Source organism: Streptococcus sanguinis (genome assembly GCF_050222175.1).
GTDB lineage: Bacteria > Bacillota > Bacilli > Lactobacillales > Streptococcaceae > Streptococcus > Streptococcus sanguinis_M.
In genome coordinates this window covers 172891-403576 of record NZ_CP071420.1, presented here as the reverse complement: position 1 = coordinate 403576, position 230686 = coordinate 172891, and the positions used below count along the sequence as shown (strand labels likewise).

The 230686-nt window shown below is 42.0% G+C and carries 217 protein-coding genes, 3 tRNA genes, 1 other RNA gene and 9 pseudogenes (2 of these 230 running past the window's edge); 25 read left to right on the top strand and 205 right to left on the bottom strand.

Going from position 1 to position 230686, the window contains the following annotated elements; genetic code table 11:
* The 14 genes from ilvA to J1C91_RS02010 all read right to left on the bottom strand — a co-directional run.
* Positions 1-283 carry the 5' portion of a threonine ammonia-lyase IlvA gene (gene ilvA, locus J1C91_RS02075; RefSeq protein WP_002925915.1) on the bottom strand. The gene continues 968 nt to the left of window position 1, outside the view, so 283 of the gene's 1251 nt are visible here — the first part of the coding sequence; it begins with the start codon at positions 281-283; the stop codon falls past the left edge of the window.
* A gap of 99 nt (positions 284-382) precedes the next feature.
* Entirely contained in the window at positions 383-1405 is a 1023-nt protein-coding gene (gene ilvC, locus J1C91_RS02070; protein ID WP_125439254.1) for a ketol-acid reductoisomerase, read from the bottom strand.
* A gap of 64 nt (positions 1406-1469) precedes the next feature.
* Positions 1470-1946, bottom strand: coding sequence for an acetolactate synthase small subunit (gene ilvN, locus J1C91_RS02065; protein WP_002898887.1), 477 nt, complete (start codon positions 1944-1946; stop codon positions 1470-1472).
* Positions 1939-3639 carry an acetolactate synthase large subunit gene (locus tag J1C91_RS02060; protein WP_002908845.1) on the bottom strand — a complete coding sequence of 567 codons (1701 nt, stop codon included), beginning with the start codon at positions 3637-3639 and terminating at the stop codon, positions 1939-1941. Before J1C91_RS02060 ends, ilvN begins: the two co-directional genes overlap by 8 nt.
* Positions 3640-3899: 260 nt before the next feature.
* Positions 3900-4499: a response regulator transcription factor gene (locus tag J1C91_RS02055; RefSeq protein WP_002908843.1), complete on the bottom strand. Its 600-nt coding sequence runs from the start codon at positions 4497-4499 to the stop codon at positions 3900-3902.
* Positions 4496-5596: a sensor histidine kinase gene (locus tag J1C91_RS02050; protein WP_002908840.1), complete on the bottom strand. Its 1101-nt coding sequence runs from the start codon at positions 5594-5596 to the stop codon at positions 4496-4498. Before J1C91_RS02050 ends, J1C91_RS02055 begins: the two co-directional genes overlap by 4 nt.
* A 4-nt stretch (positions 5597-5600) precedes the next feature.
* The gene (locus J1C91_RS02045) at positions 5601-6335 is read right to left on the bottom strand and encodes an ABC transporter permease (protein WP_002908839.1); all 735 of its coding nucleotides are present in this window, start codon (positions 6333-6335) and stop codon (positions 5601-5603) included.
* Positions 6336-6345: 10 nt separating this feature from the next.
* Complete coding sequence (locus J1C91_RS02040) at positions 6346-7221, bottom strand: ABC transporter ATP-binding protein (RefSeq protein ID WP_002908835.1); 876 nt, start codon at positions 7219-7221, stop codon at positions 6346-6348.
* 416 nt (positions 7222-7637) lie between these two features.
* Positions 7638-8252 (bottom strand): SP0191 family lipoprotein, encoded by a 615-nt coding sequence (locus J1C91_RS02035; protein ID WP_002908833.1) that lies wholly within the window; start codon positions 8250-8252, stop codon positions 7638-7640.
* 110 nt (positions 8253-8362) lie between these two features.
* Positions 8363-10027 (bottom strand): DAK2 domain-containing protein, encoded by a 1665-nt coding sequence (locus tag J1C91_RS02030; protein ID WP_002908832.1) that lies wholly within the window; start codon positions 10025-10027, stop codon positions 8363-8365.
* Positions 10028-10029: 2 nt separating this feature from the next.
* Positions 10030-10395 carry an Asp23/Gls24 family envelope stress response protein gene (locus J1C91_RS02025; RefSeq protein WP_002893676.1) on the bottom strand — a complete coding sequence of 122 codons (366 nt, stop codon included), beginning with the start codon at positions 10393-10395 and terminating at the stop codon, positions 10030-10032.
* A 142-nt stretch (positions 10396-10537) separates the two neighbouring features.
* On the bottom strand, positions 10538-10726 hold the full coding sequence (gene rpmB / locus J1C91_RS02020; protein ID WP_001140948.1) for a 50S ribosomal protein L28: 189 nt from the start codon (positions 10724-10726) through the stop codon (positions 10538-10540).
* A gap of 126 nt (positions 10727-10852) precedes the next feature.
* Positions 10853-11515, bottom strand: a complete 663-nt coding sequence (locus J1C91_RS02015; RefSeq protein WP_002905297.1) for a LiaF transmembrane domain-containing protein — start codon at positions 11513-11515, stop codon at positions 10853-10855.
* A 5-nt stretch (positions 11516-11520) separates the two neighbouring features.
* Positions 11521-11967: a LytTR family DNA-binding domain-containing protein gene (locus J1C91_RS02010; protein ID WP_023917202.1), complete on the bottom strand. Its 447-nt coding sequence runs from the start codon at positions 11965-11967 to the stop codon at positions 11521-11523.
* 272 nt (positions 11968-12239) lie between these two features.
* Here J1C91_RS02010 and J1C91_RS02005 point away from each other — a divergent pair, with 272 nt between their 5' ends.
* Positions 12240-12503 (top strand): SemiSWEET family transporter, encoded by a 264-nt coding sequence (locus tag J1C91_RS02005; RefSeq protein ID WP_002902394.1) that lies wholly within the window; start codon positions 12240-12242, stop codon positions 12501-12503.
* Between the two features lie 52 nt (positions 12504-12555).
* On the opposite strand, the gene J1C91_RS02000 is transcribed toward J1C91_RS02005, so the two are convergent.
* From J1C91_RS02000 to J1C91_RS01820, 37 genes and pseudogenes are all read right to left on the bottom strand, one after another.
* A tRNA-Thr gene (locus J1C91_RS02000) sits at positions 12556-12628 on the bottom strand.
* 51 nt (positions 12629-12679) lie between these two features.
* Positions 12680-13138, bottom strand: a complete 459-nt coding sequence (locus J1C91_RS01995) for a GNAT family N-acetyltransferase (protein ID WP_002902392.1) — start codon at positions 13136-13138, stop codon at positions 12680-12682.
* Positions 13139-13188: 50 nt separating this feature from the next.
* Positions 13189-13974, bottom strand: coding sequence for an ABC transporter permease (locus J1C91_RS01990; RefSeq protein WP_002905302.1), 786 nt, complete (start codon positions 13972-13974; stop codon positions 13189-13191).
* 1 nt (position 13975) lies between these two features.
* A complete protein-coding gene (locus tag J1C91_RS01985; RefSeq protein WP_125439252.1) occupies positions 13976-14794 on the bottom strand; it encodes an ABC transporter permease in 819 nt (272 codons plus the stop codon).
* Position 14795: 1 nt separating this feature from the next.
* The gene (locus tag J1C91_RS01980; protein WP_125439250.1) at positions 14796-15788 is read right to left on the bottom strand and encodes an ABC transporter ATP-binding protein; all 993 of its coding nucleotides are present in this window, start codon (positions 15786-15788) and stop codon (positions 14796-14798) included.
* A gap of 302 nt (positions 15789-16090) precedes the next feature.
* Complete coding sequence (locus J1C91_RS01975) at positions 16091-17008, bottom strand: metal ABC transporter solute-binding protein, Zn/Mn family (RefSeq protein WP_125439248.1); 918 nt, start codon at positions 17006-17008, stop codon at positions 16091-16093.
* Positions 17009-17028: 20 nt separating this feature from the next.
* A complete protein-coding gene (locus J1C91_RS01970) occupies positions 17029-19461 on the bottom strand; it encodes a pneumococcal-type histidine triad protein (RefSeq protein WP_125337935.1) in 2433 nt (810 codons plus the stop codon).
* Positions 19462-19780: 319 nt separating this feature from the next.
* On the bottom strand, positions 19781-20662 hold the full coding sequence (locus J1C91_RS01965) for a class II fructose-bisphosphate aldolase (RefSeq protein WP_125439246.1): 882 nt from the start codon (positions 20660-20662) through the stop codon (positions 19781-19783).
* A gap of 177 nt (positions 20663-20839) precedes the next feature.
* A tRNA-Leu gene (locus tag J1C91_RS01960) sits at positions 20840-20925 on the bottom strand.
* 144 nt (positions 20926-21069) lie between these two features.
* Positions 21070-21480 carry a GyrI-like domain-containing protein gene (locus J1C91_RS01955; RefSeq protein WP_125330349.1) on the bottom strand — a complete coding sequence of 137 codons (411 nt, stop codon included), beginning with the start codon at positions 21478-21480 and terminating at the stop codon, positions 21070-21072.
* A gap of 70 nt (positions 21481-21550) precedes the next feature.
* Positions 21551-23164 carry a CTP synthase gene (locus tag J1C91_RS01950; protein ID WP_125439244.1) on the bottom strand — a complete coding sequence of 538 codons (1614 nt, stop codon included), beginning with the start codon at positions 23162-23164 and terminating at the stop codon, positions 21551-21553.
* Positions 23165-23362: 198 nt separating this feature from the next.
* Positions 23363-23449, bottom strand: a pseudogene (locus J1C91_RS01945) (B3/B4 domain-containing protein); the annotation flags it as partial.
* Between the two features lie 40 nt (positions 23450-23489).
* On the bottom strand, positions 23490-25196 hold the full coding sequence (locus tag J1C91_RS01940; RefSeq protein ID WP_125439242.1) for an FtsX-like permease family protein: 1707 nt from the start codon (positions 25194-25196) through the stop codon (positions 23490-23492).
* Position 25197: 1 nt separating this feature from the next.
* Positions 25198-25899 carry an ABC transporter ATP-binding protein gene (locus J1C91_RS01935; protein WP_124765442.1) on the bottom strand — a complete coding sequence of 234 codons (702 nt, stop codon included), beginning with the start codon at positions 25897-25899 and terminating at the stop codon, positions 25198-25200.
* Positions 25900-26105: 206 nt separating this feature from the next.
* Complete coding sequence (locus J1C91_RS01930; protein WP_125439240.1) at positions 26106-26789, bottom strand: B3/B4 domain-containing protein; 684 nt, start codon at positions 26787-26789, stop codon at positions 26106-26108.
* A 120-nt stretch (positions 26790-26909) separates the two neighbouring features.
* Positions 26910-27500 carry a DNA-directed RNA polymerase subunit delta gene (rpoE, locus tag J1C91_RS01925; RefSeq protein ID WP_002898937.1) on the bottom strand — a complete coding sequence of 197 codons (591 nt, stop codon included), beginning with the start codon at positions 27498-27500 and terminating at the stop codon, positions 26910-26912.
* Between the two features lie 185 nt (positions 27501-27685).
* Positions 27686-28969: a trigger factor gene (gene tig / locus J1C91_RS01920; protein WP_125439238.1), complete on the bottom strand. Its 1284-nt coding sequence runs from the start codon at positions 28967-28969 to the stop codon at positions 27686-27688.
* A 79-nt stretch (positions 28970-29048) separates the two neighbouring features.
* Positions 29049-29612: a TIGR01440 family protein gene (locus tag J1C91_RS01915; RefSeq protein ID WP_125401850.1), complete on the bottom strand. Its 564-nt coding sequence runs from the start codon at positions 29610-29612 to the stop codon at positions 29049-29051.
* 12 nt (positions 29613-29624) lie between these two features.
* Positions 29625-30107 (bottom strand): ECF transporter S component, encoded by a 483-nt coding sequence (locus J1C91_RS01910; protein ID WP_125439236.1) that lies wholly within the window; start codon positions 30105-30107, stop codon positions 29625-29627.
* Positions 30088-30858 (bottom strand): bifunctional hydroxymethylpyrimidine kinase/phosphomethylpyrimidine kinase, encoded by a 771-nt coding sequence (locus J1C91_RS01905; RefSeq protein WP_125439234.1) that lies wholly within the window; start codon positions 30856-30858, stop codon positions 30088-30090. Before J1C91_RS01905 ends, J1C91_RS01910 begins: the two co-directional genes overlap by 20 nt.
* Positions 30848-31597 (bottom strand): tRNA pseudouridine(38-40) synthase TruA, encoded by a 750-nt coding sequence (gene truA / locus J1C91_RS01900; protein ID WP_125439232.1) that lies wholly within the window; start codon positions 31595-31597, stop codon positions 30848-30850. The genes J1C91_RS01905 and truA overlap by 11 nt, the downstream gene beginning before the upstream one ends.
* 256 nt (positions 31598-31853) lie before the next feature.
* Complete coding sequence (locus J1C91_RS01895; RefSeq protein ID WP_125439230.1) at positions 31854-37574, bottom strand: ZmpA/ZmpB/ZmpC family metallo-endopeptidase; 5721 nt, start codon at positions 37572-37574, stop codon at positions 31854-31856.
* Positions 37575-37894: 320 nt separating this feature from the next.
* Positions 37895-39028: a molecular chaperone DnaJ gene (gene dnaJ, locus J1C91_RS01890; RefSeq protein WP_125439228.1), complete on the bottom strand. Its 1134-nt coding sequence runs from the start codon at positions 39026-39028 to the stop codon at positions 37895-37897.
* 18 nt (positions 39029-39046) lie between these two features.
* Positions 39047-39958 carry a hypothetical protein gene (locus J1C91_RS01885; protein ID WP_125439226.1) on the bottom strand — a complete coding sequence of 304 codons (912 nt, stop codon included), beginning with the start codon at positions 39956-39958 and terminating at the stop codon, positions 39047-39049.
* A gap of 266 nt (positions 39959-40224) precedes the next feature.
* Positions 40225-42054, bottom strand: a complete 1830-nt coding sequence (dnaK, locus tag J1C91_RS01880) for a molecular chaperone DnaK (RefSeq protein WP_125439224.1) — start codon at positions 42052-42054, stop codon at positions 40225-40227.
* A gap of 206 nt (positions 42055-42260) precedes the next feature.
* On the bottom strand, positions 42261-42797 hold the full coding sequence (gene grpE / locus J1C91_RS01875; protein WP_125439222.1) for a nucleotide exchange factor GrpE: 537 nt from the start codon (positions 42795-42797) through the stop codon (positions 42261-42263).
* 35 nt (positions 42798-42832) lie between these two features.
* A complete protein-coding gene (gene hrcA / locus J1C91_RS01870) occupies positions 42833-43867 on the bottom strand; it encodes a heat-inducible transcriptional repressor HrcA (RefSeq protein ID WP_032912382.1) in 1035 nt (344 codons plus the stop codon).
* Between the two features lie 163 nt (positions 43868-44030).
* A complete protein-coding gene (locus tag J1C91_RS01865) occupies positions 44031-44759 on the bottom strand; it encodes an ABC transporter permease (RefSeq protein ID WP_048774034.1) in 729 nt (242 codons plus the stop codon).
* Positions 44752-45609, bottom strand: coding sequence for an ABC transporter ATP-binding protein (locus tag J1C91_RS01860; protein ID WP_185761346.1), 858 nt, complete (start codon positions 45607-45609; stop codon positions 44752-44754). Before J1C91_RS01860 ends, J1C91_RS01865 begins: the two co-directional genes overlap by 8 nt.
* A gap of 23 nt (positions 45610-45632) precedes the next feature.
* Positions 45633-46205, bottom strand: a complete 573-nt coding sequence (locus J1C91_RS01855) for a DUF2812 domain-containing protein (protein WP_125439220.1) — start codon at positions 46203-46205, stop codon at positions 45633-45635.
* Positions 46205-46528 (bottom strand): PadR family transcriptional regulator, encoded by a 324-nt coding sequence (locus J1C91_RS01850; RefSeq protein WP_111675323.1) that lies wholly within the window; start codon positions 46526-46528, stop codon positions 46205-46207. The genes J1C91_RS01855 and J1C91_RS01850 overlap by 1 nt, the downstream gene beginning before the upstream one ends.
* A gap of 220 nt (positions 46529-46748) precedes the next feature.
* Complete coding sequence (locus J1C91_RS01845; protein ID WP_125439218.1) at positions 46749-47537, bottom strand: M15 family metallopeptidase; 789 nt, start codon at positions 47535-47537, stop codon at positions 46749-46751.
* On the bottom strand, positions 47524-48222 hold the full coding sequence (locus J1C91_RS01840; protein ID WP_125439216.1) for a histidine phosphatase family protein: 699 nt from the start codon (positions 48220-48222) through the stop codon (positions 47524-47526). Before J1C91_RS01840 ends, J1C91_RS01845 begins: the two co-directional genes overlap by 14 nt.
* Positions 48223-48321: 99 nt before the next feature.
* The gene (locus J1C91_RS01835; protein ID WP_002908733.1) at positions 48322-49023 is read right to left on the bottom strand and encodes a histidine phosphatase family protein; all 702 of its coding nucleotides are present in this window, start codon (positions 49021-49023) and stop codon (positions 48322-48324) included.
* Between the two features lie 136 nt (positions 49024-49159).
* Complete coding sequence (locus J1C91_RS01830; protein WP_002908732.1) at positions 49160-50056, bottom strand: hypothetical protein; 897 nt, start codon at positions 50054-50056, stop codon at positions 49160-49162.
* Positions 50057-50188: 132 nt separating this feature from the next.
* On the bottom strand, positions 50189-51526 hold the full coding sequence (locus tag J1C91_RS01825; RefSeq protein ID WP_125439214.1) for a PFL family protein: 1338 nt from the start codon (positions 51524-51526) through the stop codon (positions 50189-50191).
* Positions 51527-51536: 10 nt separating this feature from the next.
* Positions 51537-51803 carry an ACT domain-containing protein gene (locus tag J1C91_RS01820; protein ID WP_002905356.1) on the bottom strand — a complete coding sequence of 89 codons (267 nt, stop codon included), beginning with the start codon at positions 51801-51803 and terminating at the stop codon, positions 51537-51539.
* Between the two features lie 255 nt (positions 51804-52058).
* Here J1C91_RS01820 and J1C91_RS01815 point away from each other — a divergent pair, with 255 nt between their 5' ends.
* Positions 52059-55166, top strand: coding sequence for an LPXTG-anchored zinc carboxypeptidase (locus J1C91_RS01815; protein WP_002908729.1), 3108 nt, complete (start codon positions 52059-52061; stop codon positions 55164-55166).
* A gap of 58 nt (positions 55167-55224) precedes the next feature.
* Here J1C91_RS01815 and J1C91_RS01810 read toward each other — a convergent pair whose 3' ends face one another.
* Positions 55225-56259 (bottom strand): NAD(P)H-dependent amine dehydrogenase family protein, encoded by a 1035-nt coding sequence (locus J1C91_RS01810; RefSeq protein ID WP_032912381.1) that lies wholly within the window; start codon positions 56257-56259, stop codon positions 55225-55227.
* 86 nt (positions 56260-56345) lie between these two features.
* Between J1C91_RS01810 and J1C91_RS01805 the strand changes: the two genes are divergently transcribed.
* A complete protein-coding gene (locus tag J1C91_RS01805; protein WP_002908727.1) occupies positions 56346-57182 on the top strand; it encodes a MerR family transcriptional regulator in 837 nt (278 codons plus the stop codon).
* Between the two features lie 150 nt (positions 57183-57332).
* On the opposite strand, the gene J1C91_RS01800 is transcribed toward J1C91_RS01805, so the two are convergent.
* The 9 genes from J1C91_RS01800 to J1C91_RS01760 form a co-directional block, all read right to left on the bottom strand.
* A complete protein-coding gene (locus J1C91_RS01800) occupies positions 57333-61559 on the bottom strand; it encodes a GH32 C-terminal domain-containing protein (protein WP_002908726.1) in 4227 nt (1408 codons plus the stop codon).
* 281 nt (positions 61560-61840) lie between these two features.
* Entirely contained in the window at positions 61841-62779 is a 939-nt protein-coding gene (locus tag J1C91_RS01795) for an ATP-grasp domain-containing protein (protein ID WP_032912379.1), read from the bottom strand.
* Positions 62780-62793: 14 nt separating this feature from the next.
* Positions 62794-64044, bottom strand: a complete 1251-nt coding sequence (locus J1C91_RS01790; RefSeq protein WP_002908724.1) for a dicarboxylate/amino acid:cation symporter — start codon at positions 64042-64044, stop codon at positions 62794-62796.
* 184 nt (positions 64045-64228) lie between these two features.
* The gene (locus tag J1C91_RS01785) at positions 64229-64558 is read right to left on the bottom strand and encodes a hypothetical protein (RefSeq protein WP_002908723.1); all 330 of its coding nucleotides are present in this window, start codon (positions 64556-64558) and stop codon (positions 64229-64231) included.
* A gap of 15 nt (positions 64559-64573) precedes the next feature.
* Positions 64574-64855, bottom strand: a complete 282-nt coding sequence (locus J1C91_RS01780; protein ID WP_002908722.1) for a hypothetical protein — start codon at positions 64853-64855, stop codon at positions 64574-64576.
* 38 nt (positions 64856-64893) lie between these two features.
* Positions 64894-66627 carry a hypothetical protein gene (locus J1C91_RS01775; RefSeq protein ID WP_260468996.1) on the bottom strand — a complete coding sequence of 578 codons (1734 nt, stop codon included), beginning with the start codon at positions 66625-66627 and terminating at the stop codon, positions 64894-64896.
* On the bottom strand, positions 66611-67063 hold the full coding sequence (locus J1C91_RS01770) for a hypothetical protein (protein WP_002908720.1): 453 nt from the start codon (positions 67061-67063) through the stop codon (positions 66611-66613). The genes J1C91_RS01775 and J1C91_RS01770 overlap by 17 nt, the downstream gene beginning before the upstream one ends.
* A 267-nt stretch (positions 67064-67330) precedes the next feature.
* Positions 67331-67774, bottom strand: a complete 444-nt coding sequence (locus J1C91_RS01765; protein WP_002908719.1) for a hypothetical protein — start codon at positions 67772-67774, stop codon at positions 67331-67333.
* Positions 67775-67859: 85 nt separating this feature from the next.
* Entirely contained in the window at positions 67860-68267 is a 408-nt protein-coding gene (locus tag J1C91_RS01760) for a hypothetical protein (RefSeq protein WP_427151639.1), read from the bottom strand.
* A 462-nt stretch (positions 68268-68729) separates the two neighbouring features.
* Between J1C91_RS01760 and J1C91_RS01755 the strand changes: the two genes are divergently transcribed.
* Both J1C91_RS01755 and J1C91_RS01750 read left to right on the top strand, forming a co-directional pair.
* Positions 68730-68975, top strand: coding sequence for a hypothetical protein (locus tag J1C91_RS01755; protein ID WP_125439208.1), 246 nt, complete (start codon positions 68730-68732; stop codon positions 68973-68975).
* Positions 68956-70092 carry a YcjF family protein gene (locus J1C91_RS01750; RefSeq protein ID WP_125439206.1) on the top strand — a complete coding sequence of 379 codons (1137 nt, stop codon included), beginning with the start codon at positions 68956-68958 and terminating at the stop codon, positions 70090-70092. The genes J1C91_RS01755 and J1C91_RS01750 overlap by 20 nt, the downstream gene beginning before the upstream one ends.
* 479 nt (positions 70093-70571) lie before the next feature.
* On the opposite strand, the gene J1C91_RS01745 is transcribed toward J1C91_RS01750, so the two are convergent.
* The 11 genes and pseudogenes from J1C91_RS01745 to J1C91_RS01695 form a co-directional block, all read right to left on the bottom strand.
* Complete coding sequence (locus J1C91_RS01745; RefSeq protein WP_125439204.1) at positions 70572-71621, bottom strand: DUF389 domain-containing protein; 1050 nt, start codon at positions 71619-71621, stop codon at positions 70572-70574.
* A complete protein-coding gene (locus tag J1C91_RS01740; RefSeq protein WP_000825751.1) occupies positions 71618-71941 on the bottom strand; it encodes a potassium channel family protein in 324 nt (107 codons plus the stop codon). The genes J1C91_RS01745 and J1C91_RS01740 overlap by 4 nt, the downstream gene beginning before the upstream one ends.
* Positions 71938-72297, bottom strand: coding sequence for a hypothetical protein (locus J1C91_RS01735; protein ID WP_000397555.1), 360 nt, complete (start codon positions 72295-72297; stop codon positions 71938-71940). Before J1C91_RS01735 ends, J1C91_RS01740 begins: the two co-directional genes overlap by 4 nt.
* Positions 72222-72524, bottom strand: a complete 303-nt coding sequence (locus J1C91_RS01730) for a TMEM175 family protein (protein WP_006151097.1) — start codon at positions 72522-72524, stop codon at positions 72222-72224. The genes J1C91_RS01735 and J1C91_RS01730 overlap by 76 nt, the downstream gene beginning before the upstream one ends.
* A gap of 864 nt (positions 72525-73388) precedes the next feature.
* On the bottom strand, positions 73389-73727 hold the full coding sequence (gene cadX / locus J1C91_RS01725; protein ID WP_000711078.1) for a Cd(II)/Zn(II)-sensing metalloregulatory transcriptional regulator CadX: 339 nt from the start codon (positions 73725-73727) through the stop codon (positions 73389-73391).
* An 11-nt stretch (positions 73728-73738) separates the two neighbouring features.
* Entirely contained in the window at positions 73739-74353 is a 615-nt protein-coding gene (locus J1C91_RS01720; RefSeq protein ID WP_070587531.1) for a CadD family cadmium resistance transporter, read from the bottom strand.
* Positions 74354-74652: 299 nt separating this feature from the next.
* Positions 74653-76716, bottom strand: coding sequence for a heavy metal translocating P-type ATPase (locus tag J1C91_RS01715; RefSeq protein ID WP_002893754.1), 2064 nt, complete (start codon positions 76714-76716; stop codon positions 74653-74655).
* A 1-nt stretch (position 76717) separates the two neighbouring features.
* The gene (locus J1C91_RS01710; protein WP_002893755.1) at positions 76718-76996 is read right to left on the bottom strand and encodes a DUF6110 family protein; all 279 of its coding nucleotides are present in this window, start codon (positions 76994-76996) and stop codon (positions 76718-76720) included.
* Between the two features lie 180 nt (positions 76997-77176).
* Positions 77177-77767 (bottom strand): annotated as a pseudogene (locus J1C91_RS01705) (IS256 family transposase); the annotation flags it as partial.
* A 148-nt stretch (positions 77768-77915) separates the two neighbouring features.
* Positions 77916-78249, bottom strand: a pseudogene (locus J1C91_RS01700) (diacylglycerol/lipid kinase family protein); the annotation flags it as partial.
* Positions 78250-78252: 3 nt separating this feature from the next.
* Positions 78253-78396 (bottom strand): annotated as a pseudogene (locus J1C91_RS01695) (IS982 family transposase); the annotation flags it as partial.
* On the opposite strand from J1C91_RS01695, the gene J1C91_RS01690 reads away from it, so the two are divergent.
* From J1C91_RS01690 to J1C91_RS01680, 3 genes are all read left to right on the top strand, one after another.
* The gene (locus J1C91_RS01690) at positions 78390-78680 is read left to right on the top strand and encodes a hypothetical protein (protein ID WP_037614148.1); all 291 of its coding nucleotides are present in this window, start codon (positions 78390-78392) and stop codon (positions 78678-78680) included. The pseudogene J1C91_RS01695 and the gene J1C91_RS01690 sit on opposite strands and share 7 nt — an antisense overlap.
* Positions 78681-78746: 66 nt before the next feature.
* A complete protein-coding gene (locus tag J1C91_RS01685) occupies positions 78747-79355 on the top strand; it encodes a DUF1269 domain-containing protein (RefSeq protein ID WP_125439202.1) in 609 nt (202 codons plus the stop codon).
* Between the two features lie 244 nt (positions 79356-79599).
* On the top strand, positions 79600-79821 hold the full coding sequence (locus J1C91_RS01680) for a tyrosine-type recombinase/integrase (protein ID WP_002893762.1): 222 nt from the start codon (positions 79600-79602) through the stop codon (positions 79819-79821).
* Between the two features lie 109 nt (positions 79822-79930).
* Here the strand turns inward: J1C91_RS01680 and rpsI are convergent, their stop codons facing one another.
* From rpsI to rlmB, 5 genes are all read right to left on the bottom strand, one after another.
* Positions 79931-80323: a 30S ribosomal protein S9 gene (gene rpsI, locus J1C91_RS01675; protein WP_002911681.1), complete on the bottom strand. Its 393-nt coding sequence runs from the start codon at positions 80321-80323 to the stop codon at positions 79931-79933.
* Between the two features lie 19 nt (positions 80324-80342).
* A complete protein-coding gene (gene rplM / locus J1C91_RS01670) occupies positions 80343-80789 on the bottom strand; it encodes a 50S ribosomal protein L13 (RefSeq protein WP_002893769.1) in 447 nt (148 codons plus the stop codon).
* 180 nt (positions 80790-80969) lie between these two features.
* Entirely contained in the window at positions 80970-81833 is an 864-nt protein-coding gene (locus J1C91_RS01665; protein WP_002911680.1) for a DegV family protein, read from the bottom strand.
* Positions 81823-82344 carry an NYN domain-containing protein gene (locus J1C91_RS01660; protein ID WP_002902298.1) on the bottom strand — a complete coding sequence of 174 codons (522 nt, stop codon included), beginning with the start codon at positions 82342-82344 and terminating at the stop codon, positions 81823-81825. Before J1C91_RS01660 ends, J1C91_RS01665 begins: the two co-directional genes overlap by 11 nt.
* On the bottom strand, positions 82341-83069 hold the full coding sequence (rlmB, locus tag J1C91_RS01655; protein ID WP_002911678.1) for a 23S rRNA (guanosine(2251)-2'-O)-methyltransferase RlmB: 729 nt from the start codon (positions 83067-83069) through the stop codon (positions 82341-82343). The genes J1C91_RS01660 and rlmB overlap by 4 nt, the downstream gene beginning before the upstream one ends.
* Positions 83070-83221: 152 nt before the next feature.
* Between rlmB and J1C91_RS01650 the strand changes: the two genes are divergently transcribed.
* Entirely contained in the window at positions 83222-84178 is a 957-nt protein-coding gene (locus tag J1C91_RS01650) for an aromatic acid exporter family protein (RefSeq protein WP_002911677.1), read from the top strand.
* Between the two features lie 157 nt (positions 84179-84335).
* On the opposite strand, the gene J1C91_RS01645 is transcribed toward J1C91_RS01650, so the two are convergent.
* The 8 genes from J1C91_RS01645 to pnp form a co-directional block, all read right to left on the bottom strand.
* Positions 84336-84806: a DUF6287 domain-containing protein gene (locus tag J1C91_RS01645; protein ID WP_002911675.1), complete on the bottom strand. Its 471-nt coding sequence runs from the start codon at positions 84804-84806 to the stop codon at positions 84336-84338.
* A 128-nt stretch (positions 84807-84934) separates the two neighbouring features.
* Complete coding sequence (locus J1C91_RS01640; protein WP_002911674.1) at positions 84935-85327, bottom strand: Mini-ribonuclease 3; 393 nt, start codon at positions 85325-85327, stop codon at positions 84935-84937.
* On the bottom strand, positions 85320-86663 hold the full coding sequence (gene cysS, locus J1C91_RS01635; protein WP_125439200.1) for a cysteine--tRNA ligase: 1344 nt from the start codon (positions 86661-86663) through the stop codon (positions 85320-85322). The genes J1C91_RS01640 and cysS overlap by 8 nt, the downstream gene beginning before the upstream one ends.
* A 17-nt stretch (positions 86664-86680) precedes the next feature.
* A complete protein-coding gene (locus J1C91_RS01630) occupies positions 86681-87202 on the bottom strand; it encodes a dihydrofolate reductase family protein (RefSeq protein WP_000301974.1) in 522 nt (173 codons plus the stop codon).
* An 8-nt stretch (positions 87203-87210) separates the two neighbouring features.
* On the bottom strand, positions 87211-87975 hold the full coding sequence (locus J1C91_RS01625) for a nucleoside phosphorylase (protein ID WP_002911672.1): 765 nt from the start codon (positions 87973-87975) through the stop codon (positions 87211-87213).
* Positions 87976-87988: 13 nt separating this feature from the next.
* Complete coding sequence (locus tag J1C91_RS01620) at positions 87989-88207, bottom strand: YdeI/OmpD-associated family protein (RefSeq protein ID WP_002911671.1); 219 nt, start codon at positions 88205-88207, stop codon at positions 87989-87991.
* Between the two features lie 30 nt (positions 88208-88237).
* The gene (gene cysE, locus J1C91_RS01615; protein WP_002905377.1) at positions 88238-88855 is read right to left on the bottom strand and encodes a serine O-acetyltransferase; all 618 of its coding nucleotides are present in this window, start codon (positions 88853-88855) and stop codon (positions 88238-88240) included.
* A 91-nt stretch (positions 88856-88946) separates the two neighbouring features.
* Complete coding sequence (gene pnp, locus J1C91_RS01610) at positions 88947-91148, bottom strand: polyribonucleotide nucleotidyltransferase (RefSeq protein ID WP_125439198.1); 2202 nt, start codon at positions 91146-91148, stop codon at positions 88947-88949.
* A gap of 873 nt (positions 91149-92021) precedes the next feature.
* Here pnp and J1C91_RS01605 point away from each other — a divergent pair.
* Positions 92022-93488, top strand: coding sequence for a hypothetical protein (locus tag J1C91_RS01605; protein ID WP_002902275.1), 1467 nt, complete (start codon positions 92022-92024; stop codon positions 93486-93488).
* A gap of 168 nt (positions 93489-93656) precedes the next feature.
* Complete coding sequence (pepF, locus tag J1C91_RS01600; protein ID WP_002908699.1) at positions 93657-95453, top strand: oligoendopeptidase F; 1797 nt, start codon at positions 93657-93659, stop codon at positions 95451-95453.
* Positions 95454-95505: 52 nt separating this feature from the next.
* Here pepF and J1C91_RS01595 read toward each other — a convergent pair whose 3' ends face one another.
* The 4 genes from J1C91_RS01595 to J1C91_RS01580 all read right to left on the bottom strand — a co-directional run bounded on the left by J1C91_RS01595 (position 95506) and on the right by J1C91_RS01580 (position 97229).
* A complete protein-coding gene (locus J1C91_RS01595; RefSeq protein ID WP_125438810.1) occupies positions 95506-95916 on the bottom strand; it encodes a hypothetical protein in 411 nt (136 codons plus the stop codon).
* A gap of 157 nt (positions 95917-96073) precedes the next feature.
* Complete coding sequence (gene trxA / locus J1C91_RS01590; RefSeq protein WP_125337654.1) at positions 96074-96388, bottom strand: thioredoxin; 315 nt, start codon at positions 96386-96388, stop codon at positions 96074-96076.
* 18 nt (positions 96389-96406) lie between these two features.
* Positions 96407-96628, bottom strand: coding sequence for a DUF4649 family protein (locus J1C91_RS01585; protein ID WP_002899027.1), 222 nt, complete (start codon positions 96626-96628; stop codon positions 96407-96409).
* Positions 96629-96815: 187 nt separating this feature from the next.
* Complete coding sequence (locus J1C91_RS01580) at positions 96816-97229, bottom strand: YjdF family protein (RefSeq protein WP_125438812.1); 414 nt, start codon at positions 97227-97229, stop codon at positions 96816-96818.
* A gap of 289 nt (positions 97230-97518) precedes the next feature.
* Here J1C91_RS01580 and J1C91_RS01575 point away from each other — a divergent pair, with 289 nt between their 5' ends.
* Positions 97519-98445: an alpha/beta hydrolase family protein gene (locus tag J1C91_RS01575; protein ID WP_125438814.1), complete on the top strand. Its 927-nt coding sequence runs from the start codon at positions 97519-97521 to the stop codon at positions 98443-98445.
* A 550-nt stretch (positions 98446-98995) separates the two neighbouring features.
* On the opposite strand, the gene rpsO is transcribed toward J1C91_RS01575, so the two are convergent.
* The 8 genes from rpsO to J1C91_RS01535 form a co-directional block, all read right to left on the bottom strand.
* Entirely contained in the window at positions 98996-99265 is a 270-nt protein-coding gene (gene rpsO / locus J1C91_RS01570) for a 30S ribosomal protein S15 (RefSeq protein WP_004193424.1), read from the bottom strand.
* Between the two features lie 247 nt (positions 99266-99512).
* Positions 99513-100538: a hypothetical protein gene (locus tag J1C91_RS01565; RefSeq protein ID WP_125438816.1), complete on the bottom strand. Its 1026-nt coding sequence runs from the start codon at positions 100536-100538 to the stop codon at positions 99513-99515.
* A 319-nt stretch (positions 100539-100857) separates the two neighbouring features.
* The gene (locus J1C91_RS01560) at positions 100858-101580 is read right to left on the bottom strand and encodes a transaldolase (RefSeq protein WP_002899036.1); all 723 of its coding nucleotides are present in this window, start codon (positions 101578-101580) and stop codon (positions 100858-100860) included.
* An 8-nt stretch (positions 101581-101588) separates the two neighbouring features.
* Positions 101589-102971 (bottom strand): PTS ascorbate transporter subunit IIC, encoded by a 1383-nt coding sequence (locus J1C91_RS01555; protein ID WP_125438818.1) that lies wholly within the window; start codon positions 102969-102971, stop codon positions 101589-101591.
* Positions 102972-102994: 23 nt separating this feature from the next.
* Positions 102995-103276: a PTS sugar transporter subunit IIB gene (locus J1C91_RS01550; protein WP_032908242.1), complete on the bottom strand. Its 282-nt coding sequence runs from the start codon at positions 103274-103276 to the stop codon at positions 102995-102997.
* Positions 103269-105320 (bottom strand): BglG family transcription antiterminator, encoded by a 2052-nt coding sequence (locus J1C91_RS01545; RefSeq protein WP_260468957.1) that lies wholly within the window; start codon positions 105318-105320, stop codon positions 103269-103271. The genes J1C91_RS01550 and J1C91_RS01545 overlap by 8 nt, the downstream gene beginning before the upstream one ends.
* 179 nt (positions 105321-105499) lie before the next feature.
* Positions 105500-106228 (bottom strand): pseudouridine synthase, encoded by a 729-nt coding sequence (locus J1C91_RS01540; protein ID WP_111675279.1) that lies wholly within the window; start codon positions 106226-106228, stop codon positions 105500-105502.
* An 11-nt stretch (positions 106229-106239) separates the two neighbouring features.
* Complete coding sequence (locus J1C91_RS01535; RefSeq protein WP_125438825.1) at positions 106240-107409, bottom strand: MFS transporter; 1170 nt, start codon at positions 107407-107409, stop codon at positions 106240-106242.
* A gap of 211 nt (positions 107410-107620) precedes the next feature.
* Here J1C91_RS01535 and def point away from each other — a divergent pair, with 211 nt between their 5' ends.
* Positions 107621-108235, top strand: a complete 615-nt coding sequence (gene def / locus J1C91_RS01530) for a peptide deformylase (protein WP_032905622.1) — start codon at positions 107621-107623, stop codon at positions 108233-108235.
* Positions 108236-108296: 61 nt separating this feature from the next.
* On the opposite strand, the gene J1C91_RS01525 is transcribed toward def, so the two are convergent.
* The 11 genes from J1C91_RS01525 to J1C91_RS01475 form a co-directional block, all read right to left on the bottom strand.
* Entirely contained in the window at positions 108297-108527 is a 231-nt protein-coding gene (locus tag J1C91_RS01525; protein WP_002893807.1) for a GlsB/YeaQ/YmgE family stress response membrane protein, read from the bottom strand.
* A gap of 94 nt (positions 108528-108621) precedes the next feature.
* Positions 108622-109863: an aminopeptidase gene (locus J1C91_RS01520; RefSeq protein ID WP_125438828.1), complete on the bottom strand. Its 1242-nt coding sequence runs from the start codon at positions 109861-109863 to the stop codon at positions 108622-108624.
* A gap of 21 nt (positions 109864-109884) precedes the next feature.
* Positions 109885-110037 (bottom strand): hypothetical protein, encoded by a 153-nt coding sequence (locus J1C91_RS01515; RefSeq protein WP_002911653.1) that lies wholly within the window; start codon positions 110035-110037, stop codon positions 109885-109887.
* A gap of 87 nt (positions 110038-110124) precedes the next feature.
* Positions 110125-110403 (bottom strand): type II toxin-antitoxin system YafQ family toxin, encoded by a 279-nt coding sequence (locus J1C91_RS01510; protein ID WP_125438831.1) that lies wholly within the window; start codon positions 110401-110403, stop codon positions 110125-110127.
* Entirely contained in the window at positions 110396-110659 is a 264-nt protein-coding gene (locus J1C91_RS01505) for a type II toxin-antitoxin system RelB/DinJ family antitoxin (protein WP_002911650.1), read from the bottom strand. Before J1C91_RS01505 ends, J1C91_RS01510 begins: the two co-directional genes overlap by 8 nt.
* A 99-nt stretch (positions 110660-110758) precedes the next feature.
* A complete protein-coding gene (locus tag J1C91_RS01500) occupies positions 110759-112642 on the bottom strand; it encodes a DUF262 domain-containing protein (protein WP_125438833.1) in 1884 nt (627 codons plus the stop codon).
* Entirely contained in the window at positions 112636-114000 is a 1365-nt protein-coding gene (locus tag J1C91_RS01495) for a DUF262 domain-containing protein (RefSeq protein ID WP_125438835.1), read from the bottom strand. The genes J1C91_RS01500 and J1C91_RS01495 overlap by 7 nt, the downstream gene beginning before the upstream one ends.
* A 40-nt stretch (positions 114001-114040) precedes the next feature.
* Positions 114041-114163 (bottom strand): hypothetical protein, encoded by a 123-nt coding sequence (locus tag J1C91_RS01490; RefSeq protein WP_023916982.1) that lies wholly within the window; start codon positions 114161-114163, stop codon positions 114041-114043.
* An 86-nt stretch (positions 114164-114249) separates the two neighbouring features.
* Positions 114250-115197, bottom strand: a complete 948-nt coding sequence (locus J1C91_RS01485; protein ID WP_125438837.1) for a helix-turn-helix transcriptional regulator — start codon at positions 115195-115197, stop codon at positions 114250-114252.
* 37 nt (positions 115198-115234) lie between these two features.
* Positions 115235-117133 carry an AAA family ATPase gene (locus tag J1C91_RS01480; RefSeq protein ID WP_260468958.1) on the bottom strand — a complete coding sequence of 633 codons (1899 nt, stop codon included), beginning with the start codon at positions 117131-117133 and terminating at the stop codon, positions 115235-115237.
* Between the two features lie 87 nt (positions 117134-117220).
* Entirely contained in the window at positions 117221-121609 is a 4389-nt protein-coding gene (locus J1C91_RS01475; protein ID WP_125438841.1) for a PolC-type DNA polymerase III, read from the bottom strand.
* Positions 121610-121775: 166 nt separating this feature from the next.
* Between J1C91_RS01475 and J1C91_RS01470 the strand changes: the two genes are divergently transcribed.
* Positions 121776-122318, top strand: coding sequence for a hypothetical protein (locus J1C91_RS01470; RefSeq protein WP_002908671.1), 543 nt, complete (start codon positions 121776-121778; stop codon positions 122316-122318).
* Positions 122319-122401: 83 nt separating this feature from the next.
* Here the strand turns inward: J1C91_RS01470 and J1C91_RS01465 are convergent, their stop codons facing one another.
* From J1C91_RS01465 to J1C91_RS01320, 30 genes are all read right to left on the bottom strand, one after another.
* Positions 122402-122782 carry a PH domain-containing protein gene (locus J1C91_RS01465; protein WP_023916976.1) on the bottom strand — a complete coding sequence of 127 codons (381 nt, stop codon included), beginning with the start codon at positions 122780-122782 and terminating at the stop codon, positions 122402-122404.
* A 90-nt stretch (positions 122783-122872) separates the two neighbouring features.
* Positions 122873-124723 (bottom strand): proline--tRNA ligase, encoded by a 1851-nt coding sequence (locus J1C91_RS01460; RefSeq protein ID WP_125438843.1) that lies wholly within the window; start codon positions 124721-124723, stop codon positions 122873-122875.
* Positions 124724-124788: 65 nt separating this feature from the next.
* Positions 124789-126045: an RIP metalloprotease RseP gene (gene rseP / locus J1C91_RS01455; RefSeq protein WP_125438845.1), complete on the bottom strand. Its 1257-nt coding sequence runs from the start codon at positions 126043-126045 to the stop codon at positions 124789-124791.
* A 226-nt stretch (positions 126046-126271) separates the two neighbouring features.
* Complete coding sequence (locus J1C91_RS01450; RefSeq protein WP_002905403.1) at positions 126272-127075, bottom strand: phosphatidate cytidylyltransferase; 804 nt, start codon at positions 127073-127075, stop codon at positions 126272-126274.
* Between the two features lie 18 nt (positions 127076-127093).
* On the bottom strand, positions 127094-127843 hold the full coding sequence (locus tag J1C91_RS01445; RefSeq protein WP_002902229.1) for an isoprenyl transferase: 750 nt from the start codon (positions 127841-127843) through the stop codon (positions 127094-127096).
* A gap of 229 nt (positions 127844-128072) precedes the next feature.
* On the bottom strand, positions 128073-128408 hold the full coding sequence (yajC, locus tag J1C91_RS01440; RefSeq protein ID WP_125438847.1) for a preprotein translocase subunit YajC: 336 nt from the start codon (positions 128406-128408) through the stop codon (positions 128073-128075).
* 177 nt (positions 128409-128585) lie between these two features.
* Positions 128586-130562: a transketolase gene (gene tkt, locus J1C91_RS01435; protein WP_125438849.1), complete on the bottom strand. Its 1977-nt coding sequence runs from the start codon at positions 130560-130562 to the stop codon at positions 128586-128588.
* 551 nt (positions 130563-131113) lie between these two features.
* Positions 131114-131371, bottom strand: a complete 258-nt coding sequence (locus J1C91_RS01430; RefSeq protein WP_002893837.1) for a hypothetical protein — start codon at positions 131369-131371, stop codon at positions 131114-131116.
* A 208-nt stretch (positions 131372-131579) separates the two neighbouring features.
* Positions 131580-132104 (bottom strand): CPBP family glutamic-type intramembrane protease, encoded by a 525-nt coding sequence (locus tag J1C91_RS01425; RefSeq protein WP_260468962.1) that lies wholly within the window; start codon positions 132102-132104, stop codon positions 131580-131582.
* Between the two features lie 614 nt (positions 132105-132718).
* Entirely contained in the window at positions 132719-134857 is a 2139-nt protein-coding gene (locus J1C91_RS01420) for an ATP-dependent Clp protease ATP-binding subunit (RefSeq protein WP_125438855.1), read from the bottom strand.
* A gap of 457 nt (positions 134858-135314) precedes the next feature.
* Entirely contained in the window at positions 135315-136079 is a 765-nt protein-coding gene (locus J1C91_RS01415) for an amino acid ABC transporter ATP-binding protein (protein ID WP_002908664.1), read from the bottom strand.
* A gap of 12 nt (positions 136080-136091) precedes the next feature.
* The gene (locus J1C91_RS01410; RefSeq protein ID WP_002908663.1) at positions 136092-136778 is read right to left on the bottom strand and encodes an amino acid ABC transporter permease; all 687 of its coding nucleotides are present in this window, start codon (positions 136776-136778) and stop codon (positions 136092-136094) included.
* A gap of 3 nt (positions 136779-136781) precedes the next feature.
* Complete coding sequence (locus J1C91_RS01405) at positions 136782-137474, bottom strand: amino acid ABC transporter permease (protein WP_002908662.1); 693 nt, start codon at positions 137472-137474, stop codon at positions 136782-136784.
* A gap of 207 nt (positions 137475-137681) precedes the next feature.
* Positions 137682-138566, bottom strand: coding sequence for a transporter substrate-binding domain-containing protein (locus J1C91_RS01400; RefSeq protein ID WP_002908661.1), 885 nt, complete (start codon positions 138564-138566; stop codon positions 137682-137684).
* 15 nt (positions 138567-138581) lie between these two features.
* Positions 138582-139583 carry a uroporphyrinogen decarboxylase family protein gene (locus J1C91_RS01395; RefSeq protein ID WP_002908660.1) on the bottom strand — a complete coding sequence of 334 codons (1002 nt, stop codon included), beginning with the start codon at positions 139581-139583 and terminating at the stop codon, positions 138582-138584.
* An 87-nt stretch (positions 139584-139670) separates the two neighbouring features.
* Positions 139671-139871, bottom strand: coding sequence for a hypothetical protein (locus J1C91_RS01390; protein WP_002908659.1), 201 nt, complete (start codon positions 139869-139871; stop codon positions 139671-139673).
* Positions 139872-139926: 55 nt separating this feature from the next.
* A complete protein-coding gene (locus tag J1C91_RS01385; RefSeq protein WP_002908658.1) occupies positions 139927-140973 on the bottom strand; it encodes a uroporphyrinogen decarboxylase family protein in 1047 nt (348 codons plus the stop codon).
* A 210-nt stretch (positions 140974-141183) separates the two neighbouring features.
* Positions 141184-142995, bottom strand: a complete 1812-nt coding sequence (glmS, locus tag J1C91_RS01380; protein ID WP_032912372.1) for a glutamine--fructose-6-phosphate transaminase (isomerizing) — start codon at positions 142993-142995, stop codon at positions 141184-141186.
* 351 nt (positions 142996-143346) lie between these two features.
* Positions 143347-144354, bottom strand: coding sequence for a type I glyceraldehyde-3-phosphate dehydrogenase (gap, locus tag J1C91_RS01375; protein WP_002908655.1), 1008 nt, complete (start codon positions 144352-144354; stop codon positions 143347-143349).
* A 322-nt stretch (positions 144355-144676) separates the two neighbouring features.
* Positions 144677-146758, bottom strand: a complete 2082-nt coding sequence (gene fusA, locus J1C91_RS01370) for an elongation factor G (RefSeq protein ID WP_002908654.1) — start codon at positions 146756-146758, stop codon at positions 144677-144679.
* 241 nt (positions 146759-146999) lie between these two features.
* On the bottom strand, positions 147000-147470 hold the full coding sequence (rpsG, locus tag J1C91_RS01365) for a 30S ribosomal protein S7 (RefSeq protein ID WP_002893865.1): 471 nt from the start codon (positions 147468-147470) through the stop codon (positions 147000-147002).
* A gap of 19 nt (positions 147471-147489) precedes the next feature.
* The gene (gene rpsL / locus J1C91_RS01360) at positions 147490-147903 is read right to left on the bottom strand and encodes a 30S ribosomal protein S12 (RefSeq protein WP_002893867.1); all 414 of its coding nucleotides are present in this window, start codon (positions 147901-147903) and stop codon (positions 147490-147492) included.
* A 215-nt stretch (positions 147904-148118) separates the two neighbouring features.
* The gene (locus J1C91_RS01355; RefSeq protein ID WP_002908653.1) at positions 148119-148583 is read right to left on the bottom strand and encodes a hypothetical protein; all 465 of its coding nucleotides are present in this window, start codon (positions 148581-148583) and stop codon (positions 148119-148121) included.
* A gap of 21 nt (positions 148584-148604) precedes the next feature.
* Positions 148605-149420 carry a pur operon repressor gene (gene purR / locus J1C91_RS01350; RefSeq protein ID WP_032905583.1) on the bottom strand — a complete coding sequence of 272 codons (816 nt, stop codon included), beginning with the start codon at positions 149418-149420 and terminating at the stop codon, positions 148605-148607.
* A gap of 92 nt (positions 149421-149512) precedes the next feature.
* The gene (locus J1C91_RS01345; protein ID WP_002908651.1) at positions 149513-150457 is read right to left on the bottom strand and encodes a 3'-5' exoribonuclease YhaM family protein; all 945 of its coding nucleotides are present in this window, start codon (positions 150455-150457) and stop codon (positions 149513-149515) included.
* On the bottom strand, positions 150447-151703 hold the full coding sequence (gene rmuC, locus J1C91_RS01340) for a DNA recombination protein RmuC (protein ID WP_002908650.1): 1257 nt from the start codon (positions 151701-151703) through the stop codon (positions 150447-150449). The genes J1C91_RS01345 and rmuC overlap by 11 nt, the downstream gene beginning before the upstream one ends.
* A 1-nt stretch (position 151704) precedes the next feature.
* On the bottom strand, positions 151705-152337 hold the full coding sequence (locus tag J1C91_RS01335) for a thiamine diphosphokinase (protein WP_002908649.1): 633 nt from the start codon (positions 152335-152337) through the stop codon (positions 151705-151707).
* A complete protein-coding gene (rpe, locus tag J1C91_RS01330) occupies positions 152330-152989 on the bottom strand; it encodes a ribulose-phosphate 3-epimerase (protein WP_002908648.1) in 660 nt (219 codons plus the stop codon). Before rpe ends, J1C91_RS01335 begins: the two co-directional genes overlap by 8 nt.
* Positions 152990-153000: 11 nt before the next feature.
* The gene (gene rsgA, locus J1C91_RS01325; protein ID WP_002908647.1) at positions 153001-153879 is read right to left on the bottom strand and encodes a ribosome small subunit-dependent GTPase A; all 879 of its coding nucleotides are present in this window, start codon (positions 153877-153879) and stop codon (positions 153001-153003) included.
* A gap of 234 nt (positions 153880-154113) precedes the next feature.
* Positions 154114-158796, bottom strand: a complete 4683-nt coding sequence (locus tag J1C91_RS01320; RefSeq protein ID WP_002908646.1) for a Cna B-type domain-containing protein — start codon at positions 158794-158796, stop codon at positions 154114-154116.
* A 194-nt stretch (positions 158797-158990) separates the two neighbouring features.
* Between J1C91_RS01320 and J1C91_RS01315 the strand changes: the two genes are divergently transcribed.
* Positions 158991-159073 (top strand) — tRNA-Leu (locus tag J1C91_RS01315).
* A 146-nt stretch (positions 159074-159219) separates the two neighbouring features.
* Here J1C91_RS01315 and rsmA read toward each other — a convergent pair.
* From rsmA to J1C91_RS01285, 6 genes are all read right to left on the bottom strand, one after another.
* Positions 159220-160092: a 16S rRNA (adenine(1518)-N(6)/adenine(1519)-N(6))-dimethyltransferase RsmA gene (gene rsmA, locus J1C91_RS01310; protein ID WP_125438857.1), complete on the bottom strand. Its 873-nt coding sequence runs from the start codon at positions 160090-160092 to the stop codon at positions 159220-159222.
* Between the two features lie 123 nt (positions 160093-160215).
* Positions 160216-162681 carry a tetratricopeptide repeat protein gene (locus J1C91_RS01305; RefSeq protein ID WP_185761322.1) on the bottom strand — a complete coding sequence of 822 codons (2466 nt, stop codon included), beginning with the start codon at positions 162679-162681 and terminating at the stop codon, positions 160216-160218.
* Positions 162678-163247: a ribonuclease M5 gene (gene rnmV, locus J1C91_RS01300; protein ID WP_312023177.1), complete on the bottom strand. Its 570-nt coding sequence runs from the start codon at positions 163245-163247 to the stop codon at positions 162678-162680. Before rnmV ends, J1C91_RS01305 begins: the two co-directional genes overlap by 4 nt.
* Positions 163240-164010: a TatD family hydrolase gene (locus tag J1C91_RS01295; RefSeq protein WP_125438862.1), complete on the bottom strand. Its 771-nt coding sequence runs from the start codon at positions 164008-164010 to the stop codon at positions 163240-163242. Before J1C91_RS01295 ends, rnmV begins: the two co-directional genes overlap by 8 nt.
* A 108-nt stretch (positions 164011-164118) precedes the next feature.
* Positions 164119-165348 carry a hypothetical protein gene (locus J1C91_RS01290; RefSeq protein ID WP_125438864.1) on the bottom strand — a complete coding sequence of 410 codons (1230 nt, stop codon included), beginning with the start codon at positions 165346-165348 and terminating at the stop codon, positions 164119-164121.
* Between the two features lie 130 nt (positions 165349-165478).
* Entirely contained in the window at positions 165479-166561 is a 1083-nt protein-coding gene (locus J1C91_RS01285; protein ID WP_125438866.1) for an ArsR/SmtB family transcription factor, read from the bottom strand.
* A gap of 205 nt (positions 166562-166766) precedes the next feature.
* Between J1C91_RS01285 and J1C91_RS01280 the strand changes: the two genes are divergently transcribed.
* From J1C91_RS01280 to J1C91_RS01270, 3 genes are read left to right on the top strand one after another with little or no spacing between them, the layout of a single operon-like run.
* A complete protein-coding gene (locus J1C91_RS01280; protein WP_125438868.1) occupies positions 166767-167243 on the top strand; it encodes a DUF2975 domain-containing protein in 477 nt (158 codons plus the stop codon).
* An 8-nt stretch (positions 167244-167251) separates the two neighbouring features.
* Positions 167252-167467, top strand: a complete 216-nt coding sequence (locus J1C91_RS01275) for a helix-turn-helix domain-containing protein (RefSeq protein ID WP_002893895.1) — start codon at positions 167252-167254, stop codon at positions 167465-167467.
* 2 nt (positions 167468-167469) lie between these two features.
* Positions 167470-168885, top strand: a complete 1416-nt coding sequence (locus tag J1C91_RS01270; RefSeq protein ID WP_125340301.1) for a DUF4153 domain-containing protein — start codon at positions 167470-167472, stop codon at positions 168883-168885.
* Positions 168886-169153: 268 nt separating this feature from the next.
* On the opposite strand, the gene rpmH is transcribed toward J1C91_RS01270, so the two are convergent.
* Together rpmH and J1C91_RS01260 are read right to left on the bottom strand one after the other, a co-directional pair.
* Positions 169154-169288, bottom strand: a complete 135-nt coding sequence (gene rpmH, locus J1C91_RS01265) for a 50S ribosomal protein L34 (protein WP_002893904.1) — start codon at positions 169286-169288, stop codon at positions 169154-169156.
* Between the two features lie 138 nt (positions 169289-169426).
* Entirely contained in the window at positions 169427-170059 is a 633-nt protein-coding gene (locus J1C91_RS01260; protein WP_002926193.1) for a hypothetical protein, read from the bottom strand.
* Between the two features lie 152 nt (positions 170060-170211).
* Between J1C91_RS01260 and J1C91_RS01255 the strand changes: the two genes are divergently transcribed.
* Positions 170212-170349, top strand: a complete 138-nt coding sequence (locus J1C91_RS01255) for a class III lanthipeptide (protein WP_197709054.1) — start codon at positions 170212-170214, stop codon at positions 170347-170349.
* 271 nt (positions 170350-170620) lie between these two features.
* Here J1C91_RS01255 and J1C91_RS01250 read toward each other — a convergent pair whose 3' ends face one another.
* From J1C91_RS01250 to J1C91_RS01180, 15 genes and pseudogenes are all read right to left on the bottom strand, one after another.
* Positions 170621-171073: a hypothetical protein gene (locus J1C91_RS01250; protein ID WP_125445696.1), complete on the bottom strand. Its 453-nt coding sequence runs from the start codon at positions 171071-171073 to the stop codon at positions 170621-170623.
* A gap of 4 nt (positions 171074-171077) precedes the next feature.
* Positions 171078-171287: a helix-turn-helix domain-containing protein gene (locus J1C91_RS01245; protein ID WP_032908247.1), complete on the bottom strand. Its 210-nt coding sequence runs from the start codon at positions 171285-171287 to the stop codon at positions 171078-171080.
* 4 nt (positions 171288-171291) lie between these two features.
* The gene (locus J1C91_RS01240) at positions 171292-171813 is read right to left on the bottom strand and encodes a DUF2975 domain-containing protein (RefSeq protein WP_002906198.1); all 522 of its coding nucleotides are present in this window, start codon (positions 171811-171813) and stop codon (positions 171292-171294) included.
* 165 nt (positions 171814-171978) lie between these two features.
* A pseudogene (locus tag J1C91_RS01235) lies at positions 171979-172353 on the bottom strand (transposase); the annotation flags it as partial.
* Between the two features lie 128 nt (positions 172354-172481).
* Complete coding sequence (jag, locus tag J1C91_RS01230) at positions 172482-173507, bottom strand: RNA-binding cell elongation regulator Jag/EloR (protein ID WP_002908633.1); 1026 nt, start codon at positions 173505-173507, stop codon at positions 172482-172484.
* 21 nt (positions 173508-173528) lie between these two features.
* Positions 173529-174344: a membrane protein insertase YidC gene (locus tag J1C91_RS01225; RefSeq protein ID WP_002926201.1), complete on the bottom strand. Its 816-nt coding sequence runs from the start codon at positions 174342-174344 to the stop codon at positions 173529-173531.
* Positions 174328-174687 (bottom strand): ribonuclease P protein component, encoded by a 360-nt coding sequence (gene rnpA, locus J1C91_RS01220; protein WP_002907899.1) that lies wholly within the window; start codon positions 174685-174687, stop codon positions 174328-174330. Before rnpA ends, J1C91_RS01225 begins: the two co-directional genes overlap by 17 nt.
* 147 nt (positions 174688-174834) lie before the next feature.
* The gene (gene argH, locus J1C91_RS01215; RefSeq protein ID WP_002908629.1) at positions 174835-176220 is read right to left on the bottom strand and encodes an argininosuccinate lyase; all 1386 of its coding nucleotides are present in this window, start codon (positions 176218-176220) and stop codon (positions 174835-174837) included.
* 14 nt (positions 176221-176234) lie between these two features.
* Positions 176235-177434, bottom strand: coding sequence for an argininosuccinate synthase (locus J1C91_RS01210; RefSeq protein ID WP_002908627.1), 1200 nt, complete (start codon positions 177432-177434; stop codon positions 176235-176237).
* A 176-nt stretch (positions 177435-177610) separates the two neighbouring features.
* A pseudogene (locus J1C91_RS01205) lies at positions 177611-178246 on the bottom strand (DUF6287 domain-containing protein).
* Positions 178247-178334: 88 nt separating this feature from the next.
* Positions 178335-179792, bottom strand: a complete 1458-nt coding sequence (gene gltX, locus J1C91_RS01200; RefSeq protein ID WP_002908621.1) for a glutamate--tRNA ligase — start codon at positions 179790-179792, stop codon at positions 178335-178337.
* 106 nt (positions 179793-179898) lie between these two features.
* Positions 179899-180678 (bottom strand): alpha/beta hydrolase, encoded by a 780-nt coding sequence (locus J1C91_RS01195; RefSeq protein WP_002908619.1) that lies wholly within the window; start codon positions 180676-180678, stop codon positions 179899-179901.
* Between the two features lie 73 nt (positions 180679-180751).
* Entirely contained in the window at positions 180752-182419 is a 1668-nt protein-coding gene (locus tag J1C91_RS01190; protein ID WP_002908617.1) for a ribonuclease J, read from the bottom strand.
* Between the two features lie 648 nt (positions 182420-183067).
* Positions 183068-183208: a hypothetical protein gene (locus J1C91_RS01185; protein WP_172633372.1), complete on the bottom strand. Its 141-nt coding sequence runs from the start codon at positions 183206-183208 to the stop codon at positions 183068-183070.
* A gap of 21 nt (positions 183209-183229) precedes the next feature.
* A complete protein-coding gene (locus J1C91_RS01180; RefSeq protein WP_002908613.1) occupies positions 183230-183931 on the bottom strand; it encodes a hypothetical protein in 702 nt (233 codons plus the stop codon).
* A 1213-nt stretch (positions 183932-185144) separates the two neighbouring features.
* Here J1C91_RS01180 and J1C91_RS01175 point away from each other — a divergent pair.
* A complete protein-coding gene (locus tag J1C91_RS01175) occupies positions 185145-186203 on the top strand; it encodes a TIGR00341 family protein (RefSeq protein ID WP_002908611.1) in 1059 nt (352 codons plus the stop codon).
* A 112-nt stretch (positions 186204-186315) separates the two neighbouring features.
* On the opposite strand, the gene J1C91_RS01170 is transcribed toward J1C91_RS01175, so the two are convergent.
* From J1C91_RS01170 to J1C91_RS01150, 5 genes are all read right to left on the bottom strand, one after another.
* Positions 186316-186519, bottom strand: coding sequence for a CsbD family protein (locus J1C91_RS01170; RefSeq protein WP_002908609.1), 204 nt, complete (start codon positions 186517-186519; stop codon positions 186316-186318).
* A gap of 76 nt (positions 186520-186595) precedes the next feature.
* Complete coding sequence (locus J1C91_RS01165) at positions 186596-187186, bottom strand: Asp23/Gls24 family envelope stress response protein (protein WP_002908608.1); 591 nt, start codon at positions 187184-187186, stop codon at positions 186596-186598.
* A gap of 17 nt (positions 187187-187203) precedes the next feature.
* Positions 187204-187374, bottom strand: a complete 171-nt coding sequence (locus tag J1C91_RS01160) for a DUF2273 domain-containing protein (protein WP_002899156.1) — start codon at positions 187372-187374, stop codon at positions 187204-187206.
* Between the two features lie 11 nt (positions 187375-187385).
* Positions 187386-187967, bottom strand: a complete 582-nt coding sequence (gene amaP, locus J1C91_RS01155) for an alkaline shock response membrane anchor protein AmaP (RefSeq protein ID WP_002893930.1) — start codon at positions 187965-187967, stop codon at positions 187386-187388.
* Positions 187968-188022: 55 nt separating this feature from the next.
* On the bottom strand, positions 188023-188262 hold the full coding sequence (locus tag J1C91_RS01150; RefSeq protein WP_002893931.1) for a GlsB/YeaQ/YmgE family stress response membrane protein: 240 nt from the start codon (positions 188260-188262) through the stop codon (positions 188023-188025).
* 293 nt (positions 188263-188555) lie between these two features.
* On the opposite strand from J1C91_RS01150, the gene J1C91_RS01145 reads away from it, so the two are divergent.
* On the top strand, positions 188556-190037 hold the full coding sequence (locus J1C91_RS01145; protein WP_125438874.1) for a M protein trans-acting positive regulator PRD domain-containing protein: 1482 nt from the start codon (positions 188556-188558) through the stop codon (positions 190035-190037).
* A 196-nt stretch (positions 190038-190233) separates the two neighbouring features.
* On the opposite strand, the gene J1C91_RS01140 is transcribed toward J1C91_RS01145, so the two are convergent.
* From J1C91_RS01140 to J1C91_RS01075, 14 genes are all read right to left on the bottom strand, one after another.
* On the bottom strand, positions 190234-190992 hold the full coding sequence (locus J1C91_RS01140) for an ABC transporter ATP-binding protein (RefSeq protein ID WP_002893934.1): 759 nt from the start codon (positions 190990-190992) through the stop codon (positions 190234-190236).
* Positions 190989-191855, bottom strand: coding sequence for an ABC transporter permease (locus J1C91_RS01135; protein WP_002908605.1), 867 nt, complete (start codon positions 191853-191855; stop codon positions 190989-190991). Before J1C91_RS01135 ends, J1C91_RS01140 begins: the two co-directional genes overlap by 4 nt.
* Positions 191856-191951: 96 nt before the next feature.
* A complete protein-coding gene (locus J1C91_RS01130; protein ID WP_002911558.1) occupies positions 191952-192326 on the bottom strand; it encodes a hypothetical protein in 375 nt (124 codons plus the stop codon).
* Entirely contained in the window at positions 192319-192822 is a 504-nt protein-coding gene (locus tag J1C91_RS01125; protein ID WP_002908603.1) for a beta-class carbonic anhydrase, read from the bottom strand. The genes J1C91_RS01130 and J1C91_RS01125 overlap by 8 nt, the downstream gene beginning before the upstream one ends.
* A 163-nt stretch (positions 192823-192985) precedes the next feature.
* Positions 192986-193471 carry a GNAT family N-acetyltransferase gene (locus J1C91_RS01120; protein WP_002908601.1) on the bottom strand — a complete coding sequence of 162 codons (486 nt, stop codon included), beginning with the start codon at positions 193469-193471 and terminating at the stop codon, positions 192986-192988.
* A 290-nt stretch (positions 193472-193761) separates the two neighbouring features.
* On the bottom strand, positions 193762-194457 hold the full coding sequence (locus tag J1C91_RS01115) for a TIGR00266 family protein (protein WP_002908599.1): 696 nt from the start codon (positions 194455-194457) through the stop codon (positions 193762-193764).
* A 113-nt stretch (positions 194458-194570) separates the two neighbouring features.
* Complete coding sequence (locus J1C91_RS01110; protein ID WP_002908595.1) at positions 194571-195287, bottom strand: TIGR00266 family protein; 717 nt, start codon at positions 195285-195287, stop codon at positions 194571-194573.
* 115 nt (positions 195288-195402) lie between these two features.
* The gene (radA, locus tag J1C91_RS01105) at positions 195403-196770 is read right to left on the bottom strand and encodes a DNA repair protein RadA (protein ID WP_125438876.1); all 1368 of its coding nucleotides are present in this window, start codon (positions 196768-196770) and stop codon (positions 195403-195405) included.
* 5 nt (positions 196771-196775) lie between these two features.
* Positions 196776-197408, bottom strand: coding sequence for a methyltransferase domain-containing protein (locus J1C91_RS01100; RefSeq protein ID WP_002908594.1), 633 nt, complete (start codon positions 197406-197408; stop codon positions 196776-196778).
* A gap of 53 nt (positions 197409-197461) precedes the next feature.
* Complete coding sequence (locus J1C91_RS01095; protein WP_002908593.1) at positions 197462-197977, bottom strand: histidine phosphatase family protein; 516 nt, start codon at positions 197975-197977, stop codon at positions 197462-197464.
* An 18-nt stretch (positions 197978-197995) separates the two neighbouring features.
* Entirely contained in the window at positions 197996-198454 is a 459-nt protein-coding gene (locus J1C91_RS01090; RefSeq protein ID WP_002908592.1) for a cysteine hydrolase family protein, read from the bottom strand.
* 9 nt (positions 198455-198463) lie between these two features.
* Positions 198464-198907: a dUTP diphosphatase gene (locus J1C91_RS01085; protein ID WP_002908591.1), complete on the bottom strand. Its 444-nt coding sequence runs from the start codon at positions 198905-198907 to the stop codon at positions 198464-198466.
* A gap of 84 nt (positions 198908-198991) precedes the next feature.
* A complete protein-coding gene (locus tag J1C91_RS01080) occupies positions 198992-199441 on the bottom strand; it encodes an 8-oxo-dGTP diphosphatase (protein ID WP_048777328.1) in 450 nt (149 codons plus the stop codon).
* Between the two features lie 265 nt (positions 199442-199706).
* Positions 199707-200396 carry a gamma-glutamyl-gamma-aminobutyrate hydrolase family protein gene (locus J1C91_RS01075; RefSeq protein WP_002893948.1) on the bottom strand — a complete coding sequence of 230 codons (690 nt, stop codon included), beginning with the start codon at positions 200394-200396 and terminating at the stop codon, positions 199707-199709.
* Positions 200397-200624: 228 nt separating this feature from the next.
* Here J1C91_RS01075 and J1C91_RS01070 point away from each other — a divergent pair, with 228 nt between their 5' ends.
* On the top strand, positions 200625-202598 hold the full coding sequence (locus J1C91_RS01070) for a peptide ABC transporter substrate-binding protein (RefSeq protein ID WP_002908589.1): 1974 nt from the start codon (positions 200625-200627) through the stop codon (positions 202596-202598).
* 116 nt (positions 202599-202714) lie between these two features.
* Here J1C91_RS01070 and J1C91_RS01065 read toward each other — a convergent pair whose 3' ends face one another.
* From J1C91_RS01065 to J1C91_RS01050, 4 genes and pseudogenes are all read right to left on the bottom strand, one after another.
* On the bottom strand, positions 202715-203503 hold the full coding sequence (locus tag J1C91_RS01065) for an ABC transporter ATP-binding protein (protein ID WP_376739339.1): 789 nt from the start codon (positions 203501-203503) through the stop codon (positions 202715-202717).
* Positions 203504-203638: 135 nt separating this feature from the next.
* Positions 203639-204370, bottom strand: a pseudogene (locus J1C91_RS01060) (ABC transporter ATP-binding protein); the annotation flags it as partial.
* Positions 204346-204484: pseudogene (locus J1C91_RS01055) on the bottom strand (ABC transporter ATP-binding protein); the annotation flags it as partial. The pseudogenes J1C91_RS01055 and J1C91_RS01060, both read right to left, overlap by 25 nt.
* Position 204485: 1 nt before the next feature.
* Positions 204486-206192 (bottom strand): ABC transporter ATP-binding protein, encoded by a 1707-nt coding sequence (locus tag J1C91_RS01050; RefSeq protein WP_125438878.1) that lies wholly within the window; start codon positions 206190-206192, stop codon positions 204486-204488.
* Between the two features lie 159 nt (positions 206193-206351).
* Between J1C91_RS01050 and J1C91_RS01045 the strand changes: the two genes are divergently transcribed.
* Both J1C91_RS01045 and galU read left to right on the top strand, forming a co-directional pair.
* The gene (locus J1C91_RS01045) at positions 206352-207374 is read left to right on the top strand and encodes an NAD(P)H-dependent glycerol-3-phosphate dehydrogenase (protein ID WP_002908586.1); all 1023 of its coding nucleotides are present in this window, start codon (positions 206352-206354) and stop codon (positions 207372-207374) included.
* A gap of 16 nt (positions 207375-207390) precedes the next feature.
* The gene (galU, locus tag J1C91_RS01040) at positions 207391-208296 is read left to right on the top strand and encodes a UTP--glucose-1-phosphate uridylyltransferase GalU (protein ID WP_002893959.1); all 906 of its coding nucleotides are present in this window, start codon (positions 207391-207393) and stop codon (positions 208294-208296) included.
* 98 nt (positions 208297-208394) lie between these two features.
* Here galU and J1C91_RS01035 read toward each other — a convergent pair whose 3' ends face one another.
* The 21 genes and pseudogenes from J1C91_RS01035 to J1C91_RS00935 form a co-directional block, all read right to left on the bottom strand.
* The gene (locus tag J1C91_RS01035) at positions 208395-209078 is read right to left on the bottom strand and encodes a rhomboid family protein (protein ID WP_002908584.1); all 684 of its coding nucleotides are present in this window, start codon (positions 209076-209078) and stop codon (positions 208395-208397) included.
* Entirely contained in the window at positions 209062-209598 is a 537-nt protein-coding gene (locus J1C91_RS01030) for a 5-formyltetrahydrofolate cyclo-ligase (protein WP_002905476.1), read from the bottom strand. The genes J1C91_RS01035 and J1C91_RS01030 overlap by 17 nt, the downstream gene beginning before the upstream one ends.
* Before the next feature lie 20 nt (positions 209599-209618).
* Complete coding sequence (locus tag J1C91_RS01025; protein ID WP_002905477.1) at positions 209619-210752, bottom strand: N-acetyldiaminopimelate deacetylase; 1134 nt, start codon at positions 210750-210752, stop codon at positions 209619-209621.
* 75 nt (positions 210753-210827) lie between these two features.
* Entirely contained in the window at positions 210828-211526 is a 699-nt protein-coding gene (gene dapD, locus J1C91_RS01020; RefSeq protein ID WP_002905478.1) for a 2,3,4,5-tetrahydropyridine-2,6-dicarboxylate N-acetyltransferase, read from the bottom strand.
* 453 nt (positions 211527-211979) lie between these two features.
* On the bottom strand, positions 211980-212876 hold the full coding sequence (locus tag J1C91_RS01015; RefSeq protein WP_002908581.1) for a hypothetical protein: 897 nt from the start codon (positions 212874-212876) through the stop codon (positions 211980-211982).
* A 226-nt stretch (positions 212877-213102) separates the two neighbouring features.
* Positions 213103-213992: pseudogene (locus J1C91_RS01010) on the bottom strand (hypothetical protein).
* Between the two features lie 72 nt (positions 213993-214064).
* A complete protein-coding gene (locus tag J1C91_RS01005; protein WP_002908579.1) occupies positions 214065-215048 on the bottom strand; it encodes a hypothetical protein in 984 nt (327 codons plus the stop codon).
* A 72-nt stretch (positions 215049-215120) separates the two neighbouring features.
* On the bottom strand, positions 215121-216419 hold the full coding sequence (locus J1C91_RS01000) for a hypothetical protein (protein ID WP_002908578.1): 1299 nt from the start codon (positions 216417-216419) through the stop codon (positions 215121-215123).
* A gap of 509 nt (positions 216420-216928) precedes the next feature.
* Positions 216929-217942 (bottom strand): hypothetical protein, encoded by a 1014-nt coding sequence (locus tag J1C91_RS00995; RefSeq protein ID WP_002902111.1) that lies wholly within the window; start codon positions 217940-217942, stop codon positions 216929-216931.
* A 30-nt stretch (positions 217943-217972) separates the two neighbouring features.
* The gene (locus tag J1C91_RS00990; protein ID WP_125438881.1) at positions 217973-218908 is read right to left on the bottom strand and encodes a hypothetical protein; all 936 of its coding nucleotides are present in this window, start codon (positions 218906-218908) and stop codon (positions 217973-217975) included.
* A 79-nt stretch (positions 218909-218987) separates the two neighbouring features.
* Positions 218988-219845, bottom strand: a complete 858-nt coding sequence (locus tag J1C91_RS00985) for a hypothetical protein (protein ID WP_004185204.1) — start codon at positions 219843-219845, stop codon at positions 218988-218990.
* A 322-nt stretch (positions 219846-220167) separates the two neighbouring features.
* The gene (locus J1C91_RS00980; protein WP_002902105.1) at positions 220168-220548 is read right to left on the bottom strand and encodes a PTS glucitol/sorbitol transporter subunit IIA; all 381 of its coding nucleotides are present in this window, start codon (positions 220546-220548) and stop codon (positions 220168-220170) included.
* 99 nt (positions 220549-220647) lie between these two features.
* A complete protein-coding gene (gene srlE / locus J1C91_RS00975; protein WP_002899204.1) occupies positions 220648-221628 on the bottom strand; it encodes a PTS glucitol/sorbitol transporter subunit IIB in 981 nt (326 codons plus the stop codon).
* Between the two features lie 21 nt (positions 221629-221649).
* Positions 221650-222192 (bottom strand): PTS glucitol/sorbitol transporter subunit IIC, encoded by a 543-nt coding sequence (gene srlA / locus J1C91_RS00970; RefSeq protein ID WP_002899205.1) that lies wholly within the window; start codon positions 222190-222192, stop codon positions 221650-221652.
* Entirely contained in the window at positions 222189-222686 is a 498-nt protein-coding gene (locus J1C91_RS00965) for a transcriptional regulator GutM (protein WP_125438883.1), read from the bottom strand. Before J1C91_RS00965 ends, srlA begins: the two co-directional genes overlap by 4 nt.
* The gene (locus tag J1C91_RS00960) at positions 222686-224512 is read right to left on the bottom strand and encodes a BglG family transcription antiterminator (protein ID WP_002902101.1); all 1827 of its coding nucleotides are present in this window, start codon (positions 224510-224512) and stop codon (positions 222686-222688) included. Before J1C91_RS00960 ends, J1C91_RS00965 begins: the two co-directional genes overlap by 1 nt.
* Positions 224513-224574: 62 nt before the next feature.
* Complete coding sequence (locus J1C91_RS00955) at positions 224575-225375, bottom strand: SDR family oxidoreductase (protein WP_002902100.1); 801 nt, start codon at positions 225373-225375, stop codon at positions 224575-224577.
* A 184-nt stretch (positions 225376-225559) separates the two neighbouring features.
* The gene (locus J1C91_RS00950) at positions 225560-226909 is read right to left on the bottom strand and encodes a glucose-6-phosphate isomerase (RefSeq protein WP_002902099.1); all 1350 of its coding nucleotides are present in this window, start codon (positions 226907-226909) and stop codon (positions 225560-225562) included.
* 298 nt (positions 226910-227207) lie between these two features.
* Positions 227208-227306: signal recognition particle sRNA small type (gene ffs, locus J1C91_RS00945), an RNA gene on the bottom strand.
* Between the two features lie 28 nt (positions 227307-227334).
* A complete protein-coding gene (gene tadA / locus J1C91_RS00940) occupies positions 227335-227805 on the bottom strand; it encodes a tRNA adenosine(34) deaminase TadA (RefSeq protein WP_002902098.1) in 471 nt (156 codons plus the stop codon).
* A 244-nt stretch (positions 227806-228049) separates the two neighbouring features.
* On the bottom strand, positions 228050-229342 hold the full coding sequence (locus J1C91_RS00935) for an adenylosuccinate synthase (protein WP_002899212.1): 1293 nt from the start codon (positions 229340-229342) through the stop codon (positions 228050-228052).
* Between the two features lie 297 nt (positions 229343-229639).
* Here J1C91_RS00935 and gshAB point away from each other — a divergent pair, with 297 nt between their 5' ends.
* Positions 229640-230686 carry the start of a bifunctional glutamate--cysteine ligase GshA/glutathione synthetase GshB gene (gene gshAB / locus J1C91_RS00930; protein ID WP_125438885.1) on the top strand. It continues 1206 nt past the right edge of the window, so 1047 of the gene's 2253 nt are visible here — the first part of the coding sequence; the start codon lies at positions 229640-229642; its stop codon lies beyond the right edge, outside the window.

Sequence of the window (230686 nt, the reverse complement as noted above, 5' to 3'; positions counted from 1 at the left end):
TTGCTGGAATTTTCATTTCCTTACAAGTATAGGCCACTCCTTGGGCGTGATTTCCCGCAGAAGCACAGACAACCCCACGCTGGCGCTCCTCTTCATTAAGTTGAGAAATGGCATAATAAGCCCCGCGAAGTTTAAAAGAGCGCACCCGCTGCATATTTTCCTTCTTCAGGTAAATCTTGGCCTGGTACTTCTCCGACAAATAGTGGTCGTAGTCAAGCGGAGTATTGACAACCACATCTTTTAACACTTTATGAGCATGCGTGATATCTTTTGCTCTGAGCATATTTTTTCCTTCCCTGTCTCTCCAGTTTATTCTCTATCAAGCAAAACAAGGGGCTGGGAATTCGCATTCCAACCCCTAATGTCTTATCTGCTCTTTACCTTAATTGTAAATCTTGAAAGCATCGTCGTCGTTTTTACCAACGAATGGCATTGCTTTACGCAATTCTGCACCGACCTTTTCAATCTCCAGATTAGCAGCTTGCTCACGGTAAGCAGTGAGTTTTGGACGACCAGCCTTGTAGTCATTTACAAAGTCATTTGCAAATTTACCATTTTGGATATCTGCCAAGACCGCCTTCATGTTTTCTTTGACTTGCTCAGTAATCACGCGCGGACCAGATACATAGTCACCATATTCAGCTGTGTTTGAGATAGATTGGCGCATCTTCTTGAAACCACCTTCGTAGATCAAGTCCACAATCAGTTTCATCTCGTGCAGCACTTCAAAGTAAGCCAATTCTGGCGCATAGCCTGCTTCAGTCAGAACTTCAAATCCTGCTTCAATCAGGGCAGTCAGACCACCACAAAGCACAGCTTGTTCACCAAAGAGATCTTCTTCTGTTTCTTCTTTATAAGTTGTTTCAAGTAAACCAACACGAGCCGCACCAACACCTTTACACCAGTCCATGGCGATGTTTTTGGCATTACCAGTTGCATCTTGGTATACTGCGTAAAGTGCTGGAACACCAAATCCTTCTTCGAAAGTACGACGAACCAAGTGACCAGGACCTTTCGGTGCACACATGAAGACATCTACATCGGCAGGAACTTTGATAAATTCAAAATGGATGTTAAAACCATGAGCAAATCCAACTGCGTTTCCAGCTTCCAAGTTTGGAGCGATTTCTGCTTCATAGAGATCTTGTTGGATTTCATCTGGAGCCAAAATCATGATGACATCAGCTAATTTAGCTGCTTCTGCTACTGTATAAGTATCAAAGCCATCTTCTTTAGCCTTGTCAAATGACTTACCAGGACGAACACCGATAATCACATCGTGGCCTGTATCACGCAAGTTTTGCGCATGGGCATGACCTTGTGAACCATAGCCGATTACGGCAATTTTCTTACCGTCAAGTGCTGCTACTTTTACATCTTTTTCGTATTCCATTGTTACTGCCATAAGTTTTACTCTCTTTTCTATTTTTATTGCCTGTTAGGCGGTTTTAACAAATTAAAGGTTTGGTTTAATCTCGGGTAAAGCCTGTCGCTCCAGTCCGAGCAATATTTTTGATACCATATGGGCGAATAACTCGAAGCAGAGCCTCGCTCTTCTCCGCATCACCAGTCATCTGAACGGTAATGGAGCTAGGTGCTACATCCACAACTGTCGCCCGGAATGGCTGGATAATAGATAGAATCTCTGCCCGCTTGTCAGCTGGAGCCGAGACCTTAACCAGAATCACTTCACGCTCTAAATGAGGGCGGTCCGTGATATCTCGAACCCGAATCACATCAATCTGACGATTGAGCTGCTTGATAATCTGCTCAACTTCTGCCAATGAAGCCACATCAATGATGATGGTGATACGGGATACTTCCGGATTTTCCGTCGTTCCGACTGAGATACTCTCAATATTAACCTGACGTCTGGAAAGGACACCCGTGAAGCGGTTTAGAACACCCGAACGGTTTTGGAGTTTAGCTGTCAACATTCTACGCATGGAACTTCACCCCCAACATCTCATGATTGCTCTTGCCAGCCGGCACCATTGGAAGAACGTGTTCCTTGCGAGAGATATCCACCTCGATAAACATTGGTATATCTTCCTTCAGCACTTCCAAATCCTGGACAATGGTCTCCGGATCGTCAAATTTATAGGATTTAACACCATAAGCCTGAGCCATGAGCTGGAAATCTGGCAACGTTTCAAAGACAGACTCAGAGGTACGACCGTCATAGAAAGCTTCCTGCCACTGGCGCACCATGCCTAGCGAATGATTGTTAAGCATGATGACCTTAATCGGAATCTTATAGATATTGAGAATAGCCATCTCTTGGTTTGTCATCTGATAGCCACCATCTCCGACAAAGAGCACCACTTCCTTATCTGGATTGGCAATCTTAGCTCCAATCGCTGCAGGTACACCGAAGCCCATGGTTCCTAGACCACCAGACGTTACCAGTTGACGCTCGTTTTTATACGGATAATATTGGGCGGCCCACATCTGGTGCTGACCGACGTCTGTTACGACGATGGCATCACCCTTGGTCAGCTCACCTACGCGCTCAATGACAGCCTGAGGCTGTACGACACGTTCTTTCTTATCATATGAGCGAACCCGTTCCTTATCGCGGGTTACTTTTTCAATCCACTTGCTGGTATTATTATGCACCTGCTCTTCATTCAGCAGCATCTGTAGGGCTTTTTTAGCATCCCCTACGATAGGGATGTCCACACTGATAATCTTTCCAATTTCCGCTGGATCGATATCAATATGTGCTACTTTAGCGTTCTTGGCAAAGGTTTTCGGATTACCGGTCAGACGGTCATCAAAACGGCAACCGATACTAATCATAAAGTCGGCCTCAGTCATGGCAATATTGGCCGCAAAAGAACCGTGCATTCCACCCATACCTAAGAACAAAGGATGGTCTGTCGCAATGGTCCCTTGCCCCAACAATGTAGTGACTACTGGAATCTGATACCGCTCTGCCAAAGCAACCAGCTCTGCTGCTGCCTCGGCATAACTGATACCGCCTCCCGAAAGAAGGACCGGCTTTTTAGCCTTAGAAATCTGCTTGATAATCTTCTTAATCTGCAATTCATTAGGCTCAATAGTCGGCTGATAGCTCGGCAGATGCAACTTACTGTCATAGATAAAGTCCGTTTCCAGAGCGGAGACATCCTTAGGCAAATCAATAACGACTGGCCCAGGACGACCTGTCGTCGCAATGTGAATAGCTTCTGTAATGATACGCGGAATTTCTGCCGTCTCCCGAACCTGATAATTGTACTTGGTAATAGGAGTCGTAATCCCAACAATATCCGCTTCCTGAAAAGCATCTTTACCGATCCCAGCCTTGGCCACCTGACCAGTAAAGACTAAAAGGGGGACGCTATCACTCATGGCATCGGCAATACCGGTAATGGCATTAGTCGCTCCCGGACCGCTAGTCACAACTGCAACTCCGATTTTCCCGGTAGACTTAGCATAGCCTTCTGCCTCGTGAACACAGCCTTGCTCATGGCGACCTAGAATATGACGGATGCCTTCAAAACTATAAATAGCATCATAAAGCGGCAGTACAGCGCCACCGGGATAGCCAAAAATTGTATCAACACCAAGATTTTTCAAGGTTTCCAAAACAAGCTCTGAACCAGTCTTAGAAGTTTCTAATTTGATTTTCTCCATTCTTCCCCTTTCATTTATTTACAATTTTCTAAAAATTCAAAAAGCTTTCTACTATGATAACATTTTTGAAAAAAATTGCAAGCCGCTAGTTTATTTTTTTCTTGATTTTTTATCTAAATCCGAATGTTTTTCAAACAAAAGATAAAAAGTCAGAACTATATTTATAGTTCCGACACTTCATTAGAATATTCCTCACACAAATGTTCACTTTAGCTAAAAACTAACTTATCTCACCTTTTCTCCAAAGCTGAATCTTCCAGCTATAACCAGCCTTTCTCTTGCCCGATTCGGACTGCCTCTGTTCGATTTTCAGCATCTAGCTTGGTCAAAATAGCAGACATATAGTTACGAACTGTTCCATTTGACAGGAAGAGTTTTTCAGCAATTTCTTTATTGGACAGGCCAGTCGCCGCAGCTTGTAGGACTAGTCTCTCCTGCTGAGAGAGAGGGTTCCTGCTGGTCATCAGTACCTCCATCAATTCCGGCGAATATTCCTTTTGCCCATCTAGAACGGTGTGGATGGTCTTCATCAAATCTGCAATGCTACGCTCTTTGAGCACATAAGCATCTACATCCGCCTTAACAGCTCGCTCAAAATAGCCCGGTCTCTTAAAGGTTGTAACGATGATGACCTTGATGTTTGGTCGATTGGCCCTGACCCATTCGAGAACATCTAGGCCGGTCTGGTGGGGCATTTCCACGTCCAAAATAGCTACATCAAGAGTTTCTGACTTGAGACAGTCAATGGCCTTCTGCCCATCCGCGGCCTGATAGACTTCTTTGACATCTGGCTGCAGCTGCAAGAGCTGAGCTAGAGCATCTCTCAGCATACTTTGATCTTCTGCTAACAAAAGTTTCATGCTTCCTTCCCTCCGTATGGCAATTCAATTCGAATCCACGTCGGATCTTGGCTGCTAAGAATCTCAATACTCCCTGATAAGGCGGACAGTCGCTCTCGAATACTATGCAACTCCCGACCGGTCAGCTTTTGAAAACCACAACCATCATCCTGAATATCTAAAACAAGTTTTTCATCTTTCTTCACCAAAGAGAAATTACTCTTTTTAGCCTTGGCATGCTTGATAATATTGGTAGCAGCCTCCAGCAAAATCATACTGATTGTTGACTGCTGACTCGGTGGGACACTGGCAACATTGAGCTGGTTATCCATTTCTACCTGAACACCGCTCATCTCCAGCATGGCACGAATTGTCACTAGTTCCTCGTCCAGCGTCCGATTCTTTAGATCATTAATAATCCGCCGAACATCAGCCATGGACTTCTTGCTGATCTCTTGCACTTCCTGCAGTTCTTTTGCTGCCTTGTCATAGGCTTCCATCTGCAAAAACTGCTGAGCCAGCTCCGCCTTAACACTGAGCATAGCAAAGGTATGCCCTAGACTATCGTGTAAGTCACGGCCAATCCGATTCCGCTCATCTTCTGCCAGGAAAAGATTCAGCTGGGCATTTTGCTTGACCTTTTCTTCCTTGATCTGCTCTGCCGTCTGAATCCGATGGAGACCAAAGGTCACACCATCCGAAAAGAGAAAAGTGACAATAAAGAAGAGTAGTTCTGCTGGACCAACATTACCCATCAAATAATTAGTCAGCACAATAGCAGGCTGCAAATCAATAAAGGTCCAAAAACGCCAGGATTTAAACGAGACATCATCCAGCTCATAAATCAGCAGATTAGATAGATAAAAAATATACCAGGTAAATCCTGTATTTAACCAGACCGAACCATAGTATATGTAAGCAACCAAAAAACACCAAGAAAAAAATTGAATAAGGCGATGGTTACTTAGCAAAACCGCATAGTAAGCCACAACAAAAATAGCTGTCCAGAGCAAGAGGAAAAGCGGGTATTCCCCGCTGATTACTCCCGCCACTGGAAAGATGATAAAGACCAGCGCAATATGAAACATATAGTGGACTTGTTTAAGTTTTTCCCACATGAATTTATTTTACCTCAATTCGCTTTTTGAGCTGCAGCACAAGAATGCTGACCAAAACCGTATAAATCAGAACAATCAAAGCGGCCTTGCCATTAAACTGATGGTGTTCTAGATAAGAAGACACGACCTGCATTAGTTGATAACTTGGCGTCAGCTTACCGATTGGCTGGAGCCATTTTGGAAACATAGTCAGAGGAAACCATAGACCGCCCAGAACAGCCAGTGCCATATAGACGATATTTCCCACAACAGACATGAGCTGAGCACTTGGTAAGAGACTGACCAATACCCCCATGGCAATAAAGACCACACTTCCTACTAGAAGTATCAAGGCAATAAGAAGCCAGTCTACCATTGGCAGATTAACCCCGCGAACAAAATGCCCAATCGAGAAGACTACGATAATAGAAAGCATAAAAGTCAACAGCGTACTGCAAAGTTTTGATATATAATATTTTACCATAGAAATCGGCGAGTGCTGGATCATTTTTTGCCAGTTATTATTTTTATCAGACTGTAAAGTACTAGGAATGCTAAAGAAAGCACTAGACATGATACTAAAAAGAGTCATAGAGAAGAGGTAGCCTCGAAGCACATGTTCAGGCGTATCACTTCCAGACATCATTCCTGAGAAAATCAGGTAAAAGACGCTGGGCAGACCAATAGACAAGAGATAATAAGCAGCCTGCCGTTTCATTAAAATCAACTCAATCTTCATGAGACTTGCCATATTTTTCATGATTACTCTCCTATTCTTGTGTCGTTTCAAAAATACTATCCAAGAGGGTACGGTTACGTACTTCAATCTCTTCGATTGTACAGCCGTGTTCCTGAAGGACCTGCCAGACCTGTCCAGCATCTCTAGTAGCAAAAGATAAAGCCTTTTGCTTGATTTCTAAATCAGTCACATTATCCAGCTTTTCCAGCACAGACTGATAAGTCAGCGGCAAGGTAAAGTGTTTTTCCTGCTCCTCACTGCGCATGGCATAAGGCGTCGTATCCCGAATCAGCTCACCCTTGTGCAGCACCAAAATCCGGTCTGCCGTATGCTCAACTTCTTCGATATAGTGAGAGGAGTAAACGATGGTCACTCCCTGCTGCTTGAGCTGATTAACAATTTCCCAGAAATGCTGACGAGTAGAGGTGTCCATAGCAGAAGTCGGTTCGTCCAAGAACAGAATCTTAGGACGTCCAATCAGACTCAGAACAAAAGAGAAGAGACGTTTTTGTCCACCAGACAGCTTGCTGGCCAACTGGTTCTTTTGCTTATCTGTAAATTGCAACAAATCATCAATTTCTTGATCAGACAGACTATTTGGATAAATAGCTTGGAAGAAAGTCAAGAGTTCCTTGACCTTCAAATCCTCCACCACTGTATTTTCTTGTGGTAAAATCGCTACCGACTGCTTGAGATGATTATCTGTCGGCTTGAGTCCCTGAATCGTAGCCTGACCCGCTGTCAGAAACTTATCACCCAGCAAACAGTCCATGAGAGTCGTTTTCCCTGCTCCGTTGGGACCAATCAAGGCTACACAATCACCTTGGGAGATTTCAAAGGAAATATCCTTTAAAATCTCCTTACCGCGAATGCTTTTAGAAAGCTTCTTTACTTCAATCAGTTCCATTTTGCTCCTCCTTTGATTTGATAAACCGTATGTGCATCTTTCCTTTATTTTTCCAATGGCGAAAGAAGAACAAAGGCCAGATGCTGTTTGAATTCTTACAGCAACCTTTTATCATGTTGTTAACTATATTATAAGGCAAAGAAATTTTTCCTACTAGTTGATTTTGTCACCGACTGACATGACAAATGTCACTATTCCACTTTTTGAACCCAAAGCTAGCAAATATTGGAATAATCTATTTATATCCCTTCTGCATGAAGACACAAAAAAAGCCGGCCCCCTCATTGAGAGGAACCGACTAGTTGTAGGTCTGTTGCAATTTAGATAGAAACTGGAATCAAAGCAGCCTAATCTAAAAATTTTTCAATAAAGAGGCTACTCAATTTATAAGATGAGAGACCAACGCTTTTTAAACTTTAGCTCTGCACCTCTTCTTTGAGACCATTGAGCTTTAGACTCAGAATGAACATCTCAGGTGTAATATCCTTAATATCCTTCAGTCCAAAACCTTGGAAGAAACTGTTCTTTTCCACCTCTTCGACATTGACCTTTTGCAAATCAATTTCAATCAAGGTCTGCAATTTCTTCTCTGCTGTAACTGAATAATCAATATTAACACCTTCCAAACTCTTAGCTGCTACATAGTTTGAATCAGACTGCATTCCTTCACGAATGATAGTCGTCATTTCCTCTGGAGTCAAAGTAGCTGATGCCGCACTAGCTTCTTCTGGCAAGGAAGTGAGCAATTCCATCCGAAGATTCAAGATTTTCTTGCCCTGATAGGTAATTGTATCACGATGATGGATTTCTTCAATGTCTCCAACCAAGGTTTTAGAGACAATCTCTGTACTTTCAGAAGAAGAACTGGATGACTTACTAGAGCTGGAGCTATAGTTAGAGCTAGATTTAGTCCGCCTAGAAGAAGAAGCCGATTCAGAAGAGTGTCTAGGACGATGCTTGCTGAAGCTAGGAAGCACGCAGCCCGTCAAGAGTACCGAAGCAGAAATAACAAGAATGAAAAATTTTTTCATAGTTCACCTTTTTTTACTTTTTATTTGTTACAGTATAACATAATACCAGTTTCTTGTCTAAGTATTTTCTACAAAATGACAAAAGGCAACCTTTCGATTGCCTTTTTATGCTATTCAACACTAAAAATATATGGATAAACCGGCTGACTGCCCTGATGAATTTCTACTTCTACATCCTCGAATTGTTCCATCAAATCTTGAGCAAGACTGCTAGCCAACTCTTCGCTACCGTCTTCACCGATATAGATAGAGACAATCTCACTATCTTCATTGAGCATCTTGCTGAATGTTTCTTTCAAAGCTGTCAGCATATCTGGATTAGAAACAACAATCTTACCATCCACCATACCGAGGTTGTCATTCTCATGAATTTCCAAGCCATCAATCGTCGTATCGCGAACCGCAGTCGTCACGCTGCCGCTGACTACTTCTGACAAGGCTGCAGTCATACGCTCTTGGTTTTCCTCGATAGTCTTGCCGCCATCAAAAGCTAGGAGACTGGTCAAGCCTTGAGGGATTGTGCGAGTCTCAATAACAGCTGCAGGCTGTTCAATCACTTCTGCTGCTGATTGGGCTGCCATGAAGATGTTTTTATTGTTTGGCAAGATAATAATATTGCGAGCATTGACTTGCTCCACAGCTTTGATGAAGTCTTCCGTTGATGGGTTCATAGTTTGCCCGCCAGAGATGATGTAGTCAACTCCCTGAGCCTTAAAGATTTCAGCCAGACCTTCACCAGCCACTACAGCGATAATCGCAAACTCTTTTTCTTGAGCCGGTTTAGCTGAGCGCTCTTCCTTTTCAACCTGTGCTTCGTGCTGGTTGCGCATATTGTCAACCTTGACCTTGACCAAACTACCGTACTTGAGACCTTCCTGCATAACCAGTCCTGGATCTTCGGTATGGACATGGACTTTGACGATTTCATCATCGTTGACTACCAACAGGGAATCTCCCAAATCATTGAGGTAGTTGCGAAATTCATCATAATCAAAGTCTTTTACATAGGTTGGACCTGTCTTGAGAGCCACCATGATTTCTGTACAGTAGCCGTAAGTGATATCCTCTGTTGCCACATGGCCAGCTACAGACTTATGATGCTCAGCATTGATCATCTCAGACATGGTCGCAGGTGTCGCCACAAAGTCCTCAGAAGCGATATATTCGCCTGTAAGAGCAGACAAGAAACCTTCGTAGATAAAGACCAACCCTTGACCGCCAGAGTCCACAACGCCGACTTCTTTCAGAACCGGCAGCATATCCGGTGTCTTAGCCAAAGCAGCCTTTGCTCCTTCAAGAGCTGCTTTCATAACTTCTACAGCATCATTAGTGACTTCAGCTTTCTTCTTGGCACCAATCGCTGCACCGCGGGAAACAGTCAAAATTGTTCCCTCAACCGGCTTCATAACTGCCTTGTAAGCCACTTCTACACCAGACTGAAAGGCCAGTGCTAAATCTTCACCAGTCAGCTCTTCATGCTCCTTCACGCTTTGAGAAAAACCGCGGAAAAGCTGGGAAGTGATAACTCCTGAGTTACCACGCGCGCCCATCAAAAGACCTTTCGCAAAGATGCCTGCCGCTTCGCCAACTGTTGAAGCAGACTTATCTGACACTTCCTTAGCACCATTTTCAATAGTCATACCCATGTTGGTACCTGTATCACCATCTGGAACCGGGAAGACATTCAAAGAGTTTACATATTCAGCCTGTTTATTTAAGCGAGTAGATGCTGCTTGCACCATTTCTTGGAATAAACTAGTAGTAATATTTGCCACGATTATTCTCCTACGACTTTAATATTTTGGATATAAACATTCACTGCATGGGCAGTAATTCCGAGCTTGTTTTCCAAACTGAATTTAACACGCTCTTGGATGTTTTTGGAAACTTCGCTGATTTTGACTCCATAACTTAACACAGTGTAGACATCAACTGCGATATCACCTTCATCAGTCGCTTTCACAACCACGCCCTTAGCATAGTTTTCTTTTCCTAAAAGGGCTTGAAAATTATCCTTGATTGCATTTTTGCTGGCCATGCCAACTACACCAAAAATTTCAGTCGCTGCACCTCCGACGATTGTCGCAATAACGTCATCAGTCAGCTCAATTTGACCATCTTTTGTATTAATTTTCACAGTCATAATTTGTACCTCAAAAGTATTTTATAGTTTATTCTACCATATTTTATACAGGGTGTAAAAGAGGAAGGGTCTAAATCAACTGTCTAGGCGGAAATTTCAAAGCAAAAAAAGGACGGAAAATTCCATCCTTTTTAAATAAAGATTAAACGCGTTCAACTTTACCTGATTTAAGGGCACGAGCTGAAGCCCAAACTTTTTTAGGTTTACCGTCAATCAAAACAGTAACTTTTTGAAGATTTGGTTTAACAGCGCGTTTTGTTTGGTTCATCGCGTGAGAGCGGTTGTTTCCTGATACAGTCTTACGACCAGTAAAGTAACATACTTTAGCCATTATCGTGTTTCCTCCTATTAGATCTAATATTACGGATGTGCTAGCACCACATACCTTCCTATATTACCAAAAAACTTGACGTTTGACAAGTACATTTGTCCAAAGTTTCGAAATTAATCCGTTTTCCTAAACATAGCTAATCTTCAAAGAGCCGAAAGCCACGTTGCCTTTGACATAGAGAGTTTTTCTCTTTTCATTGACATTGCGGGGATTGTAGACAGAGCCAAAGGCATTATCTACATCCAGCTCTACACGCCAGTCGCTGGGCACATAAAGCATCACACTGCCAAAAGACAGATCCACTTCAAAAGTTGCTGAGTCCCCTTCGATAGTCGCATTATCAAAATAAACCGATGCACTGCCAAAAGCACAGTCTAACTTTTCATAGGTGAAGTTATCTGAGTTGATATAGCGCGTGCCGCTGCCAAAAGCAATATCATCTTTTGAGGAAGAAGAGGCAGTTGAGAAGATACGCCCCTTAAAAATGCGCCGGGGCTTGAAAATCATATTGAGACCGATGCAAGCCAGAATACCACCCAAAACCAAGGTTCCTGTTGAAATAGCTAAAAAGTGGTAAACGGCATTGGCAATAATCAGCGCAATAACTGCCATGATCAGCCCAGTGCCAAAGTCTCTTTCTAAGAAATTTTCCAAGGCGAAATAGGCAAACATTGCAACTACTAGCATGGGCCAAATATTAAAATTGAAGGCAGGAATCCCAAAATTCCCCTGCAGCAGAACCCAAGCTGCCAAGACTAAAAAGCCGATTCCAAAAATTGTTTTTTTCATGAAAATTACCTCGTTTCGTTTAACTTTTCTTTTAAAATTTGATAGTAGTGTCGGGAAACGTGCACTTGTTTATGTGTGTCATAAAATTGGATAGTACTGGTTCCCGAAAATGATTTATCCAAAGCGTAAATAGCCTTGGCATTGGCAATAGTAGACTTTGAAATGCGACAGAAATATGCCGGAAGTCTCTCTTCTAATTCGTATAGCTTCAATTTGACTTCATAAGCATCATCCCTGCTATGAGCATAAATTTTGGTAGCATCCGTTTCAAAAAATAAAATATTCTTCAAATCGACAAAATATTCACTTGTATCCTTATAGAAAGCTATCGGTTGACGGTTGGCTTGTTCAAGAGCTGCTTGAATCCGAGCCACCTCTTCACCATATTGAGCCGTTCGGATAACGACTTCAGTTTCTGCCATATCTGTATCAAGCTCAATCCTAATCTTCATAGCCACTCCTTTCCTTGCTTCTGACTTCATTATAACAATTTTCAAAAAAGAAACAAGGCATTTTCAGTAAGTGGTTATTTTTGATAACTAAGTGGTAGCTTACCCTTCTCAAAAAATGTTAAGCAAATTTGATTTCTCATCCTAGACTCTCCAATAGATTCGTTTAGTATAAAAGCACGACTTACACATATTGAATATCTGTCTTATTTTATGATCAAACAAATTTGAAAACTTTTTTCCTTCTGATATAATAGTACCTCAGGAGGTACTATATGTCTAAACAAAAAATTAATCGCTTTGTCGGATCTATTGGAGCTTTTATTGGGATTCTTGTCTTTATTGCATATATTCCACAAATTATCGCTAACTTGCAAGGAGAAAAAGCTCAACCATTCCAACCACTATTCGCAGCAGTTTCTTGTTTAATTTGGGTAATCTATGGTTGGACCAAAGAACCTAAAAAAGACTGGATCCTTATCATTCCCAATGCGGCAGGAGTGATATTAGGCGGTCTAACTTTTCTTACTTCTTTATAAGAATTAGATAAACAAAACCAGCAACCCATGAAAAAGTTGCTGGTTTTCTTTCTGCCGATTGCAGGGATCGAACCTGTGACCTACGCGTTACGAGTGCGTTGCTCTACCAACTGAGCTAAATCGGCGTCTTTTCCCCTTTATTTTAGCATCTTGAGTTTTTTTGTCAAGTTAGAATTTCACAATTTCTTAACCCAAATCAAACAAGGGTTGCTTTTATCCCAAAGTTCAGGAAAAATTTCTAACTTTTTAAAGCCCTGAGCCTGATAAAAAGCGTTAGTTCTGTCATAGGTAGGATAATAACCTGGTGCTACCGTTTTTACTTGCAGATAGGATGCTTTTTGACGAGCAGATTTTTCTAAAACTTCTAGAAGTTGACTACCAATTCCCGCTCTATGATAGAATTTCTTAACAGCTAAGCAGTCAATCTCTGCACAATCTTCACTAGAATAAGATAAGCTTACAAAGCCAGCCAATTTACTCTCCTGATAAGCAACCCAAACTTGTAAATCCCTAGCTCCTTCAATGTAAGCTTGTGTACTTTCAGGTATTCCAAACCATTCTGGTAGATCCTTTAAAACTTCACTGACTGCTATCATCTTTTGTTTTTCTTCCTTCACTTCTTCAATCGCTACCATCTTTAAATCCTTTCATGTTTTAAGCTTTAGGACTAAACATATTTTCCATCTTACGAACCCGCACTTTCGTAGGCATCCAATCCCCTATCCCAGAGTTTGAGCGAAATGAAAAAGAAAACAAGGGAAATCAGAATCAAACCACCAATGTTAAAGAGCCCATTTTTGTCCTGCAAGAAATAGCTAGCAGGATAGTAGGCTGTAAAAGCAAAAGGAACGATAAAACTAATCAACCAACGAAGGAGCGAATTGTAAATGGAAATCGGGTACTTGGCAAAATCATTAAACATATAGAAAATGTAAATCATAGCACCTGACTGCTTGGTCCAAAAAGCGATACTGGCTGTCGCGATTTTCAAAGAAGTATAAATCAGGGTCGCAAAAGGAATGCAGACTAGGAAAAGCAAGAACTTGGGAATAGTCCAAGTAATGCTAGAGAACGTTGTCGCTAGTAAAATTCCACCGACCAAGAGCTCACCCAAGGCATCAATCTGAAAAGTCTCGACTAGGATGTGAAAGAGAGGATTGATAGGACGAGTCAGATACTTGTCAAACTCTCCCTTTCTCACCAATCGTTGCCCCAGTGCCCAGAGATTGTCAAAAAAGAGATGGTCCAGTCCCTTGGGAATCAAGGAAAAACCATAGATAAAGGCAATCTCTTGAAAGGTCCAGCCTTCTAGCGAGGGGATGTGTTGAAAGATGACATTGAGAAACAAGAGGTTCAAGCCTTGGGTCAGGAAGACACCTAAAACACCAACCACAAAATCAACCTTGTATTCCATGATTTGCTTGATGTACTGTCTGATAAAAATCAGATGCATGCGCTGATATTTTTTCATACTAACCTCCTTGAATGGTGATAAATGACTGGACTCTTTTCCAAATCAACTGAGACAAGCCAACCATCACTAAAAGCCAAAACAACTGCAGGAAAAGAGCCTGAAGAATCTGACTGGTATCGTATTTCCCAACAAGGATCATGACTGGAGTGTAAATCAAGGATGAAAAAGGCAAGAAGGACAGGATATCTGAAACTACCTTAGGAAAGAAAGCCAAAGGAATCAAGCTCCCCGACATAAAGGCAATCAGAGAATTCTTGAGCAGATTAGAGCCCCATAGATTTTTAAAAACAAAAGCTGAAAATCCAAAGCAGATATTAAAGAAAAAGTTAATCAGATAGGCTAGGGTTAAGCTAAAAAGATATAGTGCAGTTAAACCCAACACTTCTACAATGCCTTGCCCAGATAAGATTTTCATCAGAAAAATAACACTTAAAAATGGAAGTCCAACGCTGACAAAAATTAACCACTTGGAACCAAGCTCGGTGAAGAGATAAGAGGCCGCAAAGTGCACCGGTCTCAGCAAGCGCATGATAATGGAGCCATCCTTGACCTCCTCTCCAATCATAAAAGAAGAATCCGACTTGGTCAAAAGATTAGTCACAAAACTCATGATGATATAGAGGGTGATATCCGCCATGCTGAAGCCCTGAATCAAAGACTCTTGCGACGAATCAAAGACTGCCTTCCAAAGATAAAAAGCAACAAAGGCCCCCATGACATCGCCAATCCGATAGAGAATAAAGTTGACTCGATAGGTAATCAACTCCTGAATCCCTGCATTGATAAAGGGTTTATAACGTCTCCACAATTTGACCATCTTAGAGCTCCTTTCGGTAGAAGCGACGGATAATATCCTCAATATCCGTATCCACCATCTTCAAATCACGGATTTCAAAATCAGACAAGGTTTGCTTGATAATATCTGCCGTCTGGTAGCGGGAACTATCGAATTCAATATTGAGACTGTTTCCTTGTCTATCAATGGTCATGTCAGGCAGTCCTTCATAGTGAGAAACTAGGTGACTTTGACCTGGTAGTAGTTCAAAGGAAAGAGTCTTCATCTTGCCAAAGGTTTCTTTAAGCTGGCTCACCGTTCCATCAAAAATCTCCTGCCCCTTGTCAATCATAAAAATTCGATCACAGAGTTGCTCAATATCACTCAAATCGTGAGTAGTCAATAGAATGGTTGTTTCTCCTTCCTGATTGATCTGGGTGATGGCCCGGCGAATGTTGTCCTTAACCGAAACATCCAAACCAATGGTCGGCTCATCTAAAAAGAGAACCTTGGGATTGTGGAGCAAGGAAGCCGCAATGTCCGCCCGCATCCGTTGACCAAGTGAAAGAGTCCGCACGGGATCCTTGATAAATTCCTTCAAATCCAAAACTTCATTCAAAAAGTCCATGCGCTTATGGAAAAGCGAGTCAGGCACATCATAAATCTCTTTCAAGACAGTATAGGTCTCTTGCAGTGCCAAATCCCACCATAGCTGGGTTCGTTGCCCGAAGACCACTCCAATATCCTTGACATAGTCTTGACGATTATCCTGCGGAATTTTACCGTTGATTCGACACAAACCAGATGTCGGTTTCAAAATCCCTGTCAGCATTTTAATGGTTGTTGACTTCCCAGCACCATTGGCCCCGATAAAGCCTAAAATCTGCCCTTTTGGAACCTCAAAGGTCAAATCCTTGACCGCTTCAAAAGTCTGCTTTTCAGGATGGATAAAGGAGCGCAAAGCTCCTTTCAAACCTGGTTCCTTAACTGTCTTCACAAAATTTTTCTGAAGATGTTCTACTTCTATCATTGCCATATCTATCTCCGCTATCGTAAGGAATAGAAAATCGTATTTTCAAACACAAGTATTCTAAATCCTTACTTTCTACACCTTCTAACTTTTATTATTACAGAAGGCTTTATACCAACCTATTATAGTCCAACAAAAAATAGAATGCAAGCGTTTGCCTATAGATCATGAAATTGAAAATTTCTCTCTTAAAATAATACTTTTAATACAAACTTCTGGTTTAATAGTTTCCTTAAAACACCAAAAAAACCTACCCTTATGGGCAGGTTTCCGTTTTGTAGTCTTCAGCTAGATTAAGCATTAACTTCTCATTTCAATTCTTTAGCCAAGATACTCATGTTTTCTTCTAGATTCTCTAGGTAGTTTTTATCATTTTGGGGATCGGCTTCTAAAGGATTGAGAGTTTTCAGTCTGACTCCCGTTGACTTGACGAGCGTTTCTGCCACTTTCGACGATGCATTGCTTTCGGTAAAAATCGTTTTAACTTTATATGTTTTCACAAATTCTTGAATTTCAGTAAGCTGCCTTGCATTTGGCTCTTGTTCAGGAGAAATCCCTGCAATACCTAGCTGCTGCAAACCAAACCGCTTTGCTAAATACGAGAACGCAGTATGTTGAGTGACGAAAGTCTTTTGCTTAGCCTTTTCAAAGATTGGTTGGTATTTTTTGGTCAATTCTTGAGCTTTAGAAATGAATTTCTTAGCATTTTTTTGATATATTTCCTTGTGTTCTTTATCAAGTTCAGATAGCTTATCCGCAATAATCTGCGCTTCTTCACCAGCTTTTTCAGGATCTAGCCAGGTATGAGGATCGTAAAGAGTTTTTTCATCGATTCCTTCGCCAGCTTCCACGTCTTCCAAACCTGGTACACGTTCCAAGGGCATTCCTTCGGAAGCTTCAAGTACTTTCACCTTAGATTTTTGCAAATTTGGATCCAAGCTCCCCGCCCACGACTCTAAGGTATGTGAATGATAGACAAAAACATCCGCATCATAGATAGCAGCTACATCATTAGCCGATGGTTCAAATGAATGGATCCCTGTACTAGATTGAATCATGCGAACATCATTCAAATCACCAGATACTTCTTTAACCATGGCATAAACCGGATAAAAACTGGTCACAATCTTCAAACCTTTAGCTTGTTGTTCTTCTTTCTGAGTACACGCTCCCAGCATCAAAGCTAGTATACTCAGCATTAGTAATACTGCAGTTCTTTTTTTCATACAATACTCCTTCACCTCAGCTAATCAGTTACTGCTGTACTTGACACAGAAGCTGAAGAAGCAGATTGCAGCAAGGCTAGCAATTTTTCTACTTCTGCCATGATGTTATTATTATCCATAGTCCCTAAATTAAGATTATTTCGCAATCCTGTTAAGGTCTCAGTTGCATTGGATTTCAAACTTGGATCCGTCGTCTTTTCAAGTAAGTCTTCCGCCTCTTGCAACTTAGCTTCTACTTTAGCAGTTTCAACTTGAGGTACTTCTGGCTCAGTTGGTGTTTCCTCTTCAACTTCTTCCTGAGGTTTCTCTGGGCTAACAGCATCCTCCTTGTCATCTTTTTTACCTAAAACATGATCACTTGCATTCCCCCATCCATCGCTAGACTGTGGTCGCTCATCTGGATGTTCAACATAATACTTGATAGTTGCAAATAAATCCTCTAATGTATAGCCATTAGGAGCTCGGTAAGTCTTATCATCGAACCAAGCAAATTTGATGTTGTGGTAGTGATCCTTATGAGGGATAATCAGATTACCATTTTTTACTGCTACAGTATGCTCAACATTGTAAGGCAGACGAACGAGTGGTATCCGTTTCTCTCCTTGAACACGTTCGTAGATAGCAGCCGCACTTTCTCCACTTGGATTGGCTTTGGAATCATCTGTTGGTGCAGGTGGAAGCAGACCTTTTTCTTTAGTATACGCCTGAGCAGCTGCTTTTTCTTTAGCTGAAAGACTATCTTTTCCTATCCAGTGACTGTGTCCCATATGAGGGGTTACATAAGCATCTCCTTCGTCACTGATAATATCCCGGGCATCAAAGATATATCCATCAGATGTCGTATATTTGTCAGCCAGCTGGGCTACTCGAACTTCGGTTTCAGTATACTCAATCTGTGAATTTGCTTTGCCTAGACGTTCTGGATGATTGATAGGCGCAAGAAATGCTAATAAGTCATCAATTAATTGCACCTTATCACTTGTTTCATCATTTAAACGCTTCACTAAATCATCCAAGGCTTGAAAATCTGACAAACGTCCCTTATTATCTAGTAATTGCTGATGGGTCTGACCCAGAAGACCATATACCTTATCATAAAACTCTTGATCTTTCGGTTCAACTGATTCTTTCTTAGCTTGTAGGACATGAGGTATGCTTTTCTGCTTCGCCAATTTATTTTCAATCGCTGTAATAATCTCTTTAGGCAAATCTTTAGCTAAAAGATAGCGGGACACTCCTTTATCCTCTAGCACATAACCGTCAGCTATTTTCCTAACGACCTGCTGGATTAAATCCTTATCCAATGAAGCCGCATGTTCCAAATTTAACTTTGGAGGAAGAATCGGTTTTAAAGCTGGTTGAGATGGAGTTAGTATCGGAGTTGGTATAGGTCTATAAGGTGTCAATCCTAACATAGGTTTATTAGGCTGACTTATAAGAGGAATTGTCCGAGCAAGCTTTTCTTCCAATGCCGACATTTGTGTATAAGGAATAAAGTGATAATGATTACCATGCGGCACTGCTACTCCATTTTGTGTTCGACTAGTAATTTGTGCTGGATCAAAGATCAAGCCATCTGATTCAACATGACGCTGACTAAGTGGAAGATTATAAAGTTGCTGAAGGAGACCCTTAACATCTTCTCCTTGACTCGGTTGATAGTTGTTTGAAATTTGAGTAACAGTAGGTTGTGTCTGTATCCAGCCACCGTTTCCATTATTATACGAACGGCTGACTACAGTACTAGCTACTTTTCCTCTACCTGATAGATAAGCTTGAGCTGCAGCTAGCTCACTAGGCGACAAATCACTCTTTGGGATATAGTGAAAATGATCACCATGAGGTACGATATAGGCATCTCCCGTATCCTCAATAATGTCTGAAGCATTAAAAACATAGCCATCATCTGTTGTATAACGGCCTTGAGCTCTAGCTGCTGCTACTTCATTGCTTATTTTCGTAACATTATGACCATGTTCCTGCTTTTGACGATTAATCTCTTCCTTACTGCGAATATTATCCGCGCGAGCTATATCTTTCAGATAAACATAATATTGGCCATTAACCTTGATAACATATCCACCCTTGACTTCATTGACAATATCCTCAGCCCTAAGTTGATAGTTGGGATCTTTCATCAAAAGATCTTCGCTGAAAATAGCATCATATGGAACTTTCCCATTATAATAATGATAGTGATCACCATGAGAAGTGACATAACCCTGATCAGTAATCTTGATAACAATCTGCTCCGCGTTAATCCCTTCTTTTTTGCTTACTTCGTCAGGCGTTAACTCCTCAGACTTTTGAACAGCTTGCTTACCATCAATATAGCTAACACGATTGGATTTTTTAATCGAACTGTTTGCCTGATAATAACCTAGCTGATGAGCAAAAAGACCCACAGTAGCAATGACAACAATTCCTGTTAAGTATTTCTTATTTTTTTCCATTGGATATCACTTTCTTTTTTGATTACATAGAATTCGCTAAAACCTATCACAATTTATAATTAACTCATAATATACCCCCAAAGAAATCATCTAAATATTTTTTCTATAAAATATAGAAGAAACTCAATTTTTAACAACTTACTAAACTAATTAACCAGTTAATTAACTGGTTAATATTTTACTCCTCATCATCTAATCTGTCAAGATTTTTTTATTAGATTGTAAGAAAAATATTATTTATTCTTTACTTGTCCAATTGTCATAATACAAAAAAAGCTTATCCTTTCGGATAAACTTTTTTAAAAATATATCAAGCTTCTTATGCTTTACCTTCTGAACCGAATACATCGATACGTTCTTCAACTGATGCTTGGATGGCTTTTACACCGTCAGCCAAGAATTTACGTGGGTCGAAGAGTTTCTTCTTATCGTATTCTGCTTCGTTTGCTTCATAGTCACGAGCGAATGCACGAGTTGCGTTAGCGAATGCGATTTGGCATTCAGTGTTAACGTTAACTTTCGCAACACCAAGTTTGATAGCTGCTTGGATTTGGTCATCAGGAATACCTGAACCACCGTGCAATACGATTGGGAAGCCTGGAAGAGCTTCTGTCAATTTCTTCAAGTGGTCAAGGTCAAGACCTTCCCAGTTTGCTGGGTATGGGCCGTGGATGTTACCGATACCTGCTGCCAAGAAGTCGATTCCAGTTTCAACCATTGCTTTAGCGTCTTCGATTGGAGCCAATTCACCTTTACCAATGATACCGTCTTCTTCACCACCGATAGTACCAACTTCAGCTTCTACTGAGATACCTTTAGCGTGTGCATTTTCAACGACTTCCTTAGCCAATTTAAGGTTTTCTTCTACTGGAAGGTGTGAACCATCAAACATGATAGAAGTGTAACCAACTTCGATACACTCAAGTGCATCTTCGTAGTGACCATGGTCCAAGTGAATCGCAACTGGTACAGTGATGCCCATTGATTCTACAAGGTTAGCGATCAAGTTACGAGCAACTTTGTAGCCACCCATGTATTTAGCAGCACCCATTGAAGTTTGGATAAGCACTGGTGCTTTCTTTGCTTCTGCCGCACGCAGGATAGCTTGAGTCCACTCAAGGTTGTTTGTGTTGAATCCACCAACTGCGTAACCATTGTCACGAGCTGCTTGGACAAATTTTTCTGCTGAAACGATTGCCATTCTTATCAGGCCTCCTCTTATTTTTTGTGGTTAAACCACTTACATTGTTTATTTTATCACTTTTTCACTAAAATTGCTAGTTTTTCCTGAAATTTTAAAGAATTACAGGGAGACACTCAGCCTTTTTAAGCGTCTCTAGTGGAAAAAGAAAAAGCTGACCAAAGTCAGCTTACTTGATGCGGAGAGAGGGACTTGAACCCTCACGACCTAAAGCGGTCACAGGATCCTTAGTCCTGCGCGTCTGCCAATTCCGCCATCCCCGCGATTGAGTACCTTACTAGTATAACAGGACAGCTAAGGCTTGTCAAGAAAATTTTTGACTTTATTTCAAAAAATCAACTTTCTACTCAATCAGCAAAATTGGAAAATTTAAGCGAAAATGAAGCTAAGGAAGGAACACAGAAAACTCAAGGTTGCTGAGTCGCAATAAAGACAGCCACCGTTTGGTCGGGATCGTATTTTTCAAAGTCAATAGTATAATCTCGATGAAGCTCACCTGTTTCTTCTGCCTGCCAAATCCTCTGCCAAGCATGAAGAATCGCTTGAGGATCCTCCTTATCAGCCTCAAATACTTGATAGGTCTGCTCGGATGTGTCAAAATCATAGACTTCCCCATCTGTCAAACGGCAGATAGAGAGACTATAGTCTCCTTTGTAATCACTAGCATAGTCATGATAGACAGCATAAACCGGTTCCCCTTGGGCAAAAGCTTCTTTCACAGCCCCCTCTTGTTCCTGCCAGAGAGCTTGGATTTTTTCTATACAATGCTCATCTTGGAAATTATTAGTACGAATACTAGCTAAAATGTTTAGAAACATCTTCTTCCCTCCTTTTGTTTTTCATTATAACATTTCTCTAAAAAAGTCGCTTAGGTCAGACAAAGCAAGTCTATCTATCCGAGCTCTTTTCTACCGCTGCTGTGACAAAGGCTGTATAAAGACCTTCAGGTCGGTTCGGTCGGCTAGAAAGCTCTGGGTGATACTGACAGGCCACGAAGAATTTATTTTCTGGGATTTCCACTATTTCGACCAAGCGATTGTCTGGTGAAACTCCTGAAAATACAAATCCGGCCGCCTCAAACTGCTCGCGAAAATCATTGTTAAACTCATAGCGATGACGATGACGGCGCTGCACGACTTCTTGATAGTCGTAAGCCGCTGCCGCCTTAGAGCCAGGCTTAAGCTTAGAAGGATAGAGCCCCAGCCTCAGCGTTCCACCCAAGTCTTCGACATCAATCTGATCACGCATGAGATCAATAATCGGAAATGCTGTGTCTGGATTGAGCTCTGCTGAGTTGGCATCTGCCAGCCCTAGGACGTGACGGGCGAATTCGACACAGGTTAACTGCATACCCAAGCAAATGCCCAACATAGGCACATCCTGCTCACGCGCATAGCGGATTGCCTGAATCTTACCCTCGGTTCCCCTCTGACCAAAGCCGCCCGGAACGATAATCCCATCCGCAATTCCAAGAAGCTCTGCGGCGTTTTCGGCAGTTACCTGATTCGCATCAATCCAGTCAATCTTAACCTCCGCATCATTGGCATAGCCGGCATGCTTGAGCGCTTCGACAACTGAAATATAGGCATCTGGCAACTCGACATACTTGCCGACTAGAGCAATTCGGACCTGCTTTTTCAAACTCATTACTTTCTCAACCATGGCTGACCACTCTGTCATATCTGCCGCCGGCACATCCAGCTTCAGATGGTCACAGACGATTTGGTCCATCTTTTGCGCCTGCAAATTGAGAGGAATTTGGTAGAGATGCTCTACGTCCAGTGACTCAATGACCGCCTCCGGCGCCACATCACAGAATTGAGCCAGCTTATTTTTGATATTTTGCCCAGCTGGCTTCTCTGTGCGGATGACCAGCATATTAGGCTGAATCCCCAGACCTCGCAACTCTTTGACAGAATGTTGAGTCGGTTTGGTCTTCATTTCACCGGCTGCCTTGAGATAGGGCAGGAGAGTCGTATGGATATACATGACATTGTCTGCTCCGACATCCGCCTTCATCTGGCGCAAAGCTTCTAAAAAAGGAAGAGACTCGATGTCGCCCACTGTGCCACCGACCTCTGTGATAATCACATCCGAGTCCGTCGTCCGTGCTGCCCGCTTGATCTTGTCCTTGAGAGCATCTGTAATATGTGGAATGACTTGGACCGTCGCTCCCAGATACTCGCCTTTACGCTCCTTGCGCAGGACTTCGCTATAGATTTTACCAGTGGTGACATTGGAGTATTTATTGAGATTGATGTCAATAAAACGCTCATAATGCCCTAGATCCAGATCTGTCTCAGCTCCATCATCTGTCACAAACACTTCCCCATGCTGGTAAGGGCTCATGGTTCCGGGATCAATATTGATATATGGGTCAAATTTCTGAATCGTAACCTTGAGACCGCGATTCTTCAAAAGTCGGCCCAAGCTAGCTGCCACAATCCCTTTCCCGATAGAAGAAACTACACCGCCGGTGACAAAAATATATTTAGTTGACATACGTGCTCCTTTTCGTAAAACAATTCGTTCCAGCAAGCATCACAGTTGCTGGAAACTTAGCCATAGGAGGATTTTCCATAATCTGTCCGAAAAAGAAAAATAGCTCCCTGGAAACAGGAAGCTCTGACCTCTAAAAGAGGTGCCCGAACAGTATAATATCGCAAACCTAAAAAATTGTCAAATGATTTCATTCGGTTTTCATCCATTTTCACCAATACTGATGACATGTGTTTCGAATTCTACATCAGGCATGCACTCTGCTAAATCGTGTCGGATTCCTTTTAAGCTTTCCGACTTCTTATCTTAAAAATCTTCATGCTGTTTCTCACCATTCTGATAAGAATTCTGCCTGCCGATTATCATCCCTGATTTTTTTAACCTTTTGAATAAATAAAAATCTAATAATAAAGCACAGGGCATTCAAGATAACAAACATATAAGCAAAGGTAATCCAGTTGAGCTGGAATGGCATATAGTCCCCTGTCTGAAGAGAAGTCATAATCTGGATATTCCTTGCAGCATAGATGGCTACAGGCAGAGTGAGCAAGAAAAGTAGATTGCTGATCACAATGTAGGGGTTAAGCAGGATACGATAAACCTCTTTCTCCTCATATCCTAGTAAATCAAACATCAATAGAGTCTTCATATTACCATTCAAGCCAATAAACACTGCTAGGTAAATCAATAAACATCCCGTTATGACACCGATACTTTGGTTGATAATAGCACTTGCTTTGTTGGAAGTCTGACTTCTTTGAACAGCTGATAATTTTTCCTCTAGGGAGCGAGTTTTTCCCTGACCCTTATCTTGAGCGTTATTGGTTAATCTGCCATTAAAACTATCATTCGTTTCAGCCACCATAGCAGATGCTTGGTCTTTGGGAATATATATCGTCTTTAAATCAGCATTCTCCGCAAATCCAGCTATCTTTATCTGATGTTGCTTTCCCTTTACTCTTAGCTCTAGAGTATCCCCAACTTTAAGACCATAATTCTCTCGCAATTCAGGATTTACAAAGACACCTTGTGTGGGATCTAGAATTTCTCCCTTACTGTCAATCAGCTGAAACAAGTCATTTTGGCTTGTAAGCGAAAGCGCCTGATAGGCTATAGTTTCGCCTTTTATCATTAGATCAACATCGTATCTCAGATAGGTTACAGAATCTGAAGCTGACTCAGCCTCCTCCTTTCGGTAGTTATCATAGCTGATATCATAAGAATAGTGCCGGCCGGCCTTCTGAGATTCAAGGATTTTAGAGGAGCTAAAAGTAAGAGACAAGCTTAAGACAAACATGATGCTAAATGTAACGATAGCAATCAACAAGAGCCCTAAGGTGCTAAAATGATTTAAAGTCAGCTTAAATTTAAACTTATGCTTCATCGGCAGCTTTTGAATCATCTTCTCTATCAAACCGGGACGGATGCTTTTTCCGTCTGTCTGTTTCATCATTAGAGCCAGATCCGTCTTTCTCACCGTCAGTCCTGCCAGATAAGTAAGAGCTCCTAGGAAAAGACTTAGGAAGAGGGTTCCTGTCATAACCGACTGTAGAGAAACTCCTTTACTCAATCCTTGAACGAGATAGGTCTGGCTATTAGCAGAAAGGAGGATATCGGATCCCCAGAAGCCCAAGACTAAGCCAATCAAGGAACTGATTAAGGATAACCCGCAGATTAATAGGGCATAGCTTGCCAGCATACTGGAGAAGGAAAAGCCAAGGGACATCAGCTGGGCTAGCTGTACTCGATTTCTTTGGAGCGTTCCTCTGATGAATAAGGATAAAATGAGGGCGAAAATGGCTACCATGGCGACAGTAATGTTTCTGATTAAGAGTTGATTACTTTTCAAAGCTGTGAAATAATTAGCCTCATTGCCTGATAATTGCTCTCCACCTAAACGAAGTAAATTGGCATCAATGGCAAAATGAACGAAGAAGAACATAAAGGAAATGAAGATTAAAATCAGAGATAGAATGGCCACCATCGTCTTCTTAGCAAAAAAGTCTCTGGATAGATATTTAAATAGCAAATCCATATTAAATCTCCCAACTCATTTGATTCGGCGACAGCTTCTCCATATTCATGTCGTCCCTAACAATACGGCCATCTTCTAAGAGCAGTATTCGGTCAGCTGTTCTGGCAATTTCTCGATTATGTGTCGTAAAAAGGATACTGGTTCCGTAGGTTTGCTTGATAGCATGCAATAAAACAATAATGTTCTTACTATTTTCGCTGTCCAGAGCGCCTGTCGCCTCGTCACAGAATAAAACAGCCGGTTTCTTAATCACAGCTCTGGCAATGCAGACCCTCTGCTGCTCACCGCCTGACAGCTGATGAGGATATTTGTTCAAAAGTTTCTCAATTCCCAGTAGCGAAGCCAATTCTTCTAGGTCCGCTGTCTCTGCGGCATACTTGCTGCCCAACTGAATATTCTCCTCAACTGTCAGATTAGGAATTAGCATGTAGTGCTGAAAGACCAAACCAATGTCTTCTCTCCTAAACTTGGCCACTGCCGATTTACTCAGCTGACCTATCTCCTTTCCTTTATATAAGACCTGTCCAGAACTTGGTTTCAGTAGAGAAGATAGGATATTCAGCATCGTTGACTTTCCTGAGCCGCTGTGACCCAAGATTGCTACAAACTGCCCCTGATCAATTTTTAGATCCGTATTCTGCAGGACATACTCATCCTCATATTTTTTGCTGATTGATTTAGCTTCTAATAGTGTTTCTGTCATCGCACGCTCCTTTTTCTTTGTTTATTATACCATTTTTTATTGAGTAATGTCTCCTATTTTCAGAAAAGCAAACTATAATCAATTCCCACCTTTCTCATTTTTTCAACCACGACTCTGACAAAAGAAATCGAAAAGCACTCAAAAAAGCTCCCTGAAAACAGGAAGCTGATAGTCAGTGAGAATCAAAATTGGAAAGCCTATTCCAGTTAATTTTCCTCAATACTGATGACATGTGTTTCAAATTCTAAATCAGGCATGCACTCTGCTAAATCGTGACAGATTCGTTCCAAGGCTGCCAGACGCATTTCGACAGAGGTATTGGCATTCCCCTGAATGATGAAAATGGCATCCTTGGTCTCCTCATCAAACTTATAATACTCGCTGTCACGTACATCCAACCAAGCCAAAATGCCTTTGGCATCCCGATAGACATAGTCCGTCTTGGCAACATGCTTCTCCTTGGACAAAATAGGCAGAAAAACATCTTCCTTTTGGCTTACGGTGAATTCTATCTGACTTTCAATCTTATCAAAATCATGCCCTCCAATAGCCAGTAGAGAATGCAGGGCTTCGACGTTATAAATATCAATAATGCTATTAATATGAGGGAGCGAGCCTCGGTGCTGGATATTGCGAATCAGAGCAGGAACCGTCGGAGGATTTTTCTTGACACTGCGACCTACGCGCTGCAGTATTTCTATATAACCTTGAACCACTGGCGACTCAAGCACCTCATCCAAGTCGCAAGCCAGAGCCCAGTCTTCCATTTCCTTTTTCTTTTTTAGAAATGAGGGTGACAGTTCTGCATGAGGATTAACATTCTTGGCAATCCCGATAACGACACTTTTTATGCCTAGTTCACCCAGACTCTTATCAATGACAAATTTCATAGCAGCATACCTCCATCTTTTCTTTATTAAATTTTATTAGTATTCTACACCTTCCAAACTCATATTTCAAGGAATATTAAAAGAAACAAGGGTTTTCATCCCTTGCTTCTTTTGGTTGATTTATTCTTCCTCTTCGGTCTCCGTGTCTTCGTCAGAGTAGTCGTCATCTTCTTCGTTGAGTTCGACTTCTTCACCTAGATCATCTGGAGCGATTTCGTTGATTTCAGCATCATAAGCTTCCACTTCATTCTTCTCATCGTCTGGATTTTCCTCGTCGTACGAGAGAGCCGGATCTGCTTCGTAGCCGTCCTCATCTTCTGGATCGTCATCGCTGTAGTCAATGGCATCCTCATCGCCATCCATAAAGGCATTGACGCGTTTCTTCTTGCGTTTCTTAGGTGCGTCGTCCTCATCAGTCTCTTCCAAGGCGATGATTTCTTCATCCACTTCGTCGATAGCATACCATGAACGCAGGCCCCATTTATTATCTCCCAGCGGAATAAAGCTGCCGTCTACATTGAGTTCTGTGTAGAATAAAGGCAGAGCATCACGAATCTCACTGTTTGATTTTTCCAGATAGTTTTGAATTTCATTGACCAGATCATTAAAATACATCTCATGGTCGCGGCCGCGGGCTTCCAAAATGGCACGCGCCACTTCAATCATAGAAAGCTCACTTTTTTCCTGTCCAGCAAATACTTCTAATTCCAAAGTTGATCTCCTTTAAGATTAAGTAAAGGCTTGTCGCCCTCTTGCAATTTTTCGCTACTTTCTATTGTACGATAAATTTCTATTTTCGTCAAAAGAAAATCCAGGAAAAATCACGGAACAAGTACAAAAAGAAACTAGTGCATCTATACACTAGTTTCAAATGATATCGTTTTGAATGATGAAGCTTATTTCACTTTCGCAGTGCTTGTAATCACTTCAACAGCTTTCTTGATAGCGATGTCGTGTTTCAGCATATCTTCTGACAGCAATTGACGAACACGTTCCACTTCCATGTTGTAGTCTGTAGCCAATGAAGTTACTTCTGCTTCGATTTCTTCTGCGCTAGCTTCAAAACCTTCTGCCTTAGCAACTGCTTCTACGACAAGGTTTGTCTTAGTCCGTGACTCAGCATCTGCTTCGTATTGCTTGTGCAGGTCTTCCTGAGTAGTGCCAGTGATTTGGAAGTACATGTCAGGTGAGATTCCTTGGCGTTGCATGTTGCCCAAGAATTCATTAACAGCGCGGTGCACTTCTTCGTGGACCATTTCTGCTGGCAAGTCAACGATTTCCGCGTTTGCTACTGCTTGATCAATAGCTGCTGCTTCTACCGCATCCTTATAAGCTGTTTCCTTAGCTTCTGACAATTCTTTGCGGTACTTTTCTTTCAGCTCGTCAAGAGTTTCCACTTCTTCGTCGATATCTTTTGCAAGTTCGTCGTCCAATGCTGGAACTTCTTTTTCTTTAACTTCGTGAATAGTTGTCACAAACTTAGCTTCCTTGCCTGCCAAGTCTTCTGCTTGGTAGTCTTCTGGGAAGGTTACGACAACATCCACTGTTTCACCTGCACTGTGGCCAACCAACTGCTCTTCAAATCCTGGGATGAATTGACCGCTACCCAGTCCAAGTGAGAAGTTATCGCCCTTGCCGCCGTCAAATTCAACGCCGTCAACAGATCCAACAAAGTCAATCACAACTGTATCACCGTCAGCTGCTGGACCTTCTTTGAGAACCAACTCAGCCAAGTTGTTACGCTCACGCTCAATGCGCTCATCTACTTCAGCGTCAGTCACTTCTTTAGTAGCTTCAACAGTTACTTCCAAGTCTTTGTAAGCACCCAGCTTAACTTCTGGCTTAGTGACTACTTCAGCTTTGATGACCCAGTCTTGGCCTTTTTCCATAGACTCGACATCAAACTGAGGCTGAGCAACTACTTCGATACCTGCTTCTTTAACAGCAGCTTCGTATGCTTCTGGAAGAAGAGAGTTCAAAGCATCTTGGTAGAGGGCTTCTTCACCAAAACGTTGGTTGAAGATAGCACGTGGAAGGCGACCTTTACGGAAACCTGGTACAGCAATATCTTTTTTTACTGAGTTAAATACACGGTCCAAGGCAGGCTTGATTTTCTCTTGACTGATGCTAAAAGTCAAAAGACCGCGATTTGTTTCTTTGTTTTCAAATGATACAGACATTCTGTCATTTCTCCTTAAAATTTATTGAATACAACCCATTATAGCATAATTAGAGTTTTTTTCAAAATTATTTTTCCTTTTATCCCTTCCTGATCTTATCCTCAGTATAGGCCGCTCTGGCGCCGCCAATTAGCTTGGGACGGCTGGCTAAAGCCGTGACATGGGCAGCTCCCAATTCCTTGAGAATCGGTCGGATAGGAATCTGCACATGCTTGACATGCATGCCGATAGCAGTATCGCCAATATCCAGCCCCGCCTGAGCGACAATAAACTCTACCTCGACAGGATCTTTCATGTATTGGAAAGCCGATAGCTGACCACTGCCTCCAGCATGAAGAGTAGGCAGAACATTGACTATCTCCAAATCCTTCTTGTCAGCCAAGGCTCTTTCGACTACGAGGGCGCGATTGAGATGCTCACATCCCTGAACTGCTAGAAAGATACCCTTCTCTTCTAAGATATCCAGTATGGTTTTGACAATAACCTGTCCGACTTCCAGACTGGAATTCTGACCGATATGACCTCCGACAACCTCACTGGAGGATAGACCCAGAACAAAAATATCTCCTTCAACCAAGGCAGCCTTATCCAAAACATCTAGAACAATCTGACGAGTTTCTGCTCCAATCTTAGCTAAGTCCATGTCTCACCTCGTTTATTTCACTGCGACTGTCTTTTTCAAACTCTCCGGGAAGGCTTTGTAAAGAGCAAATCCAACTGCTAAACCAAATGCATTCTGCATAAAATTACTTGAGATTTCGGCTAGGGCAGCCCCAACACCATTCATGATACTACCAAAGATGGCATAGCCACCGACCATAGCCACTGCGGCCAAGACCAGCCCAAGATAGCGACTCTTGCCCTCAAAGCCAGCAAAGAACCCCTGAAGTCCGTGGCAAATCAGACTGAAAATCATCCACTGAGGATAGCCAGCAATCATATCAATCAAAAAGCCTGAAAGACTTCCAACAATAGCCGCTTCCTTGCGGCCAAAGTAGAAAGCTGTAAAATAAATCCCTGCATCCAGCAGTGTCAAAAATCCTGTCGGAGTTGGGATTTTTAAAAAATTCCCCAAAACCACAGATAGAGCTGTGATGAAAGCTAAGATAACTAATTTTTTAACTTGATGATTTCTCATACTGAACTACCCCATATTGATCTGAGCGCTGAATCGCTCGGTAAACAAAATCTTTAGAAATTTGAACTGCTGCAAGCGGAAACTTGCCTAGAAGCAGCTGACTGGCAATGCTGGAAGCAAATGTGCAGCCTGCTCCGGTATTGTTGCTAGCCAGCACTGGCGATTCCATGATTTCAAAATTTTGACCGTCATAGTAAACATCCACCGCCCGCTCCTTGCTCAAGCGATTACCGCCCTTAATCACCACATGCTTGGCCCCCAAAACATAGAGCTCCTTGGCTGCAGCCTGCATATCCTCCAGACTTTTGATTTCTTTTTGGGTCAATAGCTGAGCTTCTGCTAGATTTGGTGTGATGATACTGACATAAGGAAAGAACTTGATGATTTCTTCTCTCAGCGCACTGACTTCCAAATCATGATTTTCCTTGCAGACCAGAACAGGATCCAGCACAACTGGTATATCCGCATGCTGCTTGACAAAAGCCAAAGCCTGCTCTGCTATTTGCAGATTGGGTAAAAGCCCTATCTTAATAGCAGAAAAAGGAACATCCTTGAGACTGGCCAACTGCTGGGCAAAAACCTCTTCCTCAACTGGAATGACCTCAAATCCCTTATCAGTCATAGCCGTCAGGCAAGTCACAGCTACGAATCCATGCAGACCATTGACTGTATAGGTAGCCAAATCAGCGTGCAGTCCGCCACCGCTGAAAATATCATTGCCCGAAAGGGCTAAAATCAACTTATTCTTCATAACGAATCTCCTTTAGATAGAGGCCGTTTGGACCAGCTGTTGGCCCTGCCAGATGACGGTCTTTCTCCGCTAAAATCCTCTGAATCTGCTCCACCGGCATGCGCTTGTTGCCAATCTTGAGTAAGGTACCGACCATATTGCGGATCTGCTTGTAGAGAAAGCCATTGCCTGAAAAAGTAAAGACTAGAAAATTACGCTCTGCATCATAGCGGACCTTGGCCTCGGTAATGGTCCGAACCTTGTCTTCCACACTGGTCCCCGAAGCCGTAAATCCAGTAAAATCATGCGTCCCCTCTAACTGAGCAATCGCTTCTTCTATCAGACCCAGCTCCAAAGGATATGGATAATGCGTGGCATAATGGCGCATCATAGGATTTTTAGGCCGGCCGATGTCCACCAAAAATTCATAGGTCTTGCTGTGCTTATTGTAGCGAGAGTGAAAATCGTCCGACACCTGCTCCACACTAATAAAATCAATATCTTCTGACGTCTGGGTATCCAAGGCAAAACGCAATTTCTCTTCATCCCGTTCTTCCGGTAAATCAAAATGCAGCACCTGGCCCAGAGCATGGACACCGCTGTCGGTCCGACCCGCTCCATGAATCACCACAGGCTGGCCTTTATTGATACGGGTCAGGGTCTTTTCAATCTCTTCCTGAACGCTTCTGGCATGGGGCTGTCGCTGAAAGCCAGCAAAGCCATAACCATCATAGGAAATAATCGCTTTATAACGTGTCATGTGTTTATTTTAGCAGGAAAAAAAGCCCCCAGCAAGCCCTAAAAGCAGGAACTGTCCGGGGACAGATTTTTTGAAAAATATCGTTTAAGAATTTGGGATAATTTACACTTTGACTTGCCTTCATACACCAAAACAACCCATCTGAATCAGACTGTCAGTGACGACACATACAGAACAAATTCAAATGGGTTATTGATTACATATTGCTAAAGGTCATTATTTGCAGTTACACATGCAGCAAATCTGACACTATTTCTTAGGAGCCCCAAATGGAGTTTTCATCCATAAAGCTATTGGTGTTCTTGAGTAACTGCGTAAAGACAGCGTACTTGAAGTCCTTGGTTGCGCGTTCATCGATACGAGCCTTCTTCAGATCCTTGTCAACAGCTTCTGCAAAGCCAGCTTTCAACTCTTCATAAGTGCTATAGACTTTTCCGTTGACAGTCACTGGCTTAATACCTGAAGTTTGTGCCTTATCCACAACTTTTCTGAAGTAAGCTTTCTTGAAGGCTTCCATGGTTTCAAATTCGCCTTCAGAAATTTGCTTGATGATAAAGTTATCGCTCAAACCAGTCACCCCTTGCTCATTGGCTGTCTTACGGTGTTTATTGGAAGCATAGCTTACAAAACCTTTCTCATAGCCATAGTAACCCCAGATTCTGAAAGTATTATGCTTGAACATCAAGGCACCTGGCGCTCCAGTATTGTTTTGACCACCACCATAGATACCCGTCATAAAGTCGATCGCAATGTAACTAGAGTCGTAGTCAGCAGGGTTATAAGTTCGATTGTCAACCGCACGGTTAGACAGCAAACCTTGGTCAACCAAGTCCTCTACAGAAGAGACTGACATGGCCGCTTTCTCCTCTGCTGTCAACTCTCTCACGACATCGTATTGAGTCCGAGCATCTACAACCTTCGGTTCAACTTTCTTGAACCATTTAGCCGCGGCTTCATTTCCTTTAGCCACTACCGCTTGACCTTCAAGGTAATCCAGCAGCATGAGGGTATCATTATATCCCTTCATGTAATGGTCGATGTCTGCTCGGTTCTTGAAGAGACTTGGCGAGCTATTGAAAATGAGACTGCCATCATTTGGACGATCAAAGGCCATATTGAGACCCAGAGCACCCCAGCCCGGCTGACCAGGAACAGGCGATTGGAGCAACCCTTGGGCATAACCTTCTGGTCCGATACCTTGTCGTCTGCCATGTCCGCCCAGATAAATATCTCTGTCATTGACGTGGGTGAGCTCATGGGTAAAGACGGACACACCGTATTCTGTCAAGAGATCAAAGGCCTCGAAGTTCACACGGATTGAACCAGCAGCATGGGCACCGTAGCCATTTGACTTGTACCAGCCACCAGCTCTGCCACCAACTAGGTTAAAGAACTCGCGGGATGGTGCATAAGGATTGCCCTTATTATCATTTCCGTTGACATCAATCCAGCCACGTCCTTCTACATCAAAACCATCCCATACAGCCGTTACATTTTGCTTGACCATTCTGGACTTGATATCATCTGAGAGCAGTTTGTACCAAGTGTCTACGTGATTTCGATGCTGGGTCGCTACTTCCTTGATGCCCGCATTAAATCGTTCATCAGACCATGACCGGCGCTTGTCTCTGTTGACAAAGGCCATCGTGCTATAGTTTGACAGAATGGCTAAGCGCGTATTCTTCAAGGTTAGAAGCGGAAGAATATAATTGCTGAAATATTCAGAGTTGAGGTTATCAAAGACGCGATACTTAGCAGACTTAATCTCCTCGACTTCTGACTGGCGTTCTTCAAACTGAATAAAGCCTCGGGTAGCATCCTTGAACCATGAATCCATGTCCGCAAAGTCAGTCAGCAGGCGACGGTTGTAATCCAAGTAAGCCACCAAATCATTAGACTTGGACTCAGCTTTCAACTGACGTGCAAACATATTGACATTGTCTGCCCCTTTCAGTTGATTTTCTGTCGAACGACCAATCTTAATCAAGCGATCCAGCAATGACACTTTTTCACCATAGAAGTCTGGTTTGAAGAGCACCAGCTCCTTGAGGTTATAGTCGCCAAACTTGAGATCGTAATAACGGTTGAGGTAGGTCAGTCCGAGCATGATGGCGGTCTTGTTCTCTTCGATTTTAGCTTTCAGAGCTTCGTTGGCTGCTGGATTGTCAGCATGGAATCGTGTCCATTCATTGGCCAGGAGCTTACCAAGCATATCCTGCAAGTTGGCTTTCACTTCAGCCAGAGATTCATCAAGGAAGAGGCGCTTCACTTTGTTGACCTTGTCATTATCATTAGGCAGACCAACAGAACGATAAACTTCATCACTGTACAGGTCAAAGCTCTTCAAGCTCTCAGTCAGCTGAGTCAGCAAGTCTTCTTTGACTGCCGTTGAGTGGTTTGGAGTATAGACTGTACCAAGCTCTGCAATCTGGTATTCCGGCAGAGCCGTCTCTTCAAATCGTGCTTGATTTTGAAGATTGTAGATAGTCTTGCTTCCGTCTGCAAAGTGGACTAAGATTTTATCTGCATCCGTTCCACCAGTAACAAATTGGTTGCCTTTCAGGGCTTGAACTGATAGAACTTTCTTAGTCAACAGGTCGCCCGCCTTACCAGCATCCACCAGCTTATTGGCCTCATGAATCAAGAACTCTTGGTTGTAGAAAGGCATAAAGCGCTCGAGGTTCTGATAAAGCTGTTCATTTTCTGCCTTGTAACCTGGCTTATCTTGATAAGTACTTGTTCTCAGGATAGCAGCATTTAGCTTCTCAGTTGTTACTTCATTTGCGCTGGTTTGCTCAAGAGCCGTAATCTGATAGCTCTTGACTTTTTGCTCAGCTTCTGCTTCTGTCAAGCGACGGAACTTAGCATCTTTACCTGTCTTGGTTCCAGAGCTTTGTCCCTGAACACCAAAGAGGTTTTGGAGTTTTTGTCCCATCCAAGCATCGGTAATCTCATTATCTGAGCTAAAGAGCTCTTTACCGTTCACTACCGTTGCATAGCTGACAGTGTCATTGATGGTTCCATACGGCCAAATGGAAGCAGCGATACCAGCTGAATTTCTTGAGCCTGCATCCTCTAACTTACCTTTGGCAACTGATTGCATCAATCTGCCCCAGTTACCCCAGCCTGAACCTGAATAGTCAGTGAAGTTTTGAGCGACCAGCATACCTGCATTTTGGCCACTCTTAACCCAAATATCCGCTTCAACGTAGGCACGTTTCACCAAGGACATGGCGTTGGTTCCAGCGATACCAGCTGTTACAGAATTTCCGCCTTTAGACTTAATCTGACCCTTAAAGGAGACATTTTCAACTCGAGATTGGCCTTCTATATTGTTAACCAGACCGGCTATATGGTCTCTTCCTTCCAAGTATCCTTGTACATTGACGTTTTCGATTACTCCTTTATTCTTCAAGCGGGCAGCAATTGTCGCAATTGTATCGCCCGCTTGCGAATCTGGATAAACCATATTGACCCGCTTAAAGTCAATATCCTTGACCGTTCCGCCAGTAATCGTATCAAATAAAGGATGCGCCAAGTCTAAAATCGCATGGCGCTCGCCATTTTGACCGCCAATCAGCTGACCTTTGAACTCACCTGGCAAGTAAGATTTGCTGTTGGCAGGTTTGTCAATCAGCTTGGCACTGATACTGCGGCCCAAAATAAAGGTTCCAGAAGGATCTTCCTTGATACCGTCCAAAAGATCTTGGAAGTCATAGTAGACATTTCCTTCACGCTTCTTAGCCTTTTCCAGATAGAAATCAAAGCTGTTTTGAAGACCAGTTGCGCTTCTTTGCAGCAAGTCTGGCAGCTGAGCCTGAATCTTGAAGACAGGCTGGTTATCAACGACCACTTCCTCAATAGAGGTAACTGGTAGGACAGTGTCCTTGAACTGGTCGGATGTAAAGTGCAGATAATATTGGTCCAGATTTGCTGGCTTTTCAGCCAGAGTAGGCATCAATTTTGTCTGGCCATTTTCAACCTTCATCAAAGCGACATTAGTGATGGACTTGAGTTCTACCTTCTTCAGGTCAAGCTGGACTGTCTCTTGAGCTAATTCCTGACTTTCAGAGCCATTTCCTAAGTCATAAGACAGGGTCGTCTCGATATCATAAGATGTATAGTAGTCCAAACCACTGAAGCTAGCAGTTAGCTGGCCTGCCGCCAAATTCTGCTCTGCTATCAGCTGGCCATCTTTCTTCAGACGAACATGAGCACTAGTAAAGGCTTGGTCCCTATCCGTCAGCTGGTATTGGATCTGAACTGACTTCTGCAATTCATCCTTCTTAACAGCTGAAACAGTCAGAGTCGGCGCTGCTTTAAGGGCCAATAAGTCGGCTAAAGCCTGCTTGAGTTGGTTGACACCCGCATCTACTTCATCTTGACTTGACGAAGTTTGATACACCGTCGCTGCCATATTCTTAATTGCCTGCAGCTGCTGATAGGATTGGTTGGTATAAACTGCAGGATCCACAGCTGCTGCTAAAGCCAGCTGCTTGCTCAATTCTTCTTTATTGATACGAGCCTTGCTACCTCGAGTGACCACTGTATCAACTGCTTCATGCAAGATTCTTTCAGTAGCTTGTGGCTCCGAGATCCGATTACCGTCCAAGAATTCATAGCTGGTTACAATTTCTTTTTGTCCTGGAGTTCCATCGATAGTGGTCTCTTCATCAAGATACTTGCTATCATCTGTCTTGTTGACAACTTGAGGTTCAATCGTTTCTAGCTTGATGTCTGTATGTAGACTAGGCTGTTCTGGCTGAACTGTCGACTCACCATTAACGCCACCTGTGTATTCTGGCAAAGCTGGCTCAACTGGAGCCACGTCACTAACTGTAGCTACTGGAGCATCATAGACTGGATTGTCTGCTTGAACTGCCGATTCGCCGTTAACGCCGCCTGTATATTCTGGGAGGGCTGGCTCAACCGGAGCCACGTCACTAACTGTAGCTACTGGAGCATCATAGACCGGATTGTCTGCTTGAACTAGCGATTCGCCATTAACTCCGCCTGTGTATTCTGGGAGGGCTGGCTCGACCGGGGCTGTGTCTCCAACTGTACCAACTGGAGCAGTATAGACTGGAGTTTCCGCTTGAACTAGCGACTCACCGTTCACAGCACCGCTGTACTCTGGCAAGGCGGGCTCTTGTAAACTTTCCCCTTTTGCCGTTTCTATAGGTGGATTTGACGGCTGAGGAGCTGGACTAGGATTTGGAGTTGGAGCTGGAAGATTCCCTATCTGGCCAGAATCACTTTCATCAGGATTCAGCTGATACAGCAACCCTGCTTGAGCAGCTCGATCAATAGAATCCTCTTTTGCAGCTTCTGACACTTCTGCTTGCGCTTGAGCCGCTTGACCAGCCGGCAGAGAGGTTGTCTTAGTCTCTGTTAAAGTACGCAAATCAGAAGCGGTAAAGTAACCGATATAGTTATAGCCTGCAATAGTCACATCCGCTTCAGAAACTGCTGACGAAACCGCAACTTGACGGTTATAGGAAAGCAATTCTCGATTTTCTAGCGCAAACGCTTGAGGAGACTGTAACACAGTTTGTCCCAAGCTACCTAGCAAAAGCACTCCTAGTAACTTACCAGATTTCTTTCGTGAGAAAACCAGGACAGCCAAAATAGCCGTTCCCGCAAATAAGCCGAGAAGCGGCTGACCGTTATTTCCTGTACTCGGCAAGACAGTTTGCCCATCTTGCTTCCGATAAATCAGGTAATAATTTTCCCCTGTTTGCAGATTTTCAGGCAGACCTTTCTTAATCAGACCTTTTTCCTGCTCTGTTAGCTCTTGCTCTTCAACATAAGTATAGTGAGCAGTCGCACCGCCTCCTACTTCATCTGCAGCAACTGTCGAACTGGACAAAGAGCTCCCAAAAATCAGAGCTGCAATGGCAACTGAGCCTACACCCACAGACAATTTACGAATCGAATATTTCTGAATTCGCTCCTGCACTTTTTCAAAACGTTTCACTTTATAAATCCCCTTTTTCCTAAAATGTATAAAGCTAATCTCCCAATATCTCCCTAGCCGACTCCCCAGCAGGCCAAAAAGATACATTTTATACACATAGTATTATCATATATCTTTTAGGAAATTTTTACAATAGATTTTGCTTAAAAAAACAATTAATTTTTATAAAAGTAAATAGAGAAAATCTCTTTACACTTTTTATTGTGAATTTCTTTTGATTAAAAGGCTGGTCAGAGCGGCTCTCTTCCTTGACTACATTTGCCAAATGTCCTTCTAGAAAACATAAAAAGAACAGCATTAGGCTGCTCCTTTTTATCTGTTTACAAATCTTCCAAGGCATCTTTCATTTTGTCAAAGAAGCCTTTTTTCTTAGGATTGACCGAGATATTGCCAGCTTCCGCAAATTCTTTGAGGGCCGCTTTTTGACGGTCGTTGAGGCCAGTCGGTGTCACAACATTGACAGTAACATACTGGTCACCCATGCTTCCACCACGCAGACTCGGTGCTCCCTTGCCACGCAGACGGAAACGCTTGCCAGTCTGTGTTCCTTCTGGGATATTCAGCTCCACATCCCCGTGAACAGTTGGAATATCCACACTGTCACCAAGAGCTGCTTGGACAAAGTTGAGATTGAGCTTGTAGTAAATGGTAGAGCCATCTCGCTCAAACTTATCGCTCGGCTCAACTTGGACCACAACATAAAGATCACCATAAGGGCCGCCATTAAAGCCTGCTTCACCTTGACCAGACAGACGGACCTGCTGACCAGTTTCCACACCAGCTGGGATTTTCACCTTAACGCTGTGAGCCTGTTTTTCATGACCCGTTCCGTGACAGGTTTCACAAGGACTTTTGATTTCTTTTCCTCGGCCATGACAGACATCACAGGTCACTTGCCGACGCATCATGCCAATCGGTGTCTGGGTATCAACGTTGATGACACCTGAGCCATGGCAGCGACCACAGGTAACAGGGCTAGTTCCTGGCTTAGCACCAGACCCGTCACAGGTACGACAAGTCGCTTCGCGGTTATACTTGATTTCCTTCTCAGCTCCGAAAATCGCTTCTTCAAAGCGGAGATTTACACGATACTGAAGATCATCCCCTTGGCGCGGAGCATTAGGATTACGCGAAGCGCCACCACCAAAGAAGCTGGAGAAGATATCTTCAAAGCCGCCAAAGCCGGAGCCATCAAAGCCACCGAAGCCGCCTGCACCACCGCCAAAGCCACCATTAGCTCCCGCTGCACCGTATTGATCATAGGCTGCCCGCTTTTGCTCGTCGCTCAGCGTTTCATAAGCCTCTTGGACTTCTTTATATTTGTCCTCCGCCCCAGCTTCCTTATTAATGTCGGGGTGGTACTTTTTAGATAATTTCCGATAGGCTCTCTTGATCTCATCCTGAGAAGCATTCTTAGAGACACCTAGACGGTCATAATATTCTGTATTGTTCATGATTTAATACCTTACTTTTTACAATATTTCAATATTATATTTCTGCAAATCAATCTTATGCCTTCCTTCGACAAAATTTCCTTTAGAATCTTGTCCAAAGAAAAGGTCATAGACTTCTTTTCCTGCACGTCGACGTTTGCGAGGCTTCCCTTCTGAAATAATATCTTTTAAATCCTTACCTTGCATTTGGAATCTAATATCTTTACCATTGACGTTGGTTATAAAAATTTGCTTATCTTTATCTCCTAACTTATCAATAGTATTTTTTCCAATAGTAAACCAAGTTGTCCAGTTCAAATTATCTTTTATGGCATCATCTTCATAATTTTTACTATAACGGATATTTTTCGTAGGGGTATCAAATTCTTCAGAAACTTTTGTTTTAATATACTGTATTGGACTCTCTTGGTCATTCTCATTAAGTAAGTCACCAGAAGAATTAGAAGGGATAGTTGAGGATTTTTCTTGTGATTTCAAATCTATTTCTTCACTTTCTAGACTATCTTGGTCTGTACTAATTTTATCATTTATAAAACGATAATAAATATCTAGGAATTTATCTCGTGGCTTCAATACTTCTTGCTTCTGAATATACTGTTTTTCCAAACTTATTAGAAAATCCTGTATTTCAATACCAATTTCTCGCACTTCTCCTTTATTTTTATATACTTCTAAAAGTTCATCTACATTCCGTAACAACTGCAAGTTATTATCATAATGTGCATCTTCAATCTCAGAATCCGATATTTTCTTATGATGAATCCAAGAATATATAGCAGCTATACCTACAAGTAACGTAGCCAAAATTTCTGGAGATATGATTATTTCAAAGTTGCTACCCCTACTACAAGTATAAAAGCAGACATAAATAATTACTATGAAAATTTCACATATAATAAGCCTCCAATATATCTGTATAAATTCTTTCAAGTTCTCTACCACTCTTTTCATTAAACTTGGCCTTTTCTTTATTAATAATCTATGCTTCATCCAAAAACAGAGGCTGGGTTGCAACCTCTGGATTTCTTCCTATCATTACGACGTGAAATTTTCAAAACAATATTTTTCGAAAAATTTTTGACGCGGTAGCTGATTGGATTTTAGGTTCGTCTTTCAGACTCCCAAAAATCCTAATCATCCTCGCGGGGGTTCGACTACGAACTAAAAACTTTCAATTTTTAGTTCTGTCTCACCGCCTATTTCTCAGTAAACTCTCCGTCTACGACATCATCGTCTGCTTTAGTTGGGCCTGCGTTTTCAGCTCCTTCTGCTCCTGCTTGGGCTTGTTGAGCCGCAGCAGCTTGCTCGTAGAGTTTCACTGCTAGTGCTTGAGCTTTTTCGTTGAGAGCTTCCAATTTCGCTTTCATGTCGTCCAAGTTGTTGTCTTCTTGAGCTTTCTTAAGGTCATCAAGGGCAGCTTGAGCAGCTTCACGTTCTGCGTCGAAGCCTTTACCTTCAGTTTCCTTGATTGTCTTTTCAGTCGCAAAGATTGCTTGGTCAACTTCGTTACGAAGGTCAACTTCTTCTTTACGTTTCTTATCTGCTTCAGCGTTTGCTTCTGCATCTTTCATCATGCGGTCGATTTCTTCGTCAGTCAGGCCGCTGTTAGATTGGATAACAATGTGTTGTTCTTTTTGAGTTCCAAGGTCTTTAGCTTTAACAGATACGATACCGTTCTTGTCAATGTCAAATGTTACTTCGATTTGAGGGATTCCACGAGGAGCAGCTGGGATATCTGTCAATTGGAAACGTCCAAGAGTCTTGTTGTCTGCTGCCATTGGGCGTTCACCTTGAAGAACATGGATATCAACGGCTGGTTGGTTGTCCGCTGCTGTAGAGAAGACTTGTGATTTAGAAGTTGGAATTGTTGTGTTGCGGTCAATCAGCTTAGTGAAGACGCCACCCATTGTTTCGATACCAAGTGACAATGGTGTTACGTCAAGAAGGACAACGTCTTTGACATCACCAGTGATGACACCACCTTGGATAGCAGCACCCATAGCAACTACTTCATCAGGGTTCACTGATTTGTTTGGCTCTTTACCAGTTTCAGCCTTAACAGCTTCTACAACAGCCGGGATACGAGTTGAACCACCAACCAAGATTACTTCGTCGATTTCTGACAAGCTCAAGCCTGCGTCAGAAAGAGCACGGCGAACTGGTTCTTTAGTGCGCTCTACCAAGTCACGAGTCAAATCGTCGAATTTGGCACGAGTCAAAGTCATTTCCAAGTGGAGAGGTCCAGCGTCACCAGCTGTGATAAACGGCAAGCTGATTTGAGTAGAAGTTACACCTGAAAGGTCTTTCTTAGCCTTTTCAGCTGCATCTTTCAAGCGTTGAAGCGCCATCTTATCATTTGACAAGTCGATGCCGTTCTCTTTCTTGAACTCAGCTACCATGTGGTCGATAATCTTTTGGTCAAAGTCGTCACCACCGAGTTTGTTGTCACCAGCAGTTGCCAGTACATCAAAGACGCCATCACCCAACTCAAGGATTGAAACGTCGAAGGTACCGCCACCCAAGTCAAAGACCAAGATCTTTTCTTCTTTATCTTGTTTATCAAGACCGTAAGCAAGGGCTGCTGCAGTTGGTTCGTTGACGATACGTTCTACTTCAAGACCAGCGATTTTACCAGCGTCTTTAGTCGCTTGACGTTGTGCATCGTTAAAGTAAGCTGGTACTGTGATAACTGCTTTGCTTACTTTTTCACCAAGGTATTCTTCTGCATAGCCTTTCAAGTATTGCAGAATCATAGCTGAGATTTCTTGCGGAGTGTATTCTTTGCCGTTAGCAGCTACTTTTTCAGATGTTCCCATTTTTGATTTGATGGAAATGATTGTATCTGGATTTGTTACTGCTTGACGTTTTGCCGCATCACCAACGATGATTTCGCCATTTTTGAATGACACTACAGATGGTGTTGTACGATTTCCTTCTGGGTTTGCAATGATTTTGCTTTCAGTTCCTTCAAGAACCGCAACTGCTGAGTTTGTTGTACCTAAGTCAATACCAATAATTTTAGACATGTTTTTACCTCTTTTTACTTTAATTTTATTTTCAATACTCTTTGGTTCGCTTCACTCGTTAGAAGCAAAGCTGAACGAATGTTTTCTTCCTTCATAGTTTATTGTCGTTTCGGACAAGTTTTCTATTATGTAAGTTATGACACGAGAAGTCGAAGTTATACGCAGTAGCTGATTGGCAGTTCACTTCGCAAATATTAGTGACTCGCCTAGTTGTAAACTACCACCATAGCCGGTCTAAGGATACGGTCATGAAGTTTGTAGCCTTTTTGGAAGACCTGCGCTATAGTGTCAGCTGGGTGCTCATCGTCAGCTGGAACGGTTTGAATGGCCATGTGATAGTTATGGTCAAAAGCTCCGTCAGCTGGAATTTCTTCGATACCCTCTTCTTTGAGAGCATGAATCAAGCTTTCCTGCACCATTTCCAGTCCTTTTTTGACATCATCTGTCAGACCTTCAACGGCAAGCGCGCGCTCCAGATTATCTATCGAAGGCAAAATAGCTTTTGCCAAATCCTGACTGCGGTATCTTTGCAGCTGCTGGCGTTCTTCATTCGCTCGTCGCTGGATGTTCTGCATTTCTGCATGAGCACGAAGATATTTGTTTTCGAAATCTTCTGCTCGCTCATTGGCTAATTCTAATTCTGATTTTTCAGGGCTACCTGATTCAGCTTGCTCAGCTGCTTCTACAGCTTCCTCTTTTACTTCTACATCTTCTGGATGTTCTTCTTGTTTATGCTTTGCCACAAGGCACCTCCTTTTTAGGAATATTTATACTATATTTAATGGACTTCATAGTGATTGCTGCTTAGATAGCGATAGAAGTCGGTTAGTTTCATGGTCAGTACGCGGTTGACGACATTCATCTGACTGACCAGCCGTTGGTAGTCAAGATTGACCGGACCGACAACTGCCAACACCCCAAATCCTCGATAAGGAATCAGGAATTTGCTGGAAATTAGTGTTAGATCAGCCAAACAGCTTTCTCTACTGTCTGCCACGCGCACGCTTTGCATCTGATCTTCGGCCAAGCTGTCGCGAATCTCAAACGCTACTTTCTGCGGGTCATCAAAAAACTGATAAGCCGTCAGGTCTGAGAATTCCAAGAGCTGAACCTTGCCAGACAGAATCACATTTTCCTTGAAAATATCACCAAAGATGTGCTCAAAGAGCTGGATGACATTGTCCGTCGTAGTGAAATAGCGTTGGATAATCTGCGGAATTTCCGTCCGAATCTTGTAATGGATGTCCAGCACTGTCTGACCCAAGAACCGCTCCCTTACCAGGCCTTTAAGCCTATCCAGGTCTTCTTTTAGGAAGTTGCGCGGAATCATAAACTGACTGGTGATAGTATTGGACTCATCCAGGGTGAAGACTGCCAGAGCCGTATGCTGACTGAGCACAACGATATCAAAAGCTGTCAAGCGCTGCCGACTGGGTTCTACATCCAGTGCAACAACCGTGAATCCACTGAGCTTGGTCAAAAGATCCGCTGCCTGTTGAAGAATGTCCTCCAAGTTGAAAAACTCATGGTCAAAGGCTTTGATAACCTCATAGAGTTCATTCTCAGCGAGACGATCAAAGGACAGAGAATGCTTGACAAAGTATTGAAAACCAGCCACACTAGGCTTACGGCCGCTAGACGTATGCGCCTTTTCCAGAAGCCCCTGCTTTTCCAAAGCCGCCATATCATTTCGGATAGTGGCACTGCTGGAATTGATGGAATCCTGCAGGGCTTTGGAGCCGACTGGCTCGTGAGTCTTGGTAAAGATATCAATAATCAAATTCAAAATCTCATTTTGACGCTCCGTGACCACGGCATCACCTCCAATCAAGATTCTGCTGTCGATTAGCACTCAACAACCTCGAGTGCTAACTCATGATTCTATTATACACTCTTCCACACCAAAGTCAAGACAAAAACTCAAAAAATTAGCACTCTTTTTACAAGAGTGCTAAAAATCAGTCTGGCGACCTAGATTAATCCTCCAGGATTTGCAAATGGCGCATCAAATAGAAAGAAATTCCTGCAAAAAGAAGCAACCAAACTAGCAGAGCCAAAAATTCTCCGCTCCATAAATGGAAATGAGACCAATCTTTCATATAACTACTAAAAAGGCCCATAAAGCTGTAACGCAGCACTTTAAATAACTCCTCGCTCATATTTGAAAACATAGGAATAAATGCCGCCAAGAGCATGGCTGGAACACTAAGAGATTGTGCCATGACCTGATTTTTACAAAACAGACCAACCATTAAAAAGAAAAAAATTAAGACCAGCATGGTCAACAAGAGAACCAAACTATAGCTGAACAGATGATTAGAAAGCTTAGCTCCCACCAAAAGTGGGGTAATGACGATATAAAAAATTCCAATAATCGCTGGCCAGATTAAAGCGGAGAGAATATATTGACCAGCTGTCACACCAGCCAAGCGCAAACTTTGCAAATTACGTTTTTCTCTTTCCTCAGCTAGGATGATGATGATAGGTGTTCCAACAGACATGGCTAGAGAGAAAGGCAGGGAGATCGTAAGCAACATAGTAGCTAGTTTATCCGCGCCAATTTCCTTACCAGCTCCATTCAGAGAAAAAATAAATTTATAGAGAAAAATGAGGAAAATCGGCATAAAAACCTGCAATAGAATACTTTTATTAGCTAGCGTCACTTGACCTCTCAGCCAAATCATACCTTTTAATTTATTAGACATTTAAGGTACCTCCTGTCAACGTGATGAAAACATCTTCCAAAGTTGGTTCGCAGGAATGAATACTGATAACATTGGACAAATCCAAACCACCTTGCAGTTCATCAAAGGTAACTGTCTTCGTCGTCAAATCTACATATTCTAAACGAACCTTCTTATCTGTATTATACTTTTGGATTATCTCATGCGGACTGCCTACTTCGACTAATTTTCCTTTACTTAGCAAGGCCAAGCGATCACACAAGAGGGTAGCTTCCTGCATGTCATGAGTCGTCAGAAAAATAGTTGTCCCCTGAGCTTTTAGTTCCAGCAGCAATTCGTGAATGGTGCGAGAGGTTGACGGATCCAAACCACTGGTTGGCTCATCCAAGAAGAGCAGTTTAGGTCGATTAATCAAGGCACGCACCAGTAACATGCGCTGCTTCATACCCGTAGATAGTTTTTCAGCCACCTTGTTGCGGCTATCATAAAGCCCCACTTTTCGGAGAAGTTCATCGACTTCTGTCATATTAACACCAAAGAGCATAGCATAGGCCTTGAGATTTTTATAAAGTGACATCTTTTCATAAAAGCCACTGCCATCGCTGACAATACCAATCTGCTCCAGGACTTCTACCTTAAAATCCTCAACCGGAGCAGACAGCACATGAGCTGTTCCAGCATCTGCAGACAACTGACCAGTCAAGATATTGATAGTCGTCGTTTTACCAGATCCAGACGGTCCTAGGAAGCCAAAAATTTCTCCCTCTTGGATGGAAAAATCGATTCCTGCCAAGGCTTCTTGTTCCTTGAATTTCTTTTTCAAGCCTTGCACTTCAATAATGGTCTTGTTCATTGTTTTCCTCGCTTTCATAACAGTATTTAACAAAACCGCAATCAATCTTTCAGTTCCTGCCTCATTTTCCAAAAACGCAAGGCAATATGGACCAGTTGACAGAACAGAATGATCAATATAAGACAGTCTATTGCTAAGATTGATTTGAATAATAGACTTGCTTTCAAACTTTTCTGGGAAATATCTAGAATGAGATAGGTAGTGACACACAAAACCATGATGGCTGGCAAAAATCGCCATACAAGCAAACGCTTGACCATCTCTAGCTTAGACCATGCGTCATTATAGATTTCAAGATCGCTGTCTGCATCAAGCTGAGAAACCGACTTGCGGAAATAAGAAAATTGATTAAAGTTTGTAATATGCTCCCAGCCACAATCCTCAAACAGTTGATAATAGGATTCTTGCTCCGCCTTCTTTATGGGGCGAAAATCTAATTGATAGGCCACGTCCTGAGGCGGACATGCTTCAAATGTATAACGAACTGCAACAAGAAAGGGAGAATAACTTACTTTCTTCAATTTCCAGCCTTGACTGTGCATTTTTTTAAAATAAGCTGCTTCTCTGTCATAGTCTGCAATGGTAAAGATTTTATAGACAATTTTCTTTTCCATCAAACTTCCTCCTTACTATTGCGGTAAAGGCGCTCAATCCGCTGGATTTCCAAGCCCAAAATTTTCTGTCCAAGTTCTGTAATCTGGTAGAGCTTTCTCTTTTCTTCCTCACGAACAAAGGCAATCAGACCATCTTTTTCCATCTTTGCCAAGGTCCCGTACATGGTCCCCGGGCTGATAGATAGCTGTCCTTCTGTCAGCTCCTTGACTTTTTGAGTAATACTGTAGCCATGCCTTTCTTTCTGAAGACAGAAGAGGATATAAAAACCTGTCTCTGTCATTGGCACATAGACTCTCCTAAGCTTTTCTGTCAATCCACTCATCTTCTCATCTCACTTTCACCTCGATATATCGAACCTTGATATAAAAAATTATATCGCAGTCCGATATAGTTGTCAAGGATTTATAAATATTTTTTTACAAAAAGTAATTCATTTTTATCTATCAATACTTGCAGCTGATTTGATCAGAAGCTAAAAGGATTAGAGACCTGCATCCTGATAAATCAGCATAAAAAAAGCCAGGAAATCCTGACTTACTTGTTTATTTTCCTGCTGCCTTGAGCAGGGCGATATATTCTTCCAGAACCAGATTGTGCTTCTGCATATACTGGGCATTCTCCACACCGACATAGCGGTAATGCCAATTCTCAAAGTCAACTCCGGTAATATCACTCTTGCCATCCGGATAGCGAAGGACAAAACCATACTGGGGAGCTAGCTCCGCAATCTTGGCTGCCAATTCATCTTCCTGACCTTCTGGGACACTCATATCAATAGCCAAGCCCGTTTGATGCTCGCTGGCTCCTGGAAGTTGCACCTGCTTCAGCACAATGCTGACTGCTTCTTCATTTGACAAGCCTTTGGCGACTTCCCCAGCAACTTTTTCGTTATAGAGTTCCTCCTGCTCAGCTCGGCTGCGATAGCCAGAGATTAAAGTTTCTTCAGGAGCTATCGCTTGGGCTGCTGCTAGGAATTGCCGAGTATTTTCAGCAATGCGGCTGTCGACCTGGACCTCTCCAATCTGAGTCAGATCAGGTGTTTTTTCTTCTTGCTGGTTGTCACGATTGACCAAAATCAAATTCCAGTCAGTAGAAGAAACCTTGGGCAAATCAGACTGCGAACTCTCTGAGCTAGAAGAGCCCTTCGTAGCAGAACTGCTAGACGAACCCGAAAATTGAATTTTTGCAAGCAGATCTTGTAACAAGGACGGACGGAAATAAATCGCCGTTCCTCCAGCTGCCAGACACAAGACGATTAACAACAAAAGCGTCAACCCAATCTTCTTAGACTTCGATTTTCTCTTTTCTTTGCGATGTTTAGCGCGCTTCAACTTCTTCCTCCATTACTTTGGCACCGGCCTCTCGATAAGACATGTCTCCGACGCAAGCTACTGTGAATTTACCGTCTTCATAGTCTACAATCGTCACACTGCCATTGTCCAAACCATGAGGCTGAGTTCGATTGATTAGATAAACAAAGGTTCCGATAGTCATGCCGTGGCTGACTACAAGAGCATTGCCGCCGCCAGCAGCTTCCAGCTCCTCAGCTATGGCTGAAAAACCTTCCCAGATTCGGCCGCTGAGTTTTTCCCAATTTTCTGCCCAGCCTGCTGTATCGACTTCTACAAGACCTTCTGCCAACTCAGCATAGCTGAGCTGATGAACGTGCTCAATATTGAAAACCCGGGGCATCACACCCATAAAGAGCTCTCCATCATAACCACCATCAAAACTGCCAAAGCACCATTCGCGAATCCGTTTGTCAAAGGTATAAGGAATCTGATCTGTCAGGCCCAGTTCCTCTAGAATAATGCTCATGGTCTGAATAGTCCGGCCGCTGTCGCTGGAACGAGCCAATTTGAAATCAAGCCCAGCTTCTCTCAAGCCAATGCCCAACTCATGAATACCACGTTCCCCGACTTCAGTCAAAGGGGTATCAGACCAGCCTTGAGCCCGGCCGATAGTATTAAACATGGTTTTGCCATGACGAACCAAGTATAATCTTGTTTTTGCCATTTCATTTCCTCCGTTATTCTTTTCATATTATACCATTTTATGAAGAAATTGGCGCCATCTGGCTTTCAAAGCAAAAAGCAGGAGTCTCAAAACTCCTACTCATTCTTGATTTTCTCGGTCTAATATAGCTGCGCCAATCTGACGGTAAGACACATCTCCCAAGGCTTGAATGCTGAAGCGACCATTTTCATACTCCAGCACTGTGACACTGCCATTATCGACATTAGGATTTTTCGTGATCTTCTCATCAACCAGATAAGCCAGGGTACCAATGGTCATGCTGTGGCTGACGACCAGAGCATTGCCACCGCCTGAGGACTCAACCTCCCTAGCAATGGCTTCAAATCCTTCTAAAATTCGACCGCTAAGCTTGTCCCAAGGTTCAGCCCAGCCAGCCGAATCCACTTCTACCAGACCATTCGCCAAATCCGGCCAACTGAGTTCCTTGTAATTATCCGTCTTAAGAACTCGTGGGATAACGCCATGAAAGAGCTCACCACCATAAGCACCATCAAAACTGCCGAAGCACCACTCCCGGATGCGCTTGTCATAGCGATAGGGAATCTGGCCAGTCAAGCCCAGCTCCTCTAGGATAATCCCCATGGTCTGAATGGTCCGGCCGCTATCACTGGAAAAAGCCTTGACAAAAGGCAAACCCGACTCTCGCAATCCGATGCCCAGCTCACGAATACCTCGCTCGCCTTCGGCAGTCAGCGGGGTATCAGACCAGCCCTGAGCCCGGCCAATAGTATTGAACATGGTCTTGCCATGACGGATAACATAGAGTCTTGTTTTTGACATAGTTTACCTCTTTTATTTTTGTTTGTTATAGTAAATTTTGAAAAAGGCCTTTGGCTTCTTTAGGATAAAGAAGAGGGAGAACTCGGTTTCCCACTATGATAGACAGCTTCTCACTGTGAAGTCAGCATCTAATCAACTATAGAGACTTAACATGAACTTTGCCGGCACTGACACACCCAAGAATAATGTACAGATAATGGAGCCAATAATTAAGACCAAACTGTCCGGATAAAGCGGCTTTATTAATAGCGATAATGGCTTGCAAAATATTGCCTTCCCCTTGGTAAAAAGAATTGGCATAACCGATTTGAACAGCTACAAAGCTCATCGCTAAAGTAAAAAAGAAACTTGCCACAATTCCTAAAACAGAAATACCTTTGACAAACTTTTCATAACAAGCAATGCTAAATAGCAGTGTAAAACCTGATATGAAGCCCATGGCCAAGGATGCACCTGTCAGGAAGAAGACAAGACATGCACCAAGCAAGCTCGTCGAGAATGCTCCGAGAACACCCAGAAAATAATGTATTTTCTGCGGACTTTGATGAGGAAGAGGGCGCTTTGTCACCTTATCCTGTGAGATGGAAATCATTCGCTCATAGCTAGATGGCGTGAGAAAGAGCCAATCTCCTTTGAACTGATACAGGTCGACCTCTCCGGTTTCACCAGTTTTCTCACAGGCGCTAACCAGCCCTTGCTCCTCAAAGTAGCGGGTGCAGTCCTCGATAGCCTCCTCCAAAATATCCGGCAGCAGATCCCGATCCTGATCAGCCAAAATCTGACAGGCCAAGTTATAGCCAGCTCTTTCAAAATCAATCAAAACCTCGGAATCGTTGATCAGAGCTTCCAAGGTATCTCGACCGATATAGCCCTGCTCACATCTGACCGAGAAAAAAATCGCAAATTCATCGCCATCTGTTATGGTCTCTAGATAAAAAGCATAATCCCTTCTACGGCCATATATAATGCCGCTCTCTTTATCAAAATCCAAACCTAAATCAAGGGCCAGCTCAGCTAGCTCTCTTTTATTCATAACCTAAACAATCTCCTTATAATCCCCTATCTTTCAAACATCCGGCTAGATTCAATCCCACAAACTCCTGCTCGGAAACTGAATAGCTGTCCTTTATGATGCTTCCTTAAAAGCTGTTTCAAATCTAGCTTTTTAATTTTTAAAGCTGTGAATAGGCGCTGGAATCTGACCGCCCCGCGCGATAAAGGCAGCTGACGAAGCTTGATTGACCTTCATGACCGGAGCTGTTCCCAAGAGCCCGCCAAATTCAATCATATCGCCTTCCTTACCTTTCGGAATAATCCGCACAGCTGTCGTCTTTTGATTGATAACGCCAATAGCTGCCTCATCCGCAATCATGGCTGCGATGGTTTCAGCCGGCGTCGCCTCTGGAATGGCAATCATATCCAAACCTACAGAGCAGATAGCTGTCATCGCTTCTAGCTTTTCTAGATTGAGCGAGCCATTTTGCACAGCCGCAATCATGCCCTCGTCTTCTGACACAGGGATGAAAGCACCAGACAGTCCGCCAACCTGATTGCAGGCCATGACACCGCCTTTTTTGACTTGGTCATTGAGCAGGGCAAGGGCTGCTGTCGTGCCATGAGTGCCGACTGTTTCCAAACCCATTTCTTCCAAGACACGGGCGACTGAGTCCCCGACCGCTGGTGTTGGAGCCAGACTCAAGTCAACAATCCCGAACTTGACGCCCAGACGCTCGCTGGCCATCTGACCGACCAACTGACCGATACGTGTGATTTTGAAGGCTGTTTTCTTGACTGTTTCAGCCACCACGTCAAAGCTCTCACCTCGGACCTTTTCCAAGGCTCGCTTGACAACACCGGGCCCAGAAACACCGACATTGATGACCACATCTGCTTCGCCGACACCGTGAAAGGCGCCTGCCATGAAAGGATTGTCTTCTACCGCATTGGCAAAGACGACCAACTTGGCCGCACCCATATCAGATAACTGAGCGGTTTCCTTGATAATCCGCCCCATATCCGCAACAGCTGTCATATTAATACCAGTCTTGGTTGAGCCGATATTGACAGAGGAGCAGACCTTATCCGTCTCAGCCAAAGCACGTGGAATGGAATTAATGAGGATTTCATCGCCTTTTTGATAGCCCTTTTGGACCAAGGCAGAGAAACCACCGATAAAGTCAACACCGATTTCCTTGGCCGCCTTGTCTAAAGCCTTGGCCAAAGGCACATAATCTCTGCTGTCTGTCGCTGCCCCAATCAGAGAAATCGGAGTCACGGAGACCCGCTTATTGACGATAGGAATCCCGAGCTCGGCAGCAATTTCGTCCCCAACTGTCACCAGGTCTCTCGCTTTAGTCGTGATTTTTTGGTAAATCTTCTCCGCCGCCCGATCAATATCTGTGTCAATACAGTCTAAGAGTGAAATGCCCATGGTGATGGTCCGAATATCAAAATTCTGCTCCTCAATCATGGCAATGGTTTCTGTTACTTGTCTAATATCCATCCTTCACTCCTTAGATATTGTACATGGCATCAAAAATGGCTGCGCTTTGAATGTTGATTTTGACGTTGAGCTCTTGACCGAAAGCTTCAAACTCATTGCGAAGGGCCGTAAAATCTTGCTTTTCATCGCTGGACACCAAGGCCATCATGGTGAAATATTCCTCCAAAACGGTTTGGGAAATATCATCAATATTCAGCCCCAGCTCCGCAATCTTAGTGGAAACTCCGGCTACAATCCCTGTTTTATCTTTTCCGATAACGGTAATAATTGCTTTCATGCTTGGCTCCAATCATTTTTAGTTTGTCTCATTGTAGCATAAATTCGAGGATTTTGTATACTATTTCAGAAAATAAAGGCAGAAGGTTCGGATATTGCAAATAGCACTTGAAACAAGGAAAATTCTCCTACGCTCAGCAATTCATCTGAGAGACCATTTTGGGCAACTTTGTATGTTTTTTCTATTTTCATTTGAAAGCGCTTTCTATATTTGTTATACTAAATATAGAATATTTTACACAAAGGAGATTTCCTAATGAACGATTCATACAAGAAGCGTCTCTATACTCAGGCCTTGAGTTTATCAGCCGCTGTATTGATGGCTGTCTTAGCTCAGGGCAAGGCCGTAGCTGACCAGCAGAACAGCACTGAGTCACAGCCAGCCGCCAATCAGATAGAGGCTGTAACTCCTGCGACAGAAGCTGCTCAAGCTGTTCCAAATCAGACAGGAGAAAAAGAACAGACTCCTGCTCCTGCAGCGGACAATCCAGCTGTCTCTGCAGCAGCTCAAACAAGAGCAGTTGCTTCTGAAGAAGGCAAGACCCAGCTGGCCGACAGCACTGTCTATATGTCCGAGCCTGCAGAGGTCAAGGAAACCGTCCAAGGACAGGCTTCTCAGGCGGGTAAGCTGACTTGGACTCTGGACAATAAACCGATTGCCGACTGGAAAACCTGGAACATGGACAGCGGCACCTTTACCGGCCAACCCTTTGTCACAATTGAGGAAAAGGCCGACGGGAACGATCTTCATCTGAATCTGCAGTTTCAAAAGCTTTTCGGAGACGATCTCAGCCTGCGCTCTCCCCATAATATTCGCCGGACCTATCGAAACTTCATTGGCAGCCATGAACTGGTTGGTACGAGCCAGGACTTGAGCTTGACCATTCGCAAAAATATCGTCTTGCGCCCTTATGAAGACTCCCACAGCCATGAGGAGATGCTGGCATCCATCGAAAAGAGCAGACAGGATGCCAAGACCGATCGCTTGGTACAGATTGAGAACATCGGAAAGAGTGCTCAGGGTCGCGATATCAAGTTGGGTATCATCAGTTCTGACCAAAAGAGCATTGACGACTACCTCAGCACAACTAATCCACAGGCCTTGACCAAACCAGCAGAAATGCTGGCAGCTCTCAAAAATGGCAACTTAGACTATAAACTACCTGTGCTCATTAACAACACTCACGCTGATGAACAGCCTGCTATTGATATTATCACAGGTCTCTTTAAAACTTTTGCAACTAAAGACCAAATCAGCTTCAAAACAACCGCTGCAGATGGTTCTGAAAAACTTGTCACTCTCAAAATCCAAGATTTACTGAAGAAGTTTATCTTTCTCTTTGACTTTACGGAGAATCCTGACGGCGATGTCCTCAACACTCGGGCTCTGGCCAATGGACTTGACCCTAACCGTGATACTGGCTACCAAGCCAATCCTGAAACCCGTACTGTTGCTGGATTGATTAACAAATGGAACCCAATTGCCCTCTATGATATCCACGGATTTGTCAAGGAATTCCTGATTGAGCCGGCAACCCCGCCTCACGATCCTAACTTTGAATATGACCTTTTAGCTGACCTCATGCTGGACAATGCCCATCATATGGGACGGGCCGGCGTTGCCAACTCTGGCTACGAAAAATACATCATTCCAAAACTGGACTGGGGAGACGGATGGGACGATTCCTTCTCCGGCTACACAGCGGTTTATTCTATGTATCATGGCATCCTGGGACATACCATCGAAATTCCCGAGGGTAATCAAGAGTCCTACAAGGCTGGATATTATGCAGTTTTAGGAGGTCTTGACTATCTAGCTCAGAACCCCGACAAGCTCATGGAGATGCGTCTCAACTTCTACCTGCGCGGCATCAATAAAGTCGAAGATCCTAAGGCAGAAAATGAACTCGTCGGACCAGATGGTCAGGTCGTAGGCCGGATTAAAAAAGGCCAGGAAAAATTCTTCCCAGACTACTATGTCATCCCGATGGGAGTGGACAAGGACAATGATACCCAAGAAGCCTTTAATATGATTGACTATTTCAAGCGCAACGGTGTCCTTGTCAAAGAACTCAAGGAAGATAGCGGAAACTATAAAAAAGGCGATTTGGTTGTCGATATGGCGCAGGCCAAGCGTGGCTATGCCAATCATGTCCTCTACAAAGGCTCAAATGAATCCAAGTGGGCTGCCATGTATGCGGAATTGGTTGTCAATTTCCCTGATATGAAAGGCTTCAAAGCCCAGCCAGTCTTTGGCGACAAGCTCTTTGAAGGCAAGCTAGGCGATGTGACAGCCCTCCGTGCTGCTCGGACCAGTCAGGTTGATCATAAAGCGCCTTATTACGTCATTGCCAATACATCTGAGAGCGCGGTCAAGGCCGTCAACCAAGCTCTTGCTGAAGGTAAGAAAGTCTACCTGACAGATGACGGCTACATCGTTGATACACCGACCTTTACCAGTCTCCTAAATCGTTATGCCATTTATGGTGATGCCCTCTATAAGATTCCACAGGGACCGACTCTGAAGCCTCTCAAGGTCTATGCACCGCCGCATCAGTTTTACTGGGCAGGTGTGGACTCACCAGCTCACACTGCTTTGGCTCTGAAAAATATGGGCTTTGAAATCGTCGACAGCCCAGAAGAAGCGGACGTCATAGTTCTTGAAAGCAACAACTATGACAAGTCTCTTGTCGGACTTAAGCCAACCATCGTCGTCGGAGGTTCTGCTATGCAGCGCTTGGAAAAACTAGGAATCTTAGATGGATTTGACGCTGAGCGCTTCAAGAACGGCAGTGACTATGAAGGATTGATGAAAGCCGTTATTCAAGACCAAGACCCGCTGACCAGCGGCTACAAGAAAGATGGACTCTTTTACTCCAACTCTGGTAACTGGATTGCTAAGATTCCTGCCAACTTTAGGACTCTTGCCAGCATTGCTGGCAGCGACTTCTATATCGCTGGCTGGTGGCCTGGCAATGAACAACTGGCCAACAAAGTCGTAGCCATTGCTGGTACCTATAAAGAGCAGCCTCTCTTTGTCTATGCTGGCAATCCGACCAATCGGCTTCACCCTGTTCACTTCTACCGTTGGATCTCAAATGCTATCTTTGGCAGCCAGTTGGCCGAACTGACAGACCTCCCAAGTCCTGCGACACCTGATCCAACCTATCAAGCGCCAAGTCAGACTGTCCTTGACTGGAAGCCTGCTACAGTGAAGCCACCGGCTCAAACGGTAGTCCTGACCTACAAGAGCCAGACACTTCCGCAGACCGGCAGCCAAGAAAAAAGTGCTAGCTTTGCTCTAGCTGGACTCCTAATCGCAGGAGCAGCTGGACTCTTACTTTTAAAGAAAAAGGAAGACTAATACTTAAAAATACACCTCCCAATGGATGCGGGAGGTGTATTTTTAGTTATAAGCTCTGCTATTTTTCCACATAGGTATGAAGCGGATAAGTCGGATAGGCCAAGTCACGCGCCAACTCTGAGGTTACATAACCTGCCGGTGCATCTAACACAGAAGGGATTCGATTGACGATAGTGGCACAGGTCAAGGCTACAGTATCAGGCTTGCTGACTGAGAAGACTAGATTTGGCTCACCAGTAATTTCCCAATCACACATATCTCCGTCATTTTCACGATAGACCTTGCCAATACACTCTACTTCCAACTCAATTCCCTGATGGGTATGAATGGTTGTCACAGCTGACATACCCGTTACTTGCCCCGCCGGAACTGTGCGACCCAGCGTTTCAGAATAAACATCTTCATCCAAAATATAAGGAACACTCTTTTGTGAAATATCCTGAATGGTCCAGTTCATCTTAGAGCAAATAGCCTCAGCAGCATTCCACATATAGGACGGCAGACTCTCAGCACTAGCAATTTCCTTTTCAAATCGCTCTGAATCGTAACCAGCACCATGCGCTTCTGCCAAAGCTAGACCATAATCTTCCACATTATAGCTGACAATCCCTTTCACCTTTTGAATGCGATTAAGGCCAGACATAGCCAAGCAAGGCATATTAATCCAGTAAATATCCTGCATGCCAGATCCCATTATAGTGACACCATATTCTTTGGCCAGCTTGTCCAAGCGGTTTGTTTCGGATGGCGACGTCGTCCAAGGGTAGATGGCTTCCTCACAGGTCGTGATGATATTAACTCCATGCTTGATGGCTGTTTCAAAAAAATCATACATTTCCGGCATATAGGAAGCAATGGTGACAATGGCAATGTCAGCGTCACACTCTCCAAAGACACGTTCAGCATTATCAGAAATCAGGACACCAGTCTTATAGCCTAGCTCTGCAAAATCACCAACATCCTGTCCTACTACAGCAGGATTGTTATCAATAGCTCCTACGATTTCTACACCGTGATCCAGTAGGTACTTGAAAATCACTTTAGACATCTTGCCGCAGCCATACTGAACAGCACGAATTTTTGTATTTCTCATGGCAAACCCTCCATTAATTGTTATTATTTTCACAATTATAGTATAATATCTCTAGTAACTAGAGAGTCAATAGAGGGTTTTAAAAAATGAAAAAAATTTTGCGTATCGGAGAATTTTCCCAAATAAATCAGATTTCCATCCAAACTCTAAGATTCTATGACCAAATCGGTCTTTTAAAACCCTATAAAGTCAATCCAGAAACCAACTATCGCTACTACCACATCAATCAATCTTCTCTGGTTGACTCCATTCAGTACCTGCGTCAACTGAATTTTTCTCTAGAAGACATCAAAGAAATCCTATCTGACAAAGACCATTTTCAACTGCACCAGCTTATCGAGGAGCGCTATCAGCGTCTTCTAGAGGAAAAAGAGAATTTAGAAAAACAAATCCAAGAAATCGAAATCTTTCGGTCTGGTGCCCGTATCTATGGCGAAAAGCAGAGCGAGCAAGAACTGGAAATTCTAACTTTTCCTGAACGGCAGCTGCTTACTTTTGAAATTGATCAAAACATTTATCAAATGAAAAGTGAGGAATACGAACTTGCTCTCCGCTACTTCAAACAAGAAATCCTGCGTTACAGTCCTTTTTTCACCCATTTCAGTCGTGTTGGTTCCATTATGAAACAAGAAGATTTCCAAAAAGAAAGATGGATTTCCAAACAACTCTGTCTCTTCCATCATACTCCCAATGAACTCCCTCACTTAAATCGAATGTTGCTTCCGGCAGGAAATTATGCTGTTGCTTACTGCTCTTCCTTTGCAGATGAACTTGAAGCTCTGCCGCATTTTTACCAGGCTCTGACTCAAGCTGGGTATACTCCTGTGGGTGATTATATCTGCGAGGTCATCCATGAACAGCCACAACTCCAGGAGCAGCACCGCGATATGTTCATCCGGATGCAAGTTCGGATAGAGGATTAAAAAAGGAGGAAAGAGGATGTAGCGGAATTTCTTGCCAGATACTGGAGCAAGCTCAGCCAAAAACGAATCACTTCACAAGCCGTAATTATATAAAAAAAGGACGGGAAAACACCCATCCTTTTTATGTGCAAATAACCATTGCTTAGCATCTTAGTCTTCTTGCTTCTTTCTTCCAGCTAGAAGACCCATTCCCAGAAAAGCTAAACCAGCCAGAGGCAGAAACTTATCTTCTTGAGTGCCAGTCTTAGGCAGAGCTGAGTCGGGAGCTGGCTGCAATCTTGGCGACGAAATAACTTTTCCTTCCTCACCTTGCTTCAGAGCTTGAGGTTGGGTCCTTGTCAAAGGCTGTTTAGCACTTTCAGCCACCACCTTGCTGCCAACTTCTACTAGTTCGTCAACTGCTAGAGAGAACACTTCCTGACCGAGGACGGTTCGCTGACCGTTCAAGACTTCTACAAAGACTCGCTTTTGACCTTTTTGGCCAGCTACAAGTATCCTCCGCTGCCCTTGTTCCAGTTCTGGATTTTCCTGTTCTCGGGTCTGATATGCAATCTCTTCCATTATGACTTCTAAGAAAGGTTTTTCTTCCACTAGGTCCTTTATCCCCTCTTCCGGAGTGACCTGATGACTTGGTTTCACAGCCAGAGCAGCAAGAGCTGTCTTCAGATCTTGCTCTGCTCTATCTAAATCTGCCTGCTCCGCTTTTTCATCTGCCAAGAGAGACTGGGCTCGAGCCAAGGCTGACTGGTAAGCCTGAACTGTCTCATCTGTGTAGAGGCTTGGATCTAGACTAACCGTACTGTCTACCACTTTCTGCAGAGAAGCCTTATTAACTGCTGGGGCATGAAGATTGGTCACAAAGAAATTGCGCGCTTCCAAGTCTCCATCCCAGAGTCCTAGACCGACGTAGGCATCATTATAATAAGGCTCAACCGTATCAAATTGGTGGTTCAGGTATTCTACACCGTCCACAGATACACTGACACCATTTTTAGTTTTCACTAGCTTAACATGGTGGAACTGGCCGTCATTAAGATGCTTGCCATTCATGCTACTTTCTGCAATCGTCTCTCCCATAAAGTGGTAAAATCGAATCTTATCATTATCGCCAAATTGAATAGAATAAGCATTGCGAGGATCAACATTTTCAGACGCATAGAAAATGTTAATCAAGCCTTTTTGATACTTGAGATCCACATCCAAGTTATACTCAGAGAAAGGAATCTTCTGACCTCCCATATAATAATCATTGGCGCTGGTATTCTGATTATAGAGGCTTTCACCGTCGACATACCACTTACCAGAGACAGCTTTTAAGTCTGGAACATTGGTCTTAAAGTCATTGCGGCTGATATTGATGGTGAAGGCCTTGGAAAGGCTTGGATTTTCCTTAGAGGTCGCCGTTACCTTGACCACACCCCTTTGCAGAGCAGTCACTCGCAGCTTGTTGCCATCTTCCGCGACAGAGACCAGATCTGGCTGATCAACACTCCAGCTGACCGCTTGAGAGACACTTGCTGGCATGACATATGCTTTCAAATCCAAAGTATCGCCGACATAAATATTATTTGTTACAGGAGAAGCCTGCACTAGTTCCAGTGGTTTGGTCACTGCCTGCTTGTCTTTCCAGATGCCCTTCAGCGGATAAAGAGCAATGTCAGCCTTAGCTGCACCACCTTCTACAAACACTCTAGCCGCAAGGCTATTTGGTGCAGGGAAAATCTGATTGGCACCCGCTACAGTATACCCTTTGGCAAAGACTTCTAGGCTGGAGCGATCCACATAGAGATGCAGATCTATGCTGCCATCCGCATTGCGCTTGACGGACTGACTATCCACCTGAGGAAATTTATTACTGAGAAGAATGCCGGACTGGCTGCGGTCAATAGAGAGAGTTTCCTTTTCTAAATCATAGGTAACTCTAGTCACTTCTCCATCTCCAACCCGCAGGTTAAAACCGACTTTCTTGGTCGTTTCACTTGGACGGAAAGTAGAGACAATTTCATACTGATCACCGGAAAAATCTTTCAACAGCTCATTCTTCTCACTAACTTCCACGTCTTTATACAACACAGCCTTGTCTTCCTGACGCAGAGACTGATAAGCTGTAATTGGCGTCTGAGTCAGCCGATAGCTTCTGTCTTGCTTGATAAGGCCTAGTTTGAGGTTAAGATTGAAGGTGCCGTTGAACTTCTGACCGACGGTATCGGCTACCAGATTACAGTAATCTTCCCAGGTATTCATCCAGTTAGACGCGATAATGTCGGGTAGGGTTGGATTAGCCTTGCTGCCAAAGTCCTGAACGTAGTAAGTCATGGCCGCATAAGAGTCTTTACCAAAGTTCATAACCTGATCAGCCAGAGCAAACTCAGCATCTGGTACGAAGGTCCACTTGCCCTCCACCTGTCTAAAATCACCGACCTTATAGGAGCGCCCGCCACGAGACAGGACCCACTTAAGGCTACCATCGTCTGCCAGTAGAGGATACAGATCTGGGCACTCCGTGTGGAGATCCGCATAAGTTGACTCCACCTTCCAATTACGCAGATTATCAGACGAATAAATTCTCAGCGGTCCGCCTGCAACGACCATAAACCATTTACCCTCCCAACGGAAGACCTTGGGATCACGGAAATCCTGAGATTGCAGTGGATCGTCCGTCCAGTCAGCTGCAATTTGATCAAGCTTCGTCCAAGTCCGGCCCTCATCTTTACTGTAGGCCAACTTGATGCGCTGACCGTTTCCGTCGGCAGTAATCAGTGCGACTAAACCGCCCTGGTCATTGTCAAACAAACCAGAGGAATTGGTGGTATCTGCTACTATTGATCCTGAGAACATAGCCCCATTAGCATCCGGATAAAAGGCAATCGGCTGTTCTTCCCAATGAATCAAATCCTTGCTGGTCGCATGGCCCCAGTGCATAGGTCCCCACTTTGTATCGTCGTAAAACTGATAGAAGAAATGATAGACTCCCTTATAATAAACCAGCCCGTTGGGATCATTGGCCCAACCGTCCTTGACCGAATAATGATACTGACCGCGATAGAGTTCATTGTAGTAAATCTCATCTGCCTGCCGACGATGGACATTGAGCCGATAAGTCAGGCTGACCTCCTGCCCATCCGCATCCGTCACAGTGCTGGTCACAGTCAGATAGTTTGCCCCCACTGCCAGCGGGATATTCTTCAAATCACTATAGACCCTACCTGCAGCATCGGTCACGCTTACCTTGGCAGCAGGATTTTTTGCTACGACGGTCAAGTCTACAGTCTCAGCATCATGCTTGACATACTGGATAGTGATAGGAGCAGTAAACTGACCTTTCTGCTCCACTTTCCCAACCGAAGAAGTCACCCTTATATCCTCCAACTCAGGATTAGACTGAGGAGTGATTTCTTTATAAAAGGTATTTTGAAAAAGCAGCTCGCTATTCCAGTTAAGTAAGCCAAAATAGCCTTCTGACAAGTAAGTATTCTGCCCCTTATCATCTCTCTGAAGCGTGTAATCTCCTGAGCTGGCCACTAGGATATCATTGACATAGTAGGATACCCAAGAGCCAATTGAAACGACCTTGAGTCGATATTTATTATCATCCGTTGGCTCGATATTTTTTTCATTGATAAACTGATAGTCACGACCGCCTTGCCAACGCCAAAACTTTACATTGTTGCTACCACCATCAATATTAACTGCATAGCTGCTCTTGTCATCCGGATTATTATTACTGCGGAAAATGAGGGCTGCCGCCCCTTCCTTACTGAGGAAAGTTACATCCGTTGAGTAAACAAAATCCTTGCCCTGACTTTGAGAGTAAAAGAAACTATCACCTTTGCCTCTGGCATCACTATAAAGACCTTGTTCCCGGACTTCCCAAACTCCATTTTTGTCTCCCTTGGCTTCTGCCAAATTAGTATTGAAGCCTGACTGCTTATCTACAGTCTCTACGGCAGGGATTTTTTCCGAAGCAACTTCCTTCGCCGCTGGCTGTTCGTCTTCTTCCTGTTTGGTCTCTTTAGCATTTGCTGTGACTTGATCTTCCTTATCAGCCTTTTGGTTGGCTGACTCTACTACTGCATCCTGACCACCCGCTTCCGTCGCTACAGTTGCAGCAGTCTCCCCAGCTACAAGGTTTTCTGTCTTATCAGCATTCATTGTAGGAGCAGCTGTTTGTCCGCTCTCAGGCTCTGAGACAGCTGATGAATCAGCCTGCAAGACCTGCGCAGGAGCTGGATTAGCCTTAGCCTCATCCGCATAAACCACTCCACCCCCATCTAACAAGAATGCTCCAAAAGTCAGCAGGGCACACCCAAAAACCCAACGCTTGCCGCTTTTTCTCATAAACCAATTTTTACACACTTTTTCCTGATGATTTTTCATGACACACCTCAATATTCTAAAAATAAAATCAGACTTCTCACAACCAAATTGCTTCTACATAACACACTCCTTTCAACTTTTCTTGTTCAAAATGAACACCTGGTTTAACACCTAACTCCCTTATAAAAAAGAAGCAATCTCAATAATTTAAATATAACAAATTTTTGTAAGCGCTTCATCTAACGTTTGTCATAAAAACAAAATGACAGATGTCATATTTTAGAAATAATGAAGAAAAAACAAAAAGCCTCCAAAACGGAAAGCTTTTGTTTGTTTTAAATTTATTCTGGATAGGATGCTGCCAGCTCGTTCTTTAGATATTCTGCCAAGTGCTGATGAGCAAAAATTCCTGCTTTTTCTTCTGCTGTCGGATTATAGTTGGTATTGGTATTCACATCATAGACATAAATCTGACCCGACTCCGACTCTACCCACTCAATAGCTGCTACATCAATACCAGCCTGAGCTAGAAAGGTTTCATAAGCCTGTCTTTGACTAGCATGCAGCGGCTCCGTGATTTGAAACTTATCCGATGTTTCCAACTGAGCAGGCTTTTGCCCAATCTGACACCCATCTGCCGGACAAAGCTGAAAGCCATCTGATGAATCAATGGACACAGTATAAAGAAACTTCTGGTTGATAAACTCCGAACGACGAATCCGACCATCCGCAGGCTTGATATAGGCCTGAAGCAGGGTAATCCCATCCACAGAAGGCTCAAAAGCAGGACTCTCTACATAGGATTCCAACTCTTCCTCACTATTGAAGAGCTGCACTCCCAAACCTTTCCCCGCCCGATTATGCTTGGTAATCAGGGGATAAATATTAAGCTTTCTAGCTGCCTCAAGAATATTCTCCTGTCCCAAAATGGCTACTGTCTCTGGATAAGCAATTCCAGCCTCAGAAAGCTTCAAATATTGTTTAATTTTGCTGATTTCCAGATTAATAGCCCCGCTGCCGTTGATGACCTTGCGACCGTGAGCTTCCAGCCAAGTTAGAACTTGCTCTGTAAATTCCGGTGCATAGCGGTGTCCACGCGTATGAGAAGAGGCTGACATCCGATTGTAGAAAATTCCTGTTGGGGGCGGACTCTGCAAATCTAGGATCCCACTTGACAAATCCCATAGTTCATAGGGCACATCTTTTTCCTCCAGCCACTTGACCAAGTGCTGCGTCCACTCCAAATTTTCATGAATAACGTATACTTTTGCTTGGCTCATAAGTCTCCTCTCCATTATGAATACCGAACAGCCAGCTTACTGCTTTTCGATTCTTCTACTACATTGCCTTCCGTCTTTTCAATAACACTGACGGCCAAGACCTGGCCTAGAACATTGAGGGCAGTTCGACCAGCATTGACAAAGAAATCAACCGCAAAAATCAAGGCAACGCCTTCCACCGGTAGGCCTAGCTGAGGCGCAGCTGCCAGCAAGACAACAATCGCTCCAGAAGGCACCGTCGCAGCTGTTTTACCAATCAAAGTCAAAAGCAAAACAGTAAAGAAAAGTCCTGATACAGAAAAAGCAATCCCATAAGCATGGGCAATAAAAATAGTTGCTACAGAGAAATACACAGCGGCCCCCTCAAGATTAAAAGTGTAACCCAAAGGCACAACCAAATCTATGACATGCTCATCATACCCCTGCTTCTTTAAATCTTTCAACAGAGGCGGCAGGACAACACTGGAACTGCCAGAGACAAAAGCCAAAGTCAGAAGACTCCAAATCCGTTGTAAGCTTGACAAATAAGGAATTCTGAAAGCGAGAGCAAGCAATGGAAAAATCACTAAAGCTAGCACCGCATAAGCCAGATAAGTTCCTGCTACAAATTGCCCCAAACCGACCAACTTGTCAACTCCTGTCGTAGCCACATCCTTAGCAATAAAACCAAAAATACCAATCGGAGACAGCTTCACAATCACACCGACAATTTTATAAATAGCCTCAATCCAAATCTGCAGCAGCTCAACAGCTTTCTGAGTCTTTTCTTCCTTGAGACTTCCAAGCCCAAAACCTAAAAATATAGCAAAAACAATAATAGGAAGCAAAGCCCCTTCTGAAAGCGACTTGATGATATTGGAGGGAATGAAGCTAAGAAAAAACTCATCCAATTGAATACTTTTGGCAATCCCATCAATGCTGGCTCCCGCCTGACCGATATTGACTCCCTGACCAAAGCCTAGATAATAAGCTGCAAAGACAAAAATAAAGGTAATCGCCGTCGTGACCGCAAAGAAATAGAGCAGACTCTTTGACAAAAGCTTCCCGAAAGATTTCTTGCCGATCACACCAGCCACAGCTACGACTACAACCGGAAAGACTAGCGGAATAATCACCATATTAATCAAACTGATAAAAGCTTGACCCAAAAACTGGTAAAAAGCCGAAAACTGCGGCCAGATAAGAGCAACAAGAACACCCAAAATCAAAGCAATCAACAACTGCAAGCCCAGAGAAATCTTTGACCATAAAGAAACGATTTTCATCCCAAACTCCTTTAGTCTATTTTGATAGCTATTTTACTATGATTGCCCCTATCTGGCTAATATATATTTTCTATGAAAGTAATAGAAGAATTTTATGGTGGAGTTGAATAGTGAAAAAAAGACATCCAAGAGTAAATTCTTGAATGTCTGTAAACATTTAATCTCCTAAAACTCCAATACTTGCTTAGTTATTTTGCTTTTTAGCTTTTTTCTTATAGAGAGCATCTAATTGCTCCTCATAATCCCAACGAAGTTTTGAGCGTTCCTCACCGATATCATCGATTTGCTCAAGAACATCTTTTCGAAACAACTCTGCATTAGTATCCATTTGAAAAATATCGGGATACGCCTCCACAGGCAGTTCTCCGTTTGCTATTTGATAAACTTCATCTTTTAATTGCTCTGTTGTATGAAGGACATAAGACAAATTGTCTTCTAAATATTCCTCTTTTTTCTTTAATTCCCTCATCTTTTTATCAAACTGTTCATCCAGTCTATAAATTTCTGCATTCATCTTTATCACCTAAAACTAACTTTTGATTGGACTTGTTAATTCTGGTTTTGGCATTTGCGATAGATAGTCTTTAGCTGCATTTGCTGCTTGACCTTCTAGCCCATCCGTGATATTCGTATTATATGTATTTTTAGCATAATCTTGCAGTTCTTGTGCTTTGGTATTTAATGTTTGTTGAAGCGCCTCTCTCTTGGCCTTGGCAGCTGCTACAGAGGCTATAACAGCCGCTTTTATAGCTACTCTTTGTTGATTCTTCAATATTTCTATTACAATATTTTCACTTGTTTTCTCTGCCATAATTATCCTTTGCTTTTATCATTTAAACTTCAGTACAATCAAGAGAAGGCTGCAAAAATATCTGCAGCACCTTGAGCATCTACTTGCTCAAGATTTTGTGCACACTGAATCATACTTTGAGAGAAATTAGTTATCTTAGTTTCAAATTCTTTTAAATGAGTGATATTTAATTCGTTAATCCCTGAATCCCACAAGTTTTCAAAGGACAGTTCTGACATTAGCCCCTCTATCTCCGAAGCAGACAACAAACTTCCTAGAGCCTCAATAGCACTTCTCTTAGAGTCGATAAATTCCTTAAGATTTGATTCGGCATCAGCTAAGGCAGTTTTCACTTCAGATATCTTTTGTTCAATATCTGAACCAGCCAATTCTACAGCAGTATACAATAGCTGACTCCTCAGCAAAATACGATCTTCGTAACTACCTGCACGCTTGATTCTCTCGTGTAAATTATTCGGATTCTTAAGATCGAGATTCTCTCGATCCCATTCCAAAGACTCCTTCTTTGCATCCTTGATGATTTTTGCATATTCCTTTTCATAATTTTCATATGTGTCTATGAGCTTATCTCTGTTATTAAAAATATTCCGTACTTCTTCCCAGCTCAACCCCAATTTATCTTTTATCTCAATTATACTTTTTTTAATCCCTAATAGACTTCCCTCTTTCATACTATCTAGTAGTTGTCCCGCTAATCTATTAAACTCCTCTGGACTCATGGTTACTAATTTTTCAATCACTTTTTCTGGAACATATCTTTTTATATTTTCAATGCTCTTTTTGTTTAAGTCCGCAAGTTTATGACCTGCTTTCCACAACTCAGGGTGATAGTCTTCAGAAACCTCCAAGAGATTTCCCTTACTATCTATCTGATAAGCGCCCAAGTCATGGGAGGAGTGTTTATCCATCATACTTGTATATTCGATCGGAACTACCACTCTGACATCACCAAATTGCTGATCCCAAGGTTTATCACGATTGAGCATACTAACAGGATCAAAAGGGTTAACATAATAAGTTGTTTTAGCATCTAATTGTGGGATTTTATCGCCATAACCTGCTTTTTCTAGACTCTTAGTAGGATCCGGACCATCAAAAAGAACAATATGGCCAACCTTACTCAACTCTTCCTCATTAAGTCCTGCAACTCCCTGTATCGAAGTCATCGTCCCCAACGAATGAGCCGTTATATCCATCTTGGCATCTGGTGCTGCATATTGGTTTAGTTCAGCTATTTTTGCCTTCATGCCTTCAGTAGCATGCTTGGCTTGAGGAATAATCGCGTCTGTCAAAGCAAAGGCCGCATCATTGTATACCCAATCTTGAAAGTTGAAATCGCTAGGGTTGTATGTCCGCAAGTATTCAACCCAGTTCTTTTGTGCCTCATCTATATCAATTCCGAAACCATCACTCCCACGAACGGCAAAATAGGTCTGTTTGGTATTTTGGTTAATCGTATCTGTATCAGTGACATAGTAGGCATTGTAGCCTGTCTTTTTGTCTTCAAGCAGTCCTTCATTGTCAGGTTGAAGATAAACCTTCCCTTGGTTGGGGAGGTCAGTGCCACCACCTTGGGTAACTTGGCCTTTTTTATCTTTGGCATCTTTAGAGAAGTCAAATACTAAAGACTTACCAGAATTAAGTATTTTTTGTTCTTCAGGAAGTAATTGTTCAAAACTAAATCCATTCGGTCTATCTCTATAGGCTGATTCCGCTAACGAAGCGTATATATTATCAAAACTTTTTGAATTCCAATTAGGCAAAAAGATCACCTCTTATTCTTAATTGATTACTAAGGAACATCTCATCCATATTTAATGTTCCATCATCATTTATTGGAATTAATATTCCCCAACTTGAACTGTCAGCATTATTGAAGCCTCCATAAATTTGCAACATTTCCCCCCCACCTTGAGGAGTACCATTACTCGCTTCACTCCATCTAACCCCATCCCAATCAATCTGAACTGATTCGACTTTTGGACTCTGGGCCTTCACAAAATCAATTATTTCTTGCTCATGATCTTTGAGATAAGCGAGCTGTTTTTGCTTGATAATTTCCTCGTCATCTTTGATAGCCTTTTTTGAAGAAGTAACTTCCTTATCTTGTTTATTACTTTCTTTTTGAGTCATGGCGCATCCTCCTATACTTACTAGTGCCACTATTGATGCAACTGTTGTAATTATGATTTTCGTTCGTTTCCCCATAGCGCCTCCTTGTATTATTTTATTAATATTATACCGCTAATTTTTTCGTCTAGCAACACCAAGAAAGTTTAAACTTTTCTTTTTAATCTTTTGGCTGTCGCCTTATTGAATGGCCAACAGTTCTGTATTCATGACATTAATTTACCTGAATCAAGTACTATCCGGCTTTCCAAATCTAATTATTCATATGGAAAATGATTAGGTCTATCCCTATAGGTTGATACCGCTAATGAAGCATATATATCATTAAAATCTTTCAAATTCTAATTAGGTAATTGGTTCACCTCCGATACTTATGTAATCACCCATAATCATTTCTTCAAGATTTACACTTTCATCATCATTAATTGGGATGTCCACTCCCCAACCCGATTCTTCAATATTATTTATACGCCCAAAAACATTAATATAATACTCGGGATTTGTAAGACCGCCATCACTCCATTGCGTCTCTTCCCAATCAATCTGAACTGATTCAATTTTTGGACTTTGGGCTTTCACAAAATCGATTATTTCCTGCTCATGTTCTTTGAGATAGGCGAGTTGTTTTTGTTTGATAGCTTCCTTGTCATCTGCAATATCCTTTTTTGAAGAAGCAACTTTCTTATCTTGCTTATTACTTTCTTTTTGAGTCATGGCACATCCTCCCAGACTTACGAGCGCCACTATTGATGTAATTGTTGCAATTATGATTTTCGTTCGTTTCTTCATAGCTCCTCCTTAGTATGCTTTATTAATTATCAGAATCTAAATTCTAATTAATCAATCATCCTACCTCCTATCGTAGGTTCGTGAATCATATACATCCCCCCCCCATATCAATTGACTTATCATCATTAATTGGGATATCCACTCCCCAACCCGATTCTTCAATATTATTGATTCGCCCAAAAATATTAATATAATACTCGGGATTTGTAAGCCCACCATCACTCCATTGAGTTTCTCCCCAATCAATCTGAACTGATTCGACTTTTGGACTTTGAGCTTTTACCAAATCTATAATTTCTTGCTCATGTTCTTTGAGGTAAGCGAGCTGTTTTTGCTTGATGGCTTCTTTATCATCTTTAATATCCTTTTTTGAAGAAGCAACTTTCTGATTTCGCTTATTACTTTCTTTTTGAGTCATAGCACATCCTCCTAGGCTTACGAGCGCCACTATTGATGCAATTGTTGCAATTATAATTTTCGTTCGTTTCTTCATAACGTCTCCTTAAATTTTTTGATACCACACTAATTTTCTAAAACAGCTGGTAACATCCATACTAATTTTTCAGTCACTCAAAACTCAATATTACACATCTAGTGTACTATATAAATTTTTAAAAATCTATAAATTACTAAATCTTAGCATGCTATTTACTTAGACTTATTTTACAAATCATAGCCACACGTCTATGGACCACACACGCAAGGCAGGTGGTTTATTTTTCTTGTACCTTGGAGAGTGAGACAAGCTGAAAACCACATAACTACTTTTCTATCTTCAATATCTTTGCCACCTCTTCATTACAACTAATAGATCTCTGCTAACATTACTTCAATTTCTATCGAAGAATTTGTTCTAAAATCTTTAAAACAAAGAGATAACCAAAATCATTAAATTGACTCTTTTAATTTCTTATATGATATAATTATTTAAAATATCATATTAGTGAGAAATATTATGTCAAAGACAAAAGGTAACAAAAAAAGAAGTTCTTCTAAAGTAAAATATATCTTAAGAAATGGAGTTTTAATTTTAGCTTCTACAGTGATTCTGCCTAAAGTTTTGAAAAAAACAACAAATTATTTATATAAAAAGCAAGTAAAAATAACTAATCATCGAAAAGTCAATTTTGATTGCAAGGACAAATTAGTTAAAAAATCTGAATATAAAAAGGTAGAAGATCATGCAAATCAATACAGATAATATTGCGCAGCAATGTCTCAACGCGATTAATGATAAAATTAATAATTTAAAAAGATTAAACATCATCGTCATTGGCAAATCAGGTGTTGGCAAAAGCACACTAATTAACAGTTTGTTTAGAGGGAATTTTGCTGATACTGGACTAGGCCGACCAGTAACTCAGGAAATTCGCAAAATTGAAAAAACCGGATATCCTTTGGCTATTTACGATACACCTGGCTTTGAATTGTCATATACCCAACAGGAGGGTGTCAAAGATGAAGTCATTAAACTAATTAACAACGGTTACTCTTCTAATGATATCAATGAGGCCATTCACTGCATTTGGTATTGTATTAACGTCGGTTCAAACCGTACTTTCGATAGTTCGGAAGTGGAATGGCTCAGAGAGTTTTCTGAGAAGAATAAACAGTCTAAGGTCCCAATCATCGTTGTCCTTACTCAATCTGTACCTAAGAAGAAAGCACTAGAAATGAAAGCTCATGTTGAGCAGGAAAACTTAGACGTCTGTAAAGTTGTGCCAATTTTAGCTCAAGATATGGATTTTGATGAGGAATATGTCGCTAAAGCTTTTGGATTAGATACTTTGATTGATGTAATGTCTGAGGTATTGCCAAATGAGCTACAAGATACTCTCCAAAATATCCAAAAAGTATCTCTGGAATCTAAAAAAAAACATGCTAGGGCAGTCATTGCGACTGCAGTAGCAGCAAGTTTTGGTGAAGGTTTCGCTCCAGTTCCATTCGCAGATGCATTCATGCTTGTTCCAACCCAGATAAGCATGATTACTGGCATCACTGTAATATTTGGCCTTGATATAAATAAAACTTTTCTAACCGCCTTTGTATCCTCAACCTTAGGGTCTGGGGGAGCAACATTCCTCGGAAAAACAATTGTCTCTAATATACTCAAATTTATTCCCGGAGTAGGAACAGCAGTTGGCGGAACGATTTCTGGAACCACTGCTGGATTAATTACAACTGCTTTAGGCGAGGCTTACCTATTTTTAATGGAACAAATATTTAAAGGAGAAATAAGCAAAGAAGCACTAGGTACTCCTGCCGGACAAAAACAAATGACAAAACTTTTTAGAGAACAATTATCTAAAAAAAGATAATACACCAAGATTTTGAATCTTGGTGTATTTTTAGGTTAAATTGTTTTTTACATCAAAAAAGACATCCAAGAGAAATTCTTGAATGTCTGTAAATGTTGATAGTATCGTATTGATTAACGTTTTGAGAATTGTGACGCTTTACGAGCTTTCTTAAGACCTGGTTTGGAAAGTATGAATTTCAGTTGGACTAAAAACAGCGTAATATCAAGACTTTTCTCCGCTTTTATAAAAGCTTTTTTCCAATCAAATTCAACTAATTTTATCCGAATGGTGTGGATTTTACCCCCAAAATTACAGAGAATGGAGCTGATAAACACTAAACGTTCACACCATTAGTTAAATGATTTTTTGTTCATCATTTTTCTTAGATGATAGAACTTCTAATTTATTTCTTATTCAAGCAAAAACAACCTGCTATAAGTAAGAAAGAGGAAGATACAAGAAAAACACGGCGTAAAAACCGATTCAGTTCATTGTCCTCAATCCTTGTCTGCTTCATTTTCTTTTACGAGATCGTTTTGTGAATCTTTTTCAGAGAGTTTTTGATCAATATACTTGTCAATGTTTTCATAAAATTCCTTGGTCGCTTCACTATCTAATGTTGGCGAGTTCTGAACTTGATTCACTTTCAATTGAACAGATTGAATACCGTAAGAGGCTTGTTTTTGGTGGAGTGTTTCTAATTCTTCTTCTGAAATCGGATCTCCAACAACCGTCAAGACCAATTCATTGTTACTTGACTTGTAGACTTGATTAATAACCGTATAATTGGCGAACTCTTTTCCTACAAACTGTTTGATCCCTTCTTTGCGCGCTTGTTCTATTGTCAGAGTAACTGCCGAATAGCTAGCTGGAAGAATCAACAATACAATCAAAGATATCAAGCCAATTCTCATTTTAATGCTCAGCTCTTTAAATGAAGTTAAAGGAGATTTTCTCATCAAAATTCTTGTTCCAACAATGTTGGCTAGCATGATAAAGACACAGTTGATCAAGAAAAGATAGAGAGCCCCCAATAAAAATCGTACATTCCCATTAGCTAAACCATAGCCAGCAGTACAGATAGGCGGCATCAGAGCTGTAGCAATGGCTACTCCTGGCACGATATTGTTTGCTTCTTTTTTCCTTGAACCGATCACACCAGCAATCCCACCAGCAATAGCAATGAGGACATCCCAAATGGTTGGAGAGGTTCGTGCAATCAACTCGCTACTTGCATAAGACAAGGGAGAAATCCAGAAATACAGAGTCGAGACAAGCAAACTGACCAACACTTGAGTCAATAAAACCTCTAGAGATTGCTTGATTAAACGCGTATCAAAAATAGCTAAACCGAATTCCAGTCCAACAATCGGTGTCATGAGAGGTGAAATCAACATGGCTCCTATAATGACAGCTGTTGAATTCATATTTAGTCCGATAGAGGCAATAAAAATTGCACACATCAAAATCGCTGTATCTCTCAATCGAACATGAAGGTCATCGTATAATTTCTCACGGTATTCCCGTGTTGAATAATTGGCAGTCATTTGTCCTCTCCTCTTTCCTTATTTAAATTGGTATAATAATTAAAAATAACAGCTGATAAACAGCCAAAAAATATGAGCCCATAAATCGTCAAGAAGACACTGGTAATCCTTCCAATCAAGGTCACAGCTAGGAGATCCCCGTAGCCGACAGTCGTCGAAGTCACAAAAGCATACCAAAGACCGTCTCCGTAATTTGTGATAGCAGGTTCAACTAGGAAAAGCACGCCTCCTGACCCAAAAACAAAGGTCACAAAACTCAGAGCAAACCGAGTAAAACCCGTAACCTGCATAATATGCCATAACATTTTTAAACGTTTCATTTGTTCTCCTTATTCATACTAGCTCCTGACCGAGCCGTTTTTTTCCAATAATCAAAGTGAAGATAGGACATGATCTCCATCAGAGAAAGATAGACAAACTGATAGATCTGATTTAAGCTGATTATCAACTGATATTGTTTGAAAAATGACTGGAAGAAAGACCAGATATGACTGTCTTGAATCAGTCCCTTCTTAATATCAGACAGGATATTAGCTAAAGCTCCCAAGGACTGAAACGGTAAATCCTTGACATTTATATAGATCCGGTCCACCACATCATTCAGACTGGTATCTTGGATGGCATGAAATTCTCCAAAGAGAACTCCTGCCGCTCCAAGAGTAGAAACAAATTCCACCAAATAATTTCTGAGGAAATTTTCTCAACCTTTTCCCATAATGTGTTTAGTGCCATCCATAACGATCCCAACCAGAAAAAGGAAAGAAAACAAGCAAAGAAATTTTGCCGTAAATCCCAAAAAGCTTCAAGACTTGGTGTTGTTGGTTTTTCTAACTCTAAAACCAAGATGGTCATAATAATTGCTAGAACAGCATCTGTCAATACAATTAATCTGTCTTTCTTCATCGGATTGCATCCCCTTTCTTTTTTGTAACATTCTATCTTATCGCATAATATTGGATATTCTTTCATAATCCGACTACAAACAAAAATAAACCAAAAAGTATGTCCCTATTATACTATATTTAACTCTAGAAGTATTCATCCATCTAATTAATAAATATATCATATTTCACAATAAGTGAATACTATCAAAGATTCATCCCCTTTCACTTCATCATGTAGTGTTGCTTAGATTTATCAAAAACAACCAAATTTGTATTAATTTCAAGTATCACCTAGTTACAAAAATTTGGGGTGAACAGAAAAAGCATCCCGTATTTTTGATACGAAATGCTTTCAATAAGTTTAAATAAGTTTTAACGTTTACTAAATTGTGATGCTTTACGAGCTTTTTTCAAGCCTGGTTTGGAAAGTATGGGTTTCAGTTGGACTAAAAACAGCGTATTATCAAGGCTTTTCAGAACGATATCTACTGATTAATTTCATAAAATATGAATCAATAGATTATAAATAGGGGAATAGTTTAGGTCTGTAAGCATTAAAATAATACACCTAACTTTGATCACCATTTTTTTAGTTATTCACTCTTTTTTCAGATAGTGTTTTTAAAGTTATGATATAAAATGCCGCAATTAAAACACTATACATCATAATCGGAGGATAGACAATTAAGGATAGAATCAATCCCACTCCTTTAATTATTAGGTCAGGTATCAATAACTTTCTATATTGTGCGGTAGCTTCAAGTAATTCTTTCTGATCTATATTGGGTTTATCAATTACTTTATGTAAAAACCAGTTTGCTACCGTTGAAACAACAACGATTATAATCTCCCTATAATCATGGAAAAGTAGTAAAAATAGTTGTTATCCTAGTTGATTAAAAAAATCTCTGATTTCCTCATCCTTTATAAAATAATATATAATTTTCCCCTCTCTTCTAGTGTCCAAGATGTTTTGATTGGCTAGTTTACGAAGATGGTGGGAGGCAGATGCCATACTGAGATTTAATAAACAGGCTATATCGCAGACACAGAGTTCTTCGACGGCAAGGAGATAAAAGATGATATTTATCTGTTTATTATCGGTAAATTTTGATAAAATGCGAAGTGATTTTTGGACTTTTTCCTTTTCAAGGTAGTTCGTTGCGGTTGTAACATTTTGTTGATTTATAACATCCACTTGACAGATACTATCTTTTTTCATAATTTTTTCTCCTAGCCTAACACAGCCCATAGCATGTCAAAGCTGTTGTTTTCAATCAGGATATACATCCCCAATCCTAAATAGACAACGGCAATAAACCATCTACTATATTTTTCCAAAGTTTCTCCAACAGAAGGGACTTGTGCTAATTTTTGGGCAGAAAAAACCAAGAGATAAATCATGACTAGAAAAGTAAGTAAAGTCACTATCAAATTCGCTAAATTTAAGGTGGTAAAATATGGGACAAAGACACCAATATTATCAGCGCCACAACTTGCAAAAGTAATCATAGCGACTAGAAAAATCAGGTTTTTATTGTCTTTTCGCAAACCATCTTTTGCAATAGCTTCTCCATCAGAATCTCCTAAAAGCAAAACTTTGAGGCCTAGGAAAATTGGAATCAAACCGAGTAAGCCTAAAATCTCTTTACTAGGAATATAATTTAAGACAAATGCAAAAAGCAAACTTAGCAATATTAGACTAACAGAGCCTAGAAATTGTCCTAAATAGATGTTAATGATGTCCTTTCTGCTTTTTCTTTTGGCAAAAAATAACATTAGGATAATAAGTAAGTCTACGGCTGTCCCAGAATACAGGATTATTGAAGTAACAATATTTTGAATCATAAAACACCTCATTCAAATATATTTTTGAATGTATTCTAACATTAACCTTTGTAGATGTCAACTTAAAATCCACCAATTAATAATTGCATGTCAATATTTGTATTGTGAAACTAGTTTCAGAAATATATAGTCTTAAAGTATGTCCACTGCCAATGGTTTTTTCAATATTTAAAAGGAGAGAACCAATTTGGTCCTCTCCAGGGTATAATTTTCCATCAACCCACTACAGTTGACAAAGAGCCGTTATTCTCAAATGAGACAACTCCTTTTAGTTTTTATAACCTCAGCTTCTCGGTCTCTTACCTACTTTTAATAGAAAGACTACGAAGGACGATTCTTAAAGTAGTCAGATTGTGCAATATCGAAAGATTAGATGGGCTTAACCAATTTAACAACCCAAATCCAATTAAACTTCCATTTATTACAACTGTTTCTTGAATATTTCTTTGAATTAATTTCTGCAACGATTCAGATAAAGAATTCAATTCCTCGAAGAAATCTAAACGATTATCTAATAATAAAATATCACTCATCTGCTTAGAAATATCAGCACTTTCATTCATCACAACCCCAATATCTGCAAGCGTCAAGGCAGCAGAGTCGTTTAACCCGTCTCCAACCATCAAAATAGTTCGGCCAGCTTTCTGTAATTCCTGAACCAACTGAAACTTACCATCTGGTTTTAAATCAGTATAAACGTTGTCAAATGGCAGATCTTTAACCAACTCTTCTGTTCTAGCCAACGTATCACCAGTTGCCAGAATCAGTTTTTTCCCTTGGCGCTTTAGCTTTTTCAATGCAACTTTCGCCTCGCTTCTCAAGGGAGTGTGGATACAAAACATCCCAATTAATTCTTTCTTATAAGCCAAAAACAATAAATTGTAATGAGTCTTATATTGCTCAATCAAGGCCAGCTGCTCAGAACTAATTCTTACCTGTTCGTCTTGCATTAGTACATAATTTCCAATGACAACCGATTGACCATCAATTTGCGATTTAATCCCTTTGCTTGCAACATACTGAAGCTTGCCATGCATTTCTTCGTGTTCAATGCCTTCAATTTCAGCTTGTTTAACAATTGCATTGGCAATAGGATGATAGATATGTTCCTCCAAACATGCACTTATTCTTAAAATATCTTTCTCAGTATAATCTCCGAAAGGAAGAACCTTTTCAACCAAAGGATAACTCGTCGTGATGGTACCCGTTTTATCAAACAAGAAAGTATCCACTTCCAGATATTTTTCTAATACATCACCATCTTTAATAACCATTTCTCGATTTAGACCTTCCTTTATGGCCGTAAGGTAGGCTACAGGTGTGGATATTTTTAGAGCACATGAAAAATCCACCAATAAAAAGGAAATGGCTTTTGAAAACGAACCTGTTAACAGATAAGTCAAACCAGCACCTAAGAAGTTATATTTTACAACCTTGTCTGCCATCCTAATAAAATGACGTTGTTTTGTCTTCTTACTCTCTTCAGATTTTTTCATCAGATTGATGAGTTGCAAAATACGACTGTTTATCTGATTATCAGTCACACGAATTCTTAACTCTCCTGTTTCCAAAACAGTATTCGCACATACAGAATCTCCCTCTTTCTTTTCAACAGGGAAGCTCTCTCCAGTCAAGGAACTCTCATTGACCATGCCTAATCCTGAAACCACTTGGCCGTCAAACAAGATTTCATTCCCTTGGGAGACAACTAATACATCACCTACTTGAACATCAGAACTCTTGATGCTGATGACCATGTCTCCCCGCACTAAGAAAACATCACTTTCTTTAGCAAGAAGGCTTTGTTCCAAATCTGTTGCTGTTTTTTTTAAAGACCACTGATCCAGATGATTACCCAAATCAAGCATAAACATGATGTTGCTAGCTGTCTTGGATTGGTTCATAAACAAGGACAACAAAATGGCCGAACAGTCCAAGACCTCCATGGTTAGTTCCTTGCGCGCTAAAGTTTGATAGGCTTCTTTGACATAACCCAAAGCCTGATAACAAGTCCAAATATAACGAATAGGGTAGGGTACAAAACTTCGAAACAGCAAACGCTTAATCGCTGCACCCGATACAATTGAATAAGCACTCTCTTCTCTACGAATGGGAAGAGTCATCAAGTCCGAAACTTTCCCCTTGTCAATTTTTTTTAAAAAGGCCTCTGCATTTTCTAATACAGAGAAGCCTTCTTTCATACGTAGAGTAAAGTGCTGCTGATCCATATAAAACTGAATAGAGTCGATCCCTTTTTCATCTTTAGCCAAGGAACGAAGATAATCTTGAATATCCAAGGTCAGTGAAAACGAGGACGATAATCGGATATGTTGATATCCTCTGTGTAGCACTTTAAAAGACATATTATTCACCTGTCAGGCTATCTAATTGTTCTTCTTTCTTTTCCTGTTCGTATAAATATTTAGCGTCTTGTAAAACATCATCACCGTGTTGTTTTACAACAGAAACAGATGCATCCAGTCCATCTTTCAATTTGTAAGCTTTAGCCAAGGCCTTAGAATAGCCTTTCTTAGCTTCTTTACTTGCTAAGACTTTCAAGCCAAGCGTCCCAAATGCTACCCCTCCTAAGAAGAGAGATGATTTTTTCGCAACTTTTGCGACGTTTAATACTTCTTTTAACATGTTTATTTCCTCCTTGTAACTATTGTAGCGAAAAATGACAGCAAAAGCAATTGCTGATATCTGATATATAGATAAAATTCTCTATACTGATATTTAATTATATTATGATGAAAACAATATACTTTATTTTTTGATACTGTCAATAATTATGTGTAAACACTTAAGTAGAGTTACGGAGTGTTAATTAAATAAGCTTTCAAGTGTATCAGAACATTGACCAAACCCTTTATGGATTCGTTGACTTTGCTTGAAATTATAATCTTCAAACAACGTAACTAAGTAACGTTCCAGAGCCTCCTCATTAGGAAAAAGAACCTTCTTTTTCGTTTGATGTTTGATTTCTTTGTTAAGAGACTCAATGAGGTTTGTCGAATACATGCTGTGCCAAATCTGGTAGGGAAACTGATAAAAAGTTAAAAGATTATCCGTCTTCTCCAGACTTTCCATGACTTTCCTATACTTTGGTTTCCATTCGGCGAGAAAGTCCTCTAAAGCTTGTCCTGCCATTTCTAAATTTTCAGCACGATAAATCATTATAAATTGCCCCAGAATAACCGCTCTATCTGCTCGTTTCACTTTACTAGCTAGATTTCGACTAATATGAATTAAGCAACATTGTTGTTTAGCTAATGGGTGAGCCTGACTGATAATCTGCTCAAGCCCCTTAAAGCCATCTGTAACTACAAGAGAAATCTGTTGGATTCCTTGGTTTTGAAGCTTGTCTAACAGGGTGGACCAAGAAGCATTGTTTTCTTGAGGCAACTGTGCATAGCATATCTCTATGCGACTAAAGTCGCTAGAGCTATCCTAATTGCGCACCGCCAGTTCTCATAGAAAAAAACACCTTGCAAGATGCAAAGTGTTTTCGTTTGTATTCTGCTGTCCAGCAACGAATTAACGTTTAGAGAACTGGCTAGCTTTACGAGCCTTTTTCAAGCCTGTTTTCTAGTATTTTTATATCTATTGGCAGATTATCCGACTTATCCCCATCAACATCTGACTCTAACTCAACCTCTGAAGAAATCCTAATATTGCGTACTTTGATATATTCGATATTATTGTTACCTACTAGATCCCCTTTTTAATAAATCTGGGATAGCCGATAATTTAGAAATGATGGATGAATCCTTTAAAATCAAGATATTTCCATATTCATCTGTATTTTCATCAAATAGTTTTTTGTCTGCATAGTAATTGGATAGAAGAACTAAGACCTGAGTAGCTTCACCTTCATAATTGCCATTTTTGCTTTCAAAAGGTAATAATTGCTTGTTCATAGCTTGGCGAATCAGTTGCACCAGCCAAATTAATTGTCTTGACCGACGAATAAAGCGACTTCTTTCAAGGATTCGACCATAAGGAAACAGTTGGCAGATTCTATAAAAGTGTCGATGTGATTCGGCACGCTCATCAGACTCGCTACACAGAGCTGGTACATAATATCTGCTATAATTTTCTGGAAGATTTGGTCAAGCGGTCTTTTAGCCGTGTGACAGGCATACAGGAAAAACACTATTTATTTACTTTTTGCACGGGAGGCTTTAAGATGTTGCTGGACGCCTTTCTTGATAATCACTCAGAGTCGCCAGAGTGTCTGGGCTGGGATATGGCAAAGATATACCGCTGCCTGAAACTGTTCTTTGACGCTGATAAACGCGACATATCAATTAAAATGTCGCACTAAAATGATTGAAAAGTGATTGAAACTGTATTATAATGAACGTATATATTTAGAAAAGAGGTACTAACTATGGAAAACATAGTAGTTTCAGTCTTTAACACTGAAAGCGAAGCTTATCAGTCCTTTGCGGATTTGAAGGCTTTCCGCCAAACTCAGACGACCAAGGTTGCTCAAATCGCCTTGGTCAAAAATGAAAACGGTCACATCGTTGAAAAAGAACGCTATGACTTTGAAGATTCAACGACGGATGCAACCCTAGAAGGTGGCTTGCTCGGTGCAGTTATCGGGCTTTTGGGTGGTCCTATCGGCGTCTTGTTTGGTTATGGTATTGGCAGCCTCTATGGTTTGGCTGCTGGTGATACCGTTGATACGGCAGAAGCTGGCTTGATTGACGTTGTGTCTCAAAAATTGATCGACGGCGAAACAGCCGTTGTCGCCTTGGTGCAAGAAAACAACGAAGCAGTCATCGATGCTTACTTCACCAAGTACGACACCCAAATCGTGCGTTGGGATGTAGCAACCGTCGTAGCCGAAATCGAAGCAGCTCTGCAAGTCCAAGAAGACCTCTACAACCAGGCACGTGCACAAATGAAGGCTGAACGTAAAGCCGAACGCAAGGCTAAACTTGAAGAATTCAAGGCAAATGTCAAAGCAAAATTTGACAAATTGAAAGCCTAACGTCTAAGCGTCTCATAAATTTAAATGTGACTGAGACACCATTTAAAATTTATGTGCGTCGGATTCTCACAGTTAAATAATTGCGTTGACAAAGCCGTTACAGCCGTTCTTCCATTCTTTGAAAAGAATGTTTAATAGACAAGAAATCTGGACTAGTATTGGTCTGGATTTTTTTGTGAATATAGAGGTCATAGCTTTTTGACTATGCTTCGTTATAATTAGAAAAATTTTAAGTTTTATCAAGATGAAATCAGTCAGACGAAGACATCCCGAATTAGCACCAGCATCACCACACAAACTAAGACATACTGGTGCTACTCTTGCTAAACAAGCAGGTGTTTCTCTTGAAGCCTTCTCAGAAGCTCTTACTCATAGTGATAAAGAGATTACAAAAACTTACGTTAATATCAAAGATAAAGTCAATCAGACTGTAGGTGATATTGCTTTTCGTAGTTTAAAAAATTGATGGGGTGAATATGGGGTGAATTTTGGGGTGAACTTTGATTTTTTGAAACAAAAAAGACATCCAAGAAATAATTCTTGAATGTCTGTAAACGTTGATATAATCGTATTGATTAACGTTTTGAGAATTGTGATGCTTTACGAGCTTTCTTAAGACCTGGTTTCTTACGTTCTACCATGCGGGCATCACGAGTAAGAAGGCCTGCGCGTTTCAATGAATCGCGGAAGTCAGGGTCTACTTGAAGAAGGGCACGAGCGATACCGTGACGGATAGCGCCTGATTGACCAGCGTAGCCACCACCATCAACGTTTACGAAAACGTCGTATTGACCAACAGTTGAAGTAACTACGAATGGTTGGTTGATAACCAAGCGAAGGTCAGCGTGTGGGATGTACTCTTCAACATCTTTTTTGTTTACAGTGATTTTACCAGTTCCTGGAACAAGGCGAACGCGTGCAACAGCGTTTTTACGACGTCCAGTACCTGCATATTGTGCTTGTGACATAGCTTATTTGTTCCTTTCCTTAGATAAGTCCTGAAATATCAAGAACTTCTGGTTGTTGTGCAGCGTGAGTGTGCTCAGCGCCTACAAATACTTTCAGCTTCATACCTTGAGCGCGGCCAAGAGTATTGTGCGGAAGCATACCTTTAACTGATTTTTCGATCAAACGAACAGCGTTCTTAGAGCGAAGCTCACCTGCTGAGATTTGTTTCAATCCACCTGGGTACATAGAGTGAGTGTAGTAGATCTTATCAGTCGCTTTTTTACCAGTCAATTTTACTTTTTCAGCGTTGATAACGATTACGAAGTCACCTGTATCAGTGTGTGGTGTAAAGGTTGGTTTGTTTTTTCCGCGAAGTACGCTTGCTACAACAGCAGAAAGGCGTCCAAGAGGGACATCAGTAGCGTCCACTACATACCATTTGCGTTCAACTTCACCTGGCTTAGCCATGTATGTTGTTTTGTTCATGATTTCTCCTATGAATATCGTTTTTGTTTACAGGGCGGATGTTCCGGTCCGCGAGTTATTTGAAAGGTTCCGGGGCCTTACAAATGGGGTAAACAATACCGCCTACTATCATATCAAAAATAGTAGGCAAAAGCAATAGATTTGAAGCAATTATTTATGAAATAGCGATTTCATGTTTTCTTAGTCTTGAATGTCTTGGGCAATACTAAAGAGTCCCAAAGTTCCAGGACCAGTATGGGTAGAAATGACAGGTCCCAGAGGCATGAGGAGAACTTCCTCTACTTGGTCGCTTTCCAGCAGCTGGGCTTTTAGACTCTCAGCAACTTCTTTGGCACCTGCATAGGCAATAACCACCCGCGGGTCAGCAACTCCCTCCAGAGTCATGCGGACAACTTCAGCCTGTGCCTTCTTCTTGCCGCGAACCTTAGCGACCGAGTCCAGAGTCCCATCTCCCTTGACAGCGATAATCGGCTTGATATTGACCAAGCTCCCCATAAGCGCAGCAGTTTTGGAAATCCGACCACCCCGCATGAGATGATTGAGGTCATCAACCAGAAAATATGTCTTGACCTTAGGCACCAAGCTCTCAATCAAGTCTGCTGTCTGCTCCAAGGTCTGGCCTGCCGCTCTAGCTTCTGCCGCTTTCATGACTAAAAGTCCTTCCCCCATAGAAGCCGCCTTGGTATCAATGATGCGAATCAGTGCACCTGGAAAATCTTCCAAGACTATCTCCCGTGCCATGACAGCACTCTGATAAGTACCTGACAGGGCTGAAGCAAAGGCTACATAGAGAACTGGTGTCTCTTCCTTGGCATAGCTACGAAAAACATCTTCAAACTGGCCGACATTGATCTGACTGGTAGTCGGCTTACTGCCGGACTCCATCTTATCCAGAAGTTCTTGGCTGGTCAGCTTGCCTGCGCCAACTGTCTCATAAGTTTGGCCATCTAGCTGAATGGTCAGGCCTAGGACCTGAACATCATTTTCCTGGGTCCAGTTTTCTGGCAGGTCTGCTGTTGAATCGGTTAAAATTTTAAAGGTCATCTTTTTTCTCCATCATTTTTTGTAAATCACGCAAAGATTGGCTGTCCATCGGTCGCAAGGGCGGTCTTTGCAGGTTGATTTGTCCGCTCAGTTTATTGAGGTCTGATTTGGTAACAGCCACTCGCTTCTCTAGCTCTCTAGCGGAAACTCTCAAAGCTCCTTGGGCGAAGACAGTCCACTGCTCATTGAGATCGCTAGTCGCAACTGACACCTGATTTTTGGGTGTATTGAGCTCAGCTGCCAAGCGCTCGATATAGTCATCCGCCGTTTCCTCCTCTTCAGTGAAAACGACCGTCACATTAAACTCCTCGTAGGTCTGCCGAACTCCCGGCATATACTGGGCATCAAAGACGCAGATAACTTCCAGTCCTTCAAAACTGGCATAATTACTGAGCTTCTGAAGCAGAATCGTTCGTGCGGCATCTAGTTCTCCGCGGTTAAAGTAAGGACGAGTCTCCCGCCAAAAGGCCGTCATATTGTAACCGTCCACCAGTAAGATTTTTCTTTTCATAGGCGATTGCGAAATACTTCATACATGAGAATAGCCGCTGCGACACTGGCATTGAGGCTCTGAACATGCCCATTCATGGGAATGGAAATCATCTCGTCCACTTGCTTTTTAATATTGCTTGAGATCCCCTTAGCTTCGTTGCCGATGATGAGGGCCAGCTTGCCTGCTGTATTCCACTTATGAGAAGGCGTCCCCTGCATATCTGTACCGAAAATCCAGAAACCAGCTTCCTTGAGCTTGTCCAGAGTCTGGCTGAGATTAGTCACACGGGCAATAGGAATATGCTCAATGGCACCCGTTGAAGTCTTGGCCACGACTGGTGTCACACCGACTGCCCGGTGCTTGGGAATGATGACTCCCGCTACATTGGTCGCGTCAGCCGTCCGTAAGATAGAGCCCAGATTATGCGGGTCAGTCAGCCCATCCAAAATCAGCAAGAGCGGATTGTCTTCCTGCTCTGCTTTTTTCAACAGCACCTCGAAGTCAGTATAGGCGAACTCCGCCACCCGCAGGACAAAGCCCTGGTGAACAGCTCCATCAGTCATCTCCTGCAAGGTTTTCTTAGGCGTCCATGAGATAGAAACCTTCTTTTCTGCTGCTAAATCTTTGATTTTGTCGACCTTTTTACCACGCAGGTCGTCTTGAATGTAGAGTTTATTTCCAGTGTTAGCTGCGAGAGCCTCTGTCACCGCATGCACACCGTAGACAATATCGTTTTTTTCCATAGGACTAGTATAACACAAAGGCGAAAAAATGGCGGCAGGATTTACTCGGGCGAGACAGAATTCTGCTCTGATAAAAAGCAATCAGCAGCCCCTAAGATTCCCCGTCTGTCATGCTATAATAGAAAGAAGTCTAAAAAAGGAAACTCTTACTCATGTCTCTCCTCCAACGCACCATCAAGCTGGTACTAGCTACCTGTCTAGCTGCTTGGCTGGCTGACTTTTTAGGTCTGGCCTACTCAACTTCAGCTGGAATTATTGCTATCCTCAGCGTGACCGATACCCGCCGCAGCACTGCAAAGCTAGCTGGCAATCGCTTTTTATCTACCCTGCTGGCTCTGGCTATCGGAAGCCTGGCTTTTCACTTTCTAGGTTTTCATCTCGGAGCATTGGCCATCTATATCGTAGTCTATGTGCCTCTGGCCTTTCGCCTTGGCTGGGAAATCGGCATTACACCTAGTACCGTCCTCGTCACCCATCTGCTCTTAGAAAAATCCACCTCCTGGTCACTCCTTGGAAATGAACTAGCTCTATTTCTCATTGGAACTGGCTTTGCTCTCCTTGCCAATCTCTATATGCCCTCGCGCCAGCAAGAGATCGATAGCTACCATGGGCAAGTGGAGGAACAGCTGAAAAAGATTTTGCTGCGCTTTGAATATTTCTTAAAAGCTGGAGACGGCCGAAATGATGCAGCGCTGATCAAGGAGCTGGATAAGGTTCTGCAGCAGGCCTTGCAGCTGGTCTATCTGGATCACTCCAACCACCTCTTTCACCAGACCAACTACCATATCCACTATTTTGAAATGCGACAGGCCCAAAACCGCATCCTGCAAGACATGGCTAGCAATATCAACAACTGCCATCTAGCAGCCAGTGAAAGCTTGATTTTAGCCCGCCTCTTCTCTCAGACCGCTAAGCAACTGAGCCAAGAAAATCCCGCCCGAGACCTCTTGGACGAGATTGACAACTATTTGACCGTATTTCGCGAGCGGCCGCTCCCTAAGACCCGCCAGGAATTTGAAACCCGCGCCATGCTCCTGCAGCTCCTGCGAGACTTGGAAACCTTTATTAGAATTAAGGTAGAATTTTACGAAAATTATAAAGAAGACTAGCTGCCATGGAAAGCAGCTAGTCTTTTCAGTCTATTTTATAATAAAAGGAATTCGGATCTGTATTGGTTCCCAGTCCTTGACCAGCCCAAATCCGATCTCGATCATGATCTGATGCATCTTTATATGTTTCTCCTGCATTAGTGATAGTGTAGTCTTTTCATTTAGGTATAAAAGCTATTACATAACCACCTGCACCTTGCTTAGGGAGGACTCCAATACTAACAAAACCATACATATCTCTTGCACCATATTCGCTCAAATGTTGAGTTTCGCTCACCAAACCATTGGCATCAAACACCAATGTATTTCCAGTACCACTTTTCCAAGTTCCTACAATGCTAGAGTAGTCTCCATTTTTTATCTCTTCTTCATTCATGGAAGATTCAGAACTTTCTGCTGCTGGCTCACTTGTGTCTTCTGAACTGGACAGCTCTATGCTACTAGAAGAAGTTTCCTGAAGGCTGGCTTGCTCTGAATTCTGGCTACTGCTAGACGCCTTGGACGAAGTTGTGCTAGCACTATTGGTCTTTCCAGAAGAAGTCTCGATTTGTTTGTTATTTCTGTTGCTATACGCCCATAGCAGAAGTAAAACCAAGGCTATTACCGATATAACCAAATATTTTTTCACGATATTCTCCTTAACTAGTTTCTATTATTATAGCAAATACAGACACTAAAGAAAAGAGCTGCCGCAGCAACTCTGTTTTAGATATCTTCAATTTATCTAGCTTGTAAACGGAGCTAGAAAATCTTTCTTTATTTGCTTTCCTCCACCCGTTTGATACACCAGTCAATCAGTTCTTCCAGTCGCTCAATGGATTCGGTCATATGCAGGTAGCCCATGACAGCTTCAAAGCCGGTAGACATCCGATAGGTGACGATATCTGTATTCTTAGCCTTGGTGTGGCTGTTGGCATTGCGGCCGCGCTTGTAGATATCCTCTTCCTTATCCGTCAGAATCCCCTCTTCCAGCATGAGAGAGATGAGATTGGCCTGAGCCTTGGCAGAAACGTACTTGGTCGCTTCCCTGTGCAGCTGATTGGGCTTAGTGAGCCCCTGAAAAATCAGGTGACGCCGGATATACATGGAGTAGACAGCATCACCCTCAAAGGCGAGGGCAATGCCGTTAATCAGGTTGACATCAGTCACGGGTCCACCTCACTCCGTCCTTGGTATCTAAAAGCTTGATGCCCTGAGCGGCCAACTCATCCCGAATACGGTCTGCAGTCGCAAAGTCTCGATTACCCCGCGCCACTTGGCGTTCCTCAATCAAGCGCTCAATGTCCGCGTCCAAGACTTCTTCCACAAAGACGATACCAAAAACTTCTAAGAGCTCGGCAAAGGCTGCCTTAATATCAGCGGTGTAGTTGCCAGAGTTGATCCACTTGGCTAACTCGAAGACAACCGTGATACCATTGGCCGCATTGAAATCTTCGTCCATTGCAGCGGTGAACTTGTCTAGAAAGACCTGAAGCTGAGCAGAGTCTGCTTGACCAGTGAAAGGCTGCTCATAGGTATTCTTCAAATACTTAAGATTGGTCGCTGCATCATGAACTGCTTTTTCCGTGAAATTAATCGGCTTGCGATAATGCTGGGTAGCAAAGAAGAAACGCAGCACCTGACCATCAATGGTCTTGAGGGCATCATGAACGGTGATAAAATTACCTAGAGACTTGGACATTTTGACGTCGTCAATGTTGACAAAGCCATTGTGCATCCAGTAATTGGCAAAAGTCTGACCAGTCTTGGCCTCTGACTGGGCGATTTCATTGGTATGGTGAGGAAACTCTAGGTCTGCCCCACCACCGTGGATATCAATAGTATCACCCAAAATCTCCGTCGACATAACCGAACACTCGATGTGCCAGCCTGGGCGACCTGCTCCCCAAGGACTGTCCCAGGAAATCTCGCCCGGCTTAGCTGCCTTCCAGAGAGCAAAGTCAACTGGATTTTCCTTGCGAGCGGTCTCCTCATCTGTCCGACCAGAAGCACCTAACTCCAAGTCTGTCAAGGTTTTGTTGGCTAGTTTGGCATAATTGTGAGACTTTTCGACGCGGAAGTAGACATCGCCCTCTGACTCATAGGCATAGCCCTTGTCCACCAAAGTCCGCACAAAGTCAATGATTGCCTCCATAAAGTCAATCACGCGCGGATGCTGAGTAGCCGGCTTAACACCCAAAGCTGATACATCCTCACGAAAAGCCGCGATATACTTGTCCGCCACTTCTTTTGGTGTGATGCCTTCTTCCTTGGCGCGATGGATAATCTTATCATCTACATCTGTAAAATTGGAAATATAATTGACCTCAAATCCCCGATACTCAAAATAGCGACGAACTGTGTCAAAAGCTACTGTTGAGCGAGCATTGCCGACATGGATATAGTTATAAACCGTCGGACCGCAGACATACATGCGAACCTTGCCCTCTTCAATGGGCACAAATTCACGTAGGCTGCGGGTCATGGTGTCGTAAATTTTAATCATGCGGTCCACTCCCTTCTCTATTTCTGACTTTTTCGGCTGAAAACCAGCTCTGCAAAAGGGCCAAATTGTCTGAGGCTATCCAGTTGGTAAAAGCGCTGCCCTTCCTCTTGGGTAAAGAGGGGAACCCCCTTTCCTAGGATAAGGGGTGCTATCTGAATAATGAGGTGGTCGAAAAGATCCGCATCCAAGAGCGGTCCTACCAAGGAATTACCACCAATCACAAAGACATTTTTGCCTTTGTCAATCTGGTGAACAAAGTCCACCACATCCCCAGCTACTGGCTGGTAATTGCTGACAGGCAGGTGCCTATCATGCGTAAAGACATAGTTTTCCGTAGCTTGATAAAAACTTTCTACATCTTGCAAATCTTGGATTTCCTCAAAGGTCCGCTTGCCCATGATGGTGATATCCATTTGCCTGTAAAAGTCATCATAGCCTGTATCCTCTACAGAACCAAGCTGATGCAGCCAGTCTATCCTGTGCTGGCTGTCTGCCAAGTAGCCATCCATGGTGATACAGCCGTAAAAATATACTGCCATTCTTGTAGTTACCTTTCTAGTTCCTTTGCTATTGTCAAAGCGATAGTGAAAAAAGTCATGGCATCAGCTGTCCGCTCTTCATGGCGGGCATCCCAGGTTCGGTTATGGTGATCCACATAGTCAGCTGTGTAGAAGAATTGATAGACTTTACTCTTGCGAAATTGACTCCAAGCCATGATAGCCGAAGCTTCCATGTCCACCACTTTGGCTCCAGCAGCCAAGCGACGCTTGACCTTATCAGGCGTTTCTCGATAAAAGGCATCAGTCGTCCAAGACTTGGTGCGGATATGCTCGATATTGTGCTTGTCAAAGATGGCTTCCAGCTCGATCAGCAGAGACTCGTCATAGGCTACTTCGTCACCCGGTGGGGCATAGTGATAGCTAGTTCCTTCATCTCGCAATGCAGCCGCAGGCAGGATGATTTTATCCGCCTCAATTGAGTGATCCAAAACGCCACAGGAACCTAAAATGATGAAATTCGTGAAGCCTCTGGCCGCTAACTCCTCCAGCTGGCCGACTATCATGGGAGCCCCAATTGGAGCCAACATAACTGCTAGCTTGCTAGTTCCTTGGTCATAAATATACCATGGATGCTGTCCGTTTATGCTTTTCAAATAGCCTCCTGTATAGACTTCTTCTGACTCAATCAAACGTTTCAGAATTTCCCCGTTAAAGGATAGGATGATGGTTTCACACACTTCACCCTTATCAATAATCTGCCTATCTGTTGGCTCAATAACTCCAGCTACATCTTCAAATTCCTCTAATAGCATAACTTCTCTTTCTTTAAGGCTCCAGCAAATTCACCTTCATCTTTTCTATGCGGCGCAGCTTGGTCTCATCTTTTTTGGCTTCACTGATATAGCGAGCCCATTCGCGCTGGTGGCTAGGTGGCAGTTTTGTAAAACGCTCCTTGGCGGGACCTTCTAAGCCTTCTTTCAGCTCAAGGACTACCTGGTTCAAAATAGCATCTGATAAATCTGACATGTCGGTTCCTCCTGTCATATTTCACTTCGATAGCTTTGCCAATCTTTTCTACAGACTAGACGAATGGTGGCTGGCTTCACGGGCATGCTCTAGCTTGTCTAGATAGTATTCCCGCTTCTCCTCTACCTCGTGAATGGTTGGCTCGTCTTTCTCACCGTGAACACGGACAATCTTGGCTGGTACGCCAACCACTGTCACATCACTTGGAACATCTGCCACTACAACTGCACCGGCTCCGACCTTGGCTTTTTCACCAATCTCAATTGGTCCAATGACTTGAGCATGGGCAGAGACCAAGGCACCCCGACGGACGGTCGGGTGGCGTTTGCCTGTATCCTTGCCCGTACCGCCTAGGGTCACGCCGTGGTAAAGCATGGCCCCCTTCTCCACAATGGCTGTTTCACCAATCACCAGGCCACTGCCATGGTCGATGAAGACACCCGACTCAATCTGAGCGCCGGGATGAATCTCAATCTGGGTCCAGAAACGCCAGAATTGACTGTGCATTCGTGCTAATAGCTTGAAACCACGCTTCCACAAAAAATGAGAAAGACGATGAGCCGCCAAAGCTTTAATGCCCGGATAGGTTAGTAAGACTTCCAGCGACGTTCGTGCCGCCGGGTCATTTTCTTTTACAATATCAATAGATTCCTTCCACCAACCCATGCTAGCCTCCTTCCTTCTCTAAACAAGGAGAAACGAGAACTAGGCTCGCCTCTGCCGATTTTTGATGAGGTCTGTAGGAATAAGCGACCTCTTATTCTTCTGTTTTAGGGCTTTCTTGATGTTCCTTATGACCCTTGTGCTCCTTGCGCGGATGATGTCCCTTGTCATGATGATGTTTTGGCTTATCAGACTTTGGTGGACGCGGCAGCAATACTTTCATGGAAGCATCTACCCGACCTTTGGCATCAATCTTGATAACCTTGACATCCACTTCATCACCGATTTGTACGACATCTTCGACATTGTTGGTCCGAGTCCAGGCTAACTCTGAGATGTGAACCAGGGCATCTGTCTTGTCAAAGAGGTTGACAAAGGCACCGAATTTCTCAATCCGAACAACCTTGGCATGGTAAACTTCATCCACTTTTGCTTCGCGGACCAAGCCAGCAATGATTTCCTTAGCACGATTGATGGCGTCTTGGTCGCTAGAGTAGATGGATACATTTCCTTCTTCATCAATATCAATCTTAACACCGGTCTCAGCGATAATCTTGTCGATGGTTTCCCCACCTTTACCGATAACAATTTTAATCTTGTCCACATCAATCTTGATGGTGTCGATTTTCGGAGCAGTTGGAGCCAACTCAGGACGCGGAGCTGGAATCGTCGCTTCAATCAAATCCAAAATTTCAAAGCGGGCTTTCTTAGCCTGAGCCAGAGCTTCTGTCAGGATTTCCGCTGTAATTCCTTCAATCTTGATATCCATCTGCAGGGCGGTAATCCCTTCGCGAGTACCAGCTACCTTAAAGTCCATATCACCAAAATGGTCTTCCAAACCTTGAATATCGGTCAGAACCGTGTAGTTGCTGCCATCTGAAATCAAGCCCATAGCAATACCAGCAACCGGAGCCTTAATCGGCACACCACCTGCCATCAGAGCCAAAGTGCCCGCACAGATAGAGGCTTGGGAGGAAGAACCGTTTGATTCCAAGACTTCTGCTACCAGACGGATAGCGTAAGGAAACTCTTCCAAGCTAGGCAAGACTTGCTCCAAGGCACGTTCCCCAAGAGCACCATGTCCGATTTCACGACGGCCAGGAGCCCCATAACGACCTGTCTCACCGACAGAATACTGCGGAAAATTATAGTGGTGCATGAAGCGTTTCTTGTATTCCGGATCCAAGCCGTCAACGATTTGCGTTTCGCCCATTGGTGCCAGAGTCAGAACAGACAAGGCTTGGGTTTGCCCACGAGTAAAGAGACCAGAACCATGCACGCGCGGCAGGTAATCCACTTCCGCATCCAGCGGACGGATTTCATCAACCTTACGGCCATCAGGACGGACCTTATCTTCGGTAATCAAACGCCGCACTTCTGCATGCTCCATTTGCTCCAAGATTTCAGCCACATCACGCATGATACGGTCGAATTCTTCATGGTCCGCGTATTTCTCTTCATAAACTGCTGTGACTTGGTCTTTGACAGCCTGAGTTGCGGCTTCACGCGCCAGCTTTTCTTCTACCTGAACAGCCTTTTGCAAGTCGCTATTATAGGCTGCGATAATCTCTACCTGCAGCTCTTCATCAACATGCAGCAATTCTACTTCTGCTTTTTCCTTGCCGACTGCCACAACGATTTCTTCTTGGAAGGCAATCAATTCTTTGACCGCTTGGTGCCCTTTGAGAAGAGCTTCCAGCATGATATCTTCAGAAAGTTCCTTGGCTCCAGACTCTACCATATTGATAGCATCTTTGGTGCCAGCCACTGTCAGTTCCAAAAGTGAAACTTCTTTTTGTTCCTTGCTAGGATTGATGATAAATTCACCATCTACATAGCCAACCTGAACTCCTGCGATAGGGCCATTAAAAGGAATATCTGAGATAGAAAGAGCCAGAGAGCTAGCGAACATAGCGGCCATTTGAGGTGAAGCATCTTCGTCATAAGAAAGAACGGTATTGATAACCTGAACTTCATTGCGGAAGCCTTCCGCAAACATAGGACGAATCGGACGGTCAATCAAGCGGGCTGTCAAAGTCGCATCTGTTGACGGACGGCCTTCGCGCTTGTTAAAACCACCAGGGTATTTCCCAGCCGCATACATTTTTTCCTCATAGTTGACCTGCAACGGGAAAAAGTCACCAGTAGCCATCTTTTTGGACATGGTTGCCGCAGTTAAAACGGTACTTTCTCCATATCGAACAACGGCGCTGCCATTTGCCTGTTTTGCAACCTGACCAGTTTCAACTACCAGCTCACGGCCTGCAAAAACGGTTTTAAAAACTTGTTTTGTCATAAAGACTCCTTGCCGAGCACATGCTCAAATTTTTTCATACGCCTTGGCTACAAAGATCAAGATATTAAGCCCGTCAAAAGCAAAGTAAAAATTGGAAACTGATGAAGTCTTCGATGAAGACAAGACAGTTTATCTTTTTTACACAGCTTTTAGGTCGTATTCAGTTCATCAAGATATTAAGCCCTTAAGCAACCTATAGGACGTGTTCAGTTAGCACTGTGACTTTAATTTCATGGTCTTAGTAGCTTATTATATCCTCATCTTTGTATCAAGCACGTATAGACCTTATTTTACCACAATTTCAGACAAAAGAAAAAGGCTTTGACAGCCTTTTTAAATGAATATCTTAAATCTACTTATTTTTAGATTTTAGAGCCAGTTATAGTTCTCCACAAAGATTAAAGCTAATCAATTGTTTCTCGGCTAACAGCATAAAAACGAGTCTTTTGAAACCTAACGGACCAAGACGAACTTAGAGTCGTATAATAAAAAAGAGCCCTAATAGGACTCCGGTTACAGATTATTCAAATTTTGATTCACATGGACTTCATATTACCATTTTGGTATAATTATATTGGTTTTAAACGAAAGCCTCAGAACGTTTTGAAGGGCTTTTTTTGTGGGGTTGTATATTCATAAGTTAACTAGTATTACCTATTTTGTATGCTTTGTTTTTATATAAGCTTTTTGGTTATGAGTCAATAGAAAAGCGAAAGGAATTTTAAAATGTTAAAAGACAATATAAAAAAGCCCAGCTATATGAAGGACTTACTCAAAATGATAAATATAAAAAATAGATATTGATACTTCATGGGAACTGTCTAATTATAAAATAAGTGAGGACTGGCAAAAATTAAATTAGAGGTGGAAAAGATGAATTTTAAAATGTTTGAAGATAAAAATTGGTTTCAACTAATCAGGAATAGAGTCCTTAGACTAAGTGATGGTAGTGTCATAAAACAAGATTTATTGTCGACCTTGCTACTAATAAATTTTTTTGCTTATTTCATAGGAACAATGAAATTTATTTGGAATAGCGGAATTGATGAAATTTATCGATTGTCGATTTCTCACTTACTTTCGTTAATGTTCACTATTAATTCATTTTTGGATTTCCAACTTGGTAAAGTTGATGAACTTATTTATTGGAAACCTACTGTTGTTTTTCAGCTAAATTTTTCAGGTATATTAAGTGATTTAGGTTTATTATTAACCAGATTTATCCCTTGCGGAATTCTACTATTTTTTATTTTTGTGATCTTTTCCCGAGAAAAATTTATTAATGAGGTTATTAAAGTGATTTCATCAATTCTCGTAGCAATTATGACATTTGGAGAGTATCAGTTTACTTTGTCAGTTATATTGATGCTTATACTAGCTTCATCAATACAATTTGGAAAGGGTAATTTGTTTAGACTACTTAGTATTTGTCTTCTATTTTTAACACCAACTTTAAATCTTGAGAAAAAAGTAAAATCAGAACAAAGTACTAGGGCGCTCAAAATTTTTCTTTGGATCTTTTCTTGGCTTATGATTTCTAAAATTATTTCTATATGGTTTGAAATTCCTTTGGAAGTTGCTGTCTTGTTAGTAATAGTTTTAATGATAAGATTTAGTTTACAATTGCAAACTAAGAATCCACGTTTAGAAATTTTGTTAAAAGGAGCTATTTACTTTTTAGTTTTTATAACTGTAATAGTTTCTAACAATACAACTGATGAGATGATAAGTTTAGTTACGGTATCAATTGCGATATACTTTGCAGTTGATAGATTCTTTAGTCTATTTAAGGAAATTGAGACACTTGTACAAAATGATGAAATTAATTATTTTCTTTACTTTGACAGTTCAATAGATATTCTAAAACAGAAATTTTTACCAGATGAGTTTTTAACTTCTGTGATAACTGATATTGATGACCAAAAATTATATGGACAGTTAATAATAAGAGCTAAGCTTGGAATGAAAGATAGTTTTAATAAATTATTATTACTAGTTAAAGCTCAAAGAGAATATAAAGGCTATCAATTGTTATTATTAGCAATTGAATATAAATTACAGAAAAAAGAAAATAAAGAACTTACTATAGTTAATTTTATTGAAGATAATGTGCACAATGAGATCTTATTTGATGACCAGATAATCCATCCAATTGAATTTTTAGTTTTGTATGGTACAGAGTTAAAAGAAAAAAAAGAATATGAGCAAGCTAGTAAATATTTATGTTTTTCAGAATACTATGATTCTTATAATTATATAAATAGTTATTTCGATTGTATAAAAATAATTGGTGATGAACAGGAATTAAATCGTCTTCAAAAAAAATATATATTACATTGAGATGAGTAATTGGTAGCTAAACATACAAAAGTTAACATCTTTCTAAAAAAATATATTAAAAGAATGTTGATAAATCAACATTCTTTTTTATTTCAAATCAATTCTCAGAAAGACATTTTGAGGGATTTTTTGCTATACTATTTCTATATACGACAAAAGGAGTAAACTATGGAACAAAAACATCGTTCTGAATTTCCAGAAAATGAACTCTGGGACCTAACGGCCCTTTACCAAGACCAGGAGGACTTCTTGCGGGCCATCGAAAAGGCCAGAGAGGACATCCAGAAATTCGTCCGTGATTACCAAGGCAAGCTCAGCACTTTCGAAGATTTTGAGCGGGCTTTTGCTGAGCTAGAGCAGATTTATATCCAAATCAGCCACATTGGCAACTACGGTTTTATGCCACAGACCACTGACTTTGGTGACGAGAGCTTTGCGCAGATTGCCCAAGCAGCTATGGAATTTGAGACCGAGGCCAATGTCGCACTCAGCTTCTTTGACGACGCCCTAGTCGGCGCAGATGAAGCTGTCTTAGAAAAACTAGGGCAAGAGCCCCATTTGACCTCAGCCATTCGCCAAGCTAAAATCAAAAAAGCCCACTATCTGGGAGCGGATGTCGAAAAAGCCTTGACCAATCTAGGTGAAGTCTTTTACAGTCCACAGGATATTTACACCAAGATGCGGGCCGGCGACTTTGCTATGGCTGACTTTGAAGTAGACGGCAAAGTTTACAAAAACAGCTTTGTCACCTATGAGAATTTCTATCAAAACCATGAAAATGCTGAAATCCGCGAAAAAGCTTTCCGCTCTTTCTCTGAAGGCCTTCGTCAACATCAAAACACTGCCGCTGCTGCTTATCTGGCTCAGGTCAAGTCTGAAAAACTGCTGGCTGACATGAAAGGCTATGACTCTGTCTTTGACTATTTGCTAGCTGAGCAAGAAGTTGATCGCACTATGTTTGATCGGCAGATTGACTTGATTATGAGCGAATTTGCCCCAGTAGCTCAGAAATACCTCAAGCATGTCGCTAAGGTAAACGGACTTGAAAAAATGACCTTTGCTGACTGGAAGCTGGACTTGGACAGCGAGCTCAATCCCGAAGTCAGTATTGATGATGCCTATGACCTCGTCATGAAGTCAGTCGAGCCACTCGGACAAGAGTATTGTCAAGAAGTTGCCCGCTATAAGGAAGAACGCTGGGTCGACTTTGCGGCCAATGCCGGAAAGGACTCTGGAGGCTATGCTGCTGATCCTTATCGGGTTCACCCTTATGTCCTCATGAGCTGGACTGGCCGTATGAGTGATGTCTATACTCTAATTCACGAGATCGGCCACTCCGGTCAGTTTATCTTCTCTGACAATCACCAAAGCTATTTCAATGCCCACATGTCCACCTACTATGTGGAAGCACCGTCTACCTTTAATGAGCTCCTGCTCAGTGATTATCTGGAACGCCAGTTTGATAACCCTCGCCAGAAACGATTTGCCCTGGCTCACCGTCTGACGGATACCTACTTCCATAACTTCATTACTCACTTGCTGGAAGCTGCCTTCCAACGCAAGGTCTATACTTTGATTGAAGAAGGCGGAACCTTCGGCGCAAGCAAACTCAACGCTATCATGAAAGAAGTTTTGACAGAATTCTGGGGCGATGCCGTTGAGATTGACGACGATGCTGCCCTGACCTGGATGCGTCAAGCCCACTACTACATGGGGCTTTACAGCTACACTTACTCAGCAGGCTTAGTCATCTCTACTGCTGGCTACCTCCACCTGAAAAATGACGAAAATGGCGCCCACGATTGGCTAGAACTACTCAAATCTGGCGGCAGCAAGACTCCGCTTGAGTCAGCTATGATTATCGGAGCAGATATTTCGACGGATAAACCACTCCGTGATACTATCCAGTTCTTGTCCGACACTGTTGATCAGATTATTGCTTACAGCGAGGAGTTGGGGGAATAAAGAATAAACAAAAACAGCTTGAAGCAAATCTTCAAGCTGTTTTTTAAATAGTTCAATAAAAATAAAGCGTTCCAAAAAAGCGGAGATAAAGTAAAATATAGGCACTAAAACAAGCGATAAATATAAGCCATCTTATCCAATACTGTGACTTAGTATAATTCTTCATTCGCAGCAACCCGATGAAAAACCAAATCAGACTCCAAAAAACCAGGCCTAATATCTGAGGGGCAAAATACGAAATTAAAAGCAAAACAGGGATCAACAAGGCTAATACTAGTATGATTCTTTTTTGCGTAATCTGCTCTCTAGGAATCATCCAACCTACAAAGAAACACAAAACTGCTGGAGCGATGAATGGTGTAAAAATCATAAAGACAAATAAAAGATGTTTTAGAAACTCAATCATAAACATTACTTCATTCCCATCATGTTTTAAATAACCCAGCTCCCTAACGGGACCCATTGGAAAAAAATACTTCTACTTATTATACCTTAAAAAGTGAATTTTCAAACAAAAATTTTAAATTGACTTCTTATTGTTACAATCGCAATAAAAAAGACCGCTCTATAACCAGAGCAGTCTCAATTTTAAATAGGTCTAATTTAATCTTCCACTCACCTTATCCCAATTCTGCCACAATAGCTTTAATCTGCTGGGCTGTATGGACACCCGCTAACTGCTTAACGACCTGACCGTCTTTTTTAAAGAGCAGGGTCGGGATAGACATGATGCCAAAGGCGCGTGCTGTAGCTGGATTTTCATCGACATCCATCTTGACAATCTTTAGCTCATCTTCGGAAAGTTCCTCTGAGAGCTTGTCAAGGATTGGACCCTGCATGCGACATGGCCCGCACCAAGTGGCCCAAAAGTCAATGAGCACTAATCCATCTTTTGTTTCTTGCTCAAATGTTGCATCTGTGATTGCTTTTACCATTATTTTTCTCCTTTATTCTTAGTCAAACTTTGTCAAATCCTGCTTCATCAGGAAAAAGAAGACATCGCCGTAAGTACCCTGGTAGTTCAAATCATGGCCTTTATAGGTCAACTTTTTAACTGGGTAATAATCTGCCACTCCAATCAAGCAGGCTTGCTGGGACTGCTCAAACTCCTGATAAGACTCAAAGGTCATCTTCCGCTCCTGTTTGACAGCATCCAAATATGTAATTTCAATCATAATTTCTCCTTTTTCAAATTACTCTTGTAATTTTTATTTTATGATTATATTGTAATGACTTAAGTTACATCTGTCAAATAAAACGACTTGGAGAAATCAATTCACTTTTTAAGCCACTCACCGATTGCCTGATAAACGAAAAGCCTCCCATCGGAAGACTTTCCCATATAAATAAGAAAAACCAAGCTCAATGCCCCTTGTGCTTTTCCAATCGTTTTTGCTGTTTGAGATCGAATTTCCTTTGCTTAGCCAGTTCTTTCTGCTGCTTGCGCTTGACTCGAGCAATTTTCTTTTGCTCTTCAAACTGCAGCTTCAGCGCTTCCTGAGACTTTGAAGAACGTGAAGCCATCTGCTCTTTTTTAACCTGTCTCTGCAGGCGTTTAGGACTGACCGACTTAGTCTTCTCTTTCACCCTGATGCTAGGACTAAACTGCAACCGATGATAATAACGGTTTAGAAAATCCAGCAATTCCTGCGTGCTAGGCTCTGCACCAAAGGTGACTCGGCAAACTCTATAAGATTGAGCATGTTCCTGCTCGAAAAGACCGTGCCAAAATCCCTCTTCAAAATAAACTGTCAGCGTCATTGAAATCTTATCCATGACAGCACCTCCTTTAAAAAATCCCTAAGAATGGACAACCAAGGAGGAAGGTTACTGACAAAAAATGGATTTTTTGCGTCTGGACTACCAACCAGAACTGTGTTTTTATCTTAGTAGCTACAGTCTAGCAAGATTTTCTAAAAAATTCAAGATTATCAGAATCTCGCTTGGATAAATGAATTGGATTTTCTTACATGAAATCCAGAAAAATTAAAGAGCAAGAAATCTCTCTTCTTGTAAAATAAATTCATTTCCGCTATAATACTACAAATACTGAAAGGAGAGAACTATGAAGTATATTTGGGCTTTCTTAGCAACCTTGAGCTTAGCTGGACTGGTTCTTTTCTTCTGGCACTCCCAAACCAAATCAAATCCTACCCCTCCTAAGCCAGAAACCACACAGACAGCTTCTAGCGAGAAAATCGACAATCAACCGATTCCGACAGAAGACATCGTGTCTGAAGAATACAGCGTTTCATACGATGACAAGCAGCTCTACGGAAAGATTACTGCTCCTCGTGACTACAAGAGTAAAAAATTGCCGACTATTGTTATCGCACATGGATTGAATAACACCCTTGAGCAATATGACATGTACAGCCAACTGCTGGCAAAGCAAGGTTATCTGGTTTACAGCTTTGATTTCTACGGCAGCAGTCGCCAATCGAAAAGCGGTGGACAAGATATGCTGAATATGTCGGTCAAGACCGAACTCGCAGACTTGACCCAAGTCATGGAAAAGCTTCGTTCCGAGATCTTTGTAGACAAGAGCAAAATGAGCTTATTCGGCGCTAGCCAAGGCGGTGTCGTTGCCAGTCTCTATGCTGCTGCTTATCCGGACCGCGTACACAAACTCCTGCTTATCTTTCCAGCTTTCGTTCTTTTCGATGATGCCAAAGAGACCTATCGTGAGCTAGGGAGTCCTGACTTCGACCAACTTCCTGATAGCCTGACACACCACAATACTACTCTGGGCAAGATTTATCTGATCGATGCCTTAAACATTGACATCCAAGCAGAGCAGGCCAAAATCACGGCTCCGACCCTCATTATCCACGGCACTGATGATGCAGTCGTGCCCTACCAGTATGCGGTCGAAGCGAGCCAGACCATTCCAAATGCAAAGCTGGTCACTGTAGAAGGTGGGGAACATCGCATTGACGAAAGATTTGCTATCACTGCCGCTCCTGCAATCCAAAAATTCTTGAAAGAGTAAAGCCTCTGATAGAAAAAAGTTCTTCTAAAATAATAGAAGGGCTTTTTTGGACCACAAAAAGAGTCTGACTGAGTTAGAAGCAAGACTAAGGAAAAGCCCTCTGAATCCAGAGGGGGTGATTTGTGCTTGGACTAAGATCCCAGTGAAAAAGAAAAAGCACTCTACAAATAAGAGTGCTCCATTCTTGCAGGATAAAATGTTTCTAGACAAGGCGACGAGCCGAAGATTGTACTAAAATTCTCTTGAAAAATAAAAAATCTCCCCTAAGGGAGAAGATCTGGTTTATTTTACCTTGCAGTGCTAGGAACCGTAACCGAAGATAATACTTGAGTATATCAAGGTAAGGTGACGAGGCAATGTAAGTGGAAAATAAAGCAGATTAACGACGAAGTCCTAAAAAGTTGATAAAACAAAAAAGCCCCCTGAAGTCAGAGAGCTATTTTGAGCTCGGGCTAAAATCCTAGTGAAAAAGATGAAACTCCTTGTGTTCATCGAACACGGTGTCGTTTCCCTATTTTCATACGGATTTTTGGCGCCCTTAGCATCATGATTAACGACGAAGTCCAAGAGAGTTGATCAACTCGCGGTAACGGTTAACATCGTTCTTACGAAGGTAAGCCAAGAGGTTACGACGGCGACCGATTTTCTTCATCAAGCCACGGTAAGTAGCGTGGTCTTTTTTATGTTGTTTGATGTGGTCGTTGAGGTGGTTGATTTCCCAAGTAAGGACAGCAACTTGAACCTCTACTGAACCAGTGTCACCTTCGTGACGTGCGTATTGTGCAATGATTTCATTTTTTTTCTCTTTTGAGATTGCCATGATATACTCCTTTTCTTTACGCTTCATCCGAGTGGCAGGTTTGGCATGGCCTGCAACCAAGAAGAAGTTATTTGTCTTTACGACATACTTATTCTACCAAGAAGGTCTACCTTTGTCAAATGATTCTACTCCATCTTCTTCCCATCTAAATTGTAATTTTTGCTTGATAGCCAACCATAGGTGGCTACTCCCCTAGCAAGCAAATAAAGAGATAATCTACTCAGGATAGTCATAAAAAACCAGTCTCCTAGGACTGGTTAAAAAACTTTAGTTCATCTATCTTTTCTAAACTTGCTCTGATTGTACCACCAGTATCAAGAATAAGTATTTTCTTACCATTTTGGACTATTACGAAATAATTGTTAGAATTGATATCAATGTAGATATCCTTATTACTTTTGACTTGATAACCTTCTTCTCTGACTGATTCTTTAATCAAGGCAATCTTTTCCCCAACTTCTTTTTCACTCAGTTTCTCTTCAGGATTATCAGCAATCAATTTCGTATATTCTATAAAGGGATAGAGTCCCAATCTACTCGAATCACTAGAATTATATTCTTCATCACGATCGGATTCTATATTTACAATTCCAACGTCAGAGATACTTACGTTCATTGAATCTTCACTATTTTTGTAACGAATTTTCCACTCACCAATAAATATCTTAGGATACTGAACTTTATAAAATTGAAGACGCTTGATATACTGTGAGTCATTTGAACTATTGATACCTGAACGACTATCATAAATAATCATACTTCCATCATTTTGCAGAAGGTGGTAAATCTTGTTTTCGTCAATATAAGCAGAAAAGATAGCCTTAGTATTGAGTTTGAAATGTTTATCAAAGTCAGATAAGGTCTTAATTTTTGGATCGTTTTCTTCCTTAATAAATTTTTCAAAATCAGCCTTAGCTTTGTCTCCTTCAGCTAATTTTTCAATATCTTTTTTACCATTAAATAGCTTTTTCTTATCATTCAGTTCATAAACAAAAGAAATAGAGTCAGCTGGATTAATCCATACACCATCAAGATCTGTAATTTTCGGTCCCATGCCAAATAGGACGAATACCAAAATTCCTAAGACTGTAACAGCGATTGAAATCCCCACTATAAGGTTACGGCGCTTGTTCTTAGCTTGAAATATTGTTGTTGCTTTAGGAATTTCTTGAGTTACAAACTGCCCACTTGTCTTTGCCGCTTGAAACTCTTGAGCTGTTGGTTTTCGATGATAAGTAGCTTCAAACTGCGCAACCCACTCATTCTGATTCATAACATCCTCCTCTATAATGATTCTAACCGTGAATTCTCATTGCTAGCAAACTAACTATTTACTATCTTGAAATTTATTATACCATATATACTAACTAGAAAAACATTCACTAGTGAAAAAATTTGTGACTTGGGCTAGCATTTGGTAGATTACAAGCATATGAGATGCAAAAAATAACTGTGAAGTACTAAGTTATTTACAATTCAACCCCAAAGATTTCTAAAGAAAGCATTTCTTCCTCGGTCAAGGAAACAAATTAAAACCCCAGCACTACTTCATTAAGAACTGGGGTTTAAGATTAGGATTTTAAAATATTTAATCAGTCATCTAAGATTTTAAAACCAAGACTAGTACTATCTTTCAAAAACATCTGAACTGTTTCTAGGGAATATTCTGTCAAATCTTTACCATTTAACGATAATTTTTGAATCAAATCTGAGGTACAGGTAATAATATCAACCCCTAACTCATCCGCTTGATAAATATTATAGGTTTCGCGCGGACTAGCCCACAACAACTCTACTCCGTCTTTTTGACGACAAATAGACAGTGCTTCTTTCATAATCGGCACAGGATCTACACCCGTATCTGCGATACGTCCAGCAAAAACTGACACTATCCCTGGAGTCCCTGCCTTCAATGCTCCAACTACCTCGCGGACTTGTTCAAGAGTGAAAATAGCCGTAGCATTGATTTTAACACCTTTTGCAGCTAGACGTTTCATTAAATCAACAGTTGATTCCCCTTTAGAATTTGTCACAGGTATTTTTACATAAACATTCTCTCCCAGTGAGGCTATTTTTTCTGCTTCTTTTTCCATTGTTTCAATGTCATCAGCAAACACCTCAAAAGAAACAGGAAATTCCTTAATATCCTTTAATACTTCTTTAGCAAATCCTATATAGCTGGTGATACCTGCTTTCTTCATTAAGCTAGGATTAGTGGTAAATCCCGATACCAAACCAGAATTTAGATCCTTTAGCATAGTTTCCAAAACTGCGCCATCTGAATAAACTTTAATAGATAATTTTCGTGCCATCATTCGCCCTCTTATTCTTCTTCGTCGCAAACATTATTCAGTGCTGTATCTGATTTGCTGAGGAAATTTGGTAAAAGCAATATAACTGCTAGAACTGCTACTATCACATAAATACCAACTTGACCAACAGAATCTCCTATGCGACCTAACAAAATACCAAATACACCAAAGTCAAAATCACCAAAGGTCGTATTTGCAAAACCTAGTTCACCTAATACTGGCAAAACCGCTGCAGGTAAAAAGGCTAAGAATAGGCCGTTTACAAAAGAACCTAAAATAGCTCCCTTGCGTCCTCCAGTTGCATTGCCATAGATTCCCGCTGTTGCACCACAGAAAAAGTGAGGAACCATACCAGGAATAATCAGCACACCACCTATTGCTCCCAGAATGAACATACCAATCAGTCCACCTAAAAAGCTAAAGGCAAAACCAATAATAACTGCTGTAGGCGCATAAGGGAAGAATACAGCACAGTCCACAGCTGGTACAGCATTCGGAATAAGCTTAGTTGCGATACCTTGAAAAGCAGGAATCAAATCAGCAAGTATCATCCTCACCCCTGCATATACAATAGCGACACCAACCGCAAAAGTTAGACCACTGACGATAGCAAATATAAAAGGATTCTTACCAGCTGCTAACTCTTCAACTGTTTTAGGACTACGAATCAGACAAGCAATTGTTGCTATTAGATAAAAGACAACCATGACAATACCTGTTGATATTGTAGTATTGCGAAGAAAACTCCATTTTTCTGAAATTTTCAACTCCTCTGTACTGGTGCTGCCTTTTCCTACCTTAGATCCAATCCAGGCTGAGAGATAGTAACCCAGACTGCCAAAATGTCCCATTGCAATTTCGTCTCCGTCCGTTACCTGAAGAGTATATTTCTGTCCGATGGCTGGAGAAATAGCTGACCAAGCACCTAATATAAATCCTCCTACTGCAATCATGGCAGCTCCTTTAAAGCCAATTGCTCCTAAAACGGCTGACAATAAACAAGCCATAAAGAAACTATGATGCCCTGTTAAAAAGATGTATTTAAAGCGAGTAAAACGAGCAAATAATAAATTTAGCAATAAGCCAACAATGAGAATTGTCATCGTCTCAACACCCAGTATTTTCTGAGCAACTGATGTTACAGCTTCATTATTGGGAACAACACCTGTAATACCAAACCCTTTTTCAATCAAACTGGCTAAAGGAGATAAATTATTTTGAATAACTCCTGCTCCAGCGGCTAACATTAAATACCCTAGAATCGGCCCTAGTGTTCCAGTCAAAACTTTATGACTTGGAGTTCGAAGAGCTACTAAACCAACAAAAGCTATCAGTCCCATTAAAAAGGCTGGTTCACTTAAGATATTTTGAAACAGCGTGAGTATACCATTCATGGCTGAACCTCCATTCTTTCTTCTTATTGATTTCTCATTTCTTCTAATACAGGAACAAGGTCTGCTTCGATTTTTTTGCGATTTGTATAGCTCTTAACTATACAAACCTTTGTTCCCTCAGGAAAGATATCTTGAAATTCTTTCACTGTCACATATAGGTCCGCTCCCTTCCCGACCGCTGCATTAGAATCACAAGATTCCGCTTCTACTTCTATTCCTAAATCTTTGGCAATGGCTTCTACTTTCATCCGAAGAAGTAAGCTGCTGCCAATACCATTTCCACAAACTGTGACAATTTTAATCATCTTTTTCTCCATTCTTTATTGTTTCGGTAATGATTTCCATTATTTCATCTGAATTTTCTGCTGCAATTAACTGTTCTATGGACTCATCGTCATCTAAAATCATAGCAAGCTCTTGTAAAGCTTTCAAATGCGCAGTTGAATCAATGGCGGCAAGTACAAAAATCAACTGAACTTGTTTTTCCTCATCTCCTTTTACATCAAAATCAACTGGCTCTGCCACCTGCAGCAAGCTCATTCCTACCTTGTTTACCCCCAAATCAGGAGCAGCGTGAGGAACAGCGACTTTCGGTGCTAGTACAATATAGGCTCCTAACTTCTCCACAGAAGCAATCATTCCTTCAATATAAGACTGCTCAATATAATTTTCCCTCAGCAAAGGTGCAGCTGCCAAAGAAATAGCTTCTTTCCAATCCTTGACCTGATTAGTCTGTTGAATAAATTCTTTTTTTAATAATTCTGTCAAACCATATCCTCCTCTCGTCTGACCTTGTTGCCAGCCTATCAAGTAATTCGATAGTTCTCTCATTAGCTCAGGATAGTGATGAATCGTTGTATGTCGCTCTATAATTTCTATCAACCCGTCTAAGGAAATTCCTTGAGTTTCAATCCAAGAAAATTGACTGATGACTCTGCGTTTTAACATGGTCTTTTCAACAGCCTTCATAACAGGCTGCAGTATATAGACTGGTCTTTCTGATTCAAACGGAACTGTTGAAAAAGCAAGGTCATATTCTTCAATGTCTATCTTTTTAGCTTCATCAAGCTGGTGAACAGGCTTAAACATCATATTTGGAAAAAGATGCTTTAATTCCGCCTGAAGAATCAGGGAAGAACTCACTCCATTTGGACAGATACTCAAAGCCCTTAAAGTTTGTATACTATCTTTCTTATACTCTCCCTCTAAATATCCACCAAAATGAATCGTGAAGTAAGCTACCTCATCATCACTTAATAGTTTGCCTACGTATTCTTCTAAAGGAATAAGACTTCGTTTTACCAAATAGTAGAGTGAGCCAAAATCTGCTTTAATCTGTTCTTTCAATGGATTTATTAAAGGAATATCAAATAACAGGCGATAATACGCTGGATAAAGATGCGAGTATAAATTTTGACGAAATTGAGGAGATTGAGAAAAATCTGCTCCTGTATGAGCTTTGACCTGTTCTATTATATCTTCCATCAACTCAAATACCCTTTGGTCAGAAAAAACTTGAAGATTTCCTTCTGTACAACCTAGCAAGCGAGAAAAGATAAAATTCTTTTTGCCTGCCAACTCTGGGTAAGTTTGTAATAGTTCTTCACATAAATCAAACAAAGAATTTGTATATATCTCTCCTAAGACAATATCATCGTCAGGACATATTTTTAAACTCCCCGCTTTTAAAATAGCGATAAGACAGCTTACTTCTTTCGTTTTTTCAGACAAAAAATGAATGTTATACTTTTTTCCGAGTAAAACGAGTCTGTCTGCAACTTCCCCATCATTAAGCTCTAGACCACAATCTTCAAGCAAATATCGAAGTACCCAGCGCCCACTCGCTATTGACAAAAGCTCACTCAATGTCTTCTCTAATAGATAAATGAGCTTTTTTGTTTTTCCTGCTAAAAAATATCCCTGTTTACGAGTATAAGACAGTTCTATCTGATAAGAAAGTAAATGTTGCTTAAGCCTTTTTATATCCGACAGGACTGAATTTCTGCTCATCTGCAATAGATTCTGTAAATGCTGATTGGATACAAAGTGCTGAGCCAACAGAATGTAAAGCACAATCATTTCTAAGCGCTCTTCATGAAAAAGATAGTCACCTGTATGATGAGATATCTTTTCAAAAAGGCTATTCAAGGATACTGCCGGAGTTCTAATTCGTCCTCCTTTCACCTCAATAACTGGAAAATGAAAAGATTCTAAAACATCGTTAATTTTTTCAATTTGCAGAATAAGATATTTACGATTAATTTTTAGAAGTTTTTCCATTTCCTCAAGAGAAGAATCTGAATATTTGGATAAAAGCTGAAATTTTTCAATGAGCTCATTTGATAACACTTCTAGCCCTCCTATATTATTAGTATAAACAAAATAGTTAGCGTTTTCAATCAAAATTCAGTCCAATTGTCATCAGGAAATTATCAAAAGAATTGTGCCTAAGATATATAGTAATTTTTGAATACATCCCAAAAACGGCGTAAATTAAAACCCAGCACCTATTCATTAGGTGCTGGATTTTAAAGCTCGACTTTAAAAATTGTTAAACGTTCTAATTCATCAATAGTCAATCTCCGCCATTCTCCAAGAGCCAATGCAGGATCCAACTGTAGGGGCCCCATCGTGAGGCGCTGAAGATCCGTGACTTCTTTTCCGCAGGCAGCCACCATGCGCTTGACCTGGTGGAATTTACCTTCCGCTAGGGTAATTTCTACGAGAGAAGTCTCTTTTGCCTCATCCAGCTCTAAAATCTTGAGCTGAGCTGGCTGACAGGTGAAGTCTTTCAGTTCTATTCCTGCAGCAAATCGCTCTACATCTGCTTGCTCCATCAGGCCAGCCACTTGAGCTCGGTAGATTTTTTCTACGTGCTTTTTGGGTGACAACATGGCATGGGCTAGCTTGCCATTATTGGTCAGAAGGAGCAGGCCGTGGGTATCAATATCCAAGCGGCCGACAGGAAAGACTTCTTTCTGACGGGCAGTCTCATCCAGCAAGTCCAGAACCGTCTGATGACGGTCATCCTCTGTCGCCGAAATGACTCCCTGCGGCTTGTTGAGAAGGTAGTAGACGAATTTCTCATAAGTCAGCCTTTGGCCAGAAACGACAATGTCATCTGCTGCCTCATCAATCTGGGTCTTAGGTGATTTCTCTGCTCTGCCATTGACCAAAACCAGCCCTTTCTTTAGAAGCTGCTTGACCTGAGCACGTGAGCCCAGACCATTTTCTGCTAAAAATTTATCCAGACGCATCGTATAACCTCCTAACTTCCTGAAGCCATGCCGCTCTTTTCTTTGCTAAATCTTAGAACAAAGAGCGAGGTCAGAATCATAGCCATACCCAAAACGCTGAAGATAAAGGCTGGAGCATTGGAGAAGCTCCCGATGAAACTGAGGACAAATGTAGTGGCCGTTGCTCCGATACTGCAGCCTAAAATCACGATAGAAGTGGCTTGATTGAGTAGGTGGGCGGAAATGCGCTCGGATAGGGTGTAAAAAATGGTCGTCAGACCGACACTATAGACAAAGCCGGCGCTAATAGTAGCAAAGCTGAGTGACAAGAGATTTGGTGAGAAGCCAATAATAATCTGAGTCAGGCCAAAAACCAGACCAGAAAGCATCAGCAGTTTATCTCTAAAAAGACGGGTCAAACTGGCAAAGCTGATGCCCGCTGCAATCCCAATCAACTGCATCAAGGAAAGAATCATGCCTGCAGTTTGGGGTGTCCCCATGCCAGACTTCTCTACAATCCCCGGCACCCGCACATTGATGGCGATATAGGTCAGCACAATAACCCCCGCCACAAAGGCAAAAGCTAGACTTAACTGCCAATCCTGCTGGCTTAGCTTAGGAGTCGATTCAGACTGTTCTTGCTGCTTTTCAGAGACCTTGTCATAAGGGACAAAAAGCAGATAAAGCGCCAAAACCACAAGACCGAAGCTATAGACGAGAAAGGCAGCCTGCCAACCGAGAGGAAGAAGCCAACTGACGCCAAAAGTTAAGAGGGCTGTCCCGACTACTTCTGCTGATCCCCTCAGTCCTAAAAGCCGAACACGTTCCTGTCCCTTGTAGCGCTCGCTAACAATTGAGATAGCCTTGGCATTAAGCAGACCGATTCCCATCCCAAAGACAAGCCGAGAGGCAAACATAAGCCAGTAAGACTGGTTAAGAAGAGGAAGAAGCCCGCAAAGTGAAAAAATCACAAGTCCGCTCACAATCATCTGGCGCTCGGTCAGGTACTTTTCAATGACACGATTTAACAGTAACATGAGCATAATCCCAGCCGAAGGCAAAGAAACCAGAAGTTCTACCCAACTTTCTGGAATCCCTTTATAAAAAGCAAACATGGCCGACTGGGCACTGGAAATCGAAAAAGCCGTCGTCAGAATCAAAGAAAGCGAGAGGATACTCACCTTTTCCATCAATTTTTTCATTCTATTTTCCTTTAAAATTCACACTACCTCTATCATACAGTTTTTTGGGTCAAGACGCAATTTCTTTGTCAGGAATATTATGGGTCCCTGTGGCTCCATCAAAAAGCAGACACCCCCAGCCAGTCAAAACCGCTCCCGCCTTTATTTCTTACAGGTTTTATGTTATGATGAAGGATAGAAAAAGGAGAGAATCATGTCTGTGAGTGAAAAAATATCTGTTATTGAACGATTAACCAAACCAGCCCATTTAATTGATATGAAGGATATTATCCGCGAGGGCAATCCAACCCTGCGCGCTATCGCTGAGGAAGTCAGCTTCCCTCTATCAGACCAAGAAATCATTCTGGGCGAGAAGATGATGCAATTTCTCAAGCATTCCCAGGACCCAGTCACGGCAGAAAAAATGGGGCTGCGCGGCGGTGTTGGTCTAGCCGCTCCCCAGCTGGATATTTCCAAACGGCTCATCGCTGTTTTAGTTCCCAACCCTGACGACGAAGAGGGCAATCCGCCTAAGGAAGCTTATAGTCTGCAAACGCTGATGTACAATCCTAAGATTGTAGCCCACTCCGTTCAGGATGCAGCCTTAGCTGATGGTGAAGGCTGCCTGTCAGTCGATCGAGAAGTACCGGGCTACGTAGTTCGTCATGCACGAGTGACCGTGGATTACTTTGACAAGGATGGTCAAAAGCATCGTATCAAACTCAAGGGCTATAACGCCATTGTTGTTCAGCATGAAATCGACCATATCAACGGCATCATGTTCTATGACCGTATTAATGAAAAAGACCCATTTGCAGTCAAAGACGGCATGTTGGTGATTGAGTAAATAACTTGCATATCATTATCGAAAATACCTAGATAGAAACTATCTAGGTATTTTTTCTATTCTAACTATCCCGTCTCCAGAAAATAGCCAAGAGAATAACTGCCCCTAGCACTGATGGAACAATAGCTGTATCAGCCAGCATTGGTCCCCAGTGGCCAAAGAGAAATTGACCAATCAAGGAACCAAACCAGCCCAAAAGGATTTTTCCGATACAGCCCATGCGCTCCCCACGGCTGGTAATAGCCCCGGCGATAAGGCCGATAATAAAACCGACAAACATACTACCAATCATATATGCCCCTTCTTTCTATATTTCTAGCAAGGCTTCTCAAGAAGCAAGTGGAAGCTGTCATTATGGAATGCGTCATTTAAGGCAACTCGAAAGCTTAGATTGCCCAGTCTCCATTTCTAAAGATTGCTACGCGGCTGCCATCTTCGCGGATACCGTCAATATCCATCTGATCAGAGCCAATCATAAAGTCCACATGGACATCCGAGCGGTTGAGACCCGCTGCTTCCAGCTCTTCTTCGGATAAATTCTCTCCACCGACTACACTAGTCGCATAGGCTGCACCGATAGCCAAGTGGTTAGAAGCATTTTCATCAAAGAGAGTATTGAAGAAGGTGATACCTGACTGAGAAATCGGACTTGGATCTGGCACCAAGGCACACTCACCTAAAGCACGCGCACCCGCATTTTCAAAGACAAGATCCTTCATAACCTGATCTCCCTTTTCAGCAGTAATGTCCACAATCTGGCCATCCTTGAAGGTCACCTTGATGCCTTCGATGATGTTGCCATTGTAGCTGAGAGGCTTGGTGCTAGTCACATAACCTTCAGCTCGGCGGAAGTCCGGTGCTGTAAAGACCTCTTCTGTCGGCATGTTGGCAATGAAATACTCGCCCTGAGCATTTAGACTGCCAGCTGACTCCCAGTGATGGTTCTTGGGCAAGCCCAATGTCAAGTCTGTTCCCGGAGATGTGTAGTGCAGAGCAGTAAATTGCTCCTCATTTAGAACCTTAGCTTTTGAGCTGAGTTTTTCTTCATGAGCTTTCCAAGCGGCTACTGGGTCATCTTCATAGACACGGCAGGTTTTGAAAATCTGATCCCAAAGCAAGTCTACCGCTTCCTCATCACTGGCTGCGTTTGGAAAGACCTTCTTAGCCCACTCTGTACCGGCTGCTGCAGCGACTGTCCAGCTGACTTTATTGGATTGGGTTGCAATCCGCATCGGCTTCATGGCTATCCCCATAGCCTTAGCAGAAGCCGATAATTTCTCGGCATCCACGCCATTTAAAGCTCCTGGGTCAGATGAACGAACGCCCAAGCGGCTGGCTTTCTTTTCGAGGAGATAGTTCATCTCAGCCACCTTATAGTCTGGAACATTGTCCAAGCGCTCCATCGGTGCATGGAGGAATTTCTCCCGCGTAGTCAAATCATCCGCCCACTGGACGATGACCTCGTGAGCACCCAGAGCATAGGCTTCCTTGACAATCAAGTGAGCCAGCTCACGCTGCTCCACATCAATATTGAGCGCCACCGTGTGACCCGGCTGCACATTAATACCATTGGCAACCAATAGTTTAGCGTATTTTTCTAAGTTTTCTTTAAAATTTGGCAGAACCATGCTGCTTCTCCTTTTCTTTTGTTAATTCTCTTTAAACAGGGACAGCAGGCTAACCGCTGCCACCGTACCGCAAATCAAAGCGGTCATTTTCAAAATCGTATCTGGGTCAAGATCCAGCTGGTAATCAAACACTTTTTGCGCTGGCTTATCTTCGGCATTTATTCTAAGTTTCATGAGAAAGTCCTTTCTAAAAAGTAATTATAAGGTATAAATTTCTAATCGTGCTGGCGTCTTCAGAACCCTCAATTATCTTTTAATAGATTAAAATAAATCACTATGACTGCCTGTCCTAAGCAAGTTTAAAATCAATTCTTCCTTATCCACTTTATAAACCAAGAGCCAATCTGGCTGGATATGGCATTCTCGCACTCCTTTAAAGTGCTTGGATGCTGTCAGTTGATGATCTCGATATTTAGTAGGAAGGTCTTTTTCTTGAATCAAAAACTCCAAGACTTCTTCTAACCATTCTGCCTTAAGTCCACGCTTCATAGCCAACTTAAAATCTTTTTTAAACTGTTTATGATAACGAATCTTAAGCACGTAAATCCTCCATCAAGTCTGATACACTCACAAAAGACTGACTCATATTCCTATTTTGATCTAAATCCCCCAATACTTCCATCAGCTTCCGACTTTCATCCAGTCTGACATCAAAGGGTAGCCCTTGGTACTGAATAGCCTGACGAAGAAAAATATTGATAGCCGTTGTCATATCCATGCCCAAGCTGTTGAAAACCTGCTGAGCCTGCTCCTTGACCTCACTGTCCAAGCGGATACTCATACTAGTCTTTGACATACTCTCACCTTCTTTCTATAGACTATTTTAACAAAAAAGAAAGCCAATGTAAATCTATTGGATATACATTAGCCTCTTAAATTATCTAGATCTGACAACTTACTTTTTATTTTCTATAAATTTGCTTACCATAGGCATAATCTCGTTTTCCAATTCTTTTATCTGATCCGCTCCCCAGCCAGAATCTTGTTGTCCTGTTATTGCTGCCATCATCTGTAATTTTAGACTTTGACGATAGAATATACCTTGCCATTGATTATATTTTGCACTCGGAACTAAATTTCCAAACTTAGAATTCTGGCTATCTGTAACGACACAAAGATTGCCAAAGGAATGCAAAAATTCATCAGGTAATTTGCTCAATCCATCCTGATCATCTGGATTCTGAGGATACCAATGCTCTATGGAACGGCGATAGGCAAATTTGAAAGCTTCAAATTCAACACTCGAATATTTTTCTTTTAAATCAGAACGATTTTTCCATAAAATATAATCTACAAAGTTAAATGCATAAACAGGAATATCCCCGTATTTCTTTATACTTCCATCCTCAGTAAACAATCTTTCTTCAGCATATCTCACCGCCATTTTTTCAAGAAAACCCTTAAACCGAACAGCAAATTCTGCTTGATTTAACTCTTCCATATGGTTGAAGAGAAAATGCAAGATTTCATATAACCAACGACTATCTCGATTGGCAGTGAAGGTCACAGCAAACATGGATTGGAGGAGAATGATGTTTTTATTAATCTCCGAATCTGAAAACGTATTATTAGTAAAGCGTTCTTCAACTATATAGTGCTCCTTCGATTTTCCATTTGGTTGATATTCATAATAAGTACCCTTATGTAAAAACCATTCATCCTTATTTCTACTTGAAGAATCCGTATTTGAATTTCTAACGATGTAGTTATCAAAAATATGCTTCATTGTAAGAAGAAGTTTACTAAAATCAATTATCCATTTTTTATCACGGTTCTTTACATCAAACAATGATAACATTTTTTTATCATCTAACTGAACACCACCAACTGTTTGCCCATTTTTGAGCGCAAATGCACAAAGTAAAAAGGTCGGAAAATCAACTACTGTACTGTAATCCCCAAATTCTTTTTCCACAAATTCTCTATTTTCAATTATCTTATGATTTAATGCTTCTATTAGTGTCTTCTTTTCATTTAAGGTAGTATCAATGTTATCATAAAGATTTTTAAATTCATAATTTGAAAAATGCCAACCAAAAATCTTTTCTCGTTCTTGAAAATCATCTTTCCTTTTTCTTCTCATTTTAAACTGAGTAGCAACAGGCTTATCAAATTCTGCGCAGGCTTCCCAGATTCTTGCAAATTTATGTGTCATTTCTTGATCGTCACCAAACTTAGCCATCATTTGCGCCTTAAGAATTTCATGAGCCTCTAGTTGTTCTCCTCGAGAGTTGAATCGTTCGAAATAGAGATTCAAATCTAAATCATTGGGAAGAATACTACGAAAAATAATGACTTTATCAAAAAGATAATTAAAGAACGATTGAGATTCAAATTGGCGCTCCTCTAGCACTTTTTTCAGTGCGTCATGAGCATGTCGGTAGCCTCTAGTCAGTTCATTTTCATCATTCTCAGAGATTTTTTGCGTGGTGAATAACTTTTGAATGTTCTCATTTGACTTCTTTCTAGCTGGGAAAGTAAGATTGACAGCTTTCAATCTATCAAAACCAAACTCATGTTTCAAAGCTAAGGCAATCAAATTAAGGGCTGTTGTCCGCTGTTGCCCGTCTATGATTTTGAAAATACCATTCTCTTCATTAACGACTAATGTTCCAATATAGTAATTTTCTCTTTGTTCTTGAAAAGCATCTGCTACATCGTTCAATAATTGCTCTAATTCATCATAAGTCCAGGCAAAATTTCTCTGATAAAGAGGAATAGCATAGCTATCTTTATTTAACAAATGATTAACTGATAAGCTTATATGTGTTTCTACCATTTCTCTTTTTCCTCCTCTATAATCTGCTCCACAGTATAATTTTCAAATAATTCTCGATCTATCTTGACCATGAAATCATTTGGAGTTACAGCATGGGCTAAAAGTTGGAATAGTTTTTGAACCTCTTTTTGTCTGAAACTTCCCCCAGCAGCATATTTTCCTACCGTTGCATCATATATAGCTCGAGATTTAACACGGGGGTAATAAGACCAAATAAACAAAGTCTCTACTATTTCCTTTGATAGCTCTTCTTTTCCAAATCTCTCTGCAAAAAGCAAACAAATATTTAGGAACATATTGTGGCACTTGAGATAGCGTCCCTTTGAGCTATTGTAAATTTTCAACATACCTTCTGGGTAAGTCAAATTTTTTTCTTCCGCCTCAAGCTCATCAGAAAATCCTAACTTTTCATTTAAAAAAACTTTATAATCTTTAATAGTATGATGGGCAGATTCGATATATTCAAAAAATTTACTTCCATCAATAATAGGCATGGTAATTGACATAGGGAACTCTTCAACATTACGATACAATTTTAGGTATGGAAAGTTCTGGTTTAAATCAACACCTTTAAAGTCATCGATAAAATCCTCTGTAAAACGGAGATAAGAGCCATAACGCTTATTTGTTAATCCTGTCTCTCCCCGAGACCAACGTCTCATACGAAAGAGATGTTGGTCAAATAACTCTTTGAGACTTAAATCTTTATCCTCTACAAACTGTTCCCACTTTTCAACAATCTTTTCATCTTCTGAATCTTGCTTACGAAGATGATAAGCTTTGAGTAAATCGTGAGGTTCTAGAGATTTTCCACGATTATTTTGAGAATCAAACAGCTGAAAGGCCTCTGATAATCGTTCCTGTGGCATAGTAATCACCGAGACAGAACAATTTTCAAGTAGAAAACTACACACCTGTTCAGCTTCTTTCTCACCTACAAGTTGGATTAAATTCTTCCATTCATTATAATTTTCGTAAGCATTATAGCAAGATAGTTCTCCAAAGTCAGCTTCAAGTAAATTTCTTGCTCCTTTAAATTCTTTATCTCTACCTAAAGCATAAAGAAATAGCGAAATAGAAAGCAATCGTTGCTGGCCATCTACAATATCTAGGCATCCATCATTATCTAGGCATCCATCATTATCTAGGCATCCATCATTATCATGCAAGATAACAGAGCCAACTTGATATTCCTTTTTTCCCATAGCATCTCGTAAATCATAAAAAAGATTTCGGACATGCTTTCTGTTCCATTTATAAGGTCTTTGATAATTTGGTATTGCTAGCCTATCACATTTCAATATTTCTGATACTTTTTTACTTTCAAACCCTATTTCTTTTTCATTGATATTCATTATTTTCTCCTAAAAATCTTATCAGCATAGAATCTTTGATCCATTAATGCTTTGGAATAATAGTAGCATTAGGAATTGCTTTTGCAAAGTTCTCTGCTGCTATTTTATCAAAAAATGGTCCTGCGATTTGATTGCCAAACCTATCAACTACAATCCATTCAATCATTTTTGCCTCCTTTATTTCTTAATATATAAATTCTACACCTTTAGATGGACATTTTATGTCCACATGAGTTCAAATTTCGAAAATATTTATTGATAGTAACCTAAACTTTCTTTCATCGTCTTCTGAATATCATCAACCAAAGACTGTGGCGATAAAATTTTAACGGCTTCTCCTTGACTGAGCAGCCAACGCTTAAGACCAGGTGTATATTGACTCTCAAACTTAAACCGCGTCCATCCTTCGGCAGCTGATAAGCCCTGTGCATTAGGAAATTGGTCTAAAACAATAGTTGGATCATAACGGAATTCCAATTCAACTGTGATCTTTCTTCCCAAAAAAGCATCTACTCGCTGATTACGAATATCTCCATCCCTGAATTTTCTGCCATAAGAGATGTTGGGTTTAGATTCCTTTGTGGACTTCCAAGTCTTGATTCTGTCCAAACGCAAGGTCATATAATGCTCATTCTTAATATTGTAAGCTACAATGTAAAAATAATGAATATCATAGTACAGAGAAACTGGAAAAATTAAATGTTCTTTTTTATCTTGATATGGACTCTTGTAGACAATTTCTAGCACCTTCTCCTTGCGAATAATCTCTGACCATGCCCAAATCTTTTGAATACGATTTTGCTCGTCTGTAATTGGGGCATAGTTCAGTCTTTCGCTGTTGATAATCATTTCTATTTCTTTTTGTTCCTCTTTTGAAACAAGCCCCAACAAGCTTTTTAACAAGTCCTCATTTTCTACTTTATTTAAGGCTCTATTTTCTAATAAAATCTTAGAAATTATTAAAATATCTTTTTTATTAAAGAGTGATTTTCCTTTTAAATATCTTGTATGATGTTTTGAATCGTATGCCAACTCAGCTGCTATCATGGGCTGAGTCATTATAAAATCACCTAATAAAGCGAAATCTCTCTGAATCGTTTTGGCGCTAACTCCGAATTCATCACTTAATTGATTTTTTGATAGACGAGCTCCTGCTTGCAAACGTAACAAAATGGATAAAATACGTTCTTGATCGTTCATAAAACCTCCTCTTTCCCTATATTATAACATGAATATTCTATATGCCTGCCCTAAATCCTATTATTTTTGAGTTGTTTTCTTTTTTCTCTAAATCGAGTATTGCTTTTTCAAAATCTCTGCAAGACAAATAGCTTATGTCTTCACCATTTAGAGCTGATACTCTCTCTTTTTTCATCAGTCGCTCCGCTTGAATATATAAAACAAGCTCAAAGAGTTTTCTGACATAACGAGCATTACCAAAACTTTCTGAGCAAAGACATTTTTCAAAATAAGTCAGGAGGATAGTTTTGCATTTCTTATCCACTATATAACCTTGTTGATCAGCCATTAGAGTCAATATGTCATACAGTTCATACTTGTTATAATTTTCAAAATGAATTTTTCTACTAATTCTAGAAGCTAAACCTGGATTGATGTTTAAAAATTCCTCCATCATTTCTGTATAACCAGCGAAAATCACAATGACATCATTTCTATTATTTCCCATTTCCTGAATAATTGTAGGAATAGCTTCATTAGCAAAATCACGCTCACCTTGTGGAATTAGACTATATGCCTCATCAATAAACAAAATACCGCCTTTTGCATTATCAAATAATCTTTTAACCTTTGGAGCTGTTTGGCCAACATATTCACCAATTAAATCTGAGCGACCTACTTCAATCAAAACGTTTGATTTAATAATACCATGTTTATAAAAAATTTTTGTCAACAATCTAGCAACGATTGTTTTTCCAGTGCCAGATGCTCCAGAAAACATAAAGTGCATAGAAGGCCGAACGGGCGAAGAATTTATTTCAAGCCTTCTTTGCGATATAGAAAAATAAGCTAAAATTCTATGAATCATATTTTTAACAGTAGATAAGCCAACCAAACGGTCTAGCTCCTTCAAAGTATTAGAATTTGTGGCTAATGGATTGTTGCAACCTTTCATACAAAACAGATCCGACGGCAAAGAAAAATTTTGTTTTCCATTAATCAAATTACTTTCTATTACATTATATTCAATAATCTTTTGAGCAAAATAACAACTATCGTAACTATTTGTAAGACAATTATGATTTGAAAGTAGTTTTATTTGATCTTCTTCTAAGTGAAAGCCATAATCCCCTAAGCGAAATTTTATAATATCAACAAGTTCGTTATATGAGTAGGGAGGAAAATTTAATTCATAAACGACATGAAATAGAGGAAGAAATTCTCGAGATATTTCATAAGCTATACTATCTGATTCCACCAAAAAAATATATATTCTTCCCCCCGTTGCTTCCACAATATTATTTTTTAATTCCTCTTTTCTTCTAGGATGCATAGTTGAATAGTCCTTTATTATCACTAAACGCTGTTCTGACTCAAAATTAACTGAAAACCCATCTTTCAAAATAGTCTTAGACTTGACATTTAACAACCTCATCAAATATTTGATAGCAAATTTTTTACCAGTTCCTAAAGAACCTTTGAAAATTAAAAACTGATTTTCAACAAGGACCTTTTCTTTCTTCCGCCTTCTTTCCTTTTGATTATTTAAAAACATTTTTAATTTTAAAACATACTCTTGAAATTCATTTAAACCTATAATATTTAAGTCTCTGCGTTCTAAATCAGTAATAGCAAAGCCATCAGAATTTGAAAACTCTCTTTCATCTGAATGAAGAAAAAGCTGACCTATTTGAGCTGAATACTTGTTCCCCACCTCCTTTAAATATTCGCTTTTACTAATAGATTTAACTTTAAAATCAGTGTATTCCTCATCATTAACCCCCAAAGTTTTTAGCTTATCAAACAAATCCTCTTTGGTATGTTCTGTTACTCCAACAACGTAAAGACATGTTTGACTTTTGAAACAATAAAACAATTGATTTTCTTGTATAAAATTCTCATCTACTTCTTTAATATTTTTATTCATTTTGCTAAATTCTATTTGATAAAAAAACATTTCTTCCCCCATCTACTATTTACTAAAATAAATATAGCAAAAAAGATGGACAAAATTCGTCCATCTTTTAACTTTTTTTGAATTATTTTAGAAAAACTCATCAAACAAACTCAACTGGTTATCCTCAGGCATATTGCCTAAGATTCCCATGTCGTCCATTTTTTCGACTAGGGTGCTTGAGAGGCCGCCCCGTTTGCGGAGCTCTGTCTTGGAAAGGAATTCGCCTTCTTCCCGCGCCCTGACCACTTGGCGGGCAACATTGTCACCCAGACCGTCCATAGCAGAGAATGGTGGGATAAGGGTATCCCCTTCGATGAGAAACTCAGTCGCGTGGCTCTTGTAGAGATCCAGCTTCCCGAATTTGAAGCCCCGCTCCAGCATTTCATTGACGATTTCCAGAGTTGTATAAAGGTCAATTTCTACATTGGAGGCTTCGTTGTTCTTACGTTTCTCAGCGATTTCGTTCATCCGACGCTTGACGGCATCAAGTCCACCACTCATGGTCTTGATGTCAAAGGCCTTAGCCCGGATGGAGAAATAAGCACAGTAGTAATAAATCGGATGATGCACCTTGAAATAGGCCACCCGCAGGGCCATCATAACATAGGCTGCCGCATGGGCCTTGGGGAACATGTACTTGATCTTTCCACAGGACTCAATGTACCACTCTGGCACATTGTTTTCCTTCATGGCTGCGATGTAGCCATTGCGCTCTTCTTCAGAAATCTTCAGCCAAAGGCCCTTCCGCACACGCTCCATGATCGTAAAGGCCATCTTAGGATCCAAGCCCTTGTGCATGAGATAAACCATGATGTCGTCCCGACAGCCGATAACGGTGGACAGGTCGGCAATCCCTTGCTTGATTAAGTCTTGAGCATTGCCTAGCCAAACATCCGTACCATGAGAGAGGCCAGATAGCTGTAAGAGCTCGGCAAAAGTCGTCGGATGGGTCTCATCAACCATGCCCCGTACAAAATTAGTCCCAAACTCCGGAATCCCCAGCATACCAGTCGGCGTGCCGATTTGCTCCTGAGTCACACCCAGAATGTCTGTCCCAGAAAAGAGGGCCATGACACCGGCATCATCCATAGGAATGTCATTAGGATCAATGCCAGACAAGTCCTGAAGCTTCCGAATCATGGTCGGATCATCGTGTCCCAGAACGTCTAGCTTGAGGACATTTTCATCGATATCATGGAAGTTAAAGTGGGTGGTCTGCCACTCGGCCGTCACATCGTCAGCTGGATATTGGACCGGTGTAAAGTCATAAACATCCATGTAGTTAGGAATAACAACGATTCCGCCCGGGTGTTGTCCAGTCGTCCTCTTGACTCCGGCCGCTCCCTGTGCCAGACGCTCAACTTCGGCGTCCCGGTAGAACTTCCCGTAGTCGCGCTCATAGCCCTTGACAAATCCATAGGCCGTCTTAGCCGCAACGGTACCAACGGTTCCAGCCCGAAAGGCATACTCCGCACCAAAGATATCCCGCACGTCCAAGTGGGCGCTAGGCTGATCTTCTCCCGAGAAGTTCAAATCAATATCGGGTACCTTGTCCCCGTCAAATCCAAGGAAGGTCTCAAATGGAATATCCTGACCGTTCTTGCTCAGCTTGTGACCACATTCTGGACAGTCCTTATCCGGCATATCAAAGCCTGAACCATAGGAGCCATCCGTGATGAACTCACTGTATTGGCATTTGCCACAGACATAGTGAGGAGACAGAGGATTAACCTCGGTAATCCCAATCATAGTCGCGACAAAGCTGGATCCGACAGACCCCCGTGAACCCACCAGATAGCCCCGATCATTGGAGCGCTGCACCAGCATCTGCGAAGCCAGGTAAATTACGGCAAAGCCATTCCCCAAGATAGAGGTTAACTCTTTTTCAATCCGCAAGTCCACGATATCAGGCAGCGGATTGCCATAAATCTCAAAGGCCTTTTGATAGGTCAGCTCGGCAACTGTCTCCTCAGCCTTGTCAATAAAAGGCGTATAGAGGTCGCCCTTGACAACCTCTACCGGCTCAAAGGTTTCCGCCAGCTGATTCGGATTGGTGATGACCAGCTTCTTAGCCAAGTCCTCGCCTAGAAAGGCAAACTCATCCAGCATCTCATTGGTGGTCCGGAAGTGAGCCTTAGGAAGCGGAGCTGGCTGGGCATTTTCACCGTGACCAATGGTTCGGTTAATCATGGCTCCCTGACCTAGACTCCGTACGATAATCTCACGATAGATTTCTTCTTCCGGCTCGATATAGTGGACGTTCCCTGTCGCAAGGACAGGCTTGCCCAAGCGATCTCCGACCTCAATCAGATTGCGAATAATGGTCTGCAGTTCTTCCTGGTCCTTGATTTGCTCCTTGGCAATCAGCGGCTCATAGATAGCCGGCGGCATGACCTCGATAAAGTCATAATACTTGGCTACTTCGACAGCCGCATCCACCCCCTGAGAGACAACGGCATCATAGACTTCGCCTTCTGAACAGGCTGAGCCCAGAATCAAGCCTTCACGATGGGCATCTAGTACGGTCCGTGGAATCCGTGGGACACCTTCAAAATACTTAGTATTGGACAGACTGACTAGCTTGAAAATATTCTTGAGCCCCGTCTGATTTTTAACATAAATGGTCGCATGCTTGACACGTGCCTTCTTGTAGGAATTCTCATCGACCAGATCCGTATTCAAATCCTTGAGATTGGTCACTCCATGCTTTTCAGCTACATCCTTGATAAAGATAAAGAGAAGGCGGCCCGTCGCTTCCGCGTCATAGTTGGCCATATGGTGGTGCTCCAGAGCAATCTGGAAACGCTTGGTTAAAGGCCCCAGACCATGACGCTTGTACTCTGGATAGAGGTTGCGGGCAAATTCCAGCGTGTCAATAACTGGCTGGGTGATTTTCGGCAGGCCGTGACGCTCATAGTTGACATTCATAAAGCCCACGTCAAAGGTGGCATTATGGGCAACGAGGACGCTGTCCTGGCAAAATTCCTGAAATTCTTTCAGCACTTGCTCAAGTGGCTTGGCATTGCGGACATGCTCATCAGTAATCCCAGTCAGATCCGTCGTAAAGGCCGACAGAGGATGCCCAGGATTGATAAACTCATCAAACTCAGCGATGATATTGCCCTTGTGCATCTTGCTGGCAGCGACCTGAATCAAATCGTTATAGACCGCCGAAAGCCCTGTTGTTTCCACGTCAAAGACCACATAGGTCGCATCGCTCAGCTCCATGTCCACTTCATTGTAGACGATGGGCACACGGTCTTCTACAATATTAGCCTCCATACTGTAAATCAGCTGAATACCAGCTTTCTTAGCAGCCTTGTAGCCATGGGGAAAGCTCTGCACATTGCCATGGTCGGTAATGGCGACAGCCTTGTGGCCCCACTTGGCGGCCGTTGCCACGATTTCCTCCACCTCAGGCAGGGCATCCATAGTAGACATATTGGTATGGGCGTGAAACTCAACCCGCTTCTGCCCCTCAGGCATTAGATCCTTGCGCTCATAGTGGGTGACGGCCTGCACATCCTGCACATTCATCGTCAGGTCGCGGGTGAAATTGTTCATCTCCACATTTCCCCGCACGCGCAGCCAGGCGCCTTTCTTAATCATGTCAAACTTCTTGGCTTCTTCTTCGTTTTTCATCCATTTCTGCAAGGAGAAACTGGAAGTGTAGTCTGTCATCTTGAAATTGAGCAAAACTCGGCCGGTTCGAGTGACCTTCTGCTCCAGGTCAAAGACCATTCCCTCAAAGACCAGACGGTTTTCCTCAGTCTGAACTTCAATCATAGGGGTAATCTCTGCCTTGTCTAGCTTTGGTTTAGCCGCAGCCTTGCGAGCTTGGAAGTCATAGGCTGGCTTTTCCTCTGGCGGTGGCGCCATCTGCTGCAGGGATTCCATAGCTTTGAGCGCTTCTTCATTAGCCGCCTGAACAATCTTGTCATTCTCAGCCTGGAAATTCTCCGCTTGCTGCTGGGTCAGCTCATCGCTGTGCTGAACCTGACAGGTCAGCTGAGGAAAGCCGTACTTGACTAGCTGCTGGCTGAGATTGAGCAGGTGATTCTTGCGAAAATGCTCCGTATCAATGGTCGAAGCCCCCTCAATCAGCAGCTTGTCCCCATCCAAATGAACCCGCAAATCCTGATACAGGCTTTTAAAGCCATGACTGGCACATGGACCTTCCTCAAAGGCCAGCTGGTAATAAGCCTGCAAGAGCTCGTCCGACACCTGGGGAGCCTGACAGTGAATTTCAAAAATAGCCTGATTGCCCGTCTTAGAAAACTCTTGAGCTAGGCGCTTCTGCAATTCCCGAAAAATCTCAATGGGCAGAATATTCGCAAAAGAAAAATGAAACTCCCAGACCCGACTGACCTTGTGGACCAGAACCTTCTCGATTTCTGCATTCAAAAAGGCCTCTGAATTTCTCATTTCCAGTGGCATATCCAGCTGATGCATTAAAATTTCAAACTTGTTTGACATGATATTTCCTCGTACAGTAGTGACCCTATTTTACCATAAATCAGCACTTTTTTCGACAGAAAAAGAGTAGGGCAAAGCGCGACTCCTACACAATTGTCAATGCCTTCTTCTTGACACTAAGTTATGATATAATAGAATAGAACATTTATTAAAAGGAGTCTTAATTGTGAAGAAAATTTTACTAGCCAGCGCCTGTCTGCTGACCCTGACTGCCTGCAGTATGCCTAATCAGCATAAGCAAGAAAACAAACCCAAGCAAAATCAGAGCCAAAGTAAAGTCAAAGAAGAAAAGGTGAAGACGAAAACTTTTTCTAAAAAAATCGATGAGCATTATACCAATTCAATCAAGTTTTTCTATACAAAAGAAAAGATTGTATCTTTTCAACTCATCGCTAGCCAAACTATCTCTGAAGAAAATCAAAAGATGAGCGTCGAAGAATTAACAAAATTCTATAGCGAATATGCTCAGAAAAATTCTATGATAGAAAACAAGGAAAAGTTAAAGGGGCTTGAAATTCACGTTGAGATTTCCGAAGACAAGAAAATAGCTTCAGCAATTTTTGACTTTGACCTCAGCAAAATAGATCAAGAACAGCTGATTCAGTCCACAGGTGGTTCTGATAGCGAACAAACTGTCTTTAATAAACTCCAAGATAAACCCGAAGAGGTCTTTAACTTTATGAGAGAGCAAGGTTTGACAGAAGAATAAAAAAGCATTCTGAGTGATTTAACTTTATAGTTAATGCTCAGAAGGCTTTTCTGTTTATTTTTAAATCCTAAAGGGGCAATATGCTATCTTAAAACCGCTTCCGCTAAGGCTTTTTGGATAGCGATGACACTGCGGTCGCTGGTAAATTGCAGGACTTCTGCTGGCTCTTGAGCGCTGGAAACCCAGATTTTCAGCTCAGCATCTAAGTCGAAATGCCCAGCTGTTTCTACTGAGAAGCGACTGATAGAGCGATAAGGAAAAGACTTATAAGAAGTCTTTTTGCCAGTCATTCCCTGCTTGTCGACCAAGATTAAACGCTTATCTGTAAAGACAATCAAGTCACGAATGAGGCTAAAAGCCAGTTCCACATTCTCTGTTGATGTCAGAATATCCTCCAATTGTCTTTCCGTTTTTTCAATATCTTTCTGAGAGGCATTGCCTAATAAACCGCTGAATAATCCCATCAATCGGTCCTCCAATTCATTTTTTCCTACTATAGCATTTTCACCTCCAATAAGCAAAAGAAAACTGCCAGATAAAACTGGCAGTTTATTTTATTTTGTCAAAATTGACAAGGTTTCTAGCAAATTATCAGCGTGGACTTCAATGGTATCGCCACTAGCCTTAATCTTGACTTCGACGATGCCTTCTGCAGCTTTCTTACCGACTGTCACACGGATTGGGAGACCAATCAAATCGCTGTCGCTGAACTTGACACCAGCTCGCTCATTGCGATCATCCACCAAGACCTCATAACCAGCACTTAGCAAGTTAGCCTCGATTTGATCAGTTAGAGCCAAGGCTTCCTCGTCCTTGACATTGACCGGAATCAGATGCACATCAAATGGTGCTAGCTCTTTCGGGAAGTTAATGCCCCAAGCATAGCGGAATTCACCCTTAGGAGTTTTATTGACAAAGAGACGGGCATGCTGCTCCATAACAGCAGACAGGAGACGGCTGACACCGATACCGTAACACCCCATAATCATCGGTACTGCTCGGCCATTTTCGTCCAAGACATTGGCGTTCATGCTGTCAGAATAGCGAGTTCCCAGCTTGAAGATGTGCCCAATCTCAATCCCACGAGCAAACTTGAGGACACCTTGTCCGTCCGGTGAAATTTCACCCTCACGAACTTCACGGATATCCACATACTCAGCGGTAAAGTCACGACTTGGATTGACACCGGTCAAGTGGTAACCATCTTCGTTAGCGCCAACTACTGCGTTAGCTAGATCTTGCACCTTGCGGTCAGCAATGATTCTTACACCTTCTGGGAGATTGACTGGCCCTAGTGAGCCAAATCCCGCACCCAAAAGCTGACGAACTTGATCTTCACTCGCCACATCAAAGAAATCCGCTGCCAAATGATTTTTCAGCTTGACTTCATTAAGCTGGTCATTGCCGACCAAAAGCGCTACGACAGGAGACTCGTCAGCCATGTAAACCAAAGTCTTGATTGTCTGGCTTTCATCCAGCCCAAGGAAGGCAGCAACTTCGTCAATGGTCTTGCAGTCAGGCGTTGAAACGCGGGCTACTTCTTCCTCGGTCACGACACGTCCTGCTGGCTTGTATTCATCTGTCGCCATTTCAAGGTTGGCAGCATAGCTAGACTCACTGGAGTAGGCAATGGTATCCTCACCAGATACCATCCAGCTGGTCAATTCTGTCCGAATAGCCTCCTGAACATCCTCAGGAATTTCATCAAAGCTGGCTACAGATTTATCCAAGACAACCCAGCGGTTCAAATCCGTCCGGGCTGGCGTAATGGCCATGAATTCTTGGCTGTCCTTGCCCCCCATAGCACCGCCATCACCGATAATGGCTTTGAAATCCAACTCGCTACGGGTAAAGATTTTCTCATAGGCAGACTTGTATTCATCATAAGCTGCATCCAAGCTGTCATAGTTAGCGTGAAAACTGTAGGCATCTTTCATGATAAACTCACGCGTCCGCAAGAGCCCGTTACGAGGACGCTTTTCATCACGGTATTTAGGCTGAATCTGATAGAGATTAAGTGGCAGCTGTTTATAGGATTTAACCGAATCACGGACGATAGCTGTAAAGGTTTCCTCATGGGTTGGCCCTAGGATAAAGTCCGATTTCTCACGATTTTTCAGTTTATAGAGGTCTTCACCATAGGTCTCATAACGGCCAGACTCGCGCCAGAGGTCTGCACTGAGCAGGGCAGGCGCCAGCATCTCCACTGCACCAATCTTGTCAAACTCTTCCCGCATGATTTTTTTTGCTTTTTCAATCACACGATTAGCCAGCGGCAGATAAGAATAGACCCCAGCTGAAACCTGACGGACATAGCCAGCTCGCAGCATCAGAGCGTGGCTAATAACTTGAGCATCGCTAGGCATCTCACGCAGGGTTGGAATTAACATTTTACTTTGTTTCATAAAAACAAAACTCCTTGACTTTCATTGAATAATTTCTTTTTCATAGTTCTAAGAACTTTAGTTTCTTAGAAGAATAATTTCATGATATCGTTCCAGGTAACGGCAATCATCAGGATGACCATAATAGCCACTCCAGACAGAGTGATATAGGTCTCCGTTTCTCTTTTCAGCGGTTTTCTGCGGATAGCCTCCAGAATATTAAGGACGATTTTTCCACCGTCCAAGGCTGGAATGGGAATCAGGTTGAAAATGCCGATATTGAGCGACAGCATGGCCAAAAGGCTAAGGACTGCTGGCAAGCCTTGCTCTGCAGCCTGACTGCTGAAATTGTAAATAGCGACCGGACCGCCCAGCTTATTGATATTGAAGTTGAAGACGATATCTTTCAGAGCTGACAAAATGCGAACTGTGGTAGACCAAGCTGCAGTAAAGCCGCCAATCACCTTGTCCCAGAAGCCTGTCTTGACTGTTGGGGATACCCCTAGCAGATAACGATTGCCGTCTTTTTTAGGCTGTACGGTAATCTCTTTCGTTTCACTGCCGTGCTTATAGGTAACTGACAAGGTCGGCGCTTCCTTGCTCTTGCCTGTGATTTTCGCCAGAGCACTAGTCAGATCCGCCCAATTGTTAATCTCATAGTCATTAATCTTAAGGATTTGGTCGTTATTTTGAACTCCGGCAGCTGCTATAGCACTACCATCCATGACTTGGAAATGATTGCTGTTCTCATCACGAACGCCACCCTGAACAAAGGCCAGCAGCATAAATACCAGCACGCTCAGGATGAAGTTATTCATAGGGCCAGCAAAGTTGGTGATGAGGCGGCCCCAGATACTAGCATTCTGATACTGAACATCCAGCGGTGCAATCCGCACCTCAGTGCCGTCTTCTTCAACAATCGTTGCATCATGATCTACTGCATAAGTCTTGAGCTCGTCAAGGACAAGACCAGTGATTTCCAACTTTTCCTCAAAGTCAAAGCCAGTCACATTCATGGGCAGAGCTGTCTGGTCAACCTTTTTGCCAGAGAGATTGATACGAACCACCTTGCCCTCTGCATCCAAGCTCAGACTAGCTGGTGTCCCCACCTTAATGTCAGTGGAATCTTCCCCCCAGCCGGCCATACGCACATAGCCCCCCAAGGGTAAAATCCGAATCGTATAGGCCGTCCCGTCTTTACCAATATGGGAGAAAATCTTGGGTCCCATACCGATAGCGAACTCTCTGACCAAAATGCCGGACTTCTTCGCAAAGTAGAAGTGTCCGAACTCATGGACCACCACAATGATCCCAAAAATAATAATAAAGGTTATAAACTGCATGGACTTCTATATTTTACCTTTCCTAGAAATCTTATTTTTTCTTTAAATCAAAGAAGGAGCAGAAAACGGCCAAATACCGAGCTTCCCGCCCCTGCATAGCTGACACTTTTGAAAATAGGGTAGAAGCTCCTCTCAAAATTTTGAACTCCAAATCCTAGTTCCTTCTCAGATTGTGAGGTCGTTGGACAAGCTTGTCATCCCTTGCTTTCAGCCATGCACGACTGTCTTAGAACAAGCCGAAGAAATGCATCAGCGGAAAGACGAAGAGAAGGCTGTCAAAACGATCCAAGACACCGCCGTGGCCAGGAATGAATTTCCCAGAATCCTTGACCCCGAAATGGCGCTTGACTGAGCTTTCGACCAAATCACCTAGCTGGCCTGCAATACTAAAGAGCACTGCCAGAATCAAAAAGACAAAGGCATTGTAAGGAGTCGCCACTTGCGGTCGAACTAACATAAAAATCCCAGTCACTAGAACGGCTGATAGAATGCCGCCCAGGCTTCCTTCAATAGTCTTATTAGGGGAAACTCTCGGCGCCAGCTTTCTTTTACCGAAACGCACCCCAACCAAATAAGCTCCACTGTCAGTAGCCCAGACGATAAAGAGAGCTAGCAGGACCTTGTCAATATTCATCAAGCGGGCATCGATCAAAGCGTTAAAGCCAAGACCGACATAAAAACTAGCTGCAATCGGATAGGCAGCATCTTCAAAGGTGTAATTGGAACCTAGGACAGTCGAAATCAGCAGAAGGAAGACGACCAAGCCATAGGCCACGACATTGCCATCCACAGGCAGAAACTTCAGATAGTTCTCCAGAGGCAGGGTTAGGACAAAGGCTGCCAGCATGGCCAAGACGCCTTCGATGGTCGCTGTCGGCAGACCTTTCATTTGGAGAAATTCATGCACCGCCAACATAGCCAGCAGCCCCACAAAAATCTGAAAGATGACGCCTCCTGTCAATACCAGAGGAATAAAAATAGCAAGAGCGATTCCCCCAAAGATTAGACGTTTTTGTAAATTTTTACTCATACTCTTTTTCTTTCTCCCTTAAACACCGCCAAAGCGTCGATTCCGACGGCTGTATTCTGCAATTGCAGCCTTCAAAGCCTTCTCATCAAAGTCAGGCCAGAGAATATCCGTAAAATACAGCTCACTGTAGGCTGACTGCCAAGGCAGAAAATTGCTTAGGCGCAGTTCCCCACTGGTCCGAATCACCAGATCCGGATCGCGCAGCATCTTGGGCAAGTTGCTGGTATAGAGGTAGTTGCCAATGACTTCCTCAGTAATGTCACCGGGACTGAGTTTGGCATCCAGAACATCCTGAGCAATCAGTTTAACCGCCTGATTGATCTCATATCGGCCACCGTAGTTTAGAGCAAAATTGAGAATCAAACCTGTATTGAGCTTGGTCAGGCTTTCCGCCTTTTCCAGAGCTTCAAATGTCGCCTTAGGAAGCTTAGCCGTATCACCAATCATCTGGATTTTTACATTGTTCTTGTGCAGCTCTGGCACATAGCGGTCGTAAAATTCAACCGGCAGATTCATGATAAAGGAAACTTCCTTTTCTGGCCGAGACCAATTTTCCGTTGAAAAGGCATAGACAGTCAAGACCTGAACACCCATTTCCTTGGCAGCAATCGTCACCTTTTGCAGGGTTTCCATGCCAGCCTTATGACCGAACACGCGCGGCTGCATCCTTTTTTTGGCCCAGCGGCCGTTGCCGTCCATAATGACAGCAATGTGTTTGGGAACATTCAGCGGTGCGTTCAGCTTTTCTTTTTTCTTAAAACTAAACATACTTTTTATCCTATTTAAAGTTTTGTCAGTTCATTATATCATAAATCCTTGGAATGTGGGCAATTCATCCGCTTTTTCAAGCCTGAGGGCATAAAATAAGGACAGAATGTCAACTAAAAAATCCAAACTCACCCAGCCTGTCCAAACTGCGAGGCGAATAAGCTTGAAACCAGACACCTTCTAAACGTATGAGTCAAAACAAAAAACAGCCCGCAAGCTGTTTATTTCTTTACTCTTCAATCGCTGATTCTTCCTCGGGAAGGTCAACGCTTCCTTCACCGCTAGCAGCAGCAGGAATGCCCTCAGTCAATGGCAGTACAGTCTTAATAGCTGTCAGTTCAAAGGTCAGGTAAACACCGTCCACATCCAGAACAACTGTTTTCTTGTCTGTGTCCACTTCATCTACCGTTCCATACAAACCGCCGATGGTAATAACTTCATAGCCCTTTTGCAGCTTGTTAAGGCTTTCCATACGCTGCTGAGCCTGTTTCTTTTGGGCACGCATCTGGAAATAAGTCATCCCTACCAGTACAACCGCAAATACAATAAGCATAATTGGATTCATATCTTTTCTCCTTCGAATGTCATATATGAACTACTATAGCAGATTTCCCTTATTTTTACAAGACGATTCTGACTTTTCAGGCAAAGTCCGTCTCAAGTCGGATGAAGCATGACTGGCCTAACCACATTTTTTAAAAAGTAAAAATCAGGATGACTAACACCCTGATTTTATGTCTTTTTATTTAAGATTTTTAACAACTTCTGCTACGTGTTCAACTGTAAAGCCGTATTCTTCCAGCACCTTGCTTGCTGGAGCAGATGCACCGAACTGGTCGATTCCGATAACTGCACCGTCCAGACCGACATACTTGTACCAAGGCTGGCTAGCTGCCATCTCGATTGCTACGCGGCGACGAACTGCATTTGGAAGAATTTCTTCTTTGTAGGCTGCATCTTGAGCATCAAAAAGCTCTGTTGATGGCACGCTGACCACACGAATTTTAGCGCCATCTGCTGCAAGTGCTTTAGCAGCTGCAACAGCCAAATTAACCTCAGAACCAGAAGCCAGCAAGATGGTATCGAAATCTGCTCCTGTTTCGTAGACCACATAAGCACCTTTAGCTACCTTGTCAAAGTTTGTGCCTTCTTCGACTGTCAGATTTTGACGGGTCAAGACCAGAGCAGTCGGAGTGGATTGACTCTTAAGGGCCAGGTACCAAGCTGCCTGAGTTTCACGCGCATCTGCTGGGCGGAAAACAGTCAGATTTGGAATGGCACGCAGACCAGCCAAATGCTCAATCGGCTCATGAGTTGGTCCATCTTCACCAACTGCAATAGAATCGTGTGTGAAGACATAAGTCACTGGCAAGCCTTGAAGGGCAGATAAACGGACAGCCGCTTTAACATAGTCTGAAAAGACAAAGAAAGTACCACCGTAAACGCGAAGACCACCATGAAGCGCCATACCGTTAAGAATTGTTCCCATAGCAAACTCGCGCACACCAAATTGGATGTTGCGGTTGAGACGGTGAGCGTCATCCTGCAGACCGTCTTCCTTGATGTAGGTCATATTGGAGTGAGCCAAGTCAGCAGAACCACCGAGGAAAGTTGGAAGCATCTTAGCTGCTGCATTGAGTGCATCCTGACTGGAATTACGGGTTGCTTGAGAGAAGCCATTTTCAAGCACTGGGAAGTCTTCTGGTTTGATTTCTACTGGATCCTGACCAGCAATGATGGCTGTTACTTCTGCCGCTAATTCTGGATGGGCTTGCTTATAGTCCTCTACTAGCTGCTTCCATGCATCATAAGCTGCTGCACCGCGCTCTGCTACATTTGTACGGTAATCTGCATAGACTTCCTCAGGAATCTCAAATGGCGCATAGTCCCATCCCAAGGCTTTACGAGTAGCTTCAGCTTCTTCTGCTCCCAGAGGCGCACCGTGCACTGCATTCGTTCCTTGCTTGTTTGGAGAACCGTAACCGATAACCGTCTTGACTTCAATCAAAGATGGTTTGCCGGAAGCTTTAGCTTCATTAATAGCTGCATCAATCGCTGCAAGGTCTGTTCCGTCTTCCACCAAAGCAGTATGCCAACCGTAGGCTCCATAGCGGGCACGAACATCTTCTGTAAAGGAATCCTTAGTCTCTCCATCTAGGTTGATATCATTTGAATCATAGAGAACAACCAGCTTGTCCAGCTTTTGCAGCCCAGCATAAGAAGCAGCTTCAGCTGAAACCCCCTCCATCAAATCACCATCACCACAGATGACATAAGTGTAATGGTCGAAAATTGGGTAGCCTTCACGATTATACTTGGCAGCTAAGAAACGCTCTGCCTGAGCAAAACCAGTAGCTGTAGAAATACCCTGTCCCAATGGGCCAGTAGTAGCATCAACACCAGCTGTGTGGCCAAACTCTGGGTGACCTGGTGTCTTAGAACCCCATTGGCGGAAGTTTTTGATTTCGTCCATGCTGACATCTTTAAAGCCAGACAGATGAAGCAAGGCATAAAGCAGCATAGAACCATGTCCTGCAGACAGGACGAAGCGATCGCGGTTAATCCAGTTTGGCTCTTCTGGATTGATACGCAATTGTTTAGTAAACAAGTCATAGGCCATCGGCGCAGCGCCCATGACTACGCCAGGGTGACCTGACTTAGACTTTTCAATCGCGTCAATCCCTAAAAAGCGAATGGCATTAACTGATAATTGTGACATTGGATTCTCCTTATTTTTACTAAAATCTGTCCTGACATCAGAACAGGATAAACAATGGTCGTAGAAACGATAAAAATTGTCTCATATCTATTATAAGAAAATTATCCCTATATCGCAAGATAGGGATAATCTCATCTTTTTATAGATTTATTATAATTCTTGAAAGCGGTAACAAAAAGACCAAGAATTACACAGGTGACTGTTCACTCTTGGACTGTCAAAAAATCTGCCCCTAAGGACAGATAAAAAGTAAGAAAGTGAGCATCGCTGCTCCTAAGTTCGACTGCGCCTCTGGCTTGTCTGATTAAGTTTTAGCAGAACGTAGTTTCGCTAACGCTCAAACTGCATCTATGCCTCTAAGCTCTGCTCGGCTCTACGAGCCGGCAATCGCTAAAAAATTAGCGGAACGTAGACTTCGCTTGCGCTCAATCTGCATCAATGCCGCTAAACTCTGCTCGACTCTGCGAGCCGGCAATCGCTAAGAGGCATAGAAAAACCCAGCTATCCAAATGGTTAGCTGGGCTAGGGTTGAGCTACATCATAGTTTTAAACTATCCTGCGGCCTTTTGATGAATGGTGATGCCGTATTTTTCATGGTTTTCTTCATACCAATTAATTAAGGCCATCGCAGTTTGATAAGTAATGTTCTTAATTTTGCTGGTCCCTTTAGTTAAGGTCAGGATACTCATCTTGCTGATGTTTGCATCCGTTGCAATTCGATAACTAGTTAAGGTTCCATTAACTAACAACTGAACAACAGCCTCGACTTTCCTATAGTCAGGCATGGTTGTAATATCCAACTTTTTCATAATTAAATCCTCTCCTAAAATTTAATTTACTAATCCATTATACACTTTTTTCTGACATTTACATATATAAAAACTTGAAAATGTACAAAAAAATTAGAACATAACTCATTAAAATGTCAACTTTTCCCACTTTTATAGACTTATGAGAGCCTTTTGCCTCTATTAAGATAGAAAAAAAGAATTAATATTATCTTCTTTTCTTACTTTGTTAGCTCGCCTTTCCATACTCCTGTTTTTTCCTCCATTTTCGTATAGCTAGACCAACTGTTAAATAAAGAATAGTCGGAATCATCCCCACTGAAAGCGAGAAGATGAAAGCCTGATTTTTTTCTACCGAGATAAATCCTAGTAATAGTAAAGGATTTATAACCGCATCCTCCATAGTGTGCATAATAACTAGAGGCCAAACTGATTTAGTAATTCTAAAAATCTCTGTATACATGACCGTCCAGCATGCAACAGTTATCATCCCGATAAGGAAGAATGTAAACCTTCCAACCGGCAAGGTATTTTGGATTTCTCTCTCAGACAGAAACTTCATAATGTAAGGCAGATGCCAAATCCACCAGATAAAGCCAACAAGTAGATATAGTTTTAAGTCGGATAATTTTAATTTGATTAATTGATTGGTAAGATATGCCCTCCAAACGGATTCTTCAAAAATATTTTTTATAAATTGAGTCCCTATCTTTGTTAACAAGATTCCCATATAGGCTGTCAGCTCAATCTTCACATCAGTCAATCGAATACCTTGCGTCAGTAGACCCAGGACTATTACTATCATCGTAACAAGAGGGTAGACTAAAAAAACTAACAAGCTATAAATTTTAATTATTTTTAAAATTAATGAAAAAAACTTGCCTCTTTCCAGCTATCTCCGCCAAAACTTCGGAGAAAGATGATACAGATTAACGGAGTTACCAGTCAAATCAGCATCCCTAAAAAGCCGCTTCCTATCTCTGTTCCGATATTTTCGTAATGATCCTGACCGGTTACTTTATCAACAACATAACCAATCCAGCCACATAGGGTGCTGAAGAATGCAAAGATAATGACATTGCGCTTAATTGTAGTTATGGACTGTTTCGGCAATATCAAGATTTTGTTTCATTTTACCGATACCTTCTAAACAAGCCTGGCTTTTCATCAGCATCAGGCTTCAATGTTTTTATATACCTAATAGCAACATTTCTTTTAGGTGTTGTCAAGACGGATTAAGTTGAGATTTTGGGATAAATGCTAATTTCTTTCCAGAAAGAGGAGATATTTGGAATTCCTACTCAACAAAAAAAGACCTGCCTTCATCTAAGAAGGAGGTCTTTGAAAAGTTAGTTGACTTAGTAAGCTTTATTCTGCTTGCTTGTCTTCTTCAGATGCGGCAGCGCCCTTTTCCCGGATAACCAAGACACCATCTTCCAAATCGGCTGTCAAGTGCTTAGCATCTAGATTGTCTAAGTGGAAGTCAGTCACCTTGTCACGAATTTGCTGCTCAATGACACGGCGGAGCGGACGAACACCCATGACTTGGTCATAACCAGCATCGCGCAGGAATTCCTTAGCTGCATCAGATACAGCCAGATCAATTTCTTTCTTGCTCAAGGTTTGATTTACTTCGATCAGCATGAGATTAACAATCTCCATCAAATCTTCTTTCTTGAGATGAGAGAACTCAATAACCGCGTTAAAACGATTGAGGAACTCTGGACGGAAATAAGCTTTGAGTCGATCCATCAAATCAGGCTTTTCTGCATCCTCTTCCAAGCCAGCTTCATAGCCAAATCCAGCATTTGAAGTCGCAATGATGACCGTGTTCTTGAAGTTGACTGTATTGCCTTGACCATCCGTCAAGCGACCATCATCTAAAACTTGAAGGAGAAGGGTAATCACCTGTGGATCCGCCTTTTCAATCTCATCCAAGAGAATGATAGAGTATGGATTGCGGCGCACACGCTCGGTCAGGGTATTACTGTTGTCATCATAGCCGACATAGCCTGCAGTAGTACCAATCAGCTTGGAAACAGCAGTCCGGTCAGAGTATTCAGACATATCCAGACGGATAATGGCCTCTTTAGTACCGAACATATCTAGAGCTAGTTGCTTAGCCAGCTCAGTCTTACCAACACCAGTTGGTCCAACAAAGAGGAAGCTTCCGATTGGACGGTTGCCTTCATCAAATCCTGCACGGTTACGGCGAATAGCTCTAGCCACAGCTTCTACAGCCTTATCTTGGCCGATAACTTTAGCTTTGAGACGGTCATTCATGCCCTTGAGGCGCTCAATGTCGCTGGCTCCCATTTGAGATACCGGCACACCCGTCATCCGTTCAACAGACTCTGCCACATCGTTGACCGTAGCTGTCACCTTCATATCCTCAGTGTGATTTTGAATTTTCTTTTCTAACTCTTCAATGCGAGTCTTGGCATTCAGAGCTGCTTCAAAATCTTCTTTCTCAACAGCCGCTTCCTGCTTGTTTTTCTGTTCAGCAATCTCATTTTCAACCGCATGAACATCAGTCACTGGATGCTGGGCTGCCAAGTGGGCAGCAGTCACGTCGACCAGGTCAATCGCCTTGTCTGGCAAGCTGCGCTGTGGAATATACTGAACAGAGTAGTCCACAGCCGCTTTCAGCACTTCATCCGGCAGGATGACATTGTGGTGCTTTTCATACAAGTCCCGAATACCCCGAAGGATCTGATAAGTATCTTCGGCAGATGGTGCATTGACCTTGACTTCATTGAAACGACGAGCCAGAGCAGCATTTTTGAGAATGGTATTGCGGTACTCGTCCTGAGTGGTAGCTCCGATGACGGTCAACTCCCCACGAGAAAGCGCCGGTTTGAGAATATCTGCCAAGCCCTTAGAGCCACTATCTCCACCGATAGATCCTGCTCCTAGAATTTGATGGATTTCATCAAAGAAGAGGATAATGTTGCCGGCTTCCTTGACTTCATTGACTAAGTTTTGGATATTTTCTTCAAAGCTACCACGATACTGGGTACCAGCTTCCAGACCAGAAATATCAACAGAAATAATTTCCTTATTCTTGATAGCTGCTGGCACATCACCATTGACGATAGCCTGGGCCAATCCTTCTACGACAGCTGTCTTACCGACTCCGGCATCTCCGACCAATACAGGATTATTCTTAGTCCGGCGGGAAAGGATTTCAGCAGTTTCTTGGATTTCCTTATTGCGCCCAATGACTGGATCTAACTTACCATCACGAGCTTCCTGAGTCAGATTGCGACCTAGCTTAGCCAGGATACCATCCTGCTTAGGTCCTTGAGCAGCAGCTTGTCCAGTTTGCTCACCTGTTCCTTGACCAGGGAGCTTGCCAGTAGCCCGGTACTGAGCAAACTCTTCCGGTGTGACCTCTCTACCATTAATCAAGTAGCGCCGGTGTTCGCTGTTGTAGCCACCCATGCGTCCCATAAGTTGGTTGAAAAGGTCGTCCATATTGTTAAAATTGTTGTAGTTGTTGTTCATAGCATTACCTCGCTGTTTTCATATTTTGCTTTACATAATTTTTGATTTTACCAAAGTTTCAGATAAGAAATCTCTTCCTTATCCACTATAAATTTTGATTTGGGAGATCTTCTGCAATCTATTATTTTACATAACTTATTCTCTTTTCAAAAATCAAGACTGATTCAGTCTCTATTTTTATGAGTGATTTGATCTCTTTCAGCAGAAGATAATTTTACATAATTTTTAATCCTCCCAAAAATAATCGCCTTCCGGCTATATTCACATCTTCTGATTAAATTTACGTAAACTTTTTTGTTTACAGTTGTAATTTTATCATGACAGAATTTATTTGTCAATAGATTTTACATAATTTTTTAAAATAAATTTACAAATGTAATTAAAAATTGTCGTTTAGGTCCTTTTCATTCCTATAAAGATGTCTTTTTATAATAAAAATCTGGACACAATCCAGATTTTAAATCATATATTCTACACTATAGCTGGCATCGGACAGAATGCGGGACAGAAACTGTTGGGTCCGCTCTTCCTTTGGACTGCTGAAGAATTCCTGAGGAGGATTTTCTTCGATGATGTGACCTCCGTCCATAAAGATAACATGGTTGGCCACATCACGAGCAAAGCTCATCTCATGGGTCACAACAACCATGGTCACTCCCTCCTGAGCCAACTGTTTCATGACGCTGAGAACTTCACCGACCAATTCCGGATCTAGAGCCGAAGTTGGTTCATCCAGCAGGATGACATCTGGCTTGACAGCAATGGCACGCGCAATCCCAATCCGCTGCTGCTGGCCGCCTGATAGCTGAGAAGGATAGTAGTCTTTGTAGGCCAAGAGGCCCACGCGATTCAAGGACTCTTCCGCAATCTTAAGCGCTTCTTCCCTCGGTATCTTACGAGCTATCACTAAGCCTTCTAAGATATTTTCAAGGGCTGTTTTATTGGCAAAGAGATTATAATGCTGGAAGACAAAGGCCGTCTTTCTACGAATTTCCAAAATCTCCTTTTTGCTGAGCTTAGCCAAATCATAGTCCTTACCAGACAAAGTCAACTGGCCGCCATCCGCTTTTTCTAAGTGATTCAGACAGCGCAGAAATGTTGTTTTCCCAGAGCCTGACGGTCCCAGAATAACTACAACGTCACCTTGATTGACCTTGAGACTGACATCTGCCAGCACCTGGTGCTCTCCAAATCGTTTGGAGATATGTTTTACTTCTAACATAATCTTTCCTTCCTAAGCAAGAGCGTAGCGCTTTTCCAAGCCCCTAAACATCCACTGAATCAAGCCACAAATAATGAGATAAATAACAAAAATCACCAGATAAGACTCTGAATACTGGTAAGAATGGGAGGCCTCTATCTTAGCCAAGGCTGTGATATCCTTGACTGTCATGACAAATACCAACGAAGTTCCCTTGACTAGATTGATAACCAGATTGGCCAGATTGGGCAGGGCTGAGCGCAGAGCCTGAGGAAAAACAATTCTCCGATAGGCTTGAAAATTCGTTAAACCAATCGCTTGAGCCGCTTCTAACTGCCCTTTATCCACTGTTAATATGGCAGAGCGCAGTATTTCCGACAAGCTGCCTGTCGTCATCAGGCTATAAATGATGAAAGCATAGTAAAGCGGATTGAACTTAAAGACGTCTACCTGACTGCCCAGACTTTTAAAAATTTGATTCAGTAAGCTAGGAAAAAGACTATAGAAAAAGAGAATGAGCAAAATGGGAGGCGTCGCCCGAATAAAGGCCAGATAAACCACTGAAAAGGTCCGCACACCTCGAACTTTATAAATCTGCCCTAAAGCCAAGAGCAAGGCTGGAATAAAGCTGAGCAGAATAGCCACCACCATAATGATCAGGGTTACCGGTATGCCTTTCAAAGTAACCAGAAAGGTATTTACAATATAATTCAAATCCATGCTTTACCTCTCCTTGACTATCAGACTTTTTTCCAGAAGCTGGGAAGCAAGCGAAACCACTAGGGCAATCCCCCAGTAAATCAAGGCCACCGCTGTATAGGTTTCGAGGGAATAATTGCCTAGATTACGGCTGATGAGATTTTGCCCCGCTCCCATGACATCAACTGCCCCAATCGTATAAGCTAGCGCAGCATCCCGCATGAGATTAAGAAGGGCAGTAGTCAGATTGGGCAGGGCGATGCGAAAAGCCTGTGGCAGGACAATACGCAGAAAAGTCTGCACCGGTGCCAAGCCAATACTGAGACCTGCCTCGGTCTGTCCCTTGGGAACAGCAAGATAAGCTGCCTTGAAGACTTCCGCAATCATGGCCGCAAAGAGCAGAATCATGGTGATGATGACAAACACAGTCCGCGACCAATTATTGATATCCAGCCCCAGCCACCATTCTAAAAACTCTGGAATGCCATAAAAAACCAAGAAAAGCAAGACGATAGGTGGTGTACATCTAAGGATAAATATATATCCTCTAGCCAGACCAGCAAAAGACTGCTCCTCAGAAATCTGAGCCCAAGCCAACAGACCACCCAGCAAGGAGCCAATCAAAGCTGTCACAAACATAATCCATAAAGTGGTCGGCAGAGCCTGCAGCAGACTAGGCAGCAGGCCAAAGACACGGGATAAGTCATACGAGACCATAATTTTCTTCTCCTTCGACAGTGATTAGATAGAATAAGCTTCTCTTGGGCGGGCACTTTCAGCTTGGAGCAGCCATGCTCTCGCCTAGTTATCCTCTTTGAAAATTCCTTCAAACAGCAGCAAGGTCAGCTTAGAAGCCACCAACTCTATATTCAGCCAGCTTCTCAGTCAGCCTTTTGATTTTCCGTAATCAGCAGACAGCAGCCACTAATCCTTGTCCACATAAGAGAAGACATCTTCTCCGAAATACTTTTCAGATAGTTTAGCCAAGGTTCCGTCCTTTTCCAGTTCCTTAATTGCCTTCTCGTATGCCTTAGCAAATTCTTCATTTTTTTCGTTTTTATGAAGCAGGGGATAGGTCGGAATCCCCTTGTAAGGGAACCAAGTCAGTTGATCCGCATACTGGTGGTAAGAACCTTCCTTGTCAGTCACAGCTTTTTCAAACGACAGCTTGATGTCAAAGAAGGCATCGTAGCGTCCTTCCAGAACCCAAGCATAAGCATCAGCCACCTTGAAGGACTCTGCTGCAGTCAAATCAATAGGAGCACCGCTATGCTTTTGGTTATACTCTTCGATAACCGCCCATTGAGCATTCTGCGGAGAAATTGGTACCAGCTTGCCCTTTTCCTTGGCAAAGTCATCAATGGTTTTGTATTTTTCAGCGTCTTCCTTGCGGATAGTGAAACCGATAATGCTAGCACCGATTGGGCTTTTTGGAATGATGAACTTCTTCGCCCGCTCTTCGGTGTACCATGCTCCCTTGGTTCCGATGTCATATTTTCCAGATTCCAGACCGACTAAGAGATCTTCATCACTGGTACCAGTATATTCAAACTGATAGTCTGGCAGCTTTTCATCAATGGCCTTGAGAACAGCAACCTCATAGCCATCTGACTCACCTTTTTCATCCACAAAGTCATAAGGAACATAGTTCTGTGTATGTGCCACTTTCAAAGTCGTGACCTTACCGCCGCCTGATGCAGAGCTGCTCGTCTTGCTAGATGAAGCACCTGTCAAGGTCCGCCCCAAATAAGTCGCCGCTACAATAGCAATCACTGCTGCTCCACCAATAATCCATTTTTTCTTGCTCATTCTTTCGTCTCCTTCTTATGTTAAGCTTGCTGCTTGGCGAACCCACTGAATCCGCTCTGCTTCAATATCGCTTGGAATAGTACAGTCAGCCCCGATAATCAAAGCTTCCTTGCCAGCTCCTGCTATCAGCCGCTTGGTCTCATCTTGAATAGCCGCTTGACTGCCCGTGTAGAACAGGCCATCCTTGCCATTTTCAAAACCACCCAGGACAGTCCGACCGCCAAACAATTTCCGGCCCTCCGCTAGGCTGATGCCTTCTGGCCCCACTGCCCAGTTGATGACCTGAGCTGGATAATCAGTAAAAAGATGAACATCGTTTCGCGCGCCTTCGTAACCGCAAATGTGCAGGATATTCACTCCGCCAGCCGCATTGGCTGCTTCCAGCACCGCCAATTCACTAGGAGCAATAAAAGCCTTATAGTCTTCAGCCGACACCCGTGCATCCTGGATGCTCTGAACGCTGAGGTAGATTCCATCCGCACCAGCTTCCTTGATAATCCGCTCCGTCAGAGCCGCAATATCTTTAGCAATCACATCCAGAACCCGCTTCGTGAGCACTGCATCCTCTGCTAGGAAATCTGCAATGATATCATCTCCTCCGGCAACCTTGCCGACCAACCATTTGAAGTAGGTCACTGGCGCAAAAATATTGTAAATAGCGACCAAGTTCTCTGTAAAGCTAGCCTTAATCTTCTGAACGAGCTCCACCTGCTCACTAATCCAAGGGTGGTCAGCACCTAGCGGCTCAATATCTGCCAACTCCTTGATAGATTGGACTTTTTTCAAGCGCTCGTTAGGATAGGCAAAATAACCATCACTCATCAGCTTGATAAAGTCTGGCTCTACTTCTGACAGAAAAGCTTGATGACCAGCCAGATTTTTCTCAATAATAGCCTGATTCCCAAAACCAGCCAGCCACTCCTCCTCGCTTGTAAAATGATGCCAGAAACCAACTGGCACTCGGTCAACCGGCTCTCCTCTGAAAGCCTTCAGTACTAATTCTCTTTTTGAAGTCATCTTCTCTCCTTTTTTATTATCCTTATCTAGCCAATAAGTTGTTTTTTAGCTTTTTAATTAGGCTAATTCATCTTTTTAAGTAAAATTCTAATCTGACAAGAGCAGGGCAGCGATATCATTGGGCTGCAGCAAGCCAGTTAACTGCTCTGGTAATTTCTTGAGCACCTGCAAATCATCTTCTTTTTTGTCTGAAGACTGATGAGCGTAAATCTGACCGATGCTCAGAAATGTTCCTATCATCAAGAATATCAGAGCAAGAGCAGCAAGCTTTTTTTGATACCGATTCATCTATCTTCCTCCTTGAAAGAGTTGAAAATTGCTCTTTAGGTCTTTGGCAAGTCCGTCAGAACTGACTAGCTGCCTGACGAATCCAGTCCAGTCTTTCTATTTCAAAATCATCTGGTACTGTGCAGTCAGCCCCAAGAATCACTCGCTGGCTGCCAGTTTCAGCCAGCAATTGCTTGGTTTCAGCCTCTAATTCTGCACGACTGCCCGTATTTAGAAGAGCTGCTCTGCCATTTTCGAATCCGCCTAGGACAGTCTGACCGCCAAAGAGCTTGCGCCCTTCCGCTAAGCTGACACCCTCATGATGAGTTGCCCAGTTAAACACTTGAGCCGGATAGTCCTTGAACAGTTCCAAATCATTGCTGGCTCCTTCAAAGCCGCAAATGTGGAGAATATTCTGACCGCCAGCTGCATTGGCTGCATCCAGAACCTTGACCGTACTAGGCTCAATATAAAGACGATAACTGGCCGCATCTACTCGGCCGTCTTGGACTTGCTGAGTACTGAGATAAATTCCCTCAATGTCCGCTTCCTCAATAATCCGCCTAGTCAAAATAGCAATATCGCCAGCAATGACATCTAGAACATGTCCTGTCAGCTCAGGATCGTCTGCCAGAAAATCTGCTATTTCTCTATCTCCTCGTGACCCTTCCCTGCGGAACCAGCGCTTGAGATAGGAGACCGGCGCAAAAATATTGTAGAAGGAAGCGAGGTCCTCCGGATAGCTTGCTTTTACAGCCTTAACCATCTCAATCTGCTGCTCAATCCAAGGATGATGCTCACCGATAGACTGGATAGCAGCCAAGTCCCGAATGGACTCAATATGATCCGAATAAAGCGCGCTAGGATACTTAAAGAAGCCATCGCTCATAATCTTGACAAAGTCTGGCCGTGCAGCTCGAACATAAGCAGCATGTCCCTCAACACTTTTATTGAAAATCTCTGGATTGTCCAGGCCCAGCATCTTTTCCTCTTGGCTTACAAAGTGAAACCAGAATCCCACAGGCACTCGGTCAACTTCTTCACCCCGAAAAGCTCTCAGCACTAATTCTTTCTTGCTGACCATTACCTCCTCCTTCTTTGAATTTGTAATATATCTTACCATCCTCTCTTTCTCCTGGGAAATATATTTTCCCTATCAGCCTGATTAAAAATATTTATCAAAGCAAAATAAAAAAGCTAGACTAAGCTAGCTTTTTCAAGGTTTTTCAGACTCTGCTGAATAACCTTATTTTTTGTATCCTTTTTAGATAAGCACCATATATATTTTCTATGGATGAGATAGGTAATCTTTATAGGCAATGGCCCTCTGTGCTTATTCTACAGTGACAGACTTAGCCAGATTACGCGGTTTGTCAACATCCAGACCACGGTGCAAGGTTGCAAAGTAAGCAATGAGCTGTGTCGGTACCACCATAGAGATTGGTGACAGGTATGGGTGAACCTGATTGAGCACGATATCGTCGCCTTCTTTGGCTACATTCTCCTCAGCAATGGTCAACACCTTGGCACCCCGAGCTACGACTTCTGAAATATTGCCCCGAGTATGGCTAGCCAAGACTTCATCTGAAAGCAAAGCCAAAACTGGTGTTCCGTCTTCAATCAGAGAGATCGTACCGTGTTTGAGCTCACCAGCAGCAAATCCTTCACACTGGATATAAGAAATTTCTTTGAGTTTTAAGCTAGCTTCCATCGCCACATAGTAGTCTTGACCACGGCCGATATAGAAAGCATTGCGAGTTGTTTCCAGAAGACCACGGACCTTATTATCAATCAACTCCTTCTCTGACAAAGTGGACTCAATAGACTGCGCAACTAAGGACAGCTCGTGAACCAAGTCAAAGGCTGCCGCTTTCTCGGAATTATTGGCATCGCCAACAGCTTTAGCCAAGAAAGCCAAGGTTGCAATTTGAGCTGTATAGGCCTTAGTAGAAGCAACCGCAATCTCAGGACCTGCATGCAGTAGCATGGTATGATTGGCTTCCCGAGAAAGCGTAGAACCCGGAACATTGGTCACGGTCAAACTTGGAATACCCATCTGATTCGCCTTGACTAAGACCTGACGGCTGTCAGCTGTCTCACCAGATTGGCTGATAAAGATGAAGAGAGGCTTCTTGCTGAGGAGAGGCATAGCATAGCCCCACTCAGAAGCAATGCCCAGCTCAACAGGTGTATCTGTCAGCTCTTCCAGCATACGCTTAGAAGCATAGCCAGCATGGTAAGAAGTTCCAGCTGCAAGGATATAGAGACGGTCAGCTTCCTGAACAGCTTTGACAATATCTGCATCTACTGATACTTGCCCCTTATCGTCTGTATAAGCGCTGATTAGCTTACGCATCACAGTTGGCTGCTCATCGATTTCCTTGAGCATATAGTATGGATAAGTTCCCTTACCAATATCGGACAAGTCAAGCTCAGCTGTATAGCTTTCACGCTCCAGAGTATGCCCGTCATAATCCTGCACTTCCACACTGTCTTTACGGACAATAACCAGCTCTTGGTCATGAATTTCCATAAACTGACTTGTCTCGCGAATCATGGCCATAGCATCTGAGCAGACCATATTATAGCCATCACCCAGTCCAACTAGAAGAGGTGATTTATTTTTAGCAACATAGATAACATCTGCATCTTCTGAATCCACCAAAGCAAAGGCATAAGAACCACGTATAATGTGGAGAGCTTTTTTAAAGGCTTCTAAAAGAGATAAGCCTTCTTCTTCAGCAAATTTGCCAATCAGATGCACTGCAATCTCTGTATCTGTCTGCCCCTTGAAGTCATGACCAGCTAGATAAGTATTCTTAATATCAAGGTAGTTCTCAATCACACCGTTGTGAACCAAGACAAAACGGCCAGTCTGTGAAGTATGAGGATGGGCATTATTTTCACTTGGTTTTCCATGAGTAGCCCAACGAGTATGTCCGATACCAGTAGTCCCAGCAACATCAATGCCAATTTTAGCATGTAGGTCAGCGATACGACCGACCGACTTGACCAGACTAGAAATTTTCCCTGTTGTTACAAAAATTCCAGCCGAGTCATAACCTCGGTATTCCAGCTTTTCCAAGCCCTGCATCAAAATATCTGTTGCGTTGCGATTTCCGACAACTCCGACAATTCCACACATAACGTTACTTCTGATTTCTAGTCTTAGAAACCAGCCCTTCTTATCAAAAATTGGTATAGTCTTCTTGGAGTCTAAAAACTCCAACAAAGCTAGTATACACACAGTTTTTTAGTTTGTCAAGCACGAAATTGGTATAGTTTTCTTTAAGGAAAGTATGCTTAGCTTCTCTTACCGCAAAACAGCCTCTTGAAGCATTTAGAAAAATGGACAGATATAGTAAAAATGACTTTCTATATGACTAAAAATTTGGAAAATAGAAGTACAACATACCACAGCCCTGTCTTTGATAATTCTCACAAAGCAAGGTACAGAAAAAGAGACTCAAATGAGCCTCTTTCTTTTACCATTGAATTATTTAGCGATTTTCGCGAAGTATTCAAGAGTACGTACAAGTTGTGCAGTGTAAGACATTTCGTTGTCATACCATGATACAACTTTAACCAATTGTTTGCCGTCAACATCAAGAACTTTAGTTTGAGTTGCGTCGAACAATGAACCGTAAGCCATACCTACGATATCTGAAGATACGATTGGATCTTCTGTGTAACCGTATGATTCGTTAGCTGCTGCTTTCATAGCTGCGTTTACTTCATCAACTGTTACGTTCTTTTCAAGAACAGCAACCAATTCAGTAACTGATCCAGTTGGAGTTGGAACGCGTTGTGCAGATCCGTCCAATTTACCGTTCAATTCTGGGATAACCAAACCGATAGCTTTAGCAGCACCAGTTGAGTTAGGAACGATGTTTGCAGCACCAGCACGAGCACGACGAAGGTCACCACCACGGTGTGGTCCGTCAAGGATCATTTGGTCACCAGTGTAAGCATGGATAGTAGTCATCAATCCTTCAACAACACCGAAGTTGTCTTGAAGTGCTTTAGCCATTGGAGCCAAGCAGTTTGTAGTACATGAAGCACCTGAGATAACTGTTTCAGTACCGTCAAGAACGTCGTGGTTAGTGTTGTATACAACTGTCTTAACGTCATTTCCACCTGGAGCAGTGATAACAACTTTCTTAGCACCACCTTTAAGGTGTTTTTCAGCAGCATCTTTCTTAGCAAAGAAACCAGTTGCTTCAAGAACGATTTCTACACCGTCAGTAGCCCAGTCAATTTGTTCTGGGTCACGTTCAGCAGAAACTTTAACGAATTTTCCGTTAACTTCGAATCCACCTTCTTTAACTTCAACAGTACCATCGAAACGACCTTGAGTTGTATCGTATTTCAACAGATGTGCAAGCATTACTGGATCTGTAAGGTCGTTGATGCGAGTAACTTCAACACCTTCTACGTTTTGGATACGACGGAAAGCAAGACGACCGATACGACCGAAACCGTTAATACCAACTTTAACTACCATTCGTGATTTCCTCCTTATGAAAATCAAAAAATTTTTATGTGAAAAGAGTAACTTGAGTTGCTACAAATCACCTTTCAACATTTCTATTATATACTTAATTGAGGTAAAATGCAACTGATTTCATTGTTATTAACAAGTATTATGAATTCTTTCACTAACTTTCATTTTGACTTTCATTGATTTGAAAAAGCAAAGCAGTAACTTTTGAAAATGCAGGAATACAACTTACAAGATAAATCATTTACTCTTTTTATTGAGGAATCGATCCTCTAAAAAATAGAAAAAGCACCCGCAAACGCGAGTGCCAAGGTTTGCTCAAAGCTTAAGCTTCACCTTTGTTTTTCTTAATGATTTCTTCTTGTACTGACTTAGGTACATCTTCGTAGTGGTCAAATACCATCATGAAGGTACCGCGTCCTTGTGATGCTGAACGAAGAACTGTTGCATAACCGAACATTTCAGCAAGTGGAACATAAGCACGAACGATTTGGCTGTTACCATGAGCTTCCATACCATCAACACGTCCACGACGAGCTGTTACGTGACCCATAACGTCACCAAGGTTTTCTTCAGGAACAGTGATTGTTACCAACATCATTGGCTCAAGGATAGCTGGTTGTGCAGTCTTAGCCGCTTCTTTCAATGCAAGTGATGCAGCAACCTTGAAGGCTGTTTCAGATGAGTCGACATCGTGGTATGAACCATCGTAAAGTTTCGCTTTCACGTCAACGATTGGGTAACCAGCAAGGACACCATTAGCCATTGACTCAACCAAACCTTTTTCTACCGCTGGAATGAATTCACGTGGAACCACACCACCGACGATAGCATTTTCAAACTCGAAGCCTTTTCCTTCTTCATTTGGTGTAAACTCGATCCATACATCACCGAATTGACCTTTACCACCAGATTGGCGTTTGAAGAATCCACGAGCTTGAGTAGAAGCGCGGAATGTTTCACGGTAAGATACTTGAGGAGCACCTACGTTTGCTTCAACCTTGAACTCACGACGCATACGGTCAACAAGGACATCCAAGTGAAGCTCACCCATACCAGAGATAACTGTTTCACCAGTTTCAACGTTTGTTTCAACACGGAAAGTTGGATCTTCTTCAGCCAGTTTTTGCAGAGCAATACCCATCTTGTCTTGGTCAGCCTTAGACTTAGGCTCAACCATCAGCTGGATAACAGGCTCTGGAACGTGGATCGACTCAAGAATCACTTTTGCTTTTTCATCTGTCAATGAGTCACCAGTAGTCGTATCCTTCAAACCAATAGCAGCTGCAATATCCCCAGCATAAACGGTTTCAATTTCTTGACGACTATTGGCATGTAATTGCACAAGACGTCCGATGCGCTCACGTTTACCTTTCGAAGTGTTCATTACATAAGAACCGGATTGAAGAACACCTGAGTAAACACGGAAGAAGGTCAAACGACCTACGAATGGATCTGTTGCAATCTTGAAGGCAAGAGCTGCAAATGGCTCTTCATCAGATGCAGGACGAGTTTCTTCTTCTTCAGTGTCTGGGTTGATACCTTTGATTGCTGGGATGTCAAGTGGGCTTGGAAGGTAGTCAATAACCGCATCAAGCATCAACTGAACACCCTTGTTCTTGAAGGCTGAACCACACAATACTGGGAAGAATTCAACATTGATTGTTGCTTTACGGATAGCAGCTTTCAATTCTTCGTTAGTGATTTCTTCACCTTCAAGGTATTTCATCATCAAGTCTTCATCAGTTTCAGCAACTGCTTCCACCAATTTTTCACGATATTCTTGAGCTTGCTCAAGGTATTCAGCTGGGATATCTTCTTCCAAAATATCTGTACCAAGGTCGTTAGTATAGATTTCAGCCTTCATCTTGATCAAGTCGATAATTCCGCGGAAGTCATCTTCTGAACCAATTGGCAATTGGATTGGATGAGCGTTTGCTTGAAGACGATCATGCAAAGTGCTTACTGAGTAAAGGAAGTCAGCACCAATCTTGTCCATCTTGTTAGCAAATACGATACGAGGAACTCCGTATTCAGTTGCTTGGCGCCAAACTGTTTCAGTTTGAGGCTCAACACCTGATTGTGAGTCAAGAACGGTTACCGCACCGTCCAAGACACGAAGAGAACGTTGTACTTCGATTGTGAAGTCCACGTGTCCTGGTGTGTCGATGATGTTTACGCGGTGGTTGTTCCATTGAGCAGTTGTCGCAGCAGATGTGATAGTGATACCACGTTCTTGCTCTTGCTCCATCCAGTCCATTTGTGACGCACCTTCGTGAGTTTCACCGATTTTGTGGATTTTACCAGTGTAGTAAAGAATACGCTCAGTTGTTGTTGTTTTACCAGCATCGACGTGGGCCATGATACCGATATTACGAGTTTTTTCAAGTGAAAATTCGCGAGCCATTTGGTTATTTCTCCTATTAATTTATTTTACAATTTATTATAACATGATTTAGCAAAAACGGATAGGCAGGACCTACCCGTTCTCAATGTTTATCTTGTTTTTGTTGGTCTCAACTTGTAGATAAGTTGAATTGAACTCGGGCTAAAAGCTCAGAAAATAGATAAGCTTTTCTAGAATCTTTGATTCTGCGTCAAGCCTCCTAATTTTCAGTCGCTTTTTTAACGCCCTTAGTATCTTATTCTTACCAACGGAAGTGTGCGAAGGCACGGTTAGCTTCTGCCATACGGTGAGTGTCTTCACGTTTCTTAACAGCTGCACCAGTGTTGTTAGATGCATCCAAGATTTCTTTTGCAAGGCGGTCAACCATTGTGTGCTCACCACGTTGACGAGCAATCGTTACCAACCAGCGAAGTCCAAGTGTTGTACGACGTTCTGGACGAACTTCAACCGGAACTTGGTAGTTTGAACCACCGACACGGCGAGCACGAACTTCAAGTACAGGCATGATGTTTTCCATAGCTGTTTCAAATACTTCCAGCGCATCGTTTCCAGTTGCTTCTTTGATTTGGTCAAAAGCTCCGTAAACGATAGAAGCCGCTGTACCACGCTTACCATCAAGCATAACGCGGTTGATAAGACGAGTAACTAATTTTGAATTGTAAAGCGGATCTGGCAATACTTCGCGCTTAGGCGCTTGGTTTTTACGACTCATTTATCTTTCTCCCCTTTCCTTATGCTTTTGGTTTTTTAGTACCGTATTTAGAACGGCCTTGTTTACGATCAGTAACACCTGCTGTATCAAGTGCACCGCGGACGATATGGTAACGTACCCCTGGAAGGTCTTTTACACGTCCACCACGAAGAAGCACTACGCTGTGCTCTTGCAGGTTGTGTCCGATACCTGGGATGTAAGCTGTAACTTCAATCAGGTTGCTCAGACGTACACGGGCAAATTTACGAAGGGCAGAGTTCGGTTTCTTAGGTGTCATAGTTCCGACACGGGTTGCAACTCCACGTTTTTGTGGTGAAGATACGTTTGTTTGAACTTTTTTATGGCTGTTATAACCAACGTTCAAAGCTGGTGATTTAGATTTTTCTACTTTTGATTTACGCGGTTTGCGAACCAATTGGTTAATTGTAGGCATCTACATTCTCCTGTATTTTTTTAATTTTGGTGATGATACACTTGGTGACAGCTATCATCTGCGTGTACTTTTGCAACATTTGTCAGCACGTCTCTGTACACTTTTGAGAGACCAAAAGTAAAAAGTACCGTCTATCATTATAGCACGACGATACTTTTCTGTCAATACATTTTTTCTATTTTAAGCCTATCTCTGTTTATTAGATTGCTGCTAACTTATTGCTGCGGCTGAGCCACTGCTTCTTCTGATACAGCAGCTGAATTTTCAGAAACAGCGGTCTGAGCTGCTTCCGGATCAATCAAGACTGCTATCGCCTGAATACGACTTTGGAATCTAGCTTTCGTCGCTGCATCCTTGACCTTCTCTACTGCAGTCTTAGCTAGCTGCAAATCTTCCAAAGTTTGCATGGTTTCAAGCTGTTTAACCGCTTCTTCTGCGGCCTGAACTGCTTGCTCCTCTTCCTGAATTTCTTTTTCCTGTGCTTCTTTTTGAGCAGAAGACAGTTGTAAGGAAGAGCTGCTTGATGCGATGCTGGCAGCTGAACTAACTGAATTTCTGGTGGAATTAGACTGTCCCTGTACAAAAACCATGCCGGTAATCAGAATCCCAAATAAAATCGACAATACTCCTAAACGAATCCACAGCGGACTGTGGTCAAACTTTTCTAAAACTGTTTTCATCTATAATCTCCGCCCTTTTCCCTAATCAAAAATATTTCCAATTTCCACATCAATGGTATTCGCCTTGACATCAATATTGGTTACTTTCAAGAGCGATTTATAGTCCAGATAATCGCGATTAGCCTGCGCGTTGTCCGCAAAGACAGCTACACCTGCCAACTCAGAGTCAAACTCTGATAAGAGGCTAATCATGCCTGTAATGGTTCCTCCGCCTTTGAGGAAGTCATCCACAATCAAGACGCGGCTGCCGGCCTTGAGACTGCGCTTGGACAAGAACATCTTTTCGATACGATCTCCGCTGGATCCCGATACGTAGTTGACACTGACCGTTGATCCTTCTGTAATCTTTAAATCCCGACGAACGATGACAAAAGGTACATTGAGAACATTGGCTACTGCATTGGCCAAAGGAACACCCTTAGTCGCAACTGTCATGACCGCATCAATCTGTTGATCTTTAAAGCTCTTGGCAATGATTCGCCCGATATTGTTCAGAATAGATGGAGTGCTGAGCAGATCAGATAGATAAATATAGCCCCCAGGAAGAATCCGATTGCTTTCAGACAGCTGATCACAAAGACCTTGTACAATAGTCTTAGCTTCTGTATCTGAGATGGACGGGCTAAAAATCACTCCTCCACCAGCACCAGTAATCGTTTCGATAGTTCCAATTTCAATCTCTTCAAAGGCACGCTTAATAATGACAATATCTTCTGAAATAGAAGATTTGGCAGATTCATATTTTTCTGCAAATGTATTTAAGCTCGTTAATTCATAAGGATGGTTAATCAAATAATTAGAAATAACCACCATACGCTCACTTCTTCTTAATTTCATTTTTTCACCAATTAAAGTTATTTTATTCATTATACCATAACAGAAACAAAAAAACGAACATTCTTTTCCAAGTAATGTCCATTTTTCGTATTTTACTGTTCAAGTTTCGGTTTGTAGAAAGAACGGCCTTCAAGAGCGAATATTTTATTGCTCATTTGGCCTGGATCTACAAGTCCTAAGGCAGCAGTCATCATCATCATCTCCGCATCCAGATTATCAATCATGTGCAGGATTTCTGCCTCCATAATCTTAGGCCGGACAGGACTGCCATATTCCAAGAGACCGTGGTGGCTGAGAAGCACATGCCGCAGGACGATTACTTCTTCTTTGCCGTCATCAATTTTCAGCTCCATCAGGGTCTTGGTCAATTCTTCATCAATCAAAGCGATGTGCCCAATCAGATTGCCTCGCACGGTGTACTCTGTATTTTCCGGACCGCTGAGCTCAATAACCTTGGCCAAGTCATGGAGCATGATCCCTGCGAATAACAAGCTTTTATTAAGCTGAGGATAAATGTCTCCGATAGCATCTGCCAGCTTGACCATGGTAGCGGTATGAAAGGCTAGACCAGACTCAAAAGCATGGTGATTGGTCTTAGCTGCTGGATAAGAATAGAACTCCTTGTCGTACTTGCTATAAAGCGAGCGGACCACGCGCTGCCAGACCGAATTCTCAATCTTGAAAATCATCTGAGATAAATAGTCTCGGATTTCTTTCTGGTCTACTGGCGGTTTTTCCTTGAAATCTGCTGGATCATTGGGCTCTCCAGCCTTAGGAAGGCGCAGGGTCAGTTGATTTACTTGAGGCGTGTTATTGTAGACTTCCCGCCGGCCTTGCATGTGTACGACCTTACCAGCTGTGAATTCTTCAACATTATGTGGCTGAGCATCCCAGAGTTTGCCCTCGATCACTCCTGTATCGTCTTGGAAAGTGAAGGCCAGATAATTTTTCCCAGCCCTTGTCTGACGGACTTCTGCTGACTTGATCAGATAGAAACCTTCAAACAGTTCATCTTTTTTCATTTGATTAATCTTCATCGTTTTCCCTTTCTTCTGAAAAATCAAGTAAGTTCAAATCGAGGTCTTGGTCAGACAGCTCAATATGGCGTAAGGTTCTTTCGATAGCTCCTGTCCTACGAGTCAAGAGTTCATCAATATTGCCCGAAGCATGCTGCAAGTGCTTTTGTGCCTTGGTCAGAATTCCACCGAACTTGTTAAACTCGGATTTGACAGAACCCAGAACCTTGCTGATGTCGTCCGCACTTTTTTGAATATTGAGCGTTTTAAAGCCGACAGACAGTGAATTGAGCAAGGCAGATAGGGTTGATGGTCCCGCTACCACAATCTGCTCCTCACGTCGCAAACTGTCAAAAAAGGCTGGGTTGCGGACCACTTCCGAATAGAGACCTTCCGTTGGCAGAAACATAATTCCAAAATTGGTCGTAGCTGGTGGTGCCAGATATTTACTCTTAATATCCTTGGCAAAGCGTTTAACACTTGCTAAGAGAGACTTGCGGTAGAGCTCAATCTCTTCCTTGCTGCCAGACTCATAAGCATCTTCCAAACGGTAGTAATCAGCCAGAGGAAACTTAGAATCAATAGGCAGGTAGACATATTCATGCTCTGTCTGTCCTGGCAGTTTAATGGCATATTCGACACGCTCACTGGAACCAGCCACCGTTACAAACTCTCGCTCATACTGGCTGGCCGTCATGATGTCCTCGATAATCTGCCCAAGCTGCAGCTCGCCTAGAATTCCTCGGGTCTTGGTGTTGGAAAGAACCTTGTTCAGTGTACCGACATCTCGGGCAACACTCTGCATTTCTCCCAGACCGCGATTAACAGACTCCAACTGCTTAGAGACGGTTTCAAAAGAAGTCTGAAGACGAGTCTGAAGTGTTTTCTCCAGTTTCTCTTCAACAGTCTGCCGCATCTGCTCTAGACGGGTTTCGTTGGACTCTTGAATCTGCCGCATACGCTCGTCAGTTTTATCCCGATTCTTGGTCAGGTTGTCACTGATTTCCAAGCGCAGCTCTGTCAAGTTGCGGTGCAAATCTGTCCTGACCTCGCCCAAGCGGTCTCCCAGAGCTAATTCCAGCTCTTTCTGAGCCGTTTGCTTTCTCTGGCTTTCTTGCTCCAAGCGATAGTCCAACTGATCCGATAGATGATCTGCCTGATTTTCCAAGACTTGCTTTAGCGTCTCGGTCTGCTGACTAATCTTTTGCCATAAAAGAAAGGTCAGCACTAGATTTCCCAAAAGAATGAGGATAATTATAAACTCCATATCAGCTCCTGTCTTTGCTGTAAATGACGACTGTATAGCCGCTATCAAAGTCCAAATAAATGGGCTTATCTATAAATTCGTTAGAAGCATACACTTTTTTGAAAAAAAAGTTATCTTTATTGAGCGGATATTTAGCGCCCTCAATCGTTAAGGTAGCATCATCCGATGGCAGAAAGGCCAGATAGCGCATGCCAGCTACCGGTTTGATTTCATGGTGCCCCTTGGGAACATAGGTCAGCAGATTCTGTTCGTCTTCCAGAAAAATCTTCTCCATATATGGTGCAATTTTTTCATTACTGGGCAGGAAGACATTGGCCAAGGCGTGATCCAGACGGCCGCCAAAGGCGCCGAAAATGGTCAAACGGGCATCTGTATACCGTTCAAAACAAGCCAGAACAGCTAACTCCAGGTCTGTATCATCCTTTTCAGGATGGGCCTGAATGATTTCCTTGGCACTATCTTTTATGCGCAGCAACTCTTCCTTGCTCACAGAGTCAAAATCCCCGACAGCCAAATCAGGACAAACTCCTTGCTCAAGCAGAAAGAGGCTCCCACGGTCTACTCCAACCAAAACATCAAAATCTAAGCTAAAATGCTCTAAGTTTCCGCCAGCAAACAGCGCAACCTTAGTCATGTAGGGCATCCCGTAAGGTCTGAACTTGATGATTGACATCACCCTTGAAGACATAGCTGCCAGCCACGAAGACATTGGCACCGGCTTCTTTAGCAATTCCAATGGTCTTGTCGTCAATACCGCCATCCACTTCAATATCAAAATTCAGCTGATTGACTTCGCGCAGAACGACCAGTTCACGAATCTTATCCATGGTTTCTGGCAGAAAGGCCTGGCCGCCAAAGCCTGGATTAACTGTCATCACAAGGACTTGGTCAACCAGATTTAAAACATTTTTGACTACTTCGACTGGTGTTCCCGGATTAATCACAACACTAGGCTTAACTCCTGCTGCCCGAATCTTCTGCAGTGCTCCGTGGATATGAGGTGTTGCTTCGGCATGGATGCTGATAATATCTGCACCGGCACGAGCGAATTCTTCGATATGATGTTCAGGATTGGAAACCATCAAATGGCAGTCAAAGACTAGCTTGCTGTGAGGACGCATACTGGCAACAACCCCAGCCCCAAAGCTGATATTTGGTACAAAATGACCATCCATAATATCGATATGGGCATACTCAGCCCCTGTCGCTTCTAATTTTCTTAACTCTGCTTCAAAATTAGCATAGTCCGCACTTAAGATTGAAGGGGCGATTTTGAACGATGTCATAGTTCTTCTCCTTATTTAGAATTTTTTTTGGCAACTTTTTTATAAGTTTCCCGACGATTCTCAATCTCGCTGAGAAATTGCAGGTAATTGTCAAAGCGAAAGGACGCTATCTGGCCGGACTCAACTGCTGGCTTGACAGCACAAGCCGGCTCGTGAGTATGGGTACAAGTACGAAACTTACAGGACTGGCTGAACTCAGCAATCTCTGGAAAAGCTTGATTGAGATCTTCAGCTGTAGTCACCTCGTAATCCAAAGACGAAAATCCTGGCGTATCGGCAATCTTCCCACCATTTAGATTGTAAAAGCTGACAGCCCGCGTCGTATGGCGGCCACGGCCAAGACTTTCAGAAATCTCTCCTGTTTCAAGCTGCAGGTCTGGGGCGATTTTATTGAGCAAGGTGGACTTTCCAACCCCAGTCTGTCCCATGAAAACAGTGATTTTCCCTGTCAGTAGCGGCAGCAATTCCTCAGTGGTTTTAAGAACCTCATAGCCGATGGCCTGATAGGCCTGTACATAAACATCCAAGCTCTGCTCATCTTCAAGCAGGTCTAACTTGCTGATGTAGATAATAGGATGGATCCGCTTATGCTCTAAAAGCACCAGAAAACGATCTAACAGATTGGCATTGAAATCTGGCTCTTTGGCGCTCATGATTACAACTGCCTGGTCAATGTTGACAATCGGAGGCCGCACCAGGCTGTTTTTACGCTCTTCTATTTTTAAAATATAGCCTTCCGAGTCTTTTTCAGCTGAAAATTCGACTTCATCACCGACATAAGGTGTCTGCCCTTTTTTGCGAAAATTACCCCGCGCTCTGGTTTGATAAACCTGTCCGTCCGACTCTACATAATAAAAGCCAGCCAGAGCCTTAATGATTTTTCCTTGCAAGATTGCTCCTTAAAAGTTAATACACTCATTATAACAAAAAATGCGAGATTTAGCTTGCTTGTTTTACATAGAAGGCATTTCTTAAGGTTGGATCCATTTTTCATAGAAAGCAGCTGCTTTAAAATATTTGGAATAAAAACGGCATGATAAAAGCGAACAAGTCCAAAAGAACCTGTTCGCTTTTTTATATCGAATGAGATGCTCACTGTAATTTTCAGTAAGTCACAAAACTGATTAGCTGCGTTTCGCCTTAGCCATCAGCATTCCTCCTGCGAGAAGAGCCGCTAAGAAGCCAAGAATAGTAACAAGAAGACTTTCTTCCTGTCCAGTACGAGGAAGAGCTTTCCCTCCGACTTTCGGAGCTTGACCGCCTGGCTTATTAGTTATCGCTCCGTCAACAACCTCTTTCTTAGCAGGGATATGACTAAAGGTCAGCTGAGTACCGTTGATCTCAAGCTTGTAGCCATCAACTGGATCAGCCGCAACACTATAGACAATTTCCTTGCCATCCTTGTACTTAGGAAGGCCGCTAAAGTCATACTGCCAACCATTTTCTCCTGACACAACCTCTTCTTTGATTGGCTTGCCATCTGCCAAGAGGCGAACAGTAATCTTAGAAGGTCGTACCTTATCTTGATTTTCAGCATCTGACCATACCGCAGTTCCCTTAACAGCAATCTGTGTTGGTTTATAGCTGTTAGTCAAAGTGAAGCTACCATCTGTTGCTTGTTCTTGGCTGCTGCTATACCCCTCAACCGTCACTTCTTCAAGGACTGTATAGTTGATTTTCTTGCCCTTCCTATTCTTAGGCAAATCCTTAGACTCAAACTTCCAGTCAGTAGTAGCTGTTACTTCCAGTTCATCTACTACCTTGTCTCCGTCCAAAATCTTGACCTTGATAGATGCTGGGCGCTTGCCATCTTGATTATTAGCATCATCCCAAACCTTTTGACCAGAGACTTTAACGGTTTCTGGAGTATAGGAGTTGGTAACGGTGAACTTATCAATCTTAGTTTCATACTGAGCAACAGCATCTTCTTTAAGTGTGTAGGCAATCTCTTGACCATTTCTATATTTAGGCAGGTCTTTAGATTCAAACTTCCATCCATTAGCAGCTGTTACTTCAAGCGTATCAACAATAGTGCTTCCATCCATTACTTTAACTGTAATAGATGCAGGGCGTTTACCATCTTGATCATCTGCATCATCCCAAACTTTCTGACCAGAAACTTTAACCTGCTCTGGAGTATGAGAGTTAGTGATTGTTTGACCTTCTACTTTCGGACTGTAACCTTTTTCTTTCAAAGCGGCTACTGTTGCATCATCTTCTTTGACAGAGTAGGTAATCTCCTGTCCCTTGTCAAACTGAGGCAGATTGGTGAAGCTTGCTTTCCATGTGTTGTCATCTGCCTTATCAGCAGCCGTCAAGGTCAATGTCTTACCTGCGACAGCAACTGGCTCTTGACCGTTTACTGAGCTATACAGTTGCACTGTGATAGAAGCTGGACGCTTGCCATCTTGGTTATTAGCATCATCCCAGACCTTCGTAACAGCATACTCCGTACTTTGAGGAGTGTAAGAATTAGTAATGGTGAACTTATCAATCTTAGTTTGATAGTCCGCAACTGCTTCTTCAGTAACTGTGTAGGCAATCTCTTGACCTGCTGCATACTTAGGAAGGGCTTTAGACTCAAACTTCCAATCGTTAGCAGCTGTTACTTCCAGCTCATCTACGACAGTATCGCCATTTTTCACCTTAACCTTAACAGAAGCTGGACGCTTGCCGTCTTGGTTATCCGCGTCATCCCAGACTTTTTGACCAGAAATCTTGATCATCTCTGGAGTGTAAGAGTTGGTAACAGTGAAATCTTTGATTTCTTTAGTGTAGCCAGCTACATCATCTTCCTCGATAGAGTAATCAATCTTCTGACCATTTTCATAAACTGGCAGATTTTCAAATTTAGTTTGCCATTGATCAGCAGCCGTCACTTCCTTGCTAGCGACTTCTGTCTTGACACCGCCGACTGTCTTCATCAGCTTAATGCTAATCTTAGTTGGACGCTTGCCGTCTTGATTGTCGCTGTCATTCCAGGTCTTGCTAGCAGTGATTTCTGTCTTTTCTGGTGTATAAGAGTTAGTGATATTGTAGCCATTAAGATTAGTTGAATAACCCGGTACAGCTTCTTCCGTTACTGTATAGGTAATTCGTTGGCCATCCTTGTAGACTGGCAAGCCAGTAAAGTTGTAAGACCAGCCTTCTGCCTCTCCGACTGTTTGGGTATTGACTTTTTGACCGTCAGCCAGCAGATTAACTGTGATAGAAGCTGGACGTTTGCCATCTTGGTTATCGCCATCTTCCCAAGTCTTGCTTCCAGACACAGTCGTTGTCTCTGGAGTGTAAGAATTGGTGATGTTGTAACCCTCTACCTTACTAGTATAACCTGGAACAGCTTCCTCACTTACGGTATAAGTGATTTCTTGGCCTGCCGCATACTTAGGCAAAGCCTTGGACTCATACTTCCATTCGTTAGCGGAAGTCACATTTTGCTCATCAACAACCGTATCACCATTCAGAATTTTAACCTTAACAGAAGCTGGACGCTTACCATCTTGGTTTTCCGCATCATCCCATTTCTTCTGACCGGAAACCTTGACCGTTTCTGGGGTGTAAGAGTTGGTGATGTTGTAGCCGTCCACCTTGCTCGTGTAGCCCGGTACAGCTTCTTCTGCAACAGTATAAGCAATTTCTTGACCTGACGCATATTTAGGAAGAGGATTAGATTCATATTTCCAACCGTTAGCAGCCGTCACTTCCTGCACATCGACAATATCTTGGCCTTTCAAGATCTTGACTCTAACAGCATTTGGGCGCTTGCCGTCTTGGTTTTCCGCATCTTCCCACTTCTTCTGACCAGAAATCTTGATTGTTTCTGGTTTGTAAGTGTTGGTCACTACAAAGCCGTCAGCAGCATTGCCAGTTACCTGAGATTGATAGTGAGGGACCGCGTCTTCTTCCAGAGAATAAACAACTTCTTGTCCCTTTTCATATTTGTTCAAGTTGGCGAACTCGGTTGCCCACTGGTCAGCTTCAGTCAGAGTTCGGTTCGCAACTTCTGATTTCTGACCGCCGACTTCTTTATAAAGTTTGACAACAACATTGGCAGGACGTTTGCCGTCTTGATTCTCGGCATCATCCCATTTCTTGCTGGCTTTGATAGCGATTTTCTCTGGCGTACGAGTATTGGTAACAGTGAGATTCCCCTGATCTACTTCTGGAGCATCGTAACCATCAAGCTGATCTTCACCGATTGTATAGGTGATTTTTTGACCGCTTGCATCAAAGATTGGTAAATCAGTTGTCTGAGCTGTCCACTCCGCATCTGTACTACCGCCAGTTACGGTCACTGTCTTATCAGCCAGTTTTTGACCGTTAGCGTAGACATCTACAGCAATAGAAGCTGGACGCTTGCCGTCCTGATTGCTTTCATCTTTCCAAATTTTCTTGACTGTCAGCTTTTTGCTGGCATTTGGATCTACCGTATTCTTGACTGTTTTGACTGCACCATCAGCCTTGATAGTCACTTTCATCGGATTGCTGTCCAGTACATAGCCTTCCGGAGCTGTGACTTCTTCTACTGTGAATTGGCCTTTCTTGATTTCTTCACTTGAGAAAGGCTGTGTAGAAACCCGCCCGTTAGCATCAGTCGGCGGCAGAGTAATCTCTTCACCGCTAGGAGTTGTCACCTTAAAGACAGCACCTTCCAGCATTTTGCCAGTCTTAGAATCCTGCTTATAGAGAACCAGACTGTTGCTGATATCCGCTGTGATAACACCGCCTTCTGTAATCCGGCTGCTGCGCTCTACCGTAGAGCTCGTCTGACCAGGACGATCATCTCTGAATGGCAGTTTTGTATTATCAACTTCCATCTCAGCCGTATTGGATACCAAAGAACCATCAGCTGGTGAAGTTGTCATATAGTTCAACATAAAGGCACGATTACCTGGATTATTGATAGTTAGAGTAAACTCTGTATAAGTGTCATTATAGGCAACTGTATAATCTTGACCTTCTTTCAAGATAACAGAATTCGCAATACTTGATAAACTCTGCGTGTACTCCCCTTGGCGAAGGACAAATTGCTCCGGAACGAATTGCATTGGCGCACTGCTATCTGGAATGACGTCCTTGATAACAATCGGAGAATTATAGGTCTTTTGCTGAGTATTGATACGAACAGTCCAGTTATGCGAGTAGTCACCGCTCTTGCCTAGAATAGCCGAATTATATGGCTTCTTAGCAATGACCCCTCCAATCTTAGCGTAGTTTTCACCAGCTGTTGAAAAACTGTTTTGTTTGCGCTCGTTAATGGTTACCTTATGGCTCATCGCCCCTTGAGTTTCCTCAGGCTTATAATTCCAGTCTTGATCAGCACCTACTGTCGTCGCCTGAAAATCAAAGAAGAAGCTCCCTCTTACTCCACTAGCAGTTGTCTTAGACTTGTAATCTGCCAAATTCTGAATAGTAACCGTAATCAGACCGCCCTTACCCGAACCATTCGACGTCATCTTAGCCGCTCCAAGCTGGACCTGCGTTTCATTATCCGTCAGAGTAAAAGTTGTACCATCAGCAATGGTTGCACCGTTTGGTACTGTAAAGGTAAAGGTATCCCCATCCTTGAGCTTGTTATCGTAAGCAGACAAATCAAAAACTAGCTCATAGCGATAATTTCCCCCTTGAACCAAATTGTAAGCACCGTTAACCTTGGTTGCTTCGCGGCCATTAGAGTGGTCCCAAATCTTAATATCTGTGATTGCATTCTTCAAAGCATCGGCTTGAGCAGTTGCTGTAAACAGCTTCAAATCCAGCAAAAACAGAAGGGGCAACATCAAAAATAGCAGCCATTTTTTCAGTTTCATAACATTCTCCTTTTTTATTTCGTTACCTAAATAAGTAATTAATCTAATTGTAACAAATACTTGCTATAATGGCAATATCATAGAACTATTTTAGTAAAGAAAAAATAGAATTTTTTCTGCTTTTTTCATACAGTGAAAAAAACTGATATTCGCTATTGGCATTTTCACAAAAATAAGTTATAATAGAATCTCAAGCGGAGGTGGTGGAACGGCAGACACGCATGCTTCAGGCGCATGTGCCCGTACGGGTGTGAGGGTTCAAATCCCTTCCTCCGCATAAAAAGCAATCCTATCAATTATGATAGGATTTTTTGTCATTATGAAGTAGAATTACACTGCAGAGAAAAGACAGAAATTTCACTTTCATATGTACCTCATTAGCAAAATAGAAGACCAGCTATGTAGAGCAGATCTTCTATTTTTTTATAATCCTTCAGACTTCAAAGCATCTGCCAGGCGCGCAAATTCCTCTAAACTCAGAGCTTCTCCCCGAACACTTGGAGATAAGTCAGCTCGTTCTAGAGCCGCTGTCAATTTGCTTTTAGTCTCCTCTGACTTCCCAAAATGACTGGTCAGATTGTTCCAGAGAGTCTTCCGACGGTGGACAAAGCTGGCCTTGGAGACCTTGAAAAAGAATTTCTCGTTCTGTACCTCAACAGGTGGCTGGTTTCTGCGCACCATCTTGAGAATAGCCGAATCCACATTTGGCGCTGGCACAAAAACTGTCCGCGGCACGATAAAGGCAACCTTGGCCGTCATGTAATACTGGACCGCGATTGACAAACTACCGTAGGACTTGGTATTAGGCTGAGCCGAAATCCGATCTGCCACTTCTCTCTGCATCATCACGACAAACTCACTAAAAGGAATCCCGCTCTCAATCAAATGCATGAGAATCGGCGTCGTGATGTAGTAGGGCAGATTTGCCACTACCTTGATAGGCAGGTCTGGATTCTTAAACTCTGCTATGTACTGGGCCAGATCAACCTTGAGAATATCCTGATTAACCACTGTCACATTGTCAAAATCGCGCAGAGTATCTGCCAAAATCGGCACCAGCCGATCATCAATCTCAAAGGCCATGACTTCTGCAGCACTTTCCGCCAAAAATTCTGTCAATGCCCCAATACCAGGACCAATTTCGATGACATTGACCTTTTTGTCAATCTCAGCAGTATCCACAATCTTCTGGAGGATGTTGGTATCAGTCAGGAAATTCTGACCGAAAGATTTTTTAAAAGTGAAACCGTGACGATCCAGAATGGCACGGGTCACACTATGGTCTGCAATACTCATCTTATTACGAATACAGTCTGCTGTATTCTTCCTTTCTCTTTTTCTATTCTAGCATATTTCAGACGGCTTAGATATATGCTCCAGTTCCCCTATTGAATCCTTATATTTGGCTTATAGAGCCCTTTATCTAAATTTTATCATAGATTTTTTAAACACAATATCCTTATCCAAGAGTTTCAACAGGGGAGTTACGTATTCAGGATTCGGAAACTTAGGACCAAAAATGACTTCACCGATTTGAATTGGATTTTCCCGTTCTACATAAAGTTTACCCATTCCAGAAGACCTATCAATCTTGATTTTCTTATTCTCAGAATCTAGGTTAGCATAGCGTAAGATACGCAGTTCGTTCTCATATTTGTAATCCACAGACTTAAATAAGTAACGAATTTCCTCTATACAGTCAGAAATAGCTTTTAGATAAAATTCATCCTTTTTATCTAAATTCTTATCTAGTTTTTTCTTTAAGGACTCCAACAATGTTTCCAACTCGATTATTTCTTTATCATCAAAGAGCTCTGTTTTTTCTATTCTAAACTTACCATCCAAATCATTAATATAGGCTATTCGATAGAGATAATCAACATTTCCTTTTGAATCATTATCATTTTCTTCAGAAATTGGTTCAATTCCTTCATCATTAATAGTATCGTCTGATTCCTCATTTTCCGATTTACTCTGAGAGCTTTTTATATTACTACTTAACTCCGATATAGGTGAATCCATCTTGTTAATGAACTCAAGAGTTCTGATTTCTTCACGCCATGAAACATCGTTGAACGATGTAAATCTCGAAAAATCGTCTTCTCGGAGCACAAGACAAACACCTTGAGCATCATCACCGTACTGGGACCACATGGCTAAATCATCCGTTTTAATAGTAAAGCTCATTAAAAACCATGAGCTTGTCTCCAAAATATCTCGTCTATCTAAGCCCAATATCTTTTCTATGATGATACCTTCCTCAGGATCATTCATATAATTCGCATTATTCAGACGAGTTTTCCCAGATATGAAAAACTGGTCTGGATCCTCCTTCTGCTCCAATAAGCTTTGAAGCACGCTTCCTTTAGTGTAATGGCCAAACTTAAAATTTTCCTTTTTAACTTCATCTTTCAATCCAAGTTGGTATTTGATTTTTTGAACATATTGGTAGATAGACAGTAAGTTTTTTAGTTCAGTCGAGTCTTCTTTATAACGCTCTGCCCACATTTTCAAAATAGCATATTTGGCATCCCCTAAAAGCCCTTCCTTTAAGATAAAGTTGAATAACTTATACTCCTCACTGTCACAAATACTATCATTATGAAAAAATAGATCATCAAAAGTTTGTAGCATAAATTCGGAGAATTGTCCATAGAGTTTTTTTATCGTTTCTGTTATTTGAATACGTTTATATACCTCCGTTTGACAATCAAATACGCTTGCTAAGAGCACACAATATATAAAAGCGATTATTTCAGATTTTGAGAAGTCCTCATGTAATTCCTGTACTTTCTCAATAGTGGCCTCCTGTTTGTTCAACTCAGACTGCTTGAGTGATAAATTGAACAAAATAATAGCGAATGTTTCAGCTATATCAAGTGAATTTGGAAACTGTTTATTCAAGGTCTGCAATTTATCAACAGTAGCCTCCTGTTTGTTCAAATCAGGCTGATTGAGTGATAAATTGAACAAAATCATAGCAAAGGATTCTGCTATATCACGTGAATCTGGATACTGCTCATGCAAGGCCTGCAATTTGTCAACAGTAGCCTCCTGTTCGTTCAACTCAGACTGCTTGAGTGATAAATTGAATAAAATCCTAGCAAAGGCTTCTGCTATATCACGTGAATCTGGAAAATGCTCATGCAAGGCCTGCAATTTGTCAACAGTTGCCTTCAGTTCGTTCAACTCAGGCTGCTTAACTGATAAATTAAACAAAATCCTAGCATAATTCAATGCTATATCACGTGAATCTGGAAAATGTTCATGCAAGGCCTGCAATTTGTCAACAGTAAGCTCCTGTTCGTTCAACTCAGACTGCTTGAGTGATAAATTGAACAAAATCATAGCAAAGGCTTCTGCTATATCAGATGAATCTGGAAACTGTTCATGCAGGGCCTGCAATTTATCAACAGTTGCCTTCAGTTCGTTCAACTCAGGCTGCTTAACTGATAAATTGACCAAAATCATAGCATAATTCAATGCTATATCAGGTGAATCTGGAAAATGTTCATGCAAGGCTTGCAATTTATCAACAGTAGCCTTCGGTTCGTTCAACTCAGGCTGCTTAACTGATAAATACAACAAAATCCTAGCATAATTCAATGCTATATCAGGTGAATCTGGAAACTGTTCATGCAAGGCCTGCAATTTATCAACAGTAGTCTTCGGTTCGTTCAACTCAGGCTGCTTGGTTGATAAATTAAACAAAATCCTAGCATACGCTAGAGCAAGCTCTTCTGAGCCAAAGTATTTTTCGTAAATAGATTCCGCTTCATCTACTATAGCTTCACAAGATGCTTCATCTGTTTGTTGGGCGGATAAAGGGATAAGTTCCTTTAATTCTTTTAAACTTTGTTCTAAACCAAATTCTTTTTCGTTCATTTCTCATACCTCTTCATCACTTCTTCCACTTCCGCCAAAGTCACCCCAAACAATTCCAACCGTTTTAGCAGTTGCTTGCCATTGGAATAGCCGATACGGAGCTCTTCTCCCAGATACTCTCGACGCTGACGGCTGTCACTTCCCATAAGCAGACCTAGTCGCATAAGATCGCTTTTTGTGATGTCAAAATTATCCTCATCATCGAAATATCCGACCAGCCCAGCTAACGCCTGCTGTAAATCCTCAAATGAAGCGTGTTCCACTCCAAGCGATTTACCCTTGTTCTTAGACTTGGGAGCCGCCTCATCACGGCGGAGAAAGGCATGCTGAGCAGTTGGCACTGCCTCCATAATTATTCGACGGATACGCTCACCGTTGTAGTCTGGATCGGTAAAGACAATAACGCCACGTAGCTGGTGCAGTTTCTCTATCCGCTCTAGGTCTTCTTCATTGATCGCAGACCCTCTCGTCTCGTAAGTGTCAACTTGGTAAAATCGCTGCAGATTAGCTGTATCATCCTTGCCCTCAACGACGATTACCTGAGGGATTTTTATCTTCTCAGTCAAGCCCAAACACCTTCTTTGCATTTTCATAGGTCGCCTGCGCTACTTCTTCGACAGTCAGCCCACGAAGCTCAGCAATTTTCTCTACAACATAGCGGGTATAGGCTGTTTTGTTTTCTCGGCCACGCTTGGGAACGGGCGCCAGATAAGGAGCATCCGTCTCGACGAGGATTTTGTCCAAAGGCAGGTTCTGCGCAGCCTCCTGAATATCCGTCGCTTTCTTAAAGGTCACAACTCCAGAAAAGGAAATCATCATCCCTAGCTCGATAAAGCACTCTGCCATTTCCAAAGAACCCGAATAAGAATGCATAATACCACCTCGAGGGCCTACAGCCTCACTCTTGATAATCTCATAGGTATCCTCCAATGCGTCACGTGTGTGAACAACAAAGGGCAGGTTCAGCTCTTTGGAAAGCTGGATTTGGCGTCGAAAAACCCGCTCCTGAACATCCTTGGGCGCAGTCATCCAGTGATAGTCCAGCCCAATCTCGCCCAGAGCTAGCACTTTGGGGTGACGAAGCTTGTCCAGCAGATAGGCTTCCACCTCCTCATCATAAGTCCCAGCCTCAGTCGGATGCCAGCCAATCGTAGCATAAAGCTGATCATAGCTGTCGGCCAACTCCAAGGCGCGCTCAATGGTTGGTCGGTCAAAACCGACAATATTATGTGCAGCAACACTCATTTCTTTAGCTAATTGAAGCTCTTCTGCCTCTCGACCAGCAAATTCTTCCACATTTAAATGCGTATGTGTATCAAAAATCTTCATGCTTTACTTCCTTGTATTTCCTGTCCTTTATTATACCAAAAATGACCTGAAAAATCAGAAGTCTCTTCAAAGCAGATAAAATAAGATAGCTGCCATTCAACAGCTATCCTAATTTGGCTTCAAGTTCTCCATTGGAATAATCAAGTAGAAAGACAGTGCCAGCATTAACACAAGCGGGAGGAGAATATAAATAATCCCCAAACTGCTGGCAAGAGCTATTAACAGCATGGATAAAACACTCGGAACAGCCATGCTAAATAGATTAATAGCCGACTGGATAGCTCCCATGGACTCTTCTGGTATTAGGCTGAATACAGATTTCTGCAATCTTGGACTCAGCAGACCGACTGTCACTGAGCAAGCAAAGCTCGCTATCAGGATAAGTAAAAAGTTTTGCCAGAAAAAACCGCAAAGAATAAAACCCTCAAACACTTGGCTTGCATACATAGCAAGCTTAGTCGAAAAGTTTTTCAGCAAACTGCCACTCAAAATGTTCCCTAAAATCAGACCAGCGGAACTTAGAATAATTAACACGGCAATGGACTGACCAATCTGCAGATTCCAAAAAGGCCTTTTCAGCAATAAAAGAGTCGCTACTGGCGTCAGAATATTCAGAGTGACCTGCCCAAAGGTTGAAACCAATAACAACCTCACAACATTTCTCAATCCCAGCAAGACTTTAAGAGAATCCAATAAATGCTGCCAATAATTTTCTCTATTTAGCTCCTTGGCACTGCTGAGCTCCGGTTCTAAGTCCTGTAAGCTTTTACTAATATGCCAAAACCCAAGGTAAGCTAGCAAGAATGTCAGAGCATTTAGTCCTGCCAAAGCTCCAATACTCATCCAAGCGATGAGAAAACCACCAGCTAGATTCCCCAAAATATGAACCAGACTCATACTAGCCTGCCGAAAGCCCATAGCAGAGGTCATATCTTGCTCAATCACCTTTACATAAACTGGGGTCAGCATGGCGCCTGAAAAATAACTCAGACTATCCGACAGAAAGTTAATCAAGCAAATCACAAGCAGAATCAAGAAGGAGAAATCTTGTCCAAGCAGCAAAAACGTTACCAAGCTATATAACACGACCTTACTAAACTGTATAAGCAGGCATTTATGGATACGATTCTTCTGAAAGTCCGCCGCAACTCCAGTAAAAACCTGAATTAACTGAGGTAGCGTTTCGGAAAGAGAAATCAATAAAACCGCAAGTGGAGCAAAGGAATATGCGGAGACATAGTTCATCAAAGCCAAATAAAAAACAATGTCCCCAAAACCTGAAATCCATTGATTAATGAGCAACTGACGAAAATTTTTGTTTTTTGCAAAAACAATCATACGACATCTCCTTTACTCTTGTTAGATTTTTGTTTAACAAATCATAACAATAAATTAGGTGATTGTCAAATTTTTATTAGATTATTATTTTACAAAATAAAGACCTAGAATGAATCTAGGTCTTCTTAAACTATTTTAGGTCCTGTTTGAACTTCTCTATAATCTTTTGAATCAGTTCTTTATTGACCGTGTATTTAACCGAATCATCATCCACCGCAAGCTCCAGCAAGCCAGAATTTAGCAGCTTCTGCGTATGGAATGAGATAGAGGCTCTTGTAAGCCCCAGTTTTTTAGCTATATCTTTATTCTTGGCATGTGGCTGAATCAATTCAATCAATACTTTATAGCGGGTTTCATCTCCAAGAGTTTTTAAGGTCATAGCCAATGTTTCATCGTTAAGCTCCGATTCCGCCTTTGATAACTGGGAACTTCTCGTCGAAAGGACTAAGGAATAGGGGGTGAAATCAGGAACCTTTTCGAGAAAAGAGTCAATAAACATAGGTGACAGAACAAAGACTTGCGTGTCCTTTTCAAGGAGCTTGGCATTCTGCTCTTCATCATCCATCACATCTGATAGGCTAAATTCTTGTTCAAAATCTAAAACTTCCTGCTCAAACTGCTCATAAATAGGCTGATAGAGCTCGAACACTCTTTCCAGCAAGGAAACTAATTGGTCCCGAAGCTTCTCTGGATGCTGAATAGCTTGGTACCAGTACCATTTATTTTCCGGAGACTTGTCACTATTCTCTATAAAAGCCAGCAGATCTTCAGGATGTCCCTTGGTAACTTCCCCTTTAGAAAGCTTAAGTGATAAGCAATAGATGATTTGCTCTGCGTCTAGTTTTTTCAGACATTCTAACAAGTCATGCGGATTGGCCGGATCTTCTCCTTTTTCTAGCAAGTAGAGGTAAAGGAGCGGAGCCAGTCCCACCGTAGCTCCTTCAAACAAACTAACCGCAATAAGCTCGTTTTTCAAAGGAAGTAAAGCCTGATAGAGCATATCATAGTGCGGCTGTACATCAAGAAGCAGCTCCTTTTGATTCTGCCGTAAATCCTTCCACATATGTTTATCATCCCTTGAAACGATGGCAGGCACCATGAGAAATTCATATAACTTACTACGATAGTGAACAAGCTTTACACCCACAGATTCTTCCCTCCTTACACATACTCCGCTTCTGACCAGAAAGAGTATACAATTCCTGTTTTTCATTATACCAAAAATCAGGCGAAATATTCATCGTCTTCTGCTCTGTTCATCTCCTGACAAGAAATCCATCTCTGTAAAATAAGAAATTTTTAGAAACTATCATCTAGTCCTTAAGACTGATTTTATCTTTTTTCGATATTTTCTTATTGATTATCGATAATATTCGTGTTATAGTTACTAAGAAATGAAACGTTAGTCGGAGGAAATTATGACAGACAAAATGAAAAAGACTGCTGAAGATATGAGCATTACTCTTACAAAAATCAGTATCAGCCTTTTATTTATTGCTTCCATTATCCTGATAGCCCTAGGACCTTGGGTCGTCAACCTAGTTATCGAATTTCCCTCTCCTTTCTTTCAAGGGGAGACGCGCTTTTGGATCTTGCTGCTGTTTGGCTATGTCCTAGGCTGCCTGGCTCTGGCCTGCATTGTCCATCTCTATCGACTCCTAAGCCGCATTGGTAAAAATCAGGTTTTTATCACACAAAATGTTCAGTACATGCGCTATCTTGGCTGGGAAGTGAGCACTGTTGCTCTTATCTCCCTCTTTATGGGACTGACAGCCTATTTGCCCATGCTCTTAGTCACTGTTTCCTGTAGCATCTTGACTCTGATTATCCGTGTCATCCGCAATGCCTTTGGCAAGGCCATTGAGCTACAGGATCAAGTGGACTACACCATTTAGGAGGTCTTATGATTCAGATAAATTTAGACCTTGTCATGGCGCAAAAGCGCATCAGTGCTGGCCGTTTAGCAGAGTTGATTGACCTAACTCCAGCCAATCTATCTATCCTAAAAAATAATCGAGCCAAGGCAGTCCGTTTTTCAACACTCAACGCTCTCTGCCGTGAATTAGACTGCCAGCCTGGCGATATTTTGGAATATATCCCTGATGAGGAGGAGAAATAATTATGGAATACCCAGCACAAGATCAGATGAATATCCAGCCTTGTCTGCCCGCAGAGGAAGAAAGAAAGACCATCTTCGCAGGCCTAGAGGACAAGCAACTGCGATTCTTTAAAATCAGCTATCTAATCCTCTATCTTTTAACCTACTTTTACTCTGCAGTATTTTTTAATTATCAAACTGCATCCTTTTTCCCTTTTGCAATCGGCCTTATATTATTAAGCGAGGCCTTAATCAGGAAATTAGCCTATCCATCTCTGCAGATAAAAAATCTTGACAGCAGATTAGAGGCTAGAAGCTTTCTGATCATGACGCTAGCTCAAGCTCTGGCTTTAAGTCTCTGGGGGCTTTATCGTCAGCTAGAATTTTTCCAATTTCTAGCCATCCACATCTCATTCGCCTTCTATATTCTGTCTCGCACCGGCTGGTTAAGCCAGGGGCGTTTGGGGATCCTGGTCTGGTTTGATGCCATTCAAGCCTTCTGCATCCTGCCCTTTAAAAATTTCATTGCTGCTATTCTAGTCTTTATAGAAGGCAAGCAGCATGACTCTTCTGACAGCTCTGACAGTCTGTCTTCAAAGAAAGCCCAACAGCTCGCGATTATTATAAGCAGCTTCTTTGTCGCGGGAATCTTGGTATACTTTGTCTGGTCCCAGCTGAGTCAGGTTTCAGACAGCTTTGCCTCTTTCTTCAGCAATACCGCTGATTTCATTGAGAATCTATTCGACTCCCTCTTTTCAAGTCTTGATAGCAGCACGATTCTCTTCAAGGCCTGCCTGGCTTTCCCTATCAGTTTGTACTTGTATGGCCTCCTGGCTGGCAGTCTGTTAGGCAAAAAAGATACTAAACTTAGCTACAAAAAATTTCAAGCAAGTATCCGCCCTTTGCGAGTAGCACCCGCTTTCGCAGCCTACATTATCATCGGCAGCCTCTGCCTGACCTATGCACTCTTCTTCCTGACAGGTTTGGGTGAGCTCGGTCAACTCCTAAGCGCTGGAACAGTAGCTCAGACTATTTCTCCTCAGAATGCTTCGACTGTTGCCGTAGCTGGCTTCTGGCAGCTGGTTCGGGTGTCTATCCTTAACTTTGCAGTCCTAGGAGTCTTCTATCTGATTGCCAAAAAACCGCTCTGGGATCAGAAAGGGACGCGATTCGCAGCTACTATTCTCTTTATCTTTACTGGTCTGCTGGCCTTGCTAGCCGGCTGGAAATTATTTGGCATCTACATCTACCTTTACGGACCAACACCGCTGCGCTTGATTTCAGCATGGTTTATCCTAGTTCTCTTGGTTTGGTGCCTACTGACCTTGATTCGTTTCTATAAACCTATCCAAGCTATTCGCATCGGTATCTTTTACGCTCTGATTAGCTTTACCTTGCTCTGTTATCTTTATCCAATGCTTTTACCAGTGGCAAAATAAGCAACTGTACTTAACTATACACAAAAAACCAGAAAGTAGATTATGAACCGCACCCCAAAAGTTAGACACAAAAAATCTAACTTTTGGGGTGTTTTTTAAATGAAATTAACTTATGAGGACAAAGTTCAAATCTATAACTCAGAAAAAAAGGACAAAACTGCTACCACTTATCAAGTACTGAACTTTGTTCTATAAAGTCCTCTCGTTAAAAGCGCAAAAAAAACCAGCGGTCTCGAGTCTCCGCTGGTTTCTTGATAAATCGTTTGGATTAAGCAGCCAAAACTTTGCGTCCTTTACGACGGCGAGCTGCCAATACACGACGACCGTTTTTAGTTGACATACGGTGGCGGAAACCATGTTTACGCGCACGACGGATTTTACTTGGTTGATAAGTACGTTTCACGATGAATACCTCCTCTTAGATTCTTGTATTCGTTTAGCCGGCTAGTTGTGATCAGTTACTAAACATACTTTACTATTCTATATGATTCCGAGGCTTTTGTCAATACTTACTTAAATAACTTTCTCTTTGTAAACGTAATCATAAAGCCCGAGTCGCTTCATAAAAGGGAATCAAGGCTGTCATGGCCTCCTGCAGCTGAGACAGCACCTGCTCTCTTGAAGCAGCCTGAGAAAGGGGAACATCGTATTTGACCAAGACCTTACGAACTTGACCGGCTGCCAGCTGCTGATTAAGTAACTGGCGATTTTCCTCTGTGCCTTCAAAGCGCTGACTCACACCATCTATCTGAGCAAAATAGTAAGCTGGCGGCTGAATAGGCAGCTCCAAGACCCGATTTTGCTTGCTGAGGCTATGCTCATCTTTCTTGCGCTCCATGAAGCTCACCTCCAGCGACACTCCGAAATCTTCTGCACTTCCATACAAGCGCAGGGCGAACATTGGCTCAGTAATTTCTCCATAGCCTTTAAGATAATTCCAAAAATGGGGTCGTAGTATCTGCGCTTGATTCATCCACTGGCTGGTTCGCTCCAAGGTCAGCTTAGGATAGAGGCTCTGAAAATCCTTGACCAAGTCTGCAAACTCCTTTCGTGCCGCCTGCCCCTTAGCTCTCAACTCCAACATAGACTCACGCAGCTGCCCTGCCTTGTCTGGAGAGATATACTTAGCCCCTTGATGAGGCAGATAAGTTTCAATAGCTGGAAAAAGTGACATAAAAAATCCTTTCTATATGATAAATTGCAATAAAAAGTGCAACAAATCTAAAATTCATCCATAGCCATGCTAGTTGGTTTATTTGTTAGGTAGTTTCCTAGTGTAGTGGGTTTACTTCTCATTTTCAATCTTCTTATAAATAGGAGGAAGCAATGAAGAAAATATTATCCTTACAAACTATGCTTTCTACTGAACAAATAAAATTCTGCAGCGCATCTAATATTAGCGTGATGTGTAAAAAGCATAGTTCTATTAGCTTGTTTTTATGTGTGAAAACAATAAATAAATAAAAGACTGTGTTAACAAACTCTATATTCGTTATTTATTATAATGGTTTGAATTTCAGGCTCTCAACTACTCTGAGCAATTAGTTAGGTCATAGTGGTAGGAGGGCCTTTTATTATTCTCCACTTGTCATTTTAAGTTTGACAATTTCATTAACCCCAGAAAGCCATAGGTCGCGATTTTTGTTTATCCAAAACCCTGTCGATAAGATAAAGTCCCGATAAATTAATCTTTACGGGACTTCATAAGAAATGAGATCAAATAATTAAACTGCTACTAACTATTATTTCCCCTCAGAACCAATAAAATCTTACCTGTATAATCTGAGGAAATCTTCAATGAATTAATCGACTCAACTTTTATCTGTTTTATTGCAAAATATGTTTTACCATGATAACGAATATTAAAATCATGATAAGAACCTTTTTCTACAGATTTAAAAGGGTTATTATTAAAACTAAAGTCTGTTTTCCTAATTGTTTCAATGTTTTCTTTTGTGCTCATCACATAAACATATCCAGAAAAATTACTACTTATAGCCAACTCATCCCCAATCTTTTGCTCAGATACTTGAGTTATTCCTAGATCCTCAATATCTTCTTTGGGGGTCTCTTGATTGATTTCTGATTTAATATCTTGCACGGTATCGTTAGCGCCGAAATCACATGATACAAGTATGAATGAAGCGATTAGACAAATCATACCTAAAAATATACTTTGTTTTCTCATTATCTTAACTCCTTTTGTATTCAAATATATCACCAGGTTGACAATCAAGCTCTCTGCAAATATTTAATAATGTAGCAAATCGTACCCCCTTAGCTTTTCCCGTTTTTAATATTGATAAATTCGCTTCTGTAATATTGATTCTATTTGCCAATTCTTTAGAAGTGATATTCCTAGATTTAATTATTTTATCTAAATTTATCTTAATTTCTTCCATCTCATCAAATAATCTCCTCATTTTCTTTCTGTATATAATATCCTTTTTTAAACACTATAATTAAAAAATAATTTAATGCCAAAAATAAAATATTAATCAAGTAATTTTTTATTGAAAAATCAAACAAGCTACTTACATTATCTATATTCAAAATATTAATAACTAGATTAATTAATAACTGTAAAATTGTTGAACTAATTAAAAATAGAAAGGATTGTTTTAGATATTTTAAATTTTTAATTTTAAAATACTTATCGTTGCTAAACTCTAACAATAACCTACTCCATATCCCTAATAATTTTATAAATATAAAGCATATAACTATTGCCATTATAAGAATTAATAAGGGATAAATAATTGGTGCTTCAATTATGAAATCCCCATAGTCAAATATAAAATTCCCCTGACTATTCTGCCCTCCAAAGAAAATTCCCGCTACTCCTACTAACAATAGAAAAATAAGCAGAAAAATTAGGTACCGTGCAAAAGATAGAATAACTCCAATTTTCGTTAAAAGTTTATCCATATGTATACCTCCTTCTAATTATCGTATTAGAATAATTCTCTTTTCAAGATTATTCTAATACGATAATTATTCTTTGTCAATAGTTTTGCCAATTAATCTCAATTACTTAACACATATGAAGCTCACAATCACCTTAAAAAAAGTGATACTACTAAAATAAAAAATACCTTTTCGTCTTAACGTCTCTACACTAACTTCGAGTTGGCCATTATATATCGTTTTAAACGATACGATTGGCTTATTTTCGTACTGATAACGCCCATGAATCTGCTCGGGTGACCAAGATGCTTTTAAATGACGTTCTATATCTTTCTTCATCTGTGAAGTACATGCAGTTTTCCTTCCCTTAAGTCTAGATAATTCCTCATATTGCCTTTGTGCTTCTTCGGCAGAATATTTATTTGGACACCGTTTGATTTCTCGGCTAATTGATGAACGGTGAAAACCTAACTTAGTTGCAATATAGGACAGATTAAAACCTGCTTCAAGATATGCTTCTATCTTTAGCCGATCAATTATGGTAATATGTAAGTAGCCCATAGGATCTCCTTGTGTCTGTTTGTGTGGTTACTTACAGTTTACACGATTTGAGAACCTATGGGTTTTTTGTTGCACTATATTTTACAATTTATCATATACAAAAACCAGCATCTCTGCTGGCTTTCTTTTTATTCGCTGTCAATATCCACAACGACATAGCGGTTTGGCTCGTCGCCTTCGGAATAGCTAGTCACGCCATCGATGCGAGAGATGATGCGGTGGATAATTTTGCGCTCGCTGTTAGACATAGGGTCTGTGTGCTGACCGCGTCGGTCTTCCAAAGCCCGCTGAGCCAGTTTCTGCGCATAGCTTTGCAACACTTCTGCTCGATGCTCAACATAGTCATTGACATTAATGGAAATATAGAAGCTCTTAGAATATTGGTTATAAAGATAGTTTTGCGCCAATAGCTGCAGAGCTTTCAAGACTTTTCCATGGTAGCCAATCACGCGCCCCGGTTCATTGGTATCAATCTGCATGTTAATGGTACGGCGGTTGTGGCTGCTGGAAATGCCCGCTTCAACATCCATCTCATCAACAATTTTCTGAACATAGTTCGTTACGTTGTCAACCACTTCTTCAATATCGTAGTCTGCTTCGACTTGGATGCCTAAATCAGCAAAAGAGCTTTCTTCTGTTTCTGTCGGCTCAGCCTTGTCTTTAGCCGCTTGTTCAAAAGAGATAACCTTGCTATCGTCCGCTTCTGCTTGAGCAACTGCCTCATCAATAGCTTGATTGGTCTTGAGAAGATCAATAGTGCCAGTCTCTTCTAAAATCGTATTGGCTTGCTTGTCATTTTTGAGAATTTCAGCCTTGACCTCATCTGAGATAACTTCACCTTCTCCTTCGACCTTCTTGATGGCAGCTACCACACGGCCCAAATCAACCGTTGCTTCACTGACAGACTGCACAGGCTCATTCTGAGCATTAATCTCTTCGGGAACACCTTTTACAGCCTTTTGATTGGCCTTGACAACTGTCGTCTCAGCAATCGGCTCTACATCCACCTGAGCTGGCTTCTTGCCAAATAAGCCTAAAAAGCCTTTTTTCTCACGTGAAATAACAGTGATATGCGCTCTCATCCGTGGAATATCTAACGTTTTCAAACCATTTTGAATGGCTTCTTCAACACTTGCTCCTGTAAAAATAACCATTGCAAGAGTCCTCCTTCTTACTTACTTTTTCTTTTTCTGTGCTTTTTTCAGGGCACGTTTCTTTTTCTGTTCCAATTGACGCTCTGATCGTTCCTTAGCTTCCCGCTCGGCGATGATTTTAAAAGGATTGCTCAGCAGCAAGGTCTGAACCACCTGATAAGCATTTGAGACCGCCCAGTAGAGGGCTACCCCACTCGCTGCATAGAAGGCAAAAAAGAAAATCGCAACTGGCAACAGGTACATCATGACTGTCATCCCGCCATTTCTCTCAGGCAAGGCCTTGTTTGAAAGCCACGTACTGAGGAAAGTGAAGAGAGCCGCCAACAACGGAAGAATAAAGGTAGGATCTGTTGCTCCTAGATTGAGCCAGAGGAAGTGACCTGTCTTCATAAAATCAACCCGAGTCAGGGCTTGAAACAGAGCCAAGAGCACTGGCATCTGGATAAAGAGCGGAATGAATGAGGCATAAGGATTGACACCCTTTTCTTTGTAGAGCTTTTGAGTTTCCTCAGCCAAGGCTGTTCTGCTCTCCATATCCTTACCAGGATACTTTTCCTGCAGGCGCTTGATATGCGGCTGTACTTCCTGCAGCTTACGCGAAGAAGTCGTCTGAAATTGGAAGACCGGCAGGAGAACCGTCCGGATAATCAAGGTAAAGAGAATAATCCCAATCCCCTTGCTTCCACCAAAGGATAGAAAACGAATGGTGTCCGCAAAGAAATAGACCAGCTTCTCCCAAAAGCCATGTGAATCGGCCGTTACTTGACTGGTTCCGCAGGCTGTGAGAAAGAGCAGCGAGGCAACCAGCAAAATCCCTAATTTACTTTTCTGTTTCACAAATGAATCCTTCCTGATAAAGTTTAGCAATTTTTAACACATGCAATAAATTTTGTTCAACTTGGTGGTAGTCCAACTCTTCCACTCCTTTGCGAGCGATAACTACGAAGTCCGCCTGGACTAACTGTTTCTGATGCTGCATCAAGACATGGCGGATTTTTCTTTTAATACGATTCCGAACTACTGCATTCCCCAGCTTTTTACTGACCGAAATTCCTACCCGAAAATGCTTTTGCTCTTTTTCTAACATGTAAACGACAAATTTTCGATTAGCAAAACTCTGTCCGCTTTTAAAAATCGCATTAAAATCTTTTTCGCTCTTGACGCGATAGTTTTTTCTCAAAACTCAACTCCATCCACCAAAATTATATCTATTATACCATATTTTTCGAAAATGCCAATAAGTCCTGCTATGACGCTGTTTTTGCAAATATTTAAAAGGTCGATTCACTTAAAAAACACCGCAATTCCTTGCGATGTTCCCTATATCTTATTCCTTTTCCAGCTGTTTCTTCGCTCTTTCCAACTCCTGACGGATCTGCGAAAATCCAGTTCCGCCAAGGGAATCCCGCTTTTGTACAGCGGTCTGTGACTCAAGCGCTTGATAAATATCTTCCTCAATCAGCGACGACACTTCCTGATAGCGGCTCAGCGGGATATCCTGTAGATAATAGCCCGACTTGCTGCATTCCAGCACCAACTTTCCGACAATCTCATGTGCTTCCCGGAAAGGCAGTCCTTTCTTGGCCAGATAATCAGCCAATTCTGTCGCATTAGAGAAGTCTTGCTGGGTTGAAACCAGCATTTTTTCTTTGTTTACTGTCATACTAGACAGCATACCCGCCATAATATCCAGCGATTTTTGGATGGTATCTACTGTATCAAACATGCCTTCCTTGTCTTCCTGCAGGTCCTTATTATAGGCCAAGGGCAGGGATTTCATAACCGTCAGAAGGCTGAAGAGATGACCATAGACCCGACCACTCTTGCCCCGAATCAGCTCCGCCATGTCCGGATTTTTCTTTTGCGGCATAATGGATGATCCAGTACTAAAGGTATCTGATAAGCTGACAAAGCCATATTCATAGCTGCACCAGTTAATCAGCTCCTCGCAGAGACGAGACAGATGCATGATGAGAATGCTGCTGTTAGATAGAAATTCCAAGATAAAGTCTCGATCACTTACCGCATCCAAGGAATTGTGGTAAATACCTTTGAAGCCCAATAAATCAGCCGTCAGCTCTCGATCAATCGGAAACGTTGTCCCCGCCAGAGCCGCTGCCCCCAAAGGAGACAAATCCGTATGCTCCAGATTAAAGGCAAGGCGCTGACTATCCCGGCTGAACATCTGATAATAGGCCAGTAGATGATGGGCAAAGCTAATCGGCTGGGCATGCTGCAGATGGGTATAGCCTGGCATGATAGTCTCTACATGCTCCTCAGCCAAGTCCAGCAGCACCTGACGCAGATTCAAGAGTTTATCCGCAATCTGACCGAGCTGATCTTTGAGATAAAGGTGCATATCTGTCGCCACCTGGTCATTACGAGAGCGAGCCGTATGGAGCTTACCAGCTACTGGCCCAATCTCCTCGGTCAGAAGAGCCTCCATATTCATATGAATATCTTCATTACGCACATCAAACTCAATCTCTCCAGCCTCATAACGTGCCAGCAGCTTTTCCAATCCTGCCTGAATAGCAGCCGCTTCCTCTGGAGCAATGATTCCTGTCTGCCCCAGCATTTTGACATGGGCTAGGCTGCCCTGCAGATCATAAGGAGCCAGACGATAGTCAAAGCCAATGCTAGCGCCAAACTCTTCTACCCATCCCTCCAGAGAGGCTTCAAAACGTCCGCCCCACAGTTTATGATTCGCCATAGGAAAGCCCCTTTCTATTCGTCCTTGTGAGCCTGAACCTCTGCGTGAACCTTAGATGGAAGCCCCCATAGCTTGATAAAGCCAATCGCGGCATCCTGGTCAAAGGTATCTGCACTGGTATAGGTAGCCAGACTTTCCTCGTAGAGAGAATTGTCAGACTTACGCGCTACGACTGTCGCAGAGCCCTTATAAAGCTTCACCTTAGCTGTACCATTGACCACCTGCTGGGTGGACTTAAGGTAGGCAATCAGGGCTTCTGTCGCTGGATTAAACCAGAGGCCATTGTAGATGAGATTGGATAGCTCATTTTCGATAATCGGCTTAAAATGAGCCAGTTCTCTGACTAGAGTCAGATCCTCGATTTCCTTGTGGGCAGCTAAGAGAGTCACCGCCCCAGGGCATTCATAGATTTCCCGGGACTTAATCCCCACCAGACGGTTTTCCACATGATCAATCCGCCCAACACCGTGTTGTCCTGCCAAGTCATTTAGCTCAAGGATTAAGTCCGCAAGCTTCATCTTTTTGCCATCTAAAGCAACTGGCACACCCGCCTCAAAGTCAATATTTACATAGACTGGGCTGTCTGGCGCTGCTTCTGGTGCAACTGTCAAATCATAGGCGTCTTCAGGTGCTTCATTCCAAGGATTTTCTAATACTCCGCACTCATTGGCCCGCCCCCAAAGGTTTTGGTCAACTGAGTAGGGGCTGTCCAGATCTGCTGGAATTGGCACACCATTAGCTTTAGCGTAATTAATCTCTTCTTCCCGAGACCATTTCCACTCCCGAACCGGAGCAATCACCTTGAAGCTGGGATCCAAGGAGGCGATAGCCACTTCAAAACGTACCTGATCGTTTCCTTTTCCCGTACAGCCATGGGCAATGGTTGTCGCCCCCGTCTTGTGAGCAATTTCAACCAATTTCTTAGAAATCAAAGGTCGACTCAGAGCGGACACTAGAGGATATTTTCGTTCGTAGAAGGTGTGTCCTTGCAGAGCAACCAAGACGTAGTCTTCCGCAAACTCGTCTTTAACATCAATAACATGTGATTCGATAGCGCCAACTTTCAGCGCCTTATCATGAATGAAATCCAAATCATTTCCTTCACCTACGTCCATACAGACTGCGATCACATCATAATCCTTGTTCAGCCAAGTAATGGCCACCGAAGTGTCCAAGCCGCCGGAATATGCTAAAATGACTTTCTCTTTAACCATGCGATTACCTCTATCCTTCTACATTTTATTTTTAAACATTCTACTGTATGAAAATGCGAATGTCAAGAGGAAATTTAATATTTATTAAAATAAAAGCGTTTTATCAATTTTTATTCAAAATCAATATATTATATACTGGACTCAAAATAAGAAAAAAAAGAGTCTGTCAAGACTCCTTATTTTACACGGTAAAAAACATCGGGATGTTCGGAAACGCTTTGAGTAATGATAAAGCGATCTTGACTGGTATCAGTCGGATCCGTCCCATTGACAGTCTCCCCAGCTGGCAGACTCTTTCCTGCTGGGATTATAAGAAAGGCAGCACCGGTTTGGTTTTTCCAACGAATCCCTGCTCGGTAAATCCCATTTTCATCTGGCCCAGAGTAATCTCCTGTCTCAAGCTTGGCAACATCTGACTCAATACCTGATGCATCAAATGTATAACTGTTCCCTTTGGCATCCTGCCAAGTACCAATCATGCTGGAAAAATCTCAAGAATCAATAGCCTTCATATCCAAACTAGAAGTTGATGCCGTCTCTTTCTTTCCTTTACTAGTTTCCTTGTCAGATTTTTCAGCTTCAGTTTCTGAATTCTTCTGAGAGCCAGCATCAGAAGCTGCTTGACTATCTGCGTCGCCAGAAAGTTCGCTCGAACTGGCCCCTCTTTCAGACTTTTTAGAAGATGCAGAACTATTCGAACTTACTTTAGAATTGTTGGAAGCAGGATTCGTCTGCTCTTTCTTTTGGTTACAGGTTACTAGTACGAGTAAGGCTACCATTCCTCCAATCAAGATGATGATCCATTTTTTCATTTTCTCTCCTTAAGGTATTTTCTTATTACAATTGTGACATAAAAACAAAAATTTGCAAAGTAAAAACCAGCTTGAAAGCTGGTTTATCTTATTGAATTTGATTCAGCATGTTTTCGATATGCTGGATAGATTTTTCGCGGCCTAATAGATAAATGGTATCTGGCAGCTCTGGTCCATGCATTTCACCCGAAACGGCAATCCGAATCGGCATAAAGAGGTTTTTGCCCTTGATTCCTGTCTCTTTTTGGACAGCTTTGATTTGCGGGAAGATATTCTCCGTCACAAAATCTGCGTCAGACATGGCTTCTAGCTTTTCTTTGAAAGCTGTCAACACGGTCGGTACCGTTTCACCAGCCATGACCTCACGCTCCGCATCTGTCAACTCTGGGAAGTCCGCAAAGAAGAGGTCTGTCAGCGGCACGATTTCGTCTACAGACTTCATTTGTGGTTTGTAGAGCTCCACAAGCTTTTCTGCCTTATCTGTCAAACGGCCCGCTTCTTCCAAGTACGGCTTAGCCAGAGCGAAGATTGTGTCAAAATCTGCATTCTTGATGTATTCGTTGTTCATCCAGTCCAGTTTCTTCTGGTCAAAGGCAGCTGGGGACTTGCTGAGACGTTTTTCATCAAAGAGCTCAATCAACTCTTGGCGAGAGAAAATCTCATGCTCGCCACCAGGATTCCAGCCCAGCAGTGCAATAAAGTTAAAGACTGCTTCTGGCAGGTAGCCTTTCTTGCGATAATCCTCAATAAACTGCAAGGTATTGGTATCGCGCTTGGACAGTTTCTTGCCTGTTTCAGAGTTGATAATCAGGGTCATGTGCCCAAATTCTGGAGCTTCCCAGCCCAGAGCTTCATAAACCATGAGTTGCTTAGGTGTATTAGCAATGTGGTCATCTCCCCGAATAACGTGTGAAATTTCCATCAGATGGTCATCAATAACCACAGCAAAGTTGTAAGTTGGGTAACCGTCTTTCTTCTGGATAACCCAGTCGCCACCGATATTGCCGCCTTCAAACTCAATGTCACCCTTGACCATGTCCGTCCACTTGTAGACACCAGCTTCATTGACAGCCAGACGAACCGTCGGAATGATGCCCGCTGCTTCGCGCTTAGCGATATAGGCTGCCTTCTCGTCCTCTGACATGCCTAGAAACTCATTGATATAACGCGGTGTTTCACCAGCTGCTTCCTGACGTTCGCGTTCAGCCGCTAATTCTTCCTCAGTCACATAGGACTTGTAAGCCAAGCCCTTGTCCAAGAGTTCATTGACGTATTTTTGGTAAATATCCAAGCGCTCAGACTGGCGGTAGTTTTCGTGAGTCTCAGGACTTTCATCCCAGTCAATACCCAGCCAGCGTAAGTTTTCAAGCTGTGAGCGTTCTCCGTCTTCTACATGGCGCTTGCGGTCTGTATCCTCAATACGGATAATGAAGGTCCCACCATGATGACGAGCATAGAGGTAGTTAAAGAGCGCAGTCCGCGCATTTCCGATGTGTAAAAGTCCAGTCGGACTTGGTGCATAACGCACTCGAATCGCTTTTGTCAAAGTTCCATTCTCCTATTTGTGTTTCGGGGAATTATTCCCACTCCGATTTTCAAACGTAATCATTATATCATACTCTGAAGGCATAATACGACATTACAGTCTATTTTTACGACAGGCGCTCTTCCAGCTGGAAGTCAATAGGAAGCCAGGCCAGCACATTCTCCAACTGCTTTTCCCAGTAATACCACTCATGCTTACCTGGACTGTGGCTGTAAGTAATATCCAAGCCTAAGTCTTGCAGGTTTTTCACCGTCTCCTGATTAGCCTTGTAGAGAAAGTCTTCTTCACCACACCAAGCCCAAAGCTTAGTCTTTTTATCAGATTGCTTGGCTATGCTCTCCAGCGAATGAGGGCTGCTGGTCCAGTCTTTATAGTCTCCAAAAACTCCTCGCCAATAGGCTGGCGTTGCCATCTCAGCATTATCTGGACGAGCATCAAGAAAACTCAAAGCACCAGAAAGACTTGCTGCACATGAAAAACGGTTAGACTTGAGAGCCAGCTTAAAGGCTCCGTATCCACCCATGGAAAGACCAGCGATAAAATTCTTCTCCCGCTTATCCGACATATTTGGGAAAAAGCGCTTGAGCACCCGAGGCAGCTCCTCAGCAATGGCTTCGTAATAGTTAAAACCGTACTGAGTATCGGTGTACCAGCCGTTGCTGGTATTAGGCATGACAACAATCAAGTTGGTCGAGCGAACCAGACGCTCAATATTCGAGCGCTTGAGCCAGCTATTGTGATTCCCGTTCATACCATGAAGCAGATACAAAACAGGAATGTCCTTATCATCCGGATTGTCTACGCGAGCTGCATCCGGATAGAGGACATTAACGCCCCATTCCATCTCCAAAGCTTCAGAATAATACTCTATTTTCATCACTGCCATTCGCATTTCTCCTTCTATCTTTCTGACAAGAAAAAGCCGAAGCCCGACTTTTCTTGTATTTGTGTTGAGATTTTTACCGCACTTCCATAACGACCGGCAAAATAGCTGGGCGACGCTTGGTTTGGTCAAAGAGATATTTGGCCAGACTGTCACGGACAGCACCCTTCAGCTCACCCCAGTCAAAGCTATCCTGCGCCAGATAGTCTTCCACGGTTTTATTGATAATGTCAGAGCTTTCACGCAAAATATCTCTGCTCTTCTTGACATAGACAAATCCACGGGTGTGCACTTTAGCCTTGGAAATGATTTTCTTTTCCTTACGGTTAACTGTGAGTGCCACGATGAAAATACCATCTTCAGACAAGACCTTGCGGTCGCGCAGGACGATATTGCCTACATCACCAATGGCATTTCCGTCAATCATGACATCTCCAGCTGATACTGCACCAGCCGGCACAAAATCACCATGGTCGTATTCCATGATACTGCCACGCTTAGGAATAAAGATATTTTCCGGCAGCATGCCAACTTCCATGGCAGCCTTAGCATGAGCATCCAATCCGCGGTACTCACCCTGAATAGGGAAAAGGTACTTAGGCTGCAGCAGGTTAATCATGAGCTGCAAATCACGCGCATTTGCGTGACCCGAAACCCGCAGGTTTTGGGTAATCAGCTTGACAATGCCACCCGCTTGATAAATCATATTTTCCACGCGAGCCACGACCGCTTCCTTGGCAATAGACGGCGTCGTTACGATGTAAATCAAATCGCCTTCCTTGATTTCCACATAGCGGTGGCGGCCGATCGACATCTTACGCAAACCATTGATAGGCTCACCCATCCGGCCAGTCTCCAAGATAATCAGCTCATGGTCTTCAAACTTAGACATTTCCTTAGGCTTGATCAAAAGGCGTTCGTCCACCAAGGACAGCTTCTTGAGACGGATAGCCGTACGAACGATGTTTTCAATATCAAAGCCTGTCAAAACCACTCGGCGGCCAGTCTCAGCAGCTGCATCAAAGACCTGCTGGATACGAGACAAATTGCTAGCAACCGCCGCCACAATCACACGGCCATCCCAGTCAGCAATCGTATCTTCGATTTCCTTGCCAACCTCGCTCTCACTCGCCACTTGAACGCTACTGTCCGCATTGGCTGAATCACTGAGCAAGGCCAGAACACCTTCGCGACCAATTTCAGCTAAACGGCCAAAGTCTGTCGCGTAGGAGGGGCTTGCAGACTGGTCAAACTTGAAGTCACCTGTATAAACGATGCTGCCTTTTCTGGTCTTGATGACAATTCCCAAACTCTCAGGAATCGAGTGGGTCGTCCGGAAGAAGGAAACCACTGTTTTGCCAAATTCAATCTCAGTATTTTCATCAATCACATGGAAATCATTGAACTTCTTAACTGCATCGTTATTTTTAACAAAAAGCTTAGCCAGCTCAATCGTCAACTCTGATCCGAAAACCGGCACCTTCGCATCTGCTAAAAGATTAGGCAGAGCACCAATCGCATCTGCGTGCCCGTGCGTCAGAAAGACACCCGCAATCCGCTCCTTGTTTTCAAACAAATAGTCCATGTTGGGAACGACATAATCCACACCCAACTGCTCATTTTCTGGGTACTTCAGCCCAACATCCAATACAAAAATGGAATCATCCACTTCGGCAACGTAGAGGTTTTTACCATTTTCACGTACGCCGCCCAAAGCAATCAGTTTAATATTGCTCTTGCTCATTTTTTCTCCTATTCAATTTTCAGAACCTCACTTTTATCAAAGATTCTTTATTTTATTACTAACGGTCCTTGGCTAGCCAAGTCGAATTACAGTCTTGCAAACCTAAGGTTCGCATATCTAACCTATTATAGCATTTTTTCAGCTTTTTTCAAAACAAAGAAAAATTGTTTTTCCATTGTCACTTAGAATGGAGCTATTTTTCTAACCACGAAAAACACACCGACAGCAAAAAAAGAAACAGCCGCAAACTGTCCCTTTTTAGGGTTAGGCTTTGCCAGTCAGATTAAAACGGACAAAATAAACCATTATCGCAGCTGTAACCAAGAAAGCCAGCCCGACCGTTGCCAGAGCATGAGCAGAAAAGAACAGCAGGCTAGCTATCAAGCTTAGAATCGGAAGCGCTACCTCTATAAGCAGAAACCTCATTGAAAATCTACGTTCTAGCTTATTACAAGTAGTGTAGGGCAGAAGGACAGACAGGGGGGAGAAATTTTCATTACCGAAATGCTCGGAAAGCCCAATCAACTTCTACCCAAAAGTGATAATGTCCAAAAGAAACAGCCGCTCAATCAAATGAGGAAAATCGATAGGGCTGAGATCAACCGAGACAAAACTGTGATTGGGATTACTGAGAAAGCCGGGCAGGATTTAGGTCGTCAAAATTCCAATCACTGCTACCCAAAGACCGATATGGCAAGGAAAGATCAGAGGCAGAAAGAGGCAGGCCGTACAAATGACATAGTCGGATTCATAGTCAAACAGTTGGTGGCGGCATTTTTCTTTTTTCATATTCATACTCTTTCATAAATCCTAAAAACGATTCACCCATATAGCCAAGCGCTGGTAGAAAAAGAGCCAGCAGTCTGCAAGAAAATTAAGGCCCAGCACAATGTAGAGGCCGCGAAGATTTTCCTTAGCATAGACCGCGCTAGCGTAAATCAGTTCCTGACCACCTAAGTGATAATTCAACAAGTCCATCTCTTCTAAATAAATAAGCTTACTCCAAAATTCACTGCCTAGATAAATTAACAGAATATAATTTGCTACTCTGATTACTGGATACAGATATGATGCCAAATAGTAATGTGCATGCTTTTGAAGATGCCAGCGTCTCAGCCATTCTCGTCTATCAAGCTGAGGTCCTGCAAGAATAAAAGTGAGGACGGCCGCTGTCTCTACAACATCTTTGAAGGGATAGAAGCTCCATTTGAGAATAGGCTCAAAAGAATCAATACCTGTAATCCCGTAGCTTTTAATCACTAAACTATCCAAGAATTGATAATTGAAGATAATGAATAACATTAAAAATAATATTAAAAACAAGAAAAAGAAATAACCTTTTTTCCACCTTAAAAATATTTTATACTTCCGACTCCTCCGAATCATCTGCAGCTTGAAATTGGGATTATTCGGTATATTCTCCGCAATAGGCTCACCGCAGGCCGGGCAGATGACATAGTCGGTCTCATAGTCAAACAGCTGGTGCCGACATTTTTCTTTTTTCAGCTTCATTTTCTCTTTACCTTTCCAAAAACCCGAATATCAAGCTGTATGATATTCGGGTTTCTCACCTTTTATTGGCTCACTTGGTCTTGCAAATTGCTTATCACCAGTCAACACCATAGTATCGGAGCATCCGTTTGCTGACCCGCATGCCATTGTACTGAATCAGCGAAATCCAGCGGTATTTGTCAATCAAATCTTTAGACACCATTCTGCCACTATTCCGCAAAGACAATCTGACTTGGCAAGACACTGTTCAAAGAGAAAAACAGAAGCAAAAGATACACTTGAACTTTTCTTATAATCGGCATAATCATACCCTCCTAACTGCTAATTGTTTTCCAATCATCATCCCTAATATAAATATACAATGAAAACCCTTTCCCGTCAACGGTATCTTATACTTGCAAAGTACAAGAAAACAGGCCCCAGAGGGCTCTCACCCCAGATACACGGCATGCCAATCGTAGCAAAAAAACGACCTCTAGCTTTACTCGGCTAGAGGTCTGGTTTACTTCGCTGGTATGAGAGCAATCAGTTCATCCAAGGTGTAACTGAATAACAATTTTCTATTTATTGTTTTTATTATTTTTTATAAACTTTTAATTCCTTCAACCGCTAATGATTTTCTTTTTATCTTAGCATTGGAAATCTCTATAACATAATAAAGCACTATTGATTGAATTCTCGAAGTTTGAAAACCATCTAAAAGCTTCTACTTTCTATACTATCGTTATAATCAGGCAAGCTAAGCAGGCCTGTCTGACAATTCAACCAATATGTCAAGTAAAGCAACTACTTATGTATTACAAACAACTATACCAACAAAGTAAACTTAAAAGCGAATGAATTTGGCTTCCTTTCTTTCTATTTCCTTAACTCTATTATAGTACTCTATTTAGATTTTTGCAAGCGTTTACACACTAAAAATACAAAAATATTTTAAGATTTTCGAAAAAGTACTTACACAAAGAAAAAAGGCCGTGACAAACTAATGCTGTTTTGTTATTTGGTTAATAATTCAGTATATGTTGCTTTTTTAATCCAGCAAGAATGTTAAGAAACCTCTTCTCAGAAATTAGATTCTAATCGTAATATTTTTATGTTAAAATAAATAACGGTTATATACCTCTTCCGGTATTTTATTTGGAATATTACTTATTTCATTCATTGCTTTGCATGAATTTATAATTTAGAGGACTTTAATAAGGGGAATACTATTATGAGAAAAATTTTAAAAGAGGATAAACTTTATTCTTTAGCTGAATTTAGAGATAGGCTCTACGATGATTTAGATTTATCAAGAAGCGATTTAGCTACCTTGTTATGTGCAATGTTGATTGCATCTATTGGCTTAAACATGGATTCCACTCCAGTTATCATTGGGGCAATGTTGATTTCTCCATTAATGACACCTATTATTGGAATTGGTTTTTCATTAGCAATACTAGATATGAAACTGCTCAGAAAGTCGTTTAAAATTCTTTCTATTCAAGTTTTGTTAAGCCTCTTAGCATCTACGGTTTATTTTTTTATTTCTCCAATTTCTTATGCAAGTTCAGAAATTATTGCCAGAACTTCACCAACAATTTGGGATGTAGTTATAGCTTTTGTGGGTGGGGTAGCTGGAGTTATTGGAGCACGTAAAAAAGAAGCAAATAACATTGTACCTGGAGTAGCTATCGCAACAGCTCTTATGCCCCCAGTATGTACTGTCGGCTATGCTATAGCAACGGGAAACTTTGAGTTTATGTTAGGAGCATCCTACTTATTTTTCATTAACTGTAGTTTTATTATGCTTGCTACATACATAGGGACGAGCTTAACTATGGTGAAAAATCATTACATTAAACACAATCAAGAAGCCTATAAAATGCGAAAAATATTAATTCTAGTTTCGCTTATTCTTATTATTCCAAGTTTGGTTTCAGCGACTACCTTAGTGAGAGAGACCTTAATCAATGAATCTATAAATAAATTCTTATCTGATCAATTTAAAGAGAACACGATTCTAAAAAAGAACTATGATAAGGAAGATAATACTTTAAAGTTAACTATTTCAGGAAACTATCTTTCAGATGAGGAATTGAAAGAAATTCTTAGTAAACAAAACGATTATGGTTTGAAAAATATTTCAATTCAAATTTCACAATTATCCAATGATCGATTGACCGAAAAAGACATCGTCGAGTATATTATTCAATATAAAAATGACCATGAACTTCAAAAAATTGATAAGGAGAAAGAGAAGAAAGAAACTCCAACTAAAAACAAGGAATAGGAACAATTTTCCTAGCCAAATATACAAAAAAGAGAGAACAAGCTTAAATGTTCTCTCTTTTTAGTTACTATAGTTAACAAAGACTTTTTATAAGGAAAATCAACTATTGGTTTTATTTTTCGTCTTTTTTAACCATATTTTTAACGCCTTCGATTGCGCCTTCAACAGCATCTTTGGCATCTACTGCAACTTCTTTAACTTTAGAAACTACTTTTTCAGCAGCTCCTTCTTTTTCTGTTTTTTTATCACCAGTTAATTTGCCTAGGCCTTCTTTAACAGAACCTTTAGCTTGGTTGAATTTTTCTTCTGTAGACATAATTGATACCTCCGTTATTAGTTTCAATTTTTAAAGCAATGAAAGAATATAAGAATTCCTAATCTCAGCTAGAGAATTAACGAACGCGAGCTTTTTCATTTGATGCAGCGTCTTTAACAGCCTCTACACCATCGCCAACTTTTTCTTGAACAGCTGAGAAACCACCGCTAATGCCAGATTTTGCTTTTTCGAATTGCTCTGAAGCAAATTCACCTGTTGATTCAGCAACATCTGTCACTCGGTCTTGAAGGCTTACTGAATCCGCTTCGTGTTGTTCTTTTGTTTTAATATCAACAACATTGACATTTACTTCAACAACTTCCAAATCAGTCATCTTAGAAACTTCTTCTGCAACGACTTTCTTGATTTCTTTGTATAAAGTAGGAACATTCTTTTGATATTCTGCAACCACATTCAAGTCAACAGCTACTTGTTCTTTACCAACTTCAACATTGACACCATGAGTGACATTGTCAGAGTTGACCAATTTATCTTTTATGTTAGAGAAGAAGCCACCGTCAACAGCCAGCAAACCTGAAACTTTCTCTAAAGAGAGACCGATAATTTTTTGAATGACCTTATCATCGTAAGTCAATTCACCTTTTACTTCATGAGCTGCTTGAGCAACTTCTTTTTTAGCAACATCTTTAACATCTTTATTTGACATGTTAAACTCCTTTATTCTTATTTAAATATATTTTTGTTTTGAATATAATATCCAATTCCTGCCCCTAGAGTAGCGCAAATCAAGACAAATAGAGTCTTAAAGAAGCCAAAGGATAGGATAAAACACGCTAGAATAATGCCTGCTAATCCAGACAAGATTGGATATTGATATTTTTTAAACCATTCCATTTTTTACTTCCTTACTTTACACGACTAGTAGTTTTTTTAGCCGCTTCTTTTGGCTTGAAGTCTGAGACAGAGATTTTAAGCTTGACATTATGATTGATTCCGAAGAATTCTGTCAATCCAGACGCAATTTCTTCTTGAATCAACTGACTTCTCTTGATGATGTTTTCCGAAGGAACGATTGCGCCTTTAACGGAAACCATGCATTTGTTTTTACGGCTATTTACTGAAACTGTAGGATCTTTAATTAAACCGTGTTCTGTTAACAGACTACGAACAAACCCTTCAATTGCTGAATTTTTCAGCATCAGTTTCCCATCCGCATCAGCTAGCTGAATTTCCAAACGTCTCTTAGGATAAAAAGCTATCACTAACATCAGTAGTAAGATTAAGCTTGCTAAAACCACAGTGCCCCAGAAAACATACCTAGAAAGATAGTAGCCCACAAAAGGAATCTGCTTCCAAGTGAATAACTTCCAGCTAAATAACTGGAGCCCCAGACCGCTGACTTTATGAAAGTCTAGCAAAACAGGAATCAAAATTGTCAAGATTAAAATACAGAAAATAAGGGAAAGTATTTTTCTTGATTTTGACATATTGAATCCTCACATCATTAAATTTTAAATTGTATTTTGAACGTAAAAAGACAATTTATGCCTTTTTACCTACAAAAAATGATACAACAGCTACTACAATAACTGCACCAATGATAGAAGGAAGCAAGGCCATACCAGCCAAACTAGGACCCCAAGTTCCTAAAAGTGACTGACCGACAGCAGAACCAACTAAACCTGCAACAACGTTTGCAATAACACCCATTGAGCCGCCTTTTTTAGTGATTGATCCAGCAATAAGACCAATAAGACCTCCAACAATAATAGACCAAAGCATATTGATTCTCCTTTCTAATTTTTTCTAAATCAAAATTGTTTAATAATATTTTTTACTATTATTTTTTGATTAACATAATTATATAATTTTCCAACTTGGAAACATAATAATTCAACTTGGTTTTCTTTCCGTTTATCTGTACTATAGATACGCAAAAATAAGAATTCCTTGTTCTATAGGCTTTTAGCAGCATTTTTAGATATATTTTTGAGTTGTTAAATGAGGTTAAACGCATAAAATATGGTATAATTGCCTGATAATAAAAACACTATATAAAGAAAGATAATATTTTAATGCGAGAATTACTATCTAAAAAGAGCCACAGACAATTAGAACTATTAGAACTACTATTTAAAAACAAACGCTGGTTTCATATTTCTGAACTGGCTGAACTATTGAATTGTACAGAACGTTCAGTAAAAGATGATTTATCCCATGTCAAGTCTGCGTTTCCTCAATTGATTTTTCACTCGTCCACTAATGGTATACGTATCATTAATACCGATGATAGTGATATTGAGATGGTCTATCACCATTTTTTTAAACATTCAACCCATTTTTCAATTTTAGAATTCATCTTCTTTAACGAAGGATATGAAACTGAGAGTCTTTGTAAAGAGTTTTATATAAGCTCTTCCTCACTCTATCGTATAATCAGTCATATTAACAAAATTATAAAAAAACAATATAATTTCAAAATTAGTCTCAATCCTGCTCGGATTATTGGAGATGAGATTGATATCCGTTATTTTTTTGCACAATATTTTTCGGAAAAATATTATTTTCTTGAATGGCCCTTTACAGATTTTTCAGTAGAACCTTTGTGTAAGCTGTTAGCACTGGTCTATAAAGAAACTGCATTTCCTGTCAATTTCGCAACTCAAAGAATGTTAAAATTGCTCCTAGTTACAAATTTATATCGAATAAAGTTTGGTCATTTCTTGGAAGTTGAGAAAGATTCTTTTAACAATCAATTGTTAGAATCTTTCATGCAGGCAGAAGGAATCGAAGACATTGTAGCGAGCTTTGATTCTGAATATCATATCTCTTTGAATAAAGAAGTGATAGGCCAACTATTTGTCTCCTATTTTCAAAAAATGTTTTTCATTGATGAAAATCTATTTATGAGCTGCGCAAAAACAGACAGCTATGTAAAAAATTCGTATCAATTATTAAGTGATTTAATTGATCAGATAGAAAGCAAATATAATCTAAAAATAGACAATAATGACAATCTTATTTGGCATTTGCATAATACAGCACATCTGCACCGTCAGGAACTATCTACAGAATTTATTCTGTTTGATCAAAAAGGGAATACAATCAAGAACTTTCAAAATATTTTCCCTCAATTTGTTTCAGATATTAAAAAAGGGATTGAACATTATCTAGAGACTTTGGATATCCATAGCACACCAATGAAAGTCAACCATCTATCCTATACTCTTATCACTCACAGCAAACATTTAGTGCTGAATCTTTTACAAAATCAGCCTAAATTAAAGGTTCTAGTCATGAGTAATTTTGATCAGTATCATGCAAGATCAGTAGCAGAGACCCTTTCTTATTATTGCAGTAATAATTTTGAACTTGAAGTTTGGAATAAATTAGAATTATCAATTGATTCTTTAAAAGAATCACCTTACGATATCATCATTTCTAATTTTATTATTCCACCCATTGAGAACAAGAGACTGATCTATTCCAATAATATTAATACGGTCGCACTCATCTCCTTACTTAACGCAATGATGTTTATTCGCTTAGATGAGTGATTTAGACTATTTTGATAACAAAAAAACCGCAATCTAGCGGTTTTTATTCATCTATTAGGGCAATTTGAAGAAAAAGAACAAAGTCCTATTTAACAGAGAACTAAATTCTTTTGATCATTAATTGTCTAACTTTGTGGGAGCAGTACATTATTTAGTACATATTCTTTTTCTTGTTTTTACAAAACTCTGAGAAAGCCTATTCAAACAAGCCATAATAATCCGCGATGGTCATCTTGGCTTTCTCGTTTTTGTTTAAGTCCTGAATAATCTGCCCGTCTTTCATGACAATTAGTCGGTTGCCGTATTTGAGGGCATCCTCCATGTGATGAGTAATCATGAGAGCTGTGAGGCGGTCACGATTGACAAATTCATTGGTCAACTCCATCAAGGCTACACTGGTCTTGGGATCCAGTGCTGCAGTATGCTCATCCAGAAGCAAAAGCTCTGGGCGCTTGAGCGTTGCCATGAGCAGACTCAAAGCCTGTCTTTGCCCGCCAGAAAGAAATTCAATCGGTGTATCCAGATGCTTGTCCAGGCCATTGCCGATTTTCTCAATCGTCGCCTGAAATTCTTCCCTGTAACTGTTGAGTCCACGGGGCACCAAGCCACGCTTTTCGCCTCGGAATTTGGCGATAAGAAGATTTTCCGCCACTGTCATCCGCGGAGCTGTTCCCATCTTAGGATCCTGAAAGACACGAGACAGGTACTTGGCCCGCTTTTCTGGTGAAAAATGAGTGACATTTTCCCCCAAGATATGAATGCTGCCGCTGGTTAAAGGGAGAGTGCCGGCAATGACATTGAACAGGGTTGACTTTCCTGCACCGTTTCCACCTAAAATCGTAATAAAATCATGCTCGTGAATGTCTAAAGAAACATCATTTAGGATGATTTTTTCTTCATCAAAGCCGCTCTTTACAAGCTTGGTTGCATTTCTTAATTCTACAATCGCTGTCATTTGCTTAACTTGGCTCCTTTAAAGAATTTATTTTTCAGGGTTGGAATCATGAGACAGACGGCCAGAATCACCGCACTGTAGAGACGGAGATAGTTGGTATTGAAGCCGAGAGCAATAACGCCCCAGATCAAGAACTGATAGGCAATCGCACCAACCACAATGGTAATCAGACGCTCTGCCAAGGTCAGACTCTGGAAGAGCACCTCGCCAATGATAAGACTGGCCAGACCGACAACGATTACTCCAATCCCACGGGACACATCCGCATAGCCTTCCTGCTGGGCAATCAGCGCCCCAGCCAGAGCAATCAAGCCATTTGACAGAATCAATCCCATCAACTCCATACGGCCAGTATTGATACCAAAACTGCGAGCCATATCCGGATTATCTCCGGTCGCGATATAAGCCTGCCCTAGCTTGGTATCCAAGAAAAAGAGCAGGGCCACAATCACTAAGCTGACAAAAATTAAACCAGTCAAGAGGTCATTGACTTCCCCTGAAAATGGTAGAACATCTTGAATCTTACTGCTGCCTAAAAGCCCTAGATTGGCACGACCCATTAACATCAGCATGATAGAGTGGCAGGAGGTCATGACCAAAATCCCAGAAAGCAGAGTCGGAATTTTCCCCTTGGTATAAAGCAGACCTGTCACTGCACCCGCTGCACAGCCAGCTAAAACGGCTGCTGCTGTTGCCAGAAAAGGATTGACTCCCTTGGTAATCAAGGTAACAGCCACTGCCCCGCCCAAGGGGAAGGAGCCTTCTGTCGTCATATCAGGAAAGCCCAGAATCCGAAAGGTCATAAAAATACCTAGACCTAAAACGGCCCAAACTAGTCCCTGAGAAATAATGGAAAGAATCATAACATTGTCCTAACTAATTAAAATCGTTTCTCTATTTTAACATAAAAAAGGAGCCAATTTCAATGCTGATGCGCAGACAAAGAAATTGACTTTCTTTTAATCCTTAAAGCTAGTTTCATATTCAAGACTTTTGCTCGTAGGATCTAATAAACTTAGTCTCTTAAGAAAGTCTAAAATACCATTCTCATCGGAGAGATTTAATTGAAAAACTCTTTGTTTAAAATAATCAAAAGTATTGCAACTAAGCGACTCTTTTTCCCATGGTCGAGTATGCGCATCAACAGGATTCTGTGTCAACACAAAAGTATAGGTAAGAAATTTCCAAGTAGTCCACTTTTGATCAACCTGACTAGAAGTTATAATAGCATAAACAGACTTGTCTAACTCAAAACTCTCTACTAAAAATTTTATAAACCGATTTGTTTCTTCCTTTATTTCTTCCTTTTGTTCATCATTTTTATTATTAATCATTATTTTTCACCTCTGTCATTCGACCAGTATCTACATCATAAACCGCGCCTGAGATTTTTACATCAGCTGGGATTAGCGGTGACTGCCTCAGCAAGGCCATATCCTCGCGCACACTTTCCTCTACATCTGTAAAGGGCAAAAAGTCCTGATCACTGACATCGACACCTAGCTCTTTATGAAGATAGGCCGTAAAATCCTCATTCTTAAAGGTCTGTGCCCCACAGTCTGTATGATGCAAAACCACGATTTCCCGCGTTCCTAGCTGCTGCTGGGAGATGACCAGCGAGCGAATCATGTCCTCTGTTACCCGACCGCCGGCATTGCGCAAGATATGGGCATCTCCTAGTGCCAGTCCCAGAGCCTGAGCCACGTGTAGCCTAGAGTCCATACAGGTCACGATAGCTACCTTGGTCTTGGGATTAATGGGCAAATGCGCTGTCCCATGCAGATCAACATAAGCTTTATTGGCCTTCATAAAGTTTTCAAAATATGACATTTTGACTCCTGACTAATTATATTATTTGATGTTCAAACGGATTAACCTTATCATACTAGGTTTTGGCTTTAGAACTTCCCTAACTTCAAAAAAGAGAGAACCTATATGAACTGCTCTCTGTGCTAGCTTTTATCACCCACTACAGTTGACAAAGAGCCGTGAGTTATAACTTCTTAAAGTAGCGAGCAACGGGCCATTGTTCAAAACCAAAGTTCTCATAGGTTTTACGAGCCGGTGCATGACCTAGATCACCACCCGTCTCAACCATGACCATTTCCATTCCTTTTTGTTTAATCTGATCACAAGCATAGGTCATGAGCGCTTTTCCAATACCTTGACGCTGATATCTTGGAGCAACAGCTAGGATATAAATCTCACCCATCTTATCCTCAGGGTGCAAGCGAATGTGAATCCATCCGACTAATTCTTCCTCCAGAAAAGCTAACCAGACAAACTGACTCTCTTCATTTAAGACTGCTGTTAGATCATTGATTTGCCTTTTTTCCCACCCTTGAGGATAAAAATTATCATAAACAAACTTAGGAACTCCTTTTTCCATTTTTGGAAAAACTGGAGACCAAGCTTGAATTGATAATTCTAAAACAGCCTCTTTATCCAATTTCTGATAAGGTTTTATAGTAATTGTCACTTTATTCTCCTAACGTTTCTTTAATCCGCCAAAAATGCCACGAACGAGTTAGCATCCGATGGTGCTAACAGCTAAATCATAAAGGCGGCCGTTGCCTTTTCAAGGCTTGATTGGCCTTCATAAAGTTTTCAAAATATGACATTCTTTCCCCTTACTGGTACTTTGATATTCAAATAATTTTATATTATCTTACCATCTTTTCTGTTATTTGTCAGTTCTCGACTTTGTTACAAAAAAATAGGACAGTCAAATCCAGCATCTAGCCTGATCTTCTATCCTAGTTTTATTTCTTATGAGCTTCTTGGAATAAACTTGCTGAGTGAGCCTGCAAAGGTTTGAAGATTGAGACTTTGCACATAGACTTCACCAGTACCTTGGAAGGTGTTGACCACTCCTTCACCCGTTCCGATAGACTGCCAGAAGCCATTTTCTAAATGGATATTATAATTCAAAGACTGGCTCCAAGCTACTACATGGGCATTGTCAATTGTTACTTCTTGGTTATGAAGCTCAATTTTCTTAATAGAACCAAAGGCATTAGCCAAAAGAGTGCCTTGACCTTGGGTCGTCATAACGAAGAGACCGCCTTGCCCGCCAAAGATAGCCTTGCCGACAGACTGGCGCTCCATGGTATAGTAAGCCGTACCATCAAGGGCAAGAAAGGCACCGTCATTGAGCCGGTATTGTTTTTCGCCTAGCTGAAGAGGAATAACCTGACCAGGAGAATCTGGCGCTAAAGCAAGGTAGCCATTATCAGACTGGGCAACAGCCTGAGTAATAAAGGTACTTTCACCAGAAACCATTGACCGTCCTACAGCCTTGACAAAACGTCCCAAGCCAGAACCGCTTGCATTTAGCTGGGTATTCAGGGTCACATTAGGCGTGTGGTAGACCATGCTGCCACGCTGGATAAAGACGGTTTCACCTTGATTGAGCGACAACTCAACCAAAGGAAACTGCATATTACTGTCCATAGAAAATCGCATAAGAAATGCCTCCTTCTTATTATGACTTGATTATAACATTTTCATATATTTTGGACAAAGGAAAACTGAAGCATCAAAAAAGAAGAGACAGCCCGAGTCTCTCCTAGAAATTTTCAAGAATTATCAATATTCAGGTGTGGGCGAAGAACATTTGCAAAGGTTTCAATATTGAGACTTTGGATGTAAATTTCCCCAGTTCCATAGAAAGTATTGACCACTCCTTCACCAGTCCCCATGGACTGCCAGAAACCATTTTCTAAATGAATATCATATTCCAGCTCTCGGTTCCATGCTACTACATGAGCATTGTCAATCGTTATCCTATCATTATGCAACTCTACCTTTTGAATCGAGCCAAAGGAATTTACCAAGAGTGTCCCCTGACCTTGGGTACTCATCACATAAAAGCCTCCTTGGCCACCAAAGAGAGCTCGACCTACCGACTGCCTCTCCAAAGTATAAGAGGCAGAACCATCCATAGCCAGAAAGGCTCCATCATTCAGGCGGTATTGCTTTTCACCTAGTTCCAGAGCAACAATCTGACCAGGTACATTAGGCGCTAAGGCTAGACGACCGTTATTTGATTGAGCAGTTGCTTCAGTGATAAACACTCCTTCGCCAGAAGCCATAGAACGGCCCACAGCTTGGATTGCCATGCCAAAGATTGATTGAGACTCTGCATTCACTTTAGCATTCAAGACAACGTTGGGGGTGTGATATATCATGCTCCCAGTCTGAATACGAACAGACTCTGATGCATCTAAGGCAATCTCCGCCAAGGGAAATTGAGCATTGTTGGTAATAGAAACATTCATACGATGATCTACCATGGTTGATTATCCTCCTAAAAAATCTGGAAAAACAACTTATAGGAATTTCCAGACAAATCCTATTTTTCTAGCAATATTATAGCACGCACAACAACTTTTCGCAATACTACTTTAATCAAGAAAATACCTTCTTTAAAACTTCCCCAATCGTCGTCACACCAATGACTTGGATATTGTCTGGAACTTTGAGGCCGTTCAGAGAGTTTTTAGGAGCGTAGACTTTAGTGAAGCCCAGCTTTGCTGCTTCGTTGATGCGCTGCTCGATGCGATTAGCCCGGCGAATTTCTCCAGTCAGGCCAATTTCACCAATAAAGCACTCTTGGGGATTTGTAGACAAATCCTTGTAGCTGGAAGCAATGGCTACCGCCACCGCCAAATCAATGGCCGGCTCATCTAGCTTGACACCACCAGCTGATTTGAGGTAGGCGTCTTGATTTTGCAGAAGGAGCCCCGCCCGTTTTTCCAGAACCGCCATGATGAGGCTGGCTCGGTTAAAGTCCAGTCCAGTCGTGGTTCGCTTGGCATTGCCAAACATGGTCGGTGTAACCAAAGCCTGCACCTCTGCCAAAATCGGCCTCGTTCCTTCCATGGTCACGACAATAGACGAACCTGTCGCGCCGTCCAGACGCTCTTCCAGAAAGACTTCACTTGGATTGACAACCTCAACTAGCCCACCAGATTGCATCTCAAAAATACCAATCTCATTGGTTGAGCCAAAGCGGTTCTTGACTGCTCTCAAGATACGGAAAGTGTGCTGACGTTCGCCCTCAAAATAAAGCACGGTATCCACCATGTGCTCTAGCGTCCGAGGACCAGCTAAGGTTCCTTCCTTGGTCATGTGACCAACGATAAAGGTCGCGATATTATTGGTCTTGGCCAGCTGCATGAGCTCGGCTGTCACCTCTCGGACTTGAGAGACGGAGCCTTGGACACTGGAAATTTCCGGCGACATAACTGTCTGAATGGAGTCAATAATCAGAAAATCCGGCTTAATCTTTTCAATCTCTGTGCGGATATTTTGCATATTGGTCTCGGCGTAGAGATAAAATTCACTGTCAATATCACCGAGGCGTTCCGCCCGCAGCTTAATCTGCTCAGCTGATTCCTCCCCGCTGACATAGAGAACGGTGCCCTGATGAGAAAGCTGAGTGGATACCTGCAATAGCAGGGTGGACTTCCCGATACCAGGATCTCCACCAATCAGAACCAGACTGCCAGGCACGACTCCACCACCCAGCACACGGTTGAACTCATCCATTTCCGTCTTGGTCCTATTGACATCAATCGAAGTGACCTCAGCCAGCTTCATGGGCCGGGTCTTTTCGCCTGTCAAGGAAACACGGGCATGCTTGACTTCAGTAGCCTCTACTTCCTCAACAAAAGAAGACCAAGAGCCACAGTTAGGACAGCGGCCGAGATACTTGGGCGAATGATATTCACAATTTTGACAGACAAAGGTCGTTTTTTTCTTAGCGATGGTGATTCTCCTTATTTTCTAATAATCCAAACAAAAGTAGATAAAACCTGACACACCTGCTCTATATTAGTAAAGCCAGCCTCTTCTAGCAGGCCTGCAACTTCTTGAGGCGAGAGGGAATTCATCAAACCAGTTTGATTCTCATAAGTACGCTGAACTTGTTGCTGATTGGCTCCTAGCTCTGAAGCAAGTGTTTTCCAATAGCCTAGTTGCTGGTTGGAAAAAAAGCTAAGAATCAGAAGGCCATCTTCACTTAAAGAATCATAAATTTTTCGAAGAAAAAAGCTGGGCTTTTCAACAAACTGCAACACTAGCAAGCAAGAACAAATCTGATAAGCAGAAGGCAGCACTGCTTCTTCAAATCGACTATTAAGATACTCCGCTTGAGGCAGATGAACCTGTCTTTTAAGCTCTTGCAGCATCGCCTCACCTGGCTCTACTACCGTCAATCCGGCCTTAGGAAATAAGGATGCCAAACCATTCAACTCAGCCGTCTGGCTTGCCAAAGCTAACACCTTGTCGACTTTTAAACTGGGTGCTAACCTAAGCAATACTCCTCGGAAAATCACATCTAGCATCACATCGTAGCCTGGAATTTTCTGACGAATTTCTGTTGCATAATCCTTGTTCTTAAATTCTTTCATATTTTCTTCTATCTCAAAATCCTTTTATATAAGATTCTTTTTACGACGAAACATTAAAACTTCAGTTCATATTCAACAAACTGGCAAAAATCAATCTGCTGATCAGCTACAAACTGGCGGATGAGCATGCGATGGGCTACAAGAGCTACCGTCTCGTAGTCTCTGTATTTGCTTAAGGCACTGAAAAAGCGGGCTTTCATCTGCTCAGCCGTTTCATACTGGACAGGACTTCTTGCAGGGAGACAACCATTATTTTCAAAAAACAACTCCCGAGCCTGCTCAAACTTTTCTATCCCACTCTCATATACCTGCCATTCATGCAGCAAAGGCTCCACAAAAAACGGCAGTTGGCGGTTTCGAATCAAATAGGAAGCCGTCTCCAAAGCTCGCGTCACAGAAGATGAAATCAGAATTTCCGCCTGTTCCAGCAGAGGATTAGCAGCTGCCTCTGTCGCCATCCGACGACCAGCAGCCGACAAGGGAGCCAAATCTAGTCCAAAGCCAGTGTAACCAGCCTCTTCCAAAAGTGAATAATCTGGCTCTCCGTGGCGGATAAAAATGATTTTCATATTAATGTCCTCATAAAGCTATCTAATCTTGATTCCGCAATCTTGCCATTGCTTCAGTGTTTTAGAGAATTTCTTCTGGTTGGCAACTCCGACAGCAGACAAATCGATGGAAACCTGATAATTCTCCTTGACAGCTGCCAAAACGGAAGCCTTGACACAGCCATTGCCATCTACCCCTATAAACTCTATGCTTTTAGCACCGTTTCCCTCTAAAAAATCTTTTAAATCCGGATTAGTAAAGCAAGAAGCCCGACGCTTCTCAAAGATGCGAGAAGATACAACCTGCAAACCAGTCGCAAATTTCTTCTTCCTATCTTTTCTCTCCCAGAAAAAACGGTTGAGAATATAGATAACCCGGTCGCTAGGATAGCTAGCAATTTTGTCATTTACAGCCGCAGTCAATGCTTCATTATCATATGCTTTTCCTGCAGCAACATAATCTGACTGCATATCTACAACTAATAAATAGTCTCCCATTTTCTTACTCTATTTCCCTGTCGATCCAAATCCACCGGTCCGCACGCCTTCTGCCTCATCTCCATCCGCAATTAAGAAAGGTGCGAAGACAGCCTGCACTACACGTTCGCCAACTTCAAGAACAACTTCCTGATCTGTGATGTTTTTCATCTGAGCAAAGATATGCCCTTCGTTTGCAGGATTGCCATAGTAGTCGCCATCAATGACCCCAACGGAGTTAATCAAAACCAGGCCTTTTTTACGAGGGTTGGATGAGCGATCGTAAAGATAAAGCACCTCGCTCGGCTGCATATAGGCCTTGACACCAGTCGGAACCAACTTAATCTCCCCTGGCGCAATGAGGGTGCGCTCTGCCACTTTCAAATCGTAGCCAGCTGCGTGAGCTGTCTCTCTCTTAGGCAGCAAATCTTCATTTGTAAAGCTGGAAACCAGCTCGAATCCTCGAATTTTCATGTATTTCTCTTTTCTATTTTTGCTGTCCCTATTATACTAAATTCGCAAAGAACAAGCAAAAAAACCGCCGATTGGCGATTCTCCCTAGTATAGATCTCTGATGATCTCTCCATTATCCAGATAGGTAAACTGCTCCGTCAAATCTGATGTGAAAACTTGATACATTTCCTTAAAGCTCACAGCCAGCGAGTAGCTGTCAAAATCTTCACGGTTAATCCAGAACACCTCGCCTTCGTCGGATGAAACTAGCTCTCCTTCAAAACGATTGGTCTTGTAAAGAAAAACGATGTAGCGCTCATCTTTTTCAGTATAAAACTGCTTGACACCACACAAGCGAGGCTCATAGATAGTCAAACCCGTTTCTTCCTTGATTTCCCGTATCACTGATTTGACAAAGGATTCACGATTTTCAACATGGCCACCTGGAAAGCAAAGACCGGTCCAATCGTCATTTACTTTATTTTGCACTAAAATGCGATCTCCATCGTAAACCATACACATATTTGTTAAAATAACTCGCTCCGCTCTTGACATCTCTCTTCCTCCATCTACCGACCGATTCGCTCGGCCTACTTGTGACTCATTATAACATAAAAGACATCAAATTGTTGAAAATCCAGATTTCTCAGCCTTTCCAGCAAAAAAACCGCCAATTGGGCGGTTCTTATAGGGAGATTATTATGAAAAAGAAAAGTTTTAGGATTTCTAAACAAAGTTAGGAGGTCTTTGTTTATGGTCTTAGTATAGAACACTTATCTTAAATTTTCCTAAAAGTAACTTGAAAAAATGAAATAATTTTTTACAGCTCTTGCAAAAGGTACTGAAACAGCTCCAAATTGCCTTTTTCTTCGTTTATTAAAAACTCTGGATGCCATTGAAGGCCTATGATACGATGATTGTCAACCGATTCAATCGCTTCGATGGTATTGTCTCTGGGGTCAAAGGCTGTCGCGCGGAAATTAGGTGCCAAGTCTTTGATGCTTTGGCGATGGACCGAATTAATCTGACTAGCCTGACCAAACAAACGCTCCACAACGCTGTCTTTCTCCGTACGAATGGAGTGCGAAGTACCAAATGGCAAGCCCTGCCAGTGATTTTCGATATGCTGATTGAGAGTTCCGCCAAAAGCAACATTTACCAACTGCAGACCGCGGCAGATGGCCATGACTGGCTTGTTTTGGCGCAGGGCTTCTTTCAAGAGTGCCAACTCAAACTCATCGCGAACAATATTGTAGTCGTCACTGTCAATGGTCTTTTCTTCCCCATAAAACTGCGGATGAACATTTTGCCCGCCTGACAAAATCAGCTTGTCAATCGTTTCTACATAATCTTGAACTAAACTTTTATCTCCAACGGGAATCACCATTGGCAGGCCACCAACCATTCGTACGCCGTCCACAAACTTGCGTGAAACAGAGGTGTGAATATTCTTTCCAGCTTCATCTACTGGACAAAGATTGGCTGAAATTCCAACAATTGTTCTGCACATACCGTGATTCCCCCTTATTTTGATATAGTATATCTTACCACTCCTCTGCGAAGCCGTCCAATAGATTTTTTTAATGCTGGTTATAAAAATTTTTTATCAGAATATGCAACAGTATAAATCTCTTTTTTAAAATTTAGAAAAGCATTTCAGAATTGTCAGAAAATTATTTACTTTTGACAGAAATTTGTTATAATAAGCAGTGTAAAAACTCATGACTTGGAGGTCCCTATGAGAAAATCAAATATTCTTCTTGCCGCAGGGCTCACTCTGCTCTCTGTCGGCTTACTTACAGCTTGCTCTGGAGGCGGAAGTTCCCAATCCAGCAAAAAAATCTACAGCTATGTCTTTACGTCTGATCCAACAACTTTGGACTACATCCAGTCGGCAAAGGAGTCTACCCACGAGCTGACTACAAATGGTGTAGATGGCTTGCTGGAAAATGATAAATATGGAAACTTAGCTCCGTCTATCGCAGAAGATTGGACAGTCTCTCCAGATGGTCTCGTCTATACCTATAAGCTGCGCAAAGATGCCAAGTGGTATACCGCTGATGGCGAAGAATACGCAGATGTCACGGCTCAGGACTTTGTGGCAGGTATCAAACATGCTGCTGATATCAAATCAGACGCTCTCCCTCTTATCCAAGATTCTATCAAGGGGCTGAGTGAATATGCAGCTGGTACCAACAAGGACTTTTCAGCTGTTGGAGTTAAGGCACTGGACGATCATACGGTTCAATATACACTCAACAAGCCTGAAACCTACTGGAACTCTAAAACAACATCAGGTGTTATGATGCCGGTCAACGAGGCCTTCCTAGAAAAGCAAGGCAAGGAATTCGGTCAGGCAACCAAAGCCGACTCCATTCTGTATAACGGTCCATTTATCATGAAATCCATTACTTCTAAATCCTCTGTCGAATTTGAGAAGAACCCTAACTACTGGGATAAGGACAAGGTTAAGATTGATGGTGTCAAACTGTCTTACTACGATGGTTCTGACCAAGATTCATTAGCGCGGACCTTCGGAGATGGCGGCTACAGTTTGGCAAGACTCTACCCAGCCACTTCCAGTTATTCCTCAATCGCCGAGAAATACAAAGATAATATCTTCATGACAGAAGCAGGAGCGGGGGTCGGTCTAATCAGCTTTAACATTGACCGTCAAAGTTATAACCACACTTCTAAAACCAGCGATGAACAAAAAGAAGCTACCAAAAAAGCTCTGCTGAACAAGGATTTCCGCCAAGCTCTAGCCTTTGCCCTTAACCGCGAAAGCTATTCAGCTCAGGTCAATGGAGAAGATGCAGCCAAGCCAGCTGTCCGTAATCTCTTTGTTCCGCCAACTTTTGTTCAAGCCAATGGCAAGGAATTTGGCACTCTGGTCGAAGAATCACTGGCTTCCTATGGTGACGAGTGGAAAGGTATCAAGCTAGATGACGGCCAAGACGGTCTCCACAATACTGACAAAGCCAAGGTGGAATTTGCCAAAGCCAAGCAGGCTCTTGCAGATGAAGGCGTACAATTCCCAATTCACCTAGATGTTCCTGTCGCTCAGAATTCTACTAACTTCGTCAACCGTATGCAATCTCTGAAACAATCATTAGAAGAGGCGTTAGGAAAGGACAATGTCTCTGTAGACCTACAGATGCTGGCTGAGGACGAAGCACTAAACATCACCTTCAATGCTGAAGCTGCTAGCCAGGAAGACTGGGATATCAACGGTCTCGTTGCCTGGGATCCAGACTACCAAGATCCATCTACTTACCTGGACATTTTAGTGCCAGGTAACAGCACTCAGACCAGAACCTACCTTGGATTTGAAGACAAAGACAATGCTGCTGCTAAAGCTGTAGGACTAGATGAGTACAGCAAGCTGATCGAAGAGGCCGGAAACGAAACACAAGATGTTGACAAGCGCTATGAAAAATATGCTGCAGCTCAAGCATGGCTGACAGATAGCGCCCTCGTTGTGCCAACTATGAGCAGCAGAGGAGCAGCACCGTTCATTTCTCGGATTGTACCATTTACAAACTCTTATGCTCAGACAGGTACAAAAGATGCCAACTATCATAAATACGTGGAAATCAGTGATGAGATTGTCACGACTAAAGACTATCAAAAGGCCCAAGAAAAGTGGAAAAAAGAAAAAGAGGAATCCAATAAAAAGACCCAAGAGGATCTGGCTAAACATGTGAAATAATCACTACTTTTATGTTAATTAAAAATCCAGCAGGAACAGAAACCTGCTGGATTTTTTAACTTTTCTATCTAATATTTTAAAAGCCTGGCTGATTATCCAGCTGCAAAACCAACCAGCTACTCAAAGACAAACTGGTTGTGATAAAGTTCCGAGTAGAAGCCACCGAGTTTTAGGAGCTGGTGATGATTGCCCTGTTCAATGACCTCTCCATCTTTGAGGACGATAATCTGGTCTGCATTTAGAATAGTCTTGAGGCGATGAGCAATGACAAAGCTAGTTCGGCCAGCCACAACGGCTTCCATGGCTTGCTGAATCTTACTCTCTGTTACCGTATCGACATTAGAAGTCGCTTCATCCAAAATCAAGACTTGCGGATCCGTCAGCAGGGTTCTGGCAATGGAAATCAGCTGTTTCTGCCCAATTGAGAAGATATTCTGATCATCATCCACCAGAGTATCGTATTTGTCAGGCAGACTTTCGATATAGTCATGGATATGGGTCGCACGCGCAGCCGTTTCGACCATCTCCTGACTGGCATCTGGCACACCGAAGCGGATATTGTCCCGAATCGTGCCGCTAAAGAGCACCGAATCCTGCAAGACAATGCCCACATGACTCCGTAAGCTATCCAGCTCATAGTCTCGAATGTCGCGACCGTCAAACTCAATGCTGCCACTGTCCACATCGTAAAAGCGATTCAGCAGGTTCATAATGGTCGTCTTACCTGATCCAGTCGGGCCAACAACAGCCGTCATCTTCCCCTTAGGGGCTAAAATAGATACGTATTTGAGGATAGGCTTGCCTTCCACATAAGAGAAGTCCACATGCTTGATCTCCACGGAGTCTGTGAGCTCTGTGAAAGCAGGTGCATTCTCTGGCCGGACTTCCTCCGGCGCATCAAACATCTCCTGAATCCGGTCAGCCCCAGTAAAGGCTAACTGCAGACTGCCCCAGCTGGCTGCAATCTGGATGATAGGCTGATAATACTGCTGGGAAAACTGAGTAAAAGTAGTAATCAGGCCGACTGCAACAGCCGTTTCGACATTAGGGTCGCTCAGTAAGACAGCCGAGCCAACAAAAATAACAATAGCTGTATTAATCAAATTCATCCCGTTCATAATAGGGAAAAGAAGCCCTGAAAATGTCCGGCCTTTAAAGGTTGCCGAGCGTACGCGGTCATTCTGCTCAATAAAACCTTTAATGACCTCCTCCTGCATTCCCTGAACGATAACGGCCTTCTGACCGGAAATGGTCTCGTCCATATAAGCATTGAGGCGGCCGACTTCTTTTTGCTGAAGATTGGTGTACTTCCGAGCCAGCCTAACAATGACCACTAGGAGAAGAAAAGCAACCGGTGTGCTGGCTACCGTTATCCAGGCCAATCTAGCATTTTGGACAAACATGATAATTACTAGACCCAGATAGAGCAAGGCATTGCTCATAACCTGGATCATGCTTTCATTTAGAGCCTGCAGGATATTGTCCAAGTCACTGGTAAAGCGCGACAGAATATCTCCATCCTGATGGCGGTCAAAGAAAGCAACTGTCATCTTGGACAGCTTGCCAAACAGGCCCTTACGCATCTCATTGGTCGAATGGGCAATAACTCGGGTCATCAAAAGCATGTAAATTAAGCTAGAAACAGACAGGCAGACAAAGGACACTAATACACTGCCCATAACGCTGCCAAAAGTTGACAGAATCTGATCAGTCTCACCCTTCTCAACAAAAGCCCGGCCCAACTCAACCAAATGCTGAACAGCCTGACCGACATAAACCGGAAAAAGGACCTGAAAAACAGTCGCTGTTACCATCATCAAAAGGACAATGACAAAGGATAATTTGTAACGCTTAAAATATTGCCAGAAAAATGCAATCGTCCGCATCTTAGTCCTCCTTTCCTTTCTGAGTTTCGTAAATTTCGCGGTAAACATCGTTAGTGGCGACTAATTCCGCATGCGTCCCTTGACCAATCAGCCGTCCTTGATCCAAGACCAGAATCTTATCTGCATGAACAACGGAGCTAATCTTTTGAGCAATGATAATCGTCGTCGTTCCTTGCAGCTCTTTATTCAAGGCTTCTTGAACCAGCTTTTCTGACTTAGCATCCAAGGCTGAGGTTGAATCATCTAAAATCAAAATATTGGGATTGTTGACAACACCTCTAGCAATGGACATCCGCTGCTTCTGACCGCCAGAGAAGTTGTTGCCACGCTCCTCCACTACACTGTCAAAGCTTTCTTCCATACGGCTGATAAATTCACTGGCTTGGGCAATACGAGCCGCTCGCTCCATCTCAGGCAGTGAAGCATTGAGCTTGCCCTGACGGAGATTGTCCGCAATAGTCCCGCTAAATAGAATCGCCCGCTGCAGAACGATAGAAACATTTTTTCGAAGAGTTCCCTGACTAAGCTCTCGCAGATCCCGACCGCCAATCTTGACAGAACCTTCCTGCGGGTCAAAAAGACGGGGAATCAGCTGAGCCAAGGTAGATTTACCAGCACCTGTCGCACCGACAACGCCAATCATTTGCCCCGGCTCAACCTTAAAGCTGATATCCTTTAGCATTGGCTCGTCATCATTGGGATAGGAAAAAGTCACATGCTCAAAGCTGAGGCCGCCTTCTAGTTCTTCATCTGGTGAGTCTGGGAAAGTCATAGCTGGCTCCGTCGCTAATACTTCCTTGATCCGACGGATAGAAATGATCCCCCTCGTCACGCCATTTCCCAAAAAACCAACCATAATGATGGTGAAAATAATCTGGCTCAGATAACCGATAAAAGAAGCGATAGAGCTGACCAGTCCTGGCTCCGCCTGAATCATGCCAGACAGAGTCCAGATAGCCAAGTAAACAGAACTGTAGCCGACCAACATCATCATTGGCTCAATGATTGAAAAAGCATAGCCAATATAGAGATTCTCTGACAAAAGCTCATCAGACACCTGACTAAACTTATGAAACTGGTCTTCCTCCCGAACGAAGGACTTGACCACTCGCACACCACGAAGATTTTCCTTGGCAATGGCATTGATTTTATCCAAAAGAGTCTGGAATTTCTTAAAACGAGGCCCCATCATCCCCATCATGACAGCCGTTAGACCAGCTATGAGCACAATCAGCAAGAAAATAATCCACCAGAGAGAGGGCATGGTCACAATGGCCAAGATAACTGATCCGATAAAAAGAATGGGCAGTCGAAGAAGAATTTGAAAGAGCATCATAGTTACATTTAGAATCTGATTGATGTCATTTGTCATCCGCACGACTAGATTTCCAGCGTTGAATTCCTCGATATTGGCATAAGAAAAGGTCTGAATCTTGCGGAAAGTCTCCTCACGGAGATCTGATGAAACAGCCTGAGCAATGTAAGCCGCCAAGGTTACATTAATCCCTCCTGCCACCAGTCCGATAAAACCGATGCCAATTAGCCAACCGCCCATACTGTAGATGGTCTGGCTATTTTGCTCCTGCAAAGCATCTAAGATGTGCTTTAAAAACCAGGGCAGTAAAAGAGAGCTGGCAATCATCAGCGAGGTCATCAAAAGCGAACTCAGGGCATACCATTTATACCGTAATAGACTTTTAAAAAACATGCTTCCTCCTACTTTTTTCTTATTTGACTTAGTTTCCTTACTATATCACACATAAAAACAATGTCAAGCAAGAAATTTCTTATATTATATGGTAAAATGAGATATAGACTCTAAAACCGATTTAAATTCAGACTCGGAATTTCATCATAAGGAGAAGATATGGATAAACAACGAGTTGCTGTGATTGGTCCTGGTTCTTGGGGAACAGCCTTATCACAAGTGTTAAATGACAACGGACACGAGGTTCGTATTTGGGGAAATATCGCTGAACAAATCAACGAAATCAACGATGAGCACACCAATAAACGCTATTTCAAAGATATTGTACTGGACGAAAAGATCAAGGCCTATCATGACCTGGAAGATGCTTTAAAGGATGCGGATGCTGTGCTTTTTGTCGTGCCGACCAAGGTAACCCGTCTGGTAGCCAAACAAGTAGCTCAAGCTCTGGACCATAAGGTGAAAATCATGCACGCCTCCAAGGGACTGGAGCCCAATACCCACGAACGGATTTCAACTATCCTAGAAGAAGAAATACCCGCAGAGCTACGTAGCGAGATTGTCGTTGTCTCAGGTCCCAGCCATGCTGAGGAAACCATTGTACGCGATATTACCCTGATCACCGCTGCTTCTAAGGATCTGGAAACAGCTAAGTATGTGCAGGAGCTCTTCAGCAATCACTACTTCCGCCTCTACACCAACACCGATGTCATCGGAGTAGAGACTGCAGGCGCTCTGAAAAACATCATCGCAGTTGGAGCTGGTGCTCTCCATGGACTAGGCTATGGTGATAACGCCAAGGCAGCTATTATCACACGCGGTCTGGCCGAAATCACGCGTCTAGGTGTCAAGTTAGGAGCCAACCCTCTCACCTACAGCGGTCTATCTGGTGTCGGTGACCTGATTGTCACAGGGACCTCTGTCCACTCCCGCAACTGGCGGGCCGGCAATGCTCTAGGACGCGGCGAGAAATTAGCTGATATTGAAGCCAATATGGGCATGGTTATCGAAGGGATTTCCACCACCAAGGCTGCCTATGAACTGGCCCAGGAGCTGGATGTTTATATGCCGATTACCCAGGCTATTTACAAGGTTATTTATCAAAATTGTAATATCAAAGATGCCATTTATGAAATCATGAACAATGAATTCAAGGCTGAGAACGAATGGACTTCGTTCTAATAGAAAGGAAATAATTATGTCAAAAGTTAAGAAAGCCGTCATCCCTGCAGCTGGTCTCGGAACCCGCTTCCTGCCAGCTACTAAAGCACTGGCCAAGGAAATGTTGCCAATCGTTGACAAGCCAACCATCCAGTTTATCGTTGAGGAAGCTCTCAAATCTGGAATTGAAGATATTCTAGTTGTCACAGGTAAATCAAAACGCTCCATCGAAGACCACTTTGACTCAAACTTTGAATTAGAATACAACCTCAAAGAAAAGGGTAAAGACGACTTGCTCAAATTGGTCGATGAAACCACTGGTATCGGTCTGCATTTCATCCGTCAGAGCCATCCGCGCGGACTGGGAGATGCTGTCCTTCAAGCTAAGGCTTTCGTAGGAAACGAGCCTTTCGTTGTCATGCTGGGCGATGATCTCATGGACATCACCAATGATAAGGCTGTGCCGCTGACCAAGCAATTGATTGATGACTACGAGGCTACTCACGCTTCTACCATCGCTGTCATGCAGGTACCTCATGATGAAGTTTCCTCTTATGGTGTGATTGCCCCTCAAGGCGAAGGTGTCAAAGGTCTCTACAGCGTGGAAACTTTTGTCGAAAAGCCAAAACCTGAAGATGCACCGAGTGATTTGGCTATTATCGGCCGCTACCTGCTGACACCAGAAATTTTTGAAATCTTGGAAAAACAAGCGCCAGGTGCTGGAAATGAGATTCAGCTGACCGATGCGATTGATACTCTTAACAAGACGCAGCGCGTGTTCGCTCGCGAATTCAAGGGCGATCGCTATGATGTCGGTGACAAGTTCGGCTTTATGAAGACTTCTATCGACTACGCCCTCAAGCATCCGCAGGTCAAAGACTCCTTGAAGCAGTATATCATTGACTTGGGTCATACATTAGAGAAAAAACAAAGTAAAAAATAATTAATCCAAACAACTAGCCTTAAAAATAAAATTTCAGCTATAAAAAAGAGGTTTTCAACCTCTTTTTTTATATATCGTTAGTTATTTATACACACTTGTTAAATCAAGGAATGATGAAAGCCTAGAAAAATTAGAAGGGCAGCCAAGGCTAGATAGCCCAACAAGACTAGCCAGCGCTGAGCAGGTTTAAAAGCATTGCTTGAGCCTTTGATAGGGAGAATGACCGCACAAAGTATGCCACCAATTAAACCTCCCAAATGCCCCGCCAGGCTGATACTAGGCATGAAACTAAAGATGATATTGACCACAATCAAGGTCATATAAGACTGCCCCAGCTGCTGAATGTAGCTGTCGCGAACGACATATTGCAGGGTCACGATAGAGGCAAAAAGTCCAAACAAGGCGGTTGAAGCTCCTGCTGATAGAGCATCTGGACTGAAAAAGAAGACAAAGATATTTCCCATTAGACCAGACATCATATAGAGCAGAAAGAAATTTCGTGAGCCAAAAATGTCTTCTGCCTGCCGTCCAATAAAATAAAGAGTAATAACATTTACCACAAAGTGCTCCAAGCCAATATGCACAAAGATAGCAGAAAAGAGACGCCATATCTGAATAGGATTCATGATAATAGTTGGAGAATACACTGCTCCAAATTCAAAGACCGTTTGTGCTTCAGCATAAGAAAAGCCACGTAAAATAAGCATCCCCACAAAGACAAGCGTTGTCAGAATTAGCAAAATACTGGTCACAGGATATTTCTTATCATAGATGTAGTTCATAAGTCAACACTTCCTTTACTGCTATATCGTGATAATCGGGCTCAAAATCAGACTTTTGAAAACTATAGATGCTGCTGATGGATGCTCCTGCAAAATCAGCCAGATAACGGTCATAGTAGCCACCGCCGTAACCAATCCGAAAGCCTTGAGAATTGAAAACCACACCCGGCACATGAATCAGATCAATCGCCGTCTTCTCCACAGCCTCTTCGCTCATCGGCTCCATAAGACCAAAAGAGCTTTTTTGCAGATGGCTTTCATCATAATCCACAAATATCATCCGACCTTGGCCATAGGTTTTGGGCACTAAAACCCGCTTGCCATCTAACTGAGCCTGCTTGATAAAGGCTGCAGTTGAGACTTCATGCGGCATAGAAAGATAGGTAGCAATAACCTGAGCTTTTTGATAAGCTGCCGAACTGAGCAAGTGCTGGGTCAGCCAGTTATCTGCCTGCTCTTTTTCTTTTCCTGTCAGTTTCTTCATCTGGTTCAGTACAGTTTGTCTCAGCTCTTTTTTCATGCAGCTCGTCCACCTTTTTCTTATCTTTCGTTGATTTTATAATCTAGGAATTTCCCAATCTTTTCAATAGCAAAGGGCAGTGCTGCCTCATCCGGTGTCATCTTGGGATGATGGAGGGCATAGGGACTATCCACTCCCAGCCAGAACATGACGCCCTTGACCTTGCTGAGCAGATAGCCAAAGTCCTCGCCTGTCATAGCCGGCTCAATATCAATCAGCTGCACTCCTTCTTCCTTCTGGAAAAAGGCCATCAATTCGTCTGCTAGGTCAGGATGATTTTCTACAGGCAGGTAGCCTCCTTGCTTGAGTTCCAAGTCCAATTCCAGACCGAAACTTTGGGCTAGACCCTCTGCTATTTCCCGTAAGCGCTTCTGAGTCAAGAGGTTCATCTCCTGAGTCAGAGTCCGAATGGTGCCATGCAAAAAGGCCGTTTCTGCGATGACATTGTTGGTCATGCCAGCATGGAGCGAACCAAAGGTTACAACCGCCCCCTCGATAGGATCGACATTGCGACTGACAATGGTCTGCACCTGGGTGATAAAGTAGCTAGCCGCCACCAAAGCATCATTGGCTTCATGAGGAAAGGCCGCATGGCCTCCCTTCCCCTTAAAAGTCAGCTTGACCTCACAGGTGCCAGCAAAGAGAGTTCCTCTGTTAGTCGCAATATCGCCGACCTTGAGGTCAGGCCGCACATGGAGACCGTAAAACTCATCTGGCAGCCAGTCGCCAAACGCACCGTCTTCATACATGAGCATTCCGCCAGCTTCATTTTCCTCTGCAGGCTGAAAGAGAAAGAGCAGATTGTGGATAGGCTGAGCGCTCACAGCTTGTTCCAGCAGGCCTAGAGCGACCGTCATGTGCATATCGTGTCCGCAGGCATGCATCCGACCTTCATGAGTGCTGGCAAAGTCCAGTCCTGTATCCTCCACAATCGGCAGACCATCAATATCTGTCCGCCAGCCAATCGTCTTATCCGGTGAACTGCCCTTGATAAAGACCAAAATGCCCGTCCGCCAAGTCCGGATTTCCACAAAGTCTAGGCCAGCTGTCAGGTCATCAATGACCTGCATCAGGTAGGTATGAGTCTTGTATTCTTCCAGACCGATTTCTGGTATCTGGTGTAAATCACGGCGAATTTTCAGATAATCAAGCATTTTCTTTCCTTTAAAATCTTGTCAGACTAGTCAGATCGTTGGGGCACACCCAATCAATTCATCTTTATGCCATTTTTAAAGAGTACGCAGGGCGTCTTCCAGAGCTGTCTTCTGCTGGGTCTTCTCGTCAATGGTCTTGATAACTCGTGCCGGAACACCAGCAACTACTACGTTTTCCGGAACATCCTGGGTCACAATCGCACCGGCCGCAACAACGGAACCACTGCCAATTTGTACACCTTCGATTACAACCGCATTGGCACCAATCAGCACATTGTCTCCAACCCGAACTGGCTCAGCACTAGCCGGCTCAATGACTCCCGCCAGAACAGCACCAGCACCGACATGACTGTTTTTTCCGACAATCGCTCGGCCTCCCAGAATAGCGCCCATATCAATCATGGTTCCCGCACCAATCTCCGCACCGATATTGATGACTGCCCCCATCATGATGACAGCATTATCACCAATTTCGACTTGGTCACGGATAATAGCGCCCGGCTCAATGCGGGCATTGATGTCGCGCTTGTCCAAAAGCGGCACCGCTGAGTTGCGGGCATCCTGCTCTACGACATAGGTCTTATTTTCCTCTAAGTTCGCTAGGAGCGGCTTAATTTCTTCCCAGTCTCCAAAAAGAACATTGCCTAACTTCACAACAGACCAAGGGATGGATCCGTGCAATTCTCCATCAAAGGTCACCTTGACCGGAGTTTTTTTCTTGGCATCAGCGATAAATTTGATAATTTCTTGAGCGTTCATTTTAGTAGCAGACATAGCTTTACCTCTTTGTTCTTTCTATTTCTTCATTTAGAGAAAGATACACTCTCTCCTAGCCATCCAATATTTATCTATTATAACACAATTCAGAAGTTTAGTTTGAACTTTCTTAGAACGATATTATTCCCTATTCAGAGGATTGAATATTTTTTAAATGAAGTTTCCTATCTTTATCCTCCGCACAGTCCAAATGACAGTAGGTTCTATCTAACATAGACTCAGATTAATACTCCTTGATTCCTACTTTATAATAAGTATTTGGAAGCTCCAATGTTTTAGGGACTCCCTAGATACCCGATTGTGATAAGGCCCATTGCGATTGGTTCCATCTATTCCTTAGACTTTTACTTCCCCAATGCCTTTCTGATACTCTCATCAGGATTTTTTTAGTTCTATTTTCACCAGCCTCTTGATTTTTAAAGAAGATTCTGGCGTTTCTGGTCTATCTTCTCAGACAGTGCTAGTCAGCAAACTTTTTAGACGGTAAAGCCCATTCACTTCGTCAAAATACAAAGAAACAGTCATATTGTCTGTGGTTGAGTAACTTAGACTAATTGAATCAACTTGCCCCTTAACTGATTTAGAAGCATAAATAGTTTTAGGCATCCCCAGTTCTGCTATGGCCTGTTTTACTTCCACTCCTTCTTGCTTATCTTGAGGGATAAGAGTTCGGTAATCATCGACCGATTTCGTAACTGGCCCCCAAGCATTACGGAATAGTCTAACGTATACTAATGAGAGCTCTGTTCTACCCTCAACATCCCTAAACCTTAAGGTAATATCTCCTTTCTCTCCTATTAATTTATATGTCAGTTCAACTAATTGGCTGCCTTTCACGCTATTATCGATGCTACCGGAACTAGCTTTTCCATACTTCTCGACAACATCCTGTGGAAGCACATTAGGTTCTTTCATCGTTTTTACCATCTGTAGTATATCTTCTATTTGGAAGTCTATTTGTCGATTCTCTTCTATAAGGTCAGAATAATCTTCAGTCAGCTTCTTTATGTTATCTTCTGATTCATTCTGAACTGTACTAGTAGACTGCGCTGATGACTGATTTCGTAATTGCTTGGATCTTGGCCACATATATGATACAAGTATTGCAAAACAAGTAATTAGCACTAGACCTGTAGAAACTACTAACAAAGAGGCGTATCGAGACTGACCTAAACTTGATATAAGTTTAGGTTTTCGACTACCTGCCAACTTTTTTTGCTGTTTTTCTTTAGCTGTAGCCTCAAAAACTTCCCCCTGAGGACTGCTATCAGAGAACACACTAGTTGCTTGCTTGTTGAATCCTGGCTTCTTTGACCACTCCCGTTGAACTTTCCGCCCTCTTCCCATGCTCTTCTCCTTAAATAAACCAAATTCCTTTTTTCTAGCAATTATTTTTTCAAAACAAAGAATACCGTCTGCCTACTTTTTCAAAATCTGACAAATACTATCCATTCAATTAAAATGAACCTTGGTCGCGCAATAGAGAATAGCTTCAGTTTTCCCCAATAATAAATACTCATAAGCGTCTCCGATTATTGCCTACCGATACTTTTCGCTCTCAAGGTATCTAACATCAGGTGATATGTTTTTCGTAAAGAAGATAGTCACCGGCCTGAGAAACGGTGAACCAGAGACTTACATGTTTCCCATCCTCCAACTTATATAAAACATTCAGCTTTTGACCACTCTCGCACCGGAATCAATTTTTATGTATTTTGATAAACCAAATTTTTCTAAAATTTCCTGATAGCTAGTTCCATCTTCGTTTTGAAACTCTTTACCAAGGACAAGATGTTCAAAATTTTCCTCTTTTAGATCTGTTCGGCTTTGAGCATGCTGCGAACTAGCAAGATTATAAGAATAAATACCTGACAATTGATATTCATTATTTATTTTTTCAAAGTAGAAAGACAAACGCTGCCGCGGTTCTTCTCGAGAATAGAAAAGACTCATGCGCCCAGCGGTCTGATTCAGGAAAGGAGCTAGATTACCTGACTGCGCTTTACCAAATTTCTTAACAATATCCTTGGGTGTTAGTCCGGACCCGCTTCGCTCATCAACATCACTTTTTTTCTGTAGTTGAAGCTGACTAATATCCTCATAAGTCCAGTCAAAATGATTATTCCCCTTATCCACATATTCGTCCAATACTCTCTGAGGGGATAAGAAATATTCAAACCGTTCCACCAAATAAGGAACTGACAAAAGCAAGAGGATAGACAAAAAAACTACTGATAACCACATCACTTGTTTATTAAAAAGCTTACGTCCAAGAATTCCTTTCCTGTCTCTCTCAACCGTAGTAGAGCTTTTGTTTTCCACCCTATTCTTCGCAAATTCTTGGTACTCTGCTTCAGTAATAGCTAGATTCTGTTCTCCTTGAACTTTTCCTGCTCTCTTCTGACCCTGTTGAAATTTAGTTTGACGCTTCTGACGCAGACTCTCCCAGTCTTTTCTTGCCATCCTTCTCTCCTTTATGAACCAACTATCATCCCCAAACAAATAATTCTAAACCATAGAATAAGAATCTTCTTATCAATAAACATACTTCCGAGTCAGTCGATAATCTCCTGTCTTTGATAAGGCAAAGTCTAAGTAAAGATAGCTTTTATTCGTCAGCTTATATTTGAGATAGACAATCGTTCTGTCTTTATAGTCTACAGACTTGTTGATAACTTGTGGCAAACCAAAACGCGACACCACATCTTGAATGTGGGCACCTTGTCCAAATTCGTCTGCTTTCAAATCCTGGAAATCTGCTTCAGTCAGCGTTTCTGAGCCACTTGAGTAAAGCGAGCTGCTCAGTTGGTTACCACGAATTGTGCTCAGTCGGTACTTGCCGTCAATTTTTTTGAACAAAAGACTAGCTGTTTGTTGTCCACTCGATTCACTATAAAAAAGATAAAGTGTATCGTCGCTACCGTTGTTACTCTCTCCTCCTGAAGTTGCCTTCCCAAACCGTTCGATAATTTCTTCGGCAGTTGGAGCGTCTTGTCCACTTCCTTGCTGTTCAGATGAATAGACTTGAAGAGCTAAGATATCATCAAATGTCCAAGCGAAGTTAGCTGCTTTCTTATCAACATAAGCTGTCGCTTCTTGAGAAGTCTCATCCTCAGGAACCTCCCATGAGCGAGATGATGTTTCCGAAAAAGAGTAACTCTCACTTTCCTTACTAGAGGACCAACTAGATTGATAGGTGTTGCGTTCCTGACTTCCCTTATTTGAAGAAACATATCGAAAAATAGGAATAAGCACCAATATCACTAGAAGAATTGCCCCGCTACTCCAGACCCACTTAAAATTTCTTCTTCGCTTCTCTACAAACTCCCCTTGCTTCCAATCAGTTTTTGTTTCGAGTTTCTGCTCCCTTGTTGGTAACTGTTGTGATTCTTCTTTCGTTTTATCAATATCAGGACTTATTTGAGGTTGTCGCTGCTCTTTTTTAGCTGACGCCGATTTACCTCCTGTAAATTTAGCTTTGTGCTGTTGTCTCAATGACTCTAAATCTCTTTTTTTCATCCATCCTCCTATTGTATTTTTTAAACTCTATGCTTTTAGCACCTTGAACAAAATTAGCTTCTACATCAAGCGCTAAGTGTTTGTTTCTCCTGCTCCATCCTCTAAACCAGAATTTTTTTCTAATATATAACCTTGAGAATCAGAGACTCCAAAAGAAAGATTAACTATTTGGCCATCAGATAACTGGTAACTAATAGACACTTTGCTAGAAGATATGTAATTTGTATAGATAGAAAGACTATCTGGCAATCCCAATTGACCGACAACTTCTTGGTAGGATTTCCCTTTCTCTATACCAGAAAAATCTTGACGAGTTAATTGAGAATTTCGATTTGGTAAACTGTTGCTGCTAAGATGATGACTAAACAGAGAATCTAATTTAGGCGTTCCCACACTACCGTAACTAGAAAAAGAAATTGAAACCGAAGCATTTGATCCTGCATCAGGATAATCTAAATTCAGTGTTATTATTTGATTATCATAATTATGTTCTCTCCCAGATTTCGCTTTTCCTAACTTAGCAACCACTTCATCTGCTGTTAAACGAGAGGCAGTTCCTTTAAAATCCGCAAACAAAAGTGCGATATCATCATAAGTGATATGGAACTGATAGTCTTCTCCAGCAATCAATTCTGAACGATTAGTAGAAGTTAAATCCTTTTCGCTGTTAGATGACGTTCCCCCCTGATAAATATCAAAAGAATCATTATAAATATTATTTGTTTTAGAGCTCGGATTGGAAACTAGCCCTACAGCTCCTAGTCCTATGAGTAACATGAAAAACGCCCACATAAGTTTCCAACCCATAGAACTATCAGATGAAGACTCCGAATTTTCCTTCCAAAAAGCCTCATTCTCTTCTTTTTTAGCGAGCTCCTCAGCACTAAATCTCGGACGAAGCTCATACTCTTCTGCTTCAGATACAAGTTCTGAGTCTGGACGACTAGTTTCATCCTTAAAATAGAGTGATTCTTTTTTCTTAGATTTCAAGGATTCTAAAGCAAAAATAAGGCGAGATAACTCTCTCCCCCTCAGGTGTAAGAAGTCATCTGACTCAGCCGTTGAAACTCGTTTAATCTCTGTTTCAGTTCTCAAACCGTCTGGAGTCTCTGAAACATCCTGATAGCTGAACTGAGCTCCACTATCTTTGTCGCTTACATTAATTACTGAGTTAGAGGAGGATTCATTGGACTCAATGTTTTCGACTGATTTTTTCTCAGTCATTTGTGATTGAGCTAAAGCCTGAGATTCCTCTTCTTCAGATTTTCTGGATGGGAATACAGAATGATTGACGTCCCTTCTTTTAGGCTGAACCTTGTTAAATTTTGATTCATGTTCCCGTCTTAAGGCTTCCAGATTTCTTTTTTCCATATATTCTCCCAATCATATTTTTTAAACTAATCAGCATTAGTAAGATAGCATTTTTCATTCATTTCGATAGAACTACTCGGAAAGACAGACACTAGCTTCTCTTTCTTCAATAAGCTAGAAATACCATATCTGTATCAATAACTTTTTTAAAACATCATTTACTCTTTAAAATATTTTACAACAAAAATAACTAATGTGAGACTTTGATGAATAGTCCTTTTAACTTCTCAGTTCACCCTTCCTCTAAACACTTTGAAAAGGCAATGTTTCGCTAAGACAGTCTTGTTCCAGTATATCATATTTTGAACAGGTTTAGCTCTAAATCTACAAGGAAAAAGGCACGAACTCTCGTCCGTGCCCAACAAAGCAATTCCAAACTTATATACCAACGATATTATTTAATTCTTTCGTTCAAAATGTTCCCGCTGTTAGCATCAATGGTCATTTTGATCTTTTGCGTACCGTTCAGAGTTTCCAGCTTATGAGACAAGAACTCCTATTCATTTATTCTATTTAGAAAGATTACTCAATAGGTACTGTCCATTTTCCTGACGGATAAAAGTCAAAGTTATCTCCTTATTTGAAGATGTTTCATAGTTTACAAGCATCTTCGGCTCTGATTCACCATCCCCATAAACTGAGATATGTTGATATTCTGGGTATTCCTTGATCACTTCTTTAAAGGAAGAACCGCCCTCGCCTGTTTCCGCATCACCCGTCTTTAAGTTCTCTGTAATCTGGCCAGATACCTTTTTATCATAGTCGTCACTACCGGGCATAATACTCATACCCTGAAGATGGTAGCTGCCATCCTCGTGTTTCATAAAGGTCAGAGTGGTATAACTAGAGTCAGGTAACCAAGACAATGAGAGCCCTTCTTCTTGAAACGTCACACTGCTGGCCAAGCCAAAATCTTTGACTACTTGTTCAGGGGTCAATCCTTCATCATCCGCACTAACAATGCTCAGCTTTTCAAGGTCTTTCACTTCCCATTCATACACATCCTCTTTTGACGGAGCCACAAAAGAAGCAACATCGCTTTGATGTCCCTTTCGAGACAGACTTGGCACACTTCCACCACCCATAAAATCATTTAGGAAATAGCTGCCAAGACCTCCTAACAATAGTCCCGCTGCCAGACCTATTCCTAAAAATCCTATCAGCTTGCCCGTACTATTTTTCTTTGGCTCTGGACTTGGCTGGCCAGCGAAGTTTGCAGCTTGCTGTGGTCCGGCAAAGTTCTGACCAGCTGGATTAAATCCCTGAGGAATTGCTCCTTGAAAAGCGGGATTTCCCCAATTATCCTGCTGAGGCATCTGTTGTTGAGGAGCATCAAAAATGGGTTGCTGAACACCAAAATCTTGATTAGGATTCGGCATCTCAGGACTGCCTCCTTCTGCTGGAAGAGGCTGCCCCTCTACTGAGTTAGCTACAAATTGTCCTGGATCTGATGACGGGACTTGCTGTGGATACGGAGCTAATCCTTCTAAAGATTGTTCCTGCGGTTTATTTTGTTCTGACATCGTTTCTCCTTTTATTATTTGAGTTCTGTTTTATTTGTTGGCAGTAATGGACAAAAGATAGTTTCCGTCCTCCTGCTGAACGAAGAACAACCTATAAGTACCATCATTAGGAGCGTCATAAGCCGCCTCCATAATGGTTTGACTAGTATCCTCACTGAAATCTTCATCTACACGAATAGAGATACTCCCCGGACTGCCATATTCCTTAAAAACTTCCTTATAGGAAATGCCATCCTTACCAGTCTTTGCATCGCCTTTTTTCAATTTTTCAAAGTAATCAGTCGCCATCGCTTCGTCCTCAGCATTATGTTTGCTTCCTTCAAAGCGAATATTATAGATATGAAGGCTATTCAGATAGAAACCATCTTTTTTCTTCTCAAAAGCCAGAGAAGCAGTTTGATCTGTATAATAAACTGGCCAGTCCTCCTCATCATCAGAATCTTGAAGCGTTCCCCACTCTAAATCAAGGCTGTCACGAGAGATTTCTTCTTTTAAAGCCTTGCCATATTTATCAAGAATATCTTCCACAGAAGTACCATTCGTATCTGTCTGAATAGTATTGAACCGTAACTCTGACAAACTATCAATGTCCCACTTGAACTCAGTAGTATCAGGGTCAATGTACTGATCTGATTGATCCCTCTTTGATCCCCCAGCATCTGCTAAAGGATGTAGCACAGGATATTCTCCTCTGATGACCTCTGCTACTCCCATTCTATATCCCCAGATTCCCCCTCCGATTAGTCCAAGACCAAGAGAGAGCAAGGCTCCGCCTATCAGGATTCCTTTCCAAGATTTATTCTTGGTCAAAGGTGGGGTTGGTCCCTGCGGACTTGAAACATGCCCTTGCTGAGGTTGAAAATGATGCGGGAATTTCTCTTGCGACTGAGCATTCCTTGAAGGCTCAAAAGAATGCTGTGATTGCTGTTCTGTCAATCTTCTTTCCTCTTTCTTGTTTATTTCCAATAGTCTTATCAGTTCTCTTTTAATAACGAAATGCTTTGAAAGCAGTCAGTCACAAAAGATAAACTAAATAACTAAAAACTTACATTTCCTCTGACTTTATATATAAAAAATTTCCATCTGGCTGGCCTACAAACAATAGGTATTCATAACCATCTTCTGTTTTATAAGTCACCTCAGCAATCAGACGGTTGGAGATAATCTTATTATCCACATCACGCTCGCTTGTGATGACAATTTCTGACGGAACAGGATGCTTCTTCAGAACCTCTGATAAAGCTGTTCCTCCTTCACCCGTTTTCTTGTCTCCTTCTTTCAAACGTTCAAGGTCTTTGGGAGATAATACGCTCCAATCTGTCGTTTCCTTCCCTTTTCTATATTCTTTAAAAGAATCTCCAACTACCACTTGTCTCAGATAGTAGTTCTGGTCAACTTTATCAAATTGAAAAGAAATATTTTGCTCCTTGTCCCTGACAGAAGGGCCCCATCGGAGTAACAGACGATTGCGATCATATTCTGCTGAACTAGCCAAGCCATAAGTTTCAACGATTTGATCAGCCGTCAGACCTAATCCCTCATCATTTGTATAGCTCAACCGTCCCAAGTCTTTCAAAGTCCAATTAAACTGAACCGACTGCCCGTCTGTAGTAAAGCTGTCACTCTTGTCTTTAGCTTCTTCCTGAGCCTTACTCAGACGCTTAATCCTTTGAATATCCTTATTTGTCTGTGTCTGCTTGCCGATAAAATAAGCTAAACCGCTGCCAATCAAAAGACCAATTATGAGAGCAAAAATTGAAAGTCCTATGACTTTTCCGATATTGCCCTTCTTATCAGGCACTCCTTGCGGTTGCATCTGCTGGAAATTCCCTTGCATTGGCTGGCTAGGTTGATTTTCTTGCCAAGCCCCTTGCACTTGACCTTGTCCATCTTTATCTGACATGGTTTTCTCCTTATAAATTTTATTGATTTGTCATATTGCGAAAACATTGAAAAATAATGACAAATTTTACAGTATTATAACATAAATTATTCTTCCAATCAAAAAGGGAGTGGGAAAGAACTTCAAACAAGTTAAAAAGTTCGTCTTCCCACCCCCGCACAGTTGATCAGGCAATCTTTGGGGCTTAAAAAGCGAAGGAAGATGCCAATCAACCACTGCGTCATCTATTTTTTCTAATTTAGACCCAAAAGCCTGGACTTTTGCCCAGGCTCTGAATCAAGTTTTTAGACTCTTATTTTTCTAGTATTCTTATTTAGATATTTTATCCTACTTGAGCTACTTCAAAAATCTGAATGGTAGAGCCTTTTTCAATTACTACTGCTTGGTCTGCTGCGACATGGAGTGTACCAGGAAGGCTCCCCTCTTTTGAACCATCAAAAGAAATCGTGATATGGCCCAGTCCAGTTAAATTTTTTTCTACTACATTTCCCACGGAACTAATCGAATATTCCTGATTATCTACCACCAGCTTGCCGCCTTCTAGTATTGAACCTAGCAGATTTTTGTTATCAATCTTAAAACAATACTCTGCTAAATCTTCCGGTGCTTCTTCTCCAAATAAAATGAGCATATTGGCATCTTGAATCATATTCTGAGCTTCAGGCCCCACTTGAATTACTTTAGCTTCAAAAATTTTCTTCATATAATTCCTATTCATCCTTTCTCTAATTGTTAATGAACATTATTCTTACAGATAAATTTAGCATAATAGATGCTAGGTTTGCATTCATCTATCCAAGCTTTATTGATAAAGACCGATGCTTGCTATCCAAGCTACTAACACCCGTGGCACTCCGTTGAGAAAGCGTGAGTAGAGAACAGAGGGTACCCCAACCTCTACAGTTTCAGCCTTGGCTTCCGACAACCCAAGTGCTACAGGAATGAAATCACAACCATTTTGAGTGTTGATGGCAAATAGAGCCGGCAGAGCCATTTGGGGAGGAATATTTCCTTTGCCGATTTCAACACCAATCAAGGTTCCGATGATCTGGCTGATTACGGCGCCAGGGCCTAACAGAGGAGATAAAAATGGCAAAGAACAAATAAAGCCAATCAAAATGAGTCCCCAGATATTCCCAGCTAAAGGAACCATCAATTTTGCAATCCAATTTCCAACACCAGATCCCTGAATGACCCCAATCAGCAAAGAAACGAATGCCATGAAAGGAATGATTGTATTGAGCATCGTTTGAATGGCTTCACGAGCAGCCTGGTTGAAAGTTGCAACAACTTTACCAGCTCCCATCCCAATTCTTGCCACAATACTAGTTTCTGCTTTTTGTTCTGTAATCTTTTTACTTGTATCATAGGTTGGCTTCTCAGTAACGACTGTTGGCGCTTTTTCGTCTTCATTAGCCGCTGAAATTTGATTCAAGCCGACTGCTGATACATAGATATCCTCAGTAATATACTGAGCCAAAGGACCGCTTTTCCCTGTCGCAACAATATTGATAGTGGGAATCCCTTTCTTAGGATAAATACCGCAGCGAAGAGTACCGCCACAATCAACGATTGCTAAAGCAATCTCTTCATCAGGAATAGAAGTTTTGAAGCCATTAACGGCTTCCATACCTGTCAAATCAGCAATTTTATCTACAATATCTGGTTTTTCTCCTCCTCCAGTGATATAGATAAATTTGTGCTTAGCTTCACTAGGAGTAATGACCAAAGGGCCTCCGAAACCACCATTTCCTTTAACAACTTTTATACTCTTGTATACCATAATTTCACTCTTTCTATTCTATCAATCAAACGTTTTACTCAAGGTAACTCCTTGCTGTTTTGCAACATAAGCAGTTGTAAAATCAGTTACCCAGCCACTTATAAAGTTCATGACAATCCCCACAAGCATATAACGAATTGCCAAATCCATTTGACTTAAGCCTAAAGTTTGAATCCCTGTCGCGATTCCCATCCATACAAACAATTCACCAGGATTGATATGAGGGAATACACCATTTGAAGTGTGACAGAATTGCATCTGGGCTGCTACAAAACCAGGTTTATAATATTCTGGTAAGAAACGTCCCATACTGATTGCCATAGGATTTCCCAGCATAAATGCTGAAATAAAAGGTAAAATCATATAACGGCTAATAGGATTCTTTGCGGAAATCTTAGCCAAAGCATTGACTTTTTCTTCTCCCAAGAAAGCGATAAGTGTATTCATTGCAATCAATAGCATCAAGACAAGCGGCACAATATTTGTCATCCAACTAATAAATGTCTCTCCGCCCAATTGGAAAAGTTTCATAAAACTCTCTGCAAATTTTGTAATGTGATTCATAACGAACTCCTTTTCTTATTTTTTGTAAAGAACTGCTTAATAGATAATTTTAAGTAATTGGCATAGAAAGCCAATCCCAGAAAAGAATTAGAAGAATTTGTCTCTTGCTCAATACCAGCCTCGTGCCAAAGATAAACCTTTCTAGCATCTTCTATAGCTTCTTGTAATAACTTATTTTCCTGTCTAACAAGAGGATTATACTTATCAAAATAATGGATATCTTCTCCGACATAATCATCCATATTTTGAAAACGCGCTAAGATTGTTACTCCTTGCATTTTGCTAGCTTTAAGAACCCGACCGTTTTCATCAACCGCGAACATGACAATCGTACCGGATTTTATTCTTCCGGACTTCCTGCCAATCGCTACGCGCCCCAGTTTTCGGAGCATCGTATAGGTCTTATTGAAGTCTTTGAGTTGCTGCCAGCCGAGGAACATTTGAAATATATAAGCTGCCATGACAAACACAGCGAAAATTATTAGCGAATTCATTAAAATACTCCTTTGCTCTTAGAAAATGATAGAAACTCTGTCTCTGTTTCTACAGCCCTCAATGCTTCTTTTAGAGAAGGCTCTCCTGCAATTCGAAAAATATCGTCATACAATTCCAGCAATTCACTTTCCATTTTTCTTTCAATTTCTGAGGGTATGGCGACTAGAAAGATAAATTCAATCCATTCATCTCCTTTTTGATAAGGCTCTTCTAGTTTTCCGAACATTAAAATAGTCTTTGCATAACCCTGGTTAATTGTATGGGGGAAGGCAATTCCTCCACCAAAAATGGTTGATTGCTTTTTCTCCCTATCAATTATCCGATTTCTAAAACCTTCATCAATCATCTGAAGTTTCTCTAACTCTGCAACCATATTTAGCAAGTATTGCTGATAGGTTTTTTGGGGGCTCAACCGAAGAAAACGTAAGCTGACTGTTTCTAGATTTTTTTGATGAAAAGCATTGGCCCTCTGCCATTCTTCCTGCAGCCATTGATCATCAAAAAGATGATTAACTTGAATGACTGGAGATTTAGAATCTTTATATTTTAGAGGAACTGTCGTAAAAATCGCGAAATAGTCCTGATTCAAATCCACATTAAAATCCTCTTCAGAATACTGAGTAATGTCTACATCATTTCCAAGGACTCGTCTGAGTTGCTGAATAATCATCGTAGCAGTTCCTCTTCCTGTTGTGCAAACTACAGCTATCTGCTTGCGAGAACCCTTTACAGCAGAATTTTGCTTTCTTAAAATCATTTCAAAATACAAAGCCAGATATCCGATTTCAGATAATTCCAATTCAGAACCAAAAATTGCAGATAGTTCTTCTCCAGCTATTTTTGCCATTTCAAAAGCAAAAGGATATTGAGTTTGAACCTCGCCATGAAATATATCATTAGCTTGCACATGGAAAATCAGTCGATTGATTAAGGGGCCTAGATGAGATTTGATTTCTTCAAATAATTCTTCATCATCAAAGTGAACCAACATTGTTTCTTTGACTTTCTTGACAATCCCTTGAAAAATCTTTGCAAGCTGTTCAGATTGATAAGATGTCTTGCTTAAAGTGTCAATAAAACGGACATTAAACGGAAAACACAAAAAGTCTATCTCAAACTGACTGAGGGAAATCTTATAAGTCATTTCAATATGATAGATTAATTTCTCAGCTAAAGGTGTCTCTGTTAAATCATTCCTATAGTAAGGAATAGGACAATTCAACACTCTAGATGTATGAATACGCTCCACCATAATTGAAATGGTCTTTCGAAGGAGTTCCTGTGTTTCTTTAGGGATTTTATAGTCCTGGACTAGCGTCTCCAGAAAAGAAGATGTTGCCTCAGTGAGTGTCCTTCCTTCAAAGTAAGGAGCCACTTGGTGAATATAGAGCAAGCGCAAATTCAGCTCGCTCCCCAAGACCTCCAGCCCACGGTTGGGCTTTCCTGAAATAGTGATAGAGTAACTCTCTGCCAAAGATTTTACTTGTTTTAAATCCTTATTAAGGGTACTTCTACTAACACCTACTTCCTCAGCCAAGTCGTCAATAAGAAGAGGGGAGGTTGACTCAATTAAACGTTTTAGCAAATAGGCAATTCTTTTACTGGAAGAATTGAAGTCACTCTCCTGTTTTAAACTACCAGATAAAATCCTTTCCAACTCTGTATAGTCATACACTTCTAACATTAACTGATCATCTTGTGCGATAATCTGGATATTAGGAGCCAAAACATCATTTAATTGTTGGATACTCTTTTGCAAGGTTTGCAAGCTAATATCCAGTTCTGAGCGCATATCTACCAAGGAATAAGTTGGCTGCGAGACCATTTTATCTAAAATATTATACCACCGATTTACTAAGGTCAACTCTCTTCCCTACCTTCATTGTTTTAACCGCGAGTTTTACCTCCGGCAATATTTGTAGTGACACCTGTTATATAGCTAGAACGGTCTGAAATATAGAACGCTACAAGATCAGCTACTTCCCGTAGTTTCCCACTCCGTCCCAATGGAGTCGTTGAAGTTGAAGCATAACCAGCTCGAATATCTTCTACCGTCTTTCCACGGGTATAAGCAAGAGCTTCCTCGTAAGAAAGAGTTCGAAGACCCGTAGCTTCCATAATTCCTGGAGCAATTCCAACCACACGTACACCATGTTTCCCAAGCTCTTTCGCCCATGAACGAGTATAACTATAGACTGCCGCTTTCGTTGCAGCATAGGCACTTTGTCCTTCAGAACCTTCCAAGCCTGCTTCTGAAGCCATGTTCACAATTACACCTTTCCCATTTTTCACTAAAATACGTCCTACTGCCTGACTAACCAGATACAAACCTTTTTGATTAATCATTGTTACTTTTTCGAACGTCTCATCGTCCAACTCGTAAGGACCTTTAGGATTTTCTGCATCGATTAATAATCTAGGGACATTAATCCCCGCATTGTTGACTACCGCATCAATATTGCCAAATCTTTCAACTATTTTGGCAACACCCTCTTCTACTTCAGAGCGAGAAGTTACATCAACTTTTACAAATAATAGATTCGGGTGACGCAAATCGTTGTCGCTAAGATCAAAATTCGCTACATTGACTCCTAATTCCAACAATTCTTCGACGATTGCCTTACCGATCCCAGATGACGCACCCGTCACAAGAACTGTTTTGCCTTTAATGTCTAACCAATCATTCATTTTGATACCTCTCAAATTTTATTTACAAGGCAATTATACAGCGCTTTCATAAAAGAATTAAGACACTCTTTTTTTCACTGTTCAAAAAAATAATAAACTAATTAAGAGGCTTGTACTAAAAAATCCACAAGAAATGAACTTGTGGATCTTTTTATATTCTAAATGAACTCAAAGCATATGAGAATCAAAGGCGTGCATTCAACTCAGCACCCAGCTCTTCAAAGCCTGGTTTCCCAAGAAGAGCAAACATGTTTTTCTTATAAGCCTCAACTCCTGGCTGGTCAAATGGATTGATACCATTCAGGTAGCCAGAAAGAGCAATAGCTAACTCAAAGAAGTAAATAGTATAGCCCAAAGTGAACTCATCTTGCTCAGGCAGGGTCACAAACATATTTGGCACTCCGCCGTCTGTGTGAGCTAACAGCACTCCATCTGTTGCTTTCTTATTGACAAAGTCAACATCTTTTCCTTGCAGATAGCCAAGGCCATCCAAGTCTTCTGCTAATTCAGGAATCAACACATTTTTGCGAGGCTTATCTACACGAATAACTGTTTCAAAGAGGATACGAGTTCCTTCTTGAATAAATTGCCCCAAAGAGTGCAGGTCTGTTGAGAAGTTGGCTGAAGTTGGGTAGATACCTTTTTGGTCTTTACCTTCTGACTCACCAGCCAATTGCTTCCACCATTCTGAGAAGTATTGCAAAGATGGTTCGTAGTTAGCTAGAACTTCTGTCAGATAACCTTTACGGTACAAGATATTGCGTACAACTGCATATTGATATGCTTCATTTTCAGCCAACTTATCAGAAGCATAAGCCTTGCGAGCAGCATTTGCTCCTTCCATCAACTTGCTGATATCAGCCCCTGCAGCTGCGATTGGCAAGAGTCCCACTGCTGTCAATACTGTAAAACGACCACCTACACTATCAGGCACTACAAAAGTATCCCAGCCATTAGCATCTGCTTCAACCTTAACTGCACCTTTAGCGCGGTCTGTAGTTGCATAAATCCGTTTATTTGCTTCTTCCTGACCATACTTCTTAACCAAGAGTTCTTTGAAGACACGGAAAGCAATAGCAGGCTCTGTTGTTGTTCCTGACTTAGAAATAACATTGACAGAGAAATCTTTGTCTGATACATAGTCTACCAAATCAGCCAAATAGCTTGAAGAGATAGAGTTTCCAGCATAGAGGATCTGAGGTGCCTCGCGTTCTTCTTTGCTTTGCAAGTTTACAAATGAATTATTCAAGAAATCAATAGCTGCACGAGCTCCTAAATAGGAACCACCAATACCGATTACGATCAATACCTCACTATCAGATTGGATTTTAGCAGCAGCCTTTTGAATACGAGCAAATTCATCTTTGTCATATTCTTCAGGCAAGTTCAACCAGCCAGTCATTTCTGCCCCAGGACCTGTACCATTTCGCAGAGCAGAATCTGCTGCAGTCACTTGAGGCTGCATATAATCTAGTTCATGTGGTGCTACAAATTTATCTAATACCTTTGAGTAGTCAAATTTAATATGTGTCATGTTTATCCTCCAATTGTTCTTTTCTTTTATGATAACGCTTTAAGAAAAAATAAGCAAGTGCTTTTACTATTTTAAAACGTTTACATTTTTTATTATATACTATTTTTCTAAATAAGCTAATCCTAGGACATGACTGAGAGCAATCGTTTGCATTTATCTTATGAAAACAGGGTTAGCTATTGCCATTTCTTCCGAATAAATTCTTTATAACGTTTTACTAAAAATAAAAAAGACCAGCATGTAAATTCAACTGCGTCAATGTCTCTAAACTCATCTTCCTCCTTCGGAGTTGATTCGTTAAGAGCAATAGAAAAGAGCACACAGCTTACTTCGCTTAGGGCTGCTGGATTCCTCCCCTGACCCGCTTCACGCAAAACTGTTGCTCCACTAATTAGTATAACACAAACTTTTGATTTTGGCTAATTTTATTTTTTCCTTCTCTGTCTGAAAAATTCCTGCATAATTTGAGCGCACTCTTCTTGGAGAACACCTGTCTCCACTTCTACTCGATGATTCAGACGCTCATCTGTCAAAATATCATAAAGGCTGCCAGCTGCTCCAAATTTCTGATTTGCTGCTCCATAGACAACGTGAGGAATGCGCGCTAGACCGATCGCTCCGCTGCACATGACACACGGCTCAATGGTCACAAAAAGCGTTGTATCAAGCAAGCGCCAGCTATTTTCGTGCCGATTCGCCTCTTCGATAGCCATTATTTCCGCATGCATAACAGCCCGCTGCAGCTCCTCACGTGCATTGTGACCGCGGCCGATAATCTTTCCCTCTTTAACCAAGACACAGCCGATGGGAATTTCATCATAAGCTAGGGCAATCTCCGCCTCCTTCAAAGCTTCCCGCATAAATGCTTCTTTTTCTTCAATCGTATAATTCATCATTGTCTTTCTAAATCTGTAGTCGTCTATCCCATTATACCACAAGCCTGCCGCACTTCTCAGAAAAAGTAAAAGCCACCACTAGGGTGACTTTCAGGAGATTATTATGAAAAAAGTTTAGGATTTTTAAACAAAGTTAGGAGGTCTTTGTTTATGCTGTTAGTATAAAATATATATCTTAAATGAGTCTTAATATGAAATTTTCTTACAAAAAAGCACAAGAAGCAATTTCCTTGTGCTGACTTTTTTATAAATTTGACCAGACGCTTTCCAAGATGTTTGTCTGCTCGCGGCCAGGACCGACTGAGAAGGTAGAAATACGAACACCAACCAACTCACTCACTCGGCGAACATAGTTGCGGGCATTTTCTGGCAAGTCTTCCAGACTGCGAACACCTGTGATGTCCTCTGACCAGCCTGGCAGCTCTTCGTAAATCGGCTTGCAACGCTTGAGCTGTTCCAGACTAGCTGGGTAATGGTCAATGCGCTGACCATCCAAGTCATAGGCTACACAGATTTTCACTGTATCCAGACCGCTCAAAACATCAATGGAGTTAAGCGAAAGATTGGTAATCCCTGAGACACGGCGGCTATGGCGCATAACAACCGAGTCAAACCAGCCTACCCGACGCGGACGGCCAGTGGTAGTGCCATATTCATGGCCGATATCACGAATGCGGTCACCTACTTCATCGAAAAGCTCTGTTGGGAATGGTCCATCTCCGACCCGACTGGTGTAGGCCTTGCAGACACCAACTACCTTGTCAATCTTGCTCGGACCAACACCGGAACCGATGGTGACTCCCCCTGCAACTGGATTAGAAGAAGTTACAAATGGATAAGTCCCTTGGTCAATATCCAGCATAACCCCTTGAGCCCCTTCAAAGAGCACTCGCTTGCCTTGATCCAGGGCATCGTTGAGGATAACAGAGGTATCGGTCACATACTGCTTGATTTGCTGTCCATATTCATAGTATTCTTCAAAAATATCATCAAAGCTGATTGCTGTACTATCGTACAATTTCTCAAAGAGGCGGTTTTTCTCAGCTAGATTCCGCTCCAAGCGCTCTCTGAAAATATCTTTATCCAAAAGGTCAGCAATGCGGATACCGACACGAGCAGCCTTGTCCATATAGGCAGGACCGATTCCCTTGATTGTCGTCCCGATTTTATTGTCACCTTTTGCTTCTTCCTGCAGGCGATCCAGCTCGATATGGTAAGGCAAGATGACATGCGCTCGATCAGAGATACGAAGGTTATCCGTCGTCACACCCTCTTCATGCAGGTAGTTCAATTCTTTGACCAGAGATTTGGGATTGACCACCATTCCATTTCCAATGACAGAGATTTTTTCTGGAAAGAAAATCCCTGACGGAATCAGGTGCAGCTTGTACTTCTTGCCGTCAATCACGATAGTGTGTCCGGCATTGTCACCACCCTGATAGCGGGCAATCACTTCGGCATTGGCTGAAAGGAAGTCTGTAATCTTCCCTTTTCCTTCATCTCCCCACTGGGTTCCTACAACAACTACTGATGTCATAATTTTGTCTGAGCTGAAGCAGCTCTTCCTTTCTTGAAAAGCAGGCAGGAATCTCACCTGCGATTATGTTTTATACCTCATTATATGAAAAATTTAACAATTTTTCAAGGTGGGATCCATTCTTAATTTGCTTTTTCCCTTTTGAAAACGAATTAAATTTTCACAAAATCTGTATTTTCTGAAATTTATTAGTTTATTAAAAATAAAAGTTCGGAATTTTTGTAAAATCGTAGCGAAAATTTGTTTTCTTTCCCCGTTTGTAATAGACTAAAATTACTATCAGAGGACGGTGAAACGATGACGATTAATCAATTATTGCAGAAACTGGATACAGCAAGCCCCATTCTCCAAGCGACCTTTGGTCTGGAGAGAGAAAATCTGCGGGTAACAACTGACGGACACTTAGCTCAAACTGCCCATCCGAGTCAGCTGGGTTCCCGCAATTTCCACCCGACCATCCAAACAGACTTCAGCGAGCAACAACTGGAACTAATTACACCTATCGCTCACTCGACTAAGGAAGCACGACGCTTACTGGGAGCTATCAGCGATGTGGCTGGCCGCTCGATTGACCAGAGTGAACGCCTGTGGCCCCTGTCCATGCCACCGCAGCTGACTGAAGAAGAGATTGTCATCGCCCGTTTGGAAAACGACTACGAACGCCACTACCGAGAGGGTTTAGCGAAAAAATATGGCAAAAAACTACAGGCCATCTCTGGCATCCACTACAACATGGAGCTAGGAAAAGATCTGGTCACTTCTCTCTTTCAAGTCAGCTCCTACCATTCACTCAAGGACTTTAAAAATGACCTCTATCTCAAGCTGGCTCGAAACTTTCTGCGTTTCCGCTGGATTTTAACCTATCTCTACGGGGCAGCCCCTTTGGCAGAAGCTGGTTTCTACAGTCAGGAAATTTTCCAGCCTATCCGCTCTTTTCGTAACAGCGACTATGGCTATGTCAATGACGAGAATATTCAGGTATCCTACGCTTCTTTGGAACAATATATAACTGATATTGAAAACTACGTTCAGTCAGGCGAGCTCAGCGCTGAAAAAGAATTTTACTCAGCCGTTCGCTTCCGAGGACAGAAGCACAATCGCGCCTATCTGGAGCAGGGTATCACCTATCTGGAATTCCGCTGTTTTGACCTCAATCCTTTTGACCATTTAGGCATTAGCCAGGAAACCTTAGATACTGTCCATCTCTTTTTACTGAGCCTGCTCTGGCTAGATGATGTAGAAAATGTGGATGCGGCATTAAAAGCTGCCCACGACTTGAACCAAAAGATTGCTTGTAGCCACCCGCTGACTGCCCTGCCCGATGAAGCAGACAGCTCATCCCTT

Excerpts from the sequence above, each read along its gene's own strand:
- ilvC (WP_125439254.1), bottom strand. The coding sequence starts at position 1,405 with ATGGCAGTAACAATGGAATACGAAAAAGATGTAAAAGTAGCAGCACTT.
- ilvN (WP_002898887.1), bottom strand. The coding sequence starts at position 1,946 with ATGCGTAGAATGTTGACAGCTAAACTCCAAAACCGTTCGGGTGTTCTA.
- J1C91_RS02060 (WP_002908845.1), bottom strand. The coding sequence starts at position 3,639 with ATGGAGAAAATCAAATTAGAAACTTCTAAGACTGGTTCAGAGCTTGTT.
- J1C91_RS02055 (WP_002908843.1), bottom strand. The coding sequence starts at position 4,499 with ATGAAACTTTTGTTAGCAGAAGATCAAAGTATGCTGAGAGATGCTCTA.
- J1C91_RS02050 (WP_002908840.1), bottom strand. The coding sequence starts at position 5,596 with ATGTGGGAAAAACTTAAACAAGTCCACTATATGTTTCATATTGCGCTG.
- J1C91_RS02045 (WP_002908839.1), bottom strand. The coding sequence starts at position 6,335 with ATGAAAAATATGGCAAGTCTCATGAAGATTGAGTTGATTTTAATGAAA.
- J1C91_RS02040 (WP_002908835.1), bottom strand. The coding sequence starts at position 7,221 with ATGGAACTGATTGAAGTAAAGAAGCTTTCTAAAAGCATTCGCGGTAAG.
- J1C91_RS02035 (WP_002908833.1), bottom strand. The coding sequence starts at position 8,252 with ATGAAAAAATTTTTCATTCTTGTTATTTCTGCTTCGGTACTCTTGACG.
- J1C91_RS02025 (WP_002893676.1), bottom strand. The coding sequence starts at position 10,395 with ATGACTGTGAAAATTAATACAAAAGATGGTCAAATTGAGCTGACTGAT.
- rpmB (WP_001140948.1), bottom strand. The coding sequence starts at position 10,726 with ATGGCTAAAGTATGTTACTTTACTGGTCGTAAGACTGTATCAGGAAAC.
- J1C91_RS02015 (WP_002905297.1), bottom strand. The coding sequence starts at position 11,515 with ATGAAAAAAACAATTTTTGGAATCGGCTTTTTAGTCTTGGCAGCTTGG.
- J1C91_RS02010 (WP_023917202.1), bottom strand. The coding sequence starts at position 11,967 with ATGAAGATTAGGATTGAGCTTGATACAGATATGGCAGAAACTGAAGTC.
- J1C91_RS02005 (WP_002902394.1), top strand. The coding sequence starts at position 12,240 with ATGTCTAAACAAAAAATTAATCGCTTTGTCGGATCTATTGGAGCTTTT.
- J1C91_RS01995 (WP_002902392.1), bottom strand. The coding sequence starts at position 13,138 with ATGGTAGCGATTGAAGAAGTGAAGGAAGAAAAACAAAAGATGATAGCA.
- J1C91_RS01990 (WP_002905302.1), bottom strand. The coding sequence starts at position 13,974 with ATGAAAAAATATCAGCGCATGCATCTGATTTTTATCAGACAGTACATC.
- J1C91_RS01985 (WP_125439252.1), bottom strand. The coding sequence starts at position 14,794 with ATGGTCAAATTGTGGAGACGTTATAAACCCTTTATCAATGCAGGGATT.
- J1C91_RS01980 (WP_125439250.1), bottom strand. The coding sequence starts at position 15,788 with ATGGCAATGATAGAAGTAGAACATCTTCAGAAAAATTTTGTGAAGACA.
- J1C91_RS01975 (WP_125439248.1), bottom strand. The coding sequence starts at position 17,008 with ATGAAAAAAAGAACTGCAGTATTACTAATGCTGAGTATACTAGCTTTG.
- J1C91_RS01970 (WP_125337935.1), bottom strand. The coding sequence starts at position 19,461 with ATGGAAAAAAATAAGAAATACTTAACAGGAATTGTTGTCATTGCTACT.
- J1C91_RS01965 (WP_125439246.1), bottom strand. The coding sequence starts at position 20,662 with ATGGCAATCGTTTCAGCAGAAAAATTTGTCCAAGCAGCTCGTGACAAT.
- J1C91_RS01955 (WP_125330349.1), bottom strand. The coding sequence starts at position 21,480 with ATGTTTCTAAACATTTTAGCTAGTATTCGTACTAATAATTTCCAAGAT.
- J1C91_RS01950 (WP_125439244.1), bottom strand. The coding sequence starts at position 23,164 with ATGTCAACTAAATATATTTTTGTCACCGGCGGTGTAGTTTCTTCTATC.
- J1C91_RS01940 (WP_125439242.1), bottom strand. The coding sequence starts at position 25,196 with ATGGATTTGCTATTTAAATATCTATCCAGAGACTTTTTTGCTAAGAAG.
- J1C91_RS01935 (WP_124765442.1), bottom strand. The coding sequence starts at position 25,899 with ATGACAGAAACACTATTAGAAGCTAAATCAATCAGCAAAAAATATGAG.
- J1C91_RS01930 (WP_125439240.1), bottom strand. The coding sequence starts at position 26,789 with ATGAAATTTGTCATTGATAAGAGTCTGGGTGAACTAGGCATAAAAAGT.
- tig (WP_125439238.1), bottom strand. The coding sequence starts at position 28,969 with ATGTCTGTATCATTTGAAAACAAAGAAACAAATCGCGGTCTTTTGACT.
- J1C91_RS01915 (WP_125401850.1), bottom strand. The coding sequence starts at position 29,612 with ATGGACTTAGCTAAGATTGGAGCAGAAACTCGTCAGATTGTTCTAGAT.
- J1C91_RS01910 (WP_125439236.1), bottom strand. The coding sequence starts at position 30,107 with ATGAGAAATCATCAAGTTAAAAAATTAGTTATCTTAGCTTTCATCACA.
- J1C91_RS01905 (WP_125439234.1), bottom strand. The coding sequence starts at position 30,858 with ATGAAGAATAAGTTGATTTTAGCCCTTTCGGGCAATGATATTTTCAGC.
- truA (WP_125439232.1), bottom strand. The coding sequence starts at position 31,597 with ATGACACGTTATAAAGCGATTATTTCCTATGATGGTTATGGCTTTGCT.
- dnaJ (WP_125439228.1), bottom strand. The coding sequence starts at position 39,028 with ATGAACAATACAGAATATTATGACCGTCTAGGTGTCTCTAAGAATGCT.
- dnaK (WP_125439224.1), bottom strand. The coding sequence starts at position 42,054 with ATGTCTAAAATTATTGGTATTGACTTAGGTACAACAAACTCAGCAGTT.
- J1C91_RS01865 (WP_048774034.1), bottom strand. The coding sequence starts at position 44,759 with ATGTCTAATAAATTAAAAGGTATGATTTGGCTGAGAGGTCAAGTGACG.
- J1C91_RS01860 (WP_185761346.1), bottom strand. The coding sequence starts at position 45,609 with ATGAAAGCGAGGAAAACAATGAACAAGACCATTATTGAAGTGCAAGGC.
- J1C91_RS01855 (WP_125439220.1), bottom strand. The coding sequence starts at position 46,205 with ATGGAAAAGAAAATTGTCTATAAAATCTTTACCATTGCAGACTATGAC.
- J1C91_RS01850 (WP_111675323.1), bottom strand. The coding sequence starts at position 46,528 with ATGAGTGGATTGACAGAAAAGCTTAGGAGAGTCTATGTGCCAATGACA.
- J1C91_RS01840 (WP_125439216.1), bottom strand. The coding sequence starts at position 48,222 with ATGGCAAAAACAAGATTATACTTGGTTCGTCATGGCAAAACCATGTTT.
- J1C91_RS01835 (WP_002908733.1), bottom strand. The coding sequence starts at position 49,023 with ATGTCAAAAACAAGACTCTATGTTATCCGTCATGGCAAGACCATGTTC.
- J1C91_RS01830 (WP_002908732.1), bottom strand. The coding sequence starts at position 50,056 with ATGAATAAAAGAGAGCTAGCTGAGCTGGCCCTTGATTTAGGTTTGGAT.
- J1C91_RS01825 (WP_125439214.1), bottom strand. The coding sequence starts at position 51,526 with ATGGATATTAGACAAGTAACAGAAACCATTGCCATGATTGAGGAGCAG.
- J1C91_RS01820 (WP_002905356.1), bottom strand. The coding sequence starts at position 51,803 with ATGAAAGCAATTATTACCGTTATCGGAAAAGATAAAACAGGGATTGTA.
- J1C91_RS01815 (WP_002908729.1), top strand. The coding sequence starts at position 52,059 with ATGAACGATTCATACAAGAAGCGTCTCTATACTCAGGCCTTGAGTTTA.
- J1C91_RS01810 (WP_032912381.1), bottom strand. The coding sequence starts at position 56,259 with ATGAGAAATACAAAAATTCGTGCTGTTCAGTATGGCTGCGGCAAGATG.
- J1C91_RS01805 (WP_002908727.1), top strand. The coding sequence starts at position 56,346 with ATGAAAAAAATTTTGCGTATCGGAGAATTTTCCCAAATAAATCAGATT.
- J1C91_RS01800 (WP_002908726.1), bottom strand. The coding sequence starts at position 61,559 with ATGAAAAATCATCAGGAAAAAGTGTGTAAAAATTGGTTTATGAGAAAA.
- J1C91_RS01795 (WP_032912379.1), bottom strand. The coding sequence starts at position 62,779 with ATGAGCCAAGCAAAAGTATACGTTATTCATGAAAATTTGGAGTGGACG.
- J1C91_RS01790 (WP_002908724.1), bottom strand. The coding sequence starts at position 64,044 with ATGAAAATCGTTTCTTTATGGTCAAAGATTTCTCTGGGCTTGCAGTTG.
- J1C91_RS01785 (WP_002908723.1), bottom strand. The coding sequence starts at position 64,558 with ATGAATGCAGAAATTTATAGACTGGATGAACAGTTTGATAAAAAGATG.
- J1C91_RS01780 (WP_002908722.1), bottom strand. The coding sequence starts at position 64,855 with ATGGCAGAGAAAACAAGTGAAAATATTGTAATAGAAATATTGAAGAAT.
- J1C91_RS01770 (WP_002908720.1), bottom strand. The coding sequence starts at position 67,063 with ATGGGGAAACGAACGAAAATCATAATTACAACAGTTGCATCAATAGTG.
- J1C91_RS01765 (WP_002908719.1), bottom strand. The coding sequence starts at position 67,774 with ATGAAGAAACGAACGAAAATCATAATTGCAACAATTACATCAATAGTG.
- J1C91_RS01760 (WP_427151639.1), bottom strand. The coding sequence starts at position 68,267 with ATGAAGAAACGAACGAAAATTATAATTGCAACAATTGCATCAATAGTG.
- J1C91_RS01755 (WP_125439208.1), top strand. The coding sequence starts at position 68,730 with ATGTCAAAGACAAAAGGTAACAAAAAAAGAAGTTCTTCTAAAGTAAAA.
- J1C91_RS01750 (WP_125439206.1), top strand. The coding sequence starts at position 68,956 with ATGCAAATCAATACAGATAATATTGCGCAGCAATGTCTCAACGCGATT.
- J1C91_RS01745 (WP_125439204.1), bottom strand. The coding sequence starts at position 71,621 with ATGACTGCCAATTATTCAACACGGGAATACCGTGAGAAATTATACGAT.
- J1C91_RS01740 (WP_000825751.1), bottom strand. The coding sequence starts at position 71,941 with ATGAAACGTTTAAAAATGTTATGGCATATTATGCAGGTTACGGGTTTT.
- J1C91_RS01730 (WP_006151097.1), bottom strand. The coding sequence starts at position 72,524 with ATGAAGAAAGACAGATTAATTGTATTGACAGATGCTGTTCTAGCAATT.
- cadX (WP_000711078.1), bottom strand. The coding sequence starts at position 73,727 with ATGAAAAAAGATAGTATCTGTCAAGTGGATGTTATAAATCAACAAAAT.
- J1C91_RS01720 (WP_070587531.1), bottom strand. The coding sequence starts at position 74,353 with ATGATTCAAAATATTGTTACTTCAATAATCCTGTATTCTGGGACAGCC.
- J1C91_RS01715 (WP_002893754.1), bottom strand. The coding sequence starts at position 76,716 with ATGTCTTTTAAAGTGCTACACAGAGGATATCAACATATCCGATTATCG.
- J1C91_RS01710 (WP_002893755.1), bottom strand. The coding sequence starts at position 76,996 with ATGTTAAAAGAAGTATTAAACGTCGCAAAAGTTGCGAAAAAATCATCT.
- J1C91_RS01685 (WP_125439202.1), top strand. The coding sequence starts at position 78,747 with ATGGAAAACATAGTAGTTTCAGTCTTTAACACTGAAAGCGAAGCTTAT.
- J1C91_RS01680 (WP_002893762.1), top strand. The coding sequence starts at position 79,600 with ATGAAATCAGTCAGACGAAGACATCCCGAATTAGCACCAGCATCACCA.
- rpsI (WP_002911681.1), bottom strand. The coding sequence starts at position 80,323 with ATGTCACAAGCACAATATGCAGGTACTGGACGTCGTAAAAACGCTGTT.
- rplM (WP_002893769.1), bottom strand. The coding sequence starts at position 80,789 with ATGAACAAAACAACATACATGGCTAAGCCAGGTGAAGTTGAACGCAAA.
- J1C91_RS01665 (WP_002911680.1), bottom strand. The coding sequence starts at position 81,833 with ATGACCTTTAAAATTTTAACCGATTCAACAGCAGACCTGCCAGAAAAC.
- J1C91_RS01660 (WP_002902298.1), bottom strand. The coding sequence starts at position 82,344 with ATGAAAAGAAAAATCTTACTGGTGGACGGTTACAATATGACGGCCTTT.
- rlmB (WP_002911678.1), bottom strand. The coding sequence starts at position 83,069 with ATGGAAAAAAACGATATTGTCTACGGTGTGCATGCGGTGACAGAGGCT.
- J1C91_RS01650 (WP_002911677.1), top strand. The coding sequence starts at position 83,222 with ATGTCTCTCCTCCAACGCACCATCAAGCTGGTACTAGCTACCTGTCTA.
- cysS (WP_125439200.1), bottom strand. The coding sequence starts at position 86,663 with ATGATTAAAATTTACGACACCATGACCCGCAGCCTACGTGAATTTGTG.
- J1C91_RS01630 (WP_000301974.1), bottom strand. The coding sequence starts at position 87,202 with ATGGCAGTATATTTTTACGGCTGTATCACCATGGATGGCTACTTGGCA.
- J1C91_RS01625 (WP_002911672.1), bottom strand. The coding sequence starts at position 87,975 with ATGCTATTAGAGGAATTTGAAGATGTAGCTGGAGTTATTGAGCCAACA.
- J1C91_RS01620 (WP_002911671.1), bottom strand. The coding sequence starts at position 88,207 with ATGACAGGAGGAACCGACATGTCAGATTTATCAGATGCTATTTTGAAC.
- cysE (WP_002905377.1), bottom strand. The coding sequence starts at position 88,855 with ATGGGTTGGTGGAAGGAATCTATTGATATTGTAAAAGAAAATGACCCG.
- pnp (WP_125439198.1), bottom strand. The coding sequence starts at position 91,148 with ATGACAAAACAAGTTTTTAAAACCGTTTTTGCAGGCCGTGAGCTGGTA.
- J1C91_RS01605 (WP_002902275.1), top strand. The coding sequence starts at position 92,022 with ATGAATTTTAAAATGTTTGAAGATAAAAATTGGTTTCAACTAATCAGG.
- pepF (WP_002908699.1), top strand. The coding sequence starts at position 93,657 with ATGGAACAAAAACATCGTTCTGAATTTCCAGAAAATGAACTCTGGGAC.
- J1C91_RS01595 (WP_125438810.1), bottom strand. The coding sequence starts at position 95,916 with ATGGGTCCCGTTAGGGAGCTGGGTTATTTAAAACATGATGGGAATGAA.
- trxA (WP_125337654.1), bottom strand. The coding sequence starts at position 96,388 with ATGGTAAAAGCAATCACAGATGCAACATTTGAGCAAGAAACAAAAGAT.
- J1C91_RS01585 (WP_002899027.1), bottom strand. The coding sequence starts at position 96,628 with ATGATTGAAATTACATATTTGGATGCTGTCAAACAGGAGCGGAAGATG.
- J1C91_RS01580 (WP_125438812.1), bottom strand. The coding sequence starts at position 97,229 with ATGGATAAGATTTCAATGACGCTGACAGTTTATTTTGAAGAGGGATTT.
- J1C91_RS01575 (WP_125438814.1), top strand. The coding sequence starts at position 97,519 with ATGAAGTATATTTGGGCTTTCTTAGCAACCTTGAGCTTAGCTGGACTG.
- rpsO (WP_004193424.1), bottom strand. The coding sequence starts at position 99,265 with ATGGCAATCTCAAAAGAGAAAAAAAATGAAATCATTGCACAATACGCA.
- J1C91_RS01565 (WP_125438816.1), bottom strand. The coding sequence starts at position 100,538 with ATGAATCAGAATGAGTGGGTTGCGCAGTTTGAAGCTACTTATCATCGA.
- J1C91_RS01560 (WP_002899036.1), bottom strand. The coding sequence starts at position 101,580 with ATGATGGCACGAAAATTATCTATTAAAGTTTATTCAGATGGCGCAGTT.
- J1C91_RS01555 (WP_125438818.1), bottom strand. The coding sequence starts at position 102,971 with ATGAATGGTATACTCACGCTGTTTCAAAATATCTTAAGTGAACCAGCC.
- J1C91_RS01550 (WP_032908242.1), bottom strand. The coding sequence starts at position 103,276 with ATGATTAAAATTGTCACAGTTTGTGGAAATGGTATTGGCAGCAGCTTA.
- J1C91_RS01540 (WP_111675279.1), bottom strand. The coding sequence starts at position 106,228 with ATGCGTCTGGATAAATTTTTAGCAGAAAATGGTCTGGGCTCACGTGCT.
- J1C91_RS01535 (WP_125438825.1), bottom strand. The coding sequence starts at position 107,409 with ATGAAAAAATTGATGGAAAAGGTGAGTATCCTCTCGCTTTCTTTGATT.
- J1C91_RS01525 (WP_002893807.1), bottom strand. The coding sequence starts at position 108,527 with ATGATTGGTAGTATGTTTGTCGGTTTTATTATCGGCCTTATCGCCGGG.
- J1C91_RS01520 (WP_125438828.1), bottom strand. The coding sequence starts at position 109,863 with ATGGTTCTGCCAAATTTTAAAGAAAACTTAGAAAAATACGCTAAACTA.
- J1C91_RS01515 (WP_002911653.1), bottom strand. The coding sequence starts at position 110,037 with ATGAAACTTAGAATAAATGCCGAAGATAAGCCAGCGCAAAAAGTGTTT.
- J1C91_RS01505 (WP_002911650.1), bottom strand. The coding sequence starts at position 110,659 with ATGTCAAAGACTAGTATGAGTATCCGCTTGGACAGTGAGGTCAAGGAG.
- J1C91_RS01500 (WP_125438833.1), bottom strand. The coding sequence starts at position 112,642 with ATGGTAGAAACACATATAAGCTTATCAGTTAATCATTTGTTAAATAAA.
- J1C91_RS01490 (WP_023916982.1), bottom strand. The coding sequence starts at position 114,163 with ATGATTGAATGGATTGTAGTTGATAGGTTTGGCAATCAAATCGCAGGA.
- J1C91_RS01485 (WP_125438837.1), bottom strand. The coding sequence starts at position 115,197 with ATGAACGATCAAGAACGTATTTTATCCATTTTGTTACGTTTGCAAGCA.
- J1C91_RS01480 (WP_260468958.1), bottom strand. The coding sequence starts at position 117,133 with ATGTTTTTTTATCAAATAGAATTTAGCAAAATGAATAAAAATATTAAA.
- J1C91_RS01475 (WP_125438841.1), bottom strand. The coding sequence starts at position 121,609 with ATGTCAAACAAGTTTGAAATTTTAATGCATCAGCTGGATATGCCACTG.
- J1C91_RS01465 (WP_023916976.1), bottom strand. The coding sequence starts at position 122,782 with ATGGGATTATTCAGCGGTTTATTAGGCAATGCCTCTCAGAAAGATATT.
- J1C91_RS01460 (WP_125438843.1), bottom strand. The coding sequence starts at position 124,723 with ATGAAACAAAGTAAAATGTTAATTCCAACCCTGCGTGAGATGCCTAGC.
- rseP (WP_125438845.1), bottom strand. The coding sequence starts at position 126,045 with ATGCAGTTTATAACCTTTATTATTATTTTTGGGATCATTGTGGTGGTC.
- J1C91_RS01450 (WP_002905403.1), bottom strand. The coding sequence starts at position 127,075 with ATGAGTAAAAATTTACAAAAACGTCTAATCTTTGGGGGAATCGCTCTT.
- J1C91_RS01445 (WP_002902229.1), bottom strand. The coding sequence starts at position 127,843 with ATGTTTAGTTTTAAGAAAAAAGAAAAGCTGAACGCACCGCTGAATGTT.
- yajC (WP_125438847.1), bottom strand. The coding sequence starts at position 128,408 with ATGAATCCAATTATGCTTATTGTATTTGCGGTTGTACTGGTAGGGATG.
- tkt (WP_125438849.1), bottom strand. The coding sequence starts at position 130,562 with ATGTCACAATTATCAGTTAATGCCATTCGCTTTTTAGGGATTGACGCG.
- J1C91_RS01430 (WP_002893837.1), bottom strand. The coding sequence starts at position 131,371 with ATGAAAAAGTTGGATATTACAACCATGCCTGACTATAGGAAAGTCGAG.
- J1C91_RS01420 (WP_125438855.1), bottom strand. The coding sequence starts at position 134,857 with ATGAACAACAACTACAACAATTTTAACAATATGGACGACCTTTTCAAC.
- J1C91_RS01415 (WP_002908664.1), bottom strand. The coding sequence starts at position 136,079 with ATGTTAGAAGTAAAACATATCTCCAAACGATTTGGAGAGCACCAGGTG.
- J1C91_RS01410 (WP_002908663.1), bottom strand. The coding sequence starts at position 136,778 with ATGGATTTGAATTATATTGTAAATACCTTTCTGGTTACTTTGAAAGGC.
- J1C91_RS01405 (WP_002908662.1), bottom strand. The coding sequence starts at position 137,474 with ATGGTCTCGTATGACTTATCCCGTGTCTTTGGCCTGCTGCCTAGTCTG.
- J1C91_RS01400 (WP_002908661.1), bottom strand. The coding sequence starts at position 138,566 with ATGAGCAAGAAAAAATGGATTATTGGTGGAGCAGCAGTGATTGCTATT.
- J1C91_RS01395 (WP_002908660.1), bottom strand. The coding sequence starts at position 139,583 with ATGACTTCAAAAAGAGAATTAGTACTGAAGGCTTTCAGAGGAGAGCCG.
- J1C91_RS01390 (WP_002908659.1), bottom strand. The coding sequence starts at position 139,871 with ATGAATCGGTATCAAAAAAAGCTTGCTGCTCTTGCTCTGATATTCTTG.
- J1C91_RS01385 (WP_002908658.1), bottom strand. The coding sequence starts at position 140,973 with ATGGTAAGATATATTACAAATTCAAAGAAGGAGGAGGTAATGGTCAGC.
- glmS (WP_032912372.1), bottom strand. The coding sequence starts at position 142,995 with ATGTGTGGAATTGTCGGAGTTGTCGGAAATCGCAACGCAACAGATATT.
- gap (WP_002908655.1), bottom strand. The coding sequence starts at position 144,354 with ATGGTAGTTAAAGTTGGTATTAACGGTTTCGGTCGTATCGGTCGTCTT.
- fusA (WP_002908654.1), bottom strand. The coding sequence starts at position 146,758 with ATGGCTCGCGAATTTTCACTTGAAAAAACTCGTAATATCGGTATCATG.
- rpsG (WP_002893865.1), bottom strand. The coding sequence starts at position 147,470 with ATGAGTCGTAAAAACCAAGCGCCTAAGCGCGAAGTATTGCCAGATCCG.
- rpsL (WP_002893867.1), bottom strand. The coding sequence starts at position 147,903 with ATGCCTACAATTAACCAATTGGTTCGCAAACCGCGTAAATCAAAAGTA.
- J1C91_RS01355 (WP_002908653.1), bottom strand. The coding sequence starts at position 148,583 with ATGAAAACAGTTTTAGAAAAGTTTGACCACAGTCCGCTGTGGATTCGT.
- purR (WP_032905583.1), bottom strand. The coding sequence starts at position 149,420 with ATGAAATTAAGAAGAAGTGAGCGTATGGTGGTTATTTCTAATTATTTG.
- J1C91_RS01345 (WP_002908651.1), bottom strand. The coding sequence starts at position 150,457 with ATGAAGATTAATCAAATGAAAAAAGATGAACTGTTTGAAGGTTTCTAT.
- rmuC (WP_002908650.1), bottom strand. The coding sequence starts at position 151,703 with ATGGAGTTTATAATTATCCTCATTCTTTTGGGAAATCTAGTGCTGACC.
- J1C91_RS01335 (WP_002908649.1), bottom strand. The coding sequence starts at position 152,337 with ATGACTAAGGTTGCGCTGTTTGCTGGCGGAAACTTAGAGCATTTTAGC.
- rpe (WP_002908648.1), bottom strand. The coding sequence starts at position 152,989 with ATGACATCGTTCAAAATCGCCCCTTCAATCTTAAGTGCGGACTATGCT.
- J1C91_RS01320 (WP_002908646.1), bottom strand. The coding sequence starts at position 158,796 with ATGAAACTGAAAAAATGGCTGCTATTTTTGATGTTGCCCCTTCTGTTT.
- rsmA (WP_125438857.1), bottom strand. The coding sequence starts at position 160,092 with ATGAGTATTGCAGACCATAGTGTGACCCGTGCCATTCTGGATCGTCAC.
- J1C91_RS01305 (WP_185761322.1), bottom strand. The coding sequence starts at position 162,681 with ATGAACGAAAAAGAATTTGGTTTAGAACAAAGTTTAAAAGAATTAAAG.
- J1C91_RS01295 (WP_125438862.1), bottom strand. The coding sequence starts at position 164,010 with ATGAAGATTTTTGATACACATACGCATTTAAATGTGGAAGAATTTGCT.
- J1C91_RS01290 (WP_125438864.1), bottom strand. The coding sequence starts at position 165,348 with ATGATTGTTTTTGCAAAAAACAAAAATTTTCGTCAGTTGCTCATTAAT.
- J1C91_RS01285 (WP_125438866.1), bottom strand. The coding sequence starts at position 166,561 with ATGAAAAACAGGAATTGTATACTCTTTCTGGTCAGAAGCGGAGTATGT.
- J1C91_RS01280 (WP_125438868.1), top strand. The coding sequence starts at position 166,767 with ATGACAGACAAAATGAAAAAGACTGCTGAAGATATGAGCATTACTCTT.
- J1C91_RS01275 (WP_002893895.1), top strand. The coding sequence starts at position 167,252 with ATGATTCAGATAAATTTAGACCTTGTCATGGCGCAAAAGCGCATCAGT.
- J1C91_RS01270 (WP_125340301.1), top strand. The coding sequence starts at position 167,470 with ATGGAATACCCAGCACAAGATCAGATGAATATCCAGCCTTGTCTGCCC.
- J1C91_RS01260 (WP_002926193.1), bottom strand. The coding sequence starts at position 170,059 with ATGTCACTTTTTCCAGCTATTGAAACTTATCTGCCTCATCAAGGGGCT.
- J1C91_RS01255 (WP_197709054.1), top strand. The coding sequence starts at position 170,212 with ATGAAGAAAATATTATCCTTACAAACTATGCTTTCTACTGAACAAATA.
- J1C91_RS01250 (WP_125445696.1), bottom strand. The coding sequence starts at position 171,073 with ATGAGAAAACAAAGTATATTTTTAGGTATGATTTGTCTAATCGCTTCA.
- J1C91_RS01245 (WP_032908247.1), bottom strand. The coding sequence starts at position 171,287 with ATGGAAGAAATTAAGATAAATTTAGATAAAATAATTAAATCTAGGAAT.
- J1C91_RS01240 (WP_002906198.1), bottom strand. The coding sequence starts at position 171,813 with ATGGATAAACTTTTAACGAAAATTGGAGTTATTCTATCTTTTGCACGG.
- jag (WP_002908633.1), bottom strand. The coding sequence starts at position 173,507 with ATGGTTATTTTTACAGGAGCAAGTGTTGAAGAAGCCATTCAAAATGGT.
- argH (WP_002908629.1), bottom strand. The coding sequence starts at position 176,220 with ATGGCGAATCATAAACTGTGGGGCGGACGTTTTGAAGCCTCTCTGGAG.
- J1C91_RS01210 (WP_002908627.1), bottom strand. The coding sequence starts at position 177,434 with ATGGTTAAAGAGAAAGTCATTTTAGCATATTCCGGCGGCTTGGACACT.
- J1C91_RS01195 (WP_002908619.1), bottom strand. The coding sequence starts at position 180,678 with ATGGCAGTGATGAAAATAGAGTATTATTCTGAAGCTTTGGAGATGGAA.
- J1C91_RS01190 (WP_002908617.1), bottom strand. The coding sequence starts at position 182,419 with ATGAGCAAGAGCAATATTAAACTGATTGCTTTGGGCGGCGTACGTGAA.
- J1C91_RS01185 (WP_172633372.1), bottom strand. The coding sequence starts at position 183,208 with ATGAAAAAAGAAAAATGCCGCCACCAACTGTTTGACTATGAATCCGAC.
- J1C91_RS01180 (WP_002908613.1), bottom strand. The coding sequence starts at position 183,931 with ATGAAGCTGAAAAAAGAAAAATGTCGGCACCAGCTGTTTGACTATGAG.
- J1C91_RS01175 (WP_002908611.1), top strand. The coding sequence starts at position 185,145 with ATGAGAAAAATTTTAAAAGAGGATAAACTTTATTCTTTAGCTGAATTT.
- J1C91_RS01170 (WP_002908609.1), bottom strand. The coding sequence starts at position 186,519 with ATGTCTACAGAAGAAAAATTCAACCAAGCTAAAGGTTCTGTTAAAGAA.
- J1C91_RS01165 (WP_002908608.1), bottom strand. The coding sequence starts at position 187,186 with ATGTCAAATAAAGATGTTAAAGATGTTGCTAAAAAAGAAGTTGCTCAA.
- J1C91_RS01160 (WP_002899156.1), bottom strand. The coding sequence starts at position 187,374 with ATGGAATGGTTTAAAAAATATCAATATCCAATCTTGTCTGGATTAGCA.
- amaP (WP_002893930.1), bottom strand. The coding sequence starts at position 187,967 with ATGTCAAAATCAAGAAAAATACTTTCCCTTATTTTCTGTATTTTAATC.
- J1C91_RS01150 (WP_002893931.1), bottom strand. The coding sequence starts at position 188,262 with ATGCTTTGGTCTATTATTGTTGGAGGTCTTATTGGTCTTATTGCTGGA.
- J1C91_RS01145 (WP_125438874.1), top strand. The coding sequence starts at position 188,556 with ATGCGAGAATTACTATCTAAAAAGAGCCACAGACAATTAGAACTATTA.
- J1C91_RS01140 (WP_002893934.1), bottom strand. The coding sequence starts at position 190,992 with ATGACAGCGATTGTAGAATTAAGAAATGCAACCAAGCTTGTAAAGAGC.
- J1C91_RS01135 (WP_002908605.1), bottom strand. The coding sequence starts at position 191,855 with ATGATTCTTTCCATTATTTCTCAGGGACTAGTTTGGGCCGTTTTAGGT.
- J1C91_RS01130 (WP_002911558.1), bottom strand. The coding sequence starts at position 192,326 with ATGATTAATAATAAAAATGATGAACAAAAGGAAGAAATAAAGGAAGAA.
- J1C91_RS01125 (WP_002908603.1), bottom strand. The coding sequence starts at position 192,822 with ATGTCATATTTTGAAAACTTTATGAAGGCCAATAAAGCTTATGTTGAT.
- J1C91_RS01115 (WP_002908599.1), bottom strand. The coding sequence starts at position 194,457 with ATGCGATTTTCTATGGACAGTAATATGCAGTTTCCTTTGGTTGAGTTG.
- J1C91_RS01110 (WP_002908595.1), bottom strand. The coding sequence starts at position 195,287 with ATGGTAGATCATCGTATGAATGTTTCTATTACCAACAATGCTCAATTT.
- J1C91_RS01100 (WP_002908594.1), bottom strand. The coding sequence starts at position 197,408 with ATGAAAGAATTTAAGAACAAGGATTATGCAACAGAAATTCGTCAGAAA.
- J1C91_RS01095 (WP_002908593.1), bottom strand. The coding sequence starts at position 197,977 with ATGAAAATCATTTTTATCCGCCACGGAGAGCCAGATTATTCACTTTTG.
- J1C91_RS01090 (WP_002908592.1), bottom strand. The coding sequence starts at position 198,454 with ATGGGAGACTATTTATTAGTTGTAGATATGCAGTCAGATTATGTTGCT.
- J1C91_RS01085 (WP_002908591.1), bottom strand. The coding sequence starts at position 198,907 with ATGAAAATTCGAGGATTCGAGCTGGTTTCCAGCTTTACAAATGAAGAT.
- J1C91_RS01080 (WP_048777328.1), bottom strand. The coding sequence starts at position 199,441 with ATGTCAAGAGCGGAGCGAGTTATTTTAACAAATATGTGTATGGTTTAC.
- J1C91_RS01075 (WP_002893948.1), bottom strand. The coding sequence starts at position 200,396 with ATGTGCAGAACAATTGTTGGAATTTCAGCCAATCTTTGTCCAGTAGAT.
- J1C91_RS01070 (WP_002908589.1), top strand. The coding sequence starts at position 200,625 with ATGAGAAAATCAAATATTCTTCTTGCCGCAGGGCTCACTCTGCTCTCT.
- J1C91_RS01065 (WP_376739339.1), bottom strand. The coding sequence starts at position 203,503 with ATGTTTGATGCGCCGGAGGAAGTCCGGCCAGAGAATGCACCTGCTTTC.
- J1C91_RS01050 (WP_125438878.1), bottom strand. The coding sequence starts at position 206,192 with ATGTTTTTTAAAAGTCTATTACGGTATAAATGGTATGCCCTGAGTTCG.
- J1C91_RS01045 (WP_002908586.1), top strand. The coding sequence starts at position 206,352 with ATGGATAAACAACGAGTTGCTGTGATTGGTCCTGGTTCTTGGGGAACA.
- galU (WP_002893959.1), top strand. The coding sequence starts at position 207,391 with ATGTCAAAAGTTAAGAAAGCCGTCATCCCTGCAGCTGGTCTCGGAACC.
- J1C91_RS01035 (WP_002908584.1), bottom strand. The coding sequence starts at position 209,078 with ATGAACTACATCTATGATAAGAAATATCCTGTGACCAGTATTTTGCTA.
- J1C91_RS01030 (WP_002905476.1), bottom strand. The coding sequence starts at position 209,598 with ATGAAAAAAGAGCTGAGACAAACTGTACTGAACCAGATGAAGAAACTG.
- J1C91_RS01025 (WP_002905477.1), bottom strand. The coding sequence starts at position 210,752 with ATGCTTGATTATCTGAAAATTCGCCGTGATTTACACCAGATACCAGAA.
- dapD (WP_002905478.1), bottom strand. The coding sequence starts at position 211,526 with ATGTCTGCTACTAAAATGAACGCTCAAGAAATTATCAAATTTATCGCT.
- J1C91_RS01015 (WP_002908581.1), bottom strand. The coding sequence starts at position 212,876 with ATGGGAAGAGGGCGGAAAGTTCAACGGGAGTGGTCAAAGAAGCCAGGA.
- J1C91_RS01005 (WP_002908579.1), bottom strand. The coding sequence starts at position 215,048 with ATGAAAAAAAGAGATTTAGAGTCATTGAGACAACAGCACAAAGCTAAA.
- J1C91_RS01000 (WP_002908578.1), bottom strand. The coding sequence starts at position 216,419 with ATGGAAAAAAGAAATCTGGAAGCCTTAAGACGGGAACATGAATCAAAA.
- J1C91_RS00995 (WP_002902111.1), bottom strand. The coding sequence starts at position 217,942 with ATGTCAGAACAAAATAAACCGCAGGAACAATCTTTAGAAGGATTAGCT.
- J1C91_RS00985 (WP_004185204.1), bottom strand. The coding sequence starts at position 219,845 with ATGTCAGATAAAGATGGACAAGGTCAAGTGCAAGGGGCTTGGCAAGAA.
- J1C91_RS00980 (WP_002902105.1), bottom strand. The coding sequence starts at position 220,548 with ATGAAGAAAATTTTTGAAGCTAAAGTAATTCAAGTGGGGCCTGAAGCT.
- srlE (WP_002899204.1), bottom strand. The coding sequence starts at position 221,628 with ATGGTATACAAGAGTATAAAAGTTGTTAAAGGAAATGGTGGTTTCGGA.
- srlA (WP_002899205.1), bottom strand. The coding sequence starts at position 222,192 with ATGAATCACATTACAAAATTTGCAGAGAGTTTTATGAAACTTTTCCAA.
- J1C91_RS00965 (WP_125438883.1), bottom strand. The coding sequence starts at position 222,686 with ATGAATTCGCTAATAATTTTCGCTGTGTTTGTCATGGCAGCTTATATA.
- J1C91_RS00960 (WP_002902101.1), bottom strand. The coding sequence starts at position 224,512 with ATGGTCTCGCAGCCAACTTATTCCTTGGTAGATATGCGCTCAGAACTG.
- J1C91_RS00955 (WP_002902100.1), bottom strand. The coding sequence starts at position 225,375 with ATGAATGATTGGTTAGACATTAAAGGCAAAACAGTTCTTGTGACGGGT.
- J1C91_RS00950 (WP_002902099.1), bottom strand. The coding sequence starts at position 226,909 with ATGACACATATTAAATTTGACTACTCAAAGGTATTAGATAAATTTGTA.
- tadA (WP_002902098.1), bottom strand. The coding sequence starts at position 227,805 with ATGATGAATTATACGATTGAAGAAAAAGAAGCATTTATGCGGGAAGCT.
- J1C91_RS00935 (WP_002899212.1), bottom strand. The coding sequence starts at position 229,342 with ATGACATCAGTAGTTGTTGTAGGAACCCAGTGGGGAGATGAAGGAAAA.